The 224415-nt window shown below is 55.7% G+C and carries 230 protein-coding genes, 2 tRNA genes, 1 other RNA gene, 2 pseudogenes and 1 other annotated feature (2 of these 236 only partly in view); of the genes and pseudogenes, 115 read left to right on the forward strand and 120 right to left on the reverse strand.

Annotation, left to right across the window (positions count from 1 at the left end):
* The 3 genes in view from mnmA to rluE are tightly spaced (at most 40 nt apart) and all read right to left on the reverse strand, a layout consistent with a single transcriptional unit that may run on beyond the window.
* A protein-coding gene (gene mnmA / locus IM291_RS01650; protein WP_028012751.1) for a tRNA 2-thiouridine(34) synthase MnmA crosses the window boundary here: on the reverse strand, positions 1–783 show its 5' portion. 330 nt of this gene lie to the left of the window's left edge; the window shows 783 of its 1113 coding nt (coding positions 1–783); the start codon lies at positions 781–783; its stop codon lies beyond the left edge, outside the window.
* A gap of 40 nt (positions 784–823) precedes the next feature.
* A complete protein-coding gene (locus IM291_RS01655; protein ID WP_028012752.1) occupies positions 824–1297 on the reverse strand; it encodes an NUDIX hydrolase in 474 nt (157 codons plus the stop codon).
* Between the two features lie 9 nt (positions 1298–1306).
* Positions 1307–1960, reverse strand: coding sequence for a 23S rRNA pseudouridine(2457) synthase RluE (gene rluE / locus IM291_RS01660; RefSeq protein ID WP_045261618.1), 654 nt, complete (start codon positions 1958–1960; stop codon positions 1307–1309).
* Between the two features lie 117 nt (positions 1961–2077).
* Here rluE and icd point away from each other — a divergent pair, with 117 nt between their 5' ends.
* From icd to IM291_RS01675, 3 genes are all read left to right on the forward strand, one after another.
* Positions 2078–3328 (forward strand): NADP-dependent isocitrate dehydrogenase, encoded by a 1251-nt coding sequence (icd, locus tag IM291_RS01665; protein WP_003857898.1) that lies wholly within the window; start codon positions 2078–2080, stop codon positions 3326–3328.
* 77 nt (positions 3329–3405) lie between these two features.
* On the forward strand, positions 3406–3753 hold the full coding sequence (locus IM291_RS01670) for a DUF1304 domain-containing protein (protein WP_028012754.1): 348 nt from the start codon (positions 3406–3408) through the stop codon (positions 3751–3753).
* 69 nt (positions 3754–3822) lie between these two features.
* A complete protein-coding gene (locus tag IM291_RS01675; protein WP_192985963.1) occupies positions 3823–4068 on the forward strand; it encodes a DUF2543 family protein in 246 nt (81 codons plus the stop codon).
* A 1-nt stretch (position 4069) separates the two neighbouring features.
* On the opposite strand, the gene IM291_RS01680 is transcribed toward IM291_RS01675, so the two are convergent.
* Entirely contained in the window at positions 4070–5569 is a 1500-nt protein-coding gene (locus IM291_RS01680; protein ID WP_192970920.1) for an EAL domain-containing protein, read from the reverse strand.
* Between the two features lie 172 nt (positions 5570–5741).
* Between IM291_RS01680 and IM291_RS01685 the strand changes: the two genes are divergently transcribed.
* Both IM291_RS01685 and IM291_RS01690 read left to right on the forward strand, forming a co-directional pair.
* Positions 5742–7226: a sensor domain-containing diguanylate cyclase gene (locus IM291_RS01685; RefSeq protein ID WP_236300255.1), complete on the forward strand. Its 1485-nt coding sequence runs from the start codon at positions 5742–5744 to the stop codon at positions 7224–7226.
* Between the two features lie 278 nt (positions 7227–7504).
* Positions 7505–7753, forward strand: coding sequence for a GlsB/YeaQ/YmgE family stress response membrane protein (locus IM291_RS01690; protein WP_028012758.1), 249 nt, complete (start codon positions 7505–7507; stop codon positions 7751–7753).
* Positions 7754–7879: 126 nt separating this feature from the next.
* Here IM291_RS01690 and IM291_RS01695 read toward each other — a convergent pair whose 3' ends face one another.
* Both IM291_RS01695 and IM291_RS01700 read right to left on the reverse strand, forming a co-directional pair.
* Positions 7880–7978 carry a YoaK family small membrane protein gene (locus IM291_RS01695; RefSeq protein WP_014883431.1) on the reverse strand — a complete coding sequence of 33 codons (99 nt, stop codon included), beginning with the start codon at positions 7976–7978 and terminating at the stop codon, positions 7880–7882.
* 45 nt (positions 7979–8023) lie between these two features.
* Positions 8024–9043 (reverse strand): sensor domain-containing diguanylate cyclase, encoded by a 1020-nt coding sequence (locus IM291_RS01700; RefSeq protein WP_192986156.1) that lies wholly within the window; start codon positions 9041–9043, stop codon positions 8024–8026.
* A gap of 308 nt (positions 9044–9351) precedes the next feature.
* On the opposite strand from IM291_RS01700, the gene IM291_RS01705 reads away from it, so the two are divergent.
* Positions 9352–9606, forward strand: a complete 255-nt coding sequence (locus tag IM291_RS01705) for a DUF333 domain-containing protein (RefSeq protein ID WP_045261615.1) — start codon at positions 9352–9354, stop codon at positions 9604–9606.
* Positions 9607–9686: 80 nt separating this feature from the next.
* Positions 9687–9992: a hypothetical protein gene (locus tag IM291_RS01710; protein ID WP_028012761.1), complete on the forward strand. Its 306-nt coding sequence runs from the start codon at positions 9687–9689 to the stop codon at positions 9990–9992.
* On the opposite strand, the gene IM291_RS01715 is transcribed toward IM291_RS01710, so the two are convergent.
* The gene (locus IM291_RS01715; protein WP_049136794.1) at positions 9993–10337 is read right to left on the reverse strand and encodes a DUF488 domain-containing protein; all 345 of its coding nucleotides are present in this window, start codon (positions 10335–10337) and stop codon (positions 9993–9995) included. It lies immediately after the preceding gene.
* Between the two features lie 101 nt (positions 10338–10438).
* Between IM291_RS01715 and IM291_RS01720 the strand changes: the two genes are divergently transcribed.
* Positions 10439–11146 carry a CTP synthase gene (locus IM291_RS01720; RefSeq protein WP_028012763.1) on the forward strand — a complete coding sequence of 236 codons (708 nt, stop codon included), beginning with the start codon at positions 10439–10441 and terminating at the stop codon, positions 11144–11146.
* 31 nt (positions 11147–11177) lie between these two features.
* On the opposite strand, the gene IM291_RS01725 is transcribed toward IM291_RS01720, so the two are convergent.
* Positions 11178–12365: a CynX/NimT family MFS transporter gene (locus IM291_RS01725; RefSeq protein ID WP_192985964.1), complete on the reverse strand. Its 1188-nt coding sequence runs from the start codon at positions 12363–12365 to the stop codon at positions 11178–11180.
* A 99-nt stretch (positions 12366–12464) separates the two neighbouring features.
* On the opposite strand from IM291_RS01725, the gene IM291_RS01730 reads away from it, so the two are divergent.
* The gene (locus IM291_RS01730) at positions 12465–13256 is read left to right on the forward strand and encodes a helix-turn-helix transcriptional regulator (RefSeq protein WP_045261611.1); all 792 of its coding nucleotides are present in this window, start codon (positions 12465–12467) and stop codon (positions 13254–13256) included.
* On the opposite strand, the gene IM291_RS01735 is transcribed toward IM291_RS01730, so the two are convergent.
* Positions 13240–13686 carry a DUF441 domain-containing protein gene (locus IM291_RS01735; RefSeq protein WP_008500737.1) on the reverse strand — a complete coding sequence of 149 codons (447 nt, stop codon included), beginning with the start codon at positions 13684–13686 and terminating at the stop codon, positions 13240–13242. The genes IM291_RS01730 and IM291_RS01735 overlap by 17 nt on opposite strands.
* A 144-nt stretch (positions 13687–13830) precedes the next feature.
* Here IM291_RS01735 and yoaI point away from each other — a divergent pair, with 144 nt between their 5' ends.
* Positions 13831–13935, forward strand: coding sequence for a small membrane protein YoaI (yoaI, locus tag IM291_RS01740; protein ID WP_088205013.1), 105 nt, complete (start codon positions 13831–13833; stop codon positions 13933–13935).
* 5 nt (positions 13936–13940) lie between these two features.
* On the opposite strand, the gene IM291_RS01745 is transcribed toward yoaI, so the two are convergent.
* The 3 genes from IM291_RS01745 to yeaG form a co-directional block, all read right to left on the reverse strand.
* The gene (locus tag IM291_RS01745) at positions 13941–14447 is read right to left on the reverse strand and encodes a YbaK/prolyl-tRNA synthetase associated domain-containing protein (RefSeq protein WP_049136801.1); all 507 of its coding nucleotides are present in this window, start codon (positions 14445–14447) and stop codon (positions 13941–13943) included.
* A gap of 99 nt (positions 14448–14546) precedes the next feature.
* Positions 14547–15830, reverse strand: a complete 1284-nt coding sequence (locus IM291_RS01750) for a YeaH/YhbH family protein (RefSeq protein ID WP_028012767.1) — start codon at positions 15828–15830, stop codon at positions 14547–14549.
* Positions 15831–15904: 74 nt separating this feature from the next.
* The gene (gene yeaG, locus IM291_RS01755; RefSeq protein WP_014883443.1) at positions 15905–17839 is read right to left on the reverse strand and encodes a protein kinase YeaG; all 1935 of its coding nucleotides are present in this window, start codon (positions 17837–17839) and stop codon (positions 15905–15907) included.
* Between the two features lie 430 nt (positions 17840–18269).
* On the opposite strand from yeaG, the gene IM291_RS01760 reads away from it, so the two are divergent.
* Positions 18270–19016 (forward strand): MipA/OmpV family protein, encoded by a 747-nt coding sequence (locus IM291_RS01760; protein ID WP_048959711.1) that lies wholly within the window; start codon positions 18270–18272, stop codon positions 19014–19016.
* 78 nt (positions 19017–19094) lie between these two features.
* Here the strand turns inward: IM291_RS01760 and IM291_RS01765 are convergent, their stop codons facing one another.
* Both IM291_RS01765 and gapA read right to left on the reverse strand, forming a co-directional pair.
* The gene (locus tag IM291_RS01765; protein ID WP_192985965.1) at positions 19095–19979 is read right to left on the reverse strand and encodes a D-hexose-6-phosphate mutarotase; all 885 of its coding nucleotides are present in this window, start codon (positions 19977–19979) and stop codon (positions 19095–19097) included.
* Between the two features lie 75 nt (positions 19980–20054).
* The gene (gene gapA, locus IM291_RS01770; protein WP_006809136.1) at positions 20055–21050 is read right to left on the reverse strand and encodes a glyceraldehyde-3-phosphate dehydrogenase; all 996 of its coding nucleotides are present in this window, start codon (positions 21048–21050) and stop codon (positions 20055–20057) included.
* Between the two features lie 341 nt (positions 21051–21391).
* Here gapA and msrB point away from each other — a divergent pair, with 341 nt between their 5' ends.
* Both msrB and IM291_RS01780 read left to right on the forward strand, forming a co-directional pair.
* Complete coding sequence (gene msrB / locus IM291_RS01775; RefSeq protein WP_028012770.1) at positions 21392–21805, forward strand: peptide-methionine (R)-S-oxide reductase MsrB; 414 nt, start codon at positions 21392–21394, stop codon at positions 21803–21805.
* A gap of 41 nt (positions 21806–21846) precedes the next feature.
* Entirely contained in the window at positions 21847–22125 is a 279-nt protein-coding gene (locus tag IM291_RS01780) for a YeaC family protein (RefSeq protein ID WP_061098531.1), read from the forward strand.
* A 59-nt stretch (positions 22126–22184) separates the two neighbouring features.
* Here IM291_RS01780 and IM291_RS01785 read toward each other — a convergent pair whose 3' ends face one another.
* The 4 genes from IM291_RS01785 to sppA all read right to left on the reverse strand — a co-directional run bounded on the left by IM291_RS01785 (position 22185) and on the right by sppA (position 27201).
* Positions 22185–23441 carry a glycoside hydrolase family 18 protein gene (locus IM291_RS01785; RefSeq protein WP_192985966.1) on the reverse strand — a complete coding sequence of 419 codons (1257 nt, stop codon included), beginning with the start codon at positions 23439–23441 and terminating at the stop codon, positions 22185–22187.
* A 172-nt stretch (positions 23442–23613) separates the two neighbouring features.
* Positions 23614–24255, reverse strand: coding sequence for a bifunctional nicotinamidase/pyrazinamidase (gene pncA / locus IM291_RS01790; protein ID WP_045630119.1), 642 nt, complete (start codon positions 24253–24255; stop codon positions 23614–23616).
* Positions 24256–24264: 9 nt separating this feature from the next.
* Positions 24265–25281, reverse strand: a complete 1017-nt coding sequence (ansA, locus tag IM291_RS01795) for an asparaginase (RefSeq protein ID WP_028012774.1) — start codon at positions 25279–25281, stop codon at positions 24265–24267.
* Between the two features lie 63 nt (positions 25282–25344).
* Positions 25345–27201 carry a signal peptide peptidase SppA gene (sppA, locus tag IM291_RS01800; RefSeq protein ID WP_192985967.1) on the reverse strand — a complete coding sequence of 619 codons (1857 nt, stop codon included), beginning with the start codon at positions 27199–27201 and terminating at the stop codon, positions 25345–25347.
* Positions 27202–27368: 167 nt separating this feature from the next.
* On the opposite strand from sppA, the gene IM291_RS01805 reads away from it, so the two are divergent.
* The 3 genes from IM291_RS01805 to IM291_RS01815 all read left to right on the forward strand — a co-directional run bounded on the left by IM291_RS01805 (position 27369) and on the right by IM291_RS01815 (position 30992).
* Positions 27369–27920 (forward strand): NAD(P)H nitroreductase, encoded by a 552-nt coding sequence (locus tag IM291_RS01805; protein WP_028012776.1) that lies wholly within the window; start codon positions 27369–27371, stop codon positions 27918–27920.
* A 116-nt stretch (positions 27921–28036) separates the two neighbouring features.
* On the forward strand, positions 28037–29080 hold the full coding sequence (gene selD, locus IM291_RS01810) for a selenide, water dikinase SelD (protein ID WP_192970925.1): 1044 nt from the start codon (positions 28037–28039) through the stop codon (positions 29078–29080).
* 4 nt (positions 29081–29084) lie between these two features.
* The gene (locus IM291_RS01815) at positions 29085–30992 is read left to right on the forward strand and encodes a DNA topoisomerase III (protein WP_192985968.1); all 1908 of its coding nucleotides are present in this window, start codon (positions 29085–29087) and stop codon (positions 30990–30992) included.
* A gap of 59 nt (positions 30993–31051) precedes the next feature.
* Here IM291_RS01815 and gdhA read toward each other — a convergent pair whose 3' ends face one another.
* Positions 31052–32395, reverse strand: coding sequence for an NADP-specific glutamate dehydrogenase (gene gdhA / locus IM291_RS01820; protein ID WP_192985969.1), 1344 nt, complete (start codon positions 32393–32395; stop codon positions 31052–31054).
* A gap of 227 nt (positions 32396–32622) precedes the next feature.
* On the opposite strand from gdhA, the gene IM291_RS01825 reads away from it, so the two are divergent.
* Positions 32623–32895, forward strand: coding sequence for a YnjH family protein (locus IM291_RS01825; protein ID WP_028012780.1), 273 nt, complete (start codon positions 32623–32625; stop codon positions 32893–32895).
* Here IM291_RS01825 and IM291_RS01830 read toward each other — a convergent pair.
* Entirely contained in the window at positions 32855–33271 is a 417-nt protein-coding gene (locus IM291_RS01830; protein WP_028012781.1) for a pyrimidine (deoxy)nucleoside triphosphate diphosphatase, read from the reverse strand. The two genes, IM291_RS01825 and IM291_RS01830, sit on opposite strands and share 41 nt — an antisense overlap.
* A gap of 75 nt (positions 33272–33346) precedes the next feature.
* Between IM291_RS01830 and IM291_RS01835 the strand changes: the two genes are divergently transcribed.
* Positions 33347–33916 (forward strand): carboxymuconolactone decarboxylase family protein, encoded by a 570-nt coding sequence (locus IM291_RS01835; RefSeq protein ID WP_028012782.1) that lies wholly within the window; start codon positions 33347–33349, stop codon positions 33914–33916.
* On the forward strand, positions 33909–34526 hold the full coding sequence (locus IM291_RS01840; protein WP_192985970.1) for a CDP-alcohol phosphatidyltransferase family protein: 618 nt from the start codon (positions 33909–33911) through the stop codon (positions 34524–34526). Before IM291_RS01835 ends, IM291_RS01840 begins: the two co-directional genes overlap by 8 nt.
* On the opposite strand, the gene IM291_RS01845 is transcribed toward IM291_RS01840, so the two are convergent.
* The 6 genes from IM291_RS01845 to xthA all read right to left on the reverse strand — a co-directional run bounded on the left by IM291_RS01845 (position 34523) and on the right by xthA (position 40698).
* On the reverse strand, positions 34523–35830 hold the full coding sequence (locus tag IM291_RS01845; RefSeq protein WP_192970930.1) for a sulfurtransferase: 1308 nt from the start codon (positions 35828–35830) through the stop codon (positions 34523–34525). The two genes, IM291_RS01840 and IM291_RS01845, sit on opposite strands and share 4 nt — an antisense overlap.
* Before the next feature lie 73 nt (positions 35831–35903).
* Complete coding sequence (locus tag IM291_RS01850; RefSeq protein WP_192985971.1) at positions 35904–36524, reverse strand: ATP-binding cassette domain-containing protein; 621 nt, start codon at positions 36522–36524, stop codon at positions 35904–35906.
* Positions 36524–38053: a thiamine ABC transporter permease gene (locus tag IM291_RS01855; protein ID WP_192985973.1), complete on the reverse strand. Its 1530-nt coding sequence runs from the start codon at positions 38051–38053 to the stop codon at positions 36524–36526. The genes IM291_RS01850 and IM291_RS01855 overlap by 1 nt, the downstream gene beginning before the upstream one ends.
* On the reverse strand, positions 38026–39186 hold the full coding sequence (locus IM291_RS01860) for an ABC transporter substrate-binding protein (RefSeq protein ID WP_370552178.1): 1161 nt from the start codon (positions 39184–39186) through the stop codon (positions 38026–38028). Before IM291_RS01860 ends, IM291_RS01855 begins: the two co-directional genes overlap by 28 nt.
* A gap of 15 nt (positions 39187–39201) precedes the next feature.
* Positions 39202–39885 carry a TVP38/TMEM64 family protein gene (locus IM291_RS01865; RefSeq protein WP_041910464.1) on the reverse strand — a complete coding sequence of 228 codons (684 nt, stop codon included), beginning with the start codon at positions 39883–39885 and terminating at the stop codon, positions 39202–39204.
* A 6-nt stretch (positions 39886–39891) separates the two neighbouring features.
* Positions 39892–40698 carry an exodeoxyribonuclease III gene (xthA, locus tag IM291_RS01870; RefSeq protein WP_032644863.1) on the reverse strand — a complete coding sequence of 269 codons (807 nt, stop codon included), beginning with the start codon at positions 40696–40698 and terminating at the stop codon, positions 39892–39894.
* 433 nt (positions 40699–41131) lie between these two features.
* On the opposite strand from xthA, the gene IM291_RS01875 reads away from it, so the two are divergent.
* The 7 genes from IM291_RS01875 to ves all read left to right on the forward strand — a co-directional run bounded on the left by IM291_RS01875 (position 41132) and on the right by ves (position 48842).
* The gene (locus IM291_RS01875; RefSeq protein ID WP_192985976.1) at positions 41132–42352 is read left to right on the forward strand and encodes an aspartate aminotransferase family protein; all 1221 of its coding nucleotides are present in this window, start codon (positions 41132–41134) and stop codon (positions 42350–42352) included.
* Positions 42349–43383 carry an arginine N-succinyltransferase gene (astA, locus tag IM291_RS01880; RefSeq protein ID WP_041910463.1) on the forward strand — a complete coding sequence of 345 codons (1035 nt, stop codon included), beginning with the start codon at positions 42349–42351 and terminating at the stop codon, positions 43381–43383. Before IM291_RS01875 ends, astA begins: the two co-directional genes overlap by 4 nt.
* Entirely contained in the window at positions 43380–44867 is a 1488-nt protein-coding gene (astD, locus tag IM291_RS01885; RefSeq protein WP_192985977.1) for a succinylglutamate-semialdehyde dehydrogenase, read from the forward strand. Before astA ends, astD begins: the two co-directional genes overlap by 4 nt.
* Complete coding sequence (gene astB, locus IM291_RS01890; RefSeq protein WP_045261593.1) at positions 44854–46179, forward strand: N-succinylarginine dihydrolase; 1326 nt, start codon at positions 44854–44856, stop codon at positions 46177–46179. Before astD ends, astB begins: the two co-directional genes overlap by 14 nt.
* 10 nt (positions 46180–46189) lie before the next feature.
* Entirely contained in the window at positions 46190–47155 is a 966-nt protein-coding gene (gene astE, locus IM291_RS01895; RefSeq protein ID WP_192985978.1) for a succinylglutamate desuccinylase, read from the forward strand.
* Between the two features lie 337 nt (positions 47156–47492).
* Positions 47493–47987 carry an ATP-independent periplasmic protein-refolding chaperone Spy gene (spy, locus tag IM291_RS01900; RefSeq protein ID WP_028012795.1) on the forward strand — a complete coding sequence of 165 codons (495 nt, stop codon included), beginning with the start codon at positions 47493–47495 and terminating at the stop codon, positions 47985–47987.
* 297 nt (positions 47988–48284) lie between these two features.
* Positions 48285–48842, forward strand: a complete 558-nt coding sequence (ves, locus tag IM291_RS01905; protein WP_192985979.1) for an environmental stress-induced protein Ves — start codon at positions 48285–48287, stop codon at positions 48840–48842.
* Here the strand turns inward: ves and cho are convergent.
* Entirely contained in the window at positions 48820–49698 is an 879-nt protein-coding gene (cho, locus tag IM291_RS01910; protein WP_032644984.1) for an excinuclease Cho, read from the reverse strand. The genes ves and cho overlap by 23 nt on opposite strands.
* A 121-nt stretch (positions 49699–49819) precedes the next feature.
* Positions 49820–50644, reverse strand: coding sequence for an ammonia-dependent NAD(+) synthetase (gene nadE, locus IM291_RS01915; RefSeq protein WP_048959444.1), 825 nt, complete (start codon positions 50642–50644; stop codon positions 49820–49822).
* Positions 50645–50876: 232 nt separating this feature from the next.
* On the opposite strand from nadE, the gene osmE reads away from it, so the two are divergent.
* The 7 genes from osmE (at position 50877) to chbG (ending at position 56728) form a co-directional block, all read left to right on the forward strand.
* Positions 50877–51221: an osmotically-inducible lipoprotein OsmE gene (osmE, locus tag IM291_RS01920; RefSeq protein ID WP_003857836.1), complete on the forward strand. Its 345-nt coding sequence runs from the start codon at positions 50877–50879 to the stop codon at positions 51219–51221.
* Positions 51222–51502: 281 nt separating this feature from the next.
* On the forward strand, positions 51503–51820 hold the full coding sequence (gene chbB, locus IM291_RS01925) for a PTS N,N'-diacetylchitobiose transporter subunit IIB (protein WP_014883474.1): 318 nt from the start codon (positions 51503–51505) through the stop codon (positions 51818–51820).
* Between the two features lie 80 nt (positions 51821–51900).
* Positions 51901–53259, forward strand: coding sequence for a PTS N,N'-diacetylchitobiose transporter subunit IIC (chbC, locus tag IM291_RS01930; RefSeq protein ID WP_028012799.1), 1359 nt, complete (start codon positions 51901–51903; stop codon positions 53257–53259).
* A gap of 47 nt (positions 53260–53306) precedes the next feature.
* On the forward strand, positions 53307–53654 hold the full coding sequence (gene chbA / locus IM291_RS01935; protein WP_028012800.1) for a PTS N,N'-diacetylchitobiose transporter subunit IIA: 348 nt from the start codon (positions 53307–53309) through the stop codon (positions 53652–53654).
* Positions 53655–53659: 5 nt separating this feature from the next.
* Positions 53660–54502, forward strand: coding sequence for a transcriptional regulator ChbR (gene chbR / locus IM291_RS01940; RefSeq protein ID WP_075206554.1), 843 nt, complete (start codon positions 53660–53662; stop codon positions 54500–54502).
* A gap of 109 nt (positions 54503–54611) precedes the next feature.
* Positions 54612–55967 (forward strand): 6-phospho-beta-glucosidase, encoded by a 1356-nt coding sequence (locus IM291_RS01945; RefSeq protein WP_028012802.1) that lies wholly within the window; start codon positions 54612–54614, stop codon positions 55965–55967.
* 11 nt (positions 55968–55978) lie between these two features.
* Positions 55979–56728, forward strand: coding sequence for a chitin disaccharide deacetylase (chbG, locus tag IM291_RS01950; protein WP_049000715.1), 750 nt, complete (start codon positions 55979–55981; stop codon positions 56726–56728).
* A gap of 123 nt (positions 56729–56851) precedes the next feature.
* Here chbG and katE read toward each other — a convergent pair whose 3' ends face one another.
* Positions 56852–59101 carry a catalase HPII gene (katE, locus tag IM291_RS01955; protein ID WP_049000718.1) on the reverse strand — a complete coding sequence of 750 codons (2250 nt, stop codon included), beginning with the start codon at positions 59099–59101 and terminating at the stop codon, positions 56852–56854.
* Between the two features lie 168 nt (positions 59102–59269).
* Between katE and cedA the strand changes: the two genes are divergently transcribed.
* Positions 59270–59545, forward strand: coding sequence for a cell division activator CedA (gene cedA / locus IM291_RS01960; RefSeq protein WP_223239595.1), 276 nt, complete (start codon positions 59270–59272; stop codon positions 59543–59545).
* A gap of 48 nt (positions 59546–59593) precedes the next feature.
* Here the strand turns inward: cedA and IM291_RS01965 are convergent, their stop codons facing one another.
* The 4 genes from IM291_RS01965 to hxpB all read right to left on the reverse strand — a co-directional run bounded on the left by IM291_RS01965 (position 59594) and on the right by hxpB (position 63360).
* Positions 59594–60985, reverse strand: coding sequence for an L-cystine transporter (locus IM291_RS01965; RefSeq protein ID WP_049000720.1), 1392 nt, complete (start codon positions 60983–60985; stop codon positions 59594–59596).
* Positions 60986–61114: 129 nt separating this feature from the next.
* Positions 61115–61705 carry a metal-dependent hydrolase gene (locus IM291_RS01970; RefSeq protein ID WP_032644865.1) on the reverse strand — a complete coding sequence of 197 codons (591 nt, stop codon included), beginning with the start codon at positions 61703–61705 and terminating at the stop codon, positions 61115–61117.
* A gap of 94 nt (positions 61706–61799) precedes the next feature.
* Positions 61800–62561, reverse strand: a complete 762-nt coding sequence (gene kduD / locus IM291_RS01975) for a 2-dehydro-3-deoxy-D-gluconate 5-dehydrogenase KduD (RefSeq protein ID WP_041910455.1) — start codon at positions 62559–62561, stop codon at positions 61800–61802.
* Between the two features lie 127 nt (positions 62562–62688).
* Positions 62689–63360, reverse strand: coding sequence for a hexitol phosphatase HxpB (gene hxpB, locus IM291_RS01980; protein WP_028012808.1), 672 nt, complete (start codon positions 63358–63360; stop codon positions 62689–62691).
* Positions 63361–63507: 147 nt separating this feature from the next.
* On the opposite strand from hxpB, the gene IM291_RS01985 reads away from it, so the two are divergent.
* Positions 63508–64044: a YniB family protein gene (locus IM291_RS01985; RefSeq protein WP_049000725.1), complete on the forward strand. Its 537-nt coding sequence runs from the start codon at positions 63508–63510 to the stop codon at positions 64042–64044.
* Between the two features lie 36 nt (positions 64045–64080).
* On the opposite strand, the gene IM291_RS01990 is transcribed toward IM291_RS01985, so the two are convergent.
* From IM291_RS01990 to pfkB, 3 genes are all read right to left on the reverse strand, one after another.
* Positions 64081–64941: a fructosamine kinase family protein gene (locus tag IM291_RS01990; RefSeq protein WP_041910453.1), complete on the reverse strand. Its 861-nt coding sequence runs from the start codon at positions 64939–64941 to the stop codon at positions 64081–64083.
* A 105-nt stretch (positions 64942–65046) separates the two neighbouring features.
* Complete coding sequence (gene ghoS / locus IM291_RS01995) at positions 65047–65337, reverse strand: type V toxin-antitoxin system endoribonuclease antitoxin GhoS (protein WP_028012811.1); 291 nt, start codon at positions 65335–65337, stop codon at positions 65047–65049.
* Positions 65338–65441: 104 nt separating this feature from the next.
* A complete protein-coding gene (gene pfkB / locus IM291_RS02000; RefSeq protein ID WP_049000726.1) occupies positions 65442–66374 on the reverse strand; it encodes a 6-phosphofructokinase II in 933 nt (310 codons plus the stop codon).
* A gap of 296 nt (positions 66375–66670) precedes the next feature.
* On the opposite strand from pfkB, the gene IM291_RS02005 reads away from it, so the two are divergent.
* On the forward strand, positions 66671–67429 hold the full coding sequence (locus IM291_RS02005) for a YdiY family protein (RefSeq protein WP_028012813.1): 759 nt from the start codon (positions 66671–66673) through the stop codon (positions 67427–67429).
* Positions 67430–67530: 101 nt separating this feature from the next.
* Here IM291_RS02005 and yniD read toward each other — a convergent pair whose 3' ends face one another.
* Together yniD and yncL are read right to left on the reverse strand one after the other, a co-directional pair.
* Positions 67531–67638 (reverse strand): small membrane protein YniD, encoded by a 108-nt coding sequence (gene yniD, locus IM291_RS02010; protein WP_088205299.1) that lies wholly within the window; start codon positions 67636–67638, stop codon positions 67531–67533.
* A gap of 97 nt (positions 67639–67735) precedes the next feature.
* Entirely contained in the window at positions 67736–67828 is a 93-nt protein-coding gene (gene yncL, locus IM291_RS02015) for a stress response membrane protein YncL (protein WP_071787459.1), read from the reverse strand.
* Positions 67829–68150: 322 nt separating this feature from the next.
* Between yncL and thrS the strand changes: the two genes are divergently transcribed.
* From thrS to selO, 14 genes are all read left to right on the forward strand, one after another.
* The gene (gene thrS / locus IM291_RS02020; protein ID WP_028012814.1) at positions 68151–70079 is read left to right on the forward strand and encodes a threonine--tRNA ligase; all 1929 of its coding nucleotides are present in this window, start codon (positions 68151–68153) and stop codon (positions 70077–70079) included.
* Positions 70080–70082: 3 nt separating this feature from the next.
* A complete protein-coding gene (gene infC / locus IM291_RS02025; protein ID WP_023616141.1) occupies positions 70083–70625 on the forward strand; it encodes a translation initiation factor IF-3 in 543 nt (180 codons plus the stop codon).
* A 97-nt stretch (positions 70626–70722) separates the two neighbouring features.
* Positions 70723–70920: a 50S ribosomal protein L35 gene (gene rpmI, locus IM291_RS02030; RefSeq protein ID WP_003030583.1), complete on the forward strand. Its 198-nt coding sequence runs from the start codon at positions 70723–70725 to the stop codon at positions 70918–70920.
* Positions 70921–70970: 50 nt separating this feature from the next.
* Positions 70971–71327 (forward strand): 50S ribosomal protein L20, encoded by a 357-nt coding sequence (rplT, locus tag IM291_RS02035; RefSeq protein WP_000124850.1) that lies wholly within the window; start codon positions 70971–70973, stop codon positions 71325–71327.
* Between the two features lie 117 nt (positions 71328–71444).
* Positions 71445–71569, forward strand: a sequence feature (Phe leader region).
* Positions 71450–71494 carry a pheST operon leader peptide PheM gene (gene pheM / locus IM291_RS02040; RefSeq protein WP_001386830.1) on the forward strand — a complete coding sequence of 15 codons (45 nt, stop codon included), beginning with the start codon at positions 71450–71452 and terminating at the stop codon, positions 71492–71494. It overlaps the preceding feature by 45 nt.
* A 62-nt stretch (positions 71570–71631) precedes the next feature.
* Positions 71632–72615: a phenylalanine--tRNA ligase subunit alpha gene (gene pheS, locus IM291_RS02045; RefSeq protein ID WP_010426091.1), complete on the forward strand. Its 984-nt coding sequence runs from the start codon at positions 71632–71634 to the stop codon at positions 72613–72615.
* A 15-nt stretch (positions 72616–72630) separates the two neighbouring features.
* The gene (pheT, locus tag IM291_RS02050) at positions 72631–75018 is read left to right on the forward strand and encodes a phenylalanine--tRNA ligase subunit beta (protein WP_192985980.1); all 2388 of its coding nucleotides are present in this window, start codon (positions 72631–72633) and stop codon (positions 75016–75018) included.
* Between the two features lie 4 nt (positions 75019–75022).
* Positions 75023–75322, forward strand: a complete 300-nt coding sequence (gene ihfA, locus IM291_RS02055) for an integration host factor subunit alpha (RefSeq protein WP_003857805.1) — start codon at positions 75023–75025, stop codon at positions 75320–75322.
* A gap of 102 nt (positions 75323–75424) precedes the next feature.
* Entirely contained in the window at positions 75425–76405 is a 981-nt protein-coding gene (gene btuC / locus IM291_RS02060) for a vitamin B12 ABC transporter permease BtuC (protein WP_048956211.1), read from the forward strand.
* Between the two features lie 22 nt (positions 76406–76427).
* A complete protein-coding gene (locus tag IM291_RS02065) occupies positions 76428–76979 on the forward strand; it encodes a glutathione peroxidase (RefSeq protein ID WP_028012818.1) in 552 nt (183 codons plus the stop codon).
* Complete coding sequence (gene btuD, locus IM291_RS02070) at positions 76979–77734, forward strand: vitamin B12 ABC transporter ATP-binding protein BtuD (protein WP_192985981.1); 756 nt, start codon at positions 76979–76981, stop codon at positions 77732–77734. The genes IM291_RS02065 and btuD overlap by 1 nt, the downstream gene beginning before the upstream one ends.
* A gap of 74 nt (positions 77735–77808) precedes the next feature.
* Positions 77809–78273, forward strand: a complete 465-nt coding sequence (locus IM291_RS02075; RefSeq protein ID WP_028012820.1) for a C40 family peptidase — start codon at positions 77809–77811, stop codon at positions 78271–78273.
* Between the two features lie 291 nt (positions 78274–78564).
* Entirely contained in the window at positions 78565–79281 is a 717-nt protein-coding gene (locus tag IM291_RS02080; RefSeq protein WP_028012821.1) for an EAL domain-containing protein, read from the forward strand.
* A gap of 61 nt (positions 79282–79342) precedes the next feature.
* Positions 79343–80785: a protein adenylyltransferase SelO gene (selO, locus tag IM291_RS02085; RefSeq protein WP_192985982.1), complete on the forward strand. Its 1443-nt coding sequence runs from the start codon at positions 79343–79345 to the stop codon at positions 80783–80785.
* Between the two features lie 43 nt (positions 80786–80828).
* Here the strand turns inward: selO and IM291_RS02090 are convergent, their stop codons facing one another.
* Genes IM291_RS02090 through IM291_RS02110 form a run of 5 tightly spaced genes read right to left on the reverse strand, consistent with a single transcriptional unit; the run spans position 80829 to position 85603 of the window.
* Entirely contained in the window at positions 80829–81599 is a 771-nt protein-coding gene (locus IM291_RS02090; RefSeq protein WP_045261579.1) for a 3-hydroxybutyrate dehydrogenase, read from the reverse strand.
* Between the two features lie 10 nt (positions 81600–81609).
* A complete protein-coding gene (locus IM291_RS02095) occupies positions 81610–83004 on the reverse strand; it encodes a GntP family permease (protein ID WP_192971188.1) in 1395 nt (464 codons plus the stop codon).
* A 41-nt stretch (positions 83005–83045) separates the two neighbouring features.
* The gene (locus tag IM291_RS02100) at positions 83046–84227 is read right to left on the reverse strand and encodes an acetyl-CoA C-acetyltransferase (RefSeq protein ID WP_192985984.1); all 1182 of its coding nucleotides are present in this window, start codon (positions 84225–84227) and stop codon (positions 83046–83048) included.
* Between the two features lie 9 nt (positions 84228–84236).
* The gene (locus tag IM291_RS02105) at positions 84237–84893 is read right to left on the reverse strand and encodes a CoA transferase subunit B (protein ID WP_048956218.1); all 657 of its coding nucleotides are present in this window, start codon (positions 84891–84893) and stop codon (positions 84237–84239) included.
* A gap of 2 nt (positions 84894–84895) precedes the next feature.
* A complete protein-coding gene (locus tag IM291_RS02110; protein ID WP_028012827.1) occupies positions 84896–85603 on the reverse strand; it encodes a CoA transferase subunit A in 708 nt (235 codons plus the stop codon).
* A 140-nt stretch (positions 85604–85743) separates the two neighbouring features.
* On the opposite strand from IM291_RS02110, the gene IM291_RS02115 reads away from it, so the two are divergent.
* Positions 85744–86667: a LysR family transcriptional regulator gene (locus IM291_RS02115; RefSeq protein WP_192985986.1), complete on the forward strand. Its 924-nt coding sequence runs from the start codon at positions 85744–85746 to the stop codon at positions 86665–86667.
* Here IM291_RS02115 and IM291_RS02120 read toward each other — a convergent pair.
* From IM291_RS02120 to IM291_RS02155, 8 genes are all read right to left on the reverse strand, one after another.
* Positions 86634–87413, reverse strand: coding sequence for a heme ABC transporter ATP-binding protein (locus tag IM291_RS02120; RefSeq protein ID WP_192985988.1), 780 nt, complete (start codon positions 87411–87413; stop codon positions 86634–86636). The genes IM291_RS02115 and IM291_RS02120 overlap by 34 nt on opposite strands.
* A complete protein-coding gene (locus tag IM291_RS02125; protein WP_192985990.1) occupies positions 87406–88398 on the reverse strand; it encodes an iron ABC transporter permease in 993 nt (330 codons plus the stop codon). The genes IM291_RS02120 and IM291_RS02125 overlap by 8 nt, the downstream gene beginning before the upstream one ends.
* A complete protein-coding gene (locus IM291_RS02130; RefSeq protein WP_041910423.1) occupies positions 88398–89219 on the reverse strand; it encodes a hemin ABC transporter substrate-binding protein in 822 nt (273 codons plus the stop codon). The genes IM291_RS02125 and IM291_RS02130 overlap by 1 nt, the downstream gene beginning before the upstream one ends.
* Positions 89216–90244 carry a hemin-degrading factor gene (locus IM291_RS02135; protein WP_192985992.1) on the reverse strand — a complete coding sequence of 343 codons (1029 nt, stop codon included), beginning with the start codon at positions 90242–90244 and terminating at the stop codon, positions 89216–89218. The genes IM291_RS02130 and IM291_RS02135 overlap by 4 nt, the downstream gene beginning before the upstream one ends.
* Before the next feature lie 35 nt (positions 90245–90279).
* Complete coding sequence (locus IM291_RS02140) at positions 90280–92262, reverse strand: TonB-dependent hemoglobin/transferrin/lactoferrin family receptor (protein ID WP_192985994.1); 1983 nt, start codon at positions 92260–92262, stop codon at positions 90280–90282.
* Positions 92263–92334: 72 nt separating this feature from the next.
* On the reverse strand, positions 92335–92523 hold the full coding sequence (hemP, locus tag IM291_RS02145) for a hemin uptake protein HemP (protein ID WP_028012833.1): 189 nt from the start codon (positions 92521–92523) through the stop codon (positions 92335–92337).
* Positions 92524–92735: 212 nt separating this feature from the next.
* Positions 92736–93782, reverse strand: a complete 1047-nt coding sequence (gene aroH / locus IM291_RS02150; RefSeq protein WP_028012834.1) for a 3-deoxy-7-phosphoheptulonate synthase AroH — start codon at positions 93780–93782, stop codon at positions 92736–92738.
* A 152-nt stretch (positions 93783–93934) separates the two neighbouring features.
* A complete protein-coding gene (locus tag IM291_RS02155) occupies positions 93935–94768 on the reverse strand; it encodes a pyruvate, water dikinase regulatory protein (protein WP_028012835.1) in 834 nt (277 codons plus the stop codon).
* Positions 94769–95103: 335 nt separating this feature from the next.
* On the opposite strand from IM291_RS02155, the gene ppsA reads away from it, so the two are divergent.
* From ppsA to IM291_RS02170, 3 genes are all read left to right on the forward strand, one after another.
* Positions 95104–97482, forward strand: coding sequence for a phosphoenolpyruvate synthase (gene ppsA / locus IM291_RS02160; protein ID WP_028012836.1), 2379 nt, complete (start codon positions 95104–95106; stop codon positions 97480–97482).
* A 234-nt stretch (positions 97483–97716) separates the two neighbouring features.
* Entirely contained in the window at positions 97717–99117 is a 1401-nt protein-coding gene (locus IM291_RS02165) for an MFS transporter (RefSeq protein WP_192985996.1), read from the forward strand.
* A gap of 3 nt (positions 99118–99120) precedes the next feature.
* Complete coding sequence (locus IM291_RS02170; RefSeq protein ID WP_192985998.1) at positions 99121–101496, forward strand: glycoside hydrolase family 3 N-terminal domain-containing protein; 2376 nt, start codon at positions 99121–99123, stop codon at positions 101494–101496.
* Between the two features lie 5 nt (positions 101497–101501).
* On the opposite strand, the gene rprA is transcribed toward IM291_RS02170, so the two are convergent.
* An RNA gene (gene rprA, locus IM291_RS02175) (antisense sRNA RprA) lies at positions 101502–101609 on the reverse strand.
* Positions 101610–101818: 209 nt separating this feature from the next.
* Positions 101819–102934 (reverse strand): AI-2E family transporter YdiK, encoded by a 1116-nt coding sequence (gene ydiK, locus IM291_RS02180; protein WP_192985999.1) that lies wholly within the window; start codon positions 102932–102934, stop codon positions 101819–101821.
* A 198-nt stretch (positions 102935–103132) separates the two neighbouring features.
* Here ydiK and IM291_RS02185 point away from each other — a divergent pair, with 198 nt between their 5' ends.
* From IM291_RS02185 to IM291_RS02195, 3 genes are all read left to right on the forward strand, one after another.
* The gene (locus IM291_RS02185) at positions 103133–106189 is read left to right on the forward strand and encodes an FAD-binding and (Fe-S)-binding domain-containing protein (RefSeq protein ID WP_192986002.1); all 3057 of its coding nucleotides are present in this window, start codon (positions 103133–103135) and stop codon (positions 106187–106189) included.
* Positions 106186–106596, forward strand: coding sequence for a 1,4-dihydroxy-2-naphthoyl-CoA hydrolase (gene menI, locus IM291_RS02190; protein WP_028012841.1), 411 nt, complete (start codon positions 106186–106188; stop codon positions 106594–106596). The genes IM291_RS02185 and menI overlap by 4 nt, the downstream gene beginning before the upstream one ends.
* Before the next feature lie 85 nt (positions 106597–106681).
* The gene (locus IM291_RS02195; RefSeq protein ID WP_003857766.1) at positions 106682–106876 is read left to right on the forward strand and encodes a YdiH family protein; all 195 of its coding nucleotides are present in this window, start codon (positions 106682–106684) and stop codon (positions 106874–106876) included.
* A gap of 50 nt (positions 106877–106926) precedes the next feature.
* On the opposite strand, the gene IM291_RS02200 is transcribed toward IM291_RS02195, so the two are convergent.
* Both IM291_RS02200 and IM291_RS02205 read right to left on the reverse strand, forming a co-directional pair.
* The gene (locus IM291_RS02200) at positions 106927–107556 is read right to left on the reverse strand and encodes a helix-turn-helix domain-containing protein (protein ID WP_045261565.1); all 630 of its coding nucleotides are present in this window, start codon (positions 107554–107556) and stop codon (positions 106927–106929) included.
* A 77-nt stretch (positions 107557–107633) separates the two neighbouring features.
* Positions 107634–108293: a winged helix-turn-helix transcriptional regulator gene (locus IM291_RS02205; protein ID WP_049000776.1), complete on the reverse strand. Its 660-nt coding sequence runs from the start codon at positions 108291–108293 to the stop codon at positions 107634–107636.
* Between the two features lie 423 nt (positions 108294–108716).
* On the opposite strand from IM291_RS02205, the gene IM291_RS02210 reads away from it, so the two are divergent.
* From IM291_RS02210 to IM291_RS02235, 6 genes are read left to right on the forward strand one after another with little or no spacing between them, the layout of a single operon-like run.
* Positions 108717–109247 (forward strand): fimbrial protein, encoded by a 531-nt coding sequence (locus tag IM291_RS02210; RefSeq protein WP_192986004.1) that lies wholly within the window; start codon positions 108717–108719, stop codon positions 109245–109247.
* A 57-nt stretch (positions 109248–109304) separates the two neighbouring features.
* Positions 109305–109982 carry a molecular chaperone gene (locus IM291_RS02215; RefSeq protein ID WP_192986006.1) on the forward strand — a complete coding sequence of 226 codons (678 nt, stop codon included), beginning with the start codon at positions 109305–109307 and terminating at the stop codon, positions 109980–109982.
* A 42-nt stretch (positions 109983–110024) separates the two neighbouring features.
* A complete protein-coding gene (locus IM291_RS02220) occupies positions 110025–112568 on the forward strand; it encodes a fimbria/pilus outer membrane usher protein (RefSeq protein ID WP_192986007.1) in 2544 nt (847 codons plus the stop codon).
* 1 nt (position 112569) lies between these two features.
* On the forward strand, positions 112570–113517 hold the full coding sequence (locus tag IM291_RS02225) for a fimbrial protein (protein WP_192986009.1): 948 nt from the start codon (positions 112570–112572) through the stop codon (positions 113515–113517).
* A gap of 11 nt (positions 113518–113528) precedes the next feature.
* Positions 113529–114041, forward strand: coding sequence for a fimbrial protein (locus IM291_RS02230; RefSeq protein WP_192986011.1), 513 nt, complete (start codon positions 113529–113531; stop codon positions 114039–114041).
* Positions 114042–114082: 41 nt separating this feature from the next.
* On the forward strand, positions 114083–114724 hold the full coding sequence (locus IM291_RS02235; protein ID WP_045261558.1) for a LuxR C-terminal-related transcriptional regulator: 642 nt from the start codon (positions 114083–114085) through the stop codon (positions 114722–114724).
* A gap of 15 nt (positions 114725–114739) precedes the next feature.
* Here the strand turns inward: IM291_RS02235 and IM291_RS02240 are convergent, their stop codons facing one another.
* Both IM291_RS02240 and IM291_RS02245 read right to left on the reverse strand, forming a co-directional pair.
* Entirely contained in the window at positions 114740–115378 is a 639-nt protein-coding gene (locus IM291_RS02240) for a winged helix-turn-helix transcriptional regulator (RefSeq protein ID WP_082697278.1), read from the reverse strand.
* A gap of 87 nt (positions 115379–115465) precedes the next feature.
* Entirely contained in the window at positions 115466–116128 is a 663-nt protein-coding gene (locus IM291_RS02245) for a winged helix-turn-helix transcriptional regulator (protein ID WP_192986013.1), read from the reverse strand.
* Positions 116129–116534: 406 nt separating this feature from the next.
* Here IM291_RS02245 and IM291_RS02250 point away from each other — a divergent pair, with 406 nt between their 5' ends.
* From IM291_RS02250 to IM291_RS02285, 8 genes are all read left to right on the forward strand, one after another.
* Positions 116535–117053, forward strand: coding sequence for a fimbrial protein (locus IM291_RS02250; protein WP_028012852.1), 519 nt, complete (start codon positions 116535–116537; stop codon positions 117051–117053).
* Between the two features lie 61 nt (positions 117054–117114).
* Positions 117115–117792, forward strand: a complete 678-nt coding sequence (locus IM291_RS02255) for a molecular chaperone (protein WP_192986014.1) — start codon at positions 117115–117117, stop codon at positions 117790–117792.
* A 40-nt stretch (positions 117793–117832) separates the two neighbouring features.
* On the forward strand, positions 117833–120373 hold the full coding sequence (locus IM291_RS02260) for a fimbria/pilus outer membrane usher protein (protein ID WP_192986016.1): 2541 nt from the start codon (positions 117833–117835) through the stop codon (positions 120371–120373).
* A gap of 8 nt (positions 120374–120381) precedes the next feature.
* The gene (locus IM291_RS02265; protein WP_072058753.1) at positions 120382–121305 is read left to right on the forward strand and encodes a fimbrial protein; all 924 of its coding nucleotides are present in this window, start codon (positions 120382–120384) and stop codon (positions 121303–121305) included.
* A gap of 10 nt (positions 121306–121315) precedes the next feature.
* Entirely contained in the window at positions 121316–121825 is a 510-nt protein-coding gene (locus IM291_RS02270) for a fimbrial protein (protein ID WP_127334662.1), read from the forward strand.
* A 12-nt stretch (positions 121826–121837) separates the two neighbouring features.
* Complete coding sequence (locus IM291_RS02275; RefSeq protein ID WP_192986018.1) at positions 121838–122347, forward strand: fimbrial protein; 510 nt, start codon at positions 121838–121840, stop codon at positions 122345–122347.
* A gap of 57 nt (positions 122348–122404) precedes the next feature.
* A complete protein-coding gene (locus IM291_RS02280; protein ID WP_226840245.1) occupies positions 122405–123076 on the forward strand; it encodes an EAL domain-containing protein in 672 nt (223 codons plus the stop codon).
* 3 nt (positions 123077–123079) lie between these two features.
* Positions 123080–123721, forward strand: a complete 642-nt coding sequence (locus tag IM291_RS02285) for a LuxR C-terminal-related transcriptional regulator (RefSeq protein WP_049000795.1) — start codon at positions 123080–123082, stop codon at positions 123719–123721.
* A gap of 67 nt (positions 123722–123788) precedes the next feature.
* Here the strand turns inward: IM291_RS02285 and fdhF are convergent, their stop codons facing one another.
* The 4 genes from fdhF to ycgZ all read right to left on the reverse strand — a co-directional run bounded on the left by fdhF (position 123789) and on the right by ycgZ (position 126996).
* On the reverse strand, positions 123789–125939 hold the full coding sequence (fdhF, locus tag IM291_RS02290; RefSeq protein ID WP_192986022.1) for a formate dehydrogenase subunit alpha: 2151 nt from the start codon (positions 125937–125939) through the stop codon (positions 123789–123791).
* Between the two features lie 184 nt (positions 125940–126123).
* Positions 126124–126402, reverse strand: coding sequence for a biofilm/acid-resistance regulator YmgB/AriR (locus tag IM291_RS02295; protein WP_028012859.1), 279 nt, complete (start codon positions 126400–126402; stop codon positions 126124–126126).
* A gap of 29 nt (positions 126403–126431) precedes the next feature.
* Positions 126432–126752: a hypothetical protein gene (locus tag IM291_RS02300; RefSeq protein ID WP_028012860.1), complete on the reverse strand. Its 321-nt coding sequence runs from the start codon at positions 126750–126752 to the stop codon at positions 126432–126434.
* A 4-nt stretch (positions 126753–126756) separates the two neighbouring features.
* Positions 126757–126996: a regulatory protein YcgZ gene (gene ycgZ / locus IM291_RS02305; RefSeq protein ID WP_028012861.1), complete on the reverse strand. Its 240-nt coding sequence runs from the start codon at positions 126994–126996 to the stop codon at positions 126757–126759.
* Positions 126997–127336: 340 nt separating this feature from the next.
* Here ycgZ and IM291_RS02310 point away from each other — a divergent pair, with 340 nt between their 5' ends.
* The 9 genes from IM291_RS02310 (at position 127337) to IM291_RS02350 (ending at position 136415) form a co-directional block, all read left to right on the forward strand.
* Complete coding sequence (locus tag IM291_RS02310) at positions 127337–128557, forward strand: diguanylate phosphodiesterase (RefSeq protein WP_192986024.1); 1221 nt, start codon at positions 127337–127339, stop codon at positions 128555–128557.
* A gap of 188 nt (positions 128558–128745) precedes the next feature.
* Positions 128746–129474 carry a MerR family transcriptional regulator gene (locus tag IM291_RS02315; RefSeq protein ID WP_049000802.1) on the forward strand — a complete coding sequence of 243 codons (729 nt, stop codon included), beginning with the start codon at positions 128746–128748 and terminating at the stop codon, positions 129472–129474.
* A gap of 313 nt (positions 129475–129787) precedes the next feature.
* Positions 129788–130156 carry a Fe-S cluster assembly scaffold SufA gene (gene sufA / locus IM291_RS02320; protein ID WP_041910386.1) on the forward strand — a complete coding sequence of 123 codons (369 nt, stop codon included), beginning with the start codon at positions 129788–129790 and terminating at the stop codon, positions 130154–130156.
* An 8-nt stretch (positions 130157–130164) separates the two neighbouring features.
* Entirely contained in the window at positions 130165–131655 is a 1491-nt protein-coding gene (gene sufB / locus IM291_RS02325; RefSeq protein ID WP_028012865.1) for a Fe-S cluster assembly protein SufB, read from the forward strand.
* 9 nt (positions 131656–131664) lie between these two features.
* Positions 131665–132411: a Fe-S cluster assembly ATPase SufC gene (sufC, locus tag IM291_RS02330; protein WP_041910384.1), complete on the forward strand. Its 747-nt coding sequence runs from the start codon at positions 131665–131667 to the stop codon at positions 132409–132411.
* Complete coding sequence (gene sufD, locus IM291_RS02335; RefSeq protein ID WP_192986026.1) at positions 132386–133657, forward strand: Fe-S cluster assembly protein SufD; 1272 nt, start codon at positions 132386–132388, stop codon at positions 133655–133657. The genes sufC and sufD overlap by 26 nt, the downstream gene beginning before the upstream one ends.
* Positions 133654–134874: a cysteine desulfurase SufS gene (gene sufS, locus IM291_RS02340; protein ID WP_028012868.1), complete on the forward strand. Its 1221-nt coding sequence runs from the start codon at positions 133654–133656 to the stop codon at positions 134872–134874. The genes sufD and sufS overlap by 4 nt, the downstream gene beginning before the upstream one ends.
* Positions 134875–134887: 13 nt before the next feature.
* On the forward strand, positions 134888–135304 hold the full coding sequence (gene sufE, locus IM291_RS02345; RefSeq protein ID WP_045261547.1) for a cysteine desulfuration protein SufE: 417 nt from the start codon (positions 134888–134890) through the stop codon (positions 135302–135304).
* 97 nt (positions 135305–135401) lie between these two features.
* The gene (locus IM291_RS02350) at positions 135402–136415 is read left to right on the forward strand and encodes a L,D-transpeptidase family protein (protein WP_192986028.1); all 1014 of its coding nucleotides are present in this window, start codon (positions 135402–135404) and stop codon (positions 136413–136415) included.
* A 60-nt stretch (positions 136416–136475) separates the two neighbouring features.
* On the opposite strand, the gene lpp is transcribed toward IM291_RS02350, so the two are convergent.
* From lpp to IM291_RS02370, 4 genes are all read right to left on the reverse strand, one after another.
* Complete coding sequence (gene lpp / locus IM291_RS02355; protein WP_001082307.1) at positions 136476–136712, reverse strand: murein lipoprotein Lpp; 237 nt, start codon at positions 136710–136712, stop codon at positions 136476–136478.
* 309 nt (positions 136713–137021) lie between these two features.
* A complete protein-coding gene (gene pykF, locus IM291_RS02360) occupies positions 137022–138434 on the reverse strand; it encodes a pyruvate kinase PykF (protein WP_014883536.1) in 1413 nt (470 codons plus the stop codon).
* Between the two features lie 377 nt (positions 138435–138811).
* Positions 138812–139957, reverse strand: coding sequence for a PLP-dependent aspartate aminotransferase family protein (locus IM291_RS02365; RefSeq protein ID WP_049000819.1), 1146 nt, complete (start codon positions 139955–139957; stop codon positions 138812–138814).
* An 11-nt stretch (positions 139958–139968) separates the two neighbouring features.
* A complete protein-coding gene (locus tag IM291_RS02370; RefSeq protein ID WP_192986030.1) occupies positions 139969–141339 on the reverse strand; it encodes a cystathionine beta-synthase in 1371 nt (456 codons plus the stop codon).
* 400 nt (positions 141340–141739) lie between these two features.
* On the opposite strand from IM291_RS02370, the gene IM291_RS02375 reads away from it, so the two are divergent.
* The 4 genes from IM291_RS02375 (at position 141740) to fumD (ending at position 144579) form a co-directional block, all read left to right on the forward strand.
* Entirely contained in the window at positions 141740–142762 is a 1023-nt protein-coding gene (locus IM291_RS02375; protein ID WP_192986032.1) for a methionine ABC transporter ATP-binding protein, read from the forward strand.
* Complete coding sequence (locus IM291_RS02380) at positions 142755–143423, forward strand: methionine ABC transporter permease (protein ID WP_028012874.1); 669 nt, start codon at positions 142755–142757, stop codon at positions 143421–143423. The genes IM291_RS02375 and IM291_RS02380 overlap by 8 nt, the downstream gene beginning before the upstream one ends.
* A gap of 23 nt (positions 143424–143446) precedes the next feature.
* Positions 143447–144259 carry a MetQ/NlpA family ABC transporter substrate-binding protein gene (locus IM291_RS02385; RefSeq protein WP_028012875.1) on the forward strand — a complete coding sequence of 271 codons (813 nt, stop codon included), beginning with the start codon at positions 143447–143449 and terminating at the stop codon, positions 144257–144259.
* Positions 144260–144369: 110 nt separating this feature from the next.
* Positions 144370–144579: a fumarate hydratase FumD gene (fumD, locus tag IM291_RS02390; RefSeq protein WP_028012876.1), complete on the forward strand. Its 210-nt coding sequence runs from the start codon at positions 144370–144372 to the stop codon at positions 144577–144579.
* Here the strand turns inward: fumD and IM291_RS02395 are convergent.
* From IM291_RS02395 to IM291_RS02410, 4 genes are read right to left on the reverse strand one after another with little or no spacing between them, the layout of a single operon-like run.
* Entirely contained in the window at positions 144560–145246 is a 687-nt protein-coding gene (locus IM291_RS02395) for an amino acid ABC transporter permease (RefSeq protein WP_192986033.1), read from the reverse strand. The genes fumD and IM291_RS02395 overlap by 20 nt on opposite strands.
* The gene (locus IM291_RS02400; RefSeq protein ID WP_048960377.1) at positions 145230–145976 is read right to left on the reverse strand and encodes an amino acid ABC transporter permease; all 747 of its coding nucleotides are present in this window, start codon (positions 145974–145976) and stop codon (positions 145230–145232) included. Before IM291_RS02400 ends, IM291_RS02395 begins: the two co-directional genes overlap by 17 nt.
* The gene (locus IM291_RS02405; RefSeq protein WP_045261541.1) at positions 145976–146791 is read right to left on the reverse strand and encodes an amino acid ABC transporter ATP-binding protein; all 816 of its coding nucleotides are present in this window, start codon (positions 146789–146791) and stop codon (positions 145976–145978) included. Before IM291_RS02405 ends, IM291_RS02400 begins: the two co-directional genes overlap by 1 nt.
* A gap of 2 nt (positions 146792–146793) precedes the next feature.
* Positions 146794–147624 (reverse strand): ABC transporter substrate-binding protein, encoded by an 831-nt coding sequence (locus IM291_RS02410; RefSeq protein ID WP_071993779.1) that lies wholly within the window; start codon positions 147622–147624, stop codon positions 146794–146796.
* A gap of 241 nt (positions 147625–147865) precedes the next feature.
* On the opposite strand from IM291_RS02410, the gene IM291_RS02415 reads away from it, so the two are divergent.
* The 3 genes from IM291_RS02415 (at position 147866) to IM291_RS21855 (ending at position 149780) form a co-directional block, all read left to right on the forward strand.
* The gene (locus tag IM291_RS02415; protein ID WP_032644868.1) at positions 147866–148033 is read left to right on the forward strand and encodes a hypothetical protein; all 168 of its coding nucleotides are present in this window, start codon (positions 147866–147868) and stop codon (positions 148031–148033) included.
* A gap of 144 nt (positions 148034–148177) precedes the next feature.
* Positions 148178–149584 carry a DUF1996 domain-containing protein gene (locus tag IM291_RS02420; RefSeq protein ID WP_049000829.1) on the forward strand — a complete coding sequence of 469 codons (1407 nt, stop codon included), beginning with the start codon at positions 148178–148180 and terminating at the stop codon, positions 149582–149584.
* A gap of 16 nt (positions 149585–149600) precedes the next feature.
* Complete coding sequence (locus tag IM291_RS21855) at positions 149601–149780, forward strand: LuxR C-terminal-related transcriptional regulator (protein ID WP_049000831.1); 180 nt, start codon at positions 149601–149603, stop codon at positions 149778–149780.
* A gap of 35 nt (positions 149781–149815) precedes the next feature.
* Here the strand turns inward: IM291_RS21855 and IM291_RS02430 are convergent, their stop codons facing one another.
* The gene (locus tag IM291_RS02430; protein WP_003857665.1) at positions 149816–149956 is read right to left on the reverse strand and encodes a hypothetical protein; all 141 of its coding nucleotides are present in this window, start codon (positions 149954–149956) and stop codon (positions 149816–149818) included.
* Positions 149957–150081: 125 nt separating this feature from the next.
* On the opposite strand from IM291_RS02430, the gene IM291_RS02435 reads away from it, so the two are divergent.
* Complete coding sequence (locus IM291_RS02435; RefSeq protein WP_192986035.1) at positions 150082–150864, forward strand: MBL fold metallo-hydrolase; 783 nt, start codon at positions 150082–150084, stop codon at positions 150862–150864.
* 71 nt (positions 150865–150935) lie between these two features.
* A complete protein-coding gene (locus tag IM291_RS02440; RefSeq protein ID WP_028012884.1) occupies positions 150936–151571 on the forward strand; it encodes a carbonic anhydrase in 636 nt (211 codons plus the stop codon).
* A 28-nt stretch (positions 151572–151599) separates the two neighbouring features.
* Here the strand turns inward: IM291_RS02440 and IM291_RS02445 are convergent, their stop codons facing one another.
* From IM291_RS02445 to mdtK, 4 genes are all read right to left on the reverse strand, one after another.
* Positions 151600–153195, reverse strand: coding sequence for an FAD-NAD(P)-binding protein (locus IM291_RS02445; RefSeq protein ID WP_192986037.1), 1596 nt, complete (start codon positions 153193–153195; stop codon positions 151600–151602).
* Positions 153196–153313: 118 nt separating this feature from the next.
* Positions 153314–153390: transfer RNA gene (locus IM291_RS02450), tRNA-Val, on the reverse strand.
* A gap of 4 nt (positions 153391–153394) precedes the next feature.
* Positions 153395–153471, reverse strand: a tRNA-Val gene (locus tag IM291_RS02455).
* Between the two features lie 153 nt (positions 153472–153624).
* The gene (gene mdtK / locus IM291_RS02460) at positions 153625–154998 is read right to left on the reverse strand and encodes an MdtK family multidrug efflux MATE transporter (protein WP_048956278.1); all 1374 of its coding nucleotides are present in this window, start codon (positions 154996–154998) and stop codon (positions 153625–153627) included.
* A 225-nt stretch (positions 154999–155223) separates the two neighbouring features.
* On the opposite strand from mdtK, the gene IM291_RS02465 reads away from it, so the two are divergent.
* Positions 155224–155865 (forward strand): riboflavin synthase subunit alpha, encoded by a 642-nt coding sequence (locus IM291_RS02465; RefSeq protein ID WP_049000839.1) that lies wholly within the window; start codon positions 155224–155226, stop codon positions 155863–155865.
* Between the two features lie 31 nt (positions 155866–155896).
* Here IM291_RS02465 and cfa read toward each other — a convergent pair whose 3' ends face one another.
* Positions 155897–157045 (reverse strand): cyclopropane fatty acyl phospholipid synthase, encoded by a 1149-nt coding sequence (gene cfa, locus IM291_RS02470; RefSeq protein WP_028012888.1) that lies wholly within the window; start codon positions 157043–157045, stop codon positions 155897–155899.
* Between the two features lie 297 nt (positions 157046–157342).
* Positions 157343–158533, reverse strand: coding sequence for a purine nucleoside transporter PunC (punC, locus tag IM291_RS02475; protein WP_049000842.1), 1191 nt, complete (start codon positions 158531–158533; stop codon positions 157343–157345).
* A gap of 114 nt (positions 158534–158647) precedes the next feature.
* Here punC and punR point away from each other — a divergent pair, with 114 nt between their 5' ends.
* Positions 158648–159559 (forward strand): DNA-binding transcriptional activator PunR, encoded by a 912-nt coding sequence (gene punR, locus IM291_RS02480; RefSeq protein ID WP_192986039.1) that lies wholly within the window; start codon positions 158648–158650, stop codon positions 159557–159559.
* A gap of 17 nt (positions 159560–159576) precedes the next feature.
* On the opposite strand, the gene purR is transcribed toward punR, so the two are convergent.
* The gene (gene purR / locus IM291_RS02485) at positions 159577–160602 is read right to left on the reverse strand and encodes an HTH-type transcriptional repressor PurR (protein WP_008500597.1); all 1026 of its coding nucleotides are present in this window, start codon (positions 160600–160602) and stop codon (positions 159577–159579) included.
* A gap of 297 nt (positions 160603–160899) precedes the next feature.
* Here purR and IM291_RS02490 point away from each other — a divergent pair, with 297 nt between their 5' ends.
* Together IM291_RS02490 and IM291_RS02495 are read left to right on the forward strand one after the other, a co-directional pair.
* Positions 160900–160989, forward strand: a complete 90-nt coding sequence (locus tag IM291_RS02490) for a YnhF family membrane protein (protein ID WP_020688313.1) — start codon at positions 160900–160902, stop codon at positions 160987–160989.
* A 163-nt stretch (positions 160990–161152) separates the two neighbouring features.
* On the forward strand, positions 161153–162319 hold the full coding sequence (locus tag IM291_RS02495) for an MFS transporter (RefSeq protein WP_192986041.1): 1167 nt from the start codon (positions 161153–161155) through the stop codon (positions 162317–162319).
* Positions 162320–162356: 37 nt separating this feature from the next.
* On the opposite strand, the gene sodB is transcribed toward IM291_RS02495, so the two are convergent.
* Together sodB and IM291_RS02505 are read right to left on the reverse strand one after the other, a co-directional pair.
* Positions 162357–162938 carry a superoxide dismutase [Fe] gene (sodB, locus tag IM291_RS02500; RefSeq protein WP_028012892.1) on the reverse strand — a complete coding sequence of 194 codons (582 nt, stop codon included), beginning with the start codon at positions 162936–162938 and terminating at the stop codon, positions 162357–162359.
* Between the two features lie 122 nt (positions 162939–163060).
* The gene (locus tag IM291_RS02505; protein ID WP_028012893.1) at positions 163061–163834 is read right to left on the reverse strand and encodes a C40 family peptidase; all 774 of its coding nucleotides are present in this window, start codon (positions 163832–163834) and stop codon (positions 163061–163063) included.
* 338 nt (positions 163835–164172) lie between these two features.
* Between IM291_RS02505 and grxD the strand changes: the two genes are divergently transcribed.
* Entirely contained in the window at positions 164173–164520 is a 348-nt protein-coding gene (gene grxD / locus IM291_RS02510; RefSeq protein WP_003832760.1) for a monothiol glutaredoxin 4, read from the forward strand.
* Between the two features lie 44 nt (positions 164521–164564).
* On the opposite strand, the gene rnt is transcribed toward grxD, so the two are convergent.
* The 5 genes from rnt to eptA form a co-directional block, all read right to left on the reverse strand.
* On the reverse strand, positions 164565–165215 hold the full coding sequence (gene rnt / locus IM291_RS02515) for a ribonuclease T (protein ID WP_028012894.1): 651 nt from the start codon (positions 165213–165215) through the stop codon (positions 164565–164567).
* Between the two features lie 95 nt (positions 165216–165310).
* Entirely contained in the window at positions 165311–165718 is a 408-nt protein-coding gene (gloA, locus tag IM291_RS02520) for a lactoylglutathione lyase (RefSeq protein WP_013096923.1), read from the reverse strand.
* Positions 165719–165818: 100 nt separating this feature from the next.
* A complete protein-coding gene (locus IM291_RS02525; RefSeq protein WP_028012895.1) occupies positions 165819–166916 on the reverse strand; it encodes an alkene reductase in 1098 nt (365 codons plus the stop codon).
* Positions 166917–166969: 53 nt separating this feature from the next.
* Entirely contained in the window at positions 166970–167569 is a 600-nt protein-coding gene (locus IM291_RS02530) for a TetR/AcrR family transcriptional regulator (RefSeq protein WP_047368408.1), read from the reverse strand.
* A gap of 41 nt (positions 167570–167610) precedes the next feature.
* Positions 167611–169236 carry a phosphoethanolamine transferase EptA gene (eptA, locus tag IM291_RS02535; protein WP_049000852.1) on the reverse strand — a complete coding sequence of 542 codons (1626 nt, stop codon included), beginning with the start codon at positions 169234–169236 and terminating at the stop codon, positions 167611–167613.
* A gap of 149 nt (positions 169237–169385) precedes the next feature.
* Here eptA and IM291_RS02540 point away from each other — a divergent pair, with 149 nt between their 5' ends.
* The 3 genes from IM291_RS02540 (at position 169386) to sodC (ending at position 171169) form a co-directional block, all read left to right on the forward strand.
* Positions 169386–169625: a DUF1289 domain-containing protein gene (locus IM291_RS02540; RefSeq protein WP_045630183.1), complete on the forward strand. Its 240-nt coding sequence runs from the start codon at positions 169386–169388 to the stop codon at positions 169623–169625.
* Positions 169626–169673: 48 nt separating this feature from the next.
* On the forward strand, positions 169674–170570 hold the full coding sequence (locus tag IM291_RS02545; protein WP_192970971.1) for an aldo/keto reductase family oxidoreductase: 897 nt from the start codon (positions 169674–169676) through the stop codon (positions 170568–170570).
* Between the two features lie 80 nt (positions 170571–170650).
* On the forward strand, positions 170651–171169 hold the full coding sequence (sodC, locus tag IM291_RS02550) for a superoxide dismutase [Cu-Zn] SodC (protein ID WP_028012900.1): 519 nt from the start codon (positions 170651–170653) through the stop codon (positions 171167–171169).
* On the opposite strand, the gene IM291_RS02555 is transcribed toward sodC, so the two are convergent.
* The 3 genes from IM291_RS02555 to IM291_RS02565 are packed head-to-tail and all read right to left on the reverse strand — an operon-like array spanning position 171148 to position 174280.
* Positions 171148–173181, reverse strand: coding sequence for an FUSC family protein (locus IM291_RS02555; RefSeq protein ID WP_126326110.1), 2034 nt, complete (start codon positions 173179–173181; stop codon positions 171148–171150). The two genes, sodC and IM291_RS02555, sit on opposite strands and share 22 nt — an antisense overlap.
* Positions 173181–174041: an HlyD family secretion protein gene (locus IM291_RS02560; protein ID WP_049000858.1), complete on the reverse strand. Its 861-nt coding sequence runs from the start codon at positions 174039–174041 to the stop codon at positions 173181–173183. Before IM291_RS02560 ends, IM291_RS02555 begins: the two co-directional genes overlap by 1 nt.
* Positions 174042–174043: 2 nt before the next feature.
* A complete protein-coding gene (locus IM291_RS02565) occupies positions 174044–174280 on the reverse strand; it encodes a DUF1656 domain-containing protein (RefSeq protein WP_028012903.1) in 237 nt (78 codons plus the stop codon).
* Between the two features lie 186 nt (positions 174281–174466).
* On the opposite strand from IM291_RS02565, the gene slyA reads away from it, so the two are divergent.
* Positions 174467–174907 carry a transcriptional regulator SlyA gene (gene slyA, locus IM291_RS02570; protein ID WP_028012904.1) on the forward strand — a complete coding sequence of 147 codons (441 nt, stop codon included), beginning with the start codon at positions 174467–174469 and terminating at the stop codon, positions 174905–174907.
* 37 nt (positions 174908–174944) lie between these two features.
* On the opposite strand, the gene IM291_RS02575 is transcribed toward slyA, so the two are convergent.
* A complete protein-coding gene (locus IM291_RS02575) occupies positions 174945–176306 on the reverse strand; it encodes a GGDEF domain-containing protein (protein ID WP_049000860.1) in 1362 nt (453 codons plus the stop codon).
* Positions 176307–176502: 196 nt separating this feature from the next.
* On the reverse strand, positions 176503–176970 hold the full coding sequence (gene slyB / locus IM291_RS02580) for an outer membrane lipoprotein SlyB (RefSeq protein WP_028012906.1): 468 nt from the start codon (positions 176968–176970) through the stop codon (positions 176503–176505).
* Positions 176971–177225: 255 nt separating this feature from the next.
* On the opposite strand from slyB, the gene anmK reads away from it, so the two are divergent.
* From anmK to pdxY, 5 genes are all read left to right on the forward strand, one after another.
* The gene (gene anmK / locus IM291_RS02585; RefSeq protein ID WP_192970972.1) at positions 177226–178350 is read left to right on the forward strand and encodes an anhydro-N-acetylmuramic acid kinase; all 1125 of its coding nucleotides are present in this window, start codon (positions 177226–177228) and stop codon (positions 178348–178350) included.
* Between the two features lie 93 nt (positions 178351–178443).
* On the forward strand, positions 178444–178767 hold the full coding sequence (gene mliC / locus IM291_RS02590; RefSeq protein ID WP_028012908.1) for a C-type lysozyme inhibitor: 324 nt from the start codon (positions 178444–178446) through the stop codon (positions 178765–178767).
* A gap of 57 nt (positions 178768–178824) precedes the next feature.
* Positions 178825–179481, forward strand: a complete 657-nt coding sequence (gene pdxH, locus IM291_RS02595; RefSeq protein ID WP_028012909.1) for a pyridoxamine 5'-phosphate oxidase — start codon at positions 178825–178827, stop codon at positions 179479–179481.
* Positions 179482–179606: 125 nt separating this feature from the next.
* Positions 179607–180881: a tyrosine--tRNA ligase gene (tyrS, locus tag IM291_RS02600; RefSeq protein WP_028012910.1), complete on the forward strand. Its 1275-nt coding sequence runs from the start codon at positions 179607–179609 to the stop codon at positions 180879–180881.
* Between the two features lie 66 nt (positions 180882–180947).
* Positions 180948–181808 carry a pyridoxal kinase PdxY gene (gene pdxY, locus IM291_RS02605; RefSeq protein ID WP_192986043.1) on the forward strand — a complete coding sequence of 287 codons (861 nt, stop codon included), beginning with the start codon at positions 180948–180950 and terminating at the stop codon, positions 181806–181808.
* A gap of 60 nt (positions 181809–181868) precedes the next feature.
* Here the strand turns inward: pdxY and gstA are convergent, their stop codons facing one another.
* From gstA to blr, 12 genes are all read right to left on the reverse strand, one after another.
* Positions 181869–182474 carry a glutathione transferase GstA gene (gene gstA / locus IM291_RS02610; protein ID WP_028012912.1) on the reverse strand — a complete coding sequence of 202 codons (606 nt, stop codon included), beginning with the start codon at positions 182472–182474 and terminating at the stop codon, positions 181869–181871.
* Positions 182475–182579: 105 nt separating this feature from the next.
* Entirely contained in the window at positions 182580–184088 is a 1509-nt protein-coding gene (dtpA, locus tag IM291_RS02615) for a dipeptide/tripeptide permease DtpA (RefSeq protein WP_028012913.1), read from the reverse strand.
* Positions 184089–184680: 592 nt separating this feature from the next.
* A complete protein-coding gene (gene nth, locus IM291_RS02620) occupies positions 184681–185316 on the reverse strand; it encodes an endonuclease III (protein WP_192986045.1) in 636 nt (211 codons plus the stop codon).
* On the reverse strand, positions 185313–185999 hold the full coding sequence (locus IM291_RS02625) for an electron transport complex subunit E (protein ID WP_023617347.1): 687 nt from the start codon (positions 185997–185999) through the stop codon (positions 185313–185315). The genes nth and IM291_RS02625 overlap by 4 nt, the downstream gene beginning before the upstream one ends.
* A 2-nt stretch (positions 186000–186001) precedes the next feature.
* On the reverse strand, positions 186002–186622 hold the full coding sequence (rsxG, locus tag IM291_RS02630) for an electron transport complex subunit RsxG (RefSeq protein WP_045261492.1): 621 nt from the start codon (positions 186620–186622) through the stop codon (positions 186002–186004).
* A gap of 10 nt (positions 186623–186632) precedes the next feature.
* Positions 186633–187685 (reverse strand): electron transport complex subunit RsxD, encoded by a 1053-nt coding sequence (rsxD, locus tag IM291_RS02635; protein WP_028012916.1) that lies wholly within the window; start codon positions 187683–187685, stop codon positions 186633–186635.
* Complete coding sequence (gene rsxC, locus IM291_RS02640; RefSeq protein WP_192986047.1) at positions 187686–189707, reverse strand: electron transport complex subunit RsxC; 2022 nt, start codon at positions 189705–189707, stop codon at positions 187686–187688.
* Positions 189700–190278, reverse strand: a complete 579-nt coding sequence (gene rsxB, locus IM291_RS02645) for an electron transport complex subunit RsxB (RefSeq protein ID WP_048222798.1) — start codon at positions 190276–190278, stop codon at positions 189700–189702. The genes rsxC and rsxB overlap by 8 nt, the downstream gene beginning before the upstream one ends.
* The gene (gene rsxA / locus IM291_RS02650; protein WP_028012919.1) at positions 190278–190859 is read right to left on the reverse strand and encodes an electron transport complex subunit RsxA; all 582 of its coding nucleotides are present in this window, start codon (positions 190857–190859) and stop codon (positions 190278–190280) included. Before rsxA ends, rsxB begins: the two co-directional genes overlap by 1 nt.
* 76 nt (positions 190860–190935) lie before the next feature.
* Positions 190936–191376 carry a DUF2569 domain-containing protein gene (locus IM291_RS02655; protein WP_023311379.1) on the reverse strand — a complete coding sequence of 147 codons (441 nt, stop codon included), beginning with the start codon at positions 191374–191376 and terminating at the stop codon, positions 190936–190938.
* An 86-nt stretch (positions 191377–191462) separates the two neighbouring features.
* Positions 191463–191678 (reverse strand): transcription modulator YdgT, encoded by a 216-nt coding sequence (gene ydgT, locus IM291_RS02660; RefSeq protein WP_013096896.1) that lies wholly within the window; start codon positions 191676–191678, stop codon positions 191463–191465.
* A gap of 233 nt (positions 191679–191911) precedes the next feature.
* Positions 191912–192037, reverse strand: coding sequence for a division septum protein Blr (blr, locus tag IM291_RS02665; protein WP_168733269.1), 126 nt, complete (start codon positions 192035–192037; stop codon positions 191912–191914).
* A gap of 241 nt (positions 192038–192278) precedes the next feature.
* Between blr and IM291_RS02670 the strand changes: the two genes are divergently transcribed.
* Positions 192279–193319, forward strand: a complete 1041-nt coding sequence (locus tag IM291_RS02670) for an oxidoreductase (protein WP_192986049.1) — start codon at positions 192279–192281, stop codon at positions 193317–193319.
* Between the two features lie 54 nt (positions 193320–193373).
* Here IM291_RS02670 and add read toward each other — a convergent pair whose 3' ends face one another.
* From add to malX, 3 genes are all read right to left on the reverse strand, one after another.
* Complete coding sequence (gene add / locus IM291_RS02675; protein WP_192986051.1) at positions 193374–194375, reverse strand: adenosine deaminase; 1002 nt, start codon at positions 194373–194375, stop codon at positions 193374–193376.
* A 96-nt stretch (positions 194376–194471) separates the two neighbouring features.
* Positions 194472–195644, reverse strand: coding sequence for a MalY/PatB family protein (locus IM291_RS02680; RefSeq protein ID WP_192986053.1), 1173 nt, complete (start codon positions 195642–195644; stop codon positions 194472–194474).
* A gap of 48 nt (positions 195645–195692) precedes the next feature.
* Positions 195693–197285, reverse strand: a complete 1593-nt coding sequence (gene malX / locus IM291_RS02685; RefSeq protein WP_192986055.1) for a maltose/glucose-specific PTS transporter subunit IIBC — start codon at positions 197283–197285, stop codon at positions 195693–195695.
* 177 nt (positions 197286–197462) lie between these two features.
* Here malX and IM291_RS02690 point away from each other — a divergent pair, with 177 nt between their 5' ends.
* The gene (locus tag IM291_RS02690; protein ID WP_126326103.1) at positions 197463–198491 is read left to right on the forward strand and encodes a Mal regulon transcriptional regulator MalI; all 1029 of its coding nucleotides are present in this window, start codon (positions 197463–197465) and stop codon (positions 198489–198491) included.
* A 1-nt stretch (position 198492) separates the two neighbouring features.
* Here IM291_RS02690 and IM291_RS02695 read toward each other — a convergent pair whose 3' ends face one another.
* Positions 198493–199389 carry a LysR family transcriptional regulator gene (locus IM291_RS02695; RefSeq protein ID WP_192986057.1) on the reverse strand — a complete coding sequence of 299 codons (897 nt, stop codon included), beginning with the start codon at positions 199387–199389 and terminating at the stop codon, positions 198493–198495.
* A 107-nt stretch (positions 199390–199496) separates the two neighbouring features.
* On the opposite strand from IM291_RS02695, the gene IM291_RS02700 reads away from it, so the two are divergent.
* Together IM291_RS02700 and IM291_RS02705 are read left to right on the forward strand one after the other, a co-directional pair.
* On the forward strand, positions 199497–200477 hold the full coding sequence (locus IM291_RS02700; RefSeq protein WP_163332411.1) for an MBL fold metallo-hydrolase: 981 nt from the start codon (positions 199497–199499) through the stop codon (positions 200475–200477).
* Positions 200478–200492: 15 nt separating this feature from the next.
* Positions 200493–201347, forward strand: coding sequence for an alpha/beta fold hydrolase (locus IM291_RS02705; RefSeq protein WP_049000884.1), 855 nt, complete (start codon positions 200493–200495; stop codon positions 201345–201347).
* A 37-nt stretch (positions 201348–201384) separates the two neighbouring features.
* Here the strand turns inward: IM291_RS02705 and IM291_RS02710 are convergent, their stop codons facing one another.
* The gene (locus tag IM291_RS02710; RefSeq protein WP_192986059.1) at positions 201385–202917 is read right to left on the reverse strand and encodes a YdgA family protein; all 1533 of its coding nucleotides are present in this window, start codon (positions 202915–202917) and stop codon (positions 201385–201387) included.
* A 99-nt stretch (positions 202918–203016) separates the two neighbouring features.
* Positions 203017–204192, reverse strand: a complete 1176-nt coding sequence (gene manA / locus IM291_RS02715) for a mannose-6-phosphate isomerase (RefSeq protein ID WP_028012929.1) — start codon at positions 204190–204192, stop codon at positions 203017–203019.
* A 199-nt stretch (positions 204193–204391) separates the two neighbouring features.
* Here manA and fumA point away from each other — a divergent pair, with 199 nt between their 5' ends.
* Both fumA and fumC read left to right on the forward strand, forming a co-directional pair.
* On the forward strand, positions 204392–206038 hold the full coding sequence (gene fumA, locus IM291_RS02720) for a class I fumarate hydratase FumA (RefSeq protein WP_028012930.1): 1647 nt from the start codon (positions 204392–204394) through the stop codon (positions 206036–206038).
* Positions 206039–206175: 137 nt separating this feature from the next.
* Positions 206176–207570 (forward strand): class II fumarate hydratase, encoded by a 1395-nt coding sequence (fumC, locus tag IM291_RS02725; protein WP_192970981.1) that lies wholly within the window; start codon positions 206176–206178, stop codon positions 207568–207570.
* Here fumC and tus read toward each other — a convergent pair whose 3' ends face one another.
* The 3 genes and pseudogenes from tus to IM291_RS02740 all read right to left on the reverse strand — a co-directional run.
* Positions 207571–208500, reverse strand: a complete 930-nt coding sequence (gene tus, locus IM291_RS02730; RefSeq protein ID WP_192986061.1) for a DNA replication terminus site-binding protein — start codon at positions 208498–208500, stop codon at positions 207571–207573.
* Positions 208501–208573: 73 nt separating this feature from the next.
* The gene (rstB, locus tag IM291_RS02735) at positions 208574–209872 is read right to left on the reverse strand and encodes a two-component system sensor histidine kinase RstB (RefSeq protein ID WP_048999470.1); all 1299 of its coding nucleotides are present in this window, start codon (positions 209870–209872) and stop codon (positions 208574–208576) included.
* 29 nt (positions 209873–209901) lie between these two features.
* A pseudogene (locus tag IM291_RS02740) lies at positions 209902–210153 on the reverse strand (tyrosine-type recombinase/integrase); the annotation flags it as partial.
* A gap of 32 nt (positions 210154–210185) precedes the next feature.
* Between IM291_RS02740 and IM291_RS02745 the strand changes: the two are divergent.
* A pseudogene (locus IM291_RS02745) lies at positions 210186–210362 on the forward strand (KilA-N domain-containing protein); the annotation flags it as partial.
* A 42-nt stretch (positions 210363–210404) separates the two neighbouring features.
* Here the strand turns inward: IM291_RS02745 and IM291_RS02750 are convergent.
* Together IM291_RS02750 and IM291_RS02755 are read right to left on the reverse strand one after the other, a co-directional pair.
* Positions 210405–210791 carry a hypothetical protein gene (locus IM291_RS02750; RefSeq protein ID WP_045261479.1) on the reverse strand — a complete coding sequence of 129 codons (387 nt, stop codon included), beginning with the start codon at positions 210789–210791 and terminating at the stop codon, positions 210405–210407.
* A gap of 576 nt (positions 210792–211367) precedes the next feature.
* A complete protein-coding gene (locus tag IM291_RS02755) occupies positions 211368–212009 on the reverse strand; it encodes an HD domain-containing protein (protein ID WP_048999474.1) in 642 nt (213 codons plus the stop codon).
* Positions 212010–212126: 117 nt separating this feature from the next.
* Here IM291_RS02755 and IM291_RS02760 point away from each other — a divergent pair, with 117 nt between their 5' ends.
* Complete coding sequence (locus IM291_RS02760) at positions 212127–213089, forward strand: GlxA family transcriptional regulator (RefSeq protein ID WP_192986063.1); 963 nt, start codon at positions 212127–212129, stop codon at positions 213087–213089.
* A 158-nt stretch (positions 213090–213247) separates the two neighbouring features.
* Here the strand turns inward: IM291_RS02760 and IM291_RS02765 are convergent, their stop codons facing one another.
* Both IM291_RS02765 and rstA read right to left on the reverse strand, forming a co-directional pair.
* A complete protein-coding gene (locus IM291_RS02765; protein ID WP_192986065.1) occupies positions 213248–213508 on the reverse strand; it encodes a hypothetical protein in 261 nt (86 codons plus the stop codon).
* Between the two features lie 244 nt (positions 213509–213752).
* On the reverse strand, positions 213753–214469 hold the full coding sequence (gene rstA / locus IM291_RS02770; protein ID WP_028012938.1) for a two-component system response regulator RstA: 717 nt from the start codon (positions 214467–214469) through the stop codon (positions 213753–213755).
* Between the two features lie 128 nt (positions 214470–214597).
* Here rstA and IM291_RS02775 point away from each other — a divergent pair, with 128 nt between their 5' ends.
* On the forward strand, positions 214598–214933 hold the full coding sequence (locus IM291_RS02775) for a GlpM family protein (protein WP_014883596.1): 336 nt from the start codon (positions 214598–214600) through the stop codon (positions 214931–214933).
* On the opposite strand, the gene folM is transcribed toward IM291_RS02775, so the two are convergent.
* The 3 genes from folM to ydgH all read right to left on the reverse strand — a co-directional run bounded on the left by folM (position 214930) and on the right by ydgH (position 218204).
* Positions 214930–215652, reverse strand: coding sequence for a dihydromonapterin reductase (gene folM, locus IM291_RS02780; protein WP_192986068.1), 723 nt, complete (start codon positions 215650–215652; stop codon positions 214930–214932). The two genes, IM291_RS02775 and folM, sit on opposite strands and share 4 nt — an antisense overlap.
* A gap of 39 nt (positions 215653–215691) precedes the next feature.
* Positions 215692–217074: an amino acid permease gene (locus IM291_RS02785; protein ID WP_028012940.1), complete on the reverse strand. Its 1383-nt coding sequence runs from the start codon at positions 217072–217074 to the stop codon at positions 215692–215694.
* 185 nt (positions 217075–217259) lie between these two features.
* A complete protein-coding gene (ydgH, locus tag IM291_RS02790; protein WP_014883599.1) occupies positions 217260–218204 on the reverse strand; it encodes a DUF1471 family protein YdgH in 945 nt (314 codons plus the stop codon).
* A 535-nt stretch (positions 218205–218739) separates the two neighbouring features.
* Here ydgH and pntA point away from each other — a divergent pair.
* The 3 genes from pntA to IM291_RS02805 all read left to right on the forward strand — a co-directional run bounded on the left by pntA (position 218740) and on the right by IM291_RS02805 (position 222884).
* On the forward strand, positions 218740–220269 hold the full coding sequence (gene pntA / locus IM291_RS02795; RefSeq protein WP_192986069.1) for a Re/Si-specific NAD(P)(+) transhydrogenase subunit alpha: 1530 nt from the start codon (positions 218740–218742) through the stop codon (positions 220267–220269).
* 10 nt (positions 220270–220279) lie between these two features.
* Positions 220280–221668 (forward strand): Re/Si-specific NAD(P)(+) transhydrogenase subunit beta, encoded by a 1389-nt coding sequence (gene pntB / locus IM291_RS02800; RefSeq protein WP_013096868.1) that lies wholly within the window; start codon positions 220280–220282, stop codon positions 221666–221668.
* 106 nt (positions 221669–221774) lie between these two features.
* Positions 221775–222884 (forward strand): mechanosensitive ion channel family protein, encoded by a 1110-nt coding sequence (locus tag IM291_RS02805; protein ID WP_192986071.1) that lies wholly within the window; start codon positions 221775–221777, stop codon positions 222882–222884.
* A gap of 40 nt (positions 222885–222924) precedes the next feature.
* Here the strand turns inward: IM291_RS02805 and uspE are convergent, their stop codons facing one another.
* From uspE to fnr, 3 genes are all read right to left on the reverse strand, one after another.
* Entirely contained in the window at positions 222925–223875 is a 951-nt protein-coding gene (uspE, locus tag IM291_RS02810) for a universal stress protein UspE (protein WP_028012944.1), read from the reverse strand.
* Positions 223876–223984: 109 nt separating this feature from the next.
* Entirely contained in the window at positions 223985–224167 is a 183-nt protein-coding gene (locus IM291_RS02815) for a hypothetical protein (protein ID WP_224224379.1), read from the reverse strand.
* A gap of 146 nt (positions 224168–224313) precedes the next feature.
* Positions 224314–224415, reverse strand: the 3' portion of a protein-coding gene (gene fnr, locus IM291_RS02820; protein WP_006174991.1) for a fumarate/nitrate reduction transcriptional regulator Fnr. Its footprint extends 651 nt past the window's final position; the window shows 102 of its 753 coding nt (coding positions 652–753); its start codon lies beyond the right edge, outside the window; the stop codon is at positions 224314–224316.

Consider the following 224415-nt stretch of genomic DNA (forward strand, 5'->3'; position numbering starts at 1 on the left):
GTACCACGGATCTTCGCTGCCTTCTTTCGTCCCACCAATACCGAGGCCTTTACGCTGGCCTAAGGTGTGGTACATCAGCCCCTGATGCTGACCAATCTCGTCGCCATCAACGGTGACAATTTTACCTGGCTGTGCAGGCAGGTAGCGGCCCAGGAAATCACGGAATTTGCGCTCGCCGATAAAGCAGATACCGGTGGAGTCTTTTTTCTTCGCGGTGATCAGGTCCAGCTCTTCGGCAATTTTACGCACTTCCGGCTTTTCCAGTTCGCCGACCGGGAACAGGCTTTGCGCAATCTGTTCGTGGCTCAGCGTATAAAGGAAGTAGCTCTGGTCTTTATTGCCGTCGAGGCCGCGCAGCAGCTGGCTTTTGCCATTCACGTCCGCACGACGCACGTAGTGACCGGTCGCAATGTAGTCAGCGCCCAGATCTTCCGCGGCGAATTCCAGGAAAGCTTTAAATTTGATCTCTTTGTTGCACAGAATATCCGGGTTCGGGGTACGGCCCGCTTTGTACTCTTCCAGGAACAGTTCAAAGACGTTGTCCCAGTATTCTGCGGCAAAGTTAACGGTGTGCAGTTCAATGCCGAGCTTGTCGCATACGGCCTGCGCGTCGGCGAGATCCGCTGCGGCAGTGCAGTATTCCTCGCCATCGTCTTCCTCCCAGTTCTTCATGAACAGGCCCTCCACCTTATAGCCCTGTTGCTGCAACAGGTAGGCGGAAACGGAGGAATCGACACCGCCGGACATGCCGACGATCACTTTTTTCTGGCTGTTATCTGACATGGAATACTCACGACATTGAACTTCAAGGCGGCGTATTCTATCACGCCCCCCCACCGTTGACACCCTCTGTAAACGGCCAGTTAAATTCTCCGATGACACCCAGCGGCAGGCGTGCGCCTGACTGCCAGCAGCGGATGCTTTCCGCAACCAGCGGTGAGCGCAGGTTTGGCGCGTTCAGGATCTCCTCGGCGGTGACCCACAGGCAGCGATCGATATCGTCATCATGCGGTTCTGTGGCGCACGTTTCGCTAAGCTCAACGGCGAATAAAAAGCGCAGGAATGGGGTGCTGTCGGGCGCAATCCACTGGTGCATGCGAATGAAGTGCTGGGGCTCAGCGCGAATGCCGGTCTCTTCCCAGAGCTCGCGCTTCGCGGCCTGCAGCAACGTTTCATTGGCTTCAAGATGCCCGGCAGGCTGATTCCACAGCGCCCTGCCGTTGATGCTCTCTTCCACAACGAGGAATTTTCCCTGCGCGTGCACCACGCAGGCGACCGTAACATGAGGTTTAAACATCGTTTCTCCTTAAGGGGCAGCGTCGCGCCATTCGCCGTTTGCCAGCGTATCCAGCGTGTAGCTGCCCATAGCGTAGCGAATCAGACGTAGGGTAGGGAAGCCGACGTGCGCGGTCATTCGTCTCACCTGGCGGTTGCGGCCTTCATACAGGGTGATTTTGAGCCAGCTTGTCGGGATGGATTTGCGCTCGCGAATGGGCGGGTTACGCGGCCACAGCCACTCCGGCTCATTCACGCGTTCAATACCGGCGGGCAGGGTGGGACCGTCGTTCAGCGTCACACCGCTGCGCAGTTTCGCCAGCGTCTCTTCGTCCGGCTCGCCTTCAACCTGCACAAAGTAAATTTTGCCGGTGCGTTTGCCCGGTTGTGTAAGCTTTGCCTGTAGGGCGCCGTCGTTGGTTAGGACCAAAAGTCCTTCGCTGTCCCGGTCCAGGCGACCGGCGGCGTAGACGCCCTGAACAGGGATGTAATCCTTGAGCGTGCTGCGTCCGGCCTCATCGGTAAACTGCGGCAAAACATCGTAGGGTTTATTGAACAGAATAACCCGCTTTGGCTGGGTTTCTTGCGGTCGTCTGGCGGCTTGTCGTGAGCTGAATCGCTCAACCCGGTGTTTTGTAAAAGAAGTTTTCTTCATGGTATTTTCAGGCGTTATCAATTGCCGCATTATAGCCTAATAACGAAGACCTTTCATGGCGCAGGACAATCAGGTACTATCGAAGGGCTCATTACAATTTATTAACATAAGATCAGTAACAACCAGAAGCGCTCGAAGGAGAGGTTAATGGAAAGCAAAGTAGTTGTTCCGGCGGAAGGTAAAAAGATCACCCTGCAAAACGGCAAGATTAACGTTCCTCACAATCCGATTATTCCGTTCATCGAAGGCGACGGTATCGGTGTAGACGTTACCCCGGCAATGCTGAAAGTGGTTGATGCCGCTGTTGAGAAAGCCTACAAAGGCGAGCGTAAAATTTCCTGGATGGAAATTTACACCGGTGAGAAATCGACGCAAGTTTATGGCCAGGACGTCTGGCTGCCAGCGGAAACGCTGGACCTGATCCGCGACTACCGCGTTGCTATTAAAGGCCCACTGACCACTCCGGTCGGCGGCGGCATCCGTTCCCTGAACGTGGCGCTGCGTCAGGAGCTGGACCTGTACGTGTGTCTGCGTCCGGTTCGTTACTATCAGGGCACCCCAAGCCCGGTTAAGCACCCTGAACTGACCGACATGGTTATCTTCCGCGAAAACTCAGAAGACATCTACGCGGGTATCGAGTGGAAAGCGGACTCTGCTGATGCAGAAAAAGTGATTAAATTCCTGCGCGAAGAGATGGGCGTGAAGAAAATTCGCTTCCCTGAGCACTGCGGTATCGGCATTAAGCCGTGCTCTGAAGAAGGGACCAAGCGCCTGGTGCGTGCGGCCATCGAATACGCGATCACCAACGACCGTGATTCTGTGACCCTGGTTCACAAGGGCAACATCATGAAGTTCACCGAAGGCGCGTTCAAAGACTGGGGCTACCAGCTGGCGACCGAAGAGTTCGGCGGTGAGCTGATCGACGGCGGCCCGTGGCAGAAGATCAAGAACCCGAACACCGGCAAAGAGATCATCATTAAAGATGTGATCGCCGATGCGTTCCTGCAGCAGATCCTGCTGCGTCCTGCTGAATACGACGTGATCGCCTGTATGAACCTGAACGGTGACTACATCTCTGACGCCCTGGCGGCACAGGTGGGCGGTATCGGTATCGCCCCTGGCGCGAACATCGGCGACGAGTGCGCCCTGTTTGAAGCAACCCACGGCACTGCACCAAAATACGCAGGCCAGGACAAAGTGAACCCAGGCTCTATCATCCTCTCCGCAGAGATGATGCTGCGTCATATGGAATGGTTCGAAGCCGCAGACCTGATCGTCAAGGGTATGGAAGGCGCGATCAACGCGAAAACCGTAACGTACGATTTCGAACGTCTGATGGAAGGCGCTAAGCTGCTGAAATGCTCAGAGTTTGGCGACGCGATTATCGCGAACATGTAATCCAGATTCTGGGTTAAACAAGAGCGGGGGCCTGAGGGTTCCCGTTTTTTTTGCTTCTGCCTGCGGGAAATAACACGATGCTCGCTACTGTTCTTATCGCTGTCGTTGCATTCATCCATATCTACATTCTTGTGCTGGAAATGTTCCTGTGGAACACCAGAACAGGGCACAAGGCTTTTAATCTGCGTCCCGATTTTGCGCGCGACACCCGCGTGCTGGCCGCGAATCAGGGGCTGTATAATGGTTTTCTGGCTGCGGGTCTGCTCTGGAGCCTCTGGCTTGGTGAAAAGGGTATATCTGTTGCCATCTTCTTCCTGACCTGCGTGTTGATTGCCGGACTCTTTGGCGCAGCGACCGCCAGCCGAAAGATACTGTACGTTCAGGCCATACCTGCTCTTGCAGCCCTGCTTGCCCTGCTTATCTGACGCAACGCGTTGGTTAACCGTACGTCGTCGGATATACTTGTGGCTTCACCCTCAGAGATTAACGCTGTTATGAATAACGAAATCCCACTGAAGTATTATGACATCGTCGAAGAGTACGCGACGGAAGCCACAAAGCCCGTGAGTGAGTCAGAGCAGGACTCGTTGGCGCATTATTTCCAGCTGCTTCTCACGCGTTTGTCGAATAATGAGGAGATCGATGAGGAAGCTCAGCAGGAGATGGCGCATGAAGCCGGGGTTCGTGCCGAACGTATTGATGATATTGCGAACTTTCTCAATCAGTGGGGAAACGAGTAACCTACCGCGCGATCCCAGCGAGTCGCTTCGCAAGCTCGCTTCGGGTGACGGATTTTGAGAAATACCATCCCTGAATCAGCGCCTCGGGGTATCTTTCAGCAATAAAGCGATACTGTATTTCGCTCTCTACGCCTTCGAAAACAAGCGTTTTATTCAGTTTTGCGAGGGCGTCGCTAAAAATGACAAAAATGTTCTGCTTGTAATGTTCACTGATGCCATCGACCAGCGACTTGTCGATTTTGATCTCATCATATTCAAGCAGCGAAAGCCTTGCCAGGTTTGAGTTTTGCACCCCGAAGTCATCAATGGATATTCTCACGCCAAGGTTTTTTAAATCCTTGCAGAAATCTTCCAGAATATTCCCCGTTGAAATGGCTTTTTCAGAAAGCTCGATTTTGATCAGAGAGAGCGGAATGTTATTAGCTAAACAGCTACGGCGCAAAATGCTGATAAACTGTCCGTCTTCAATTTCCGTTCGGCCAACATTGAGTGAAACAACCAGATGATATTTAATAATAAGTGGCGCGATATCCGAAAGGGATTTTTGGAGAATATTAATATAGTAATTTTTATACAGGCCAATTTTTTTGATTAATGGAATAAACAGTTCCGGGGAGACGTCACCGTATCTTGCGTCACGCCATCTCGACAAGACCTCCACGCCTACAATTTTTTTATCCTCAATCCGAACAATGGGCTGGTAATGAACGCCGATGGTATTAGTGATAACAGCTTTGACCAGCGTCCGCTCCAGGGAGAACCGGTCCTCGTTGAGTCGAAAGAAAAAGAGCGTTATTGCAATCCAGATAAAACATAAAATGACCGCGAGAACGATAAATAAAACGGGAGATAACGAGGCCAGTCCCGCGTTGTGATGCTTCACAATGACGCACAAATCCCACGTGGTGCTGCACCGGGTGAGGGTCAGGGTAAACAAGGAGGAATTCAGTTCGCTCTGCTGGTTTAATTCAGGCGTAGCCGAAAAAAACGTTCTGCTTAAGTCCCTGGTGGTGGTGCTCAGAGAATAGCTCTCCGTAACCGGGGTGAATTTATCGTAAGCATAGCGGGAGGTGAAGATAATGTGATTATTATAGATGGCCGCATTGCCGGTAAAAAAATCCTTTCTCGAAAATTGCGCGAGGAGAAATCCTCTGGGCGTTTCATGGAGCTCTTCAGGAAGCGAGACAGGATTAACGAGTTTACCCCAAAAAGCGGTACAGACTATTTTTCCCTTTTCAATAAAACCGACGTCAGCGACATAGCGGCTTTCGAGCTTGACCTGCCGGTAGCGATCGAGGCTATCTCTGTCGCATCCCTGTGTGGTCAGGTTTTTGAGCGTCTGCGCCATGCTCTGGGTCAGACTTTCTGAATGCTGTAAAAGGGTTCGGGAAATCTCAAGCTGTTTGCTTTTCTGCTGGCTCCCGATAACTGCATTAACCGCAAAAAGAGACAGGAAGACCAGAAACGCTGAAACGATAGTAACGGCAATGATCTTTTTCATTTTCCAGATACCCTGTCCGCTCCCTCATCTCTCAAATCTTATCACAGGCAGTGCAAGCTACAAGCCTGATAATAACGGCAGCCGTTATGCTTAAGTGCAATTTGTTTTCCTCTTAACCTGAGCTTTGTTACAGTGACAAGAGTTGTCAGCCAGGGATGCCAGGCGTGATAAGGTGGAAAAGCTCGTGCATGTGAAAAATACTTTTTACACAACAACCATTACCGTCATCATTGTCTCATTGATTGTTTCATTGTCGCTTGCCGTCCAGATTGCCACGTCCCGACAGCAGTCAATCCAGCAAATCAATACCAGCGTTGCCAACCTGAGCCATACCCTTAACGTCTACACGGAAGGGATCATTCGCCAAAGTGAAATGTTGATTACCACCGTTTCCGACACAATCGAAATTTATGGTATGACCCCCCAACAGGCGATCAATATTCAGCGAATGATAAGCAATCAGGATAATCTTCTTACTCAGATTAATAATGTGGTTGTCTATGATGCGCATGGGGATATCTTCACTGCATTGCACAAGAATTTTGCGGGCCCCCATAATGGCGCGGACAGGGCATTTTTTGTCTATCACAAGGAAAATAAAAGTCAGCAGATTTATATCGGTGAGCCGGTGATAAGCAGAACCAATGGTAAATGGGTTATTACTCTTAGCCGACGCCTTGAAACCCACACCGGTGCATTTAACGGTGTTGTGGTGGTGACGCTGGGTATCGAAAATTTTCTGGCGCTTTATGGACAAATTAATATTGGTCACGCGGGCGTTATTGGTTTAACGACGCAAGCAGGCGTTTTACTGATTCGTTATCCCTTTAAAAATAACTATATCGGTACGATTTTTTCTGACTCACCTCTCTTCAGAAAATACCTCAAGGTACAAAATACAGGGATAGCCAGCTCTGTCTCCAGGTTTGATAAAATCGAACGCATTTATGCCTATGAGAAAAACAGGCGCTACGGACTGGTTACGACGGTAGCGGTAAGCATTGATGAAGCCCTTTCACCGTGGCGCAAGCAGGCGATTCAGCTTGCCGCACTTATTTTGGTGTTTACCGCGACGCTCATCGTGGCGTCCTGTTTCCTCTATTCCGACTTATCCAGAAAAGCACGGGATAACAAAGCGCTAAAGATTATTGCCTCGGAGGATGCGCTGACAGGGCTTTATAACAGGCGCATCTTTGATGAAAAAATCCTCTCGGAAATTGCGGCGTGTGCGGCAAAGGACGCGCCGGTTTCGCTGCTCCTTGTGGATGTGGACTACTTCAAAAAGTACAACGATAACTACGGTCATCCGGAAGGGGACAGATGCCTGGCGTTGCTGGGAAACTGCCTCAGGGAAAGTCTCACCCGCGACAACCAGATTGTGGCGCGGTATGGCGGGGAGGAGTTTGCGCTGATTTTGCCTGAAACGGATATCCAGGAGGCGCTCCGCCTTGCGCAGACGATTATTCGCTATGTTTTCTCTCAGCAAATTGAACACGCGTTTAGCCCCTTCGGGCGGGTCACGGTAAGCGTAGGGGTCTCCAGTGCGCGTGCTGTCAACATCGCGGGTAGCCAGCAGAATATTATTAATGCTGCCGACCAGGCGCTCTATCAGGCAAAACGCGGCGGGCGCAACCGGCACGCTTTCGTTGGGGCTTGATCAAAAAAAAGCCCACTCATGAGTGGGCAAGAAATACTGGAAGCAATGTGAGCAATGTCGTACTGAATACCTGAGTGTTTATCTCAACTATTCAGTGTTGAGAAAGATAATCTTTCTCAACAAAAGATGCAACCCCACAGTTCTTGTGGAAGGGCATGTTGATGAAGAAATGCGCAGACTCTCTCTGTGAGGCTTATCACAAATTTCCTTTCTCAGATCCTGTGCTATCCTTTTTGTGTCGTTGATTTAATGACAAAAACCATACAGAGAGGAAAGTTATGGGAATTTTATCCTGGATTATCTTTGGGCTTATTGCGGGTATTCTGGCGAAGTGGATCATGCCGGGCAAAGATGGCGGTGGGTTTATCGTCACCATAATACTGGGTATTGTCGGCGCGGTAGTCGGCGGTTGGATCAGTACGCTGTTCGGTTTTGGTAAAGTCGATGGCTTTAACTTCGGCAGTTTCGCGGTCGCGGTGATCGGCGCGCTGGTTGTGCTGTTTATCTACAGAAAGATCAAAAGCTAATACTGAAGCGTTAAAAAGGCTGCCATATGGCGGCCTTTTTACGTAACGGGTTTACCACCAGCCAAATTGCGTGCCGGCAAACGCCACGACGGCAACGATCAACATTATAAGGGTGGTTTTTCTCATTTATGCCCCCGGAGCAGCGTAACCACCGACAAAAAACCACGCCAGAAACACCACCGCCGTTATAAAAATAACGACCGGGAAGAGGATCCCTATTCTCATATCATCACCTGTTTCGGTTTTTATAACGCCGTAGAGTGTACGGGGTTAATCCATCGCGAGAAAGCCTGTTTTGCTTTTTCCTTTCTTATCCTGAAACATCGCGATATCCGCGGCACGTAACGCACTGTCCGGATCGGTTACGCCGGGATCCACTTCGATAACGCCGAGGCTGGCGCCAGGATAAATGATGCTGATGCTACCCAGCCAGTATTCCCCCGCAATTCGGGCGCTGAGGCGCGTTCTGAGAAGGTGGATTTGCTCCTCATTCTCGACGTTGCTCAGAGTGGCCACCAGAAACTCATCGCCGCCCAGCCGGCCGATGATATCGTCCTGCTGTTTTTCTGCGGTCAAACGCTTGCCCACTTCAATCAGGAACTGGTCGCCTGCTTCATGCCCGTATCGATCGTTAATCAGTTTAAAATCATCCAGATCGATAAAGGCAATGATGGCGTTACGTTTCAGATGCCGCGCCAGCGAAAACAGGGTGGTCAGATCCTCAAAAATGGCGCGACGGTTGGGTAACCCTGTAAGGGCATCTGTGTAGGAGTGGGCGATAAGCGCCGCGTTGGCTTCACGGAGCTGGGTCACCAGAGACTCTTTCTGAATGTACTGACTAATTAACCCGGCGAAGAGTTTTAACATCTGCTCGCCGCGCGCGCTGAGCGGTTTTTTTGCCGTGCTGGTGGCGCAGAGCGTACCGTAAAGCGAGCCATCGGCAAGATGAACGGGGATGCTCATGTAAGTGGTAATGCCGAGTGCTTTCGCCGCTTCACACTCCGGCCAACGCTCGGGGACATCGTTACTGAATAATGTGTCGCTATCCAGCGCGCGCTTACACAGCGTTTCATCCCATGGCACGCTTAACCCTTCCGGGATAGTCATCTGCTTGCTGTTTCGGGCATAGAGGATGTGCTGCAGCCGGGCTGTTATATCCACCTTCGTCAGATACGTCGACTCCATGTCGGTGACGATTTCCAGCATCTCCAGCAGCTGACGAACGAGGCTTTCAAGGGATTGCTCGGTGGCAAGGGTTTCTGAAACGCGAGCGAGGATAAGATCCGACATGACGTAGAATGACTCCCAGGCAGAAGACGTCTGCATCTGCATGTTATGCTGAATTTTTAGGCTTCCGGCATAGTAAAACATGAATATAGAAAATTTAATATATGGAGAGGTAGGCAGCAGGCGGGAAAAAAAGCCCCGTTGTTGAGAACGGGGCAAAGACATCTTGATTACGGAATGATGTTCTCTGGTCAAAGTGAGAACATGCCAGACTGTAGCGTTGAAAAGTGCAGTTAGAATGGAGAAATCATGGAGAAAGCGGCGACAAGCCGTTACCCTTAGCCAATGATGATGTCAAAAGGATCAACAAGATGAGATTTCTGCTACTGGCGCTGGCGCTTCCCCTGGTTGCCTGCACCGCAAAAACAACCCCACCCGATGCCCCGAAACCGCCGCACGCCGTGGGCATGGCGAACCCGGCTTCCGTTTACTGCCTGGAAAAGGGCGGGGAACAGGTCCCAATTCAAAGCCCGCAGGGGGTCCGCACCGAGTGCAAGCTGCCCGGTGGCGAAGTGATCGACGAATGGACGCTCTATCGTCGCGATCATCCGCAACCTGCCAGGTGACAGAGGGACAGTAGCTGCGATACACTTCTCTTTAGGATTATTCTTAGCCAATTTCTGGCTACCGTTACCGCGAGAGAAGTATGTTTCAGCTTAAACCGGGCAGCGTGGCGATGATCGTCGGTGCCCGCACGGCGTCAGGCCGTCGCAATATTGGTAAATCTGTGGAGCTATTTGGTCTTTGCCAACCCGGCCAGCGTTTCGTTAACCCGGTCAACGGCGTGATGACGCAGTTACCCGCAAGCGCGGACCGCGCGCTCTGGCTGGTGACGGGAGACGTCTACGCCTTTGACAATCAGCACGGCTTTGCGTTTGTTCGCGCCGAACACCTGATGCCGCTCACCCCGGACGAAGCTCCGCAAATTCAGGATGAGCTGACGGTCGGCTGATCACAGATGGCGCAGCCAGTCGGCTAAGACCAGAGCGTGATTCTGCTTCGTGTCCTTCGCGCCGTAGAGCAGGGTTACGGTCTGCTTTTTCGCCAGCGCCGCCAGACGCTCTCCTTCGTCCTTATGCTGCGCCAGCTCTTCCTTGTAGGCTTTAGTGAAGGCCGCGAAATCAATCGCTTCGCTATGAAAGTCCTTGCGTAACGCGCTGGATGGTGTGAGCGTTTTACACCATTCGTCATACGCGAGGTCCGTTTTTTTCACCCCACGGGGCCAGAGCCTGTCCACCAGAACCCGATAGCCATCGTCCGGGCCTGCCTGTTCATAGACGCGTTTGCACTGAATCATAATTCCACCCTCCCAATTTAAGGTATTGTGATAATTGCAGAAGATCGGTAGTCTGAGGTTCCTTATGTTATCTGATAATACTCTGGCATAAGGAACCTTTCATGGAACACCTCCCGGTTAAAACGACGCTGCGCATTGCGCTGGTTGGCGATTACAATCCTGATGTTATTGCACACAAGGCGATCCCGCTGGCCATTGACGACGCCGCCGCGGTCCTTGACCTCACCGCCGATTACGACTGGCTTGCCACCACGGAATTAACCAGTTCTGAGGATCTGGTGGGCTACGATGCCATCTGGCTGGTTCCCGCAAGCCCCTATAAAAATACCGAGGCGGCCTTTATTGCCGCACGCTACGCGCGTGAAAACAGCATTCCGTTCCTGGGCACCTGCGGTGGGTTCCAGCATGCGTTAATTGAGTATGCCCGTAACGTGCTGGGCTGGAGCGACGCGGCACATGCTGAGACGGATACCGAAGGCACGATGGTGATTGCGCCGCTGACCTGCTCGCTGGTGGAAAAAACCGATGCCATTGAGCTGCGCAATAATACGTTGATCGCGAAGGCCTACGGAAAGCCGGAAATCGTAGAGGGTTATCACTGTAACTATGGCGTATCGGCGGCGTTTGCTCAGGAACTGGAGAGCGGTGATATGCGCGTGACGGGCTGGGACGAGCAGGGGGAAATTCGCGCTGCGGAGCTGGTGACCCATCCGTTCTTTGTGATCACCTTATTCCAGCACGAGCGTGCTGCGCTGGAAGGGCGTCCGGTGGTGCTGGTGCAGGCAATGCTGCGCGCGGCGCGCGGGTAAAAAAGGCAGACCCGATGGTCTGCCACCGTGTTTATCGGGGCGCGATTTCCCGGTCGCGCCCGGCAAGTACGCCGCAGATGGCCATGACGACAGCGGCCAGCGCGCAGGCGAGAAGCGGGATCCGCCAGTCTCCAGCCGAATCGTGAATTTTACCCATCAGCGGCGGACCGCAGGCGGCGAGCAGATAACCAATAGACTGTGCCATACCGGACAACGCTGCCGCCTGGTGTGCGGAGCTGGCGCGCAGGCCGATGAACGTCAGGCCGAGGATCATCGTTGCCCCGGTACCAAAGCCAAACACCAGCGTCCACATCACCGCCATCTCAGGCATAAACCACAAACCCGCCGCGCTAACCGCGCACATCAGCCCAACCGCTCCGGCGATGGTTCGCTGATCCTTCAGGCGCTGGAGGACGAGCGGAACGGCAAGCCCCGGCACGGCTGTGGCAAGCTGTAAAAGGCCGTGCACCGAGCCGGCCTGCGCTTCGCTGAAGCCGTGGCTGAGCAGTATCGCCGGCAGCCAGCCGATGATGACATAATAAATCAGCGAGTTAATCCCCAGAAAGAGCGTCACCTGCCAGGCGAGTGCCGAGCGCCAGATCGCGCGGTTATGCAGCGCGCCTGCGCCCGTTACGGTTGCGACGTGTTTTTGACGCCACTGCGGTAGCCAGAGCAGCAGTGCGACCAGCGGAAACGCCATCAGCATCAGCAGCGCGCCGTGCCAGCCCGCATTACCCTGCGCCAGGGGAACAATCAGCGCCGAGCCAAACGCGGCAGAGACACCCATCGTCAGGGAATAGGCGCCGGTGAGTTTTGCCACCTGACCCGGAAAGTCACGCTTAATTAAGCCGGGCAACAGCACATTCCCCAGCGCGATCCCGCAACCAATCACCGCCGTTCCGATGAAAAGCAGGGTAGCGGAAGGCAGGGAGCGAACCGCAATCCCGATGCAAATCAGCATCAGGGCGATAAACAGGCTGCGCTCCATGCCGATACGCCGGGCAACGCCCGCCGCGAGCGGGGAGACAAGAGCAAAGGCCAGCAGGGGCAGGGTGGTCAGCAGACCGGTTTGCGCCGTGCTTAAGCAATAATCAAGGCGAATAGTATCGAGCAGCGGCGCTGCGCCGGTAAAGGTGACGCGAAGCGTGGTGGCAATCATCAGGATGCCTGCAATTAACAGCGCGCCCTGTTTTCCTGAGGTGCGAAGAGCAGTAGTCATTGTGTTCTCATACGTTCAAGCGAGCGCACACAATACCGATTTTCTCCGCGGTTGAAATCAGGCTAAAATGACAGTTTATCGCTAATATCGGACAACCTGATGATTGGTCTGGGACTGGACGGCTACGATCCTGATAGCCAGCACGATGCGGCCGTCGCGTTTCGCATCCGCGTGGTGACGGAAGAACAATATATTCCACAGCATCAACACCGTAAGGGGCAGCTGATTCTGGCCCTTGGCGGCGCGATCACCTGCGAAGTGGAAAATGCGATGCTGATGGTACCGCCCCAGTATGCCGTCTGGATCCCAGGCCAAATGCCGCACAGCAACAGGGCCACGCCGGGGGCGCAGCTCTGCTTTTTGTTTATTGAGCCTGGTGCCGCCAGCCTGCCCGACCGCTGCTGCACCCTGAAAATCTCTCCCCTGGTGCGGGAGCTGATTTTATCCCTGGCGGAAAAACCGCGAGAACAGCTGCATCTTGCGGCCACATCGCGTCTGGTGGACGTCCTGTTTGACGAACTGCCGCTCCAGCGCCAGGAGCATCTGCAGCTGCCCGTCTCTCCCCATCCTAAAATCCGGCTGATGAGCGAGAAGATGGCGGAAGAGCCCGCCGCCTGGCAGACGCTGGCACAGTGGGCGAGCCATTTCGCGATGAGTGAACGCAACCTGGCGCGGCTGGTGGTCAAAGAGACCGGTTTAAGCTTTCGCCGCTGGCGTCACCAGCTTCAGCTGATCGTGGCGTTACAGCATTTGATTAGCGGGAAGTCGGTGCAGCAGGTGGCACAGTCTCTGGGCTATGACTCTACCACCGCGTTTATCACCATGTTCAAAAAGGGGCTGGGCCAGACGCCGGCGCGTTACATGGCCAGCCTGACTATGACTTCCCGATAAACAGGGACACCAGCCCTGCCGCAATCAGCGGGCCTACCGGCACGCCGCGGAAGAGCGCCACGCCGAGTACCGTGCCCACCAGCAGGCCCGCCACCAGCGAGGGCTGGCTGCTCATCAGCGTCACGCCGCGTCCGCCCAGCCACGAAACAAAAATCCCCACCGCGATCGCCACCAGCGATTTCCAGTTCACAAACGAGTGCAGCAGCGTTGAGGCGGGAAGGGTGCCGCTGGCGATGGGAGCCATCACCCCGATGGTTAAAATGATGATCCCGATGGTGAGGCCTTGTTTTTCTATCCACGGGAAAAAGGTATTTAACGGGGTCACGCGCACAATAATCAGCACCAGAATCGAGATGGCGACGGTGGTGTTATGGCTGATAAAGCCGAGCGCGGCGAGCGCCAGAAGAATGAGCAGAGTTGGGTCAAACATGGGGGATCCTTGCCAGAATAATTATCCTGCTTACTGTACGCGTAAACGCGGCGGAGGACAGCGTTTAAAAGATTTTATCGCTGTCATTACCCTGTCATTTACGCGGATTAAAACGAAGGCAGGTATCGCAAAGGGATCGCCATCATGAACGATCACATGTTTGTTGAAACGCTCATTATCTCCTCATCGTTTTTCGCTATTGCCGTGATTCTCGTCGCCTCCGTGCTGTTTCTGGAAAGAAGAGGCTAGCGCCGTCACGACGACGGCTTATGGAAGTTTACAAGCTCAGGACGGGCAATGCGCAGGTAATCCTGGGTGTCCATAATCACGGATTTCTCCAGTAAACCGGCGTTAAAGGCAATTTCGTCGAAACGCTCGAACAGCAGCGGGTCGGCCACCAGCGCCAAATCAGGATGGAAGCTAAAGGGCGGGATCGCGCCAAAAACGCAGGCGGTAAGGGTATCGACCTCGGCCGGGCTGGCGAGGGAGGCTTTAAGCCCGCCAAAATGGCTGGCAAGCTGGCTCAGATCGGCCTGCAGGTCGGCGGCCAGAATCGCCAGTACGTGTTTTTTAACGCCGTTGCCCTTCACCTTGCAGACCAGGGCTTTTGCCCCCTGGCGCAGATCGGTCCCGCGAATTTCACTCACCGCTTCGCATTTCCCCACCGCCTCGTGCTCCATGACGCGAAAACGCGCGCCCTGCTCGGTGAGTAAGGTAATCAGCTGATGGTGGGTACTTGTCCCCATAACGTCGTCAGTCATCACAATTTTCCCGGTGATAATCCAGTATGCAGCTTGCTACATTAGCACGGGATAAACGGGGTCGAAAGAAAACAGCCAGCGGATTCGCTGGCTGTTGGGTTATGCGTTGCTGGTAGCAGATTGCTTGTGGAACAGCTCCCTGAACACAGGATAAATATCATCCTGATCGCGGATATGCTGCATGGCAAAGTTATCGAACATGGACTGCAGATGTTCATATTCCCGCCACAGGGTCTGGTGGGCGCGACGGGTAATTTCGATATAGCTGTAGTAACGCACCACCGGCAGAATTTTCTTCGCCAGGATCTCGTGACACAGCGGTGAGTCGTCGGCCCAGTTGTCGCCATCCGACGCCTGCGCGGCATAAATGTTCCACTGCGCCGGGTCGTAACGCTCTTTCACTACTTCATCCATCAGCTTCAGGGCGCTTGATACGATGGTCCCCCCGGTCTCCTGGGAGTAGAAGAACTCATGTTCATCCACCTCTTTGGCCTGGGTGTGATGGCGGATATAAACCACTTCCACGTTCTTATAGGTTCTGCTCAGGAACAGGTAGAGCAGGATATAGAAACGCTTCGCCATATCCTTGGTGGCCTGGTCCATCGAGCCGGAGACGTCCATCAGACAGAACATCACCGCCTGGCTGGAGGGTTCGGGACGTTTTTCGTAGTTCTTGTAGCGCAGGTCGAAGGTATCGATAAACGGCACGCGGTCGATCTTCGCTCTTAGCTCGGCAATCTCTTTACGCAGGCGCTCCTCTTCCAGCAGCTGCGCCGGCTCCGTGTTTTCCACGACCTTCAGGCTGCTCTCCAGCTCGCGCAGTTCGCGACGTTTGCCTGCCGTCATGGCCGTGCGACGCGCCAGAGAATTCTGCAACGAACGCACAACGCTGATATTGGCGGGCACGCCGTTAGCGGTATAGCCCGCGCGATGGGTTTTATACTCGTTAAGCTGACGATGCTGATTCTTTTTCAGATTCGGCAGCGCAAGGTCCTCAAACAGCAGGTCGAGATATTCATCTTTCGAAATCTGGAAAACGAACTCATCCTGGCCTTCACCGTCCTGGCTGGCCTGCCCCTGACCGCTTCCTGAACCACCGCCGCCGCCCTGAGGGCGCTCAATCCTGTCGTTCTGAACGAAGTGGTCGTTACCTGGATGAACGCGATGGCGCAGGCCGCCGCGCCCCTGATGAAACATCGGTTCGCTGATGTCATCGGTAGGGATGGAGACAGACTCGCCGCTGTCGACGTCGGTCACCGAGCGTTTGTTGATGGCCTCGGAGATCGACTGTTTAATTTGCGCTTTATAACGGCGCAAGAAGCGCTGGCGGTTCACCGTGCTCTTGTTTTTGCCGTTAAGACGCCGGTCAATAAACCAGGTCATATACCCCCCGTACTGCATTTGCCAACTTGCGTTTTTGTTGGCCCGGCAGGCGTAGGCGCTACCGGGCACTTGTTTTAGGACGATTTACGCACGCGCAGATACCATTCGCAGAGCAGGCGAACCTGTTTGCGGGTGTAGCCTTTTTCCATCATACGGTCGACAAAATCGTCGTGTTTCTTCTGCTCGTCGGTTGAGGTTTTGGTGTTGAACGAGATCACCGGCAGCAGCTCTTCGGTATTGGAGAACATTTTCTTCTCAATAACCGTGCGCAGCTTCTCGTAGCTGGTCCAGTTCGGATTGCGCCCGTTATTATGCGCTCTGGCGCGCAGGACGAAGTTCACAATCTCATTACGGAAGTCTTTCGGGTTGCTGATCCCGGCAGGCTTCTCGATTTTTTCCAGCTCCGCGTTCAGGGATTCACGATCAAACAGCTGGCCGGTATCCGGGTCGCGGTACTCCTGATCCTGGATCCAGAAGTCAGCATAGGTGACATAGCGGTCGAAAATGTTCTGCCCGTATTCTGAATAGGATTCCAGATAGGCCGTCTGGATCTCTTTGCCAATGAACTCGGCGTATTTCGGGATCAGGTAGCCTTTCAGGAACTCAAGGTAGCGTTCAGCCTGCTCCTGCGGGAACTGCTCGCGCTCGATTTGCTGCTCCAGGACGTAGAACAGATGAACCGGGTTGGCCGCCACTTCCGCGTGGTCGAAGTTAAAGACCCGTGAGAGGATCTTAAACGCGAAACGCGTGGAGAGGCCGTTCATCCCTTCATCAACCCCGGCGTAATCGCGGTATTCCTGGTACGATTTCGCTTTCGGGTCGGTATCTTTCAGGCTTTCACCGTCGTAGACGCGCATTTTCGAATAGATGCTGGAGTTTTCCGGCTCTTTCAGACGCGACAGGATGGAGAAGCGCGAGAGCGTTTCCAGCGTGCCCGGAGCGCATGGCGCATGCACCAGCTCACTGTGGTTAAGCAGTTTTTCGTAAATTTTGATCTCTTCGGAGATCCGCAGGCAATAAGGCACCTTGACGATGTACACGCGGTCAAGGAAGGCCTCATTGTTTTTGTTATTACGGAAGGTCACCCATTCCGATTCGTTCGAGTGGGCGAGAATAATCCCGTTAAACGGCAGGGCGGAGATCCCTTCCGTACCGTTGTAGTTCCCTTCCTGGGTCGCCGTCAGCAGAGGATGCAGCACTTTGATCGGTGCTTTAAACATCTCGACGAATTCCATAATCCCCTGGTTGGCGCGGCACAGCGCACCGGAATAGCCATAGGCATCCGGGTCGTTTTGTGCGAAGTTTTCCAGCTTACGGATATCGACTTTACCCACCAGCGCCGAGATATCCTGGTTGTTCTCATCACCCGGTTCCGTTTTGGCGATAGCGATCTGCTCCAGTATGGATGGCCACACTTTCACGACGCGGAATTTGGTGATATCACCGCCAAATTCGTGCAGGCGTTTTGCCGCCCACGGCGACATAATGGTGCCGAGGTAGCGACGCGGGATGCCAAACTCTTTATCCAGAATTTGCGCATCTTCCTGCGGGTTAAACAGGCACAGCGGATGGTCGTTCACCGGGCTGCGTTCGCCGTTGGCGCTCAGCACATAAATCGGTACGCGCTGCATCAGCGACTTCAGGCGTTCAGCCAGCGAGGATTTACCGCCTCCGACGGGGCCGAGTAAATAGAGGATCTGTTTCTTCTCTTCCAGACCCTGGGCGGCATGCTTCAGATAGGAGACAATCTGTTCAATGGCATCTTCCATACCATAGAACTCTTCGAACGCCGGATATCGGGCGACCACCCGATTCGAAAATAGACGGGAAAGCCGTGGCTCCAGGGCAGTATCAACCATGTTTGGCTCACCGATAGCCATCAATAGCCGTTCTGCCGCATTGGCATAGGCACTGCGATCTTGCCGACAAATGGTAAGAAACTCCTGCAGTGTGAACTCTTCGTCCTTGGCAGCTTCGTAGCGCTGGCGATAGTGATCGAATATATTCATGGCATGCCGTCCTTTCGTTTTTTAGCACAGGATAAGAGCCGTTCGTATGAGTAGTGGAGGCTCCCGGAAGAGAATCTCTCGCACCCCACTGCCAGAGCAGCAACCTGTGTGCCAGGTCAGACGCTAAGAACCGCAGGTGTTCAGGAAAACTCTTCTTAAATTTAAGCGTAGATGGCATTTGCCAAACTTGCATGCTGAGAAAAACTAATTTCAATGACATATCAATAACTCATCCAAAAATTTCCACCCTGGTTATAAGGCTTAAGCACGTTTTTCATGCATCGGTCATATAAATGAAAGCGGGTTGTCATCTGAAAAGTTAAAAATAATGGGTTAATCAGACTGATTAGCAGGCAAAAAATTTTGGGATGTACGGGAATGGCGGTTACACTTCACCCGCTGATTATTTGACTACAGGAAAGAATGGATTGTGACCAAACTCAAACTTCTGGCATTGGGCATCCTTGCCGCGACCGCAGTTAGCACCGCTCAGGCGGAAAGTCAGTGGACGGTGGGTGCGGGCGTTGGCGTCATTAACAGCCCATACAAACAGTATGACCGCGATGTTTATCCTGTACCCGTTATCACCTATGAAGGCGATAACTTTTGGTTCCGCGGTCTCGGCGGCGGCTACTATCTGTGGAACGATACGGCCGATAAGCTTTCTATCATGGCCTACTACGATCCAACGCACTTCAAGCCAGGCGACAGCGACAGCCACGCGCTTCGCCAGCTCGACAAGCGCAAAAGCACCATGATGGCCGGGCTTTCATACGTGCATAACACCCAGTATGGCTTCCTCCGTACGGCCCTGGCGGGTGATACGCTGGATAATAGCAACGGCTTTATCTGGGATCTGGCGTGGTTGTATCGCTATACCAACGGTGGGCTCACCCTGACGCCGGGTATCGGCGTGCAGTACAACAGTGAAAACTACAACGACTATTACTACGGCGTCTCTAAAAACGAGTCCCGCCGCAGTGGGCTGAAAAGCTACAGCGCCGATGATGGCTGGGATCCTTACCTGGAGCTGACCGCGAGCTATAACTTCCTTGGCGACTGGAACGTCTACGGTACCGGCCGTTACGAGCGTCTGAGCGACGAAGTGAAGGATAGCCCGATGGTTGATAAGTCCTGGGCTGGCATCTTCTCGGTGGGTGTGACCTACAAGTTCTGATTGTGCATTATCGCGGTGCAATCATTGCATCAAAACGGGGCGCTTGCGCCCCGTTTGCTTTGGTGTGGTGCAGCGACCTTATCGCTTAACGATGCGAATTGTCTGCCCTAAACGAGACGGCTTTTCCTCGCTCGCTTTCTGCGGGGTGGTTACGCAGGCCGTTTCCACACAGACGAACGTTTTGTAACCGTCATCAGGGATGTCGGCCATGCTGATGGAGAGTGCAGGCCCCGGGTTCCAGCCCACCACGTTGCTGTGATGGTGATGAACCACCTCAATGCCGCGGTTCAGAGCACCGTCGTGGATCATGCTGCACGCTTCCGGATGCAGATAGACGCGGTCAGTACGGTCAGGGAACGTCTGAACGCCGTCGCTCAGCTTACCTTCCTTCGCGTTATCAACTTTGTCGATAAAGGTATCGCCCAGGCCGCTCACCTTCACTGCATTGATGTCACCCACGTTGAAGTAGGTATGCAGGGCAGAGGTGGTCTCGAACTCGCCGTGGGCTTCCAGCTCAATCTCGCAGCTCTGACCCAGTTTGAAGCGGGCATACAGGGTGAAATCATGTGGCCACAGGGCGCGGGTTTCATCATTAGCCTGCAGCTCAAAGGTCAGCACTGCGCCGTTGTCATCTTCGTTATGCGCTTTCAGCGTCCACTGCTGGTTACGGGCGAAACCGTGAGAAGGCAAACCCGGCTGTGCGGACGGGCCAAACCACGGCCAGCAGATCGGTACGCCGCCGCGAATCGCATCCCCTTTTTTGAACGAGGTGGCGTCACTCAGCCACAGCGCTTCCGCTTCGCCTTCCGGTTTCCAGGAGAGCAGGTGTGCGCCGTTCAGCGCCACGGAGGCTTTAACGCGCGGGTGGTCAACGACGATAACGTCAGCACCGTCAATCTGACGGCGGGAGAGCACAGGGGTAAGTTGTTCGACTACCGGAAGTGCAAAAATTTTATTTATCATTAAGCAATCCTCTGTCTAAAAAACAATAAAAAAGGCGACCGAAGTCGCCTTTTTGGATCAATCACTCATCTCAACTTATTTGGAGATGTGAGCGATCAGGTCCAGTACTTTGTTAGAGTAGCCAGTTTCGTTGTCGTACCAGGAAACCAGTTTCACGAAGTTGTCGTTCAGTGCGATACCTGCTTTAGCATCGAACACGGAAGTGCACACTTCGCCGTTGAAATCGGTAGATACAACATCGTCTTCGGTGTAACCCAGAACGCCTTTCATTGGGCCTTCGGAAGCAGCTTTGATTGCTTTCTTAATTTCTTCATAAGAAGCAGCTTTTTCCAGACGAACGGTCAGGTCAACAACGGATACGTTAGGAGTTGGAACGCGGAACGCCATACCAGTCAGTTTGCCATTCAGTTCTGGCAGTACTTTACCTACAGCTTTAGCAGCACCGGTAGAGGATGGGATGATGTTCTGAGCCGCGCCACGGCCGCCGCGCCAGTCTTTGTGAGACGGGCCGTCAACGGTTTTCTGGGTAGCGGTGGTCGCGTGAACGGTAGTCATCAGACCTTCGATGATACCGAAGTTGTCGTTGATCACTTTAGCCAGCGGTGCCAGGCAGTTGGTGGTGCAGGATGCGTTAGAAACGATGTCCTGGCCAGCGTAAGTTTCGAAGTTTGCACCGCGAACGAACATTGGGGTGTTGTCTTTGGAAGGACCAGTCAGAACAACTTTCTTCGCACCCGCAGTGATGTGTTTACGTGCAGTTTCGTCGGTCAGGAAGATACCGGTTGCTTCAGCAACAACGTCAACACCGATTTCGTTCCATTTCAGGTTAGCTGGGTCTTTCTCAGCAGTAACGCGGATGGTTTTGCCGTTAACAACCAGGTGGCCGTCTTTCACTTCAACGGTGCCGTCGAAACGACCGTGAGTTGAGTCGTACTTCAGCATGTACGCCATGTATTCAGCGTCCAGGAGATCGTTGATACCAACGATTTCGATGTCAGAACGTTTCTGAGCAGCACGGAAAACAATACGGCCGATACGGCCAAAACCGTTGATACCTACTTTGATAGTCATATATTCCACCAGCTATTTGTTAGTGAATAAAAGGTTGCCTGTAAAATTACAAAAACCTTACGCAGCGTCAAGCGGAATCGTGTCAATCATTGCGACAAATCAATCCTGTGACTAACGTTTGTGCGACTGACTCGCCTCACTTTCCCTTTGAGCTTGCAACCACATGGGGGCTGCGCCCGGAATTTTAAAGTCCTCGCAGGATAAAAATGTGAACGTGATCACAATTGCCTGACCGCCTTTTCGCGACACATAAGTTTAGAACAAAAGTGCACGCAAGGGTGTTAATGTTTTGTTAGAATCCGGGTTAAAAGATGTCTGTTTCTACAGCGAGATGTAAGCATATGTCGAACCAACATAACCCTGACGATTTGAAAAAAAACCTCACCGAAATGCAGTTTTACGTGACCCAGAATCACGGCACGGAGCCGCCATTTACCGGGCGATTACTGCACAACAAGCGAGACGGTGTCTATCACTGTCTGGTCTGCGATGCCCCGCTGTTCAATTCACAAACGAAATACGACTCCGGCTGCGGCTGGCCGAGCTTTTACGAGCCGGTGAGCGATGACGCAATCCGCTATCTGACCGACTCGTCGCACGGTATGGTGCGCACGGAAATTCGCTGCGGTAACTGCGACGCGCACCTGGGGCACGTCTTCCCGGATGGTCCTCAGCCAACGGGTGAGCGTTTCTGCGTGAATTCAGCCTCAATGAGCTTTACCGATGATGAAAACGGCGACCAGATTAAGGGTTGAAAAAACGATTCAGCAAATTATTCCTTTGAAAGGGAGAGATCGTGAATATTGAGGACATGATTAACGGGATGACCCCGGAAGTTTATCAACGTCTGGTGACCGCCGTTGAGCTGGGAAAATGGCCGGACGGTGTGGCGCTCACGCCTGAGCAAAAAGAGAACAGTTTGCAGCTGGTGATGCTGTGGCAGGCGCGCAATAACACCGATGCGCAACACATGACTATCGACACTAACGGTCAGATGGTGATGAAGAGCAAGCGAGAGCTGAAGGAAGATTTTGGCATCACGCCGAAGCCGATTGCGACGATGAAAATGCAATAACGGTGCGGGTTGATGCCCTCACCAGGCCCTCTCTCTGTGGGAGAGGGCCTGGTGTCTTACTACTTATGCGGGATCCCGAGCGACTCCGCCAGCTGTTTCGCTAACAGATTATTGTCGTCCGCTCCGTACTCCCAGAACATCGCCCCGGCGAGGCCTTTCTCTTTGATGTAGTCCGCCTTGATCGCGACAGAACGCGGATTCTCATACGAAATCGCAAACAGCGCGTTGCCATCGGCACCCTTTACCGAGAGCCACGGTACCTTCGCCTGGTCGTCCCAGTGTTCGGTAAAACGCTTCTGCGGATCGTTCAGCAGCTTCTTCACGATATCGTTGTACTTCACGTAGGTATCTTTTGTCAGGTCATAGCCGAGCGACTTAAACAGGGCGATCTCCTGCGGTCCAAAGTAGGGCTGGGTGACCGGATTTTTTTGCGCGTCCGGCTTGCTCCAGTCAATGCCCGGTTCAACCGCACGTTTCGGTACGCGGCCGTAAAAACCGATCCCGAGGTTCATCTGCTGCGGCTTCAGCCCGGCGGCCAGATAGTTATTCACCACAAAATCGACGCTATATTTGTCGGCGGCAGCCACCGTTGGCCAGGCTCTGGAGTCATACAGGTTCGCGTTGAAGTACTGTGTCCCGTACGCCATGTCGTAGGTCATCAGGTTGATGTAGTCGAGGAGCGGGGCGATGGCTTTGACATCCACCCAGCTTTTCGGACTTTCCGCATTCGCGCCCACCGCAATGGTCACCAGCTTTTTCTGCCCGAACGCGTCGCGCATCTCTTTCAGCAGGGCGGTAAAGTTATCCCTGTCGGCGGGCTGGCTTGCAACCAGCCCCCACGCGCCGTTGACCGGATATTCCCAGTCGAGATCGATCCCGTCCAGACCGTATTTCTCAACAATTTCCTTCGCGGAGCGGATAAACACCGCGCGACTCTCCTGGGTTGCCGCTGCGCCAGAGAAACCGCGTGCCCCCCAGCCGCCAACGGAGAGCAGGACTTTCAGGTTCGGGTTTTGTTTACGCAAGGTCGGGATAAGGGCCAGATCGGACGCCACTTTTGGCGACAGCCAGATTTGATGCAGCTTCGCCGGATCTTTCAGCGCAGGGTTGGTCTCATCTTTCTCGTTGTTATAAACAAGCCCAAACGAGTAGTTCAGGTGGGTGATCTGTCGAACGTCCAGTTTATTGATATCGCCACCCGGTCCGGCGGTGACGTCACCACCCCCGTTAAAGTAGCCCACGGACATCAGAGGCGCGGCGGAAGCAAGCGACGCGCAAAGCAAGGGTAATGCTGCCAGCAGGGGCAAACGTTTCATACAAGTTCCTCTTTGACTTAATAAAAATAACCACGCCACAGAAAAGGCGTGGCGAAAAAACAGCCTGAAGAGAATAGCATTGCCGCTTCGCTGAGGATGCGAGGGAGTTCACTTTATGGGGATTGGGGAGGGGTTTTGCCGGGTAAGCGTCAGCGCCACCCGGCTTAAAAGGCTACGCCTGCGTTTCCTGCCAGTCTGCCAGCGTATACAGCGTGGCACCTTCGGCGGCCATATCCATAAACGCCTGGGCGCTGTCCTGTGGTTGGATGTTCACCCCACGACAGCCGTCGGTGATGACGCTAACGGTATAACCCAGCTGGAGCGCGTCCAGCACGGTAAACTTCACGCAGTAATCCGTCGCCAGACCCAGCACGATCAGCTCCGTGATTTCATGGTGACGTAACCACGCGTCCAGCGCCGTCTTCTGGCGATGCCCGTTATCGAAAAACGCGCTGTAGCTGTCGATGACCGGGTTTTCACCTTTATGGAACACCGCGTCAATGGCCTTCTGATTCAGGAGCGGGTGCAGCTCCGCTCCTTCGGTCTGCTGTACGCAGTGATCCGGCCAGAAGGTTTGCGCCAGACCGTCGAGTTCACCCTGGGTGAAAGGCTCAACGTTGTGCTGGCTGGCAAAGCTGCCGTGGTTCGCCGGGTGCCAGTCCTGGCTGGCGACAACCGCTTCACCGCGGGCTTTGCACCAGTCAATCAGGGTATTTGCCACGTCAACGGTACTGTCACCTTCGGCGACGGCCAGCGCGCCGCCCGCGCAGAAATCATTTTGCAAATCGACCAGTAGCAGGGCGCGTTGCTTCATGAGAGCTCCTTATTCGTCCGGGGTCAGCTCGCCGCGAAGGTTTTGCATCATTGCGCGGCGAATGGACTGAATGTCCAGATCCTGACTCAGTAAATAATGAAGTTTAGTCAGCGTCGCCTCAACGGTCATATCGAAGCCGCTGATCACCCCCGCGTGCGCCAGCGCGTTGCCGGTGGCATAGCCGCCCATATTGACCTTGCCAGACATGCACTGGGTCAGGTTTACCACCACAATTCCGCGCTCGCTGGCTTCCTGAAGCTCCTTCAGAAATTCGCCGTTCTGCGGAGCGTTGCCGACGCCATAGGAACGGAGGATCAGCGCTTTCACCGGCTGGCGCAGGAAGTTGCGCACCACGTCCGCGGAGATGCCCGGATAAATGGTGACCACGCCAATCGGCTGCGGGGTAATCGGATGCACAATCAGCTCGCCGGCGGTGTTCGGTGCCGGAGGCGTTCCCAGACGACGGATATGAATACCCGCTTCCAGCAGCGGCTGCAGGTTAGGGGAGGCAAAGGCATCAAAACCGTCGGCATGGGCTTTGGTGGTGCGGTTGCCGCGATACAGGCGATTGTTAAAGAACAGCGACACTTCGTTGATCGGGTAATTCGCCGCCACGTACAGGGAGTTCAGCAGGTTGATCTGCCCGTCCGAGCGCAGCTCCGCCAGCGGTATTTGCGACCCGGTGACGATCACCGGCTTGCTCAGGTTCTCCAGCATGAAGGAGAGCGCCGAAGCGGTGAACGCCATGGTGTCGGTGCCGTGAAGGATCACGAAGCCGTCGTACTGGTCGTAATGGGCTTTAATGTCATCCGCGATGTGCTGCCAGTCTTCCGGCGTCATGTCGGAGGAGTCCATCAGCGGCTCGTATTCATGGATGGTGAAGTCAGGCATTTCCGGACGGTGGAATTCAGGCATCAGCGCAAGCTGACGCTGCAGATGGCCGGAGACGGGGATATAGCCATTTTCAGAGCGCTGCATACCGATGGTACCGCCAGTGTAGGCTACATAAATCGATTTCTTCTGCATGGTAGTGAGTTCTTGTTCTTCAAAAGAAAAAAATCCCCTCTTCACGGGAAGAGGGGACGGTTTTTAACGGACGTTCGCGCAGGTCAGGCAAAACGCGTAACGACTTTGTGGATCGTTAAAGGCCGCAAGCTTATCGCTTTCCGCCTTCATCGCTTTCGCAGCCGTGGTCACCGGGACCGGCAGGTACGCCTGCAGCGCCTCCGGCAGCATGGCCCGTACGGAGACGGACATGCTGTCCATCACCATATCGAAGAACGACGGTTCGTCCTGATAATACTCAACGTGCCACTGCTTGAGCTTCGCCAGTTCGGCGGCTTTCTTCACCGCGTCGTCGAAGTCGCCCAGGCTGTCGACCAGACCGTTACTCTTCGCATCCTGTCCGGTCCAGACGTGGCCCTGAGCAATCTGGTCGATCTGTTCCGGCGTCTTCTTACGCGAGTCGGCAACCAGCGTGATAAAGCGTTTATAGCCGTTCTCAATGCTCAGCTGCATCATCTCTGAAACTTCCGGCGGCAGAGATTTGGTCATCGACACATCCGCCAGCGGCGACGTGGAAACGCCATCGGTATGCACGCCCAGATAATCCAGGCTGTTTTCCACGGTGTTAATCACCCCGAAGATGCCAATCGAGCCGGTCAGCGTGCTTGGGTTCGCCACAATATAGTTGGCAGGCGTGGAGATCCAGTACCCACCAGACGCGGCCATGCCGCCCATGGATACGACGATCGGCTTGCCAGCGGCACGCGCTGCGGCCAGCTCGGCGCGGATCACTTCGGAAGCGCTAACGCTGCCGCCAGGGCTGTTCACCCGCAGGACAATCGCTTTCACTTTCGGGTCAAGGCGTGCATCGCGAATTTGCGACGCGGTAGTATCACCGCCGACGTTCCCCGGGGTTTCCTGACCGTCCATGATAGCGCCGTTAGCAAACACCACGGCTACGCTGTCGCCGCTGTCGTCCGGCTTTTTCGCAGCATAGTCATACATGCTGATGGCGCTGTAGTTTTTGTCCTCTTTGCTCCAGCCAAACTGTTTGGTCAGGGCTTTTTCGATATCTGCACTGGTGCCCAGCGCGTCAACCAGCTTGTTGTCGAGCGCATATTTCGCGGTATCACCGTCGACCTTGCGCAGTCCATCCAGCACGCCGCGAGCGCCAGGGAACACCTGCTCAGCGGTAATTTGACGGTTAGCGGCAACGGTACCCAGATAGTTCTGCCACAGCTCGCCAATCCAGCGGCTGTCCGCTTCACGGGCGGCAGGGGACATATCGTCGCGGATAAACGGCTCCACGGCAGATTTATAGGTGCCGACGCGGAAGACGTGGGTGGTGACCTTCAGCTTGTCGAGCAGCGATTTGTAGTACAGGCCGTTGGTGGCAAAACCGTGCAGATCGACCGTACCCTGCGGCGAAAGCCAGATCTTATTGGCGAAGCTTGCCAGATAATATTGCCCCTGGCTGTAGCTGTCGCCCACGGCAATCACCGGCTTGCCGCTGTCGCGGAACTCGCGCAGCGCTTTACCGATGTACTGCATAGAAGGCTGATCGCCTCCGGCAAAATCTTTCAGATCCAGCACGATCCCGGTGATGTTTCGGTCGTCTTTGGCCTGACGGATAGTATCGACGATATCGAACAGGGAGTTCTCCTGCAGGCGGTCTGACGTCGCGCCAAACAGCTGGCGGCCGATCACCCCCAGACGATTGCTGGTGGACGGTTTATCAACGATCACGCCGGTGATATCGAGTAACAGGGCCCCACGAGTCGAATGCTGCGCCTGATTCGCGTTGCTGATATGCATCCAGATGCCCGCGCAAACCAGAACCAGCAGGATGAAGAAGATGTTCATCACCAGGTTGCGGACGAAGTTGAGCAGTCGCCACGTCCATTTAAAGAAACCGGCAAAGATTCGCCAAAGGGTTCGCATGTATTCTCCCTAACCAGAAAATGACTGTTTCCGTCGCCACTGGACGGTAATGTTGGGTTATCGTAATGACCCAACCGCCACTTGTCAGCAGGAATCGCCTGCCAGGCTGTAACAAAATCTGCCGTCGTGTTAATTTTGTGAGTAAATTTCAAGAAAGGAGTTAACCAATGGATGCACTCGAACTGCTTGTTAACCGTCGTAGCGCGTCACGTCTGGCCGAACCCGCCCCAGCGGGCGAGCAGCTGGAAAACATTCTGCGTGCCGGTATGCGTGCGCCGGATCATGGCACGCTGCAGCCGTGGCACTTCTTTGTGATTGAAGGCGAAGGCCGCGATCGCTTCAGTCAGCTGCTGGAGCAGGGGGCAGTTGCCGCCGGGCAGGATGAGAAAGGTATCGACAAGGCGCGTAACGCGCCGTTCCGCGCCCCGATGATTATCGCTGTCGTGGCGAAATGCCAGGCCGACCATAAGGTGCCGGTCTGGGAGCAGGAAATGTCTGCCGGCTGTGCGGTGATGGCGATGCAGATGGCCGCCGTTGCGCAGGGTTATAACGGTATCTGGCGCACCGGGCCGCTGACCGAGAGCGCCGCAGTGCGGGCAGGATTCTCCTGCGGTGAGCACGACAAAATTGTCGGTTTCCTTTACCTCGGCACCCCGCAGCTTAAAGCCTCCAGCACCATTAGCGTGCCGGACACCACGCCTTTCGTCAGCCGTTTTTAATTACACGCGCTAAACTGTCTGGATTCTGAGCATCCGCCGCAGAATTCAGACAGTCATACTTACCTCTTTATGGAATGAGCGCTACCATAGCGCGATTGAGATGACAGGAGACGTCCATGAGCGAGCAAACCATTCGTTTAACGCAGTACAGCCACGGAGCCGGTTGCGGTTGTAAAATTTCCCCGAAAGTGCTGGAGACCATTCTGCACAGTGAACAGGCGAAGTTTGTCGACCCGAACCTGCTTGTCGGCAACGAAACGCGTGACGATGCGGCGGTTTATGACTTAGGTAACGGCACCAGCATTATCAGCACCACTGACTTCTTTATGCCGATTGTTGATAACCCGTTCGACTTCGGGCGCATCGCGGCCACCAACGCCATCAGCGATATCTTCGCCATGGGCGGTAAGCCGATCATGGCCATCGCCATTCTGGGCTGGCCGATCAGCACCATTCCACCGGAAATCGCCCGCGAGGTGATTGATGGCGGGCGTTTCGCCTGCCAGCAGGCGGGGATTGCGCTGGCCGGCGGCCACTCGATTGATGCGCCAGAGCCTATCTTCGGCCTGGCCGTTACCGGCGTGGTGCCGACCGAGCGCGTGAAGCGCAACAGCACCGCGCAGGCGGGCTGCAAGCTGTTCCTCACCAAGCCGCTGGGCATTGGTGTGCTCACCACCGCTGAGAAAAAATCCCTGCTCAAACCGGAGCACAAAGGTCTGGCGACGGAAGTCATGTGCCAGATGAACCTCGCCGGCGCGGCGTTCGCCAATATCGACGGCGTAAAGGCGATGACCGACGTCACCGGTTTTGGCCTGCTGGGGCACCTCTCTGAAGTCTGTCAGGGCGCAGGCGTGCAGGCGCAGGTCTGGTATCAGGACGTGCCGAAGCTGCCTGGCGTGGAAGAGTACATTGCCCAGGGCGCGGTTCCGGGCGGTACCCAGCGCAACTTCGCCAGCTACGGTCACCTGATGGGCGAAATGCCTGAGGCGTGGCGCAACCTGCTGTGCGATCCGCAAACCTCCGGCGGCCTGCTGCTGGCCGTCACGCCGGAATCCGAAGCCGAGGTTCAGGCAACCGCCGCCGAGTTTGGCATCACCCTGACGGCGATCGGCGAACTGGTGACCGCCCGCGGCGGCCGACCGATGATTGAGATCCGTTAATTCGATGCGGTTGTTTATTGCCGAAAAGCCGAGCCTGGCCCGTGCCATCGCCGACGTGCTGCCTAAACCGCATCGCAAAGGCGACGGCTTTATCGAATGCGGTAACGGGCAGGTGGTCACCTGGTGTATCGGCCACCTGCTTGAACAGGCGCAGCCGGACGTCTACGACAGCCGCTACGCCCGCTGGAACCTCAACGACCTGCCCATCGTGCCGGAAAAGTGGCGTCTTCAGCCTCGTCCGTCCGTCACCAAACAGCTCAACGTCATCAAGCGCTTCCTGCATGAGGCAACGGAGGTGGTCCACGCAGGTGACCCGGACAGAGAAGGGCAGCTGCTGGTGGACGAAGTGCTGGACTACTTGGAGCTGGCGCCGGAAAAGCGCCAGCAGGTGCAGCGCTGCCTGATCAACGACCTCAACCCGCAGGCCGTTGAGCGGGCGATCTCGCGCCTGCGTTCCAACAGCGAGTTTATTCCGCTGTGCGTCTCTGCTTTAGCGCGCGCCCGAGCGGACTGGCTGTACGGCATCAACATGACCCGCGCCTACACCATCCTCGGGCGTAACGCGGGCTATCAGGGCGTACTCTCCGTGGGCCGCGTGCAGACGCCGGTGCTGGGGCTGGTGGTGCGTCGCGACGAAGAGATCGAGAACTTCGTCGCCAAAGATTTCTTTGAAGTGAAAGCGCATATCGTCACGCCTAAAGACGAGCGCTTTAACGCCGTCTGGCAGCCGAGCGACGCTTGCGAGTCGTACCAGGATGAAGAGGGGCGCCTGCTGCACCGTCCGCTGGCGGAGCATGTGGTTAACCGTATTACCGGCCAGCCGGCCATCGTTACCAGCTATAACGATAAACGGGAATCAGAACCCGCGCCGCTGCCGTTCTCCCTTTCTGCTCTGCAGATTGAGGCCGCGAAGCGCTTTGGCCTCAGCGCGCAGAACGTGCTGGATATCTGCCAGAAACTCTACGAAACCCATAAGCTCATCACCTATCCACGTTCGGACAGCCGCTATCTGCCGGAAGAGCACTTTGCCGGACGCCATTCTGTGATGAATGCCATCGGCGTCCACGCGCCGGATCTGCTCCCGCAGTCCGTCGTTAACCCGGACACCCATAACCGCTGCTGGGACGACAAAAAGGTCGATGCCCACCACGCGATTATCCCGACGGCGCGCGCCAGCAGCGTCAATCTGACCGACAACGAAGCGAAGGTCTATAACCTGATCGCCCGTCAGTACCTGATGCAGTTCTGCCCGGACGCGGTGTTCCGCAAGTGCGTCATCGAGCTGGAAATTGCCAAAGGCAAGTTTATCGCTAAAGCGCGTTTCCTCGCGGAAGCGGGCTGGCGCACGCTCCTCGGCAACAAAGAGCGCGATGAGGAGAACGACGGCACGCCGCTGCCGGTGGTCGCTAAAGATGACGAACTGCTGTGCGAGAAGGGTGAAGTGGTTGAACGTCAGACCCAGCCGCCGCGCCACTTCACCGATGCAACGCTGCTGTCGGCCATGACCGGGATCGCCCGCTTTGTGCAGGATAAAGATCTGAAGAAGATCCTGCGCGCCACCGATGGACTGGGTACGGAAGCAACCCGCGCGGGGATCATCGAGCTGCTCTTTAAGCGAGGTTTTCTTGAGAAAAAGGGGCGCTACATCCACTCAACGGAACCGGGCCGGGCGCTCATACACTCCCTGCCGGAGCTGGCCGCAAGGCCGGACATGACCGCGCACTGGGAATCCGTACTGACGCAAATCAGCGAAAAGCAGTGCCGCTATCAGGACTTTATGCAGCCGCTGGTGGGGACGCTTTACCAGCTGATCGATCAGGCGCGCAGCACGCCGGTGAAGCGGTTCAGAGGCATGGTTGCACCCGGTGGTGGCGCGAAGAAACCGTTCAAAAAGAAAAAGAGCGCGGCCTGATACGCCCGGTTTTCTCCCTCTCCCCGTGGGAGAGGGCACCCGGCCGCATGATATAAACCTTAAATCACACCCTGCCCAATCATCGCATCCGCCACCTTCACGAACCCGGCGATATTCGCCCCGCGCACGTAGTTGGTTTGCGATGCCTCGCCGCCGTACTCGACGCAGGCATGGTGAATATCCAGCATGATGTGGTGCAAACGGGCATCCACTTTCTCCGCCTTCCAGCCGAGCCGCGCCGCGTTTTGCGCCATCTCCAGGCCAGAGGTCGCCACGCCGCCCGCGTTCGCCGCCTTGCCTGGCGCAAACAGCACGCCCGCCTCCAGGAACAGATCCGTTGCCTCGATAGTGGTCGGCATATTCGCCCCTTCCGCTACCGCCTTCACGCCGTTGCTAATTAGCGTGCGCGCGGCGTCCGCGTCCAGTTCGTTTTGCGTGGCGCACGGCAGGGCGATATCCACCGGTACGCCCCACGGCTGTTTGCCTTCCAGATACGTCAGGCCAAACTCCGCGGCATAATCGGCAAGCCGGCCATCGCGGCTGGCTTTGATTTCGCACAGGCGCGCCAGTTTCTCCGCCGTAAAGCCCGCTTCGTCCACTACCGTGCCTTTAGAGTCGGAGGCCGTCACCACGCGGGCACCAAACTGCATCGCTTTTTCGATAGCGTACTGCGCCACGTTACCGGAGCCGGAGACCGCCACGCGCATCCCCTCGAAACCTAAGCCGTGACGCTTGAGCATTGCCTCGGTGAAGTAAACCAGGCCGTAGCCGGTCGCCTCCGGGCGGATCAGGCTGCCGCCAAACGATAACCCTTTGCCGGTAAAGACGCAGGCGCTGTTGTTGGAGAGTTTTTTCATCATCCCGGCCATAAAGCCCACTTCGCGGGCCCCCACGCCGATATCCCCCGCCGGTACGTCGGTGTCCGGGCCGAGGTGGCGGTAGAGCTCAGTCATTAGCGCCTGACAGAAACGCATCACTTCGCCTTCGCTTTTGCCTTTCGGGTCGAAATTGCTCCCGCCTTTACCTCCGCCCATTGGCAGGGTGGTGAGTGCGTTTTTAAACGTCTGCTCAAAGCCAAGGAATTTCAGAATCGACAGGTTCACGGAAGGGTGGAAGCGCATGCCGCCCTTAAACGGACCGATGGCGGAGTTAAACTGCACGCGCCAGGCGCGGTTGACCTGTACCTGGTTGCGGTCATCCACCCAGGTCACGCGGAACTGGATCACACGCTCTGGTTCAACCAGACGTTCCAGCAGCGACAGTTGACGATAGCGCGGGTTTTCTTCAAGGAACGGCCAGAGGGTAGTCATTACTTCACGAACGGCCTGAGCAAATTCGCTTTGGTGCGGGTCGCGCTGCTGAACATAGGCAAGGAAACTTTCCAGAGAGCGTGTCTGATCCATAGATATAAGAACCTCTTATAGTAATTAATGTATGTTGCTTATGCGATTTGTGTTGTTTTTTTGACTATACCACCCGTACCGCTTTGTGAAGCAAGCAGAAATGTGGACCGAAAGGGAAATTAATGACCCGGGCCGCGTCATAACAAAAAGCGATGGCGCGCTAAATTAAAGATTCTGCCCGATTTACCGTTATAGTCATTATCAGGACACAACAGGAAGAGAAGTCTATGAACCGTTACGTGATGGCAGCGCTATCGTTGATGTTGACCGCAGGCGCGCAGGCGGACCGCATTCGCCCGGACGTGGAGGTAAACGTGCCGCCGGAGGTCTTTAGCTCCAGCGGCCAGCGCGCGCAGCCGTGTAACCAGTGCTGCATTTATCAGGATCAGAATTATTCCGAAGGGGCGGTGGTGAAGGCTGACGGCGTGCTGCTGCAGTGCCAGCGCGACGAGCGCACTATCAGCACGAACCCGCTGGTCTGGCGGCGCGTAAAAGAATAAACGCCTCCAGCAGCGGAATATCCGCCGGAGCTAACTCATAACTGAAAGCCTCTTCCGGCGTACACCACGCCAGCGCGCTGTGGTAGTGCGCCGTTAACTCTCCGCTGAAGCGGGGTACGTGCCAGGCGTGCAGGTTGATTAACCGCTGTGATACCTCGCGCTGATGGCTCGCCACGTACTGCTCAGGCTGTGCCTCGATACCCAGCTCTTCACGCAGCTCGCGGATAAGCGCCTCAGGCTGGGTTTCTCCGGCCTCCACTTTGCCGCCAGCGAACTCCCACATTCCCGGCTGGTCGGCGTGAGCAGGGCGCTGTGCCAGTAAAATTTTGTCGTCTTTTTCGATGATGGCCGCAACGACATCGACTGTTTTTAGCATGGTCGTCAATACTTGATAGCGAAAAACGCCATATTATCGTGCCCTTTCAAAGAGTCCAGCCATCAGGAGAATCAGGTGAAAGAGACGTCCACCTGGGTAGAGCCCATCCCAACCCTTCCGGCGAGCGTAAAACCCATTGCCGCCATGCAGCAAAAACACTTCGGCGCCGTGCTGAACCCCACGCGCTGGTGGGGACGCATGCCGCGTCTGTTCTGGCTGGTCGCTTTGTTTGTGGGGTTTCTGGAGCGCAGAAAAGCGCGCCTGACGCCAGTGCTGCGCTCGCTGCTCATGACGCGCATATCGCAGCTGTGCCACTGTGCGTTCTGTATTGACGCCAACAGCCTGCGCCTGGCCGAGCGCTGCGGCGCGCTGGATAAAGTCCAGGCCGTAAGCGGCTGGGCTGATTCTGACGTGTTCAGTGAACAGGAACGCGCGGCGCTGGCCTATGCGGAGGCGGTGACCGCCACGCCGCCCCGGGTGGATGAAGCAATCAAAACGGCGATGAAACGCCACTTTACGGATGATGCCATCACTGAAATGACGGCGCTCATTGCCTTTCAGAATCTCTCGGCCCGGTTTAATGCCGCGCTGGATATACCGGCACAGGGGCTGTGCGCCACGTTTAAAGGGAAGCCTGATGCTTGACCGTCACCTGCACCCGCGCGTAAAGCCCGCTCTGGACCGTCTGGTATCCGTGCTGGATAAGCCGGGCGTTACGCCCGACGGATTAACGCTTGCCGGGTTTGCCATCGGCCTGCTGGCGCTGCCGTTTCTGGCCCTCGGCTGGTATCCGGCGGCGCTGGCCGCCATCGTCCTGAACCGCCTGCTTGATGGTCTGGACGGCGCGCTGGCGCGTCGGAGAGGACTGACGGATGCGGGAGGGTTTCTCGATATCGCCCTCGATTTTCTGTTCTATGCGCTGGTGCCGTTTGGTTTTGCGCTGGCTGCACCTGCAGAGAATGCGCTGGCGGCGGCCTGGCTGTTGTTTGCGTTTATCGGCACCGGCAGCAGTTTTCTCGCCTTTGCCGCGCTGGCGGCGAAGCACGAGATCGAGAACCCCGGCTATGCGCATAAGTCGTTTTACTATATCGGCGGGTTAACGGAAGGGACGGAGACCATCGCGCTGTTCGTGCTGTGCTGCCTGTTTCCGGCACAGTTTACGCTGTTCGCGTGGATATTCGGCGCGCTGTGCTGGTTGACCACCACAACGCGCATCTGGAGCGGCTACGTGACGCTGAAGTCACTCACCCGTTAGAGAGCACTCTCTGGTCCGCGCTCTCCGGCGGTGACCGGGTTCTGCGGGTGGCTGCTCCATTCGTACCAGCCGCCGTCATAGACGGCGATATTTTTCCAGCCCATCGCCCGGGCGTACATAAAGGTTTCGGACGCCCGCCAGCCGGTGCCGCAGTAAAACGCGACCTGCTGTTCCGGCAGAATATTCCAGCGCTTCCACTGGGCGGCGATGTCGTCAGCGCTGCGCATGGTGCCATCCGGGTTATGGAAATCCTCCATGTGGGTGGCATCGCTGCCCGCATGGCCCCAGCGGGCGCCGGCAATTTCACCTTTTGGCTTGATGTAGCTGTAGCCGCTGGTTTCGCCGATAAACTCCGGCCATGAACGAATGCTGACCAGGGAGGCATCCTGACGGTGCAGCATGCCGCGCGCCTGTTCCATATCCACCATCAGCTGCGGCTGGCCGGGGATCGGCGCGCCAAAATCAGGGGCAGGAGCCACTTTGCCGGGCGTACCGCGCTCAACCGGCAGACCGGCATCTGACCACGCCTTCCAGCCGCCATCGAGAAGGCGCACATCCTTCACGCCCGCGTAGAGCATGATCTGCGCCACGCGCGCGGCGGCGTAAACGTCGCGCCCGTACAGAATAACGGTGGTATCGTGACGGATCCCGTGCTTTGCCAGCATTGCTTTCAGCCTGTCGTCGGAGACTTTGTTCCACAGCGGCTCGCTTTCCACCTCGTTGGTGTCAATGTAGCCCGCGCCGGGAATGTGGTTAAGCAGGTAAAACTTCGGCGCGCCCCAGGCCGCTTCTATGACTTTCCATTCGCCCGCCGGCGCGGAGGTCACCGGTTTGCCCTGCTGAAGCCGGTGGATCCACTGCGGGTAGACGAGCTGTTCAAAGTGGGGCAGGCGCTGAAGGCGGTCGGGCGTCCGCAGAGCATCGCTGAGCAGCGAAACGTGGCGGTAACCAGCTTTCTCCAGACGGGCTTTCACCGCCTGGTTATCGTTCTCGTCGCCATACAGCGCGATGGACGTCGCAGGGGTAAGCTGATGCTGTTTTGCCCAAAGTGCAATCTGCTCGTCGCTCATGGCGCTAAGCCAGGCGGCTGCCAGGTTGAGCGCAGCGGGTTCGTGCCCGGAAGGACCGCTGAGGGTCTGCGGCCAGCCGTTATAGAAGGCGCTGGGGCGGGTGTCGATTGCCGCGCCGTGCTGCGCCTGAAGCTGAGACAGCGTCATCGCGTTGGCCATATCAGCAGCCTGAGAGGAAAAAGAGGCGAGGCCGCAGATCAGGGCCAGCGCGGTCAGTTGAGAAACACGTTTCATCGAATAACCTGACGTCAGTAAAAGAGGAGGGCATTGTCGTCTCTCCCGAAACGGAAAACATTGCGTTAGCACATTATTGCCAGCGAGAAATCTCCATCACCTCGCCGCCGGGCGGAATATCGTCCTCGTCATGGGTGACCAGCACCACCGGAATATTGCGCGCGCGGACGGCGTCAAATACCCATGCCCGGAACGTCGTGCGTAACGCTTTATCAAGGCGGCTGAACGGTTCGTCCAGCAGCAGCGCCTGCGGCTCTGCGAGCAGGGCGCGCAGCAGGCTCACCCGGGCGCGCTCTCCGCCGGAAAGGGTGGCCGGATCGCTGTCGTAATGACCGCCAAGCCCGGCGGAATCCAGCGCCTGCTCGACCGCTTCTCGCCGTGCGCGCCCCGCGATCTGCTCAGGCAAGGCCAGCAGCAAATTTTGCCCAACGCTGAAAGGGTCAAACAGCAGCGCGTCCTGAAAAAGAATCCCCAGACCGCGGGATTCGACGGGCAAACCGTCGCAGCGGCGTTCGCCGATCCACAGTTCGCCCCGCGCCTGAAAATTCTCTGACAACGCGCCGACCATCCAGGCAAAGAGGGTCGATTTGCCGCTGCCGGACGGCCCCATCAGGGTGACAATCTCCCCGCGGGGTACACAAAAATTGACCTCGCGGAAAAGCGGTTCGATGGTGAGATCGTTGACCTTAAGCATTAGCGTAATCCTTGACGGTAGCAGCCCGCGAGCCGGGATAACAGCGCAGCAAGACCGAATACGACGCCCGTGACCAGCAGTAATCCCAGGGCACGGTTAGCGAGAACCGGGATGCTGCCTCCGCTGCTGAGCGCGACGGTCTCGGTGGTCAGCGTGGCGAAACGTCCCGCGCCCAGCCACAGGGTCGGCATATATTGGGCCATGCTGACGGAAAAGCCGGTGGCAAAGGCCAGCAGCGCAGGACGCACCAGCAGGGGACATTTCAGCAGGCAGAAAATTTTTGCCCGCCGCCAGCCGAGCGTTCTGGCGGTAAGGATAAGCCGGGGATCGATCCGCCGCCAGGCGGGCTGCAGCACCAGCAGCATCCACGGTAGCACCCACAGCAGATGGCTCCAGAGGACGGCGATAAAGCCTCCGTCGAGACCCAGATGCAAAGCAATCGCGTATTGCCCGGTGACGAGCGGCAGTGCCGGAAGGGCGAGCGGTAGCCACACCCACGCCGCGCCGCGCTGCGGTCCCCATTCCAGCCAGAGAAAAATGACGATCAGGGCGATAAGGCTCGAAAGCAGACCGAAGGAGAGGCTGGTTCCCACGGGACCTACGTCGTCCCGCTGCGCCAGCATCAACAGCACGGCGGCGCAAAGGAGGCCGCATGCGGGCAAAAAGCCGCTGAATGCGCGTTCAGGCAGGACGAGATGCAACCTGCGGCGCGTCCCGCTCAGGTCCGGAATCGCGCGACGCCAGACCTTCCACAGGCCGTACCCCAGCGCGGCAAGCGCGGCCAGCAAAAGAAGGAGCACCAGGCACAGCAGCGTCCCTTTCACCTGCTGCTGCGCGTCGCCCTGGCTCAGCCACTGCCAGGCCAGCACGGCCAGCGTGGGCGGGTTGCCGGGCCCGAGAACGATCGCTACGTCCACAACCGACAGCGACCACGCCAGCACCGCCAGCATAACCGCCCCGAGGACGGGCGCGATCGCCGGAAGGATCAGCCAGCTGAGCGTCTGAAAACGCCCGTAGCCAAAGGTTTGCAGGACGATCTTCTGCTGCGCAAGCCCTTTTTCCGGCAGCACGGCGTAAATGGCCCACAGCACAAATGCGCTCTCTTTGACCGCGAGCGTCAGGCCCAGCCCTACGCCGTAGCGGTCAAACGGCGGCGAACAGACGGTACAAACCTGATAAAACAGTCCGCCCTCGGCAAACAGCAGTAGCGCGCTGGTGGCGAAGGCCACGTGGGGGATCGCCAGCAGCCACGGCAGGCGCGTGCTGAGGCGCCGCCAGCGGGTGCCGGGCCAGAAAAGAGCCACGAGGGAAAGGGCGATAAACAAGGCCCCCAGCGTAGCGATAAGCGTTGAGACCAGCGTGGCAATGGCTGCCTGCGGCAGCTGAGGATCGTTTAGCAGCCGCTGCCAGTTCGTCACGGAAAAGGCCGGCGCGAACAGCACGGTGCCAGCGGGCAGGATCGGCAGATAAATCACCGTCATCGCCAGCCAGACAAGCCAGCCTAACGGGTGCCGTAACGACGCAGCCATTCCTGCTCCAGCGCGTTCACCCACGCGGACTGCGGCTCCGGGAGCACCTTCGGTAGCCCCTGAGGCGTGTGGGCCTGCAGCTGTTTCGCTTCACCTTCGGGCAGCGTTTTCGCATCCAGCACGCTCGGATCTCCCCAAATGGCCGGGTCGGCCTTGCGGATCTGTGCCTGCGGCGACAGCAGGAAATTGGCGACCACTTTCGCCCCCGCGCTCGCGCTGGCATTAGCCGGAATAGCGACAAAATGCACGTTGCCGAGCATCCCGCCCTGAAAACCAAAGCTGTAGCTGTCGGCAGGCAGTTCGCCGCTCGCCACTTTTTGCTGCGCATGCGCCGGGTTAAAGGTCAGCGACAGGTTCAGACTTCCGCTGGCGAGCAGGGCATCCATCCGGGCGGGTGAGGGAGGGAAGTCTTTTCCTTCACGCCACAGCAGCGGGTGCAGTTTATCGAGGTAGGCCCAGAGCGGCGCCGTAACCTGGGCAAACGTATCATCAGGCGCTTTTTGTAACGCCTCGGGATTCGTCGTAAGCGTCAGCAGCAGCTGCTCAAGAAAGGCCGTGCCGGTAAAATCGGGTGGGCGAGGATAGCTCACCTTGCCCGGGTGCTGCTGCGCGTACGCCAGCAGCGCCTGCGGATCCTCCGGCGGCATTGGCATGCTGGCTTTGCGGGCAATAAAAGTCAGCTGCGCGCCGCCCCACGGCGATTCCGCCCCGTCGGTGGGAATCGCAAAATCTTCCGTAACGGGTTTACGGGTATCGACATAGCGCCAGTTGGGCAGACTCTGCGCCCACCCGGTTTGCAGCAGGTTCGCCTCTTTTAGCGTGCGGAAGTTCTCGCCGTTCACCCACAGGAGGTCGACCGAGCCGTTGGTCTTACGCCCTGCGGCGGCTTCCGTCTGAATACGTTTGACCGCATCGGCGGCATCCGCCAGCGGGACGATTTTTAGGGTGATGGAATAGTGCGTTTGCATCTCACCGCTGACCCACTCAAGGTAGCGGTTAACCGCCGGATCGCCGCCCCAGGCGTTAAACCAGACGGTCTGGCCTTTGGCCTGCTGTTGAATAGCTTGCCAGCCGTCGGCGGCATAGAGGGGGGCTGCCAGCAGCAGACCGGTCAGAAACGTGCAAAAACGCACACGGCGCATAATGCCTCACTTTTTATCAGCAGGGAGATAGCGGGAAAACAGCCGGCGCGTAACCAGCGGTAATAACCCCAGTAGTGTAAAGGCGAATACCGCGCCCGGCGACAAAATATCGCGCAGCGATGCCACTTTTCCCAGCTCCCGCCCGGCGTTCAGAAAGATAACCGTCGCGGGCAGCATGGCGAGCTGGCTGACCCACCAGTAGCGCCGGACCGTGATGCGGGTCAGCCCCATCAGTAAATTCACCAGGAAAAACGGGAACAGCGGCATCAGGCGCAGGGCAAAAAGATAGCCCGCGCCGTCGCGCGCCATGCCCGCATTTACCGTTGCCATCTGTCGGGCAAACCGCCGCTGCACCCAGTCGCGCAGCAGGTAACGGCTGGCGAGCATCGCCAGCGTGGCCCCGAGCGTGGAGGCAAACGAAACCAGCACGGTGCCTTCCCACAGCGTAAATAACGCCCCGCCCAGCAGGGTCAAAACCGCCGCGCCGGGTATCGAGAGAGCGGAAACCGCCACGTAAAGCGCAAAGAAGATCAGCGCGCTACGCAGCGGCGCGTGGTCGACATGGGAGAGTAGCGTCTGCTGGTGGGTTTTAATTCCTGCCAGAGAGAGCGTGTCAGGCGGCAGAATGACAAATGTCATAAGAAATGCGCCCAGAAGGGCGCACAGGAAGAGTGTTTTTCGTATGTTCACGCGCGATTACAGCTTGAATTTAGCCCATACCGGCGCGTGGTCCGACGGTTTTTCCATGCTGCGGATGTCGTAGTCGATCCCGGTTTCGATGCAGCGCTCCGCCAGCGGTGTACTCGCCAGCAGCAGATCGATACGCAGGCCGCGGTTGTCGTCAAAGCCCTTCGAGCGGTAGTCAAACCACGAGAAGCGGTCCTGCGTTTCCGGGTTGGCATTGCGGAAGGTATCCACCAGGCCCCAGCCCAGCAGGCGCTCCATCCACTCACGCTCTTCCGGCAGGAAAGAACATTTGCCGGTGCGCAGCCAGCGCTTGCGGTTCTCTTCGCCGATGCCGATATCCAGATCCGTCGGGCTGATGTTCATGTCGCCCATAATTAGCACCGGATTCTCTTTTTTCAGTTCGGTCGTCAGATAGTTCTGCAGATCCTGATAAAACTTCGCTTTGGCCGGGAATTTTGTCTCGTGATCGCGGCTTTCACCCTGCGGGAAATAGCCGTTAATGACCGTAATATTCCCGAGCGCGGAAGGCACTTCCGCCATGATGATGCGGCGCTGGGCTTCTTCACCGTCGCCGGGGAAGCCGCGGCGCACGGAAACCGGCGTGTCTTTGGTGAGCAGCGCGACGCCATAGTGACCTTTCTGACCGTGGTAAAAGACGTTGTAGCCGAGTTTCGCCACCTCTTCGAGGGGGAACATGTCGTCGTGAACCTTGGTCTCCTGCAGGCCGATCACATCTGGCTGATGTTGCTCAACAATGGCTTCTAGCTGATGAGGGCGGGCGCGCAGGCCGTTGATATTAAAAGAGACAAATTTCATAGTCGCTGCCAGTGCAAGGTGAATAGTGCATGGATGGTAGCAGAATTTGCGTCAACTGTTACCGGGTTCGACCAATAACTGCGACAGATATTGCCGGTGGTGCAATATTTGCACCATTCTGACGCGCTTCGCCCTCAAACAGGGCGTAAAGGGCCGATAAATTTCGCGAGCGATCACAATTCAAGAATTATATTTGGCCTGTGCATACTCTTTCTGATTTTCATGCGGCAAAGCGCCGCTTGTCGTAAAAATATTCACTTTTTATGCACTAACAGTGAATAACTCCATATTGTAACCTATTGATATTCTGTTACCTCACCCCGTTTATGCATTTTTATCGCTGGCTGGCACGAAGGCTGCAATCTACATTCACAGTGCAAACACTCAATTATTTAACATTCAAATAACTTTTTATTTACCGGATGAGGTCGCTATGTCTCTGTCAATTACGCGTGAAAATTTCGATGAATGGATGATGCCGGTTTACGCTCCGGCGGCTTTTATTCCGGTTCGCGGGGAAGGCTCACGCCTGTGGGATCAGCAGGGTAAAGAGTATATCGACTTTGCCGGGGGGATTGCGGTGAATGCGCTGGGTCATGCCCACCCGGCGCTGCGTCAGGCGCTGAACGACCAGGCGGCGAAGTTCTGGCATACCGGCAACGGCTTTACCAACGAGTCCGCACTGCGCCTGGCGAAAAAGCTGATTGACGCGACCTTCGCTGAAAAAGTCTTTTTCTGTAACTCCGGCGCGGAAGCCAACGAAGCGGCGCTGAAGCTGGCGCGCAAATATGCCCACGACAAGTTTGGGACGCACAAGAGCGGGATTGTGGCGTTTAAAAATGCGTTCCACGGGCGCACGCTCTTTACCGTGAGCGCGGGCGGCCAGCCTTCTTATTCGCAGGATTTCGCTCCGCTGCCGCCGGATATTCGCCACGGCATTTATAACGATCTGCAGTCCGCCAGCGAGCTGATTAACGACACCACCTGCGCGGTGATTGTCGAACCGATGCAGGGCGAGGGCGGCGTGCTTCCGGCGCAAAAGGCATTTCTGCAGGGGCTGCGCGAGCTGTGCGACCGTCACGACGCGGTCCTGATTTTCGACGAAGTGCAGACCGGCGTGGGCCGCACCGGCGAGCTGTATGCCTATATGCACTACGGCGTGACGCCGGACGTTCTCTCTACCGCCAAAGCGCTGGGCGGCGGCTTCCCGATTGGCGCGACGCTGACCACCGATAAATTCGCCAGCGTGATGACCGTGGGCACCCACGGCACCACCTACGGCGGCAACCCGCTGGCGACCGCCGTCGCCGGAGAGGTGCTCGACATCATTAACACCCCTGAGGTGCTGAAGGGCGTTAAGCAGCGTCACGAGTGGTTCGTTGAGCGCCTGAACGCCATTAACGGCAAGCTTGGCCTGTTTAAAGAAATTCGCGGCCTGGGGCTGTTGATCGGCTGCGAGCTCACGGCTGAGTTTGCCGGAAAAGCGAAGCTTATTTCACAGGAAGCGGCAAAAGCGGGCGTGATGGTGCTGATTGCCGGTGCCAACGTGGTGCGTTTTGCCCCTGCGCTGATTGTCAGCGAGGAAGAGGTGCAAACCGGTCTGGATCGTTTTGCGCTGGCGTGTGAGAAGGTGAAATCCGGGGTGTCATCATGATGGTCATCCGTCCCGTTGAGCGCGGCGATATTGCCGGGCTCATGCAGCTTGCCGGTAAGACGGGAGGCGGGCTGACCTCGCTTCCTGCCGATGAAAAAACGCTGTCGGCGCGCATTGAGCGCGCCCTGCAAACCTGGCAGGGGACGTTGCCAAAAAGCGAACAGGGTTACGTGTTCGTGCTGGAAGACACCGAAACGGGGAGCGTGGCCGGGATCTGCGCCATCGAAGTGGCCGTCGGGCTTAACGACCCGTGGTACAACTACCGCGTCGGCACCATGGTTCACGCCTCGAAAGAGCTGAACGTCTATAACGCGCTGCCCACGCTGTTTCTCTGTAATGACCACACGGGGGCCAGCGAGCTCTGCACGCTGTTCCTCGACCCGGCGTGGCGCAAAGAGGGCAACGGCTATCTGCTCTCCAAATCGCGCTTTATGTTTATGGCCGCTTTCCGCGATCGCTTTAACGAAAAAGTGGTGGCAGAGATGCGCGGCGTGATCGACGACAAAGGCTACTCGCCCTTCTGGGAGAGCCTGGGCGAGCGTTTCTTCTCGATGGAGTTCAGCCGGGCGGACTATCTCTGCGGCACCGGCCAGAAAGCGTTTATCGCGGAGCTGATGCCTAAACATCCTATCTATACCCATTTCTTAACGCCGGAAGCGCAGGCGGTAATTGGCGAAGTGCATCCGCAAACCGCGCCTGCCCGCGCGGTGCTGGAGAAAGAGGGCTTCCGCTACCGTAACTATGTCGACATCTTTGACGGCGGGCCAACGCTTGAGTGCGATATCGACCGCGTGCGCGCCATCCGCAAAAGCCGCCTGGTTGAGGTATCCGAAGGCCAGCCCGCGCCGGGTGACTGGCCGGCATGCCTGGTGGCGAACGAAAATTACGCCAACTTCCGCGCCATGCTGGTGCGGACCAACCCGAAATGTGAACGTCTGGTGCTGACGGCTGCAGAGCTGGATGCCCTGAAATGTAACGCCGGCGATACGGTTCGCCTGGTGCGTCTCTGCCCTGAGGAGAAAACAGCATGACATTATGGATTAACGGTGACTGGGTAACGGGCGAAGGCGAACAGCGCGTAAAAACCAATCCAGTTGGAAAAGAGGTGCTGTGGAAGGGAAATGACGCCAGCGTCGCGCAGGTCGAGCAGGCCTGCCGTTCCGCACGACACGCGTTTCCCGCGTGGGCAAAACGGCCATTCGCCGAGCGCCAGGCGCTTATTGAAAAATTTGCCGGACTGCTGGAGGCCAACAAGGCCGAGCTGACGCGCATCATTGCGTCCGAAACCAGCAAACCGCGCTGGGAAGCGGCGACCGAAGTGACGGCGATGATCAATAAAATCGCTATTTCGGTTAAGGCGTACCACACCCGCACCGGCGAGCAGCATACCGAGATGCCGGATGGCGCGGCCACGCTGCGCCACCGTCCGCACGGCGTGCTGGCGGTGTTTGGCCCGTATAACTTCCCTGGGCATCTGCCGAATGGTCACATTGTGCCCGCGCTGCTGGCGGGCAATACCGTCATCTTCAAACCGAGCGAGCTTACACCGTTAACCGGCGAGGCGGTGGTGAAGCTGTGGGAGCAGGCCGGGCTGCCGCCGGGCGTGCTGAACCTCGTGCAGGGCGGGAGGGAAACCGGTCAGGCGCTGAGCGCGCTGAGCGATATCGACGGCCTGCTGTTTACCGGCAGCGCCGGAACGGGCTATCAGCTGCACCGCCAGCTAGCGGGGCAGCCGGAGAAAATTCTGGCGCTGGAGATGGGCGGCAACAACCCGCTGATTGTCGAAGATCCTGACGATATCGATGCCGCGGTGCACCTGACGATCCAGTCCGCCTTTATTACCGCCGGACAGCGCTGCACCTGCGCCCGCCGCCTGCTGGTCAAGCGCGGCGCGCAGGGGGATGCCTTCCTGAAGCGTCTGGTAGAGGTGAGCGCGCGGCTGGTGCCTGCCGCGTGGGATGCCGATCCGCAGCCGTTTATCGGCGGGCTGATCTCCGAACAGGCCGCGCTGAACGTGCTCAACGCCTGGCAGGACCACGTAGCGCGCGGGGCGAAAACCCTGCTGGAGCCGAAGCAGGTTCAGCCGGGTACCTCGCTGCTGACGCCGGGCATCGTTGAGATGAGCGGTGCGAGCAGCGTGCCGGATGAAGAGGTGTTTGGCCCGCTGCTGTGCGTCTGGCGTTACGACGATTTTGATGCGGCCATTGCGATGGCGAATAACACCCGCTACGGCCTGTCGAGCGGGCTGATATCGCCGCATCGCGAGAAGTTTGAACAACTGCTGCTGGAAGCGCGTGCCGGGATCGTGAACTGGAATAAACCGCTGACCGGGGCGGCGAGCACCGCGCCGTTCGGCGGCGTGGGCGCCTCGGGCAACCATCGCGCCAGCGCCTGGTATGCCGCCGATTACTGCGCGTGGCCGATGGCGAGTCTGGAAACCCCGGCTCTGACGCTGCCGGCGACGCTTAATCCGGGGCTCGATTTTACGAAGGGAGAAGGCCATGAAAGCGCGTGAAGTCAACTTTGATGGGCTGGTGGGGCTGACGCACCACTATGCCGGTCTCTCCTTTGGTAATGAAGCCTCGACGAAGCACCGCTTTCAGGTCTCCAACCCGAAGCTGGCGGCGAAGCAGGGGCTGCTAAAAATGAAGGCGCTGGCGGATGCCGGCTTCCCGCAGGCGGTGATCCCGCCGCAGGAACGCCCTAACGTGGCGGTGCTGCGCCAGCTAGGATTTAGCGGTACGGACGAGCAGGTCGTCGAAAAAGCGGGTACGCAGACGCCGCATTTGCTCTCTGCGGCAAGCTCTGCCTCTTCAATGTGGGTGGCCAACGCGGCCACCGTCGCGCCGTCAGCCGATACGCTGGATGGTAAAGTCCATCTGACGGTGGCGAACCTGAATAATAAGTTTCATCGCGCCACCGAAGCGGACACCACCGAGCGCGTGCTGCGCGCTATTTTCAAGCATGACGCCCATTTTGAGATCCATCAGGCCCTGCCGCAGGTGGCGATGTTTGGCGACGAAGGCGCGGCCAACCATAACCGGCTGGGTGGCGATTACGGCGATCCCGCCGTGCAGCTGTTTATCTACGGGCGGGAAGAGGGCGGCCACGCCGCGCCGACCCGTTATCCAGCGCGTCAGACGCTCGCGGCCAGCCAGGCGGTTGCGCGCCTGAACCAGGTCAATCCTTCCCAGGTGATTTTTGCCCAGCAGAACCCGCACGTGATCGACCAGGGCGTGTTCCATAACGACGTGATTGCCGTGTCCAACCGCCAGGTGCTGTTCTGCCATGAGCAGGCCTTTGCCCATCAGGATAAGCTGCTCGCCACGCTGCACGAACGCGTGCCCGGCTTTATGCCGATCCAGGTGCCAACGCAGGCGGTCAGCGTGCAGGACGCGGTCGAAACCTATCTGTTCAACAGCCAACTGCTGAGCCGCGATGACGGCAGCATGATGCTGGTGCTGCCGCAGGAGTCCCGGGATCATCGGGGCGTGTGGCGCTACCTCACCGAACTGGTGAAGGCCGATAACCCGATTGACGAGCTGCGCGTGTTTGACCTGCGCGAAAGCATGGCTAACGGCGGTGGCCCCGCCTGTCTGCGCCTGCGGGTCGTGTTAACGCCAAATGAAATACAGGCCGTTAACCCGGCAGTCATGATGAATGAGACGCTCTTTAACACCCTGAACGACTGGGTGGACCGCTACTATCGCGACCGGTTAACGCAGGCCGATCTGGTTGACCCGCAACTGCTGCGCGAAGGGCGCGAGGCGCTGGACGCGTTATCGTCAATCCTGCAGCTGGGCTCGGTTTACCCGTTCCAGCGCTAAAGGAGTGGATATGGAAAATTTACTGGCGCTGACCCTGGCCGATGAAACGCCGGACCAGAGTGAGGGGGAAGGCCCCTCATTCCGCTGGCGGTGGCTGGGGCGCGGGGTGCTTGAGCTGACGCCGAAGGCCAGCAGTGCGTTATCGCTGCTGCTTTCCTCGGGGATCCATGGGAATGAAACCGCACCCGTTGAGATCGTCGATGGGCTGCTGCGCGCGCTGTATCGCGGCGAGATATCCCTTGCGTGCCGCGTGCTGGTGGTGCTTGGCAATCCGCCTGCGCTGGCGCAAAACAAACGGTACCTGGTTAGCGACATTAACCGCATGTTCGGCGGTCGCTGGTCGCAGTTTCCGCAGAGTGACGAAACGGCGCGCGCGCAGTGGCTGGAGAACGTCGTGACGACGTTTTTTGCCGTGGCGGGACCGGCGCGCTGGCATCTGGATCTGCATACGGCGATCCGCGCCTCTTACCATGTCAGATTCGGCGTTCTGCCGCAGCGCAATCAGCCGTGGGATGAAGCGTTTCTGAGCTGGCTGGGGGATGCCGGGCTGGAGGCGCTGGTGTTTCATCAGTCGCCGGGCGGGACCTTTACTCACTTCACTTGCGAACGGTTTGGCGCGCTGTCCTGTACGCTGGAGCTGGGAAAAGCGCTACCGTTCGGACAGAACGATCTCACGCGCTTTGTGCCAACGGAGCTCGCGCTTCGGGCGCTGCTCGGTGGGACGGCTACCGAGCACGCACATCAGCCCGTTGAGCGGTACCGGGTCGTTCAGCAGATCACCCGCCGCAGCGAGGCTTTCCAGCTTCACATGGCCGCGCACACCCTGAACTTCACGCCGTTTCGCAAAGGGGCTCTGCTGGCGGAAGATGGCGAAGAGCGTTACGAGGTGCAGAAAACCACCGAATATGTGCTGTTCCCCAACCCCTCCGTAGCGTTTGGCCTGCGGGCCGGTCTGATGCTGGAAAAACTCACCTGAACCTTTCCCCTCTCACCATCCGGGAGGGGAAGTAAATATGTTTTCTTAGCGATTAAAGCGCTCTGATTTCTTTTACGGAATATTCCTGGCGAATTGCTTTATTATTCACCGTTACTTCGTTATACTTCTGCTTAATAGCTTTAAAATCATCGTATTGAATATTTCTTGTTGCAACTCTCCACGCTTTATCCTTATTTCCTCCACATTTGGCGAAAAATTGTTTTTTACACTTTCATTGTTTTACCGTTGCTCTGATTAATTGACGATAAACCCCGTAAAGTTAATCTCGTCAACACGGCATAGCGCCGAAGAATAACTGAAAGAAAGGAAATAAATTATGCGTAAGTTTACTGCACTGTTTGTTGCTTCTACCCTGGCTCTGGGCGCTACCAGCATGGCGTTCGCCGCAGATACCGCAACCACCACCGCCGCGCCAGCTGAAGGCAAAATGATGATGCATCATAAAGGCAAGCCGGGTATGCACCACGAGATGATGATGTTCAAAGATTTGAACCTGACGGACGCGCAGAAGCAGCAGATCCGCGACATCATGAAAAGCCAGCGTGACCAGATGAAGCGTCCTCCGCTGGAAGAGCGCCGCGCAATGCATGACATCATTGCCAGCGACAGCTTCGATAAGGCGAAAGCCGAAGCGCAGATCGACAAAATGGCCGAGCAGCACAAAGCCCGCATGCTGGCCCACATGGAAACCCAGAACAAGATCTACAACATTCTGACCCCGGAACAGAAAAAACAGTTTAATGCTAATTTTGAGAAGCGTCTGACAGAACGTCCGGCGATGGAAGGTAAAATGCCAGCACCAACCGAATAATCGGTTCACTCTCTTAAGACCGCCGGGATCCTGTCCACAAAAGCGAAATCGCTGTGGACAGGACCGGCGGTTTTTCTATTCTGCCCTCTTGCCTGCCGCCGCCAGCGCGGTATTCTCCTGTAGTCGCTTCAGAGAATGTCTGTAGAGTCATGGCGTTAGCATTTTTATTAACGTTCCGCTAAGGCCTGCCCGCTCTGCTGCCGATACTGTGTCTGTGAATACCTAACGATAACAAACAAGACTGCAGGGGTAGCGATATCCTTGCCCTGGCACGGGTTGTGCCATTCAGGAGTGGTGATGGAGTTCTTTGATATTCGTAAGATGCCGGTCAGCCTCTGGCGCAATGGTGCCGGCGAAACGCGAGAAATTTGCTGTATCCCTCCCGCGACGCGCGATTTTTACTGGCGTGCCAGTATCGCGACCATCGCCAGCAACGGCGAATTCTCCTCGTTTCCCGGTGTCGACCGGGTCATTACCCTGCTGGAAGGCGGGGAGGTGACGCTGGATGCCGGTCAGGCGTTCTGCCATACCCTTAAACAGCATCAGCCTTACAGTTTTGCCGGCGATTTGCCGGTGAAGGCGCTGCTTTCCGATGGCAGGATGGCGATGGATTTCAACATCATGACCCGGCGCGACTGCTGTCGGGCGAAGGTGCGGGTTGCCGATCGTACTTTTACCACCTTTGGCTCGCGCGGGGGCGTGGTGTTTGTATTAAGCGGGGCGTGGCAATTGGGTGATAAATTGCTCACGGCCGATCAGGGCGCCAGCTGGCAGGAGGGGACCCATACTCTGCGTCTGCTGGAGTCTCAGGGCACCCTGCTGTTCAGTGAAATTAACTGGCTGCCGGGTCACTGAGCGCGATGATCTCGAACTTGCCCGCTAATACGGGCTTGCAGAGGATTTTGTAGCCGTCGTGGTCGAATCCCGCGGGGGTGCGCAGCAGGGTTGCCGCGTCGCTTAAATCATCGACCGCCCCCAGCCAGAGCCAGTTATTGACGATGTGATACTGCGTCATGGTTTCACCCACTTCTTTTAGCGCAACGGCGCCGTCCCACGGCCAGCAGTTGACGCTGATCCCGGCCAGGCCCGCGAGGAGCCGGGCGTGATGCGCCTCAACGCTCTCTTTTCCGCAGCAGGCGCCTGCGCAGCGCTTCAGAGCGGAGCGGAAACAGGCGCGGCCCCGCGTGGTGCCCTCTAGCCCTAAAAGGCTATAGCAAAGCTGCAGCTCGTCCGCGAGCGCCTGCAGAGACTGTAGGGCGGCACGCTTGTTTGCGAACAGCCCGAAGAGATTCGGGGCGTGGGAGAAATCGACCTCGCGGGCGTAGACGACCTGCGGCTTGCCGTCGGCGATCTGCAGGGAGCAGAGCTGGCGGTTGCGGCGCAGGCGCTTATTGAAGAGCGGCTGCTGCTCTTTTATCAGCCGGGCTTCCAGCAACAGCGCGCCCATTTCTCCCGCCGTCTGGAACCAGGTAATGCGTCGCGACTGGCGCAGCATGGCGGCCTCGTCCGGGGTGCGCAGGTGGGATAACACCCGGCTGCGAATGTTAACGCTTTTGCCGATGTAGAGCGGCAGGGTCTCGCTTTCACCGTGAAATATGTACACGCCCGGCTGTTTGGGCAGCGCCTCAAGCCAGGGGCGAAGATGTTCGGGATATTCATAGATAGCCGCCGCTTCAAACTCAAGACGCGGGGCTGATTGACGCCTGCTCACATACTGCTCCATATACTGTTCAGGTATACAGTGTAGCAGGTGTGCTGTGGTTAAAAAAGAGCCGGGTAGCGTGATGCCCTCTCCCTAAAGGGGAGAGGGAGCAAAGATTAACGTTTTGCGTTTATTTCCAGAAATCGTCAAACACCGTAATTGGCGTGTGGCGCTTGTGCTCGGTTTTCAGGTACCAGCCCTCGATAATTTTCGCGGTACCTTCATCCAGCGTTTTGCCTTCCAGATAATCATCAATGTTGTCATAAGTGACGCCAAGGGCCGCTTCATCCGGCAGGGAAGGGCGATCGTCTTCCAGATCCGCGGTTGGCGCTTTCTTGTACAGATGCTCAGGGCAGCCCAGCGCGGCGAGCAGCTGCTTGCCCTGACGTTTGTTGAGACGGAAAATCGGGTTGATGTCGGTGCCGCCATCGCCGTATTTGGTGAAGAAACCGGTGATCGCTTCTGCCGCATGGTCGGTGCCTACCACAACGCCTTTGGTCATCCCGGCGATGCTGTACTGCGCTTTCATGCGCTCGCGCGCTTTCTCGTTGCCGCGCACAAAATCACTTAATTCAATGCCCGCTTCGCGCAGCGCCTGCTCGCTTGCCAGCACCGAGCCTTTGATATTGACGGTAAGCACGCGATCGGGCTGGATGAACGCGATGGCGTCCTGGCAGTCCTGTTCGTCCGCCTGAACCCCATAAGGCAGACGCACGGCGATAAACTGCAGCGCTTCGTCGCCCGTCTCTTCACGAAGCTCTGAAATCGCCATCTGGCAGAGTTTACCCGTCAGGGTAGAGTCCTGCCCGCCGCTGATGCCCAGCACCAGGGATTTCAGGAAAGCGTTCTTTTTTAAGTACGACTTTAAAAAATCCACGCTGCGGCGGATCTCTTCCTGTGCATCTATCGCAGGCTTAGCGCCCAGCGCCTGAATAATCTCTTGTTGCAGAGCCATCATGCCCTCCGTATGCAGAACATAAACAGAATGTGTTAACTGTTAAAACTAACCCTTTGGGCGGAAAACGACAAGGATCACAGTTTCGAGTGCGTTAATTTGCGGCGATTTAGCAGCTTATCGTTGTTTTATTAGAATTTTCCGAAATTCGTCTGGCGTAAATCACAAAGTTGAACAATAGTACTTTTTATCCCATGCTTAGATAACACGCTGATAAACAAGAGGACGGAATATGAACAAGAACGTAGCAGGAATTCTTAGCGCAGCGGCGGTACTGACGATGCTGGCAGGGTGTACGGCTTACGATCGCACCAAGGATCAGTTTACCCAGCCCGTGGTTAAAGACGTTAAAAAAGGGATGACACGTTCGCAGGTGGCTGCGATCGCCGGCAAGCCTTCTTCTGAAGTGACCATGATTCACGCGCGCGGTACGTGTCAGACTTATATCCTGGGTCAACGTGATGGTAAGGCAGAAACCTACTTCGTCGCGCTGGATGATACCGGACATGTGATTAACTCCGGCTATCAGACCTGTGCTGAATACGACACCGATCCGCAGGCACCTAAGGCGCAGTAACCCTGCTTGCCTGAAGATGTTAACAAACCGGCCTCTGGGCCGGTTTTTTTATTCATACGTTAATCTTATTTCTTTGCGCGAATTATTTGCCTGAAATGTGAAGGTAGTCAACAAGCCAGGTCAATGAGAGACAATTTAGGCCTATCCAGAATTATCTCCCCTCTGTACCATTGCGTATACTCACTTCAACGATAAACAACAGTACGCAAGCTACCTGTCTGCCGGGACAGCGAGTCGAGTGATAGCGCGACGGCAGGTAGTCATACAAGAGGGAAATTATGATGGAAAAGAAACATATCTACCTGTTCTGCTCAGCGGGCATGTCAACCTCGCTTCTGGTGTCAAAGATGCGCGCGCAGGCTGAAAAGTATGAAGTTCCTGTGGTGATTGAAGCGTTTCCGGAAACGCTGGCGGGCGAAAAAGGCCAGAAAGCCGATGTTGTGTTACTGGGGCCGCAAATTGCCTATATGTTGCCCGAAATTCAACGACTGCTACCGAATAAACCGGTCGAAGTGATCGACTCGGGGCTGTACGGCAAGATCGATGGTTTAGGTGTACTTAAAGCTGCTGTGGCAGCCATTAAAAAAGCTGCTAATTAATTTTTATTTTTCCCGTCAAAGAGTTATTTCACACACAATTACGCCGTAACATGCGTTACGGCATTTAAGGGTATTTTCCTATGAGTAAAGTCATCGCTTCACTTGAAAAGGTACTCCTTCCTTTTGCTGTTAAAATAGGAAAGCAGCCTCACGTTAATGCCATCAAAAACGGTTTTATTAAATTAATGCCGTTGACGCTGGCCGGGGCCATGTTCGTTTTAATTAACAACGTTTTTCTGAGCTTTGGTGAAGGTTCCTTCTTTTATTCATTAGGAATTCGGTTAGACGCTTCCACTATTGAAACCCTTAACGGTTTTAAAGCCATCGGCGGCAACGTATATAACGGTACGTTGGGTATTATGTCGCTGATGGCGCCTTTCTTTATTGGGATGGCGCTGGCTGAAGAGCGGAAAGTGGATCCGCTGGCCGCCGGATTATTATCCGTTGCCGCGTTTATGACCGTCACGCCTTACAGCGTGGGTGAAGCCTACGCCGTTGGCGCAAACTGGCTGGGCGGAGCCAACATCATCTCCGGTATTGTTATCGGCCTGGTGGTGGCAGAAATGTTCACCTTTATTATCCGTCGCAACTGGGTTATCCGCCTGCCGGATAGCGTGCCGGCCTCCGTTTCTCGTTCATTTTCCGCGTTGATCCCAGGCTTCATTATCCTCTCCATCATGGGGATTATCGCCTGGGCGCTCTCTCACTGGGGCACGAACTTCCACCAGATCATCATGGACTCTATCTCTACGCCGCTGGCGTCGATGGGTGGCGTGGTCGGTTGGGCGTATGTGATTTTCACCTCTCTGCTGTGGTTCTTCGGCGTGCATGGTTCACTGGCACTGGCCGCGCTGGACAGCGGAATTATGACCCCATGGGCACTGGAAAACGTTGCGCTTTACCAGCAGTACGGCTCCGTTGACGCGGCGCTGGCGGCAGGTAAAACCTTCCATGTGTGGGCGAAGCCGATGCTTGACTCCTATATCTTCCTGGGTGGTACCGGGGCGACCCTGGGTCTGATCATCGCGGTCTTTATTGTCTCTCGTCGCGCTGACTATCGTCAGGTGGCGAAATTGGCCCTGCCATCAGGCATCTTCCAGATTAACGAGCCGATTCTGTTCGGTCTGCCAATCATCATGAACCCGGTAATGTTTATCCCGTTCATCCTGGTGCAGCCGCTGCTGGCAGCGATCACCCTGACGGCCTACTACATGGGTATTATTCCACCGATCACCAACATCGCTCCGTGGACCATGCCGGCAGGTCTGGGCGCCTTCTTTAACACCAACGGTAGCGTCGCGGCCTTCCTGCTGGCGATATTCAACCTCGGGATTGCCACCCTGCTGTACATGCCGTTCGTGGCGATTGCGAACAAAGCTGCCACCATCATTGATGAAGAAGAGAGCGAAGAGGAAATTGCCCTCTCACTGAAATTCTAAGATTGACCGGCGCGGGGAAGCCCGCGCCAGCCACAAGGAGCTAAAACATGTTAGATTTGGATAGTATCGTCGCAGACGAAGCCGCAGAGAACGATCTCGAAGAAGTGGTGATGGGCCTTATCATCAACTCCGGGCAGGCGCGCAGCCTGGCGTATGCCGCACTGAAGCAGGCCAAGCAGGGCGATTTCGCTGCCGCGAAAACCATGATGGAGCAGTCCCGCACGGCGCTGAACGAAGCGCACCTGGTGCAGACAAAGCTGATTGAAAGCGATCAGGGCGAAGGGAAGATGAAGGTCAGCCTGGTGCTGGTACACGCTCAGGATCACCTGATGACGTCCATGCTGGCGCGTGAGCTGGTGGCGGAGTTGATTGAGCTTCACGAGAAAATGCACTAGGTCGGATTGAGCAGCAGGAGGTCAGCACGATGGAAATCAAAACCGCATTTGAACAGCAACTGTTTAATGGCAAAAATTTTCACGTGGTTATCTACAACAAGACGGAGAGCGCCAGCGGTCTGCACCAGCATGACTACTATGAGTTCACGATTGTTCTGACCGGCCGCTACTACCAGGAGATCAACGGTAAGCGCGTCCTGCTGGAGCGAGGGGATTTTGTCTTCCTGCCGATGGGTTCCTATCACCAGAGCTTTTACGAATTTGGCGCGACCCGCATTCTGAACGTGGGCGTCAGCAGACGCTTCTTTGAGAAGCACTATCTGCCGCTGGTGCCGTTCTGCTTTGTGGCGTCCCAGGTATATCGTGTGAAAAACGAGTTCATGACCTGGATTGAAACGGTCATCGCCTCGCTTAACTTCCGCGACAATGAGTTTGATGAATTTATTGAAACGGTGACCTTCTACGTGATGAACCGGTTGCGGCATCACCGTGAAGAGCAGCAGGTGACGGATGATGTTCCACAGTGGCTGCGCAGCACCGTGGAACTGATGCACGATAAAGGCCAGTTCAGCGAAAATGCGCTGGAAAATATGGTATCCCTCTCGGGGAAATCCCAGGAATATCTGACCCGCGCGACGCAGCGTTATTATCATAAAACGCCGGTGCAAATAATTAATGAAATCCGCATTAATTTTGCCAAAAAACAGCTGGAGATTACCAACTATTCTGTCACCGATATTGCCTATGAGTCAGGATATAGCAGTCCCAGCCTGTTTATTAAAACTTTTAAGAAGTTGACCTCATTCACACCGAACAGCTACCGGAAGAATTTAACGGTAATTAATTAACTTTCGGCGGATTACCCGCCATAAATATTGCTTTAATGGCTTGCCCAAATAGCGGGAAGAGTACGCTATACCTTGCAGGCGATTAACCTGATACGCTAAGGGAGATATTATGCAAAAGAAATTAAAAGTCGTAACCATTGGTGGCGGCAGCAGCTATACCCCGGAATTACTCGAAGGTTTTCTGAAACGTTATCATGAATTACCAGTCAGCGAATTATGGCTGGTGGACGTTGAGGAAGGTCAGGAGAAGCTGGATATTATTTTCGACCTGTGCAAGCGCATGGTTGAGAAAGCGGGCGTGCCTATGACCGTGCATAAATCCCTCGATCGTCGCCTGGCGCTGAAAGATGCGGATTTCGTTACCACTCAGCTGCGCGTCGGCCAGCTAAAAGCGCGCGAGCTGGACGAGCGTATTCCGCTGAGCCACGGCTACCTGGGGCAGGAGACCAACGGCGCGGGCGGCCTGTTCAAAGGCCTGCGTACCATTCCGGTGATTTTCGACATCGTCAAAGATGTGCAAGAGATCTGCCCGAACGCGTGGGTGATTAACTTCACTAACCCGGCCGGAATGGTGACCGAGGCGGTATATCGTCATACCAATTTCAAACGCTTTATCGGCGTCTGTAATATCCCGATCGGCATGAAGATGTTTATCCGCGACGTGCTGGAGCTGACCGACAGTGACGATCTCTCAATCGATCTGTTCGGCCTGAACCACATGGTGTTCATTAAAGACGTCATCGTGAACGGAAAATCGCGCTTTGCCGAACTGCTCGATGGCGTGGCTTCCGGTCGCCTGACCGCGGCCTCCGTGAAGAACATCTTTGACCTGCCGTTCAGCGAAGGGCTGATCCGCTCGCTGAATCTGCTGCCGTGCTCATACCTGCTTTACTACTTCAAGCAGAAAGAGATGCTGGCTATCGAAATGGGCGAGTACTATAAGGGCGGCGCGCGTGCGCAAATCGTTCAGAAAGTTGAGAAGCAGCTGTTCGATTTATATAAAGATCCGAACCTGAACGTCAAACCGAAAGCGCTTGAGCAGCGCGGTGGGGCCTATTACTCCGATGCAGCGTGTGAAGTGATCAACGCCATCTACAACGACAAGCAGGCGGAGCATTATGTTAACGTGCCGCATCACGGCCATATCGACAATATCCCGGCGGACTGGGCCGTCGAGATGACCTGCATTCTCGGGCGCGAGGGGGCTAAACCGCATCCACGTATCACCCACTTCGACGACAAAGTTATGGGCCTGATCCACACCATCAAAGGCTTTGAAGTGGCGGCGAGCAACGCGGCGCTGAGCGGTGAACTCAATGACGTGCTTCTGGCGCTGAACCTCAGCCCGCTGGTGCATTCCGACCGCGATGCGGAGCAGCTGGCCAGCGAGATGATCCTGGCGCATGAAAAATGGTTGCCGAACTTTGCCGCCACGATTGAGAAGCTGAAGTTCAAACAACACTGAGAGGACGCACAATGGAAAACCTGCTGATCGTTAATGCTGATGACTTTGGCCTTTCGAAAGGCCAGAACTACGGCATTATTGAAGCCTGTCGCCGGGGGGTAGTGACCTCTACAACGGCACTGGTGAACGGTGAAGCGGTTGAACACGCGGCGCAGTTGAGCCGCGAGGTGCCAGAGCTGGGTGTCGGCATGCATTTTGTGCTGACGCTCGGGATGCCGCTTTCGCCCATGCCGGGCCTGACGCGTGACGGTCTGCTGGGCAAATGGATTTGGGATCTGGCGGAGCAGGACGCTCTGCCGCTCGTAGAGATTGCCCGTGAGCTGGACTGCCAGTACAACCGCTTTGTTGATCTTTTTGGCAAGGCGCCGACGCACATCGACAGCCACCATCATGTGCACATGATCCCGGCGATTTTCCCGATTGTTGCGGCGTTTGCCCAACGCAAAGGCGTGGCGATGCGCGTGGATCGTGAGGCGCAGGGCGTGCTGGACTGTGCCGTGACAACAACTGAGGGGTTCAGCAGTGCCTTTTACGGTGACGAGATCGACGAAGCGCTGTTCCTCAAGGTGCTGGATGATTCCGCCGCGCGGGGGGAACGGTCGCTGGAGGTTATGGCGCATCCTGCCTTTGTCGATAACACCGTGCGTAAGAGCGCCTACTGCTGGCCGCGCCTGGCGGAGCTGGATGTCCTGACGTCGCCGTCGCTGAAATACGCCATTGCCGAGCGTGGGTATCGGTTGGGGACGTTTGGGGATCTGTAAGACGTGCCGGGTGGTGAGGTAAAAGCAAAACGGTAACCTGGGTTACCGTTTTTATTGTTTTCTCCCTCTCCCGTGGGAGAGGGGCGTGGTGAGGGCATCAGGCCGCACAACCGGGAATGGTTTTTACGCCGGAATCTGATCGATCTTACTGCTGCGCGACCAGACGCGGTGCGCGGCGAGCAAATCAAACAGCTTCGTCATAAAGGCATCGTCAACGTTATCGCCCTCGACAATGCCGTCCTCACCCTGATCGGCCACCTTCAGCTGTGCTTTAAACTGACGCGCGTCGCCGGATAGCGCAATGGGCTTCAGGTGCTTATAAGCTTCCAGCAGATAATAGATGGCATCACCGTTGTTGAGCAGGCTGGCAATATCCCCGCACGGCACAATCACCGCATCGACGGTCAGCGACGGCGCGCCGGCAAAGGTCGCCGCGACCGGCAGCACGGAGCCGTCATCGGCGGTCACTTCACCCATGCGGGAATAGAGCAGTTTGGCGTGTACGCCCTGGGTTTTTAGCGCCTGCATAATCCCCAGCACGTCGCTGGCGCGGGTTTTGTCGTTCAGCAGGATGGCGACTACGCGGCCCTTAATTGAACCACCCGGCACCGCATACAGGCTCAGCGATGGATCTTTCTTCACGCCGTTAACCTCTTTCGGTGGTGCAAGGTTACGCTGTTCGTCCGTTAGCGTGATACCAAGGTTATCCGCCACGCTCTGGGCAAGCTGAATATCAATGTGCGCCAGCTGATCGACCACGCGCTCGCGGATGTAGGTGCGCACCACTTTGCTCAGTTCGAAGCTAAAGCCGCCGATGATGTGCTGTTGCTCAATCGGCGTCTGGCTGTTCCAGAACAGGCGAGGGTGGGCGTAATACTCACCGAACGAGGGGCTGCGCTCGCGAATTTTGTTGCCGTCGATACGCTCCTGGTACGATTCGAATCCGCCGCGTTTCGGCCCCGGCGGGGTTTCTCGCGGCCAGTTGTCGTTGATGGAGTTCGGCTCATAGTTTGCCGGGTTGGTATCAATATCCTGACGGTGCATCCCGTCGCGCTGGAAGTTATGGTACGGGCAGGTTGGGCGGTTAATCGGGATCTCGTGGAAGTTCGGCCCGCCAAGACGGCTAATCTGCGTATCGGTATACGAGAACAGGCGTCCCTGTAAGAGCGGATCGTTGGTGAAATCCAGTCCGGGGACGATGTGGCCCGGGTGGAACGCGGCCTGCTCGTTTTCGGCAAAGAAATTATCCGGGTTGCGGTTAAGCACCATTTTCCCCACCAGCTGAACGGGCACCAGCTCCTCAGGGATGAGTTTTGTCGGGTCAAGCAGGTCGAAATCGAACTTAAACTCGTCTTCTTCCGGGATCAGCTGTAAGCCCAGTTCATATTCCGGGAAGTCACCCGCTTCAATGGATTCCCACAGTTCGCGGCGATGGAAGTCCGGATCGCGCCCGGTGAGCTTCTGCGCCTCATCCCATACCAGCGAGGCTTTGCCCGCTACCGGCTTCCAGTGGAAGCGCACAAACGTGGCTTTTCCTTCCGCGTTGATCATGCGGAAGGTATGAATACCGAACCCTTCCATCGTGCGATAGCTGCGCGGGATCCCACGGTCGGACATCGCCCACATCACGTTGTGTAAGGTTTCAGGCTGCAGGGAGACATAGTCCCAGAAGGTATCGTGCGCACTTTGTCCCTGGGGTATGGCCCAGTGGGGCTCCGGTTTTACCGCATGGACAAAGTCAGGAAATTTATGCGCATCCTGAATGAAAAACACCGGGGTGTTATTGCCCACCAGATCGAAAATACCCTCTTCGGTATAAAACTTGGTGGCAAAGCCGCGGATATCACGCACCGTATCTGCCGAACCTGCGCCACCCTGCACGGTGGAGAAACGCACAAAGACCGGCGTGATTTTATCCGGGTCGGAGAGGAAATCCGCTTTGGTGATCGCTTTCAGGCTTTTATAGGGCTGGAAGTAGCCGTGCGCCGCAGAACCGCGCGCGTGAACGATGCGTTCCGGAATTCGCTCGTGGTCAAAATGGGTAATTTTTTCCCGCAGGATGAAATCTTCCAGCAGGGTTGGCCCGCGCGCGCCTGCGCGAAGGGAGTTTTGATCGTCAGCAATGCGCACGCCCTGATTGGTGGTGAGTGCAAAACCTTCGCCGCCTTTACGGTGTGGCTCAAGCGATTTCAGCTTCTCGTTTCCGGTGTCCGGCGATTTCATGCTTCCCGGCGCGGTTGGTTGTTCGCCAGGGGCTGATGGGCCCGGCGAGGGGCGGTGAGAGCCGTCAGCAGGGGCGAGAGAGTCCATACCCGGTTGAGATTCTTCAGTGCCATGAATCGGTGATTGATGTGATTTATCTTTGTTCGACATTGCACGCTTCTCCTTTATCCATTGCTAAAAACCCTATTAAGGATAGAACAATGTCGTGAGATAGCTCGCTAACTAAGCGTTTTTCACATGACGTTATTAACGAAAGGAGCCATCTCACCCACTCGGAGCGCGACGTAAGGCAGCAGGATCGGCTATCATAGAATTTTCCTGCTTCAAGAATTTGCTTTAGTGAATCCGTCGCTTATGAAACCTCTTCGTCAACAAAACCGCCAGGTTATTAGCTATGTGCCCCGCGTTGAGCCCGCGCCGCCTGACCATGCCCTGAAAGTGGATGGTTTTCGTGATGTCTGGCTGCTTCGCGGTAAATATGTGGCTTTTGTCCTGATGGGGGAACATTTCCGCCGGTCGCCGGCGTTTTCCGTGCCGGAGTCAGCCCAGCGATGGGCGACGCAAATCCGCCAGGATGAAGAGGTTGAAGAATAACAGCCATAAAAAAACCGCCATCAGGCGGTTTTTTTATTTCTATCGAGATTAACGGTGCGCCAGCTCGGCGTCGTCTTCACTTTCCAGAATGGTTTTGTCGGTCTGCTTCAGCCACTGGCTGGTCAGCGTACCGGCAGTCATGGAGCCGCTCACGTTCAGCGCGGTACGGCCCATGTCGATCAGCGGTTCAACGGAGATCAGCAGGGCGACCAGCGTGACGGGCAGGCCCAGCGCGGGCAGCACAATCAGCGCGGCGAAGGTTGCACCGCCGCCGACACCTGCAACGCCGGCGGAGCTGATGGTAACAATCCCGACCAGCGTGGCGATCCAGACCGGATCCAGCGGGTTGATACCCACGGTTGGGGCAACCATCACCGCCAGCATCGCCGGGTAGAGCCCCGCACAGCCGTTCTGACCGATGGTAGCACCAAAGGAGGCAGAGAAGCTGGCGATAGATTCCGGCACGCCCAGACGACGGGTCTGTGCTTCAACGTTCAGCGGAATAGACGCTGCGCTGGAACGGCTGGTGAAGGCAAAGGTCAGTACCGGCCATACTTTGCGGAAGTATTTCAGCGGGCTGACGCCGTTCACGCCCAGCAGGATACCGTGCACCACGAACATAATGCCCAGGCCCAGATAAGAGGCGACAACGAAGCTGCCCAGCTTAATGATGTCCTGCAGGTTAGAGCCGGCTACCACTTTGGTCATCAGTGCCAGAACGCCGTATGGCGTCAGCTGCATGACCAGACGGACCAGCTTCATCACCCAGCTTTGCAGGGTATCAATCGCCGTCAGCACGCGTTCGCCTTTCGGCGCGTCGTCTTTCAGCAGCTTAAGCGCAGCCACGCCCAGGAATGCCGCGAAGATCACCACGCTGATGATAGAGGTTGGGCTTGCACCGGTCAGGTCAGCAAACGGGTTCTTCGGAATGAAGGAGAGGACCATCTGCGGAACCGTCAGATCAGCCACTTTACCCACGTAGTTGGTTTGAATTGCGGTCAGACGCGCCGTTTCAGCGGTACCCTGAACCAGACCTTCGGCCGTCAGGCCAAACAGGTTGGTAACCAGCACCCCCACCAGCGCGGCAATCAGCGTGGTAAAGAGCAGCGTACCAATGGTCAGAAAGCTGATTTTACCCAGCTGAGTTGCGTTGTGCAGACGGGCTACGGCGCTCAGAATAGAGGCGAACACCAGCGGCATAACGATCATCTGCAGCAGCTGGACGTAGCCGTTACCGACAATGTTGAACCACTGAATGGACTCTTTCAGTACCGGACTATCGGAGCCGTAGACGGCGTGTAAGGCCAGACCAAACGCCACACCCATGACCAGACCGACCAGTACTTTTTTCGCCAGGCTCCACTGTTTGTGGCGCGCCTGCGCGAGAAGCAATAGTAATACGACGAACACGACTATGTTCGCGATGAGTGGAAAATTCATCCCCGTTCTCCTGATTTATTATGTGGGATCGGTTTTTCCCGATCCTGTTGGCGGAAGGTTAGCAGAAGTGTGATGTGGCGCTTATATCCAAATGGAATGGTTTATGACAAATGGAATGATTTTGTTGGTTTACTGTTCAATCTGGTGATGAATAAAACGATTGAACTGAAATTGCAGCGAATTGATCATCTGGGAAGACCAGCGCACTGCACTGTTTTCGGGCAAGGTTTGCGGCATCCAGACGGCGTAGGCGAACAGCGCCATGCACAGCACGCGTTCAAGCTGATTCCCTTTCTGCGGCGCAAGGATCGGAAAACGGAAACGCCAGCGGCAGGGCCAAAGCAACGGCACGCCCGCGGGCGTCAGCATATCGGCGAGGATATGGCTTAAATAACCCAGCACCATGCCCTGAATGGCATCGCCCGGCACTATCCAGCTTTCAGGGACTTTTAAATAGAAAAGCGTGAGCAGGCCAAAAACGGCCAGCAGGCTGTGGGTAAACCCGCGGTGGCCGAACGCGCGGGCGATGGGCTTCGACACCCACTTCAGGCGCTGTCCGAGGAAGGATTTTGGGTGGTCAATATCGGGCAGCAGACAGGTTAAAACGGCAGAAGGGACAATATGCCACCAGTCTCCCTGTGCAAGCACGGGAGTAAGTTCTGCGTTTTTGGCAAATACTGCGCACGCAATTGAAAAAAGCAGGTGGCCTTCCGCCGTCATGATAAAACCCACGAAACTGTCAATTTATACAGTATAGGGTTTTTATACAGTGGACGAAAGAGGTGACGGTGTAACTGTTTGTCACAAAGGCGCCTCAGCGCGCCAGCCAGCCGCCATCGACGGCTAAGGTGTGACCATTCACGTAATCTGATGCGGGGGAGGCTAAAAAGACGACCGGCCCCTGAAGGTCATCCGGTACTCCCCATCGACCCGCCGGGATGCGGTCAAGGATCTCCGCGTTACGCTGTTCGTTATCGCGCAGCTGCTGCGTGTTGTTCGTCGCCATGTAGCCCGGCGCGATGGCATTCACGTTGATGCCATGTAGCGCCCACTCATTTGCCAGCAGGCGCGTGATCCCCAATACGCCGCTTTTCGAGGCGGTATACGACGGCACGCGAATGCCGCCCTGAAAGGAGAGCATAGAGGCGATATTGATAATTTTGCCGCCCTGGCCCTGGGTGATAAATCGCTTAGCGACCGCCTGAGAGAGGAAAAAGAGCGACTTGAGATTCAGGTTCATAACGTCATCCCAGTCTTTTTCGCTGAACGTCAGAGCCTCCTCCCGGCGAATCGTCCCGGCATTGTTCACCAGAATATCAATTCGTCCCATCTCCGCCACGGCGGTGTCCACGACGTACTGAAGATTTTCCTGCTGGCTCAGATCGGCCCGAATAGCCACAAAACGTCTTCCCAGGGCGGTGACGGCGCTGGCCGTTTTCTCTGGAGCTTTGCGATTTACCCCAACGATATCGCAACCTGCCTGCGCCAGCGCAATAGCCATGCCTTGCCCCAGCCCGGTATCGCACCCGGTGATGAGGGCCACTTTGCCTGAAAGAGTAAAGGTGTCCAGTATCATACGCGCCTCAGAAGCTGGTTATCGTCGTGTTGACGTTAAAGATAGGAGGCAGGGATGAGAAAAGCAAACAAAATGAAACTGTGTTTTGTTTTTATCAGGCAGCATGACGCTGCCTGTAGGAGGGGCGCTATTCGCCGCGCAGGTGTTGTACCGTCAGTTCAGCCAGCGAATTCAGCTTAACGTCGGCAAGAGCATACCGGGGATCGTGGCGGTTTTCTTCATCGGGAACCACAATGGAGCGCATACGCGCGGCTTTGGAGGCCACCATGCCGTTTACTGAATCTTCCAGCGCGACGCAGGTAAGCGGATCAAGACCCAGCTTCGCGGCGCAGTCCATATAGACCTGCGGATGCGGCTTGCTGTAGGGCAGTTTTTCCGCAGACGCCAGGGCGTCAAAACTGTCGCGCAGCTCAAACATGATCAGCACTTTTTCCAGCATATGCAGCGGTGAAGCGGAAGCCAGGCCAACCTTCAGCCCCTGAGACTTGCACAGCGCGACAGCCTCATGTACGCCCGGCAAGAGCGGCTTGTTCTCCTCCACCAGCGCGATGGCGCGGCTGATAATACGCGAGGTGACTTCGTCGCGATCGGGCCCAACCCACGGCTGTTGGGCGTACCACAGGTCAACGACCATATCAATACGCAGGCCCAGCGTGTCGGGAAGTTCATTACGGCGACTGATATCAACGCCCAGGCTGGCCATCACGTCCAGCTCGGCGCGATCCCACAACGGCTCGGAATCAATCAGTAATCCATCCATGTCAAAAATAGCGGCAAGTATCTGGCGCGGTGTCGACATCACAACGTCTCCTTATCCAGGTGTTCGACAGACGATAAGTGCTAAGCACAGTCTGCAATTTAGCATATTGCTTTTAAAGAGCGGGCGAAATTGATGTCCAGCAGGTAGACTTAGGCTCAAATCACGCGTCTTTATGAAGAGGAACTGATGACGTATCAACAAGCTGGACGCATTGCTGTCTTAAAACGTATTGCAGGCTGGGTGATTTTTATTCCTGCCGTCATTTCTACGCTGATATCCGTGCTGAAGTTTATGTACGATCACAGCGAAAAACAGCCGGGCATTAATGCGGTAATGCTTGATTTTGCGCATGTCATGATTGAGATGGTGCGGTTTAACACCCCGTTCCTGAACGTCTTCTGGTTCAACTCGCCAACGCCGGACTTTCACCAGCAGCTGAATATTGGGTTCTGGATTATCTATGCGCTGATTTTTATTGCGATGGCGCTGCAGGCATCGGGCGCACGAATGAGTCGCCAGACCCGTTTTTTACGGGAAGGGGTGGAAGATCAGCTTATCCTTGAGAAGGCGAAAGGTCCTGAAGGAATGAGCCGGGAGCAGATTGAATCCCGCATTGTGGTGCCTCGTCACACCATTTTCCTGCAAATTTTCCCGCTCTATATCCTGCCGGTTATCATCATCGTGGCGGGATATTTCTTCTTCTCACTGCTCGGTTTTCTGTAACGAATTAGGGTGGCGGCAAGGCCACCCGTTTTGTCTTTAAGCCGCAAGCACGCGTTCAAGCGCGCGCTGGGCGTTGACCAGATGTTGCCCGCCAAAAAGAATGGCTCGGTTCATCAGCGTATAGAGCTGATACACGGGCTGGCGCTCAAGGAAGTCCGGCGGCAGGGGGGAGACAGACTGATACCCATCGTATATTTGCGGCGGTTGTTCGGGATGCAGGGGCAACATGGCCAAATCGCACTCTCTGTCGCCCCAGTAGCAGGCCGGGTCGAAGATATACGGGCCGTTGGGGCCCAGCGCGCAGTTATCGGACCATAAATCACCGTGCAGCAAAGACGCCTGAGGCTGGTGGGAGGCCAGGCGCTGTTGCACATGCTCGACGATGGCATCAATATTGCCAAATTCCAGCCCTTTCTCTGCGGCCAGTTCAAGCTGCCATCCGATGCGCTGCTCGGCAAAGAACGTCGACCAGCGGCGCTGCCAGGCATTGGGCTGCGGCGTGGTGGAAAGGTCGTTGTCGAAGTCGAGACCAAACTGGGGCTGGTCGCTCCACTGGTGCAGACGCGCTAACTGTTGCCCGAGAATAAAGGCATTATGGGCGTCCAACGGGCGGGCAGGGAGATAGTCCATCACCAGAAAGCTGTAGTCCCGGTCACTGCCCACGGCCAGCACCTCAGGTACCGTCACCGTTTTACTGCGGGACAACAGTTCAAGCTGATCGGCTTCAGCGGTAAAAATCGGGAGCAGCTCTCGCTCGTCGCATTTAACGAACAGATCGCGTCCTGCGTAGCGTAAATGCCACGCGGCGTGAATTTCCCCGCCCGGCAGCTCGTTACGCAGTTCAATTTCACCTTCACCCAATTGCTCATGTAAAAGATGACTGATAGCCTGCCACATGTTGACTCTCCCATGTTGTCTGCCAGATCATAAAGTTAGCGCATAACTGCGGTAAAAAAATACGAACTAACGCACACCTGAGCGGATTAATTTCATGCAGGGCACTTATTGTTCTTTTTTCTGCCAGCGTTCCCACGTCTCCACGGTGATGTCGGCAGGCTTGTCGGTCACGCTTTCCACCAGGCTGGCGGCCAGCGCATGCACCTCTTCTTCACTCAGGGCTGCGATCAGGCCAAACGCCAGGGTGCCTAAATCATGAATATGACCTTCGTCATCCGTTAGCGTGAGCAGGAAATTCGCCCGTGTAAAGGCATTGTTGAGCTCGTTAAGCTCGGTCAGCGATGCTTCATGAAGGCTGATGGTCACGACGTAGCGGGTGATATCACCACTGCTCATAATTCACCTCGTTGTTATCCTGAAAGTTTTTTTAGCATAGTCGATACGCCATATTTGGCGACTTCCACAGATATTCCCCCTCGGTCAGGAGGGGGATATATCGGTTAGCTTCGTGACAGGTAATCGACGATTTTCTGTGTATCGGCAAGCGAACACAGGCGCGTTCCCTGATTGATGGTGGCGGCACTCCCCGCCGCGACGCCATAGCGCGTCATCTCCAGAAGTGATGCACCCTGCGCCAGCTTCAGCGCCATCGCGCCGACCATACTGTCGCCTGCGCCGACGGTGCTCTGGCTCTTCATTGGGGGCGGAACAACCTGCACAAAGCCCGTCTTGTCGACGGCCAGCGCACCCTGAGGACCGAGAGAGACGACAACGCGGTGCGCTTTGCCGCTGCGAACCAGTTCTTCTGCGGCAGTACGCACGTCATCCGGCTGGCTAAGTTCGCGATTAACAAGCGCACTCAGCTCTTTCTGGTTAGGCTTAACCAGCTCAAGCTGTCCGGGTTCTAATGCCGCCTGCAGGGCTTCGCCTGAACTGTCGACAATGCAGCGAATGCCGCGCTGAAGTACGGCATCAACCAGTGCTGTCAGCTTTTCTGTTTTGACGCCTGGCGGCAGGCTACCGCTGACGACCAGCAGCGAGCCGCTTTCAATGGTTAGCACCTTCTCTTCCAGCTGACGAAACTCATCATCGCTCAGCCTGGCGCCTGGCATAACGAAACGATACTGTTCCCCGCTGGACTCAACGTGGACATGCAGGTTCTGCCGGGTCCAGTCTTTGGCGTCTACGGTATCCACGGCAACCTGTTCATCGGCCAGCAAGGCAACAAGATGCTCCCCCGTGGCACCACCGGCCGGAAAGATGGCAGTCGCTTTACCGCCGAGGTGGGTAATCGCGCGCGCAACGTTAATCCCGCCGCCGCCCGGCTCAAATACGGGTGCGCTACAGCGTAGTTTACCTTCCGGGTAAATCTGCGGCGTTATGGTCGCGGAGTCGAGGGAAGGGGAGAGCGTCAGCGTATAAATAGAAGCCATCATAACCTCCTTTTAGCATGGGTTCTTTTAAGCCTGGCACCGATCGACAGGAAGGCAATGTAAATAACAGTATGATTTTAAAAATGAATGCTGACATAAATGCGATGAGGGATATATAAAATAAAACGCGTTTTGAGATCGTTCTTATTCAAAAAATGAAATAAGAAAATATTGCTATGTTATTTGCGCCTTTTTATAATTTGTTACCTTTCTCTGGACGCCTTGTCATTGATCCTCAAGAAAGTTTCCGAGACCGTGGTGGTCTCTTTTTTTGTTGTACGGACTCCTTAAATAAAATGAAGCTTTTGAAGACAGTACCCGCAGCACTGATGCTGGCGGGTGGCGTTTTTGCATCACTGAATGCAGCCGCCGATGACACCGTTTTTACTGTCATGGACGATCCCTCCACTGCCAAAAAACCGTTTGAAGGTAACCTGAACGCCGGGTATCTTGCGCAATCGGGTAACACGAAAAGCTCTTCTCTGACGGCGGACAGCACCCTGACCTGGTACGGCAATACCACTGCATGGTCGCTGTGGGGGAATGCCAGCAACACGTCCGCTAACGATGAACGCTCATCCGAGAAATACGCGGTCGGTGGACGTAGCCGTTACAACATGACCGACTATGACTACATCTTTGGTCAGGCAAGTTGGTTAACCGACCGCTTTAACGGCTATCGCCAGCGCGATGTGTTCACCGCCGGTTATGGTCGTCAGTTCCTGAATGGTCCGGTACACAGCCTCCGTTTCGAATTCGGTCCTGGTGTCCGCTATGACGAGTACACCAATGGCGAAAATGAAACCCAGCCGCTGGGCTATGCTTCCGGCACGTATGCCTGGCAAATGACCGATAACACCAAATTTACGCAGGGTGTTTCTGTGTTTGGTGCCGAGGATACGACGCTGAACTCCGAAAGCGCTTTGAATGTGGCTATCAATGAACACTTCGGTTTGAAATTGGCCTACAACGTGACCTGGAACTCTTCACCGCCAGAAACGGCACCGGATCATACCGATCGCAGAACCACGATTTCGCTGGGCTATAAAATGTAATCATAGCGGGCCGATGAAAGTGTCGGCCCGTTTTCATTATTATGGTTAACCTGCGCCAATAAATTCTCATCACGCGCAACGGCATTTATTTTTATTTGTACTTAGCCCCAAATCATTGCCGCCCACCGAAATAACAGCATTGCACCGCAGATGGCAACCAGCACCAGCACCATTTTCCAGTGTTTTACGGCAAATCGTTTTGTTGGCATAACCTAATCCTTGTTCGTTGATACGCATAGTCTATCAAACGGGGCCAAAAGATGCGCCTTCCCGGGAGCGATCGAGTTATGCCAACAAGGGGTCGGCTCAGAACCAGTGGAATCGTTCGGCGAGGATCAACACTAAACCTGTTGCGGAAAGGATGTTCAGAATCACAACCGTTCTACTGGATACATTCATGGTATGCACCTGTTGATATAAAAGGCATGTTCAAGAGTAGCCCAGCATGTCTGAAATGCGAGCGCCGGAGAGATGCAATCTGCAAATTTACGCTACGTGCCAGCCCATCATTCTGGCTGCAGAGGGTGCAATCTCCTTGCTGATAGTGTTAACATTACGTCGCTTGCCGTAAATCCGCATTAATCTGAATTCGGCAGGTGCATGATGACGAACCAATTTGACGATTGTTGGTCAGATGGTGTCGTAATCTATTGTCAAATCACGATTATTTTCTTTGTATATGCTCTTATGTGTGGGGCATCACTGCAAATAAGGATATAAAATGCCTGTAATTACTCTTCCTGATGGCAGCCAACGCCATTTCGACCACGCTGTTAGCCCTATGGATGTCGCCCTGGACATCGGTCCTGGCCTCGCGAAAGCGACCATCGCCGGCCGTGTTAACGGTGAGCTGGTTGATGCGTCCGATCTGATTGAAAACGATGCGACGCTTGCAATCATCACCGCGAAAGACGAAGAAGGTCTGGAGATCATTCGTCACTCCTGCGCACACCTGTTGGGTCATGCTATCAAGCAGCTGTGGCCAAACACCAAAATGGCGATCGGTCCGGTTATCGACAACGGTTTCTACTACGACGTTGATCTTGACCACACCCTGACCCAGGAAGATATCGACGCGCTCGAAAAACGTATGCACGAGCTCGCCGAGACCAACTATGACGTCATCAAGAAGAAAGTCAGCTGGCACGAAGCGCGTGAAACCTTCGTCAAGCGTGGCGAAAGCTATAAAGTCTCTATTCTCGATGAAAACATTGCTCATGATGACAAGCCTGGCTTGTACCATCACGAAGAATACGTCGACATGTGCCGTGGACCGCACGTGCCGAACATGCGCTTCTGTCATCATTTCAAACTGATGAAGATCGCCGGCGCCTACTGGCGTGGCGACAGCAACAACAAGATGTTGCAGCGTATCTATGGTACCGCGTGGGCGGATAAGAAAGCCCTGAACGCGTACCTGCAGCGCCTGGAAGAGGCCGCGAAGCGTGACCACCGTAAAATCGGTAAGCAGCTTGACCTGTACCACATGCAGGAAGAAGCGCCGGGTATGGTGTTCTGGCATAACGATGGCTGGACTATCTTCCGTGAACTGGAAACGTTCGTACGTTCCAAGCTGAAAGAGTACCAGTATCAGGAAGTGAAAGGCCCGTTCATGATGGACCGTGTGCTGTGGGAAAAAACCGGCCACTGGGACAACTACAAAGATGCGATGTTCACCACCTCGTCCGAGAACCGTGAATACTGCATCAAGCCAATGAACTGCCCGGGCCACGTTCAGATCTTCAACCAGGGTCTGAAATCCTACCGCGACCTGCCGCTGCGTATGGCGGAGTTCGGTAGCTGCCACCGTAACGAGCCATCAGGTGCGCTGCACGGTCTGATGCGCGTGCGTGGCTTTACTCAGGATGATGCGCATATCTTCTGTACTGAAGATCAGGTACGTGATGAAGTTAACGCCTGTATTCGTATGGTCTACGATATGTACAGCACCTTTGGCTTCGAGAAGATCGTGGTCAAACTCTCAACGCGTCCGGAAAAACGTATCGGTAGCGATGAGACCTGGGATCGCGCAGAAGCGGATCTCGCCGTAGCGCTGGAAGAGAACGGTATTCCGTTCGAATACCAACTGGGCGAGGGCGCATTCTACGGTCCGAAAATTGAATTTACCCTGTATGACTGCCTCGATCGCGCATGGCAGTGCGGTACTGTACAGCTGGACTTCTCCCTGCCGCAGCGTTTAAGCGCCTCTTATGTTGGCGAAGACAACGAGCGTCAGGTACCGGTCATGATTCACCGTGCTATTCTCGGTTCTCTGGAGCGCTTCATCGGCATCCTGACCGAAGAGTTCGCGGGCTTCTTCCCAACCTGGCTTGCGCCAGTGCAGGTCGTGGTGATGAACATTACCGATTCTCAGGCAGATTACGTTAAAGAATTGACGCAGAAACTACAAAATGCGGGCATTCGCGTAAAAGCAGACTTGAGAAATGAGAAGATTGGCTTTAAAATCCGCGAGCACACTTTACGTCGTGTCCCGTATATGTTGGTCTGTGGTGATAAAGAGGTGGAAGCAGGCAAAGTTGCCGTTCGCACCCGCCGTGGTAAAGACCTGGGCAGCCTGGACGTAAGTGAAGTGATTGAGAAGCTGCAACAAGAGATTCGCAGCCGCAGTCTTCAACAACTGGAGGAATAAGGTATTAAAGGCGGAAAACGAGTTCAAACGGCACGTCCGAATCGTATCAATGGCGAGATTCGCGCCCAGGAAGTTCGCTTAACAGGTCTGGAAGGCGAGCAGCTGGGGATTGTGAGTCTGAGAGAAGCAATCGAAAAGGCTGAAGAAGCTGGAGTAGATTTAGTTGAAATCAGCCCTAACGCCGAACCGCCAGTTTGTCGTATCATGGACTACGGCAAGTTCCTTTATGAAAAGAGTAAGTCTTCTAAGGAACAGAAGAAGAAGCAAAAAGTTATCCAGGTTAAGGAAATCAAATTCCGTCCTGGTACCGACGATGGCGATTATCAGGTAAAACTCCGCAGCCTGATTCGCTTTCTGGAAGATGGCGATAAGGCCAAGATCACGCTGCGTTTCCGCGGTCGTGAGATGGCCCACCAACAGATCGGTATGGAAGTGCTTAACCGCGTCCGTGACGATCTGAGTGAACTGGCAGTAGTCGAATCCTTCCCTACGAAGATCGAAGGCCGCCAGATGATCATGGTGCTCGCTCCTAAGAAGAAACAGTAAGGCCTTCAAGCAGCAAAATCTGTGGAGCCTTCGGGTTTCATAGGTTTTGTTCGCCTATGTTTCGTTTATTTAACAATGCGAAGTGGAAGTTATTAAGATGCCAAAAATTAAGACCGTACGCGGTGCTGCTAAGCGCTTCAAAAAAACCGGTGGTGGTGGATTTAAGCGTAAGCACGCAAACCTGCGTCATATTCTGACCAAAAAATCTACTAAGCGTAAACGTCACCTGCGTCCAAAAGGCCTTGTTTCTAAAGGCGATCTGGGTCTGGTTATCGCGTGCCTGCCGTACGCATAAGCCGTTAACGTTTAATTTTTTACTAAGAATATAGATACAGGAGAGCACATATGGCTCGCGTAAAACGTGGTGTAATTGCACGTGCACGTCACAAGAAAATTTTGAAACAAGCTAAAGGCTACTACGGTGCGCGTTCACGCGTATACCGCGTTGCCTTCCAGGCTGTTATCAAAGCAGGTCAGTACGCTTACCGTGACCGTCGTCAGCGTAAGCGTCAGTTCCGTCAACTGTGGATTGCGCGTATCAACGCAGCAGCACGTCAGAACGGTATTTCTTACAGCAAATTCATCAACGGCCTGAAAAAAGCCTCTGTTGAAATCGACCGTAAGATCCTGGCTGACATCGCAGTATTCGACAAAGTAGCGTTCACCGCTCTGGTCGAAAAAGCGAAAGCAGCACTGGCATAAGCCAGTTGAGAGAGGGGGCCTGGCTCCCTCTTTTCATTTAACACCATCAGAAGATTGACATTTATCCGTGCAGGCTTTTCAATAAGGTCTTACCGGTTTTTACCCAACAAGGTAACGCAAGCATGAATGCTGCTATTTTCCGCTTCTTCTTTTACTTTAGCACCTGACTCCAGGAGGCTAGCGCGTGAAAGATGAAACGAAAAACAGCGCCAGATAAGCCTCCCGATGGAGGCTTTTTTTGTGCCTGAATTTGAGAGAATAACTCCACCAAATCGGTGTCTGCACCGACATAATGAGGAAAATCATGTCACATCTCGCAGAGCTGGTTGCCAGTGCAACAGCCGCCATTAATCAGGCCTCAGATGTTGCCGCGTTAGACAATGTCCGCGTCGAATATCTTGGGAAGAAAGGGCACCTGACCCTTCAAATGACAACCCTGCGTGAACTGCCGCCAGAAGAACGCCCGGCAGCGGGTGCGGTGATTAACGAAGCCAAAGAGCAGGTTCAGCAGGCGCTGAACGCGCGTAAGGCCGAGCTGGAGAGCGCGGTACTAAACGCGCGTCTTGCGGCAGAAACCATCGACGTTTCTCTGCCGGGTCGCCGTATTGAAAACGGTGGTCTGCATCCGGTTACCCGTACTATCGATCGTATTGAAAGTTTCTTCGGTGAGCTCGGCTTTACCGTGGCGACTGGCCCGGAAATCGAAGATGATTACCACAACTTCGACGCCCTGAACATTCCTGGCCATCATCCGGCACGCGCTGACCACGACACTTTCTGGTTTGACGCGACGCGTCTGCTGCGTACCCAGACCTCTGGCGTTCAGATCCGTACCATGAAGGATCAGGAACCACCAATCCGCATCATCGCGCCGGGCCGCGTGTATCGTAACGACTACGATCAGACCCACACCCCAATGTTCCACCAGATGGAAGGTCTGATTGTTGATAAAAACATCAGCTTCACCAACCTGAAGGGCACGCTGCACGATTTCCTGAACAACTTCTTTGAGGAAGATCTGCAGGTTCGTTTCCGTCCGTCCTACTTCCCGTTCACTGAACCGTCTGCGGAAGTTGACGTGATGGGTAAAAACGGCAAATGGCTGGAAGTGCTGGGCTGCGGCATGGTGCATCCAAACGTGCTGCGCAACGTGGGTATCGATCCGGAAGTATACTCCGGCTTTGCGTTCGGCATGGGCATGGAGCGTTTGACCATGCTGCGCTACGGCGTGACCGACTTACGTGCATTCTTCGAAAACGATCTGCGTTTCCTCAAACAGTTTAAATAAGGGCAGGACAGAACAATGAAATTCAGTGAACTGTGGTTACGCGAGTGGGTGAACACCACGCTGGACAGCGAAGCGCTTTCCAACCAGATCACCATGGCGGGCCTGGAAGTTGACGGCGTTGAGCCGGTTTCCGGTGCCTTCAACGGCGTCGTGGTGGGTGAAGTAGTCGAGTGCGGCCAGCACCCTAACGCTGACAAACTGCGCGTGACTAAAGTGAACGTAGGCGGCGACCGTCTGCTGGACATCGTCTGCGGTGCGCCAAACTGCCGTCAGGGCCTGAAGGTGGCCGTGGCTACCGTCGGTGCCGTACTGCCGGGTGATTTCAAAATCAAAGCGGCCAAGCTGCGCGGTGAGCCGTCTGAAGGCATGCTGTGCTCCTTCTCTGAGCTGGGTATTTCCGACGACCACAACGGCATCATCGAGCTGCCGCTGGATGCGCCAGTTGGCACCGATATCCGTGAATACCTGAAGCTTGATGACAATACTATCGAAATCAGCGTTACGCCAAACCGTGCCGACTGCTTAGGTATTATCGGCGTGGCGCGCGACGTGGCCGTACTGAACCAGACTGAACTCAACGCGCCGGAGATTGTCCCGGTTGAAGCGACCATCAGTGACGTGCTGCCGATTCAGGTTGACGCTGCTGATGCCTGCCCGCGCTACCTCGGTCGCGTGGTAAAAGGCATTAATGTTAAAGCGCCAACCCCGCTTTGGATGAAAGAGAAGCTGCGCCGCTGCGGTATCCGCTCAATCGACGCCGTGGTTGACGTCACTAACTACGTTCTGCTGGAGCTGGGCCAGCCGATGCACGCGTTCGATAAAGATCGTATCGACGGCGGCATCGTTGTGCGCATGGCGAAAGAGGGGGAAACCCTGGTGCTGCTGGACGGCACAGAAGCCAAACTGAACGTCGACACCCTGGTGATTGCTGACCACAGCAAAGCGCTGGCGATGGGCGGAATCTTTGGTGGCGAACACTCTGGCGTCAACGACGAAACGCAAAACGTCCTGCTCGAATGTGCGTTCTTCAGCCCGCTCTCCATCACCGGCCGCGCGCGCCGTCACGGCCTGCACACCGATGCGTCTCACCGCTACGAGCGCGGCGTTGACCCGGCGCTGCAGTACAAAGCGATGGAGCGTGCAACCCGCCTGCTGATCGACATCTGCGGCGGCGAAGCGGGCCCGGTTATTGACGTCACCAACGAAGCGACTCTGCCGAAGCGTGCGACCATTACCCTGCGCCGCAGCAAGCTGGATCGCCTGATTGGTCACCACGTTGCCGACGCGCAGGTGACCGACATCCTGACGCGCCTGGGCTGCGAAGTGACCGAAGGTCAGGACGAGTGGCAGGCCGTTGCGCCGTCATGGCGTTTCGACATGGAAATTGAAGAAGATCTGGTGGAAGAAGTGGCCCGTGTTTACGGCTACAACAACATCCCTGACGAGCCTGTGCAGGCGGGTCTGGTGATGGGCACCCACCGTGAAGCCGACCTGTCCCTGAAGCGTGTGAAAACCATGCTGAACGACAAAGGCTACCAGGAAGTGATCACCTACAGCTTCGTTGATCCTAAGCTGCAGCAGCTGATCCACCCGGGTCAGGAAGCGCTGATCCTGCCAAGCCCAATCTCCAGCGAAATGTCCGCGATGCGCCTGTCCCTGTGGACGGGCCTGCTGGGGACTATCGTTTACAACCAGAACCGCCAGCAAAACCGCGTGCGCATTTTCGAAAGCGGTTTGCGCTTTGTGCCGGATAATCAGGCAAATTTAGGCATCCGTCAGGATCTCATGCTGGCTGGTGCCATCAGCGGTAACCGCTACGAAGAGCACTGGGACCTGGCAAAAGGTACGGTTGATTTCTACGATATGAAGGGCGATCTGGAAGCGATTCTGGATCTGACCGGTAAATTATCTGAAATTGAGTTCCGTGCGGAAGCGATTCCTGCGCTCCATCCGGGCCAGAGCGCGGCGATTTATTTAGACGGCAAACGCGTTGGTTTCATTGGCGTTGTCCACCCAGAACTGGAGCGTAAGCTGGACCTGAACGGCCGTACCATCGTGTTCGAGCTGGAGTGGAGCCCGGTTGCAGACCGCATCATTCCTCAGGCGCAGGACGTCTCCCGCTTCCCGGCGAACCGCCGTGATATCGCGGTTGTGGTCGCTGAAAACGTGCCCGCAGCAGATATTTTGGCCGAATGTAAGAAAGTTGGCGTAAATCAGGTAGTTGGCGTAAACTTATTTGACGTGTACCGCGGCAAGGGCGTAGCAGAAGGTTTCAAGAGCCTCGCTATCAGCCTTATCCTTCAGGATACCAGCCGTACACTCGAAGAAGAGGAGATTGCCGCTACCGTCGCCAAATGTGTAGAGGCATTAAAAGAGCGATTCCAGGCATCATTGAGGGATTGAACCTATGGCGCTTACAAAAGCTGAAATGTCAGAATATCTGTTTGATAAGCTTGGGCTTAGCAAACGGGATGCCAAAGAGCTGGTAGAGCTGTTTTTCGAAGAGATCCGTCGTGCTCTGGAAAATGGTGAGCAGGTAAAACTCTCCGGTTTTGGCAATTTTGATTTGCGAGACAAAAACCAACGTCCGGGCCGTAACCCGAAGACGGGGGAAGATATTCCCATTACAGCCCGCCGCGTGGTGACCTTCAGACCCGGCCAGAAGTTAAAGAGCCGCGTCGAAAACGCAACGCCTAAAGCAGAGTAATATGAACTAACCAAAAAGGCCGCCCACGCGGCCTTTTTTCTTTGCGCTCTCCGGCAAACACGCCGTAAAATCAATTACATCACTCGCTAACAAACCGTACACATGCTTGATTATGCTCATCGCCAGCACCGTTCCGATCGGCGTCGCCTGCTTCTGCTGGCGCTGCTGCTTATTCTTGCCGCGGGTATTAGCCTCTGCGCAGGCGACAGCTGGATCGGGCCTGAAAGCTGGCTGGGGCCTGACGGGCAGCTCTTCGTCTGGCAAATTCGCCTGCCGCGCACCGTCGCGGTGATCCTGGTCGGCGCCGCGCTGGCGCTGTCTGGCACCATTATGCAGGCGCTGTTCGAAAACCCGCTGGCGGAGCCCGGCCTGCTGGGGGTGTCGAACGGTGCAGGCGTCGGGCTGATTGCGGCGGTGATGCTGGGCGGGGGAGAACTCTCCGGCTGGAGCATTAGCCTGAGCGCCATTCTCGGCGCACTGCTGATCACAGTCATTCTTCTTCGCTTCGCCAGACGGCACCTGTCGACCAGCCGGCTGCTGCTTGCCGGCGTCGCGCTGGGGATCATCTGTAGCGCGCTGATGACCTGGGCGGTCTACTTCTCGACCTCCTTTGACCTGCGTCAGCTCATGTACTGGATGATGGGCGGCTTTGGCGGCGTTGACTGGCACCAGGGCTGGCTAATGGCGCTGCTGGTGCCGGTCATCGCGTGGGCTGCGCTGCAGGCCCAGCCGCTGAATCGGCTCGCGCTGGGGGAAATCTCTGCCCGCCAGCTCGGCATGCCGATTGGTTTCTGGCGTAACGTACTGGTCATTGCCATTGGCTGGCTGGTAGGCGTGAGCGTGGCCCTGGCGGGGGCGATTGGCTTTATCGGGCTGGTCATTCCGCACATGCTGCGTCTTTGCGGCTTCACGGATCATCGAACCTTGCTTCCGGCCTCGGCGGTTGCCGGGGCAGCCACGCTGCTGGTGGCCGACATCATCGCCCGTCTCGCCCTGACGGCCGCAGAATTGCCTGTTGGCGTGGTGACCGCAACGCTGGGCGCGCCAGTCTTTATCTGGCTACTATTAAAAGCTGGACGTTAAATCGACAACCTGAGGAAATGCTATGCAGTCAGATATCCTGAATACCGAAGTGACCACCATTGATGGGGATAACACCACGCTGGAAAGCTACAAAGGCAAGGTGTTGCTCATCGTCAACGTGGCATCGAAATGCGGCCTGACGCCGCAGTACGAGCAGCTGGAGAATATTCAGAAGGCCTGGGAGAAAGACGGTTTTACCGTGCTGGGCTTCCCGTGCAACCAGTTCCTGGGCCAGGAGCCGGGCAGCGAAGAAGAGATCAAAACCTTCTGCAGCACCACTTATGGCGTGACGTTCCCGATGTTCAGCAAAATTGACGTCAACGGTGAAGACCGCCATCCACTGTATGCGAAGCTGATTGCCGCCGCGCCGAAGGCCGTTGCGCCGGAAGAGAGCGGTTTTTACGAGCGCATGGCCAGCAAAGGCCGCGCGCCGCTCTATCCGGACGATATTCTGTGGAACTTCGAAAAATTCCTGATTGGTCGTGACGGCCAGGTCGTTCAGCGTTTTTCGCCGGATATGACGCCTGAGGACCCGATCGTCATGGAATCTATTAAGCTGGCGCTGGCGAAATAATGTCGCTGCTGATGCAGCTCACGGACGTCGCCGAGAAGGGGCGTCTGGAGCCGGTAACCTGCGACATCAATTTGGGTGAAATCCTGCATCTCGTCGGGCCAAACGGCGCGGGTAAAAGCACGCTGCTGGCGCGGATGGCGGGGCTGACCACCGGGCCAGGGCAGATTACGCTGCTGGAACATGCTTTGGTCGACTGGTCACCCGCCTCGCTGGCCCACCGGCGCAGCTACCTGGTGCAGCAGCAGGTACCGCCTTTTGCGATGCCGGTCTGGCATTATCTGATGCTGCATCTGCACGACAAACAGCATACGGCACTGCTGGAGGAAGTGGCTGCGGCGTTAGGGCTGGAAGATAAACTGTCCCGGCATGCCAGCCAGCTTTCTGGAGGGGAATGGCAGCGGGTGCGTCTGGCGGCGGTCATTCTGCAGATCCATCCCGCGGGCAATCCTCACGGGAGGATGCTGCTGCTGGATGAACCGATGAGCGGTCTGGATGTTGCCCAGCAGGCGGCGCTGGATAGCCTGCTAAGCGCTCTGAGCAGAAAAGGTATCGCCGTAGTGATGAGCAGCCACGATCTTAACCATACGTTACGTCACGCCCATCGCGTGTGGCTCCTGTCGCGCGGCAGGATGATCGCCAGCGGTACGCGGGATCGGGTTCTTACGCCGCCAAATCTTGCCCGCGCCTACAACATGTCGTTCCGCAGGCTGGATATAGAGGGACATAAGATGCTGATTTCTACCGGGCAGGAGTAACCGTTTCTTGCCTGTGAACACAATTGCACGCTAAATTACCAAAAGAACAATAAAAGCAGAGGATTCGTCTGAAAATGCGATTCTGGTTTCTCTTCGTGGCGGCACTCTTTCTTGCGGGATGCAGCAGCCATCGTGCACCGCCGCCTAATCCGCGGCTATCGGATTCTATCACCGTTATTGCCAGCCTTAACGATCAGCTGAGCAACTGGCGCGGCACGCCTTATCGCTACGGCGGCATGAGCCGCGGCGGGGTGGACTGCTCAGGCTTTGTCCTGATGACGTTTCGTGACAAGTTTGATTTACAGCTTCCGCGTGACACGCGCAAGCAGGCGGAAATAGGCACTGAAATTGATAAAGACGATCTCCTTCCCGGTGACCTGGTCTTTTTCAAAACCGGATCGGGAGAAAGCGGCCTGCATGTTGGGATATATGATACAGACAATCAGTTTATTCATGCCTCTACCAGCCGCGGCGTGATGCGCTCTTCTCTCGATAACGTGTACTGGCGTAAAAATTTCTGGCAGGCGCGACGTATTTAGACTGCCCGAACACGTTTCTTATGTCGGCATGGTAACTATTAAACCATGCCGTTTTTCTCAAATAAGCTGATTAAAGTTAAATTTACCTAAATTAGCAACATCCTTATGTGTCTGTTTTATCTAAAACTGGCTATTATTCAGTAACCAGGATAAGATTATTTTAGATTCAGGGATAAATCTGAAAATTAATACGGAACTAATGAAATTAAACTTATTAAAATCAAGACAGTGGAATTGTGTCAGCAATTGCTCCAGGATGTCCTCTCTCATCTTTAATGCGGGGCGAGTGCAATGATTATTACGCTAGATAATGCTTACCAGTCTGAACTGATGCTTCTGCCTGCCCGTAATAGCGCAGGCGAGCTAAAAGGTTTAGAAATACTGGTTAACTTTACTGGCGTCGGCACCGATGTGAGGATCCCCACTGAGCTCGTTATCCCTCGGCTTTCAGCGGCAGAGGAGTTAGCGCTGTTTAACGAAAAACTGCAATTGCTTGATACCTGTAAACTGTTTTTTATTCAGCATCAGTTAATTGCATGGATCAATATTACACCAGCAATTGTTGAGTTTTTATTAAGTAATGGGAATGCTGTTTCAATTCTTGAGCGTTATCCGTTTCTTGAGTTTACTGTTAATGAGAACTATCCAGGTTTAAATAACGGAAAGGACGATCTGCAGCTGGCAAGAATGGCGATCCATTTTCCGCTGGTGCTGGCAAACTTTGGAGCCGGTGCTGCATCGCTCAAGGCCGTCTATGATGGATTATTTAAACGGGTTATTCTTGATAAAGGATTCATCCAGCAGCGTGCTTCTGAGCTTTCTTTCGAGCCTTTTATGCGCGCGATCCTCTGGCAAATAACGCCGCACTGCCAGTCGGTGATCGTCTCCGGCATTGACGACCACGGTTTGCTGCAGCGCGTTCTGTCCTTCAATTTTGGTGCCATGCAGGGTGCGCTCTGGCCAGCCGTCTCGGCGGAGCACGTCACGACGCTCGTTCAGCAGCGATAACCCTGCCTTTCGCCCGTGTTTAAGTCCGGGTAAACCCTCTACACTAAAGGCAGGAGGACTTATGACCCTGTCTTTTACTGCTCACTGGCATGACGAGTTGCCTGGCTTTTACACCGCACTCAAACCAACACCGTTACATAATTCACGTCTTATCTGGCATAACGATCGGCTGGCCGATGAGCTGGCCATTCCGCCCGATCTGTTTCAGCGTTCAGACAATGCTGGCGTCTGGGGAGGCGAGACGCTTCTCCCCGGTATGCAGCCTCTGGCTCAGGTCTATAGCGGACACCAGTTTGGCGTCTGGGCGGGGCAGCTGGGTGACGGCAGGGGGATCCTGCTCGGCGAACAACGGCTTCCCAACCGGGAGACGGTTGACTGGCATCTGAAAGGCGCAGGTCTTACCCCTTACTCACGAATGGGCGACGGGCGCGCGGTATTGCGGTCAACGATACGCGAAAGTCTGGCATCCGAAGCGATGCATGCGCTGGGGATTCCCACCACCCGCGCGCTGTCGATCGTCACCAGCGACACGCCGGTGACGCGCGAAACGGTGGAAAAGGGGGCTATGCTGATGCGCATAGCGCAAAGCCATCTCCGCTTTGGTCATTTTGAGCACTTTTACTATCGCCGCGAGCCGGACAAGGTTCGCCAGCTCGCGGACTTCGCCATTCGCCACCACTGGGCGCATCTGCAGGATGAGGCGGATAAATACGCTCTCTGGTTCCGGGACGTGGTTGCCCGTACCGCCACGATGATTGCGCGCTGGCAAACGGTAGGCTTTGCTCACGGGGTCATGAATACGGACAACATGTCGATTCTCGGCCTGACCTTTGATTACGGTCCGTTTGGTTTCCTGGACGATTATCAGCCGGGGTATATCTGCAACCATTCCGACTATCAGGGGCGTTACAGCTTTGACAATCAGCCGGCGGTTGGGCTGTGGAACCTCCAGCGGCTTGCACAAACCTTATCGCCGTTTATCGACGTTGATGCCCTGAACGATGCGCTCGACAGCTATCAGGACCTTTTGCTGCGGGAATACGGCACGCTGATGCGTAACAAGCTGGGGCTGATGACCCAGGAGAAGGGCGACAACGACATCCTCAACGGCCTGTTTACCCTGATGGCGCGTGAAGGGAGCGATTACACCCGCACCTTCCGAATGCTGAGCCAGACGGAGCAGCACAGCGCCGCCTCGCCGCTGCGCGACGAGTTTATTGACCGTCAGGCGTTTGACGACTGGTTTGCACAGTACCGCACGCGGCTGCAGCAGGAGCAGGTAGACGACGCTACCCGTCAGGCGCAGATGAACGCAGCGAATCCCGCGATGGTATTACGCAACTGGCTGGCGCAGCGGGCGATTGAGCAGGCAGAGCAGGGTGAGTACGACGAGCTACACCGTCTGCATCTGGCGTTGCGCACGCCGTTTGCCGACCGGGATGATGATTACGTCAGCCGCCCGCCTGACTGGGGCAAGCGGCTGGAGGTCAGCTGCTCAAGCTAGCGATTTTAGCCGGGCGGCGACGTTGCCTTTCCCGGCCTGTTCATCACTGAGCAACCCAGCCGCCATCCATATTCCACGCGGCGCCGCGAACGTTCACGGCGCCGTCGCTGCACAAAAATAGCGCCAGCTCGCCCAGCTGTTCCGGGGTAACAAACTCCCCTGAAGGCTGTTTCTCCGCCAGAAGCTGTTCGCGAGCCTGCTCCGGCGGTACGCCGTCCGCGATACGTTTGTCGATTTGCTGCTGCACCAGCGGGGTCAGTACCCAGCCGGGGCAGATAGTATTGGCGGTAATACCCGTGCGGGCGATTTCCAGCGCCAGGGATTTGGTAAAGCCCACCACGCCGTGCTTGGCCGCAACGTAGGCCGATTTCTCTTTCGACGCGACCAGCCCGTGAACGGAGGCGATATTGATGACGCGCCCCCAGTTTTTATCCCGCATGACCGGCAGCGCCAGCCGGCTGGTGTGAAACACCGCGGAAAGATTAATGGCGATAATGTCGTTCCATTTCTCTACCGGGAAGGCGTCAACCGGAGCCACGTGCTGGATCCCGGCGTTGTTCACAAGAATGTCCACGCCGCCAAACTGCGATTCGGCGTAGCGCATCATGGCCTCAATCTGCAATACGTCCCGCAGATCCGCATCGTGATAACCCGGCTTTTTGCCCAGTTGCGCAATCTCTTCCCGTGCCGATGCGCTGTCGCCGAAGCCGTTGAGGATCAGCTGCGCGCCCGCCTTCGCCAGCACGCGGGCGATCCCCAGACCAATGCCGCTGGTTGAGCCGGTGACCAGGGCGGTTTTACCGTTCAGATTCATTTTTCTCTCCTTACACAATGCCGGTCAGATAGAACACGGCAATGACAAAAAGTACTGCCAGACTTTTAATGATGGTGATAGCGAAAATGCCGCCGTAGGCCTGGCGATGGCTCAGGCCGGTGATAGCCAGCAGAGTAATCACCGCGCCGTTATGGGGAAGGGTATCCATCCCGCCGCTCGCCATCGAGGCCACGCGGTGCAGCACCTCAAGCGGGATATTGGCCGCATGGGCGGCGGCGACAAACGAGTCGGACATGGCGGCAAGGGCAATACTCATCCCGCCGGACGCCGAACCGGTGATCCCCGCGAGCACGGTAACGCTGATGGCCTCATTTAGCAGCGGATTCGGAATGGCAGCCAGCGCTTTGGATAACACCAGGAACCCAGGCAGCGCCGCGATAACCGCGCCGAAACCGTATTCCGAGGCGGTATTCATCGCCGCCAGAATGGCTCCGCTCACCGCCGTTCGGCTGCCTTCAGCCAGACGCCCCCGGATATTGCGAAAGCCAAAAATCAGCACCAGCACGATACCGGCGATCAGCGCCGCCTCCACGGCCCAGATGGCGGTGATCTTGCTCACCTCGGTCACAATCGGTTTCGCCAGGCCAGGCAGGGTAAGCTCGTGACTCACGCCGTACCAGCCGGGGATCCAGCGGGTAAACAGCAGGTTCAGTATGCCCACCACCAGCAGCGGGGAGATAGCAATCAGCGGATGCGGGAGATTAATGTTATCCGGCGTCTCGGGTTCATTTTTTAGATCCGTGCCGTAACCTTCATTATTATTGAGCGCCTTCCGGCGCTGGCGCTCCAGCCAGAGCAGGCCAAAGATGATAATAAACAGAGAGCCGATAAGCCCCAGCCACGGGGCCGCCCAGGCGTTCGTGCCGAAGAAGCTGGTGGGGATGATATTCTGGATCTGCGGCGTGCCGGGCAGGGCGTCCATGGTAAACGAGAATGCCCCCAGCGCCACGGTGGCCGGGATCAGCCGCTTAGGGATGCCGCTCTGGCGAAACAGCTCGGCGGCAAACGGGTACACCGCAAACGCCACCACGAACAGCGAAACGCCGCCGTAGGTTAACAGCGCGCATACCAGGACAATCACCGGGATGGCGTGTCGACGCCCGAGGATCTGGATTGCGGCGGCGACGATGGAGCGTGAGAAGCCGGAAAGCTCAATCAGCTTGCCAAACACCGCACCCAGCAGGAACACCGGGAAGTAGAGCTTGACGAAGCCCACCATCTTTTCCATAAACAGGCCGGTAAACGTCGGGCCGACGGCACCCGGATCGGTCAGCAGCACGGCACCGAGCGCCGCGATCGGCGCAAACAAAATAACGCTGTATCCGCGGTAGGCCGCCAGCATCAGCAGTGCCAGCGCCGCCAGGGCTATTAACACACTCATTATGACTCCTCACTTTACTTATTATTCGGGTACCAACGAGAGGTTTAACGCTCGACGGTCAGGGCAATGCCTTGTCCGCCGCCTACGCACAGGGTGACGAGCCCTTTTTTAACGTCACGGCGCTGCATTTCGTACAGCAGGGTCACGAGGATTCGGCAGCCGGAAGCACCAATCGGATGGCCCAGGGCGATGGCACCGCCGTTAACGTTGACCTTGTGCTCATCCCAGCCGAGCTGCTGGCCCACCGCCAATGCCTGGGCGGCAAAGGCTTCATTGGCTTCAATGAGGTCCACCTCGTCGAGCGTCCAGCCCGCCCGCGCCAGCGCCGTCCGGCAGGCGCTGACCGGGCCCATGCCCATTACTGACGGGTCAACGCCCGTCACGGCGTAACTCACGATGCGGCCAAGGACAGGCAATCCGCTCTCCCGCGCCTTTTCCTCGCTCATCAGCAGCACCGCGGCGGCACCGTCGTTGAGCGTGGAGGCATTCGCCGCCGTGACGGTGCCTTCCTCGTGCAAAAAGGCGGGGCGCAACTGCGCAAGCTGCTCTGCAGTAGTGCCTGGTCGGGGCTGTTCGTCACGATCAATAACCAGCGGCGGCTTTTTACCTTGTTTCACCGTCACCGGCGCTATCTCGGCGTCAAGCCGGCCGGACTCAATGGCGGACGCCGCTTTTTGCTGCGAGCGGGCGGCGAAGGCGTCCTGCTGCTCGCGGGAAATGTCATACTCGCGGGCGACGTTTTCAGCGGTGATCCCCATGTGGTAATCGTTGAATGCGTCCCACAGGCCGTCGGTAATCATGCTGTCCTTGAGGCCCGCATGCCCGAAACGTAGCCCGGCACGTGCGCCGTCCAGCAGATATGGGGCGTTGCTCATACTCTCCTGACCGCCGGCGATAACCACCTCCGCGTCGCCGCAGCGGATCGCCTGGGCGGCGAGCTGGACCGCTTTTAAGCCCGCGCCGCACACCAGGTTGACGGTGGTCGCCGGCGTGCTGACGGGCAACCCGGCGCCGATGGCCGTCTGGCGGGCGGGGTTTTGCCCGCATCCGGCCGTCAGCACCTGGCCGAAAATCAGTTCGTCTATCTGTTCGGCGCTGAGACCACTGTTCTCCAGCAGGTGCCGTACCGTGACGGCCCCAAGCTCAACCGCAGAAAGGGACGAGAGCGATCCGCGAAAACTGCCAATGGGGGTTCGCGTTGCCCCGACAATCATGACCTTTTTCATGCTGACCCCTCAGGTGAAGCGCATCTCGCGCACGTCGTCCGCCACAATGATTTTCCCTGCCGTTTTACGCACGATCTCGTCAATACTGATGCCCGGGGCGTATTCCCGCAGGATGAACGCGCCGTCCTGAATTTCCAGCAGCGCGAGATCGGTCAGGACCCGACGGATACAGCCCGCGCCCGTGAGTGGCAGCGTGCAGCGCGGCAGCAGCTTCGACTCACCGCTCTTTGAGGCGTGGGTCATCACCACGATGATGTTCTGCGCCCCGGCAACGAGATCCATCGCGCCGCCCATGCCCTTCACCATCTTTCCGGGGATCATCCACGAGGCGATGTTGCCCTCCACGTCCACTTCAAATGCGCCCAGCACGGTCAGGTCCACGTGGCCGCCGCGGATCATGGCAAACGACTGGGCCGAGTCGAAAATGGCCGCGCCGGTCCGCGCGGTCACGGTCTGTTTACCGGCGTTGATCATGTCAGGATCAAGGGTCTGCTCGTCGGGAAAAGCCCCCATCCCCAGCAGGCCGTTTTCCGACTGCAGCATCACGTCCATCCCGTCCGGAATGTAGTTCGCCACCAGGGTAGGGATGCCGATCCCCAGGTTGACGTAATAACCGTCGCGCAGCTCGCGGGCGACGCGCATGGCCATCTGTTCACGGGTTAACATCGTCACACTCCTTGCGCGCGCAGGGTGCGCTGCTCAATGCGTTTTTCAAACTGGCCGACAATCAGCCTGTCGACGTAAATTCCCGGGGTATGAATTGCCGACGGGGGCAGTTCACCCGGCGGAACAATCTCTTCCACCTCCACCACCGTGATCCGGCCCGCCGTTGCCATCAGTGGATTAAAGTTTTGCGCGGTATGGCGATAGATGACGTTGCCGTACCAGTCCGCTTTCCACCCCTTGATCAGCGCGAAATCGCCGACGATCGCCTCCTCGAGGATGTAGTGCTTGCCCGCGAACTGGCGCACGTCCTTGCCGGTCGCCACGGGCGTGCCGTAGCCGGTGGCCGTATAAAACGCCGGAATACCGGCCCCGCCCGCGCGCACCTTTTCAGCCAGCGTGCCCTGCGGCGTAAGCTCAATTTCCAGCTCGCCGCTCAGCACCTGCTGCTCAAACAGCGCGTTCTCGCCGACGTAAGAGGCCACCACTTTGCGAACCTGCCGCGTTTCGAGCAGTATCCCCAGGCCGAATCCATCCACGCCGCAGTTGTTTGACACCACGGTCAAATCTCTCACCTGACGGCGTCGGACCTCCGCAATCAGGTTCTCCGGAATGCCGCACAGGCCGAAGCCGCCCGCCAGCAAGGTCATTCCGTCCGTCAGCCCGTCCAGCGCCTGCGCATAGCTGCCGACGCGCTTATCCAGTCCTGCCATAGTCATCCCTCCCGTTAACCGTGCCGGTATCATTAGGGGCGGCGACTCATTTGTTAATTTTGAATTTGTGACCCACTCATTTGGTTTTCTTATTAATTTCCTGTTAACTAATTCTTTTCAATTAGTTAACAGGATGAAAAATGAGAATGAGTGTCAAACAGTTACGCGCGTTTTTAGCGGTAGCTCACACTCTCAATTTCGCGCACGCCAGCGAACGCTTAAATCTCTCCCAGCCGGCCCTGAGCCTGACGATTAAAAGTCTGGAAGACGCGCTCGGCGGCCCGCTGCTGCAGCGGAGCACGCGCAAGGTTGCCCTCACACAGGAAGGGGAGACGTTTCTGCCGATGGCGCGGCAGCTGCTTGCCGACTGGGATAATGTGGAGGAGGCGATGCACCAGTGCTTTACCCTGCAGCGCGGCAAAATCTCGGTCGCGGCGATGCCGTCATTTGCCGCCAACGTTTTACCGGAGGTGCTCAAGGCGTTTCGCGATCGCCACGCCGGGATCAACGTCACCGTGCATGACGTCATTAACGAGCAGGTGATTGAGATGGTGCGGGAAGGGCGGGTTGAGATGGGGATCGCCTTTGAGCCGGCCCCCACGCACAACCTGCTGTTTACGCCGCTGGGGCTCGACAGGTTTGTCGCCATTGTGCCGAAGGACTCCGCGCTGGCGGGCAAAAAGCGGCTGGCCTGGGAAGAGCTACTGACGCTGGATTTTATTACCCTGCAGCGCCCGTCGGCGGTACGTCTGATGATGGAGGAGGAGCTGGCCCGAAGCGGCAGAAAGCTGGACGTGGCGCTGGAAAGTCATCAGCTGGTGACGGTAGGTCGCATGGTCGCCAGCGGGCTGGGCGGCAGTGCCGTACCGGCGCTCTGCGAAGCGCAGATGACGGCGCTGGGCGCGGTCTGTATACCGCTGGATAACCCGCCCATTGAAAAGTGCATCGGAGCAATCCATCCGGGGCACACGCAGCTCTCTAAAGCGGCGCATGCCCTGCTGGAAACGCTGAAGGATTTTTACCAGCCCGCTCACGGGGCGAGAAATATCTGCGGTACGGGGTGATCCGGATGGCTGCCGACGCGCACCTGCGCGCCGTACCAGCGCGCCAGCGTCCCGGCCTGCAGCACGTCCTCCGGTGTGCCACTGGAAACCAGCCTGCCGTTGTGCAACAGCAGAATGCGATCCGCCCACAACGCCGCCAGATTGAGATCGTGCAGCACCACGCACACGTGGAGATGACCCCGACGGGTCAGGGATCTCATCAGGCGCAGCAGATGCTGCTGGTGGTAGAGATCCAGCGCGGAGGTGGGCTCATCAAGAAACAGCCAGCCGCGCGGGGCTCCGTCGCACCAGAGCTGGGCCAGCGCGCGGGCGAGCTGGATCCGCTGCTGCTCGCCGCCGGAGAGCGTCGAATAACGTCTGCCCGCCAGCGGTAGACAGCCCGTAATCGCCATCACTTCCTCAACTACCGACGCTTCAGGGGAGCGAGTCCAGGGCGCGCGTCCCATACCGACCACCGCGTCCACCGGCCAGTCGAATCCGGGCTGAGTATTCTGGCGCATCACCGCCCGGTAGCGCGCGAGGGTATCCGGTGGCCAGTCCGCAAGCGGCGTTCCGGCCAGAGTGCAGCGTCCGCTTGCGGGCTTGAGATAGCCGGTAAGCAGCCGCAATAACGTCGATTTCCCGGCACCGTTGGGGCCAATCAGGGCGACCAACTCACCCTGAGAGAGGGTAAGCGACACATCGTCTATCAGCGTCCGCTGCCCGGCGTGAAAGAAAATCTTCTCTGCACAATAGCGTTCAGCCATGCGTACCTCCGCGACGAAAGATAAGCCACAGGAACCACGGCGCGCCGAGAAGGCTGGTCAATAACCCGACGGGCATCTCCGCCGGAGAGACCAGGGTGCGCGCCAGCGTGTCGGCAACCAGCAGCAGCAGCGCACCGGCCAGCACCGAGCCGGGTACGACGGCCCGGTGGTCGGCCCCCAGCCACATGCGAATCAGGTGCGGCACCACAAGGCCAATAAAGCCGATCACGCCGCTGACGGCTACCGCCGCGGCAACCAGCAGGGCGCTGCACAGCAGCAGGATCCGCTGTACCATCGCGACATCCACCCCGAGATAGTGCGCCTCTTCATCGCCCAGCTGCAGCAGGTTAAGCGGGGCGGCCAGCCGCCAGATAATCAGCACCGCGGGCACCATCAGCGACGTTACCGCCAGCAGGGTGGACCACTGCGCCTGCCCGAGGCTGCCCATTCCCCAGAGGGAAAGCTGGCGAAGCTGGGCATCGTTGCTGAGCCATGAGAGCACCCCGACGGCCGCGCCGCACAGGGCGTTGATGGCGATCCCCACCAGCAGCAGGCGGGACAGGGAGCCGTGACGCTGCTGGCTGAGCAGGAAGATAATGACGGTTGCGGCCAGCGCGCCGAGGAACGCCGCGAGCATCGGGGCATACAGCATCAGCAGGGCAGGTAACGCGGCGGGAATGACCACCCACAGCGCCACCGCCAGCGCCGCGCCGCTGCTGATCCCCAGCAGACCCGGGTCTGCCAGCGGGTTGCGGAACAGCCCCTGCATCACACAGCCGGCCAGCGCCAGCGCTCCGCCAATCACCAGCGCCAGCAGTACGCGCGGCAGGCGAATGGTAAGCCAGATCTGACGCATGGCCTCATCGCTACCGCTCCACAGCAGGCTGACCGGCAGGTGCAGTGCCCCAAACCCGGTCGCGGTGAGCGTCATGATGCTCAGGATCGCGGCCAGCATCCACAACGACAAGGCGATCCGCCGGGACATCAGGGCAGTTGCTCCGCTTTGGCGCGCAGCTGCTGGATGGCATCCGGCGTTCGCACGCTGAAGCCCAGCAGCGCCATATCATCAATCGCCAGCACCTGCCTGTTCCGTCCCGCCGGGGTCTGCGCCAGACCGGGCAGCTTCCACAGGTTTTCTTCGCCGCCCAGCGCGTTCACGCCGTCCTGCGAAATCACCACCAGATCGGGCTGGCTGGCAATGACCCCTTCCTGAGACAGCGGCTGATAGCGGGTGAATCCCTGCATCGCGTTCTGCAGCCCGGCGGCACGGATGGCGGCGTCTGCGCCGGTCTGCTGCCCGGCGGCCATTGCGGTCATTCCCCCGTGGTTGAGGATAAACAGCACCCGCTTGTTGAGGGGCGCGGAGGGCAGGGCCGCCAGCGCCTGACGCAGCGTGTGGCGCAGGGCTTCCCCCTCGGCTTCATGGTGCGTAGCGTTGGCAATCACCCGAACCTTTTCGTCAATGACGCTCAGGTCGTTGCGGCCGGGAACGGTTACTACCCTGACGTGACTTTGTTCAACCTGCTTCAACGCCAGAGACGGCTGCGCCTGGTCGCTGGCCAGCACCAGCGTGGGGCGCATGGACAAAATGCCTTCGGCGTTAAGCTGGCGTAAATATCCCACGTCAGGCAGATCGTTTGCCGCCTGCGGCCACTGGCTGGTGCTGTCGCGCGCGACCAGCGAAGACTGCGCGCCAAGCGCGTAGACAATCTCCGTCACGTCGCCGCCAAGGGCGACAATTTTCTCCTGCGCGGCGGCAAACGCCACCAGAGGCAGGGCGCTCAGCAGGGCTAACCACGTTTTCATGCGGCCAGCCCTTTTGGCGTCAGGGCGTCAATCTGGCTGCGCCACTGGCTCTGCTCCGGCTCACCTTCGGTACGCTGGCCGTAAAGCTGGGCGATTTGCGTGCCGTCGGCGGCAAACAGCTCCAGGCTGGTGACATGGCCGTCAGCCGTGGGCTTGCGCGTCACCCAGCTCTCTGCGATCGTCTCCTCCAGCAGATGCAGGGTAAAGGCAGGGTTAAAGACGTTCAGCCAGCCTTTCATCGGCACGACTTTTTCCACCGCGCCGGTGAAGATCTGCACGCAGCCGCGGTTGCCGACGAAGACCATGATTTCGTTGCCCTCCCGGCGAGCCGCTTCCAGCAGCTGTGCCAGCGCGCTGTTCTCCACCTTACAGGCCAGGTCGTCGCCCACCAGGCGAAACGCCTGCTGACGGCTGAGATTGTGGCGTTTGAGCAGGCTGAAGAACTGATGCACGTCGGTCATGGCGCGCCACTCTTTGTCCACGAGAGCGGCATCCGCGTTTTCGGCGTGAGCCGGGACATCCCCAGCGCTCAGCTCAAGCGGCGGGTTATCGGCAAAGATAAAGCGGGTCAGCACGTCGCCCCAGGCGGCGAGGTCGGTGTTGTCCGTGGTGTAGACCTTCAGCACCGCATCGCCCTGACGATCGAAGAACTGAATGCTCTGTCGCTCGCCGCGGGCGGTGGTTTCGCTGAGGTGAAACGCGCTCGCCCACTGGTTGAGGAACAGGCGCAGATCCAGCGCGCGCGGGTTCAGCACCAGCCCGGCGTGGCCGTTCAGGTGCTGGTTGGTGAAGCTGCCCACCTGCTCGTGAACGGCATACTCGTTGCGGCAGATGCACTTGGTTTCACCCACGGCTTCCAGCGCGCCCAGAATATCGCGGATTTCGCCGCGCAGTCGCCAGGCGTCATGGCCCACGCGGGAAAAGGTCAGCTCCGCTTCGCTGATGTTCATTAATCCTGCGATGTCTCGCGCATACTTACCCGGATTTTCTTCTTTTAGCTCAAGCCAGCGTGCGTAGTGATGCATTGTCTTATCCTTCTGATGAGTGGCCCCGAAGGGAATTACCACTGATAGCTTACGAAAATCTTGCCGTTACGACCGTCCTGCGGAATACCCTGCGGAGACCAGTACTCCTTATCGAAGGCGTTGCCGAGCACCAGCGTGGTGGTGACGCCTTTGAGCTGCTCCTGGCCCTTATAGCTGACGTAGAAATCGTTAACCGCATAGCCCGGCTGCTTGCTGTAGCTGCTGCTGACGTGGGTTGAGCGATCGACAAAGGTGCCGATCCAGCCCACGGAGAAACCGCTTTGCGCCACCGGAACGTCCAGCTTGCTGGTGACGGTGTCCGGGTTGATGCTGGAGATGTACTCCCCGGTATCGGTATCTTTCCCGCGGGTGCGGTTATAGGCCACGTCGAGGCTAAACAGATCGGCCGAGTATTTTGCCATCATGTCCCAGCCCCAGATTTTGGCGTTCGGAACGTTGTACGACATGGTGGTCGCGGCGGCAAAATCGACGGTGGTGGAGATATAGTCTTTGGCTTTGGTATCGAAGTAGCTGGCCTTAAACTCCAGCGCGTCGTTGGCGAGCATTAGATCGTCAAAGCGCAGGCCAAAACCAAACTCCTGCGTTTCGTTGGTTTCCGGGCGCAGGTTCGGGTTCGGCACCCAGTAGTTGGTGTAGAAGCGGCCAATGGAGAAGTGTTTGGCGTCGTTGTACATTTCGCCCATGGTCGGCGCGCGGAACGCCTGCGCGTAAGAGCCAAACAGCATCAGCCAGTCGGTCGGGCTGACGGTCAACCCGGCGCGGGAGGACCATTTATCGGCGTTGACGTCATCGTAGCCATTGCTGCTGCCGCGGTAGTTGTCATACCGCGTGCCACCCAGAAGGGTGACGGGCAGATCGCGCAGGGTGATTTCATCCTGCAGCCAGCCGGAGCTGAAGTCGATTTTCGCCTCCGGGAAGCCGGTCGTGGACCCGCCCGGACGCTGCTCCTGACGATAATATTCTCCGCCGTAGGTCAGCAGGTGAGAGGCAAAAGAGTCGCTGAACAGGCGGGTACGGTTTTCCACCTTGCCGCCTTTGGTGGTCTGCTTGCGGAACTCGCCGGTGCTGTCGATGTTCTGGGCATTAATGCGCGCTTCGGACCAGTAAACCTTCGCATCGGCGTTCAGCCAGTCGTATCCTTCCGGCGCAATGTGGTAGCCAACCTGCGCATCGCGCTGGATGGTGGAGCGGTCGGTCATCGGGTTGCTGCTATTGGCATCAGAGGTTTGCGGGTTTTTCGGCTCCTGCGCGGCGTTGTTGTAGTAGCGCAGGGCGCCGCTCAGCGTCTGGGCCTGGTCGATTTTCCAGCTGCCTTTTGCCAGCATGTTATTGATGGATTCGTCGTTCGGCGCCGTCGCACCGTCGCTCTGGCGGATATCGCCGCGGTCGCGGCTGGACCACGATACCAGGCCGTCCAGGGTATCGGTACGACCATAGGCGCTGGCCCCCAGGCCGAGGCTGTGGTCCCCCGTTGCGCCGGTACCAAACACGCGATAACCGCTGTTTTTGCCCGGTTCCAGCAGATCTTTGGCGTCAACGGTGTCATAGGAGATGACACCACCCAGCGCGCCGCTGCCGTAGAGCAGCGCAGACGGACCGCGCACCACTTCAATACGTTTAATCAGCGCCGGATCGAGGAACGTGCTGTTGAGGTGCCCGGTATCGGTACCCTGGCGCACGCCGTCGACCAGCACCAGAACGCCGCGGCGGTCGTAGCCGCGCAGGTTAACGTCCTGACCGTTGGTGCGGCCGGTGCCGTCCAGCGTCAGACCGGGCACGTTGCGCAGCAGGTCGGCGGCAGAGCTGGCGGTCTGTTTTTCCGGGGCGGTGGCTTCAACCACGCTCACCATCATCGGTGCTTCGAAGGCGCTACGGGCGTTGCCTGTGGCGGTGACGGTTATTTCATCTGCGGCAGCAAACGCGGCGCCCGGCAGGGTGCTGACAATCGCCAGCGCCAGAAGGGACGGGCGTAAACGTGCGGTATGCAGGTGTAGCATAGCAACTCTCCATAAAGTATCGAAAGCGCTGGCTGCCTGGGTATCACCTGGGTGGCTGGCGAAAGTTTTGGTTTATTTTGTGAGGATCAGTTTTCCGGCATTCGTCTGGCGCAGCAGATACTGCTGGCCGTCATGCTCAATAATCACCCGGCCTTCCTCACCCAACAGGCTTTTGCTGTCGATGCGGCGATCGGTGGAAGCAGGGGATGGCGCTGTGTGTGTTTTTACTGGCGTTGCCGCGCTGTTATCGGTCGGTGACATAATGTTTATAAATAACAATCAATGTAACAATGATAATCATTATCAATAAACTGCAAATTCACGGCAAGCGTTTTTGTGAAAATTGTGTGACGGGATCAAATTCAGGGGAAGGAGATGCGGCCTGATGCCCTCACCCCAACCCTCTCCCACCGGGAGAGGAAGAAGGGCGCGAACCGTAGGTCGGGTAAGCGCAGCGCCACCCGACAATAACATCAGAAGCGAGAATCAACCGCAGCTGCCAGCTTCTCCAGCAGCAGCTCGCTGTCTTCCCAGCTCAGGCACGGGTCGGTGATCGACTGGCCGTATACCATCTGCTGGCCGGCAACGATTTTCTGCGTGCCTTCTTTGATAAAGCTTTCGGCCATGATCCCGGCAACGGCGGTCGAGCCGCTGCGGATCTGCTGACAGACCTCATCGCAGACGTCCAGCTGGCGGCGATGCTGCTTCTGGCAGTTGCCGTGGCTGAAATCCACCACCAGATGTTCCGGCAGGTCGAATTCGGCCAGCGTTTCACAGGCGGCAGCGATGTCTTGTGCATGGTAATTAGGCTTCTTCCCGCCGCGCATAATGATATGCCCATACGGGTTACCGCTGGTCTGGTAGATGGTCATATGGCCGTTCTTGTCCGGCGACAGGAACATATGGCTGGCACGCGAGGCGCGGATCGCATCGACCGCAATCCGGGTGTTGCCGTCGGTCCCGTTTTTGAAGCCGACCGGACAGGAGAGGGCTGAGGCCATCTCGCGGTGGATTTGGCTTTCGGTAGTGCGCGCGCCAATCGCGCCCCAGCTGATCAGATCGGCGATAAACTGCCCGGTCACCATGTCGAGAAACTCGGTGGCCGTCGGCACGCCCAGCTCGTTGACCTGCAACAGCAGCTTGCGCGCCAGCTCGATGCCGTGGTTTACGCGATAGCTGCCGTTAAGGTCAGGGTCGGAAATCAGCCCTTTCCAGCCCACCACGGTACGCGGTTTTTCAAAGTAGGTGCGCATCACAATCTCAAGGCGATGCTGGTATTTTTCCCGCAGCCCCTGAAGCCGTTTTGCATAATCCATCGCTGCATCCAGATCGTGGATGGAGCAGGGCCCAATCACCACCAGAAGACGCTTGTCTTCACCATTGAGGATTTTTTCAATGCGGCGGCGGGAGGCCGTCACATGTTCCGCGACCGCGGCGGAAACGGGGTGCCGCTCGGCCAGTTCAGCCGGGGTGACCAGACTGTCTATGCGCGCCGTGCGGAGTTCATCGGTTTTATTCATGACTTGTCTCAGAAAATTTTTGCTTCATCGGCAGACTACCGGGAAGTGATGGGCATCACATTAAACCAATCCCTGCTGATTTCAAGTTCGGGGCGACACCGCCCCGCTGTTGAAAAGGATGATACATGAATCTGAGCTAATGTACTAGCTTGTTAGTACATGCGGCGGTTAAGCCCCATGATGTCGAGAATTTTGGTGGCAATTTCTTCCACCGAATAGTTCGTGCTGTTCAGCCACGGGATCTGGTTTTTGCGGTACAGCGCTTCCACTTCGGAAACCTCCATGCGGCACTGGCGCATCGAGGCGTAGCGGCTGTTCTCGCGGCGCTCTTCGCGGATCGCCGCGAGACGTTCCGGGTTAATCGTCAGGCCAAACAGCTTGTGCTGCAGCGGCTTGAGCGCAGCGGGCAGCACCAGGTTATCCATATCGTCGGCAATAAAGGGGTAGTTTGCGGCGCGGATGCCGAACTGCATCGCCAGATAGAGGCTGGTCGGCGTTTTGCCGCAGCGCGACACGCCGAGCAAAATCACCTGCGCCTGGTCGAGGTTGCGCAGCGAGATCCCATCGTCGTGCGCCAGGGTGTAGTCGATGGCGGCAATACGCGCGTCATATTTGGTCAGGTTGCCGGGGTTCAGCCCGTGGGTGCGGTGCGCGATAGGCGTCGGGTCAAGCTTTAGTTCGCTCTGGAGCGGGGCCACCAGCGCCTGCACGATATCCTGGCAAAAGCCTTCACTTTGCAAAATGATGTGGCGAATCTCAGGAATAACGATGGAGTAGAACACCAGCGGGCGCACGCCGGTCTGCTGGAAGATGGCGTCAATCTGGTCCTTCACCGCTTTGGCACGGCTCTCATTTTCCACAAACGGCAGCGTGATGCTGTTAATCGAAACGGGGAATTGCGACATCACCGCGTGGCCCAGCACCTCGGCGGTGATCGCCGTACCATCAGAAATATAAAAAACGTGACGATCGACAGCATTATCCATTTTACCCACCCTGAATATCGGACCTAATTGTCTGAAAGCATAAATTAAAAAAGTTAATTGCACAGCAAAGAAGTTATCTGAATTTAAAATGAAATGATGTTTTTGATTTTCCTGAAAAGCGGATTTCATTTTTCAAATAGCGACTTTATTTTTGTGGTTTCTGGCTGAATATAGAGGAATCATCAGCTTATTGGCTGGTGGGAAACTATCCGAAAAGTTGAAAATTTAAATTGCTTACACGATTCACCGTTTTTTTAGCGCAAATAATTATGCCAGTATAAATACGTAGTCAGGTGTTACTTACTCCGATCAAATATCACAAAAGGATTGTTTCGATGTCCAACAATGGCTCGTCACCGCTGGTGCTTTGGTATAACCAACTCGGCATGAATGATGTAGACAGAGTTGGGGGCAAAAATGCCTCCCTGGGTGAAATGATTACAAATCTGTCCGGTATGGGTGTCTCCGTACCAAACGGGTTTGCCACGACCGCCGACGCGTTTAACCTGTTTTTAGACCAGAGCGGTGTAAACCAGCGCATTTACGACCTGCTGGATAAAACGGATATTGATGACGTCACCGAGCTTGCTAAAGCCGGGGCGCAGATCCGCCAGTGGATCATCGACACACCTTTCCAGCCGGAACTGGAAAAAGCTATCCATGACGCGTACAACCAGCTCTCCGCTGACGACGCGCAGGCCTCCTTTGCCGTACGTTCTTCCGCGACCGCAGAAGACATGCCGGACGCGTCGTTTGCCGGACAGCAGGAAACCTTCCTGAACGTTCAGGGCTACGATGCGGTGCTGGTGGCGGTGAAGCACGTATTTGCTTCCCTGTTCAACGACCGCGCCATCTCCTATCGCGTGCACCAGGGCTATGACCATCGCGGCGTGGCGCTCTCCGCGGGCGTGCAGCGCATGGTGCGCTCGGACGTGGGTTCCTCCGGCGTGATGTTCTCCATTGATACCGAATCCGGCTTCGACCAGGTGGTGTTCATCACCTCCGCGTGGGGCCTGGGTGAGATGGTCGTGCAGGGCGCGGTGAACCCTGACGAATTCTACGTACACAAGCCTACGCTTGCCGCGGGCCGTCCGGCGGTGGTGCGCCGCACCATGGGCTCGAAAAAAATCCGCATGATTTATGCCCCAACCCAGGAGCATGGCAAGCAGGTTAAGATTGAAGATGTGCCGCAGGAGCAGCGCGACCGCTTCTCCCTGACCGACGCCGAAGTGCAGGAGCTGGCGAAGCAGGCGGTGCAGATTGAGAAACACTATGGCCGTCCGATGGATATCGAATGGGCGAAAGACGGGAACACCGGCAAGCTGTTTATCGTTCAGGCGCGCCCGGAAACCGTTCGCTCTCGCGGCCAGGTGATGGAGCGTTATACGCTGCACGCGCAGGGTAAAATCGTGGCGGAAGGCCGCGCCATCGGTCACCGCATCGGTGCCGGTCCGGTCAAAGTGATCCACGACATCAGCGAGATGAACCGTATTGAGCCAGGCGACGTGCTGGTGACCGACATGACCGACCCGGACTGGGAACCGATCATGAAGAAAGCGTCGGCCATCGTCACCAACCGCGGCGGCCGTACCTGCCACGCGGCGATCATTGCCCGCGAGCTGGGGATCCCGGCGGTTGTCGGCTGCGGTGACGCCACCGAGCGCATGAAGGACGGGCAGAACGTGACCGTCTCCTGTGCCGAAGGCGACACCGGCTACGTCTACGCCGATATCCTTGACTTCAGCGTGAAGAGCTCCAGCGTGGATACCATGCCGGATCTGCCGCTGAAGATCATGATGAACGTGGGTAACCCGGACCGCGCGTTTGACTTCGCCTGTCTGCCGAACGAAGGCGTTGGTCTGGCGCGTCTGGAATTCATCATTAACCGCATGATCGGCGTTCACCCGCGCGCGCTGCTGGAGTTTGACGACCAGGACGCGAAGCTGCAGAACGAAATCCGCGAGATGATGAAAGGTTACGACTCGCCGAAAGAGTTCTACGTCGGCCGTCTGACCGAAGGGATCGCCACGCTGGGTGCAGCGTTCTACCCGAAACGCGTGATCGTGCGTCTGTCTGACTTTAAGTCTAACGAATACGCTAACCTTGTGGGCGGCGAGCGCTACGAGCCGGAAGAAGAGAACCCTATGCTGGGCTTCCGCGGGGCCGGACGCTACGTGTCCGACAGCTTCCGCGACTGCTTCGCGCTGGAGTGCGAGGCGGTGAAACGCGTGCGCAACGACATGGGGCTGACCAACGTCGAAATCATGATCCCGTTCGTGCGTACCGTGGATCAGGCGAAAGCGGTGGTGGACGAGCTGGCGCGTCAGGGCCTGAAGCGCGGCGAAAACGGGCTGAAGATCATCATGATGTGTGAGATCCCGTCCAACGCCCTGCTGGCCGAGCAGTTCCTGGAGCACTTCGACGGCTTCTCTATCGGCTCGAACGACATGACTCAGCTGACGCTGGGCCTGGACCGCGACTCCGGCGTGGTTTCCGAGCTGTTCGACGAGCGTAACGAGGCGGTGAAAGCGCTGCTTTCCATGTCCATCCGCGCGGCGAAGAAGCAGGGTAAATACGTCGGGATTTGCGGTCAGGGTCCATCCGACCATGAAGACTTTGCCGCCTGGCTGATGGAAGAGGGGATTGACAGCCTCTCCCTGAACCCGGACACGGTAGTGCAAACCTGGCTGAGCCTGGCGGAACTGAACAAGTAACGGCAACACGATCGCAAAAAGGCGAGGATTTTATTCCTCGCCTTTTTTATTTCACCTCTAATTTGCTCCCCATCACAAATAATCTAAAAAACCAAATATCATAATTTGTCTGTTAATTAAGACAATTGTTAGTGCGCAACGCGTTGCTAATACTTGAGCCTTACTGCGCATTTCCCTTCAGATGATGCGCAACTGGTTGAAATACGTTTTAACCTGATAAAAAGGCAAATAACAATGACACTCTCCTCTGTATTGCGTACCAAAGATAAAATAGGTTATGGCTTAGGTGATATGGCCAGCGCGCTGGTCTGGCAAACGGCCACATTATTTCTTGCTTATTTCTATACCGACGTTTTTGGTTTGCCTGCCGCGATCATGGGTACCATGTTTTTAGTGGTGCGTGTGGTCGATGCGTTTGTCGACCCGTGTATTGGCGCGCTGGTTGACCGCACGCAGACGCGTCACGGCCGTTTCCGGCCCTGGCTGCTGTGGTTTGCTATTCCCTTTGGCGTAAGCTGCCTTATTACCTTCTACGTACCGGACGTCGGGCCGACGGCAAAAATTGTTTATGCCTGCGCGACCTACGCGATTTTAAGTCTGATTTACTCCGCCATTAACGTGCCTTACTGCGCCATGCCGGGCGCGCTGACGCTGGATCCGCGCGAGCGTCACTCCCTGCAGTCCTGGCGTTTTGGCCTGTCATTTATTGGCGGGTTGATCGTAACGGTTATCGCTCTGCCGCTGGTCTCATTGTTGGGCCAGGGCAACGTGCAGAAAGGCTATTTCTTTGCCATGAGCCTGATGGGGCTGCTGGGAATTGTGCTGTTCTTTTGCTGTTTCCTGATGACCCGCGAGCGTTATTCCCCGCGCAATGATACCTCCGGCTCCATGCTCACCGATTTAAAACTGCTGGCCGGTAACAGCCAGTGGCGCATTGTGTTTGTGTTTAATATTTTGCTGTTAACGGCGGTGGTGACGCGCGGCTCTGCCACCATGTATTACGTCAACTATGTACTGTTGCGCCCGGAGCTGGTTTTTGCCTTTATTGTTTCTGGCATGGTGGCCTCGTTAAGCGGCGCGTTATTATCTGAACGCCTGCTGGGGAAATTTGACCGCGTACGCGCCTATCAGTGGACGATAATGTCCTTCGTCATTTTCGGCGCGCTGATTTTCTTCCTGCCGCCTTCGCAGGTGTGGCTAATCTTTGGCCTTAACATCGTCTTTAGCTTTATTCAAAACCTCACCACGCCGCTCCAGTGGACCATGTTCTCTGATGTGGTCGACTACGAAGAGCATCGTAGCGGCCGCCGTCTGGACGGGCTGGTCTTCTCTACCGCGCTGTTCGCCATCAAGTTTGGCCTTGCGCTGGGCGGGGCGGTGGTCGGCTGGGTGCTCGGCATTGTGGATTACGCCCCGGGCCAGGCAGCCCAGGCGCCGCACGTGCTCTCCACCATCAACGCCCTGTTCACCCTTATTCCGTGCGCGCTGTTCCTCTGCATGGTGGCGCTGCTTTCCATCTACAAGCTCAACAGCCGGCTGGTGGATTCCATCGCCCGCGAGCTGGCCAGCAAGCGTGAGGTAAGACCCGACGCGGGGCAGCTCAGCCCGGCAACCCCTTCCGCACTACAGGAGTAAAATATGACTGCTATCTATAAGGACGCGGGACGTCCCGTGCACGAGCGCGTCGCTGATTTACTGGCGCGCATGACCCCCGAAGAGAAGTTCGCCCAGATGCACGCCTACTGGCTGATCCTTGATGAAAACGGCAACCACCGGGAGCGCAGCGATTTGAGCGACGAATTCGCCGGCGTCAGCGAGCAGGCGGCGCTGAGCGAACGGCTAAAACTGGGCGTCGGGCAGATCACCCGTCCGCTCGGCACCCACATCGTTGACGCGAAAACCGGGGTGCGCGCGGCTAACCGCCTGCAGCGCATGATGATGGAAGAGACGCGGCTTGGCATTCCGGCGTTGTTCCACGAGGAGTGCCTGGTGGGGCTGCTGTGCAAAGACGCCACCCTGTTCCCGTCCTCGCTCAACTACGGCTCGACCTGGGACCCGGAGCTGGTGCAGCGCGCGGCAGAGCAGATCGGTAAAGAGGCGCGTTCCGTCGGTTGCCAGCAGGGGCTGGCCCCGGTGCTGGACGTTTCCCGCGACGTCCGGTGGGGGCGAACCGAAGAGACCTTCGGGGAAGATCCCTGGCTGGTGGGCGTGATGGCAACCGCCTGGGTGAAAGGGTTACAGGGCGACAAGCGCGATCTGCTGGCGACGCTCAAGCATTACGTGGGCCACTCGTTCAGCGAAGGGGCGCGCAACCACGCCCCGGTGCATCTTGGTTTTAGCGAGCTGAACGACACCTTCCTGCTGCCGTTTGAAATGGCGGTCAAGCTGGCAAACGCCGGTTCGGTCATGCCCGCCTACCACGACATCGATAACCAGCCGGGGCACAGCGACAGCTTCCTGTTGACCACCGTCCTGCGCGAACAGTGGGGCTTCGACGGCATTATTGTGGCGGACTACGGCGGAGTCAGCCTGCTGCACCAGCACCACGGGATTTCCCACGACGCAGCGGAGTCCGCCGCGCTGGCGTTTAACGCCGGGCTGGACGTTGAGCTGCCGAAAGATGACTGCGCACGCCATCTGGCAGAAGCGGTAGAGCGCGGGCTGATCTCTATGGCGAAAGTCGATGAGATCGTGGCGCGTACGCTGACCGAAAAATTCCGTCTCGGCCTGTTTGAGAACCCGTATGCCGATGAAAACGGCATCGATCTGCAAAATGAGATGACCCGCCAGGTGGCGCGGGAGGTGGCGACAAAATCGGTCACGCTGCTGGAAAACAACGGCATTCTGCCGCTGAACGGTAAACCCCGCGTGGCGGTGGTGGGGCCGACGGCAGACGATCCGCTGGCGTTACTCAGCGGGTATAGCTTCCCGGTCCATCTGATCATCAGCGATATGGTTGAGGAGACCTCGCAGGTGACGACGCCGCGCGCGGCGCTGGAGCAGGACCTGGGTGCATCGAACGTGCGCTACGCGAAAGGGTGCCACATTATTGAAAAACGGATGGCGGGCGCGCCGGTCTTCCCGGGCGACAGCGGCGGCAAGCCAATGCAGCAGTCTCCGGTGTCGCAAAGTACCGCACTTATCCCCGAGGCGGTCAGCGCCGCACAGGAGAGTGACGTGGTGGTGGCCTTCGTGGGCGATCTCGCCGGGCTGTTCCAGAGCGGCACGGTAGGGGAAGGCTCCGATACCGACTCCCTGAATCTGCCGGGCGTGCAGCAACAGCTGCTTGAGGCGCTGGTGGCGACGGGCAAACCGGTGATCGTCGTAATGACCGGCGGGCGTCCGTACAACCTTCAGGGGCTGGAGGAGAAGATTGCCGCGCTGATGATGGCCTGGGCGCCGGGACAGGAAGGGGGCTGGGCGATTGCCGATGTGTTAACCGGTCGCGCGGAGCCGCAGGGCCGGCTGGTGGTCAGCGTGCCGAAAAGCGCCGGGGCGATGCCGTTCTACTATAACCACAAGCTGAAAAGCGGCGGCACGCCGTTCGCGTTCCATTTCGGTGCGCGTTACCCGTTTGGTTTCGGCCTCGGCTGGACGCAGTTTAACTGGGGCACTGCCCGCGTCGCTGAAAGCAGCGTGCCGGTCGACGGTGAGGTGACGCTGAGCGTGGATATCACCAATACCGGCGAGCGCAGCGGCAGCGAGGTGGTGCAGGTCTACGTGCGGGACAAGGTCGCCACCCAGGTGCGCCCGCTTCAGGAGCTGAAGGCCTTCCAGCGCGTCACGCTCTCACCGGGTGAAACCGCCACGCTCACCTTCACGCTGCCGGTTGAGATGTTCAACTTCACCCGCCGTGACGGCAAGCGCGTTGTTGAGCCGGGCGAGTTTGAACTGCAGATTGGCGCATCGTCGGCGGATATCCGCCAGGCGGTGACGGTCAATGTGACGGGGGAAACGCGGGTGCTGCCTGCTGAGTGGCGGATGCTCAGTACCTGTGAGGTTAAGCGCGCGTAGTCAGGATAAAAAAAAGCCCATCGTGGGAGATGGGCAAAGACTACACACAGCAATTCGTTGTTTCACTCAGGGGATTTCCATGCTTATAAATCAAGGTGTTGATTTATAATCGTGAGCTAATAGTAGGCATTGTAATTTTTAGCGTCGATCAGATTCGTCTCAATAGTTAAAGAGACGTAAAGATTTCTTGAGAATAATAGCGGACTTAATGCTGAAAAAGCGGGTCTGACCAGTGTGCAACGAATAAATACTTTAGCAGTGTTAAAGTATTGTGCGGGATAATGTAGGCCGGGTAAGCGCAAGCGCCACCCGGCAACAAGGCTTAATGGGTATTCTTGTCTTCCAGCTCTTCCAGCTCGCTCAGAATCACGTCCGGGTCGGTTCCAGGCGGCGGCACTTCATGAACCCAGGCGGAGAACAGACGCCAGGTAACGGCAAGCAGCACCGGGCCAATGAACAGACCGATCATCCCGAAAGCAATCAACCCGCCGATAACCCCGGAGAGGATCAGGATCAGCGGCAGGTCTGCGCCCATGCGGATGAGGATGGGGCGAATGACGTTATCCATGGTGCCAACCACGCAGCTCCAGACCAGCAGCACCGTTCCCCACGTGGTATCACCCGTCCAGTAAAGCCAGATAATGCTCGGAACCAGCACCAGCAGCGGCCCCAGTTGCGCAAGGCAGGTCATTAGCATGACTACGGTAAAGACGGTGGCGTACGGTACGCCGGAAATCGCCAGGCCGATACCGCCCAGCACAGCCTGCACCAGCGCCGTCACCACGACGCCCAGGGCGACCGCGCGCACGGCCTGCGCGGCCAGCAGCACCGCGGCGTCACCGCGTTTTCCCGCGAGGCGGGTGGCAAAGTGACGAACGCCTAAAGCCACCTGCTCACCGCGCCAGTAAAGCAGGGCGCTGAAGACCAGCATCAGGGTACAGTGCATCATAAAGCGGCCGATATGTGCGGCCTGACCGACAAACCAGGTGGTGGTGGTGCCAATATACGGACGCACTTTCGCCATCAGCGCGCTGCCGCCCATCTCCAGCAGGCTATGCCAGCCGCTGTAAAGTTTAGCGCCCACGACCGGAATGCTGTTCAGCCAGCCGAGGTCCGGCAGCGTCAGGTCGCCGCTTGTCACGGCGCGGATCACCGGGCCGCTGGAGTCGACAAGGCTGTTTACCAGCAGCGCAATTGGAATAATAAACAGCAGGAACAGCAGCAGCGTCATCACCAGCACGGCCAGCCCGCGGCGGCCAAACAGCAGTTTCTGCAAGCGCAGCAGCAAAGGCCACGTGGCGACGACAACGGTCGCAGCCCAGGCGAAGCCGAGAATAAAGGGTTGAACAATCCACAGACACGCAATAATCATGAGGGCCAGGAACAGCACCGACAGCAGAATTTGCGCAACATCCCTGGGCTGGCGAAGATTGACCATAAATGAAACTTTCCTTAAAAGAACGCCAGTACCACTGGCGGGAATGGAAAACCGCGTCTCTCTTATCATTAGCGATCGCAGCGGTTTTTGACAGGCGAATTCTGCCTGTAATTCAGCAGAGATTATAAGAAAAAAATGTGATAAAACTTTTAAGATACACGCAAACGATTCCCACAACTCTAATTAGGGTCGACAGTAATGATCCCACAGATTTCTCAGGCACCTGGCGTCGTTCAGCTGGTGCTTAATTTTTTGCAGGCACTGGAGCAACAGGGTTTTACAGGTGATACCGCCACGAACTATGCCGACAGGCTGACGATGGCAACCGATAACAGTATCTACCAGCTTCTTCCCGATGCGGTCGTTTTCCCTCGTTCCACGGCCGACGTGGCGCTTATCGCCCGGCTGGCAACGCAGGAGCGGTTTGCCTCTCTGGTCTTCACGCCGCGCGGCGGTGGCACCGGAACCAACGGTCAGGCGCTGAACCAGGGCATCATTATTGATATGTCGCGCTATATGAACCGCATCATTGAGATCAACCCCGAAGAGGGATGGGTGCGGGTTGAGGCGGGCGTTATCAAAGATCAGCTTAATCAGTACCTCAAGCCTTACGGCTACTTTTTTGCCCCTGAACTCTCCACCAGCAACCGAGCAACCATCGGGGGGATGATCAACACCGATGCCTCCGGGCAGGGGTCGCTGGTCTACGGTAAAACCTCCGATCACGTGCTGGGCGTGCGGGCAGTATTGTTAGGCGGCGATATCCTTGATACCCAGCCGATGCCGGTCGAACTGGCGGAAACGCTGGGTAAAGATAACACCGCCAGCGGGCGCATCTACCGCACCGTGCTGGAGCGCTGCCGCGACAACCGCCAGCTTATTCTCGACAAATTCCCCAAACTGAACCGCTTCTTAACGGGCTACGACCTGCGCCACGTGTTTAACGACGACCTGACGCAGTTTGATTTAACCCGCGTGCTGACCGGCTCCGAAGGAACGCTGGCGTTTATTACCGAGGCGCGGCTGGATATCACCCGCCTGCCGAAGGTGCGTCGCCTCGTGAACGTCAAATATGACTCCTTCGACTCCGCGCTGCGCAATGCGCCGTTTATGGTGGAAGCGCAGGCGCTGTCGGTGGAAACCGTCGACTCTAAGGTGCTGAATCTGGCGCGGGAAGATATCGTCTGGCACTCCGTGCGCGAGCTGATTACCGACGTGCCGGACAAAGAGATGCTTGGCCTCAACATCGTGGAATTTGCCGGTGATGACGCGGAGCTGATTGAAAGCCAGGTGACGACGCTCTGCCAGCGCCTGGATGAGCTGATTGCTCATGGCGAAGGCGGCGTGATTGGCTGGCAGCTTTGTCACGATCTGGCCGGTATCGAGCGTATTTACGCCATGCGTAAAAAAGCCGTGGGCCTGCTTGGCAATGCGAAAGGGGCGGCGAAGCCGATTCCGTTTGCCGAAGACACCTGCGTGCCGCCCGAGCATCTGGCGGATTATATCGTGGAGTTTCGCGCCCTGCTGGACGGCCACGGCCTGAGCTACGGCATGTTCGGCCACGTGGATGCCGGGGTGCTTCACGTGCGTCCGGCGCTGGACATGTGCGACCCGCAGCAGGAGATCCTGATGAAGCAGATCTCCGACGACGTCGTGGCCTTGACCGCCAAATACGGCGGTCTGCTGTGGGGGGAGCACGGGAAAGGATTCCGCGCGGAATACAGCCCGGCGTTCTTCGGGGAGCAGCTTTACGCGGAGCTGCGCATGGTCAAAGCGGCGTTCGACCCGGATAACCGCCTCAATCCGGGGAAAATCTGCCCGCCTGAAGGGGTGGACGCGCCGATGCTCCGGGTGGATGCCGTTAAGCGCGGTACGTATGACAGACAGATCCCGATTGCGGTGCGCTCGTCCTGGCGCGGCGCGATGGAGTGTAACGGCAACGGCCTGTGCTTTAACTTTGACGTGAAAAGCCCGATGTGCCCGTCAATGAAAATCACCAGCAACCGCATTCACTCGCCGAAAGGGCGTGCGACGCTGGTGCGCGAGTGGCTGCGTCTGCTGGCGGACCGCGGCGTCGATCCCCTGAAGCTGGAGCAGGAGCTGCCGGAAAAACGGGCCAGCCTGCGCTCGCTGATTGAGCGCACCCGCAACAGCTGGCATGCCAATAAGGGCGAGTATGATTTCTCCCATGAGGTGAAAGAGGCGATGTCCGGCTGTCTGGCCTGTAAAGCCTGCTCTACCCAGTGCCCGATTAAAATCGACGTGCCGGAATTCCGCTCGCGCTTCCTGCAGCTCTACCACACCCGCTATCTGCGCCCGGTGCGCGATCATCTGGTGGCGACGGTGGAAAGCTACGCGCCGCTGATGGCGCGCGCGCCGAAGACCTTTAACTTCTTTATCAATCAGCCGCTGGTGCGCAAGCTTTCCGAAAAGCATATCGGCATGGTCGATCTGCCGTTGTTGTCGGTGCCGTCGCTGCAGCGCCAGCTCGTCGGCCACCGCTCGGCGAACATGACCCTGGAACAGCTCGAAACGCTTACTCCTGAGCAAAAAGCGAAGATGGTGCTGGTGGTCCAGGATCCGTTCACCAGCTACTACGACGCGCAGGTGGTCGCTGACTTCATCCGCCTGGTTGAAAAACTGGGCTATCAGCCGGTAGTGCTGCCGTTCTCGCCAAACGGCAAGGCGCAGCATATTAAAGGCTTCCTGAACCGCTTTGCGAAAACGGCGCAAAAAACCGCTGATTTTCTCAACCGGATCGCCGAACTTGGGATGCCGATGGTCGGCGTCGATCCGGCGCTGGTGCTTTGCTATCGCGATGAATACAAGCAGACGCTAGGTGATAAGCGCGGCGATTTCCACGTCATGCTGGTGCACGAGTGGCTGCCGGCAGCCCTGGAAGAGAAGGCCATTCAGGAGGCGGGCGGTGAACCGTGGTATCTGTTCGGACACTGTACGGAAGTGACGGCGCTGCCCGGCGCCCCGGCGCAATGGGCGTCTATTTTTGCGCGTTTCGGCGCGAAGCTGGAGAGCGTTAGCGTGGGCTGCTGCGGCATGGCGGGCACCTACGGCCACGAGGTGAAAAACCACGCCAACTCGCTCGGCATCTATGAGCTGTCGTGGCATCAGGCGATGCAGCGATTGCCAAGAAACCGCTGCCTGGCGACGGGCTACTCCTGCCGCAGCCAGGTGAAACGGGTTGAGGGTAACGGCGTACGCCACCCATTACAGGCTTTACTGGAGATAATTGGATGATCTGGAAACGTGCCGTCACGCTGCAGGCGCTAAACGCCATGGGCGAGGGGAATATGGTGGGGCTGCTGGATATCCAGTTCACCCGCATTGGGGAAGACGATCTGGAGGCGACGATGCCTGTCGATAGTCGCACCCATCAGCCGTTTGGCCTGTTGCACGGCGGGGCTTCCGTCGTGCTGGCGGAAACCCTGGGCTCCGTCGCGGGATATCTCTGCACCGAAGGCGAACAGAAGGTGGTCGGGCTTGAGGTGAATGCCAACCACATTCGCTCGGTGCGCAGTGGGCGCGTGCGCGGTATCTGCCGCGCGCTGCACGCTGGCAGCCGCCACCAGGTGTGGCAGATTGATATTCTCGACGAGCAGGACCGCCTGTGCTGCTCGTCGCGTCTGACGACGGCGGTCGTGTAAAGTTTTCAGATGAATTGCCTTTGGTCAAAAACTAGCCAGCATGTTGTGATATACTGGTCAGGATTTGTACATAAGCGAGGACATCATGGATACTGAAATAACCCCAACACAGCTGGCAATTGAATATTTACGTCGCGATAAGAGCAACCTGTCTCCGGCGCAGTACCTGAAAAAGCTGAAACAGCTTGAGCTGGAGTTCACGGATCTGCTGGCGCTCTCTTCGAATGAACTAAAAGAAGAGATCTACTTTGCCTGGCGGTTGGGCGTTCACGTCCATTGAGTGAGTGATGTTGAACAGGCCGCGAGTGCGGCCTTTTTTGTGTCTGACATTCAGTATTTAGCGGGAAGCTTGTTGATTTTAATAAGCCTGCCTTCTTCCATTTCGATAAATCCGCCGGTTTTTAAATCCGCCAGAATGCGCATCACGCCGCTGCGGGAGAGCTGGGTTTTCTCCCGAATATACCTTTCCGCCGTTACGCTGCTGCGATAACTTTCATCTTCCTCCATCAGCTTTATGAGCTGCTGGCGAATCATCTCATACGCCGTCGGTGCGCCCTGCGGCATCACGTTGTTATAAAGCCGGCTATAGACAAACATCAGTTGTCTGGAGAGCAGGCCCCATAGCCCTTTTTCTTTGATAATGTCAGCCACCTGTTCAGTAGGGATACTGCCAATCAGGCAAGGGCTTACCGTGACGAGGTAATCATTGAAATAGATGTCCGTCAGGTTAGCAAGACCAAACAGGGCAGGGCTGCGGGCGGTAGAAAGCATCATGCTATCGCTGCTGCGGTAGATGGCAATCGTCCCCTCCAGGATTAAATAACAGAGCCCCTGACCGTTAACCTCAAGGTTAAGTCGTTCACCGCGGCCCGTTCGACGCACGGTGCAATAAGGCTTCAGATGCGCGATCAGTTCCTGGGCGTAAGGGGAGCCGCGAGACGATTTATCTGTAGAGGACATAGCCGTAAACCTGGAAGATAATCTTATGCTTATAGTTTCGCTCTTCTCTCGCGCTATCTCCAGATATTATTGTGCTTTCAGTACTTCCGGGGTAAATGGTTAACTTCTATCAGCACGCCACGGTCCATGGTGATGTATTTCCCCGTACGCAGTTCTGCCAGAATCCTCATAATTCCGCTGCGGGAAAGGTAGGTACGGCTTTTAATGTAAGCCGCTGCGGTGATGTTTTGTCGAATTGCCTCAGGCTCCTGCATTAATTCAACCAGCTGAAAGCGGATGATATCGTAGGCGGACATCTGTGATATTTGCGCGCAGTGCTCGTACACCCGCGATGCCGTGTAGATCAGCAATTTAGAAAAGTGTTCCCAGAGATCGTGCTGTGCAACCACGTTGTTAAACGTTTCCAGCGGTACGCTTGCTAATTCGGATGTCTCCAGCGCCCTAACGTAAAGATGTTCCGATGAAAACTGACTGCTGACACCCAGTATAAAAGGCGCTGATTCTGAATTTAACACAATGCCGTCGCCGCGGCGGTGCAGCGCCACGCTGCCGTGTAACAGCATAAAACATTGGCGTTCGTCATTTCGGTAATATTGTACGACTTCGCTTTTCGAAAGAATGATTTTCTCTGCACCAGGAAGGACATTATCAATTATACGCTCTATGTGCCTTAAGGGTTTTAATCCCAGCACTGACGATTTCTCATTGTCTAATACGGCTGCAATTCGCGTGTTCATAATATACCTCACTTCAACAGATGCGATCGTTTTTCAATCAGCGTGGAGAATTATCTTAAAAAGCAGCGAAGCAGGGAATAATACTCGGAAGTCTAATAATAGACCGGAAGGGTTGAGTATCTTAACGTTATGAATTTTATCGTTAAAGGGCGAAAGTCTAAAAGTAGACTGGCGATAAAGTGAACGATCTAAATGTTTGTTTTTTGTTAAACTCCAGTCTACAGCTAGACCTGAAAATAGATTGTCTCGCACAAAAGAGTTGTATAAATTTTGACTCGTCGACAGAAACACCCATCTGAAACGCTCGACACGATGAGAGTGATATTTTGTTTCTGATGGCCTCTAAAAAAAGAATGGCAGAATGAGGAACGTCTGTTTTGCCTGAATATCAGTAATAAATAAAGTAATACAGGAAATGGCTTTATGAAAAAGAAAATTATTGTTGCCATGTTTGCGGCAGGCTCTGCATTGACAATGACTCAGGCTTTCGCGGCGGCAGGTACGGTTAATTTTAACGGTAATATTTTGGATAATGCCTGCGATGTGGATGTGGCATCCCAGAATCAGGTTGTGGTCCTCGGCGATTATTACAAAACGGAATTCCCGACAACGGGTTCCCGAACCGCAGCGACGCAGTTCAATATCGTACTGAAAAACTGCCCGGTGACCGTTACCTCCGCGAAGGTGCGTTTTGACGGCACGCCAGATTCAACCAACGCAAGCCTGCTGGCGATTGATTCCTCCGTTGTGGGAGCAGCAACGGGCGTGGCCATCAACCTGATGACGGCGGATAAGGCCGATCTGCCGCTGCATGGTAGCAACAGCTATACCTATGCGCTGAGCAGCACCGCTGATAATACGCTCAACTTCTATGCCCAGTATATTTCGACTGCGGCATCAGTGACCGCGGGCCCGGCTAACTCGGTTGCTAACTTCTCTGTGATTTATAACTAAGTCTTTTGCAGTAATCAGTATGGGGCCACCCGGCCCCTTTGTTTTATGAGGTATTCAATGCGTTTTATCACAACAATCGGTCTGGCCGCAGCAGCGTTACCGCTGACATTTTCAATCGCCAATGCCGGGGTCATTATTGGCGGCACCCGCGTTATTTTCGACGGTGCAAAAAAAGAAGCAACCATTAGCGTGGACAATGCCGATAGCGCGCCCTTTTTAATTCAGTCGTGGATTGATGCGCCGGAGGGAAAAACAGATAAAGCGCCTTTTATCATTACGCCTCCGCTTTATCGACTGGATGGTGGCCAGAAAAATATCGAACGCATTGTTATGACTGGTTCACTCCCTCAGGAACAAGAAAGTTTATTCTGGCTCAATATAAAAGCCATTCCTTCTGCAACGAAACAGGCTAACGCACTGCAAATTGCGGTGAAAACGCGTATCAAGTTGATTTATCGCCCGGCTAATCTTCACGCGTCAACGCCTGAAGGTCAGGCCGGAAAATTAACGTGGCAACGCAACGGGAATGAAATTCAGGTTACGAATCCGACACCTTATGTCATCAATTTTAATGAAATATCTGTGGGCGGAAAAAAGCTGGATGATGTTTCGTATGTATTACCTGGCGCGTCGGCCCGGTTCCCGTTACCTCATGGAACCAGCGGAAATACGTTGACGTTTAAAGTTATCAACGATTATGGAAGCCCCGGCGCGTTGCATCAAGCCAGTTTGTGATTTTGACAAACGGTAATACCCGCATTACTCAGGTTATCAGCAATGAAAATACAGCAATATAAAGTACGTCCTCGACGCCTGGCGACACTCATCGCCCTGGCAATGACGGGGTCTTCTCCCACGCTTTATGCCAGCGAAACGTTTAATACCGAACTGGTCGAGCTGGATAACCCAGGGATGGGGAAAGCCGATTTATCCGCATTTGAATCAGGCTCTCAGGCACCGGGGACGTACCATGTTGATATTATTCTTGACGATCAGCTCATGGAGACCCGAGATATTACCTTTGCCGCAGCAAAAACGCCTGATGGAAATGACGTATTACAGCCATGCCTGAGCATTGAACAATTAAAACAGTGGGGCGTTAAGACAGCGCTCTTTCCAAAGCTGGTCTCAGCGAAAAGCGACTGTGCCAATCTTAAGGCCATTCCACTGGCCTCGACGGATTTCCAGTTCAACGCGCAGCGTCTGGTTATCAGTATTCCGCAGGCGGCTATTGATATACCGGCGCGTGGCTATGTGCCACCAGAAATGTGGGACGAGGGCATCAATGCCGCCATGCTCAATTACAGCCTGAGCGGGGCCAACTCCTGGGCGAAGACCGGAGGGGCTGACAGAACGGACAGCCAGTATGCCAACCTGCGTCCGGGGATCAACATTGGGCCGTGGCGCCTGCGCAACTACACCACCTGGTCCCGGGATGCGTCGGGTCAGGATAAATGGGACACCGTTTACACCTATGCGCAGCGGGCCGTTATTCCCCTGAAAGCGCAGCTGACGCTCGGCGACAGCTCCTCCCCGGCTGACGTGTTTGACAGTATCCCTTTTCGCGGCGGCCAGCTGGCGTCCGACGATGACATGCTGCCGGATTCCCTGAAAGGCTACGCGCCCGTGGTTCGCGGTATTGCGCGCACGAATGCGCAAGTGGTGGTGCGCCAGAATGGCTATCAGATCTACCAGAGCTACGTCGCCCCTGGGGCGTTCGAGATAACAGACATGTACCCGACGGGCGGTGCCGGGGATCTGGATGTGACAATCAAAGAAGCGGATGGAAGCGAACAGCATTTCACCCTGCCTTACGCCTCTCTGCCGGTGCTGCAACGCGAAGGGCGTCTGAAGTATGCCATCACGGGCGGCCAGTATCGCGCCTATAACAGCAGCGTGGAAAAGACGCCTTTCGGGCAACTGACCGGTATTTATGGTCTCCCGCAGGGCCTGACGCTGTACGGCGGCGTGCAGGGATCGGGCAAGTACCGGTCGCTCGCCGTTGGGGTGGGTAAAAACATGGGGGATTTTGGTGCGATCTCCACCGACGTAACCCAGGCCTGGTCTACGCCGGATAACACGGCCAAAACCAGCGGCCAGTCCTGGCGCGCGCGGTACAGCAAGAACTTTATTGATACCGGAACAAACTTTTCGATTGCGGGGTATCGCTATTCGACCAGCGGCTACTACGGAATGCAGGAAGTGCTGGACTCCTGGGGAGACAGTACCGCGCTGCAGGACAGGCGGCGTAACCGCGCCGAATTGTCCATGAGCCAGACGCTGGGCGGGGATTTGGGGTCCCTGACCCTCAGCGCCGCGCGGGAAGACTACTGGAATTCGGGCAAATCAATGGCGTCCTGGAGCGTCGGGTATAACAACTACTGGCATAACATCAGCTATGGCGTGACCTGGACATACAGCAAAAACGCCAGCGCAGCCTCGTATGGCACCGGGAGCAGTAAAACGTACGACCACGACCAGCTTCTGGCATTTAACGTCAGCGTGCCGCTGGAGAAATTCCTCCCGCAGACGTGGGCGAACTATGGCATGAACGCCAGCAAGAATAACGGCACTACGCACAGCCTGGGCATGAACGGCGTGGCCCTGGAAAACAACGCCCTTAACTGGAACGTGCAGCAGGGCTACGGCACGGACGGCGTGGGATATACCGGCAACATGAACGGGGATTACAAAGGGACCTACGGCGAAGTGACGGCGGGCTATGGCTACGACAGGAACAGCGAGCGTCTGAACTACGGCCTGCAGGGGGGCATCCTGGCCCACGCGGACGGCATCACCTTTTCCCAGCCACTGGGGGAAACCAATGCCCTGATTAAGGCACCCGGCGCCCACGGGGTGGATATTCGAAACCAGTCCGGTATGCGAACGGACTACCGGGGCTATACGGTGGTGAGCAACCTCTCCGTGTACCGCAAAAACGACCTCACGCTCGATCCGGAAAATATGCCTGACGACGTGGAACTGGAAATCAATACGCGCGCGGTCACGCCAACGCGAGGCGCGGTGGTCAGGGCAGATTATCTCTCTAAAGTGGGGCGCAAGGTGCTGATGACCCTGATGGACGACGGTCGATTCGTTCCATTTGGGGCGATGGTGACGCTCGCCGGAGACGGTCACAGTAGTTTTATCGTCGGCGATCGCGGACAAGTCTATTTAACCGGCATGAGCGAGCAGGGGACGCTGGTCGTGGCGTGGGGAAATCAGTCCGGCCAGCAGTGTCGCGCGGATTTCACCCTGCCGAAACAGGCCACCTATGGTGGCGTCACCCTCGTTAACGCCCTTTGCCGTCGGGAACATTAAGATGAAAACGATGAAATTTTTGCTGTTGCTCTGCTTATTGGCGGGCTGGAATGGTGCCTGGGCCGGGACGTGCACGACGATCGTGCCGCAAACGTCTTCGCTGTCGGTGGGCACCCTCAACGTGCAGCGCGATGCGCCTGTGGGAACGGTGATATTCTCCGGTGCGGCGTCAAATACGGGGTCCTATCTGACCGGCTGCAGCAATCCATTAATGCTGGGTTTTAGCATGCGGTATAACGGCGCCACGCTCAGCACCTATGGGAATCATGTTTACAATACCAACGTCAGCGGGATTGGGATTCGATTTTCATCGAACAACTATTTTGATAACCCGAGCAATACCTTCTCATACAACGCGCAAACCTCCTACGTCGACTGGTATGGCGGAAAAATTGAACTGGTGGTGACCGGGCCGGTTTCATCCGGGGCGCTCACGCCCGGCGTCATCGGCGTGGTAACCCTTCAGGGCAGCGACGCTATTTATCGCGATGGCCTGACAACGCAGTTGACCAGCGGCACGATCAATGCCCTGACGTGTACGATTAATACGCCACAATTAACCTTCGCCATTGGAAATATACCCGCCTCTTCCTTTACTGGCGGTGTGGGAACGTCGCCGGCAGGCGCGCAAAATACGCAGAACCTCGGATTAAACTGCAGCGCCGGGACCAATATAAACGTCACGTTGAGCGGCATTCAAAATCCGGATAGCGGCAATACCAGCGTGATGGCCCTGACGGGGCAGGGTAATCCAGGAACGGCAAAAGGGGTGGGCGTTCAGCTCATCTATAACGGTACGCCGCTGGCCATGAACAGTCGCCTGCTCTTAAAACAGTCCGCGGGTGGAGTCGAAACGCTCCCGTTAACGGCCCGTTATTATCAAACGCTGGGGACCGTTGAGTCAGGAACGGCCAACGCCTCGGCCACGCTTAATATAACCTACCAGTAGCAGGTGAGAAGATGAAAATAGCGCACAAAAAAACGCTCCTGCTTGCCCTGTTGAGCTGGAAGGTGTTTTCCGCCGATGCGGTCAATATCGGCGTAACGGGGAATATCGTGGCATCGCCCTGCATATTTAATGGCGGGAATACGAATCTGGATATTAACCTCGGCAATATTCAGGCTTCCAATATGGCGACGCCAGGATCCACGTCCGATCCGGTTGCGTTCAATCTGCTCTTTACAAGCTGTCCGCTGGGAACCCGCAGCGTCACGGTGACGTTCGCAGGTAACCCGGATCCCGCAGCAGGCGCGGACTACTACATGAACAGCGGAACGGCCACTGGCGTTGCCGTCGCGATGAGTGACGCCGCGACCGGCTCGCTCAAAGGAACGGTCTCCAGTATCACAAAGGCTATTGCGGCAGACAGCACTGCCACGATGCCCATGCAGGCCTGGGTCAAATCCGCTTCAGGCGGTGTTACGCCCGGAAGCATCAGTGCCGTTGTTGTGATGACCATGCAGTACAACTAAATGACAGTGATACGTATCTATTAAAGACGTTGGTAGGAACTATGTTAAATATCCTGATTCAGGAAACGGATCTGTTTTTTCAGGCTGGGCTACAGAACTTTTTAGAGAATTTTTTTAAGCAAAACTTTAATCGCGTCATCACCTTTAATCTTGACCTGACCCATGAAAACGTCAGTCAGGCCGATATTATTGTTCTGTCATTGTGTCAGGGTGAAACACTGACCTGTTTTCCCGAGTTACTGGCCCGGAAAAAAGGGATTGTGATAGGCTTCGTCGACGACGAACTGCGATTTTCCGCGTCGCCCTCCTGCTTTCAGGACATCATTTTTCTCTCTCGCCGTGCATCGCTTGATCGTATCAGTGGTGAACTGTTTCTCGCGTGGTTCAGGACACAACTACCGGGTTACAAGTGGACTAAAAGGAGCTGTTTCGACTGCCAGCATAAAGGTTTATCCCGGCAACAAATTCGCATTATGGTGAATTTTTACAGAGGGCTGTCGGTTGTGCAGATCGCGCACGCGCTGGAGATGAGCGAGAAAACGGTCTTTACCCATAAATATATGATGATGCAAAAATTTAATCTGCGCAGCGATTACGAGCTGATCGTATTGCTGAGAAGGTTGATGGAGAAAAAGAGCCAACCCAACCAGCTTCGCGACTTCCTGGAAAACGATTATGTATAACCTGGCAATGCTCAATCAAAATTTTTCAGGCAACTTATTAATATTAAGTAACACACCTCTTTGCATGTCGATATAGCCCCCTTCTTTTAATGCCGAGAGTATACGCATCACGCCACTCCGGGACAGGTGGGTTTTATCTCTGATATAGCTTTCAGCAGTGACACTGAGCCTGAACGAGGGTTCTTCGTTTGAGAGCGCATAAAGTTGGGCGATGACAATATCATAAGCGGAAGGGCCCGTTAAATCTTCATAACTGTGAAAGAGCTTACCTGCCAGGCTCATCAGATGATATGCCAGGGGCTCCCAAAGGTTATGACGCTTAACCGTCTCATTAACAAAATCCATTTTAAGGATGACGATGTCACAGTTATTGAATGTCTTGATATAGCCGCGCATCTGGGTCTGATGCAAATTGCTGAGGCCGATCACCGCGGGCCCTTGAACCGTAGCCATCGCTAAATCGTGGTTGCTACGGTGTATCATGACACGTCCTTTGAGCAATACATAACAGAGACGCTCATTGCCAACCACAAAATTTAATCGACGGCGTGGCAGCACTTTTTTTAAATCTGAACCGTGTTGAAGATAATCGATCAGCAAATTTGTCGCTGATGAAGGATCACATACCCATTTTGTGGAGAACTCATCGAGCATACGCGCGCCTGTCCGTCAAACCTTCCAGTAGTCATGGGGTTCAGTATAGCGTGGATCCTGCCGAGTCTCCCTAAGCGCCAGTTTTGTTCAGTATTTCAAAGGTAAGTGATTGATAGAAATCAGGATACCGCGTTTAAGTTCAACGCATCCCGCATCCCGAAGTTCTGCAAGGATCCGCATTATGCCGCTCCGAGACAGGTAGGTTCTGCTTTGGATGTAATTCGCTGCGGTAATATTGCTGCGGATACGCTCCGATTCGTTCATCAGTTCAAGCAACTGGAACCGGATTATCTCATATGAGGACATTTGTGAGATCAATGTGCAGTGCTCGTAAACGCGAGAAGCGGTGTAAATCACTAATTTGCACAAACTCTCCCACAGTCCAAAACTCTCGATCAGCAGATTGAAACGTTCCAGAGAAAGGCGGCTCATCACAGCATTTTCATTCACTCTGACGTACAGGTTTTCGGTCTGTGAGAACTGATTACTGATACCCATAATGAAAGTCGCTTGTTCAGAGTTAAGCACCATACCATCCCCTCGACGGTTCAGCGTGACACCACCTTGATGAAGTATGTAACAGGTTCTTTTTTTACCGGAATGATAGCGCAGGACTTCGCCTTTATTCGCATTAAAACGCGTGGCAAAGGGAGCGATTTGTTCAATAATTTTATTGATATCATCAACGGGCTTAAATGCATGCGCACGAGTAACCTCAGTGATTTCTCCCGTTGACATTTTAGTATTCATATTAATCCCTCCAGACGCTCTTTATGTTTGTCAAAAGATGCGTCAGAGATTATCTATCCGAGGGGAGTATAAATAAATAATAGGTTGATTTCATAATGGACTCGACCATTAACAAATATTTAATAATTTGAAATGGCCCAATTAAACAAATTTTACGTGTTAAAGAATAGTTAAGATTAAAGTCTACTGTTGGGCTAAAAATCAATTGTCGAAAAAATTAAACTTCTGTAAATTTCGCTTCAGCAAGTGAGAGGGTGAAAACAAAGTTATCGAATAAATATCTTTGCGTTCTGCTTACTGCACGTTGGAAATGAGATATCTGGCGCAAAAAATAAATGGCCTAAATCCATCTGGATGTTGCTGCCTAAATTTCGGTAATTTATAAAGTTATTAAGGAAATCAAATCATGAAAAAGAATATTATTGCTGCTGCTTTCGCTGCGACTGCTGCTCTGACCATGTCTAATGCATTCGCTTCTGCTGGTACCGTCAATTTCACCGGTGAAATCATCGATGCAGCGTGCACCGTTGACGCGGGTTCTGTAAACCAGACCGTTGATCTGGGCCGTTACAGCAAATCTGAATTTACCGCTGCTGGCGATAAAACTGCTGCGACTAAATTCTCAATCGTGCTGACCGACTGCCCGGCAACCGTAACAGGCGCAACCATCAAGTTTGACGGCTCTGCGGACCCAGCAAACTCCAACCTGCTGGCTGTAACCGGTGGCGCAACGGGCGTTGCTATTAACCTGATGACGGCTGACAGCCAGGACCTGCCGCTGGCGGGCGTTAACTCCCACGTTTACAGCCTGGCTGAAACTGTACCAAACACGCTGGACTTCTTTGCTCAGTACGAAGCAACGTCTGCAACTGTTGGCGTAGGTCCAGCAAACGGTGTAGCGAACTTCTCCGTTAGCTACCAGTAATCTTCCTGACCGGAAAAATATATGAGGGCCGGTATACGGCCCTTTTTTATCGAGGTGTAAAATGAATTTTCTTAGCAAAACTTTAATTGCCTGCGCAGTGATTTCAGCAAGCGTGTCCGCCGCCAATGCGGGTGTTATTATTGGCGGAACGCGTGTCGTCTATGATGGCAATAAAAAAGAAGCTTCCATTGATGTTAACAACCCGGATAAGACGCCGTATCTTATTCAGTCATGGGTTGAGACATTAAATGGTGGCGCTGAGAAAGCTCCTTTTATTATTACCCCTCCGTTGTATCGACTCGATGGCGGTCAGCAAAACATTGAGCGTGTCGTGGTGACCGGCAACTTGCCGCAGGATAAGGAAAGTCTCTACTGGCTGAATATTAAAGCGATACCGTCAGCGCCCAAAAAAGATAATACGCTGCAAATAGCGATTAAAACGCGCATTAAGCTGATATACCGTCCTGCAGGCTTAAAGTCTCAGCAGCCGCAGGAGTTGAGTCATCAGTTAACCTGGCGTCGAAATGGTAATCAACTTCAGGTTACCAACCCAACCAGCTATGTCATTAACTTTAATGAAATCAGTCTGGGCGGTAAAAAAATTGAAAATGTTTCGTATGTACTTCCTGGGGAATCAATGAATTTAACGCTGCCTGCTGGCGCTAACTCAACCTCTGTTAATTATAAAGTCATTAATGATTATGGAGCGGTGAGTGACGTGCAAAGCGCAAGCTTGTGAAAATAATTGGTTTTGGAATGTCGTTTCCAAGGTGACGTGAATGATGATAGTAAGGGAATATAAAAATTTTAAACCTGCGCGATTGGCTTTACTGATTGCATTTGCCCTTGCTGGCTCAATGCAGAATGCCATGGCGCGTGATTACTTCAACCCGGACCTGGTTGAGCTCGATAATCCGCAAAATGGAGGTAAAGCCGATCTCGCTGCGTTTGAAGCGGGCTCGCAGGCGCCGGGAACTTATCACGTCGATGTGATGCTGGATAACGAACTTGTTGATACGCGCGATATCGAATTCAAAACCTCTGGTGCTCCCAATGATGAGGGGAAATTAGAACCTTGTCTGACCGTGGAGCAGCTTAAAGAGTGGGGCGTAAAAACCGAGCTTTTTCCGGCGCTTGCGGTGAACAACGAACGTTGTGCAAACCTGCACGCGATACCTTCCGGATCCACTGAATTCCAGTTTGGCGCACAGCGTCTGCTTATCAGCATCCCGCAGGCGGCCATTTCTCGTCAGGCGCGTGGATACGTTCCACCAGAACAGTGGGATGAAGGAATCACGGCTGTGCTGCTCAACTACAGCCTGAGTGGCGCCAACAACCGCTCGCGCAACGGGAGCAGTGATATCAGCAACACGCAGTACGCTAATTTGCGTCCGGGAATCAATATCGGGCCATGGCGTCTGCGCAACTACACGACCTGGTCACGTGATGAAGATGGCAAGGACAAATGGGACAGCGTTTACACCTACGCCCAGCGCGCGATCGTTCCGTTAAAAGCGCAGATGACCCTCGGGGACAGCACTGCGCCTGCTGATGTTTTCGACAGTATGCCGTTCCGCGGTGCGCAGCTGGCCTCCGATGATGATATGCAACCCGACTCCCTCAAAGGGTACGCACCCGTCGTGCGTGGTATCGCGCGTACCAATGCGCAGGTCATTGTTCGTCAGAATGGGTATGAGATTTACCAGACCTACGTTGCGCCTGGCGCCTTCGAGATCACGGATATGTATCCGACCGGGGGGGCAGGCGATCTGCAGGTAACAATTAAAGAGGCTGACGGTAGCATTCAACAATTCACCGTCCCTTATGCCTCACTGCCCGTACTGCAGCGAGAAGGGCGATTTAAGTACGCCGTCACGGGTGGGCAATATCGTTCCTATAACGGTAGCGTAGACAAGACACCGTTTGCGCAAATTACGGGCATCTATGGCTTACCGTATGGCTTAACGGCGTACGGCGGTGGTCAAACGTCGAGTCACTACCAGTCGATCGCTGCCGGTATGGGCAAGAATATGGGTGACCTCGGCGCAGTTTCTGTCGACGTCATTCAGGCATGGTCTAGCCCGCAAAATCTGCCGAGCGATAGCGGCCAGTCCTGGCGCGCGCGCTACAGTAAAAACTTTGTCGAAACAGGCACTAACTTTGCTATTGCAGGCTACCGCTATTCGACCAAAGGCTTTTACGGTATGCAGGAAGTGCTTGATTCCTATGGCGATACGGGTGTGATGCAGAACCGGCGTCGCAACCGTATGGAGCTGACTATGAACCAGTCTCTGGGTGGGTCATTAGGCTCGATTATGGCCAGCGCCGTTCGCGAAGATTACTGGAACTCCGGGCGAGCGATGGAGTCCTGGAGTCTGGGGTATAACAATTTCTGGAACGGCATCAGCTACGGTTTGACGTATACCTCAACGCGTAACGGGACGCCTGGTACATACGGTAACCCTACGAGCTATGACAAAGATCGGATGGTGGCATTTAACATCAGCGTGCCGCTGGATAAATTCCTGCCGCAGACGTGGGCAAACTACAGCGTCAATAACAGTAAAAATAGCGGAACGACCCATACGGTTGGCATCAACGGCACCGCTCTGGAAAACAATGCCCTGAACTGGAACGTTCAGCAGGGCTATGGCAGCGATAATGTCGGATACAGCGGCAACGTAAACGGTGATTACAAGGGTACCTATGGTGAGGTGACGGCAGGGTACAGCTACGACCAGAATAATGAGCGTCTGAACTATGGTATTCAGGGTGGCGTCATCGCGCATGCTGACGGTGTGACGTTATCGCAACCGCTGGGTGAAACGAACGTCCTGGTTAAAGTGCCTGGGGCGAAAGGTCTGACGGTGCGAAACCAAACGGGCGCGAAAACGGACTATCGGGGATATACAACGGTAAATAACGTCAACGTCTACCGTAAAAACGATATCGTAATCGACCCAGAAAGTATGTCCGATGATGTAGAACTGGATCTCACGACCCGGACCGTTGTGCCGACTCGCGGAGCTATTGTTCGCGCTGAATATACTGCCAACGTTGGTCAGCGTGCATTGTTTACGTTATTGCGCGGTAACGGACAGCCCATTCCCTTTGGGGCGATTGTCAGCGTGGGTGGTATTAAAAATAGCGGCTTTATTGTCGGCGATAATGGGCAGGTTTATCTCACAGGCTTAGGCGAGAAGGTCGACCTTATCGCGCAATGGGGTGAGGGTAGTGATAAGCAGTGTAAAGCCTCATACGTTTTAAAACCTTCCGATGTTAAAAATAACATTGCGGTTGTCAGTACTGTTTGTCGATAGGAAACAAAATGAATCTGCTTAAAATTTTTTTGCTGTTGATTTTGACGTTAATATCCGTAGAAAGCTTTGCTGGCTGCACAAACAATATCTCTGCGCAAAACTTTAATTTAAATTTTAGTAACATTACTGCGCAGCGCGATGTGGCGCCGGGAACGGTTGTTGCTGCACAATCGGGTATTTACAATGTGAATTACTCATGTACTGATTCTGCGAATACTTACCAGGAAGCGATGAGCGGTAGTTCTCTGGGGAACAGCCTCTATGATATAGGCGTGAGTGGCTATGGTGTGCGTGTTTCAGAAAATGATACAGGCGGCGGTTTCCACCACTACTTTCCAATGTCGTTCACTATTGGCAGCTATAGTGCGTCTTATATGTATAAAGTTGAGTTGGTAAGGACAACCGCTCCCGCTGTATCCGGTGCACTTCGCAGTGGACAAATTGCTAACGTATCTATTTCGAACCAATTTTTCATCGCGACATGGAATATTACTGGAGGGAGCATTACAACACTTGCTTGTAGTACTTCTTCGGGATCGCTGAGTTTCCCAATAGGTAATATCCCCGCGACAAGCTTTGGTTCAACAGTAGGTACTACGCCAGCCAATGCTCAGGTTACCCAGACTCTCGGACTAACGTGCAATCCTGGAGCAAATATCAATATTTCTTTGAGTGGACAGCAAAATCCTGATGTGGTCAATACAAGTGTTTTAGCCTTATCGGGTCAAGGGGGGCCGGGAGTAGCGCAAGGTGTCGGGGTGCAAATATTATATGGAGGTACACCTCTCAATCTTAATAATACTGTTTTCCTTAAGCAATCTGGCGGTGGGTTGGAGTCATTCCCAATCGTGGCACGTTATTATCAGACTAAATCAGCTGTTTTACCCGGAACAGCAAATGCAACAGCAACGTTGAACATTACCTATCAATAAGGGGATAAATGTGAATATTAAATGTTTAGTCCTGAGCTTGTCCGCAATGATACCGATTTTGTCTTATTCAGCAGATGCGGTAAATATTAACGTGACTGGTAATATCGTGGCGTCACCCTGTATTGTCAACGGAGGAGCAAACAGCCTTTATGTTGATTTAGGTAATATTCAGGCAACAGCACTCGCAGCTCCTGGCTCATCATTTACTGCAGTGCCGTTTACATTGACAGTCACAAACTGCCCAACAGGCACAAGTACTGTCAGAGCAGATATTGGTGGTCTTGCATCCCACGACTCACCTAACCTTTATGAGAATTCAGGTACGGCAGGGAATGCCTCTGTTGTTTTGTATGATGGCGTAACTGGTGATTATTTAGGTCCTGGCACTACAGTCTTTAAAACTGTCCAGAGTGACCGTACAGCATCGATGGCGTTTAAAGTTGGCGCATATTCTCTTCATGGTAATACAACGCCTGGTTCAATTAATACGGCGATAGTTATTACAATGAGTTATCAATAAAGACTAGATCATATGAATAATAAACTCTTTTTATTTGCCTTCCTCCTGAGTTCAGCCCCTTTAATTACCTGCGCTGATACCACTATCATTGTTACTGGCCAGGTCATTGCCAGCCCGTGTGTCGTTGACACGGGCACCGTTTCTAAAGTGGTCAATCTGGGGGAAGATACAAAGCAAAATCTCATCAATGCCGGTGACGGTGGCGTCTGGTCTGACTTTGATCTGCTGGTGCAAAATTGTCCCACAGGCACCAGCAGCGTAACGGCCAAATTTACCGGTAATGCAGATACGCAAGATCGCACGGCGTGGAAAAACAGCGGGACCAGCAACAATGTGGCATTACGTATTGCCAGCAGGGATCATGCGACAGCATATAGCGTGAACAGCACAATGCAGGTGAATGTCGACAGCAGCACGCGCAGTTCGACATTCCCGTTGTCAGCGAGAATGTTTACGCCACAAGGAAATTCCACTGCCGGAACATTCCAGGCAGTAATGAATGTAGATTTTACTTATCAGTAACGGCTGAAATATCTTTTTTAAAATAATAAGTTTGAGACATCCATGTTGATTAATTCCATGCTTGAGCATGCTATATGCGGTGTTCGGTTCCAGCCTATCTATTCTTCACAGGAAAAGAAGATAAAGGCTTGGGAGATGCTAAGTACCTTACGTCAGGGAATTGATTGCGAAACGTTTTTTGAAAAGATGTCTTTAAGTGCAAGCTCTCGTTTGCTGCGCTGGCAGTTGCGTATAATTCCTCTGTGTGAAGAGGAGGGTGACTATTTTATTAACGTCCCCGCAAGATTATTATGCCAATCAGAATTGCTCAGTGAAATATTGCCCAGCCTGCGTTCTGGTATCGTTATTGAGGTACAAGATCCGTGCAATTTTATTTTGCTAACAAATGAAGAGCGAGAGAGTTTTGATATAATGCATCAGAGAATAAAAAAAACAGGTGCAAAGATATGGTTGGATGATGTTAGAAGTGAGCATTTAGCGTCGCTGGGTGAACGTATTTGCATATTTGATGGTGTTAAAGTAGATAAAAATAGCCTGTGGGAAAACAGATTGACACCCCGGGCCTTACAATCAATGATAGCCTACTGCGCTATGATGGTAGATCAGGTGCTTATTGAAGGCATCGAAAATAACGAACTGTTTTCTTTGGCTCAGAATACTGGATGCAATTTAATGCAGGGATTTCTTTGGCCTGAAAAAAAGTTGAATGTCGATTATGTCTCGGTCTGATAAATGATAAATGTTTTAATTAAAGAAGATGATTTTTTATATCACCATAGCCTCAGGTCATTTGTTGAAGATTTTTTTAACAATGAATGTACAAAAAAAGTCAATTTTCTCAATGGCTATGATGTGGAGAATATTGCTCGGGCGGGAATAATCGTTTATGCGTTCAGCAAGGGCGAACATTATACCTGTTTCCCGGAATTAAAATGCGCGCGTAAATGCGTCATAATTGGTATTATCGAAGCGGAAGAGCCATCGTCATCGTTTTTACCGCTCTGCATTCAGCAGACCTTTTTTGTGTCGCGCTCAGCGTCACTCTATCTGTTGAAGAGGGTATTGCGCCAGGCCTGGAGTGCATACAGTGCGCCTGTTATCCCTGTCCTTTCAAAAGCCTGTTTAAGCTGTAAGCATAAAACGTTATCACAGCGTGAGCTCAATATTATGGCCGGTCTTTTCAAGGGGGAATCCGTCAAAAACATAGCCAGGGAGATGATGCTTACGCCAAAGACGATCTATGCCCATAAGTATGCGGTTATGCATAAGTTTAACCTGAGCAGTGAGCATGAGTTGCTGGAGCTCCTGAACCGCTTGCTTGAAAAGCGCTGTAACCCCAATTTGTTTCGTGATGCATTAGATCTGTTTCATTAGGGAATTACCCGGCCAAAAAGATGATCATCCTGGTGCCGGGTAAACCTGATGCTATTTACGCTGTTCCTCAGACTTTCGCCGCGCTCATCAGCCGCGACTTCATGGACTGATACGCCGACGCCGCATAGTCCTCCGCCCAGCGCTGATCCTCAATCGCCTCCAGCTGCACCGCGCAGTACTTCGTTTCCGGGGTTTTCGAGACGGGGTCGAGATTATCCTGCGTCAGCTCGTTGCAGGCCCCGATCCACCATTGATAGGTCATATAGACCGCCCCGGCGTTGATGCGCTCGCTAATGCTGGCGCGGGTGATCACTTTACCCCGGCGCGAACGTACCCAGACCAGTTGACCGTCGCTAATACCTAGTCTGTCCGCATCGGCAGGATTCACCTGCACCCGTCCCGGCTCATCGGCGAGGCTTTGCAGCGCGGCACAGTTACCCGTCATCGAGCGGCAGGAGTAGTGCCCAACTTCGCGTACCGTGCAGAGTACCAGCGGATAATCATCATCGGGCGTCTCGGCCGGCGCGCGCCACGGTGCGGCAAAGAGCTGCCCTTTACCGCTCGGGGTATCGAACTGATTATCTTTGTAGAGGTACGGCGTGCCGGGGTGATCGAGCGTCGGGCACGGCCACTGCACGTGGCCCATCTCGCCCATTTTTTCATACGTCACGCCGTAGAAGAGCGGGCACAGCTCGCGCATTTCATCCCAGATCTGCTGGTTATCGTCGTAATGCATCGGATAGCCCATCTCGGTGGCGAGCAGGCTGATGATCTCCCAGTCGCGCTTCACGTTGCCTTTGGCCTCAATAGCCTGGCCAAAACGCTGGAAACCCCGGTCGGCGCAGGTAAAAACGCCGCCGTGTTCGCCCCATGAGGTGGCAGGGAGCAGAACGTCCGCCACTTCCGCCGTTTTGGTCATAAAGATGTCCTGAACCACCACGAAGTCAAGCGCCTCGAAACCGCTACGCACCAGGCCGAGATCGGCTTCCGTCTGCAGCGGATCTTCCCCCATGATGTAATAGGCTTTGACCTTGCCTTCCAGCGCAAGGTGAGGCACTTCGGTAATGCGCGTCCCAACGCGATCGTCCATGTTATTCACGTCGATCCGCCAGGCATCGGCGAACTTCTGCCGGACAGCCGGATCGGTCACATCCTGATAGCCGGGGAACATATTCGGCAGAACGCCCATATCGCAGGCGCCCTGAACATTGTTTTGCCCGCGGACGGGACCGACACCGACGGCAGGGCGGCCGAGGTTGCCGGTCAGCAGTGCCAGGCTGGAAAGCCCTTTGACGACATCGACGGCCTGGCCAAACTGGGTCACGCCCATTCCCCACATTACGGTGGCGGAAGGGGCCGCCGCGAAGGTGCGCATTGCCTGACGAACGTCGCGGGCGGGGATGCCGGTGAGGTGTTCTACGCGCTCTGGGGCATACTCTTTCACCGTCTGCCGATAGGCCTCAAGTCCTTCGGTAAACCGCGCGACGTAGTTCTTGTCGTACAGCTCTTCTTCCAGAAGCACATAGCCAAAGGCGTTCACCAGCGCCATGTTGCTACCGTTCTTCAATTGCAGATGCTGATCGGCAATGCGCGCCGTTTCGATGCGGCGCGGGTCGCAGACGATGATTTTCGCGCCGTTTTCACGGGCTTTTAGCACGCGCCGGGCGACGATAGGGTGGGAGTCTGCGCAGTTATAGCCAAATACAAGCAGGCATTTGGAGTGTTCAATATCGTTGATAGAGTTGCTCATTGCACCGTTGCCGAGGGTCTCCTGAAGTCCGGCGACGGAAGGACCGTGACAAACGCGCGCGCAGCAGTCGACGTTGTTGGTGTGCAGCACCGCGCGGGCAAATTTTTGCATCACGTAGTTGGTTTCATTCCCGGTTCCGCGCGACGACCCGGTGGTCATAATCGAACGCGGGCCGAACTGGGCTTTAATGCTGCTGAGCTTCCGGGCGGTGTAGCGGATAGCCTCTTCCCAGGTCACGGGAGTGAATGTCTCTCCCTTGCGGTAGCGGATCATCGGCTGGGTCAGGCGTGGGGTGAGCAGGCGGGTATCGTTAAGGAAATCCCAGCCGTAAAATCCTTTCAGACATAAGGTGCCCTGGTTTGTGGCCCCCTCTGCCGCTTCGGCACGGATGATACGGTTATTTTCAACGACAAGGTTCAATTTACAGCCTGCTCCGCAGTACGGGCAGACGCTGGCGATCTTTTTCATCAATAACAGACCTGTTAAGAAATGAAGCAAAATGACTGGTAAGCCCAGTCTCGTAACAGGGAGTAAGCAGAAACCATGCCATCTTTATAATGCTTCTTTACAGGGGGTTATGAAGAGAGGGGGGTGTCATCGTCAGCCTGTTCGACAATTCTGACGATGACACGATCGCTGAATGGCAGGGCGTTTAAACGTCATCCATGGTGTAGCCCACCACGATTTCCAGCGTCTTGCGAATCACATCCGCCTGAACTACGTCGTGAGTGGCTTCCAGCGTTTGAATGAGCCAGAGGATGATGGCTTTATTGGAAATATGACCTTCGGAGGCCAGAACACAGCGTACTGCAGTAGAAAAAATAGCGGACTCTTCAGCAAAACGATCGCCTGCGTGACGGAAATATTCCGCCAGCGCACTGTCTAAAAAAGCAGAGTGGTATTCGGGTTGAAGCTGAATATTTTGTCTCATTTGTTCTCACCGTAGCTGTTAAAATGCAGTCAATGTATTTTTTTGGGATCGGACGGCTTTCCCTTTCCAAACAATGACACAACATTGCCTCTGTTATCATTGAGAGGTCCCTCTCTGCTTATTCGTCCTTGCGCGGTTCTGCGACGTTTTAATCCGAGGCTTTTTGATCCGATATCGGCAATCGCCTTCGCCAGTGTCTCCCGCCGCCGGGGATTCTTTTCATGTGTTTTCATCTGCCGCAGACGCTGAACCAGAGCTTCAGTTGTAACGGGGCCACGCTCTCTCAAAAGAGAAAGAACGGCTTCGCCAATCAGCTGATCGGTCAGTTTGTCTGCGTCACTGCGGTTCATCACGTTATCGTTCGAAGAGCAAACCAAGCAGCATATGGTAATGCTGTTCCTCTTCGGGGCCCTCGGCCCTTTCAAGGCGACTTAACAGTTTGGTACAGAGCGATTTGCGATTGAGATTTCGCCCGTCGCTAAGGATCTCAACAACGACCTGACCCAGCGTTTCCTGTTGGGTGGGAAGCGTGGCTTTTTCGAAGTACTGTGCGATCGCTGCTGCGGAATCTGCGACGTAACCTTTCTGCTGCATGTTTCGCTCCTGTAAAATTTTGTAATCAGTAACGTTACATTTAAGGTATACACTTTTTCCAAATCTGTACATTAAAAATGTACAATTTTTTAATAAAATCAGGATATATTTTATAAATGCTCTATTTTTCAATTGCTTGTTTGTTGTTCATGAAACGGTAATGCTACAGAATATATTGTACAAAACGCACGGCCGCTGTTAAGTTGTACAACACTTGTGAGAGTGCCATTAACGGGCGTAAATGATTGAGATGTAAATTATTTGTGAGGCAATTAATGTGCTATAAGAGAAGTCTCTCCACATGTTTTTGTGGTCAAAACCCTTAACCCCCAGGAATCGCATGCTTACAACCATCATTTACCGCAGTCATATCTGCGAGGACGTTCCAGTGAAAGCACTGGAAGCTATGGTCGCTGCTGCAAATAATAAAAACCGGCAAGCCAACGTCACGGGGATCTTGCTGTTTAACGGCACACATTTTTTTCAATTGCTTGAGGGGCCAGTGGAGCATGTTTCTGCTATTTATGAGGAGATCTGCAACGACCCGCGACACCATAACGTAGTCGAGCTGATGCGCGATCACGGCCCCGTCCGGCGTTTTGGCAAGGTGGGGATGGAGCTTTTTGATTTGCGCCAGTTCGACAGGAATGAGGTGCTGCAACAGGTGCTGAACAAGGGAACGACACGCTATCAGCTGACTTACAATGACCGTCCGCTGCAGTTTTTCCGTACCTTTGTCGAGGCCACGGAAAAAGCGAACTATTTTGAACTGCCGCCTGCGGATTCCTGGGAGTTCGTTCGCGAAGAAACACGCTTGTCAGCGCAACCCGAGGTAGTCGCGAAAGGAGCGGATTGCAGCTTTGCTTTCCAGCCGATAGTCGATCCGTTTATGCAGCAGGTTGTCTCCTGGGAGGCGCTTCTCCGCACGCCTGACGGCGGCGCTCCGGGGATCTACTTCGCCAATCTGCCGCATGACGACGTGTATACCTCTGATTTGCACAGCAAGCAGGTAGCACTCTCAATGGCCAGTGCACTCGGGTTGCAGAACCAGACGTTATCCCTCAACCTGCTGCCTATGACGCTGGTTAACATTCCTAATGCCGTTGATTTCTTGCTCACCGCAATTGAAGCAAACGGTTTTGTCCCTGAGCAAATTGTGGTGGAATTCACCGAGAGCGAAGCCATTTCCCGTTTTGATGAATTCACGGATTCGGTCAGACAGCTAAAAAGTGCAGGCATCAGCGTGACGATCGATCACTTTGGTGCCGGCTTTGCGGGACTACAGCTACTGGCCCAATTCCAGCCCGACAGAATTAAGATTAATCGCGATCTCGTCGCGAACGTGCATAAAAGTGGCCCTCGACAGGCCATCATTCAGGCGATTATCAAATGCTGTTCCTCGCTTGAAATTCAGTTCTGCGCGGTCGGCGTGGAGAAGGCAGAAGAGTGGATGTGGCTGGAATCTGCGGGCATTTCCCAGTTCCAGGGCCATCTGTTTGCAAGCCCCCGGCATGGCGGAATTCCGGCGATTGCATGGCCGGAGAAGAAATTCGATTTTTGATAAAGCTGTACAAAATTCGGCAGACTTAGCTGTACGAGAAGCAAACTTTAGACAACAATGTATTAACAGGTGAAGGGAGAACGACCCCTTTCACCTGAGCAAAATGCGGTCTTAGTTATACAAATGGTTTGTACAATCTGATAAGGTTGGTGTAGTTAGGTATGGAAGTTCTGAGCGTGAGGGAGTTAATGGCCTATTACAGTATCGGCGAAGTGGCCGAACGATGCGGTATCAACCCCGTTACGCTGCGTGCCTGGCAGCGACGTTATGGATTGTTGAAGCCGCAGCGCAGCGAAGGGGGTCATCGTCAGTTTGACGATGAAGATATCCTGCGTATTGAAGAGATCAAACGCCTGATGAAAAGCGGCGTTTCGGTCGGAAAAGTAAAAGCCTTGCTGGAAAATAAAGAAGTCCTGACTCAGGGTAACTGGGTCTCGTTCCAGGAAGAGATGATGACCGTTCTGCGTTATGCCAGCCCGGCAAAGCTGCGCGCCAAAATCGGTGAGTTCCGCCGGGAGCATGCCATGGATGCGCTGATTGATAACATCATTTCCCCCGTCCGCCAGCGAATGAATCAGGATCAAAATACTGTACGCCACATGGCGAGCATGCTTGACGGCGTCCTGATTGAATTCGCGGTTCTAAGCCTGGCGGAGTCGCGCAAGAAAGCGGGTAAAGATGCGTTGCTTATCGGCTGGGAATGCGATGACCGTACTCATCTTTGGCTTGAAGCCGCGCGGCTGGCGCAGCAAGGCTGGCACATTGACGTGCTGGCGGACCCGATTGATTCCCCGCGTCCTGAACTTTTCCCGGGGCAAAAAATCTTCGTCTGGACGGGAAAAACGCTAACACCGCGTCAGCAGGAACAGCTCGACCACTGGCGTGAGCAGGGTTTTAGCGTTTCATTTCACCAATAATAATCAGAGGCCTTGAGGGCCTTTTATTGTTTTAGACACTTCCAGAACAAAAGCTATCTCAAAAATAGGCATTTCCGATACATATTTTACTTTTCCTCTCTTCGCTGTTTTCTCCAACAGATAATCCATTAATTTTCAAAGTATTGAACAATTAAATCCATCCTGCCTGCATCCTGCCACAGGGTCTATGCTTAATAAAAGTAGACAAAAAGGGCGGTTTAGCCGAATGCCCCTGCTGACAGAGGGTTGAAGTGATAATCGTTATCACTAACATGGTGTTATGCCCTGATGGCTAATCAGATGAGGTGGACCTATGGAACTGCATTCAGAAACCTTCAATCCTGCCGATTTTGCCTGGCGAGGATTAACGCTCACGCCTGCGGCGGCGGCGCATATCCACGAGCTGGTAGCAAAAAATCCCGACATTCTCGGCGTGCGCTTAGGCGTTAAGCAGACCGGCTGCGCGGGCTTTGGCTACGTGCTGGATACCGTCACCGCACCGGAAAAAGATGACCTGGTGTTTGAAACCGACGGCGCAAAGCTGTACGTCGCGCTGCAGGCTATGCCGTTTATCGATGGAACTGAAGTGGATTACGTGCGGGAAGGTTTAAACCAGTTATTCAAATTTCATAACCCGAAAGCCCAGAACGAATGCGGCTGCGGCGAAAGCTTTGGGGTATAGGCGGTACTATGTCTCGTAATACTGAAGCAACGAGTGATGTAAACACCTGGAGCGGCGGACACCTCAACTATAAAGAGGGTTTTTTCACGCAGCTGCAGACCGACGAGCTGGCGAAAGGCATTAATGAAGATGTGGTGCGCGCCATTTCGGCCAAACGTAACGAGCCCGAGTGGATGCTCGAATTTCGCCTGAGCGCGTTCCGTGCCTGGCTGGAGATGGAAGAGCCGCACTGGCTGAAAGCCCACTACGACAAGCTGAACTATCAGGATTACAGCTACTACTCCGCGCCCTCCTGCGGCAGCTGTGACGATACCTGCGCCTCGCAGCCCGGCGCGGTCCAGCAGACCGGTGCCGAGAACAGCTTCCTGAGCAAAGAGGTTGAAGAGGCGTTTAACCAGCTGGGCGTGCCCGTGCGCGAGGGGAGAGAGGTGGCGGTAGACGCCATTTTCGACTCCGTCTCGGTCGCGACCACCTACCGTGAAAAGCTGGCCGAGCAGGGGATCATTTTCTGCTCCTTTGGCGAAGCCATTCATGACCATCCCGATCTGGTGAAAAAGTACATCGGCACCGTGGTACCGAGCAACGATAACTTCTTCGCCGCGCTGAATGCCGCGGTAGCCTCTGACGGCACCTTTATCTACGTGCCGAAAGGCGTACGCTGCCCGATGGAGCTCTCCACCTATTTCCGCATCAACGCCGAAAAAACCGGACAGTTTGAACGCACCATTCTGGTAGCGGACGAAGGCAGCTACGTCAGCTATATCGAAGGGTGCTCCGCCCCGGTACGCGACAGCTACCAGCTGCACGCGGCGGTGGTAGAGGTCATCATTCACAAAGACGCCGAGGTGAAATACTCCACGGTGCAGAACTGGTTCCCCGGCGACGGCAATACCGGCGGTATCCTGAACTTCGTCACCAAGCGCGCGCTGTGCGAAGGCGAAAACAGCAAAATGTCCTGGACGCAGTCGGAAACCGGCTCCGCTATTACCTGGAAATACCCGAGCTGTATTCTGCGCGGGGATAACTCCATCGGTGAGTTTTACTCGGTGGCGCTGACCAGCGGGCATCAGCAGGCCGATACCGGCACCAAGATGATCCACATTGGGAAAAATACCAAATCGACGATTATCTCGAAGGGGATCTCTGCCGGGCATAGCCAGAACAGCTATCGCGGGCTGGTGAAAATCATGCCGACGGCCACCAACGCGCGTAACTTCACCCAGTGTGATTCAATGCTGATCGGTGCCGACTGCGGGGCGCATACCTTCCCGTACGTCGAGTGTCGCAACAACACGGCTCAGCTGGAGCACGAGGCGACCACGTCGCGCATTGGGGAAGATCAGCTCTTCTACTGTCTGCAGCGGGGCATCAGCGAAGAAGATGCCATTTCGATGATTGTGAACGGCTTCTGTAAGGACGTGTTCTCTGAACTGCCGCTGGAATTCGCCGTTGAAGCACAAAAACTCCTCGCCATTAGTCTTGAACACAGCGTCGGTTAAGGAAAGCACATGTTAAGCATTAAAGATTTACAGGTTAGCGTGGAAGAGAAAGCGATCCTGCGCGGTCTCAATTTTGACGTCAAGCCGGGTGAAGTTCACGCCATCATGGGGCCAAACGGCTCCGGGAAAAGTACGCTTTCAGCGACGCTGGCGGGACGCGAAGATTACGAAGTGACAGGCGGCTCGGTCGAATTTAACGGCAAAGATCTTCTGGAGATGTCGCCGGAAGACCGCGCGGGCGAGGGCATCTTTATGGCCTTCCAGTACCCGGTGGAAATTCCGGGCGTCAGCAACCAGTTTTTCCTCCAGACGGCGCTGAATGCGGTGCGCAAGTATCGCGGCCAGGAGGCGCTGGATCGCTTCGACTTCCAGGATCTAATGGAAGAGAAGATCAAACTGCTGAAAATGCCGGAAGACCTGCTGACCCGCTCGGTCAACGTCGGCTTTTCCGGCGGCGAGAAAAAGCGTAACGACATCCTGCAGATGGCGGTGCTGGAGCCCGAGCTGTGCATTCTGGATGAGACCGACTCCGGTCTGGATATCGACGCCCTGAAGATTGTCGCCGACGGGGTGAATTCCCTGCGCGACGGCAAGCGCTCGTTCATTATCGTCACCCACTACCAGCGCATTCTGGACTACATCAAGCCAGACTACGTCCACGTGCTTTACCAGGGACGTATTGTGAAATCCGGTGATTTTACGCTGGTTAAACAACTGGAGGAGCAGGGCTATGGCTGGCTTACCGAACAGCAGTAATGCGCTCCAGCAGTGGCACCGGCTGTTTGAGGAGCAGGGTAATACGCGCTCCGAGCAGGCGCAGCAGCACCTGCAGCAGATGCTGCGCCTCGGCCTGCCGACGCGGAAGCATGAGAACTGGAAATACACCCCGCTCGACGGCCTGCTGAACGGCGAGTTTGTGACGCGTCTGGCGGAGATTGACCCGGCCCGGCGCGACGCTCTGGCGCTGACGGTGGATGCGGTGCGTCTGGTCTTTGTCGACGGCGTCTGGCGTCCAGAACTGAGTGATGACGCCCGGGATAGCGGGTTCGATATCGTCATTAACGACGACCGCCAGAGCCTGAGCACCCCGGTTCAGCCGGAAGTCTTCCTCCACCTGACCGAGAGCCTGGCCCGCAGCGTGACGCATATTCAGGTCAAGCGTAACCAGCGTCCGGCAAAACCGCTGCTGCTGATGCACATCACACAGGGCGTGGAGGGCGATGAGATCAACACCGCGCACTATCGCCATCACCTTGAGCTGGCGGAGGGGGCGGAGGCCACGGTAATCGAACATTACGTCAGCCTCAACGAGACCCGCCACTTTACCGGGTCGCGGCTGACGATGAACGTTGCCGCCAATGCGCAGCTTCACCACATTAAGCTGGCGTTTGAGAATCCGCAGAGCCACCATTTTGCCCATAACGATCTTCTGCTGGGCCTGGATGCCGCGGCGTTCAGCCACAGCTTTCTGCTCGGCGGCGCGGTGCTGCGCCACAACACCAGCACGCAGCTTAACGGTGAAAACACTACGCTGCGCATCAACAGCCTGGCGATGCCGGTGAAGGCAGAAGTGTGCGACACGCGCACCTGGCTTGAGCACAACAAAGGCTACTGCAACAGCCGCCAGCTGCACAAAACCATCGTCAGCGATAAAGGGCGGGCGGTGTTTAACGGCCTGATTAACGTCGCCCAGCACGCCATCAAAACCGACGGGCAGATGACCAACAACAACCTGCTGCTGGGGCGCCTGGCGGAAGTGGACACCAAGCCGCAGCTGGAGATCTACGCCGACGACGTAAAATGCAGCCACGGCGCGACGGTCGGTCGGATCGACGACGAGCAGATGTTCTACCTGCGCTCGCGCGGCATCGACCAGCAGGCGGCGCAGAAAATGATCATCTACGCCTTTGCGGCGGAGCTTACGGAAGCGCTGCACGATGGCGTATTGAAGCAGCAGGTGCTGGCCCGCATTGGTCAGCGTCTGCCCGGAGGCGAAGCATGAGTTTTCCCGTAGAGAAAGTGCGGGCCGATTTCCCGGTTCTGACCCGTGAAGTGAACGGCCTGCCGCTGGCCTATCTCGACAGCGCGGCCAGCGCGCAGAAGCCGAATCAGGTGGTGGATGCGGAAGCCGAGTTCTATCGCCACGGCTACGCCGCCGTGCATCGCGGTATTCATACCCTGAGCGCCGAGGCGACCCAGCGCATGGAAAACGTGCGCACGCAAATTGCAGCCTTCCTCAATGCACGCCTGCCGGAAGAGCTGGTATTTGTGCGCGGCACAACCGAGGGGATTAACCTTGTCGCCAACAGCTGGGGCAACGCCCAGGTGCGCGCGGGGGATAACATCATCATCACCCAGATGGAGCACCACGCCAATATTGTGCCGTGGCAGATGCTCTGCGAGCGTGTCGGCGCGCAGCTGCGGGTCGTTCCGTTGAACGACGATGGCACGCTGCAGCTGGAGCAGCTTGACGCCCTGCTGGACGATAAAACGCGGCTGGTGGCGGTCACCCAGGTCTCTAACGTGCTGGGCACCGAAAACCCGGTGACAGAGATTATCGCAAAAGCCCATCAGGCCGGCGCGAAGGTGCTGATTGACGGCGCGCAGGCGGTGATGCACCACGCGGTGGACGTGCAGGCGCTGGACTGCGATTTCTACGTATTCTCCGGGCATAAGCTCTATGGCCCGACCGGGATTGGCGTGCTGTATGTGAAAGAGGACATCCTGCAGGCGATGCCGCCGTGGGAAGGGGGCGGATCGATGATCGCCACCGTCAGCCTGACGGAAGGGACGACCTACGCCCGTGCGCCCTGGCGCTTCGAGGCGGGCACCCCCAACACTGGCGGGATTATCGGCCTGGGGGCGGCGGTGTCTTACGTCTCCGCAATCGGCCTCGACGCCATTCAGGAGTACGAACAGCTGCTGATGCACTACGCGCTGCAGGAGCTTGCCAGCGTGCCTGACCTTACCCTGTATGGCCCGGCTGACCGGCAGGGCGTGATTGCCTTTAACCTGGGGAAACACCACGCCTATGACGTGGGCAGCTTCCTCGATAACTACGGCGTGGCCGTCCGTACCGGCCACCACTGCGCCATGCCGCTGATGGCTTTTTACCAGGTGCCGGCAATGTGCCGCGCATCGCTGGTGATGTATAACACAATGGAAGAGGTCGACAGGCTGGTGGCGGGGCTTAAGCGCATTCACCAGCTGCTGGGCTAAGAAGAGGCACAAGATGGCAGAACTGCCGGACAGAGACAAATTGCTGCGCAACTTTGGGCGCTGTGCAAACTGGGAAGAGAAGTACCTTTATATCATCGAGCTGGGGCAGCGTCTGCCGCAGCTCGGTGAAGAGGCGCATAACCCGGAAAACATTATTCAGGGCTGCCAGAGCCAGGTGTGGATTGTGATGGAGCAGTCTGACGACGGCACTATCGCCCTGCACGGCGACAGCGATGCTGCCATTGTAAAAGGGCTGATTGCGGTCGTCTTTATTCTTTACCACCGGATGTCGGCGCAGGATATCGTCGCGTTCGATGTCCGCCCGTGGTTTGAAAAAATGGCCCTGACCCAACACCTCACCCCGTCCCGCTCCCAGGGGCTGGAAGCGATGATTCGCGCCATTCGCGCCAAAGCTGCAATCCTTAGCTAGACTTACAGAACAGCATTCATTCTGTTTCGCGAGGTGGTTCCCGCCTCGCTGGTTTTTCAGCTTTCTGGCATCCTGCCAGTGAATAAGGAATCTCAGCATGAAGCGCGCGTCTCTAATAACTCTTTTACTCCTCAGTTCGCTCGGTACGTTTAATTCGGCCCGCGCGATGGACTATCCGTTGCCGCCCGCAGGCAGCCGTCTGATTGGGCAAAATCAAACCTACACGATACAGGAAGGGGATAATAAGCTTCAGACTATCGCCCGTCGGTTTAATACGGCGGCGCAGGTGATCCTTGAAACGAACAATACTATTGCGCCAGTAAACCCGGCGCCGGGCACCGTTATCACGATCCCGTCGCAGATGTTGCTGCCGGATACCCCGCGCGAAGGCATTGTGGTTAACCTGGCCGAGCTTCGGCTCTACTACTTCCCGCCGGGAGAAAATATTGTCCAGGTATTCCCGCTCGGCATCGGACAGTTGGGGCTGGAAACGCCGGTGAGCACCACCCGCGTCAGCCAAAAAATCCCTAATCCAACCTGGACGCCAACGGCGGGCATCAGAGCGCGTTCCCTGGCCCAGGGAATTAAATTGCCACCCGTCGTCCCGGCGGGGCCAAATAACCCGCTGGGGCGCTATGCGCTGCGTCTGGGAATTGGTAATGGGGAATATCTTATTCACGGCACCAGCGCGCCGGACAGCGTAGGTCTGCGCGTCAGTTCCGGCTGCATGCGAATGAACGCCCCGGATATTAAAGCCCTGTTTGAACAGGTGCGGGTCGGCACGCGGGTACAGATCATCAACGAGCCGGTGAAATTCTCGGTTGAGCCGGACGGTAAACGTTATATTGAGGTCCACCGTCCGCTGGCGCAGGTGGAGGGCGAGAACCCGCAGATTTCGCCCATTACCCACTCGGCAGACTTTGCCACTTTTGTTTCTCAGGCCGGAAGCGATAAGGCGTTAATTGATAAAGCCCTGGCGCGCCGTGCCGGGATCCCGGTTGTCGTATCCGCGGGTAGCGGCCCGTCGGCCAGCAATAGCGTGTTGTCAGTGCAGAACAGCCGGGTGTCTGCTGCGGTAGTAGAAGAGGAAGGGGAAAAGGTAACGCAGTAGCAGTTTGACGCAGGCAAAAAAAATGGCGCACAATGTGCGCCATTTTATTAACAGGTACTATTACTTACGGTATTTAGTAGCCTGGTTGTCCAGACGCTGGTTAGCGCGAGCTGCGTCGTCTTTAGCAGCCTGAACGTCGGAACGCATTGCGTTCACGTCGTTGCTCAGCTGGTCAACTTTAGCGTTCAGAGTCTGAACGTCAGAAGACAGCTGATCGATTTTAGCGTTGCTGGAGCAACCAGCCAGCAGAGTAGAACCCAGGATTACCGCGCCCAGTACCAGTTTAGTACGATTCATTATTAATACCCTCTAGATTGAGTTAATCTCCATGTAGCGTTACAAGTATTACACAAACTTTTTTGGGTTGAGAATATTTTTTTGATGGGAATACGCCTATTTTTGATCGTTCGCTCAAAGAAGCATCGAATCAGTGCGTTTTGAGTAAAAAGCTATGTAAAAAAAGGCATTTTTCATCGGATTCATCTTAGATAAATCGCATTTAAATAGAAAAACCCGATTTGCTTTTTGAATGAATTTGGCTAATGCCGGGAATAAAAAAAGCGCCCATTGGGCGCTTTTTATCAAATTTAATTCGTTCGTGAATTATTACAGCACGTGAACGGAGGCAGTATTGGTTGTTCCGCTTGGTACCAGAGCACCAGAAACCATTACAACCACGTCGCCCTTCTGCGCCAGACCGCTTTCCAGAGCCATTGCTTTACCCTGAATGTAGAAATCGTCAGTAGAGGCGATCTCTTTGACCAGGTGCGCAACCACGCCTTTGCTCAGCACCAGCTGACGTGCGGTGGTTTCGTTGGTGGTCAGGGCCAGGATGGTGGCATCCGGGAAGTATTTACGCACTGCGCGCGCAGATTTACCGCCCTGGGTCGCAACAACAATCAGTGGCGCTTCCAGTTTCTCAGCGGTTTCTACCGCACCGCGGCATACTGCTTCAGTGATGCGCAGCTTGCGGCTGTCGTTGTTGAAGTCCAGACGGCTGGTCATCACGCGGTCAGTACGTTCGCAGATGGTCGCCATGATGCCGACCGCTTCCAGAGGATATTTCCCTTTCGCGGATTCACCGGACAGCATTACTGCATCGGTACCGTCGAGGATGGCGTTCGCCACGTCGCCTGCTTCAGCGCGGGTAGGGCGTGGGTTTTTGATCATGGAATCCAGCATCTGCGTGGCGGTGATAACCACTTTACGCGCGCGAACACATTTCTCGATCATCATCTTCTGCGCGAAGATCACTTCTTCAACCGGGATTTCAACGCCCAGGTCGCCACGAGCAACCATGATGCCGTCAGACGCTTCGAGGATTTCGTCGAAGTTGTTCAGGCCTTCCTGGTTTTCGATTTTGGAGATGATCTGGATCTTCTCGCCGCCGTGGGCTTTCAGGTGCTCACGAATTTCAACCACGTCGGAACGCTTACGGATGAAGGACGCCGCAACGAAATCAACGCCTTGCTCACAGCCGAAGATCAGGTCCTGCTTGTCTTTTTCAGCCAGCGCTGGCAGCGCGATAGAAACGCCCGGCAGGTTAACGCCTTTGTTTTCGCCCAGGTCGCCGTTGTTCAGCACTTTACAGATAACTTTGTTGCCTTCGATAGCGGTGACTTCCATACCGATCAGACCATCGTCGACCAGCACGGTGTTACCCACGGACAGATCGCTGGTGAAGCCTTCATAGGTGACCGCAACGATTTCGCTGTTACCAACAACGGATTTGTCGGTAGTGAAGGTGAAGGTCTGGCCCGCTTTCAGAGAGACGTCGTTACCGCCTTCCAGTTTGATGGTACGGATTTCCGGACCCTTGGTGTCGAGCAGGATCGCCGCTTTTTTACCGGTCTTGCTCATCACGTTGCGCAAGTTCTGAATACGCTGACCGTGTTCTGCGTAGTCACCGTGGGAAAAGTTCAGACGCATCACGTTCATGCCGGCGTCCAGCATTTTGCTCAGCATCTCTTCGGATTCGGTTTTCGGGCCGATAGTACAAACAATTTTCGTCTTTTTCATGACAGTCTTAGTCTTTAAGTTGGGAAGGATATGGAAATCTCGCTCCGGGGGCGCACCGCCGCGGAGTCAAACCTGTGTTGCAAAAGAGTATATGACACGCACTAAGGATAGGAGACATCAAATGAGCGTGCAGAAGAAAGTGTGCCTGAGTGACAGCCCAACGAAGGAGAGGAGAAGTTGTACGTTGTTTTTTGTATTCCAAGCGCTGAAACCATTCACTAGGGATTTGGCGCGCATTATACGCTAATTTTAAGATAAAAGGAAAATGGAAACGGTGTTTCAGAATTAATCAATGCCGTTTCACATAATATTGTTATCAAGGCGTTAAGCCATGATGACAACTTTTGGCGGCAGGTGAGCGACCTGCCGCCGTTTGCTTATTTTTGCAGCGCCTGGCTGAGGTCGGCAATCAGGTCTTTTGGATCTTCAATGCCTACCGAGAGGCGGATCAGCTGCGGCACAATACCGTTTGCCAGCCGTTGCTCCAGCGGAATCGAGGCGTGCGTCATGCTGTAAGGCTGGCTCACAAGGCTCTCCACCCCGCCCAGGCTTTCCGCGAGGGTGAACAGCTTCAGGTTGCGAATCACCTCGGTGGCGCGTTGCGCATCGCCTTTTACCACGACGGAAATCATGCCACCGGGCAGCGCCATCTGCGTGCGGGCTAGTTGGTACTGCGGATGTGATTCCAGGCCGGGATAGAATACCTTTTCGACCAGAGGATGCTGCGCCAGCCATTGCGCAATCTCCAGCGCGTTGCTGCTGTGCTTTTCTACCCTCAGCGCAAGCGTGCGGATACCGCGCAGGGTCAGGAAGCTGCTGAACGGATCCAGGACACCACCGACCGCATTTTGCAGATAGCCAAGCTGGTCCGCCAGCGCCGGATTATCTCCCACCACTGCCAGCCCAGCCACCACGTCAGAGTGGCCGTTAAGGTATTTGGTGGCGGAGTGCACCACGATATCGAAACCGGACTCCAGCGGACGGTGGATCACCGGCGATGCGAACGTGTTATCCGCCACGCTGATGACGTTATGACGACGGGCGATCGCCGCAATGGCCGCCAGATCCGCCAGCTTCAGCAGCGGGTTGGTCGGCGTTTCGACCCACACCATGCGGGTCTCCGGGCGAATGGCGGCCTCAAGCCCGGCCAGGTCGTCCGGCTTAACCCAGCTGACCTGCAGGCCGGTGCTGCGTTTGCGCACGTTTTCAATCAGGCGATACGTCCCGCCGTAAACGTCATCAATGGCGACGATATGGCTGTCTTTATCCAGCAGCTCGAGCACCGTGGAGATGGCCGCCAGACCGGAAGCAAAGGCGTAGCCGCGCGTGCCGCCTTCCAGTTCGGCGATGGCGGTTTCCAGCGCATGGCGCGTTGGGTTGCCGCTGCGGGAATACTCATAGCCGGTATGCTCGCCCGGTGACGGTTGCGCAAACGTCGACGTGGCGTAAATCGGCGGCATGACGGCGCCGTGCGGGTCGTTGAATGCGCCGCTGTGGACGCTCAGGGTTGCCAGGTTTTTCATCGTTTAATCCTTTATTGCTGTAGACGATTGCGCCACGCGGTCAGGACGTCGCTGCGCGTAATCAGACCGAGAAAACGGTCATTGTCGTTAATGACGGCCACCAGACCGCGGTCGAAGATGGCGTGCAGGGCACTCTCCGTGGCACGTTTATTGAGAAATTCCACCTGACGGGTCATGGCCGCCGTGACCGGCAGGGCAAAGCGGTCGCCGTCGCCGCCGATATGCCGCAGCAGATCCCACTCGTCGATAATGCCCACCACCTTGCCGTTCTCCAGGACCGGCAACTGAGAGATGTCATACAGACGCATGCGTGCCAGTACGGTGGAAAGCGTATCGTCCGGCGCGGCGGTGACGGTAGCGCCTTCATCATGGCGCAGGGCAATGTAGTCAGAGAGGTCGCCCGCCTGAGGGCGCGTGATAAGCCCCTGCTGGCGCATCCAGTCGTCGTTAAACATCTTCGAGAGATACTTATTGCCGCTGTCACAGGCAAAGGTCACCACGCGCTTCGGCGTGGTCTGCGCCTGGCAATACTTCAGCGCCGCCGCCAGCAGCGTGCCGCTGGAGGAGCCCGCCAGAATGCCTTCCGTCTTCAGCAGCTCGCGCGCGGTGGCGAAGGCTTCGCGGTCGGAGATGCGCCAGGCGCGATTCACCCCTTCGATGTGGGCCAGCGGGGGAATAAAGTCTTCGCCAATGCCCTCCACCAGCCAGGAGCCCGCGTCGTGGTAGCGTCCGGTTTCCACCTGGTCAGCGAGAACGGATCCGGCCGGGTCAGCCAGGACAAACTCCGTGTGCGGAGAGTGCTCGGCGAACCACGCCTGCAGGCCACCGAGCGTACCACCTGAGCCGACGCCGACGACGATGGCGTCAATCTTGCCGTCAAGCTGTTCATAGAGTTCCGGTGCCGTGGTGGTGCGGTGCGCCAGCGGGTTGGCCACGTTATTAAACTGGTCGATGTAAAACGCGCCGGGCAGCTCGTTGGCCAGACGCCGGGCGTAATCCTGGTAATAGGCGGGGTGGCCCTTATTCACGTCCGAGCGGGTCAGCACCACCTGAGCACCCAGCGCGCGCAGGTGGAAAATCTTTTCGCGGCTCATTTTGTCGGGCACTACGAGGATCAGCGAGTAGCCTTTCTGGGCGGCGATCAGCGCCAGGCCGAGGCCGGTATTGCCCGCCGTGGCCTCAATAATCGTGCCGCCCGGCTGCAGCTGGCCGGTACGCTCCGCTTCGTTAATCATCGACAGCGCAACGCGGTCTTTAATCGAGCCGCCGGGGTTCTGGTTCTCCAGCTTCAGAAACAGTGAGCAGGGACCGGTATCAAGCTTATGTAGCTGGATCAGCGGCGTGTGGCCAATCAGTTCGGTGACGGAGTGGTAAATCGTCATGATGTTTTCCTTTCGGGATGTCATGACGGGATGATAGGGCGATGAAATTTTCTCAATAAAGAACCATTCACTGCCGTTTAGAACAGAAAGGAATATAAATACCGTTTTTGGATGTCAGGACAGCAAGACGTAAAGTTGTCTGGATGTGGAGATGGCTATATCGGGATAAAATGCTGCAAAAATGACCGTTTTTTACGCGCGTCCGCCAGCAGATATGCATCCGGCAGATAATCATTGCTGAAATTGGTCTAAATGCTTCCCACCCGGTAAATCCGGTGTTTATTTCCGAAAGTTATAACACATTCTTTTTTGTTCATTTAAAAGCTGATAACGCCTGTTTACTATCGTTTGGACATCCATACTTCTAAACCGCCGAGGGCGGCACGGATAACGAATAAGAATGATTGTACTGAGCAATATTTCGAAGGTTTTTGACAACGGAAAGGTGGCACTCACAGCCGTTGATAACGTCAATTTGACGATAGAGCAGGGACAAATATACGGCATTATCGGTTACAGCGGCGCCGGGAAAAGCACGCTGATTCGCCTGCTGAACGGTCTGGAGAAACCCAGCGCCGGGAGCGTCACCATTAACGGGCAGGATATCTCCGCCGCAAAAGGTGAAGCGCTGCGCCAGGCGCGCCTGAAAATCAGCATGGTGTTTCAGCACTTCAACCTGCTGTGGTCGCGCACGGTGAGTGAGAACATTGCTTTCTCTATGCAAATTGCCGGTGTGCCAAAAGCGAAGATTAAGGCGCGCGTCGCCGAACTGGTGGAGCTGGTTGGCCTGAAAGGACGCGAAAATGCGTATCCGTCGCAGCTGAGCGGCGGGCAAAAGCAGCGCGTGGGGATTGCGCGCGCGCTGGCCAACAACCCCGACGTGCTGCTCTGCGATGAGGCTACGTCCGCGCTCGACCCGCAGACCACCGATCAGATCCTCGATCTGCTGCTGGACATTAACCGCCGCTTCAAACTCACCATCGTGCTGATCACGCACGAGATGCACGTGGTGCGCAAAATCTGCGACCGCGTGGCGGTAATGGAGAACGGCAAAGTGGTAGAAGAGGGCGACGTGCTGAGCGTCTTTACCCATCCACAGCAGCCGATTACGCAGCAGTTTGTCCGCCAGGTGAGCCAGTACGCCGAGGAAGAGACCTTCAATACTGAACTCGCAAACGATCTGGAAGGCACGGTGATCAGGCTGACCTTTAACGGACACAGCACGCATAAGCCGATTGTCGGGGAACTCACCCTGCGCTACGGCCTGCCGTTTAACATCCTGCACGGAAAAATGACGCAGACCGCCCACGGTGTTTTCGGGCAGCTCTGGGTCCACGTGGCAGCATCCGATGAACAACTGAACAATATCCTCGCCGACCTGCAGCACAGCGATATTGAAGGCGAGGTAATTAAACATGTCTGAGAACCTCTTTCCGCATCTCAAGTGGGATCAGCTCTGGGCTGCAACGCTGGAGACGCTGTACATGACCGCGCTGTCCGGCGTGGCGACCTTTGTGCTGGGCATCGTGCTGGGGCTGGCGCTGTTTTTAACCGCGCGCGGTGGCTTGTTCCACAACCGCACGGTCTACAGCGTCATTTCGATAGTGGTGAACGTGTTCCGCTCTATTCCGTTCATCATTCTCATCGTTCTGCTGATCCCGTTCACCAAGACCGTCGTCGGCACCATCCTTGGCGCTAACGCGGCGCTGCCGGCCCTGATTGTCGGCGCCGCGCCGTTCTACGCGCGTCTGGTGGAGATCGCCCTGCGCGAAGTGGACAAAGGGGTCATTGAAGCAACGCGCTCGATGGGCGCACGACTGAGCACGCTCGTGTTTCGGGTTTTACTGCCGGAATCATCACCTGCACTGGTATCAGGTATTACGGTGACGCTAATTGCGCTGGTGAGCTACAGCGCCATGGCGGGGGTGATTGGCGCCGGCGGTTTAGGAAATCTGGCTTATCTGGAAGGATTCCAGCGCAACCATGGTGACGTCACGCTGGTGGCAACGGTGACCATTTTAATCATCGTTTTCATTATCCAGTTCTGCGGCGATGTCATTACTTCACTGTTAGATAAACGCTAATAAATACACACAGGAACCACATCATGAAAAAGACACTGACACTGATCGCCGCCGCAACCCTGAGCGCCCTGAGCTTCGCCTCCTGGGCCGACACCCTGACCGTGGGCGCATCCAACACGCCGCACGCCGAAATTCTGGAGCAGGCCAAGCCGATTCTGGCGAAGCAGGGTATCGACCTGGAGATTAAACCGTTCCAGGACTACATTCTGCCGAACACTGCGCTGGCGGGTCATGACATCGACGCGAACTATTTCCAGCACATTCCTTACCTGAACAGCGTGCTGAAAGATCATGCGGGCGATAAAGACTACGATTTTGTCAGTGCGGGCGCGATCCACATTGAGCCAATCGGCATCTACTCAAAAAAATACAAATCCCTGAAGGACCTGCCGGAAGGCGGCAAGATCATCATGCGTGATGCGGTTTCCGAGGAAGGCCGTATTCTCTCCATCTTCGAAAAAGAGGGCGTGATCAAGCTGAAGCCGGGCATCGACAAAGTGACGGCGCGCATCAGCGATATCGTTGAGAACCCGAAAAAACTGAAGTTCACGCCGAACGTGGAAGCGTCCCTGCTGCCGCAGATGTACAACAACGACGAAGGCGACGCGGTGGTGATTAACGCCAACTATGCGATAGACGCTGGTCTGGATCCGGTTCACGACCCGATTGCGGTCGAGAGCGGTGAAAACAACCCGTACGCCAACATCATTACCGTGCATCGTGGCGACGAGAAAAAGAAAGACATCGTCGCGCTGGTGAACGTGCTGCACTCCAAAGAGATTCAGGACTGGATCCGCACCAAATACAAAGGCGCGGTCATTCCAGTAAACAACTAATTATTTGATTTTCCAGAAGAAGCCCGGCGAGATCCTCGCCGGGCTTCTTTTTTGTATCCGGCGGGAGAATCATTTAAGCTCAACGTTTAACAGGCAATGGAGTGATGACGATGGGTAACGTGACCAAAGATGAAGCGCTGTACCAGGAGATGTGCCGGGTGGTCGGAAAGGTGGTGCTGGAGATGCGTGATTTAGGGCAGGAGCCGAAGCATATTGTCATTGCGGGCGTGCTGCGCACGGCGCTGGCGAACCAGCGCATCAAGCGCAGCGCACTGACAACCGAAGCGATGGAAACGGTGGTTAAGGCGCTGGCCGGCTAACGCGCCAGCGTTTCGCGACCTGTTCAAGCGAGCAGCAGAGCAGGTAATAGACCGCACCCGTAAAGATAAAGATGGCCGCTGGGTATATTTGCACCCGGTTGTTGACCTGTCCCGCCACCGTGGTCAGCTCCGGGACGTTGACGATGAATGCCAGCGACGTATCCTTCAGCAGGCTGATAAAAATTCCCACCAGCGACGGCAAAATATTTCTCAGCGTCTGCGGCAGCAGCACGCGCCACAGGGTTTGCTGCGTGCTGAACCCCTGAGACAGCGCGGCCTCGTGTTGACCCGCAGGGAGCGCCCTGAGCCCGGCAAAAACCGAATGCATCACCGATGCCGCCGTAAACCAGGCCAGCGCCAGCGTCACGGTCATCGCCCCCGGCAGATCCCCGCCGGTGATCAGCGGCAATAGGTACCACATCCAGAAAATCACAAAAATCAGGGGAATACCGCGAATCAACTCTGCCCACAGAAAAAGCCCCCTGCGCACCAGCCCAGGATAGCGCCAGGCGAGGCACGCCAGCGCCACGCCGCCGGGAAGCGCAAGCAGGGCGGCCCCTGCGGCCATCAGCAGCGAAAGCAGTACGCCGCCGGGTTCACCCGCTGCCGTTCGTCCCCACAGCAGATAATCCAGGTTTTCGACAATAACGTTAAATCCTGCAATCATCTTTCTTCCTCCCTGAATGCGGACCGACGCGCACCAGCACCATCCCCATGACAATGCCGGTAAGCAAATAGAGCACCGTACCGACGATAAACGCCTCCATGGCGTGGGCGTTGTAACTTTCAATCTGCCGGACCTGGTAGGTTAGCTCAGCGAAGCCAATCCCGCTGGCGAGCGAGGAGAGCTTCATCAAATTGAGGTACTGGCCGACAACGGGTTGCCAGGCGTTGGCGAGCCCCTGCGGCAGAAGGATGTAGCGAAATAAACGCCACGACGAGAACCCTTGCGCCAGCGCCGCTTCCTGCTGTCCGGCAGGAACAGAACGCAGTCCCGATGCCGCTTCCTCAATTAAAAACGCCGAGGTAAAAACGCCCAGCCCCCAGGCAGAACATAAAAACTCAGGGGTAAACCACCAGACGTCGCCGGGCAGAATTGACCAGCTGTGATCCGCATTCACCGCGTCTCGAAAGCCCTGCGGTAACCCGTTCCAGGCGGCGAAATACCAGAACAGCAGCTGCACCAACAGCGGCGTATTGCGAAACAGCGATACCCAGCCGCTGACGACCGCATTCCCGATGCGTCCACCGGAAAGACGCAGGAGCAAAAAGGTCGGTGCAAGCAGGCTGGCGATCAGGCCCCCCGCCAGCGTCACCCACAGGGTGGTGAGAAATCCGGAGAGTATCCACTGCAGAGGCTGTCCGGCCAGCACGCCCTGCCAGTCGAGGGCGGGCATCAGAGGTGCTCCTGGTGCAGCGGGTTCAGCACTTTTTGCAGGAAACGCTGCGCCCGGGGATGCGACGGTTGACTGAAAAATTGCCCCGGCGGCGCGGTTTCAAGAATCTGCCCGCCGTCGATAAAGACAATCCGGTCGGCAATTTCCCGGGCGAACTGCATCTCATGAGTCACGACAATCATGGTGATCCCGCTATGGGCAAGGGCTTTCATGACGAATAACACTTCGCCAATCATCTCCGGATCGAGCGCCGACGTCGGCTCGTCGAAGAGGATGATCTGCGGCGACGAGGCCAGGGCGCGGGCAATCGCCACGCGCTGCTGCTGGCCGCCGGAAAGCTCAGCGGGGAGGTGGTGAGCCTTTTCCTGCATTCCGACCTTCTCCAGCAGTGCCAGCGCGCGCTCCTGAGCTGGCTGCGGCTTCCAGCCGTGCACATGCTCCAGTGCGAGGGTGATGTTCTGGCTGGCGGTGAGGTGAGCATACAGATTGAACTGCTGAAACACAAATCCAACGCGGCTGCGCAGCTGACGCAGCCTGCTGCCGGAAAGCTGCCCGGTCGGCTTGCTGTCGACCAGGATTTCCCCGCCGCTCAGGGTTTCAAGCTGATTGATAAGACGGATCAGCGTTGATTTACCCGAACCGGAAGGGCCGAGAATAGCAACCACTTCACCGGGCGTGATGGTGAGGTTAATGTCGCGTAAAACCTGATGGTCGCCGTAGCGTTTGTCCACGTGACGAAACTCAACGCTGGCCTGTTCCAGATGTGAAAAATCCGCGGCACCGGCCGCGGAGTGGGAAAATAAACCTGAGAGCATAATTACCTGGCTTCTATTTTAAAGGCGCGAGGCTGTGGAGCGGGCGTATTTGGGCCAAACCAGACGTCATAGATTTTTGCCGCCTGACCGTTCTTCTCGAGATTAACCAGCTCATCGTTGACGGCTTTCAGCAGCGCTGTTTCACCTTTCTTCACCCCGACGCCAATTTCTTCTTTACTGAGCAGATCGGGCAGGATTTTGAAGTTCGCTTTATCCGGGGCCTGTGCCAGCAGGCCTGCAAGAATTGTGCTGTCCTGGGTAATGGCCTGCACGTTGCCGTTGCGCAGCGCCGTCAGCGCCAGAGGAATGTCGTCATAAGCCAGCACGCGGGACTGCGGAAAACGCTGGTGGAGCGCCTGTTCACCCGTGGTGCCTTTGACCGCGCCAATGCGCGCCCGGCTGTATTCATCCAGCTTATCGGGCGATTTGGCGGGAACCAGGAACTGTTGTCCGGTCACGAAATAGGGGGTGGAGAAATCAATCACCTGCGCGCGTTCCGGGGTGATGGTGATATCCGCTACGATCAGGTCTGCTTTACCGGACTGAAGCAGCGGAATTCGGTTGGCCGGATTGGTGGCAACCAGTTCAAGCTTCACGCCGAGTGATTTTGCCAGTGCTTTGGCAAAGTCCACGTCGTAACCCACGATCTCGTGCGTTTTTGCATCAATTGAGCCAAACGGTGGGTTGGCGTCAAACGTGGCGACTTTCACCACCCCCGCGGCCTTAATATCTTCCAGCCGATCGGCCAGCGCCTGCGCTGAAAACAGGCTCCCGGCGGCCAGTAATCCCAGAACTGCCGTCCCTTTTTTAAACCTTTTCATCTTTGCTGCCATAGTCATCGTTCGTCCCGTTGTTTTTGTTTTGCACCGTTACGCTCCCATAAGCAAAAGCTATCGCCAAATAAGAAAATGTTCTTTGCTCTATACAAAAAAGCATTAGTGAACAGTGTGTTACCGGCAGGTAAATGTAAGGAGCTATTTGCACTTCCTGCACATTGACTGCCGGAATTGATATTTCCGCGGCCAGGAAACGCGTGCTTAACTCAGGGCTGGTGAAGCGAGAGGGGTAAAGGCAATGAAAAAATGGATCGGCACGCTACGGCGGTTTTTTGCGACCCGGCCAGCGAATGCGGAGAACAGCGCGCAGCGTGTTCTGGAGTCAATACTGCCTGTTGCCAGCCTGTATGGCGTGGACGTCGCTAACATCGACCCGGAGTGGTTCCATGATAAAACGTCACGCTGAACTTCGCCGCACGCGCGAAACGTACTGGAATGAACTGTGCGTGATCCGTGTAAAGCAGGGATGACCGGAAAAATACGCGGGCAAATCCTCGGTAAACCCTGGTCGTTTTGATACCAATATCTCCTTTCTCAGAAGGAGATGATAATGAAACGGACAGTATTAACCCCGGCACTTTCTGCCACCGCACTACTGATTGCCATGCAGGCGGCGCACGCTGCGCCACAGGCGCACGTCGTCTGCGGTTACTCCCACACGCTCGGCGACGATGCCATTATGATGCACGGCATGCCCAACGAGGCCATGCTGCACGATTTTTTTGGCAACGTGCAAACGGATGCCTTCTCCAGCCGTGAATCGCTGCGTAAAGATGAAAAGACCACCTGCGATAACAAAGCAGACAGCTCGGCCTACTGGGCACCCTCTCTGAAATTGCCTGACGGAACGGTGGTCAAACCCGCCTATCAAAAAACCTATTATCAGGCATCGAACGTCGACACCTGGCCGCTGCACCCGTTCCCGGCGGGGCTGTCGCTGCTGGCGGGCGATCATCACGGCACCGCGCCGAATCCACATATCACCTTCCTGTGCGCTAACGGCAAGGGCTACACCACCAAAACGGGTGAGGTCTGCGGCTTACGCAAGGCGAACGATGCCGTGCAGTTTAATATCGGCATTCAGTTTCCGAACTGCTGGGACGGGGTAAATCTTAAGCCCGCTCACGGTCTGGCCAACGCCACCTACGACACCAAAGGGCAGTGCCCGTCCGACTTCCCGGTGAAAATTCCCACTGTGAACATGAACATTGCGTACGTGCTCCCGACGATTAGCTCGCTCGATACCAGCAAAGCGCAGCTTTCTCTCGACCCCATCATGCACGGCAACGAGCGTGAAGAGCGGTGGGGGAGCCTGTATACGGCGCATGCTGATTTTATGAACGGCTGGACGGAAGACGCCGCGCGCTTTATGACCGATCTGTGCATGAACCGCGGTCTGGACTGCGGCACCACCGTTCCGTATGGTTATTCAAAAGCGAAGGCCAGCGTCTGGCTCAGCAGCCTGGAGCCCGCGCTTACCCAGCCAGAGCCCCAGGTCCTGCTGGTGCAGGATAACTGGCAGAACGGCGGGCGCACCAAAAACAGCGAAACGCTGTCGCTGGTGAAGTTTCACATTCCCCCGCTGCCTGCCGGACAGGATCCTTCGCAGTTTAAATACCGCGTGCGGATTTATGGCGGGAAAGTGGAAACCAACGGCGCGGATCAAATTTTCTTCTATCCGGCAAGCAACGACTGGGATCCGGCCAGCGTGAGCTGGCAGTCGCGGCCAGCCTGTAACTATCGTTCGGATGCGGTGCTTTACCTTAACCACTCCCGCGAATACCGGATGGTGGACGTGGATAAAGCGGTGCGCAAGGCGCTGGCAGAAGGGAAAACCGAGATTTCGTGGTACATCGGCGGCGATCGTCAGGGAAATCACTACCAGTTTGAGACGGCGTCTTCCCCGCAAAGCCTGATCCTGATGCTGACCGGCTTTAGCAAAACGCCTGAGATCTGATTACGCCCGCGTTTTTTTGTTCTCAGCAACGTTAACTGGTAATGTCGACAGTCTGAAAAATGAGAAGGGCATTCTGGTTACCCTGACCGTACTGCTGGAAGGGTGCAGTAATAAAGAGGTGGCTGCACGCCTGAATCTTTCCCCGAGAACCGTGGAAGCGCACCGTGCGGCGGCCATTGACGGGCTGAAAAAGTAAAATAAAAAAGCACCGGTTTACCGGTGCTTTTTTTATCAAATCTTGCAGGCATCACCGCAGTCGTCGTCGGCAACAATCGCCTGCGCTTTTTTATCCGCGTCGTCCAGACGTTCCGCGTTACGCTCTTCCGCTTCATCCAGACCGTTAAAAACTAAGTTATCGAGATCAATTTCCATGTTGCACCTGCTCTGTTCGGTTTTTGATACTGGCACAGTATAGGGTAAAAAACGTCGGCAATGTACCTCGCAGCACATAAGGATAATCCCTGCCATACTCAGTGCTTTATCACCGAGGAGCGCTCATGATTACACTCTGTAAAACCTGCGGTACCTCCTATGATGGAAAGCCGGAGAGATGTCCGATTTGCGAGGATGAACGCCAGTATGTCCCGGTCAGCGGTCAGGCGTGGATTGATTACGCGACGGTGACGGCCACGCACGTGAATAAATGGCAGCAGCTGGAGCCCGCGCTGTTCAGTATCAAAACGGTTCCCGCTTTTGCGATTAACCAGAGGGCGCTCCTTCTGCGCACCCCGCACGGCAATATTCTTTGGGACTGCATTGCCAACCTTGATCCCGCAACCCAAACGCTCATCACCGCGCTCGGTGGCCTTCACGCCATTGCGATTTCGCATCCGCACTATTACACCACGATGCAGGAGTGGGCCGCGGCTTTCGGTGCGCCAGTCTACCTGCACGCCAGCGACCGCGAATGGGTGATGCGCAACAGCCCGGCGATTCATTTCTGGGAGGGGGAGGCGCTGGAGATTTGGCCGTCCGTCACGTTGCTACGTCTCGGCGGCCATTTTGCGGGCGGAACGGTACTGCACTGGCAGGAGGGCGAGGGCGTTTTGCTGGCGGGGGATATTTTGCAGGTCACCCCGGGGAAAGATGCGGTGTCGTTTATGTGGAGCTACCCGAATATGCTCCCGCTGCCTGCCCGTACGGTTGAGAACATTACCCGGCGCCTGGCGGGAAAATCGTTCGCTCGTCTTTACGGCGCGTTCGAAGGGCAAAACATCCCGGCGAACGCCGACAACATCGTGCAGCGGTCGGGCCAGAAATATATTGCTTGTCTCAGGTAAAGTACGGTGGGTAAACTTTACGAGTGTGATCGCGATCATACCTAACGAAAACAGATAAAAGAGAAATTGCTATGCAACATATCATTGAAGGTTTTCTCAGCTTTCAAAAAGAGATTTTCCCGCAACGTAAAGAGCTCTTTCGCAGTTTAGCGTCCAGCCAGAATCCCAAAGCGCTGTTCATCTCCTGCTCCGACAGCCGTCTGGTTCCTGAACTGGTCACCCAGCAAGAGCCGGGACAGCTTTTTGTCATTCGTAATGCTGGCAACATTGTCCCGCCTTTCGGGCCGGAGCCGGGCGGCGTATCTGCAACTATCGAGTACGCGGTGGTGGCGCTGGGCGTGACGGATATCGTGATCTGCGGCCACTCCAACTGCGGCGCGATGAAGGCAATTGCCGATAACGCCAACCTGGAGCCAATGCCAGCCGTATCGCACTGGCTGCGCTATTCCGACGCGGCGAAAGCCGTGGTAGAGAAGAAAAGCTGGGACAAGCCGATCGATAAAGTGAATGCGATGGTGCAGGAGAACGTGTTTGCGCAGCTGAGCAACATCAAGACCCATCCGTCCGTCGCGGTGGGCCTGCGTAATAATTCGCTTCGTCTGCACGGTTGGGTGTATGACATTGAAAGCGGCAAAATCCTTGCCCTGGATAAGAACACCAAAACGTTCGTATCGCTGTCGGAAAACCCGGAGGTCTTCTTCGAGTAATCACCGATAGCAGGGCATGGAAGCCCTGTCAGTTCTCCACGTACGGTAACCGACGCCGTCTCCCCGAGGCAGGTTTTTCAGCCGCCTTCGCCATCGCCTCTGCAATTTCCGCACACTCCGCCAGCCCCTGAACGAAGGGACTATCGTGCATCAGCCACGGTATCGCACCGAAAGCAATGCGCCCGCGAACCGTTTCAGGCGCTTTAAGCGTGTAATCCTCACCAATGTCGGGTATCTCGTCGCCCGTCTCTGCCAGCTGTTTACGCAGCGTCGGGAAAGGCAAGTCCTTTGTTTTGAGCGGCTTTTGCCCGCGCGCGTCAATAAACACGTCGAAACGATAAACGCTCTCTTTGGTGGTAATTACCGTCCGATCGCTGCCAGCGTCGAGCGTGTAATCATCGCCAAGCGCCGCCACGCTAATGATGCCGGCCTCGCGAAGCGCAAGCAGCCTGCGGATAGACTGCGGCGGGATGGCGGCATAGTTGTCGATAAACACGCGGGCGAGGCCCTGCTTAAAGCGCTCTCTGTCGTCGTCGTTGAGGTGGGGTACAATCTCCTGAACAACCTCATGCAGTCGAAGGACGGTATAGCGCCAGGCCACGGTGCGCCGTTCGCGTTTGTTGCGTTCAACCTCACTGAGGTTCTCTTCCGCCCAGGTAAAGGGCCCGTGCCGTTTACGGTCCTCAAACCATGCCTCACGAAGGCTGTCGGCATCCTGGTTACGCAGGGAAATTTTCTCGCACCACGCCGGGTCAGCGAGCTCGAGCTCTTTCACCATCAGGGAAAATATGCGGTCAAGCAGGCCGTCCGATCCTTTGGCTATCTCGTGTTCAACCACGAATTCGGTCAATACCGACAGCGGTTCGTAAGGGATTGGACAGTAAAAATCGGCTTCCGGCAGAATGCCCGTGCGGGACATCAGCGTAATGTTTAACCCTTCGCTGCCCTTGTCGAGGAGGAATTTACCGTCACGAAACTCACCGTGCTGCATTACCACCGCCATAGCCGCGTCCAGACCGCTCAACGACGTTCCCATAATGCCCACGCGGCAAGGGGGAATGCTGGCGTCCATCAACCCCGACCACGGGCTGGGGAAGAACGTGCGCGTGGCTTCCTCCTCATCTGGCCAGACGTGGCCGGTGGCGATAACCGCCAGGTCGAACCGATCGGGCAAAGTGGTGTCGTTGACGGAAAGCGTTACGCCGGTTGTCGAGGGGATGATGTCCGTTACCTTCGCGGATTCATGGACCGTAACCTGGAACCCCAGCTTTTTTGCCTCTTTCACGATTGAACGCAAGCTGTCGCGAAAATACTCTCCCAACAGGAGTCTGGGCAGGAACTGCCGGTCATGCAGGCTGGCTTTATCAACCTTAAAGCGCGCCAGATGGGTGTCGCTCTGTTCCTTGAGCCAGTCGAGGTAGGTCATAAAAATGGGCGGAATTTCTATGCTCGCAATGTTCGCCAGCATCAGCCGGGAATTATTGTCGTCGTTATAGGGCATGCCCACGCCGGCTTCATCGGCCTGTTCGAAGACGGATACGGAGAGCGGGGTGCTGTTATTAAGCAAATGATAAAAGGTGTAAATCCCTGTAGGGCCGGAGCCGATAATCGCGATTTTCTTCATCGACACGTTTCCTGTGTTTTTTCCATAGAAAAAGCGTAGCAGGAGAATAATAAAGAAAATAAGAGATTAAGAAAATTCAGGACAACAGGAGAGAATTTGCACCATTTCAGGACTGAAATGGTGCGTCCGAGTGGACTCGAACCACCGACCCCCACCATGTCAAGGTGGTGCTCTAACCAACTGAGCTACGGACGCAGAATGGTGCGTTCAATTGGACTCGAACCAACGACCCCCACCATGTCAAGGTGGTGCTCTAACCAACTGAGCTATGAACGCAACGTGTTGTCGGTGACAACGGGGACGAATATTAGCGGCACAGCACCGAGGTGGCAAGAGGGAAAATGCAATTTTCTCTCTGATTTCACGCGATTGCTGTATTACCGCGCAAAGTGAAGAGAAAGTAGCCGTCGGGTGGCGGCTACTGCGTAGTTAACGCGCAGCGCGCTGCAAAATTACCGTTGACGGCTGGCGCTGCAGGAAGCGCATGCGCATCATCATCATGATCGCCGCCGACGTCAGTCCGATGATAAAGCCCATCCAGAATCCGGCCGGCCCCATGCGATCAACGACCAGATCGGTCAGCGCCAACACGTAGCCAGTAGGCAGACCCAGCACCCAGTAGGCGATAAAGGTAATAAAGAAGATCGAACGCGTGTCTTTATAGCCGCGCAATACGCCGCTGCCAATCACCTGAATGGAGTCAGAAATCTGGTAAATCGCGGCCAGCAGCATCAGGTGCGATGCCAGCGTGACGACCTCCGGATTATCGTTATAGAGCAGGGCAATTTGCTCGCGCAGCGCCACGGTAAAAAGCGCCGTGCAAATGGCCATGCAGACGCCAACGCCTAATCCGGTGCGCGCGGCGGTTTGCGCATCAAGCGTCGAGCCTTGCCCCAGGCGGAAGCCCACGCGGATCGTCACTGCCGCGGCCAGCGACATGGGCAGAACAAACATCAGAGAGCTGAAGTTGAGCGCAATCTGGTGCCCGGCGACGTCCACAATGCCCAGCGGGGAGACCAGCAGGGCGACCACGGCAAACAGGGTCACCTCAAAGAACAGCGCAAGGGCAATCGGCAGCCCCAGCTGCACCAGGCGCGTCATGATGTTCCAGTCCGGCGTGCTGAATCTGTTCTCGTTACGAATATCGCGCATGGAGCGGGCGCGCTTCACAAAGGTAAGCATAGAGAAGAACATGACCCAGTAAACGGCGGCCGTCGCCACGCCGCAACCGACGCCGCCCAGCTCCGGCATGCCGAAATGGCCGTAGATAAAGATGTAGTTCACCGGAATATTCACCAGCAGGCCGATAAAGCCCATCACCATGCCGGGCTTGGTTTTCGCCAGCCCTTCACACTGGTTACGGGCGACCTGGAAAAAGAGGTAGCCGGGCGCACCCCAGAGCAGGGCGCGCAGATAGCCCACGGCTTTGTCTGCCAGCGCCGGGTCAATGTTATGCATGGCGCGGATGATATGACCCGCGTTCCAGAGCACGACCATAATCAGCACAGAGACAAACCCTGCCAGCCAGAAACCCTGGCGGACCTGATGGGCAATACGCTCGCGACGACCCGAGCCATTAAGCTGAGCGATAACCGGGGTGAGGGCGAGCAGCAGACCGTGGCCGAACAGGATGGCCGGCAGCCAGATTGACGTGCCGATGGCAACGGCCGCCATATCGGTGGCGCTGTAGCCACCCGCCATTACCGTATCCACAAATCCCATTGCGGTCTGGGCCACCTGCGCGACGATCACTGGTATAGCCAGTGCCAATAGCTGGCGCGCTTCATTCATGTACTTCTGCACGTGAACACCTTTATTTTGTAGTTATATGAGAGACTAAAAAAGCCGCCGAAACGGGCAGCAAGAAGAAAATGCAGGGGGGTGCCAGCTATTGTAGCGGGCTTTAGCTATTTATCTAGTGAAAAAATCGCCAGAAAATGCGCTCCGCTGGCAACCTGTTTTTCCAACTGTTATTGTGGTGGGATTAAACGGTGTCACCACCGTCCGGAAAAAACAGGAGTTGTAAGCATGTTTACTGGTATTGTGCAGGGCACCGCCAAAGTGGTGTCCATTGATGAAAAACCTAATTTTCGTACTCATGTTGTAGAGCTGCCGGAATATATGCTCGACGGCATCGAAACCGGCGCCTCGGTTGCCCATAACGGCTGCTGCCTGACCGTCACCGAAATTAATGGCAACCAGATTAGCTTTGATTTAATGAAAGAGACGCTGCGTATTACCAACCTGGGCGAGCTGGTGGTGGGGGACACCGTCAACGTTGAGCGCGCGGCGAAGTTCAGCGACGAGATTGGCGGCCATCTGATGTCCGGGCACATCATGACCACCGCCGAAGTGGCGAAAATCGTCACATCAGAAAATAACCGTCAAATCTGGTTTAAAGTGCAGGACCCGTCATTAATGAAATACATCCTCTATAAAGGGTTTATTGGCATTGATGGGATTAGTCTGACGGTGGGAGAAGTTACTCCGACGCGTTTTTGCGTGCATTTAATTCCCGAGACGCTGCAGCGCACCACGCTGGGTACGAAAAAACTGGGGCATCGCGTGAATATCGAAATCGATCCGCAAACCCAGGCGGTTGTAGATACCGTTGAGCGCGTGCTGGCCGCAAAAGAAGCCGCAATAATTAAAACTGTAGAAGAAGAATAAAAAATAACCCCGGCTGGCCGGGGTTATTTTTCTAGCGTGCGACCCGCAAGCCGTGTTCAATCCCACGGCTAAAAACAACCTGCCAGAGCTGAATATCTCGCGCGCGAAACGCCCCCGCGCAGGCATTCAGATAATAGCTAAACATCCGCTTGAATCGTTCAGAATAGTTGTCCGCAATTTCAGGCCAGGCTTCCTGAAAACGTGCATGCCACGCCATTAACGTGGTGTCGTAATCCGCGCCGAAGTTATGCCAGTCTTCCATCACGAAATGGGATTCGCTGGCGTTGGCAATCTGGCGTACGGACGGTAAACAGCCATTCGGAAAGATGTATTTGTTGATCCACGGGTCAACGTTATTGTCGGTCCGCTTAGAGCCGATGGTGTGCAGCAGGAAAATACCGTCCGGTTTCAGATTACGGTCCACCACCTCGAAATAGGTGTCGTAATTTTTCGGCCCGACGTGCTCGAACATGCCCACGGAAACGACCCGGTCAAACTGTTCGTTCAGGTCCCGGTAATCCTGCAGGCGGATATCCACATCAAGCCCCAGGCACCGCTCCTGCGCCATTTTTTGCTGTTCAGCGGAAATGGTGACGCCGACCACGCTGACGCCGTAGTGCTTCGCCATAAAATACGCCAGCCCGCCCCAGCCGCAGCCAATATCCAGCACGCGCATACCGGGCTGCAACTGCAATTTCTCGCTAATCAGGCGCAGCTTGGCCTGCTGAGCCTCTTCAAGCGTCGACGCCTCTTTCCAGTAGGCGCAGGAGTATTGCATGAAGGGGTCCAGCATGCGGCTGAACAGATCGTTGCCGAGATCATAATGCTCTTTGCCGACGATCCAGGCACGCTTTTTACTTTGCAGGTTAAAGAGACGGGCAGAGGCGACACGCAGGGTGTCTTTAAGATTACGGGGGAGCTGTTTTTCCAGACCAGCACGCAGCACGCTGGCGAAAAAAGTATCCAGCCGTTCGCATTCCCACCAGCCGTCCATATAGCTTTCCCCCAGGCCTAGCGACCCCTCGCGCAACACGCGTTTAAAAAAATCGGGATGTTTAACCTGAGGATCCGATGGGGATGATCCGTTGATAGTGATGCCTGCCCGACCTAACAGTTCACTGACGATCCGGGACCAGTTATCGTCCGGAACGCTGACTTCTTCTATACACGATGAACTCATAGCTTCTCCATCACCCTACTGTGATCAGAACCTTAAAACAGCGTAGACGCTTTTTTGGTTTGTGAGAAATCTCACGGTAAATACCGCGAGGCTAGTATCCGACGTAGAACAGAGGAAGGGAGATAACCCTTGCCGAAATGCCTTCCATGGTAAAACGGGAGCACTCCGGCTCCCGTTAACACATAATATTTATCGTATTTAATCGAACCAAATTTAGTATAGGCCTCAAAATTTGGTGATTCAATAGAAAATTCTTAGCAACCTAATCACTGAAAATTAACATAGTTTCTGGCGCGATTAGGCATGCGAGGTTTCTACCTGCGTGCTCTCATCCTGAGCGGAAGCCTGCATGCGATAGCCTATGACGGCCAGCACAACGGTAGCCAGCATCACGCTGGTTGTCGTCAGCAGCGGCGTGGCAATCAGCGCGGAGACCACCAGGCTTGCCAGGAAGCACAGCCCCAGCTGCAGGGTGTTCTGCAGCGCAGCCGCGCGGCCTGTCGCCTGCGGGAACGGACGCAGCGCCTGCGCCACAACGATTGGGTAGATCGCCCCGTTCGCGATGGCCATCACGCAGAATGGAATCAATATTTCGGCCAGACCCGCGCCCGGAATAAAGCCAACGACCCAGGTGCCAATGACGCTCAGCGCATAGAGCACCAGCAGCCACGGCAGCATCTGCTGGCCTTCCCATTTTTGCAGCGCCGCGCGACAGCCGTACCCGCCCACCAGGAACGCGATGGTCTGCGGAACGTAGCTCAGGCCAATGGCCGCCGGGCTATAGCCCATATCGTGCAGAATAAACGGCGAGCCGGTCAGCCACGCGAAGAAGCTCGCCGAGCAGGCGGCATAGATCAGAACGTTGCCGCGATACGCTTTCGCGCTCAGCAGGGAGGTGAAGGTAATCGGCTTCGCGTCTGCGGGCGCCTCTTTTTTATGCGCGGGCTTGAGGGCGAACGCCGGCAGCATCAGCACCAGCGTAATGGCAAACAGCGTGGCAAAGATGGCCTGCCAGTCAAAGTGCGCGAGGATCCAGCTTCCCAGCAGCGGGGCGAGGGCCGGTGAGAGCCCCACCAGCGGCATGATGGTGGCGAAAATACGGTTAGTGCGGTTCGCGGGGTAGTAGTCGGTGACCAGCGCCTGCCAGGTCACGGCCGCGGCACAGACGCCGACCGCCTGAACAAACCGCAGCACCAGCAGCCAGGTGGCATCGCGAACCCATAGCATCCCCAGGCAGCCCACGGCAAAAATGGCCAGCCCCAGCAGCAGCACCGGTTTACGCCCAAAACGATCCGAAAGCGGTCCCCAGAGCAGCTGCGCGAAGGCAAAACCGGCCAGGAACAGGCTCAGGCTGGCGCTGATGGCGGCGGCAGGGGTTTGCAAATCTTCCTGCATGGCGGCAAACGCCGGCAGGTACATATCGGTGGCCAAAAAGCCCAGCACGCTTAAGCCGCCGAGCCAGACTAAAAAACCTTTCCTGGGTTGCACTGTTTTATTCTCCTGAGGAGGCAGGTATATGTTGGCGCTGAGTGTAGGGAGTGCAAAGCCGCTTGTGAAACGCTAATATTTGGCGGGTGAATTCAAATTTTTTGCAGGCAGAAAATGTGGTCAGATTATTCTCTTGAAGTGGTCGATGCTGTCGCGCGTAACGGCAGCTTTAGCGGAGCGGCGCAGGAGTTGCACCGCGTCCCTTCAGCCATCAGCTATACGGTGCGACAGCTTGAGGAATGGCTGGCGGTACCGCTGTTTGAACGGCGGCATCGTGATGTTGAATTAACGCCCGCAGGGGCATGGTTTTTGAAGGAAGGGCGTTCTGTTATCAAAAAAATGCAGATCACCCGCGAGCAATGCCAGCAGATCGCGAACGGCTGGCGGGGGCACCTTTCCATTGCGGTGGATAACATCGTTAAGCCCGAGCGCACCCGGCAGATGATTGTCGATTTTTATCGGCATTTCTCTGACGTAGAACTGCGGGTCTCGCAGGAGGTGTTCAACGGCGTCTGGGATGCGCTGGCGGACGGCAGGGTAGAGATGGCGATTGGCGCGACCCAGGCGATCCCGGTCGGGGGACGTTACGCCTTTCGCGATATGGGGATGCTGAGCTGGAAATGCGTGGTGGCAAGCGATCATCCGCTGGCGGCGACGGAAGGGCCGCTGAGCAACGATACGCTGCGCAGCTGGCCGTCGCTGGTACTGGAGGATACTTCCCGCTCGCTGCCGAAGCGAATTACCTGGCTGCTGGACAACCAGCGGCGGGTTGTCGCCCCTGACTGGGGATCGTCGGCGACGTGCCTCAGCGCCGGGCTCTGCGTAGGCATGGTGCCCGCCCATTTTGCACGTCCGCGAATCGACACCGGTGAGTGGGTTGAGCTGACGCTGGAGAATCCGTTCCCGGATGCGGCCTGCTGCCTCACCTGGCAACAAAATGATGTCTCGCCGGCGATGGCCTGGCTGCTGGACTATCTGGGGGACAGCGAAACGCTTAACCGGGAGTGGCTGCGGGAGCCAGACTGACTGGCTCCGCAATGAAATTAACGACGGTAGTCGCGGAACGGGCCATCCGCAACGGAACGGCGTTCGATGAGGCGAGGGTGAACTTCAATGGACTGCGACTCTTCACGCTTGTTGACGATCCTGTCCAGCAGCATATTGAAGGCGGTTTCACCCAGTGAATCTTTCGGCTGGTGAATGGTGGTCAACGCTGGCGTGAAGAAGCGCGCGTTGCGCACGTTGTCATACCCGATCACGGAGATGTCCTGCGGTACGCGCAGACCCAGCTCGTCGGCCGCACAGAGGGCACCCATCGCCATAATATCGCCCCCGCAGAAAACGGCGGTTGGACGGTGCGGCTGGGAGACGATCTGCTGCATCGCGCGGTAGCCTGATTCCGGCTCAAAGTCGCCCTGCACGATCCAGTTTTCCGGCACGGTGATTAGCGCTTCTTCCATCGCTTTCATAAAACCGGCCAGGCGGCCCGCGCCGGTGTTGCGTTCCAGCGGGCCCGGGATCACGCCAATCTCGCGGTGGCCGCGTTCGATCAGATAACGGCCCGCCATGTAACCGCCTTCGAAGGCGTTATCGATAACGGAGTCGGTGAAGTCGGCGCGCGCTTCGCCCCAGTCCATCACCACCATAGGGATATGGCGATACTCTTCCAGCATCGACAGCACGGATTCCGGGTACTCTGAACACATCACCAGCAGGCCGTCCACGCGCTTTTGCGCCATCATCGACAGGTAGGCGCGCTGTTTTTCAATGCTGTTCCAGGCGTTGCCGAGAATCAGGGTATAGCCTTTCTGGAAGCAGTTTTTTTCTACCGCTTCAATGATCTCGGCAAAATAGGCCGCTTCGCTGCTGGTCGCCAGCAGACCAATAGACTTGGTGTGATTAACCTTGAGGCTGCGCGCAACCGCGCTCGGCGAGTAGTGCAGCTCTTTGATCGCTGCCCAGACGGCGTTGCGCGTCTCTTCCGCCACAAAACGGGTTTTGTTAATTACATGTGATACGGTTGTAGTGGAAACGTTTGCGCGTTTTGCTACGTCTTTAATTGTTGCCATTAAATGTCACTCCAGACCATATCCTAAACTCCTGAAAAACTTGAAGGTAAACGTTTGCCTTCTCTCACCCTTATCACGCAATTTTGAATTGCGGCACGCCGGGAAAACGACACGGGACGTCAGGAGGGGGTCAATGGCCGGTACGCTAATAAATTTAGCGTGGAATTTTGGCCTATCTTGATGAAAAGGGGAAGAGGTAAAGTGTTTATCAGCTTAAATCCAGGAAGATTTTTGACGTAAACTGTGCAAAAATGAGCAAGCTCACTTTTCGTGGGGGGATTAAAAGGAGAAAAATTGATGAGTTCCGATCTGAAGTTTTCGCTGTTCACCACCGTTATTGTGCTGGCGCTGATTGTGGCGGCTGGCCTGACGGCTGCGCTGCATTGATTTACGCGGGGGGAGAGCCTTCTCCCTCCCGAACGCTCCGATTGTTACTTCTCTGGCAAAAATCTTTTGCCATTTTGTTAACTTCTCATTTTTTGTGATTGATGTCATGCTTTCCGCTTCTTTGTTCTGTGTCACCACATGACACGGCATCCGGAGTTGACGCATGAAAATCAATTTTCCCCTGCTGGCCCTGGCGATTGGCGCTTTTGGGATTGGCACCACTGAATTCTCCCCGATGGGGTTACTGCCCGTTATCGCCCGGGGCGTGGACGTCTCGATCCCGGCAGCCGGGATTTTAATCAGCGCCTACGCCATCGGCGTGATGGTAGGAGCGCCGCTGATGACGCTTCTGCTTTCACACCGTGCGCGCCGCAATGCGCTGATTTTCCTGATGGCGATTTTCACCCTGGGCAACGTGCTTTCGGCCATTTCGCCGGATTACACCACTCTGATGCTGTCGCGCATTCTGACCAGCCTCAACCACGGTGCCTTCTTTGGTCTGGGCTCGGTCGTGGCCGCAAGCGTGGTGTCAAAACACAAGCAGGCCAGCGCCGTGGCTACCATGTTTATGGGGCTGACCATCGCTAACATCGGCGGTGTTCCTGCGGCAACCTGGCTGGGCGAGGTCATTGGCTGGCGGATGTCCTTCCTGGCGACGGCCGGACTGGGCGTGGTCGCGATGGCGGCGTTGTTCTTCTCCCTGCCAAAAGGCAGTGCGGGTGAACGCCCTGATGTACGCAGAGAGCTGTCGGTGCTGATGCGTCCGCAGGTACTTTCCGCGCTGCTGACCACCGTGCTGGGGGCAGGAGCGATGTTTACCCTCTACACCTACATTTCGCCGGTCTTACACGACATTACCCACGCAACGCCACTCTTTGTTACCGCGATGCTGGTGCTGATTGGCGTCGGCTTCTCGATTGGCAACTATCTCGGCGGGAAATTTGCTGACCGTTCCGTGAGCGGCACGCTGAAGGGCTTTTTAACCCTGCTGATTGTCATTATGGTCGCGATCCCGTGGCTGGCGCAGAATGAATTCGGCGCGGCGATTGCGATGGTTGTCTGGGGCGCTGCCACCTTTGCCGTGGTGCCGCCGCTGCAGATGCGCGTGATGCGTGTCGCCCATGAGGCGCCGGGTCTCTCGTCTTCCGTGAATATCGGGGCGTTCAACCTCGGCAATGCGCTGGGCGCCGCCGCCGGAGGCGCCGTGATTTCAGGCGGTCTGGGGTACAGTTTTGTGCCGGTGATGGGGGCGATTATTGCCGCGCTCGGCCTGCTGCTGGTGATGATGTCCGGCCGTAAACAGCCTGAAGCGGTTTGCACGGCTGAATAAGCAAAAACGCAGAAGGGTTACCCCTTCTGCGTGTCTCTTACGCGGCGAAGTTCTTCGCGACAAAGTCCCAGTTAACCAGAGCCCAGAAGTGCTCCAGGTAGTTCGGGCGCGCATTGCGGTAATCAATGTAGTAAGCATGTTCCCACACGTCCACGGTCATCAGCGGCGTAGCGCTGGTGGTCAGCGGGGTGCCCGCGTTAGACGTGGACACGATAGCCAGTTTGCCATCCGCCTCTTTTACCAGCCACGTCCAGCCAGAACCGAAGTTCTTGATGGCGGCATCGGTAAACTTCGCTTTAAACTCTGCAAAGCTGCCAAAGGCGGCGTTGATGGCGGCTGCCAGTTCACCGGCAGGTTCGCCACCGGCATTCGGCGCCAGGCAGTGCCAGTAGAAAGTGTGGTTCCACACCTGAGCCGCGTTGTTAAAAACGCCACCCTCTGAGCTGCGAACGATCTCTTCCAGCGTTTTGCCTTCAAAATCGGTGCCCTTGATGAGGTTGTTCAGGTTAGTGACGTACGTCTGATGATGCTTGCCGTAGTGGTATTCCAGGGTTTCCGCAGAAATGTGCGGTGCCAGGGCGTCTTTTGCATACGGTAGTGCAGGTAATTCGAACGACATTGCTTCTCTCCTTATTGTATTTTGTGTTGCCAATAACCCTACAGACAACAAGGACAGGATAGCAAATTGAAAGGGTATGCAAAAGAGGAACTTACCCTGCCGCAGATGCGGCAGGGCAGGGATTAACGAATGGTTTTTGGCGTCATGACGCGACGCGCGCCGACGTAATGACGTACCCAGTAATCTTCGCTGAGCGAGGTGATCTGAATGTCCTGACCGCTGCGCGGAGACTGGATGAATTTCCCGTTGCCGACGTAGACGCCCACGTGGTCAGCCGTACCGCGACCCTGCGTGCGGAAGAAGACCAGGTCGCCGTTTTCCAGCTCACCCCGGTTAACCGGTGACGCATCGCGCAGGTGATACATCTCATTGGCGGTACGTGGAATACGGAATTTAACCAGATCTTTATAGGCGTAATAGACGAGGCCGCTGCAGTCGAAACCGGTACGCGGCGAACTGCCGCCCCAACGATAAGGTTTGCCAATCTGCCCCATCAGTTTATTCATCGCGGTTTTTTGCGCTTTTTGCACACGCACTTTATGCACATCCGCCAGCTTTGTTACCTTCGTGCATTTTGCTTTATGGCCTTTACGGGTAATGCATTTTTCTGTAACGAGGTTAGCGGCGGTCTGCGAAGCTTTATTTTTGGCGGTGCGGGTAGTGCGGGAAGATTTTGTTTTCGTCTTGCTGGAAGCGGTTTGTTTAGTCTGAGCGGTAGTTTTTTTCTTGTCGTTCTTGCTGCTGGTTTTTTTCTTACGTTCTGTGGCTTTAACCAGATGGCTTTTTTGTACAGCAGATTGCCGCGCCTGCTGAGAGGCGTTTGCCGCTGGCGTTAACGTGAGTGATGTAAACAGTAAAGCACAGAGCGTGATCGAGATTTTAGTTATCCGCGCCACTGGGCAGTCCCCTGATATATGCAGGTCATCAATAATACCCGCGTGTGATTTACAAAGCCCGTCGATTCTAATCCATAAAAACCCGAGAAGTTAATAGCATTTTTCAATCTAAAAACGTGTTTCGTTAGCAAGTGCAAAAAAATTCATCGTTCTGACGCACAATTGTTCACTCCCTAAGCAAAACCCTGACGGGCGAAGGGGTAAACACCATTTGCAATGCAACTTTTGTGGAGTCGGGGTAAAATATATAAACGTGACGAAAATGTTATTTTCCGATGCCAGCCTGACCCGCTACAATGTCAGACTACTGCCGTAACAGAAGTTAAAGGAAGCAAGACATGAGCACCACTATTGAAAAAATCCAGCGCCAGATCGCTGAAAACCCGATTCTGCTGTATATGAAAGGTTCTCCGAAGCTGCCAAGCTGCGGCTTCTCCGCGCAAGCGGTTCAGGCGCTGTCAGCCTGTGGTGAGCGTTTTGCTTACGTTGATATCCTGCAGAACCCGGACATCCGCGCTGAGCTGCCAAAATACGCTAACTGGCCGACCTTCCCGCAGCTGTGGGTAGACGGCGAGCTGGTGGGCGGCTGCGATATCCTGATTGAGATGTATCAGCGCGGCGAACTGCAGCAGCTGATCAAAGAGACGGCGGCGAAGTACAAAACGGAAGAGCCGGACGCTGAATAATTTTCTGCGTTAATAAAAAAGCGACCTGAAGAGGTCGCTTTTTTTTATTCTTCACTGTCGCCCATCGGCAGCGGCCAGCCGCCCAGACGCTTCCAGCGGTTGACGATCTCACAGAACAGCTCTGCGGTGCGCTCCGTATCGTATAAGGCGGAGTGCGCCTGGGTACCGTCAAACGGTATACCCGCCGTAATGCAGGCTTTGGATAAAACCGTTTGTCCCAGCGCCAGGCCGCTTAGCGCGGCGGTGTCGAAGGTCACGAACGGGTGGAAAGGGTTGCGTTTGAGCGACGCGCGTTCGGCTGCGGCCATGGTAAAGCTGTGATCGAAGGTGGCGTTATGGGCAACCATGATGGCGCGGCTGCAGTTGCTCTCTTTCATGCCTTTACGCACCATTTTAAAAATGGCGTGCAGCGCATCATATTCACTGACTGCACCACGCAGCGGGTTATGCGGATCGATACCGTTAAACGCCAGCGCCTCCGGCTGTAAGTTTGCCCCTTCGAAAGGTTCAATGTGGAAATGCAGCGTGGTGTCCGGTGTAAGCCAGCCCTGTTCATCCATCTTCAGCGTGATGGCGGCAATTTCGAGCAGCGCATCGGTTTTAGCGTTAAATCCGGCTGTTTCTACATCAATGACAACGGGATAAAAACCACGAAAACGGTCGCACAGACCGCTAAATTGAGCGTTATCGGACATCAGGGTCTCTTACAAGGGGAAAAAGCAGTGCGCATTATGGCAAATTTTGCAGGGTGATGCAGTAAAACTACGGGCGCATGTTGCGCCCTGAGGGATCAGTTGCCCAGACCGCGACCCGCGTCTTTGGCTTCAATCAGCTCGATCTTGTAACCGTCCGGATCTTCTACAAAGGCAATAACGGTGGTGCCGCCTTTTACCGGGCCGGCTTCGCGCGTGACGTTACCGCCATTGCTGCGAATGCGTTCACACGCCTCGGCCGCGTTGTCCACTTCCAGCGCGATATGACCGTAGGCGGTGCCCAGTTCATAGCTGTCCACGCCCCAGTTGTAGGTCAGTTCAATGACCGCTTCATCCGTTTCCGGGCCGTAGCCCACGAACGCCAGCGAGTATTTGTATTCCGGGTTTTCGCTGGTGCGCAGCAGCTTCATGCCCAGGACGTTAGTGTAGAAATCGATAGAACGTTGCAGATCGCCAACGCGCAGCATGGTGTGAAGTAGGCGCATAATTTCCTCATTAACCAATGGAATAGACTATTTTTTTGAACAGAAACGATGTTTTAGTATAGCGGCGAAGTGTCGCCGCTATCAATGAACAATGGCGAGATTACAGAGAAGGGTAGTCGGTGTAGCCTTCCGCGCCGCCGCCGTAGAAGCTCTCAGGACGCTGCGGGTTCAGGGCCGCTTTCTGCTGCAGTCGAGCAACCAGATCCGGGTTGGCAATATAGTCGCGGCCAAACGCCACGGCGTCGATCAGCCCTTTATTAATCAGATCTTCGGCTTTCTCAGGGGTATAAGCACCCGCACCGATGATCACCCCGTGGAAGCGCTCGCGCACTTTCTGACGGAAGGCTTCCGTATAAGGCTTACCGCCGGCCCAGTCCGGCTCGGACATGTGCAGATAGGCAATGCCGCGTTTCGCCAGCTCTTCAATCAGATACAGCGCGTCCGCTTCTTCATTCGGACCGTTGTCGACGTTCTGGAACGTACCGATTGGGGAGACGCGGATACCGATACGGTCCGGGCTCCACTCCTGACAAACTGCGTCAACCACTTCCAGCACCAGGCGGGCGCGGTTTTCGACGCTGCCGCCGTACTGGTCGGTGCGATGGTTAGACGACGGTGACAGGAACTGGTGCAGCAGGTAACCGTGCGCGGAGTGCAGCTCAACCAGGTCAAAACCGGCTTCGCGGGCGTTAGCAACGGCCTGACGGAAATCGTTCACGATACCCGGGATCTCATCCAGCTCCAGCGCGCGTGGCGTAGAGGTGTCGACGCGGATCGCGTTGCCGTTTTCATCGCGCAGGGAGGTGCGGGTGTTCGCGTTCAGGGCAGACGCTGAAACCGGCGCCTGACCGCCAGGCTGAATGCTGCTGTGGGAGATACGACCGGTATGCCACAGCTGGACTGCAATGCGACCGTCTTCAGCGTGAACGCCCGCGGTGATTTTCTGCCATGCGGCGATCTGCTCCGGGCTGTGCAGCCCCGGCGCACCCGCATATCCCTTGGCCTGAGCAGAAATCTGCGTGGCTTCAGTGATGATCAGGCCAGAGCTGGCGCGCTGACGATAGTATTCACCCATCAGTGGGGTTGGGATATCACCCGGCTCAATGCTGCGCAGACGGGTAAGCGGAGCCATAAACACGCGGTTTGGCGCGGTGACGGCACCCACTTTTAAGGGGGTAAATAATTTTTCAGCTGACATAACGACTCCTGAGTAGACCAGTCGACTAGTAATAACGTAAATAAAAACGCCTGCTAAGCGCCAGGCGCAGTAATCGTACTTATCACATGTGCCAGCGCGCTTTCGAGCGGCACGGCACTGCGAGAAATTTTAGCCTGCAGGTTGGCGCCTAACCAGAGGGAGTAGAGCACCTGAGCCTGCGTTAAGGGATCCCCGGGGAAGGCGAGCGTATTTTCTTCGCGCCCCTTCGCCAGCGCCTGCGCCAGCAGGGCGATAACGCCGCTGGCGCCTTTATCCATTGCCGTGCGCATATCTTCTGAGAGATCGCACACTTCGGCAGAGAGTTTAACCGTCAGGCATCCGCTGATAATGCCCTGCTGACAGAACTGGTTCAGCGTTTCCTGGTAGTAGTTCAGAACACGATCCCGATAGTTACCTTCCCCCGTGGCGAAGTGGGTCGCGAGGCGCTGGTGGTAAGCAGCATAGTGCCGCTCCAGCATCGCCACGCCAAAGGCCTCTTTGGACCGAAAGTAGTGATAGAACGACCCTTTCGGTACCTCAGCGGTTTTTAATAGCTCGCTCAACCCCATACCGGTGAAGCCGCGGTGCATGCACAGCCGCTCGCCGGTCGCCAGAAGATGTTCGCGCGTGTCGTGTTCAGTATTTCTGCTCATGGATTCACTCTAATAGACCGTTCGGTCTAATGCAAGCGCTGTTACCGGCGACACGCATTCAGAATGTCCAACTGTTGCTGATAAACGCTTGATTTAACGTCCATCATGCCCAGCACGGTCGAGAATAAATTGTCCTGCGAAACCGCATTTTTTGCTGCGTGGTCGCGTAAACACTGCGCGTTGATGCCAAAGTTTTTCGCATAGTCCGGGGACAGCCAGAACATAAACGGAATGTGCGTCTGCTGCTCCGGCGCCAGCATGTACGGCGTGCCGTGCAGATAAATACCGCTTTCACCGAGCGATTCCCCGTGATCCGAGAGGTAAATCAGCGCGGTGTTCATGTTCGCCTGACGGGCTTTCAGCGCATCAATGGTTTTGCTGACCATGCTGTCGGTATACAGGATGGTATTGTCATAGGTGTTCATCAGCGCCTGATGGTCGCAATCCTGAATTTCGTTGGTGTCGCAGGTGGGGGTGAATTTACGGAAATTATCCGGGTAACGTCGATAGTACGCCGGGCCGTGGCTGCCCATCAGGTGGATAACCAGCACCGTGTCCTGCTTCAGACCGTCCAGCACGTTGTCCAGGCGGTAGAAATTCACGTCATCAATACAGGACTGGTCTTTGCAGAACTGATCCAGCTTCCACTGCGTCATGTCGGTATGGGGAATACGATCGCAGGCACCTTTACAGCCACCGTCGTTGTCGCGCCAAAGGAGGTTGATACCCGCATGGTTGAGTACGTCGAGCAGCCCTTCCTGATGGTGCGCCAGGTCGGCATCGTATTTGCTGCGCGTCATACCGGAGAACATGCACGGAACGGATACGGCGGTTTCAGTGCCGCACGAGGAGGCCTGCGGGAAGTTAATCACATCCTGCTTTTTCAGCTCGGGGTTGGTTTCACGCCCGTAGCCATTGAGGGAGTAGTTCGCCGCGCGCGACGCTTCGCCGATGACCAGCACCAGAACGGTTTTCTTCTGCTGACCCGTAATCAGCGCGCCTTTGTGCGCATCTTCGCCAATCCGCACCAGCGTTTGATCGCCGGCAAACCAGCGCATCTTGCTGTATTTCACCACGGCGCTGACGTAGTTCGCCGGAGTGACCATTTTGACGATGCTTTTGTTATTGCGGAACAGCGACGCGTAATCTTTATAAAACACCGCGGCGATAAGAATAATCACCAGCAGGGCACCGAGCATCGCGGCAACACGCGTCAGCAGGGCGTACCACCATTTGCCGGTACGAATGCGGGTCAGCGCCAGCATCAGGGATGGAACAAGACCGGCTATGACAATCCACAGAATCATCTGCGGGGTCACCAGCGCGGTGGCTTCCTGGGAGTTAGTTTCGAACACGTTCACAATCATGTTCTGATCGATGACCGCGCCGTAGGTAAACATAAAGTAAGTTGCCGCAGCGCACCCGACAGTTAAGACGATCAGCAGCGGCTTACGGATATACGGGATATTGAGCAGGCTAAATACAATGACCCAGCCACAAAACAGCACCACCGGTACGGATGCGGCGAAGAGAATATCGTGCAGATGCGCAGGGGCAATAATGGCCCAGCTGCGCTGGATAAACAGCCCGTTAAGCAGAGTAAAAAAGAGTGCACAGCCCAGAGTAAATTTTATGTCGTTACATTGTAACTTTTTACTTAACCACATCGATCGTAAAACCTGTCATTGTCATGATGTGGCGAGTATAAAGAGGGAAGATTAGTGAAACCTTAATGCCACAAAACTGTGGTAAAGCCCTTGCACGCGGCGCTTTTAGCGTCTTCACTGTAGGTGAGAGAGGTTAACCGGAGGTGAGTGTGGCAGAGCAACTGGAGTTTTTCCCCATCCAGAGCCCGTGCCGGGGGATTTGTCAGTCCGATGAACGCGGTTATTGCCGCGGGTGCATGCGTACCCGTGACGAGCGTTTTAACTGGCAAAACTTCAGCGACACGCAAAAGCAGGAGGTGCTGCGCCTCTGCAGACAGCGACTTCTGCGCAAAATCCGCGCAAACAAAGCCTCTGAGACCGAAGAACCCCAGCAACCTTCACTGTTTTAATGCGGTAATTGCGTATACTCATGACATCACGTCCTTGAGGAAAATGTTATGGTTCAGCGTATTACCCTTGCCCCCCAGGGGCCAGAATTCTCCCGTTTTGTGATGGGCTACTGGCGCCTGATGGACTGGAATATGTCCCCCCTCCAGCTGGCAAGCTTTATTGAAGAGCATATCGATTTAGGGGTAACAACCGTCGATCATGCGGATATTTACGGTGGCTATCAGTGTGAAGCCGCCTTTGGCGAGGCGCTCAAGCTGGTTCCGGCACTCCGGGAGCGCATGGAGATCGTTACCAAATGCGGTATTGCCACCACGGCCAAACCGGAGCATGCCCTCGGCCACTACATCACCGACAGCGCCCATATCATCAAGAGCGCCGAGCAGTCGCTGGTCAATCTGGCAACCGATCGTATCGACCTGCTGCTGATTCACCGTCCGGACCCGCTGATGGATGCCGACGAGGTGGCGGAAGCCTTCCTGAGTCTGCATCAGAGCGGGAAGGTGCGTCACTTCGGCGTCTCCAACTTTACCCCGGCCCAGTTTGCCCTGCTTCAGTCTCGTCTGCCGTTTACGCTCGCCACTAACCAGGTTGAGATCTCCCCGGTGCATCAGCCGCTGCTGCTGGATGGCACGCTCGACCAGCTGCAGCAGCTGCGCATTCGCCCGATGGCCTGGTCGTGCCTCGGCGGTGGACGCCTGTTTAATGATGATGCGTTCCAGCCGCTGCGCAATGAGCTGGAAACCATCGCCCGCGAGCTGAACGCCCAGAGCATAGAGCAGGTGGTTTACTCCTGGATCCTGCGTCTGCCGTCAAAACCGCTGCCGATTATTGGCTCCGGGAAAATTGAACGCGTCCGTTCCGCGCTGGCCGCCGAAGAGCTGCAGATGACCCGCCAGCAGTGGTTCCGCATCCGCAAGGCCGCGCTGGGTTACGACGTGCCTTAAACCGCAAGAAGGTGACTTTCCGGTGAAATCTGTGCCCCTGGTATACACTTAAGGGGCAAAAAATAACCAGCGGAGGTCATATGAAGCGTTTTACTCTGGCATTGGTCACGCTGGTTGTTTGCGCAGGGGCGCAGGCAGCCAGCGACGAAGTAGAAATGAATCTCGTCACCTCACAGGGTGTGGGTCAGTCCATCGGGACGGTGAAAATCACCGAGACCGATAAAGGGCTGGAATTCGCACCCGATCTTAAAGCACTCCCGCCGGGCGAACACGGCTTCCATGTTCATGCCAAAGGGAGCTGTCAGCCAGCCATGAAAGAGGGTAAACCGTCGGCAGCGGAAGCAGCAGGGGGCCACCTCGACCCGCAGAATTCAGGTAAACATGAAGGGCCTGAAGGTATGGGACACCTGGGCGACTTGCCGGTGCTGGTGGTAAACAATGACGGTAAAGCCACGGATCCGGTCGTGGCCCCGCGGCTGAAAAAGCTGGATGAGGTCAAAGGCAAAGCGCTGATGATCCATGTGGGCGGCGATAACATGTCCGATCAGCCTAAACCGCTTGGCGGCGGCGGGGCGCGCTATGCCTGCGGCGTAATCTGATCCCCAATCGTTCCTGGCGGGGGCGCCTGTTCCAGCTGCGACAGCGAGCAGTGCAGGCGCCAGATTATCGAGGCCAAATCGCGGGCTGCGGGAAGATGATGCCGGGCAAGGGTGTCGCAGATCCGCTGCAGTTCAGCCAGCGTGGCCTCCAGAGGCCGCTGCTGAACGCCGCGCTCGCTCATCACATCGCGTAGCAGAGAGATACACACATCACGTACCTGCGACAGCGGATCGGAGCGAGTTTCCCATGCGCGAAGCTGCCAGACCACGTGCGAGCAGTTCAACAGCACCACCCCCCAGCGCAGCAGCCAGCGTCGGGACAGCGCGTCCTGGCTGTTATTTAACTGGCTAACGTGGTGATAAACCAGCGATTCATACTCGCTTTCTTGCAGATGCGGCTTGCGGCTGAGCTGGTCGACAAACCCTCTGCGCAATTCACGGATATGTCGACGGCTTTTGCGTGCGTCAGAGCCGGGACGCAACACCGCGAAGGCCAGCCACGCCAGCCCGACGCCAAGGATCTTTGCCAGGTTGTCATTCAGAAAAGCGGCGTAATCATACACAGGCGGATTCGTCACGGAGATAAACGAGCCCATAAAGACAATCAGCTGCCCCCACAGACCCGCCAGTTTCGGCATTTGCAGCTTAAGGAGCTGCATCGTAGTTAACAGCGGAAACAGGAACAGCAGAAACTGCCAGAGATCGCTTATCTGCACCATCAGGCCAAACTTCACCACAAAACTGAACAGTGATAGCAAAACAAGCGTTCGCAGCAGCAGCGTAAGCGAGTTAAACGGCGAGGCCGCGACGGAGTAAAGCACGCAGCTGATAGCGGCAAGCGTTAACGCCGCAGAACCTGACTCCCACTGCGTGGTAATGCTCCACGCCCCCACCAGCATCAGTGCGCTGAAGGTGCGAAAACCGCTCCACAGCGCTTCCAGATAATCGGTGTGACGTGCGAGAGCCGGGCTGCCGGGAACGGCGAACTCCGTGACCGGGGTAGCATTCTCAACCGCCTTAATCCAGCGGCTGCTGCGCAGGTATAGCCGACAAAAGTAATTCAGCCGCTGCCAGAAGGCGCGATGGCGATAATCAAACTCATCCACCGGGGCGAGCGGGGCGATAATCTTCGCGACGGTATAGATGTCCGCATCCGGTCGCGCGAGCGCCGCGAGCAGGGTTTCGATTACCGCGCGAGTGTTTTCTGGCGGTGTCGGCCAGTTGAGCAGCATTCGGCGCAGGCTGGAGATAGCGCTGGTCATGCGCAGCTGCTGGTGCAGCAAATAGTTAAGCAGCGTGTTCTGACGGCGAAAACGGTAATGGCTCCAGAACGCCTGAATTCGCAACAGATTCATGGTCAGGATCTGCCCGATAACCTTTTCATGCGCGAGGCGGATGTCATCGCTTGTATCCGGTTGCCACAGCAGGCTCGCATGTTCCAGCAGCCGGGTATGCATGGTTTTCAGCGCAGTGATAAGCGCAGTGCCGTCAGAGGTGCTGGGCAGGATCATCATCATAAATCCGCCGCAGAGGATCCCGACAATGACTTCGCAGACGCGCGCCTGTGCGATATCCCATAGCTCGGTGGTGTCGAGCACGTTGACGACCGGGAAGGCGATAATGGCGGCGGTATAGCCCGCCAGCTGGAAAGCATAGGCCACGTTATTGGTGAAATGGGCGCAGGCCCAGGTACAGCAACCCAGCCATGCCGCCATGCTCAGCAGGAACAGCCACGGATCGTTCAGCGTGTGGCCCGCAATAATTAACGCCGCGGTGGCGCCCAGCAGGCTACCTGCGATACGGCCAAGGCTTTTGCTGATCACCCCGCCAACGGTGGGGAAGCTTACCACCGCCGCGGAGGTCATCGCCCAGTAGGGTTCATCCAGGTTCAGATAATAGGCGACAGTCAGCGCCAGGCACATGGCAATGCCGTTACGCAGCGCGTAGCGCCACTGGGGGCGCGTCGCTTTCATCCACGGCGTGTTTTGCCAGGAGAGCGCCTGCAGGTTCATTAACGGGTTCCGATAGAGACAGTGCAGGTGGTGCCGGAAACCAGCGTGATGTCCTCCGGTAAACGGTCAAACTCCACGCGCACAGGCACGCGTTGAGCCAGGCGCACCCACGGTACGTTCGGCTTGATGTCCGGCACCAGCCCGGAATCCGTTTCAACGCTTTGATCGTAAATGGCGCGGCCAATGCTGGAAACGTGACCCTGTAACTTTTGTGGGCCACTATACAGCGTTATGGCGGCGGGTGCGCCTTCATGTATATGACGAAGCTTGGTCTCCTCGAAATAGCCCACTACGTAGAACGAGTGGCTGTCGACGAGAGCAAAAACCGGCTGACCGGCGGTGGCATAATTTCCCACCCGGGCGGAGAGGTTGGTCACCCATCCGTCGACGGGGGCGGTGACCACGGTTTGGGTTAATTCCCACTGCGCCTGCTTCAGCGTGGCCTCAGCCACGTTGACGCTCGCCTGCATGGCCTTGACGTTGATATTGGCGGTATCTAAATCTTCCGCGGAGATGTAGTTTTTCGACAGGTGACGGCGGCGATTGGCCTCATTATTGGCCTTTGCAAGGTCAGACTGGGCTTTTGCCAGCTGCGCCTGGGCGTTCAGAATTGCAATGTGATACGGGGTGTCGTCGATGCGGAATAACACCTCTCCCTTTTTAACGTACTGGTTATCCTTAACCAGCAGCGTTGTGATACTTCCCGAGACCTGGGGGGTGATGCTGACCTGCTCAGCGCGAACTTTGCCATCACGGGTCCAGGGGGACTGCATATAATAATTCCACAACCACCAGCCAGCAGCCAGGGCGAGGACAAGAACGAACAGGGTGGAAAAGTACTTCAGCGTTTTCAGAGGCATATTCACCACACGATCAGAACAGCAAGGCCCAGGCATACGGAGAGGGCAAACAGGGAGAGATCCATCAGCATGGGGTGCCAGATTTCGCCGGAGTACATCCAGTCGCGAAGCAGGCGATGCGCGATGAGCCAGAGAACAAAGCCCACCAGCACGGCTTTAAACAGGGGAGGAAAGTAGACTGACGCACCGAAGATCAGGTCCTGAAGGGGTAAACCTTCTGAGCGATGAAAAAAGATCACAGGCAGAAATCCTTTGCAGTGAACAGAATGCCGCGTTGGCTTGTCTGAGTATGAAGAAGCATCATAATTCAGTGTAAGTCATACTTTTGAGTCCGATGAATGCAGTATTGCATTTGTTTTGCCAATACAAATGCTGCACACTATTCTAAAATCAGTATAATAACTTAGCAAGCTAATTATAAGGAGATGAAATTGGAATCGCCATTAGGTTCTGATCTGGCAAGGTTGGTACGCGTCTGGCGTGCTCTGATTGACCATCGCCTGAAACCTCTGGAACTGACGCAGACGCATTGGGTCACGTTGCACAACATTCATCAGCTGCCGCCCGACCAGTCGCAAATTCAACTGGCTAAAGCGATAGGCATTGAGCAACCGTCGCTGGTGCGCACGCTTGACCAACTGGAAGAGAAGGGACTGATCTCCCGGCAAACCTGCGCCAGCGATCGTCGCGCCAAGCGCATTAAGCTGACGGAGAAAGCGGCGCCTATCATCACTGAAATGGAAGCGGTGATCACCAAAACGCGCGGTGAAATCCTTTCAGGGGTTTCACCGACGGAGCTGGAAATGCTCATCAGCCTCATTGCGCGCCTTGAGCAAAACATTCACGAGCTACAGTCTCGCGACTGACCAGACAACACGGCCTTGCATCTGCAAGGCCTTGTTTTTACTTAAAGACAACGACGCGGTTACGGCCCGTCTCTTTCGCTTCATACATCGCCTTATCGGCACTTTCCACGCACGCTTCTGCGCTTACCGACGAAGAGGTTGCCGTAAACACCCCCATGCTGATGGTAATCGGCTCTGGTAACTGACCCTCGCTGCTAATTTTATCAAAACCGCTTAGCTTCAACCGAATGCGCTCCGCCACCTGATATGCGTCTTCTGCGGAGGTGTTTGCCAGCATCAGGACAAACTCTTCGCCGCCGATTCGCGCTGCGATATCCTGCGGACGTACGGAGTCCATCAGCAGATTGGCGACAAACTGCAGGACTTTATCTCCCTGCAGGTGACCGTAGTTGTCGTTGATACGCTTGAAACGATCGAGATCGCTGACGATAACCGAAACCGGGCGGCTGGGTTTGGCGATGCCCAGCGCCTGGTTTAACGATTCATAAAAGTAGCTGCGGTTATAAAGGCGCGTGAGCGGATCGCGAATCGAATTTTGATACGACTGCTGATACTTCAAATGGGAGTCACGATACAACCTGAAGACATCATAGAGCAGCACAAAAATAATAATCAGCGTCGCGACGGTTTCAAATAATCGAGCACGATACCAGGATATATCTTCTGCATGTCCGCCTACCAACAGCATAGCGAGCGTGACGACATAGCAGACACACAGAAAATTACCGCCTACCCAGAACAGATTACGCACGCGCGTAATAAACATCAGCGTGGCTAGTGTCACGACCCAGAAAACGATTAATGAAATATTAATGCTGTGGCTCCAGAGAACCATAAACTGCCGCGTTTCATTATCAACCAGATCGAGGGATAAAAACGGGGAATGGCTGGAATACATCCAGGCCAGAATCACCATACATGCGGTAAAAAGAAATGAACCGCTAACGATGATGATATGCGCCAGCCGTGAAAGGGGCAGATTGCGCGTGGGATAAAGTAATGCCGAAACGATCATCAGCACCGCCATTAAGAGGTGGCGGAACATATAGTAGATCATCGCATCGTTGTAGTTCACAACGTTGAATTGATAGAGATCCAGCCACGCCGGAAAGCTGGTCAATGTTCCGACCATCAGCAAGGCCGAACCGGCAAAGGCAAATGAGATGGCAATCAGATAGAGCCGCCGCTTATCACACCAGTATTTCATCGCCATAAAACAGGCAATAAACAGGTGAAACACGAGTAAAAAAATGGTGAGTGTGGGGAACAAAAGAGGCGAAAAGGACGGAACCCAGTCAACCAGTTTTGAAAATAAAGCCTGTAATATTCCGATGACGACAAAGCAACCGAAACAGAACGAGATATAACGACCTTTTACAGAACGACTATTCGCAAGCATATAAAGTTATACAAATTAAAATAATTATGAAGAGATGATTGCGAAGAGTTTAATCAATTAGCACGCTAAATACTTTGCGCAGAAACAATATATGGCGCGTTTAATAATGTGTGGGGTGAATGTATTCTGTAAATATATTTGTGAGAGTGATATATATTGTAAATGGATGTGGCCTGATGACCACATCCATTTTTAATTAACGCGGAGAAACGGTAACCTGGCTGCCGTTGCTCGCCAGCACGACGCGTTGACCCGCAGAGAAGCGGGTGTTGCCCTGCTTCTGAACAACCATAATGGTGCTGCCGTCGTCTTTACGAATTTCCAGCTCTACACCCTGGGTTTTGTTCATCGCGCCCTGAACGCCCTGACCCGCGACACCACCCGCTACAGCGCCCGCTGCGGTTGCCAGAGAACGGCCCGTGCCGCCGCCAACGGTATTACCCAGGAAACCACCCAGTACAGCACCGCCGATTGCGCCCATCACGTTGTTTTCATCACCACCCTGAATTTGTACAGGACGGGCGTTAACAACGGTACCGTAAGTCACGCTCTGAACCTGTTTTGCTTCAGAAGCGCTGTAAACGTCGCCAGACAGCGAGCTGTCGTTCACACAGCCAGCCAGGGTTAAACCAATCAGCGAAACGCCCAGTACACGTACAATCATTTGAATCTCCTGTTCACCAAAAACGCCCATCTGGAGGCATCCGTTATGGCTAAATTATATGGCATAAAGAGCCATAGTTCATATCTTTGCACTAACAATAAGAAAATTGTACTTGAATTTGACTTAACGAGACATAAACAGGAGCCACTCGCCATACCGGCAAGACATTGTTAAAAAATATTATCGTCGGATGGCAAAGGAGCGCTGTTTATGGTTGAGTGGATATCCTTAGCCCACGCAACGTAAGGAAAGCGCATGAAATCGGGTCGCTACATTGGTGTGATGTCGGGCACCAGTCTGGATGGGGTAGATGTCGTTCTGGCCGCCATTGACGAACATATGGTGGCACAGCAGGCGAGCCTGACCTGGCCAATCCCCCTTTCGCTAAAAGAGGACATTCTGAGCATCTGTCAGGGGCAGCAGTTAACCCTCTCCCAGCTTGGTCAACTTGATGTTCGGCTGGGGGCGCTGTTTGCGGATGCGGTGCAGGCGTTAATGCAAAAAGAACATCTTCGTCCCCAGGATGTGGTCGCCATCGGGTGTCACGGACAAACCGTCTGGCATGAGCCGACTGGCGACGCGCCGCATACGTTGCAAATCGGCGATAACAACCAGATTGTGGCGAAGACGGGCGTAACGGTCGTCGGGGATTTTCGTCGCCGCGATATTGCCCTTGGCGGACAGGGCGCACCGCTGGTGCCCGCGTTTCATCAGGCACTACTGGCGCACCCTTCAGAACGCCGCATGGTGCTCAACATAGGCGGGATTGCTAACCTCTCGATGCTTATTCCGGGGCAGCCCGTTCGCGGCTACGATACCGGCCCGGGAAATATGTTAATGGATGCCTGGATCTGGCGGCAGTGCGGTCAACCGTATGATAAAAACGCCGAGTGGGCGAGTGAGGGGAAAGTGGTTCTCCCGCTGCTGCAGTCCATGCTCAGCGACCCTTATTTTGCTTTACCGGCGCCGAAAAGCACGGGACGAGAATACTTTAACTTTGGCTGGCTCGAGCGCCAGCTTGCGCTGTTCCCGGCACTCGCCCCGCAGGACGTCCAGGCGACGCTTGCCGAATTAACGGCCGTGTCGATCTCTGAGCAAGTGCTGCTCAGCGGCGGCTGCGAACGCCTGCTGGTGTGCGGCGGGGGAAGCCGAAACCCGCTGGTGATGGCGCGTCTTGCCGGGCTGCTGCCGGGCACTGAGGTGACCACGACGGACGAGGCCGGCATCAGCGGGGATGATATGGAAGCGCTGGCTTTCGCCTGGCTTGCCTGGCGCACCATCGCCGGGCTGCCAGGGAATTTGCCGTCGGTAACCGGCGCGCGTGAGGCCAGCGTCCTCGGGGCGATTTTCCCTGCAAATCCTCGTCATAATCAGAGTTAACTGAAATTCAGCGCGGCGCCTCGTCGTTAGAATGGAATAAAACAGGGGGGCAGCCATGCCCTCCAGGACCAGGAAAGTCTTCGGAATACGCCCATGAAAAAACTTCTTCTTATTGCCGCGCCTTTATTGCTGTCAGGATGCAGCGTCTATAACCAGTTCCTTGAGCGCATGCAGACCGATACGCTGGAGTATCGCTGCGATGAAAAACCGCTGACCGTGAAGCTGAATAACCCGCGTCAGGAAGCCAGCTTCGTTTACGATAACAAGCTGCTAACCCTTAAGCAGGGTATCTCGGCCTCCGGGGCGCGTTATTCGGACGGCATCTATGTCTTCTGGTCGAAAGGCGACAGCGCCACGGTCTACAAACGAGACCGCATTGTGCTGAACAACTGCCAGCTTGAAAATCCGAAGCGTTGAGATTTTTACAGGGGCGGCGCACAATAGCGCCACCCAATCTCAAGATCAGCTAACGCCATGTCAGATAACGACGAACTGCAGCAAATTGCGCATCTGCGCCGTGAATACACCAAAGGCGGCCTGCGTCGCCAGGATCTTCCCGCTGAACCCCTCGTGCTTTTTGAGCGCTGGCTGAAACAGGCCTGCGACGCGAAGCTGGCCGACCCAACGGCCATGGTCGTCGCGACGGTAGATGAAAACGGTCAACCGTATCAGCGCATCGTCTTGCTTAAGCATTACGACGAGAAAGGGCTGGTGTTCTATACCAATCTGGGCAGCCGCAAGGCGCACCACTTAGAAAACAACCCGCGCATCAGCCTGCTGTTCCCGTGGCATATGCTTGAACGTCAGGTGATGGTCACCGGGAAAGCGGAACGTCTCTCGACCCTTGAGGTGGTGAAGTATTTCCACAGCCGCCCGCGCGACAGCCAGATTGGTGCCTGGGTATCAAAACAGTCCAGCCGGATCTCTGCCCGCGGCGTGCTGGAAAGTAAATTCCTGGAGCTGAAACAGAAGTTCCAGCAGGGGGAAATTCCGCTGCCGAGCTTCTGGGGCGGCTTCCGCATTCCGATTGAGCAGATGGAATTCTGGCAGGGTGGTGAGCATCGCCTGCATGACCGCTTTTTATACCAGCGCGAGAATGGCGGCTGGAAAATCGACAGACTGGCCCCGTAATCCCCGAAATTTGTTGATTTAAGCGCTAGCGCACACCGCGCTTGCGCTTTATTCTATGGTCCTTTCGCATCAGGCGAAAAGTCGTGTACCGGCAAAGGTGCAGTCGTTTATACATGGAGAATTTGATGGCAAGCAGTAACTTGATTAAACAATTGCAAGAGCGGGGCCTCGTGGCCCAGGTGACGGACGAGGAAGCGTTAGCAGAGCGACTGGCGCAAGGCCCGATCGCGCTCTATTGCGGCTTCGATCCCACCGCTGACAGCTTGCATTTGGGGCATCTTGTTCCATTGTTATGCCTGAAACGCTTCCAGATGGCGGGTCATAAGCCTGTTGCCCTGGTGGGCGGCGCGACCGGTCTGATTGGTGACCCGAGCTTTAAAGCCGCGGAGCGTAAGCTGAACACCGAAGATACCGTGCAGGAGTGGGTGGATAAGATCCGCAAACAGGTTGCACCGTTCCTCGACTTCAACTGTGGTGATAACTCTGCCATTGCTGCTAACAACTACGACTGGTTTGGCGGCATGAACGTGCTGACCTTCCTGCGTGACATCGGCAAGCACTTCTCTGTTAACCAGATGATTAACAAAGAAGCGGTCAAGCAGCGTCTGAACCGTGACGATCAGGGTATCTCCTTTACCGAGTTCTCCTACAACCTGCTGCAGGGCTATGACTTTGCCTGCCTGAACAAGCTGCACGGCGTCTCTCTGCAGATCGGCGGCTCTGACCAGTGGGGGAACATCACCTCCGGTATCGACCTGACCCGTCGTCTGCATCAGAACCAGGTCTTCGGCCTGACCGTTCCACTGATCACCAAAGCAGACGGCACCAAATTCGGTAAAACCGAAGGCGGCGCGGTGTGGCTCGATCCGAAGAAAACCAGCCCGTACAAATTCTATCAGTTCTGGATCAACACGGCGGATGCCGATGTTTACCGCTTCCTGAAGTTCTTCACCTTCATGGACATTGCAGAGATCAATGCGCTGGAAGAGGAAGATAAGAACAGCGGTAAAGCGCCGCGTGCCCAGTACGTTCTGGCGGACGAAGTGACCAAACTGGTTCATGGTGAAGAGGGCCTGGCCGCGGCAAAACGCATCACCGCAAGCCTGTTCAACGGTACGCTGAGCGATCTGAGCGAAGCGGACTTCGAACAGCTGGCGCAGGACGGCGTGCCGATGGTTGAGATGGAAAAAGGAGCTGACCTGATGCAGGCGCTGGTGGACTCTGAGCTCCAGCCTTCCCGTGGTCAGGCGCGTAAAACCATCGCCTCCAACGCTATCACCATCAACGGTGAAAAGCAGGCTGATCCGGAATACACCTTCGTTGACGGCGATCGTCTGTATGGCCGCTACACGCTACTGCGCCGCGGTAAGAAAAACTACTGTCTGGTCTGCTGGAAGTAAGTAAAAGTCTCGAGGGGCGTGGGAAACCACGCCCTTTTTGTTTGTTCAGGGTTTGGTAAGAAAAAGATGAAGAACATCCTCGCCATTCAGTCCCACGTTGTGTTTGGACATGCTGGCAATAGCGCAGCGGAATTCCCGATGCGCCGCCTCGGTGCCAACGTCTGGCCTCTCAATACCGTGCAGTTCTCTAACCACACGCAATACGGCAAATGGACCGGCTGCGTGATGCCGCCTTCGCACCTCACAGAGGTTGTGCAGGGTATTGCGGATATCGACCAGCTCAAGCGCTGCGACGCCGTTCTGAGCGGCTACCTCGGCTCAGCGGAGCAGGGGGAACACATCCTCGGCATCGTCCGTCAGGTGAAAGCGGCAAACCCGGCGGCAAAATATTTCTGCGACCCCGTCATGGGACACCCGGAGAAAGGCTGCATTGTGGCGCCTGGCGTAGCGGAATTTCACGTTCGCCATGCGCTGCCCGCCAGCGATATCATTGCGCCCAACCTGATTGAGCTGGAGATCCTCTGCGGGCATCCGGTTAACAGCGTAGAAGAGGCTGTACGCGCGTCTCGCGAGCTGATTGCCCAGGGGCCGGAGATTGTGCTGGTAAAACATCTCGCCCGCGCAGGGCTGACCCAGGAGCGTTTTGAGATGCTGCTGGTGACGAAAGATGACGCATGGCATATCAGCCGTCCGCTGGTGGATTTCGGCACGCGTCAGCCGGTGGGCGTGGGTGATGTGACCAGCGGGCTGCTGCTGGTGAAACTGTTGCAGGGTGCAACGGTGAAAGACGCGCTGGAGCACGTGACGGCAGCGGTGTACGAAATTATGATTGCGACGAAAGAGATGCAGGAATATGAACTGCAGGTGGTCGCGGCACAGGATCGTATCGCGAAGCCGGAGCACTATTTCAGCGCCACACGGCTATAATCGTCCTGAGTTCGTAGGCCGGGTGAGCGTCAGCGCCACCCGGCAACACAGACGCCTCGCTTAATTCAACCCTTCCGCTTTTAGCGCAGCGGCCACTGCTGGACGCTCCGCCACGCGCGCCATATACGATGCGATATGGTCCAACCCTTCCAGGTTCAGCTTAACCGCACGCGCCCAGCGCAGTACGGTAAACAGGTACGCGTCGGCAATGGTGAAGCGTGAACCACAAATCCACTGATCGTCTTTCAGCGATTCGTTAACATACTGCAGCTTTTTCTCCAGCAGAGCTCGCACGGTCGGCTTGTACTCCTCCGGCGTATCCGGGCGGAAGAGGGGGGTAAAACCTTTGTGCAGCTCGGTGGCGATATAGTTCAACCACTCCAGCGTTTTATAACGTGCGACGCTGCCGGTAGGGGCAAGGAGCTGGCGATCCGGTACGTTGTCCGCCAGGAATTGCATAATCGCCACGCCTTCGGTCAGCAGAGTTCCGTCATCCAGCAGCAGGGCCGGAACCTGCCCTTTTGGGTTAATCGCAAAAAAGTCATCCCCGTTTTCCAGGCGCTTTTTCATCAGATCAACGCCATCCAGCGTGAAATCTTTGCCGCTCTCGCGCAGGGTAATATGGGAAGCAAGAGAGCACGCGCCCGGTTTGTAGAACAGTTTCATCGGTAACTCCTTTTTGCTGAGGTTTCAGCTATGTTAGTGCGCGAAGGGACAAAAAAAAAGCCGCTAATCTCTTAGCGGCTTCTGTTCTGTCGTTTCTCTCAAATATCACGCGGTAGCGGTTTTGTTCGCTTCCGCCGTCTTGTCGTCGTCCTGAGTCATTCGATTCAGTTTCGGCGCTGTCAGCAGCATCAGCGCCGCGATAACCGCCGTAGCGATACCAATCTGCATGAACACGGTACCGTAGACGTTCAGGGAGAGCAGCGGATCGGTCACGTTTTCTGGCACAGCCATCAGGTTTGCGATCTTACCGGCGATGATCGCCGCACCGGCAGTGGTCAGGAACCAGCTACCCATAATGAAGCCCATCAGACGCTGTGGAACCAGCTGTGCAACCATCGCCAGACCCAGACCGGAGATCATCAGTTCGCCGATAGACTGCAGCGCGTAGCTCAGGATCAGCCAGTTAACGGACACGATACCGGCGTCGGACGCAAACTTTGTCCCCAGCGGCAGCACCAGGAACGCACCAGAACAGAGCACCATACCCACCGCGAACTTGTGCGGCATTGGCAGACGATCGCCCATCTTGTTATAGATTGCGGCCAGAATCGGGGAACCGATCATGATCCAGAATGGGTTCAGCGCCTGGAACTGCTCGGGTTCGAATGCGATACCCAGGATAGAGTGCTCAACGTTACGAATAGCGAAGAAGTTCAGAGAGGTTGGCATCTGGCTGTACAGCACGAAGAAGATAATCGCTTCCAGCATCAGAATGAACGCCACAATCATCTTACGACGGGCTGCACCCTTCATAGCGAACGCTTCTTTCGCGAAGATGACCACGATGCCCAGCGCAACTACGCCCAGAACGGCACGAGCGATACCCTGGTTGTGCAGCAGCCAGGTGGCGATCGCCGCCAGGACGACAACGCCCACGATGGTAGCCAGCAGCTTGCCCATGTGGACAGGCTCGAAGTCAGGTTTTGAACCGTAGTCTTTCACCCAGTTGCGGCAGAACAGGAAGTTTACCACGGTGATCAGCATACCCACGAAGCTCAGCGCAAACGCCACGCTCCAGCCGAATTTCGCGGCCAGCCATGGGGTTGCCAGCATGGAAAAGAAGGAACCGATGTTGATGGACATGTAGTACATGGTAAATGCACCGTCCAGACGTGGGTCATCTTTGCTGTAGCAGGTTGAGAGCAGGGAAGACGGGTTCGCTTTGAACAGGCCGTTACCTACGGCGATGGTTGCCATGCCCATGTAGACCACAGCCGCATCATGTCCTGACCATGCAACCAGACCATAGCCAATAGCCAGAACAATGGCACCCAGCATAATGACGCGCTTAGTACCGAGAACTTTATCACCCAGCCAGCCGCCGATAGCAACCAGACCGTAAACGAGGGCACTAAAGGAGGAGAACAGCGTGATGGAATCGGCTTCGGACATACCCAGCTGTTTAACCAGGTAAACCGCCATGATCCCTTGCAGGCCGTAGTAACCAAAACGCTCCCATAACTCGATAGAGAAGATGAGATAAAACGCTTTCGGTTGTTTAAAAGCGTTCAGACTCACGCTTTCATCTGTTGGTTTATTGTTTGCAGTCGACACATATACCTCTTTTTTTACATCCCATATTAACGGGGGTGTTCATCGCGTGATGGCCGTAGCCCATCCGCCTTATAGTTATATTGGGAGGAGAAACGGCGGGTAATGTTCACTATCCTGCCCCGTCTGGCAATACGTTTGTAATAATCTGTTACATATATCTTGAGCGGTATAATTGTCGGTTTCTACAAATGTTATTTAGCGTTAAATTTTATACGATAACTAAAGGTAGTTTTTTCGACTGGTATACACCCAGTGCGATGGGGTTTTGGCGATATGTTCTGCTATTTGCCGCTTGTTGTAGTGATATAGCCCATATTCTGAAAAATAGCTGGTCTTATCTTCCGGGTAAACGCATTTAAATCTTGCCCGGCAAAGGGTTTGCGATGACTTTGACTACAAAAAATCAACATGACGTTATCAGAGTGATCGCGATCACAGATGTATAGAAATTTTTGGCTATGAAAAAAGTATTAACCTGTTTGAGCGTTATAGAGCCGAACAAGTGACAAGTCAGGAGAAAGTAAGAGCGGACAAATAACGGCCAAAAGAAGAACGAACGGTAGTCCTTCTTTTGGTAAGGGGATTATGACGGTCAGGGATAGACTTTTTCTTTATATTCGCAGAGATCTTCAATAACGCAGGAGCCGCAGCGCGGCTTTCGGGCTATGCAGGTATAACGACCGTGCAAAATCAGCCAGTGGTGGCAGTTAACCTTGAATTCGGCAGGAACCACTTTTAATAGCTTCTCTTCTACCTGCTCGACATTTTTCCCTGGGGCGAAGTTGGTCCGGTTTGAGACGCGGAATATATGCGTATCAACGGCGATGGTCGGCCAGCCAAACGCGGTATTGAGCACAACGTTCGCGGTTTTACGCCCCACGCCCGGCAAGGCTTCCAGCGCGGCGCGATCTTCCGGTACTTCGCCTCCGTGCTGTTCCAGCAGGATCCGACAGGTCTTAATCACGTTCTCGGCTTTGCTGTTAAACAGGCCGATGGTTTTGATATAAGACTTAACGCCTTCCACGCCCAGCTCCAGCATGGCCTTCGGCGTATTGGCGACCGGATAGAGCAGGGCAGTGGCTTTATTGACGCTCACGTCGGTCGCCTGCGCAGAGAGCAACACCGCGATCAGCAGCTCAAACGGGGAGGTAAAATTCAGCTCCGTCGTCGGGTGCGGGTTCTCGTCCCGCAGACGGGTCAGGATCGCAATGCGCTTTTCTTTATTCATGAGGCCTTCTCGGGTGTCCCTTCCAGAACGCTGCGCTCAGCCGCGCGGCGCTTACGTTTCTCATCAATCAGGTATTTTATCGCCAGCATCATGCCGAGGCCAATAAACGCGCCGGGCGGCAGCATCGCCAGCAGGAACGGCGTATCGGTGTGAAACACCTCAACGCGCAGCGCTTTAGCCCAGCCGCCCAGCAGCGCATCTGCGCCGTCGAACAGCGTACCGTTGCCGAGGATTTCACGCAGCGAGCCCAGCACGAACATGGCGCACGTGGCGCCCATGCCAATGGAAAAACCATCCAGCGCCGACATGGCCGGGCTGTTTTTCACCGCGAACGCTTCCGCACGCCCGACCACGATACAGTTGGTGACGATAAGAGGAATGAAGATCCCGAGCGACTGGTACAGACCAAACGCGTAGGCGTTAATCAGCATCTGGACAATACTGACCACCGACGCAATGATCATGACGTAAATCGGAATACGAATTTCCGACGGCGTCCAGCGTCGCAGGGCAGAGATGGAGAGGTTGGTCAGGGTCAATACCAGCGTGGTTGCCAGACCCAGACCGAGCGCGTTGGTGGCGGTGGATGTCACTGCCAGCAGGGGGCACATGCCCAGAAGCTGTACCAGCGCGGAGTTGTTCTTCCACAATCCCTGGACAATAACCTCTTTAACCTGGCTCATGATTACTCCTCACAGGCCGGAAGATTGTTGATCTGCGCGGGCAGCGTTTCAGCGTACAGCCCGGCTCGTTTTACGGCGTTTACCACCGCCCGCGGGGTGATGGTTGCGCCCGTGAACTGGTCAAACTCGCCGCCGTCTTTCTTCACCGCAAACGCGGTGTCATCTTCACCATGGATCACTTTACCGGCAAAGTGCAAAATCCAGTCGCTCAGACGGGTTTCAATTTTGTCGCCAAGACCCGGCGTTTCATGATGTTCCGTCACGCGGGTGCCCAGGATGGTACCGGAGAAATCGCTGCCCACGAGCAGCTGAATGGCGCCGGAATAGCCGTCAGGGGCGGTCGCTTCCATCACCGCGCCGACCGGTTTATCCCCTTTGCGGGCGATAAAGAGGCGGTGCGGGCCTTTCCCAAGCTGCGGCGCATCTACCACAAAGCAGCTTTTTTGCAGGTCATTATCGTAGAAATCGGACGGGATCACCTGATCGAACAGCGCCTTTTGCTGCTTCGAGGCCTGTTCTTCGATGGTCGTTTTGGTCAACGCATTAACCAGTGCCGTCAGCCCCGTCAGGACCGCGGCGAAGACAGCCAGCGTGACGCCGTGTTTTTGCATCGTTTTTAACATGGCGAAACCCTTAGCGATGGCCGTACACGCGCGGACGCGTGTAATAGTCGATGAGCGGAACGGTAATATTGGCGAGCAGGACGGCAAAGGCCACGCCGTCCGGGTAGCCGCCGAAGCTGCGGATGAGCCAAACCAGCAGGCCAGCCAGCGCGCCGAAGATCAGGCGTCCGCGGTTAGTCGTTGAGGCCGTCACCGGATCCGTCAGGATAAAGAAGGCACCCAGCATGGTCGCGCCGGAGAGCAGGTGCATCTGCGGGCTGGCCAGCGATTCAGGAGAGAATACCCAGCCCAGCGTGGCGCAGACCGCCAGCGTCACGAGGAAGCTGACCGGAATATGCCAGCGGATGGCCTTCTGCTGCAGCAGGAACAGGCCGCCCAGCAGATACGCCAGGTTGACCCACTGCCAGCCGGCTCCCGCCAGCACGCCGCTGTAGATGGCCGATTTCATAATTTGCTCAACGCTGTGCCCGGCATGCAGCGACGTTTTAAACGTATCGAGCGGCGTCGCCTGGCTGATACCGTCCACGCCCATACGCAGCGCGTTCATATCAGCACCCAGCGCCGTATGGCCGGTAAAGATCACCTGCAGAGCATCCATAAAGCCGGGAACCGTGGCTGCAATCTCGTGCGGTGGCAGCCAGCTGGTCATCTGTACCGGGAAAGAGATCAGCAGCACCACGTAACCAATCATCGCCGGGTTAAACGGGTTATGACCGAGGCCGCCGTAGAGCTGTTTGGCAATAATCACGGCAAACACGGTGCCGAGCACCACCATCCACCACGGGGCAAGCGGGGGAATGCTAATGGCCAGCAGCAGGCCGGTCAGCAGAGCGGAGTTGTCCGCCAGGATGCGGGAAACCGCCATCTTGCGCAGCTTCAGCACGAGGGCTTCCGCCGCGACGGCGCTGGCGCATCCAAGAGCTATCTGGAACAGAGTTCCCCAGCCGAAAAACCAGCACTGAACGGCAATGCCCGGCAGCGCGGCCAGGCAGACCAGCATCATGATGCGCGAGGTCTGGCGCTGATTGTGGGTGTAAGGGGAACTTGCGATTCTGAAAACCATTTAATCCTCGTTTACGGCTTGCTGTGCGGCTTTCTTTGCCTGAACGCGCGCAATGGCGGCGGCGACGGCGGCCTTGCGCGGGTCATCGTTGGCGGCCTGCGGCTGCTCTTCCTGCTGCGCTGCTTTGCGCGCTTTGGCGCGGGCTATCGCCGCTTCAACGGCGGCTTTGCGTGGGTCGACCGGTGCTTCAGGTTCTGCGGCTGGCGCCTGCTGCGCTGCTTTGCGCGCTTTGGCGCGGGCAATCGCCGCTTCAACGGCAGCTTTACGCGGATCGACCGGTTCCTGTTCAACCACCACTGGCTGCTCCCCGGCCTTGCGCGCTTTGGCACGGGCTATTGCCGCTTCGACGGCGGCTTTGCGTGGATCGATTTCAGCTTCCGGCTGCGCCGCTTGCGCTTTTTCCGCCTGACGGGCGCGGGCCGCAGCTTTACGCGCTTCGCGGGCGGCAATCGCTTCGCTGTTATCCGGTTTTTCACCGGCCTGGATCACCAGCGTCTGGGCGGCACTGGCTTTTTTCTCGCGAACGCGCGCCAGTGCGGCGTTGATTGCATCCTGATCTTTCCCGGCAGGCTGAACGGCGGCCTGCTTATGTCGCTCCTGACGAGCCATCTTCTCACGTTCGAGACGCGCCTGACGCGCTTCGAAACGTGCCTTGGCTTCTGCGGCGCGTTTTTCTTCCATGGAGATGGCATAAATCTCGGCCTTCTCCTGGCGGAAGTACTGCACCAGCGGAATATTGCTTGGGCAGACCCAGGCGCAGGCGCCGCATTCGATGCAGTCGGCCAGGTTATGGGCTTTGGCTTTATCGTGCAGCTGGCCTTTGCTGTACCAGTACAGCTGCTGCGGGAGGAGATCCGCCGGGCAGGCATCGGCACAGGCGCTGCAGCGGATGCAGCCTTTCTCTTCCTGCTCCTCCCCCATTTCGGTTGGGGAAGGGGCGAGCAGGCAGTTGGTGATTTTCACTACCGGAACGTCGAGCCACGGCAGGGTAAAGCCCATCAGCGGACCGCCCATGATCACCATCTGGTCGCTGGCCGGGCAAAATTCAGCCTGTTCCAGCAGATGGCGCACCGGCGTGCCGAGGCGCGCCCAGACGTTACCCGGACGAGAGACAGACTCTCCGGTCAGCGTTACCACGCGCTCGGTCAACGGCTCGCCGTCAATCACCGCACGCTTGACGGCGTAAGCGGTGCCGACGTTTTGCATCAGCACGCCGATATCCGACGAGCGTCCGCCGTGCGGGACCTGCTTGCCGGTGAGGATTTGCGTCAGCTGTTTTGCGCCGCCAGAGGGGTACTTGGTCGGAATAACGCGCAGGGCGATATCATGGCTACCGGCCAGCACGGCGCGCAGCATTGAAATAGCCTGCGGTTTATTGTCTTCGATACCAATCAGCACTTCCCGCGGCTGCAGAATGTGCGCAAGGATGCGGATGCCTTCCACCACTTGGGCGGCACAGTCCTGCATCAGACGATCGTCGGCGGTGATGTACGGTTCGCATTCGGCGGCGTTGATAATCAGCGTCTGAATGTTATCGCCACCGCCGCGCAGCTTGACGCCGGTCGGGAAGCCCGCGCCGCCAAGCCCGGCCACGCCGAACTGATGAATGCGCTCGATGAGCGCTTCGCGGCTCTGGCTGCGGTAGTCGCTCCAGCCGTCACGGTCAATCCAGCGGTCTTCGCCGTCGGCTTCAATAATCACGCTCAGTTCCGACAGCGCGGACGGATGCGCCACCGTATGCGGCGCAATGGCGACCACCTTACCGGAGGTGGGGGCGTGTACCGGCAGCATACGTCCGCGTCCGAAGGTCAGCGGCTGACCGCGCAGCACCGTATCGCCTTCTTTCACGCACAGCTCGCCCTCAGCGCCAATATGCTGCTTGAGCGGCATGACGTAACGCGTCGCCAGCGGAATTTGACGCAGCGGCGTGCCGTTGGACTGGGTTTTCATCTCTGGCGGATGGATACCGCCGTCAAAGTCCCAGATCTTCTCTTTTCTGAAAGCAGAAAATAACTTAAGCATGTTGTTCCACAGGAATATTGCGAACCGGAATGGTTTGAAGATCCCACTTCCAGCTTTCGGTAGTCGTTTCAACCGGGCGCAGCTCTATACATTGCGTCGGGCAGGGGGCCACGCAGAGGTTACAGCCGGTGCAGAGATCCGCCACAACGGTGTGCATGGCGCGCGTTGCGCCAACAATGGCGTCGACCGGACAGGCCTGAATACATTTGGTGCAGCCGATGCAGTTTGCTTCGTCGATCACCGCGAGGGCACGGACCGGCTCCTGCACGTCCGCATCGCCATCAACGGGCTGCGGATCGACGTTAAGCAGGGCGGCAATTTTCAACATTACCGCTTCACCACCGGGCGCGCAGCGGTTAATTTTTTCACCCTGAACCCCTACCGCTTCGGCATAGGGGCGGCAGCCGGGGTAGCCACATTGGCCGCACTGGCTTTGCGGCAGAAGCTCATCAATTTTCTCTACAACGGGATCGTCCTCTACCGCGAAACGGCGGGAGGCGTAGCCCAGGATAAGGCCAAACACCAACCCCAGGACGCTGATAGAGGCGATGGCAATCCAGATAGCACTCATTACAACTTCACCAGACCACTAAAGCCCATAAAGGCCAGAGACATTAAACCCGCGGTCACCAGCGCAATGGCATTACCGCGAAATGGCGCAGGGATGTCCGCTGCTGCGAGACGTTCGCGAATCGACGCGAACAGCACCATAACAAATGAGAAACCGACAGCGGCGGAGAAACCGTACAGCGCCGACTGCATGAAGTTATGGCCAAGGTTGATGTTCAGCAGCGCCACGCCAAGCACCGCACAGTTGGTGGTGATCAGCGGCAGGAAGATACCCAGCAGGCGATAGAGCGCCGGGCTGGTTTTACGCACCACCATTTCGGTAAATTGCACCACCACCGCAATGACCAGAATAAACGCCAGCGTGCGGAGATAGATTAACCCCAGCGGGATGAGGATCCAGGTGTCAATCAACCACGCGCAGATGGACGCCAGCGTCATGACGAAGGTCGTCGCCAGCCCCATGCCCATCGCCGTTTCCAGCTTTTTGGACACGCCCATAAACGGGCACAGGCCAAGGAACTTCACCAGAACGAAGTTGTTAACCAGCACGGTGCCGACAAAGAGCAGTAAGTAATCGGTCATTATTTAGCCTGAAATAAAAAAGCCGCCTATTATCGGACAAACCGGGGCAGGCGACAACAGGTTATCTGTAAGGTTATTACGGGTTCACGAAGGTGTTTTTCACACGCGTCGAACGTTTGAAATAGGGCACCAGCAGCGCCGCAGCCAGTAACGGGAAAAGCAGCTGGCGGACAGCAAGCGCGTCAGACACGGGCGAGAAAGCAAACGCTTTAACCGCCAGCAGAACCGAAATGAGCAGCCAGATAATGTAGTGCTTAGGCACACTCTTGCGGCGCTTAAAGAAAGCGATAGTCAGCCACAGGGTGTAGTACCACATCCCAATCGCGAAAACGAACGACACAAACCACATCGCTATATTCAGCACGCTTTGCGACATCAGGGTCTGAATAGCGTGAGGGGTAATCAATGCGGTGGTATAAAGCAGCAGCGCAAGCGATGCGCTTAATAAGGCAACCAGCAGCCATGCCAGTGGGGCGATTAACCAGCCTCCGATGCGTTCTCCAGGCGTTGCGGTCATGAACTCTCCCATTATCTGCGCGAAATGTTGTACAGCCAGTTTGCAGGGCGGAGAGTATATAACATTTCGCGCGGATGGCTACTTTCTTATAAAACGTAACGCCATACGGACTTCGGCACCTCGCCGACGTTGAACAAGCGTCCGCCGGAGACCAGCTCCGCACGGCGATGGTCAGCGGCGCGATACATATTGATAATGTCCTGATTATCCGACAGGGTGTAGTTCAGATGGTCAAACAGTTTTTCCAGGCTCTCAAGCGAATTGATCTTGCGAAATTTTAATAAATAGTCCTGAACTGTCATATTAATAATTTTCCATATAAAAGTGAGTAATACCAGTTAAGGTAATTCGGTCGAATAATAAACGGATTAATACAGACGTAAACAGCCCACTCAGATAACGCGACGAAATTAGGAGTTTTCTTTGCTGAAATTCAGGCACCGAAGGTGATGCCTGGAAGAGAAGGTTAACCGTGTTCACCAGGGCTGGCAATACGAAACTGACACATTATGTCACTCTTTAAAGCAGCAACCGGTTACTTAGGATGGGTGACGGCAGCAGGCTCCGGCGGCTGGTAGTTATCAATATGGCTGGCTACGCCGAGCAAAATGACCGAAACTCCAAGAACAATCCATCCCGCTAATTCAATGATTCGATTAATAATTGATGCCATGATTCACTGTTGTAATTTATCCATAAATACAGGTCGCAAATGTTACAGCGCTGTTTCTCTGACAGCAAGCGCTTTGGGAACGATTCCCTTAAACAAAATCAGAAGGTTAATACTATGTAACAAAAATAGCCGGTACAGCCTGCTATTTTAAGCGCCATGGCTCATTATTAATGAGGGCAATGCCAGAAAGGCCAGTATGAAATAAGAAACGCAAAAAGAGGACAACACGATGAGTGATAACATCCGCGTCGGGCTTATAGGCTACGGGTACGCGAGCAAAACGTTTCATGCGCCTCTGATAGCCGGAACGCCGGGAATGGCGCTGGCGGCGGTATCCAGCAGCGACGCCGCCAAAGTCCACGCTGACTGGCCCGCAGTGCCGGTTGTCTCCGAGCCTAAACACCTTTTCAACGATCCGAATATCGATTTAATTGTTATTCCCACCCCGAACGACACGCACTTCCCGCTGGCGAAAGCCGCGCTGGAAGCCGGGAAGCACGTCGTTGTTGACAAACCCTTTACCGTGACGTTGTCACAGGCGCGTGAGCTGGAGGTGCTGGCAAAAAGCCTGGGCAGAGTGCTGTCCGTTTTCCATAACCGCCGCTGGGACAGCGACTTCCTGACGGTTAAAACGCTTCTCGGGGAAGGCACGTTAGGAGAGATCGTTTTTTTTGAATCGCATTTTGACCGTTTCCGTCCGCAGGTGAGAAACCGCTGGCGCGAGCAGGCCGGTCCGGGCAGCGGCATCTGGTACGATTTAGCCCCGCATCTGCTGGACCAGGCCGTGAATCTGTTTGGGCTGCCGGTGAGCATGACGGTCGATCTGGCCCAGCTCAGGCCCGGCGCGCAGACCACCGATTACTTCCACGCGGTGCTCAGCTATCCGCAGCGGCGGATTGTGCTGCACGGGACGATGGTCGCGGCCGCGGAATCTGCCCGCTATATCATCCACGGCACGCGCGGGAGCTACGTGAAGTTTGGCCTCGATCCGCAGGAAGATCGCCTCAAAAACGGTGAACGTATGCCGCAGGAAGACTGGGGCTATGATATGCGCGACGGCGTCGTGACGCGGACGGAAGGTGAGGAGCTGGTTAAGGAAACCCTGTTAACGATCCCGGGTAACTATCCGGCTTATTATGCTGCCATCCGCGATGCGCTGAACGGAACGGGGGAGAACCCGGTTCCGGCCAGCCAGGCGATACAGATTATGGAGCTGATTGAGCTGGGGATTGAATCTGCCAAACATCGCGCCACGCTCTGTCTGGCATAAGTTTTTGACGTTGTTGTAGGCCGGGTAAGGCGTAGAAGCCACCCGGCAAAGGGTTTACGCGGTTGCCACCTTATCCCGCAGCGCCTGCTTCTCTGCTGGCGTAAGGAAGGCGATCTCCAGCCCGTTGATCTGCGCCTGGCGGATCTGCTCGCGGCTCAGGCCCGCCTGCGGTGCGGCGATGTTGTACTCGTGGATGATATCCACGCCCTGAACCGCCGGATCGTCCGTGTTCAGCGAGGCCAGCACGCCGTGCTCGAGGAACGTTTTCAGCGGGTGCTGCGCCAGCGTTGCCACGGTGCTGGTCTGAATGTTGGACGTCAGGCACGACTCAATGCCGATGCGCTGCTCCGCCAGGAAATCCATCAGCGCGCGGTCTTCTACCGCCTTCACGCCGTGGCCGATACGCTCGGCGCCCAGCTCGCGGATGGCCTGCCAGATACTTTCCGGGCCCGCTGCTTCACCCGCATGGACGGTAATGTGCCAGCCGGCATCGCGCGCGCGGTTGAAGTGGGAGAGGAACAGGCTGCCGGGGAAGCCTAGCTCATCGCCGGCAAGGTCAACGGCGGTGATGGCATCGCGGTGCGCCAGCAGCGCTTCCAGCTCCTGCAGGCAGGCGGCTTCGCCGAACGTGCGGCTCATAATGCCGATCAGGCGGGCCTGAACGTCGAAGGTTTTACACCCTTCGCGGACGCCTTCAATGACGGCTTCCACCACGCCTGCAACGGGCAGGTTGTGGGTCATCGCCATATAGCCCGGCGAGAAGCGCAGCTCAACGTAGTGCAGGCCGTTGCGGGCCGCGTCTTCAATGTTCTCAAACGCCACGCGGCGGCAGGCATCCAGCGAGGCCAGCATCATCACGCCCCAGTCTAGTTTGCTCAGGAAGCTGACCAGGTCTGGTTCATTGGAGGTAACCTGTACGTGTGGGATCAACGACTCAAGCGTCTGAGCGGGAAGCGTTAAGTTGAACTGGCGGCCAAGATCGAGGATGGTTTGGGCACGAATGTTACCGTCAAGGTGACGATGAATATCAGTTAAGGGCAGGCGTGTATCAATCATGGTCGCACTCTTTTCGGATTAAAGTGCGCCATATTATAAAAACAAAACGGGGTAAAAAGCTATTTGCGCAAGGGAATATTCCGTTGCGCAAACAAATTACAGGAGCGTGTTGATCCCGGCGATGAGGCGCTGAACCCCTTGTTCCAGCTTGCTGCGTGGGCAGCCCGCATTTAAGCGCACGAAGCCATTTCCCTCTTCCCCGTAGGTATATCCCGGCATGATGGCGACTTTTTGCTGCTCGATCAGTACTTTTTGCAGTGCCCTGTCGTCAATGTTCAGCGGGCGCAGATCAATCCAGGCCAGATAGGTTGCTTCCGGCGGCTGCCAGTTCAGTTTCGGAAAAGCACTGTTTAATTCCTGTGCGATATACAGCAGATTCTCTTCCAGATAACGACGCAAGGCATCCAGCCACGGCTCTCCCTGCTGATAGGCGGCGATATGGGCCGTCAGCGCCAGCACGGAAGGGGAAGAGAGCCCATCCCGTCCTTTTAGCGCGCTGAGATAGCCGTTACGGCTCTCTTCATCGCCGATCAGGCCGTATGCGCCCGTCAGTGCCGGAATATTAAAGCTTTTCGAGCCGGAGGTGAGAAGCGCCCATTTGCCGCGCGCTACCGCATTCCACGGGGTGTGGCGATGCGCCCCCCAGACCATGTCCATATGAATTTCATCGCTGATAACCGCCACATCATAGCGCTCACAGAGTTCCGCCATCTGCGTCAATTCATCCCGCGTCCAGACCTTGCCGGTCGGGTTCTGCGGGCTGCACAGCAGCAGAATTTTGTTTTCCGGTTTCGCCAGGGCCGCTTCAAGCGCCGCCATATTGCCCTGCCAGCCAGCAGCCTGCTTTTCCATCTCAACGGCCACAATCTGACGCGCATTGCCTCCAATGGCGTTGTAAAACGCATCGTACGCCGGTGTGTGGACCACCACGCCGTCACCGGGCTTTGACCAGAGGCGGATCAGCTCTGACACCATGTAGATGACGGAAGGGCCATAAACGACGGTTTCTTTATCAATGCGGCTGTTAAAGCGCTGCCGAAACCAGTGCTCAACAGCGGAAAGAAACTCGTCGTTTTTCCAGCGGCTGTAGCCCAGCACGCCGTGGTTGATGCGCTGATGCAGCGCGTCGGTAATGCAGGGGGCGGTGGCGTAGTCCATATCCGAGATGGTGAAGGGCAGCAAATCCGCCGCGCCAAAGCGGTCGGCGACGTAGTCCCACTGCGTACACCAGGTGCCGTGACGATCCACGACGGTAGAAAAATCAAACATGACGTTAATCCTTAAAGTAAAACCCCCTCATGAGAGGGGGTTGAGGCATCAGGCTTCTACTGTTCGCATCAGGGTTGCCAGCTCATCTTTCACCGACTGAACCTGCGGGCCGATAACCACCTGCAAATTATGCTGATTTAACTGTACCACGCCGATGGCCCGGTTGGCTTTCAGGGCGTTGGTATCCACTTTTGACATATCCGCCACCGACAGACGCAGGCGGGTGATGCAGTTATCCAGCGAGGTAATGTTATCCGCACCGCCCAGCGCAGCCAGAATGGCAGGGGTGTTATACCCGGATTTGCCCACGGTACCGGCCACCGCCTGCTCAACGCTGGTGGCGGTATCGGTATCGCGGCCCGGCGTTTTCAGGTTAAAGCGGGTGATGGCGAAGCGGAAGATACCGTAGTACACCGCGAACCAGATAGCCGCCACGACCGGCACCAGATACCACTTGGTTGACAGGCCGTGCAGGATCCCGAACACCACGAAGTCAATCACGTTGCCGTCGGTGTTGCCGATGGTGACGCCGAGCACTGCCATCACGGTAAAGCCCAGGCCGGTCAGCAGCGCGTGGATGAGATAAAGCACCGGCGCAACAAACAGGAACAGGAATTCGATAGGCTCGGTGGTACCGCCCACGACGCAGGCAATCACGCCGGAGATCAGCAGCCCTTTAATTTTATGTCGGTTTTCCGGGCGCGCGCAGTGGTACATCGCCAGCGCGGCACCCGGCAGGCCGCCGAGGAAGGCCGGCATTTTACCCTGAGACAGGAAGCGGGTGGCGCTTTCAGAGAAGCCGTGGGTAGTCGGACAGCTCAGCTGCGCCTGGAAGATGGTCAGCGCACCGCTCACGTCGTGACCGCACACCTCCATGGTACCGCCCGCTTCGGTGAAGCGAATCAGGGCCACCAGGATATGCTGCAGGCCGAACGGCAGCAGCAGACGCTCGCCGGTGCCGAAGATCATCGGACCAAAATCTCCCGCGCCGTTGATGATGCGGCCAATGCCGTTGATGCCCATCGCAAAGACCGGCCAGATCAGCGGAATGATCAGGCCGAACAGACCCATGACCACCAGGGTGACAATCGGCACGAAGCGGGTACCGCCGAAAAAGGCCAGAGCATCCGGCAGGCGGATATTGTGGAAGCGCTCGTGCAGCATCCAGATAATGACCCCGGCGATGACCGCTCCGAGGATCCCGGTATCAATAGATTGAATACCAATCACGCTCTGAATGTTGTTGGCCTTCAGCATGGCAGCATCGGTCGTCGGCAGAATGCCTTTCGCGGTCAGCCAGAAGTTAACCGCCAGGTTCATCACGGCGTAACCCACAAACCCGGCAAACGCCGCGACGCCTTTATTCTCGCGGGCCAGGCCCAGCGGGATGGCGATGCAGAACATCACGGGCAGGAAGCTAAACGCGAAGGAGCCGACCTTACTCATCCAGATAAAGATCGCCTGCAGCACGGGAGTACCGAGGAACGGGATCAGCGTGATGACGTCTTTACTGCTCAGCGAGCTGCCGATCCCGAGCATGATCCCGCAGAACGAGAGGAGCGCCACGGGCAGCATAAAGGTTTTACCCAGTTGCTGGAAAAACTCCCACAGCGATATTTTTTGTGCTGTTTTCGCCGTCATAAAACGACTCCTTTATTGTTAAAATCAGTTTGCCTGCTTCAATGCTGCGAGAAGATAAAACGTTTTATCAAAGTTTAGTGCGCGCTAAATCACATTCTCAGGCTTTGACTGGTAGTATAAAGATAACGTATTGATAAAACGTTTTACCGATCTCATTTCAGGGAGTCACGCTGACACATGGCTGTAGCGAAAAAAGTCACCATCAACGATGTCGCGCTGGCGGCGGGGGTTTCCGTCAGCACCGTTTCTCTCGTGCTCAGTGGTAAAGGGCGCATCTCGCCCGCAACCGGCCAGAGGGTGAACGAGGCGGTTGAACAGCTGGGCTTTGTGCGTAACCGTCAGGCGTCGGCGCTGCGCGGTGGGCAAAGCGGGGTGATTGGCCTGATTGTCCGTGACCTGACGTCACCTTTTTATGCGGAGCTGACCGCCGGGTTAACCGAAGCGCTGGAAGCGCAGGGGCGGATGGTCTTTCTGCTGCACGGCGGGCGCGAGGCCGGGCAGCTTCTCTCCCGTCTCGATATGCTGCTGACCCAGGGGGTTGACGGAGTGATCGTCGCCGGAGCGTCGGGCGTGGGTAGCGATCTGTGCGAGCGCGCCGCCGAAAAAGGCGTGCCGCTGGTGTTCGCCTCGCGCGCCAGCTATCTGGACGAGGCCGATACGCTGCGCCCGGATAACATGCAGGCCGCGCAAATGTTGACCGAACATCTTATTCGCCGCGGGCATCAGCGCATTGCCTGGCTGGGAGGGAAAAGCTCCTCCCTGACGCGCGCCGAGCGGGTCGGCGGCTACTGCGCGACGCTGATTAAATACGGCCTGCCGTTCCACAGCGAATGGGTCGTGGAGTGTGAATCCAGCCAGAAGAAAGCGGCGGAAGCGATAGGCGCGCTGCTGCGAAGCAATCCGACGATCAGCGCCGTGATTTGCTACAACGATGTGATTGCCATGGGAGCCTGGTTTGGCCTGATCCGCGCCGGGCGTCAGAGCGGCGAGGGCGGGGTGGAAACCTTCTTCGGCCATCAGGTGGCGTTAGGGGCGTTCGCCGACGTTGGTGAAAACGCGCTGGACGATCTCCCCATCGTCTGGGCTACCACCCCTGCGCGGGAGATGGGCTACACGCTGGCAGACAGAATTATGCAGCGCATCGACAACACGGATGTCCAGTCCGGGCACCAGATCGTGGCGGCGCGGCTGGTGACGGTGAAATAACTCAGCTCTGCTGCGTAAGCGGGTTGAGCGTCAGATGTGTCTCCAGGGCTTCTACAAATTTTCGTACTTTTGCCGGGATCAGCCGGGAGGTCGGGTAAACCGCCCAAATGGCCAGCGATTCCGGCTGAGCATCTCCCAGGACGATCCGCACGAGTTTACCCTCAGCAATGGCAGGCTCTACGTACCAGCGAGATAAATTTGCGATGCCGAGTCCCCCCAGGCAGGCCTCGAAAATCGCCTCAATAGAGTTAGCCGAGAATCGGCCTGACACCTTTTGTTTGTAGCGCTGTTCACCCTTCTCAAACGACCAGTGTGTCGTATCTGAGGTGGTCAGGCAGCTATGTCCAGCCAGATCGTTAAGTAATTTCGGTGAACCGTACGCGGCGAGATACTCCGCGCTGGCGCAAAGCTCGCGGGGGTTATCACAGATGCGGTGTGCAACTAACCGGTTATCGCGCAGCGGTGCAATGCGTAACGCCACGTCTATGCCTTTCCCGACAATATCAATTTGCTCATCGGTTGCCAGTAGGTCGACCTGCAGGGCAGGATGTTGCTGCATAAACAGCGGCAACATCGGTGCAACGATCTTGCGTCCAAACGCCGCTGAGGCGGTAATGCGAAGGCGTCCGGACAGGTGCGTACCATCGGGAAACAGATCGGCCAGCGCGTTATTTTTATCTTCCAGCAACGTCTGCGCATGAGGCAAAAAAACGTCACCATCGCTGGTGGGTGAGAGGGATCGCGTGGTGCGATGCACCAGCCTGACCCCCAGCTCAGCCTCAAGATTGTTAAGAGAGCGTGACGCCGCCATGGCGCTCATTGAGAGCCGACGCGCGGCGCCCGCCAGGCTACCCGTCTTAATGGCTTCGACAAACACTTCAACGTCTTCCAGTTTCATTGTATCGCTTTTCGTTATGCTGCCTTATCAAAGTACATATCTACAGTATTTATCGTTACGCTGCCATAGTCTCTTCACAACCTGAAAAATACCAATCTGGAGTGAAGATGAAAAAGTTGAAAACGGTTCTGGCATTCAGCAGCCTGTTGCTGGTAAGTGCCGCCTGGGCTGACGCACCTGCGCAGGTGAAGCAGCAGGTCCCCGGATATTATCGTCTGGCGGTAGGGGAATATGAGGTCACGGCGCTGTTCGACGGCTATAACGACCTTTCGCCGTCTTTACTCCACGGTCTTTCAGACGACAAGGTTCGTAAACTGCTGGCTCAGCATAAAATCGATGCCGACCGCATGCCGACCGCCTTTAACGCTTTCCTGGTTAATACCGGTAAACATCTGGTCATGATTGACAGCGGAGCGGGGCACTGCGTGCCGGAAACGGCCGGCCAGCTGGTTAACAATATGAAAGCATCAGGCTATCGTCCCGAGCAGGTTGATACCATTTTCCTGACTCACCTGCATCTTGACCACGTGTGTGGCCTGAGCGATGCAGACGGTAAAGCGTTGTTCCCCAATGCCACCGTCTATGTACCGCAGGGGGAGGCCGACTACTGGCTTGATCCTGCAAAAGAAGCGAGCGCGCCGGCTAATGCGAAAGAGTATTTCGCTATCGCCCGAAAAGCACTGTCTGAGTATAAAGCCTCCGGACATCTTAAAACCTTCGTTCCGCCAGCTTCGCCGATCCCGGAAGTCCAGACGGCCTATGCCGTTGGCCATACGCCCGGCAGTACCGTTTATCGCTTTGCGTCGCAGGGGACGGCTATTAACTTCATTGGGGATCTGATTCATGCGCCAGCCGTCCAGTTCCCGCATCCTGAAGTGTCTATTCGCTTTGATGTCGATTCGAAAAAAGCCATCTCGTCCCGGGCGCAGGAGTTTAACGCCCTGGCGAAAGACGGCGAGTGGATGGCAGCTGCGCATCTGCCTTTCCCCGGTATTGGGCATATCACCGCCTGGCAGCAGGGCTATAGCTGGAACCCTGTAAATTACGGTCCTTATCAACGTGCGGCCAACGTGCCTCTGCTGAAATAAAGTGAGGTTACGAATATGAAAAGTTACACCGTAACGGCAAACGGCATTCGACAGTTTGTGGTTGAAGAGGGTGAAGGCGCGCCGGTTATTCTTCTGCACGGTTTTCCTGAAACAAACTATGCCTGGCGCTACCAGATACCTGTATTGTCCCGGCACTACCGCGTCATCGCGCCGGATTTGCGAGGATATGGCGAAACGGATAAACCGGCTTCTGGCTATGATAAACGGAACATGGCCCGGGACATCCGGGAGCTAATGCGTGCGCTGGGGTTACAGAAGGTGGTGCTGGTGGGGCACGATCGCGGGGCGCGCGTCGCGACGCGGTTCGCAAAAGATTACCCTGAGCTGGTGGATCGTCTGGTGGTCATGGATAACGTGCCAACGCGTATCGTGGCGCGCGATTTGAATGCCTCCATCGCCCGCGCATACTGGTTCTTCCTGTTCCATCTTGTGCCCGATCTGCCGGAAGCGCTGATTGCAGGACGTGAAAATATCTGGCTGCGCCACTTTTTCTCGGACTGGACCTACGATCCGTCAACCATCAGCGGCGAGGCGTTTGACACCTATGTTCGCGCGTATCAGGCGCCCGGAGCCGTGCGAGGCGCGATGGCTGACTATCGCGCCAACGCGGAAGACGTGGCGCAGGATCTTGCCGACGCTGACGTGAAAATCGCCTGTCCGGTAATGTCGCTGTGGGGCAATGATTTTCACGCGGTTGGCAAGCTTTTCGATATGCAAAGCGTCTGGGCTGAAATGGCGGATAACCTGCGGGCGCAGGGTATCGACGAGTGCGGCCATCTTCCTCAGGAGGAACAGCCTGAGAAAGTTAACGCCTTGCTGCTGGATTTCCTGGAGGGATGGAAAGGATAAGGGCAATAAAAAACCCCTCTTGCGAGGGGTTTTCTGCTTACTGCTGCGGTGCCGCCGGTACGGCTGGCGCTGCGGGTTCAGCCGGTTCCGGCATTCCCAGCGTCGGCATACCAAACATGCCAACAAACTCTTCCAGCGGCATTTTGTCGCCGTTCAGCGTTACCTGGCCGTTGGCATACTGCAGGCTGGTGGAAATGGTGTTGTCTTCCACTTTGGTGATGCGGAACATTTGACCCATCGCCGCCAGACCTTTCACCTGCTGGTTCGCCAGCTTGCCGGCATCTTCATCGCCGTAGCCTTCCAGCTTCGCAATCTGGGTCATAAACTCGGTCGCCATATCCATCGGGATGGTCAGCTTGCTGTCGAGCGACTTCACGCTGCGATCCACTTCCTGCGCCAGCGTCTGCGGTTCACCCGTGGCGGCTGCAGGATCTTTCAGGAACAGCGACAGGTTAAAGCTGGTTTCGCCTTTGCTGTTTTTCCAGCTTAGCGGCGCAACGGTGACCACCGGCTGGCCTTTCAGCAGGATTGGCAGGTTATTGAACAGCACCGACATCGCCTGCTGCTGGTACACTTCCGGGTTCTGTTGCAGCGCGGCGTCGGTCAGCAGCGCCTGGCTCTCTTTGCTGTATTTCTGGCTAAATTCGTGCCATGCCTGGCCGTCGATATTGCCGATCTTCAGCGACAGCTTGCCGGTGCCCAGATCCTGATTCTGCACTTTCAGGCTCTTCAGCGTGTAATCCAGCTGGGTATCGATGCTCTTACCGTCTTTGGATACGTCGGATTGACCGTTAACGTCCATGCCTTCCAGCACGGCCATCTCTTTTCCTTCAATTGCGATAGCAATTTTATCCACGGAGAGCTTCTGATCGCCGATACGCTCTTTAAAGTCGGTCATACGGCTGTTGCCGTCGGCTTTCAGGTTGTTGAAGGTGAGCTGAACTTTTTGGTTATATTCGTTCACGGCGTTGACCAGGCCGCTTTCCGCTTCACCCGTCATGGAGAAGACGTTGCCGTCCCGATCCGCATCAAGTTTGAAATGGCCGCCGCTGAAGGCGACTTTTTCGTTCTCTTTCTCGTAGTTCAGCGGTTTCAGCGCGATATCAGAACTGGTATCACCGGAGTAGCTAATACGGGTGTTAATGTCGAAAGGTGATTCATTCTTCGCCAGGTCAAACAGCGGTTTGGTGACGTCGTTATTCACCAGTACGGTATGAACGGACGCCATGGACGGGATCAGGTTAAACGACTTTAACTGCGCCAGCGGCAGCGGACCGTGGCTTACCACTTCATCCAGCACCACGCTCTGCCCCGGCTTCAGCCAGCCGTTTGCCGCACCGGCCACCGGCTTCACCACCAGCTGCATGCGGCTGGTGAACACGCCGCGCTGATAGTTCTGGTAGCTCAGCTCCAGACCCGCCTCCGGCGCGCTGCGCTTAATTTCTCCGTTAGCCTGCGCCACCATCTCAGCCAGACGGCCTTCCAGCTGTTTCCCGGTAAACCAGGAGGCACCCGTCCAGACCACGCCTAACGCTACAATCACTCCAACCGCTACGACCGATTTTTTCATTGCGACTATCCCTAAAATGAAACCAGGCGGTAAAAACCGCCCGGAGATATTAAGCCTTCAACTAGCTTAGCAAGAGTTGTTAAAAAATTCAGTAAGTGCTTAAAGCTTATTAAAAACGCGCGCCAGGCGACCGGTGCCGCTCACGCTGACCGGGGACTCATTGGCTGCAACGAATGCTGACTCGCCAGGCTGAAGAACCAGACGCTGCTCGCCTTTGCGCAGCGTTGCTTCGCCCTCGACGCAGAACAGGATCGCCGCGCTCTCCTGTGCGATTGTCGTTTCCGTCTGATTGAGGTCATGCAGGGAGAACGCAAAATCCTCAACCGGAATCGGGAAGTCCAGCTCTGCACCGTTTTTCACCGGCTGAGTCAGCAGCTCCGCGGCAGGCTTCGCCACAAACTTCACGTTGGCAACCAGCTCAGGGATGTCGATATATTTCGGCGTCAGGCCCGCGCGCAACACGTTGTCAGAGTTGGCCATCACCTCCAGCGCTACGCCCTGCAGGTAGGCGTGCGGGGTTTCCGCGAACAGGAACATCGCTTCGCCCGGGTTCAGCTTCACCACGTTCAGCAGCAGAGGGGAGAACAGGCCGCTGTCGTCAGGGTAAAACTCGGAAATCAGGCGGATGGTCTCCCACGGTTCCCCTTGCTGGCTGTTCAGGGCCGCTTTCAGCACCGCCAGCGCGTGAGATTTCTCTTCACCCTGCATATTCAGCAGGCTGGCAAACAGCTGGCTGAGCGCGTCCGCGTTTGGGTTTTCGAGGAAGTGGGCAATAGCCTTGTTGGCACCCGCGACCGGCTGCAGCAGGGAGATAATCTCTGAAAACTCGCGGAACGCGTTCATCGCCAGGAACGGGGTCAGCGCGAACACCAGCTCCGGCTTGTGGTTAGGATCTTTGTAGTTACGCTCGGCGGCATCCAGCGGGATGCCCGCCGCGTTCTCTTTGGCAAAGCCGATTTCAGACGCTTTCTTGTTCGGGTGAACCTGGATGGAGAGCGGCTGGTCGGCGCACAGCACCTTAAACAGGAACGGCAGTTCGCCAAAGCGCTGAGCCACCTTGTCGCCCAGCAGTGCGGCTTTATCGGCATCAATCACGTCACGCAGGCTGCGTACCTGGCCGCTGGCGTCTTCAATTTTTGAGCTGCTCTTCGGGTGCGCCCCCATCCATAGTTCCGCCATCGGCAGGTTGTTCGGGTTCGCGATACCGTAGAGATCCGTTAACGCAGTTTTACTTCCCCAGGCGTAGTTTTGCACTGAGTTAATGAGTTTTTGCATTATCAAGCCCTGATTCAAATGTGGAATTAACTCCGGGTATTAAAGCAATAAACTACGTGGAAGTAACCTGTGGATGTAAAAAGTCGTACTAGTCTCAGTTTTTGTTAAAAAATTGTGTAGGATAAGCTGACTCGCTTTTAAGCCGGGCAGCGGAACATCTGCCCTGAATAAACAGACCGAAGCAGTAAGTGAGAGAACAATGTCGAATAAACCCTTCCATTATCAGGATCCTTTCCCCCTCAGTAAGGATCAGACCGAGTATTACCTGTTAACCCGCGATCACGTCTCCGTCTCTGAGTTTGAAGGACAAGAGATCCTCAAGGTGGATCCGCAGGCGCTGACGCTGCTGGCGCAGCACGCTTTCCACGATGCCTCCTTTATGCTCCGCCCCGCGCATCAGCAGCAGGTTGCCGATATTCTGAGCGACCCGGAAGCCAGCGAAAACGACAAGTACGTTGCCCTGCAGTTCCTGCGTAACTCCGACATCGCGGCGAAAGGCATTCTGCCCACCTGCCAGGACACCGGTACGGCGATCATCGTCGGTAAAAAAGGCCAGCGCGTCTGGACCGGCGGCGGTGACGAAGCGGCGCTGGCTCACGGCGTCTACAACACCTACACCGAAGACAACCTGCGCTACTCGCAAAACGCGGCGCTGGACATGTACAAAGAGGTCAACACCGGCACTAACCTGCCTGCACAGATTGACCTCTACAGCGTCGACGGTGACGAGTACAAATTCCTCTGCATCGCCAAAGGCGGCGGTTCAGCCAACAAAACCTATCTCTACCAGGAAACCAAAGCGCTGCTCACTCCGGGCAAGCTGAAAAATTACCTGGTTGAGAAGATGCGTACCCTCGGCACCGCGGCGTGCCCGCCGTACCATATCGCCTTCGTGATTGGCGGAACCTCGGCTGAAAGCACGCTGAAAACCGTCAAGCTGGCCTCAACCAAATACTACGACGGACTGCCTACTGAAGGTAACGAGCACGGTCAGGCGTTCCGCGACGTGCAGCTTGAGCAGGAGCTGCTGGAAGAGGCGCGTAATCTGGGACTCGGGGCGCAGTTTGGCGGTAAGTACTTCGCCCACGACGTGCGCGTGATCCGTCTTCCGCGCCACGGTGCCTCCTGTCCGGTCGGGATGGGCGTCTCCTGCTCTGCGGATCGCAACATCAAGGCCAAGATCAACCGCGAAGGCGTGTGGATCGAAAAGCTGGAAAATAACCCGGGCAAATACATCCCGGAAGCGCTGCGTAAAGCGGGTGAGGGGGAAGCGGTTCGCGTTGACCTGAACCGTCCGATGAAAGAGATTCTGGCGCAGCTTTCTCAGTATCCGGTCTCGACCCGTCTCTCCCTGAACGGCACGATCATCGTGGGCCGCGACATTGCGCACGCGAAGCTGAAAGAGCGTCTGGACAACGGCGAAGGGCTGCCGCAGTACATTAAAGATCACCCGATCTACTACGCGGGGCCGGCGAAAACGCCTGAAGGCTATGCCTCCGGCTCGTTAGGCCCAACCACGGCAGGGCGTATGGACTCGTACGTTGATCAGCTGCAGGCCAACGGCGGCAGCATGATCATGCTGGCGAAAGGCAACCGCAGCCAGCAGGTGACGGACGCGTGCCACAAGCACGGCGGCTTCTACCTCGGCAGCATCGGCGGCCCGGCGGCGGTTCTGGCGCAGGGCAGCATCAAGAGCCTGGAGTGCGTGGAATACCCGGAGCTGGGTATGGAAGCGATCTGGAAAATCGAAGTGGAAGACTTCCCGGCGTTTATCCTGGTGGATGACAAAGGCAACGACTTCTTCAAGCAGATCCAGTCGTCCCAGTGTTCGGCGTGCGTGAAGTAAATTGAAAAAAACGGGTGGCGCCGCCGCCACCCGACATCAAAAAGAGCGCACAAAGCGCCATACCGTTTCTCAGAAGTCATCAATACTTATCCCTTAAGCATGTGAGCAATCCCTCTTTTGTTATCAAGGAGAAAGTAATGACCACGGTACGCCATGAGAAAGACTCGATGGGCGCCATCGACGTCCCGGCCGACAAGCTATGGGGCGCGCAAACCCAGCGTTCGCTGGAGCACTTCCGTATTTCGACCGAAAAAATGCCCGTCTCGCTGATTCAGGCGCTGGCGCTGACCAAACGCGCCGCCGCGAAAGTGAACCAGGATTTGGGCCTGTTGGACAACGATAAAGCCACCGCCATTATCAACGCCGCAGACGAAGTGCTGGCGGGAAAGCATCCTGACGAATTTCCCCTTGCTATCTGGCAGACCGGTTCCGGTACCCAGAGCAACATGAACATGAACGAAGTGCTGGCGAACCGGGCGAGCGAGCTGCTGGGCGGCGTGCGCGGCATGGAACGTAAGGTCCACCCGAACGATGACGTCAACAAAAGCCAGAGCTCTAACGACGTCTTCCCGACGGCGATGCACGTGGCGGCGGTAATCGCCATTCGCGAGCAGCTTATCCCGCAGCTCAACGTGCTCAAATCCACGCTTAACGAGAAAGCGCAGGCCTTCCGCGACATCGTCAAGATTGGCCGTACGCACCTGCAGGACGCCACGCCTTTGACGCTCGGCCAGGAGATTTCCGGCTGGGTGGCGATGCTGGAACACAACCTGAAGCATATCGAGAACAGCCTGCCGCACCTGGCGGAGCTGGCGCTCGGTGGGACGGCGGTCGGTACCGGGTTAAACACCCATCCAGAATACGCGGTGCGCGTGGCGGAGGAGCTTGCTGCCATCACCGGACAGCCTTTCGTCACGGCGCCCAATAAGTTCGAAGCGCTGGCGACCTGCGATGCGCTGGTCCACACCCACGGCGCGCTGAAGGGGCTGGCGGCCTCGCTGATGAAAATTGCTAACGACGTGCGCTGGCTGGCCTCGGGCCCGCGCTGCGGCATCGGTGAAATCAGCATCCCGGAAAACGAGCCGGGCAGCTCCATCATGCCGGGTAAAGTGAACCCGACCCAGTGCGAAGCCATGACCATGCTCTGCTGCCAGGTTATGGGCAACGACGTGGCCGTCAACATGGGCGGTGCGTCCGGCAACTTCGAGCTGAACGTCTATCGCCCAATGGTGATCCACAACGTGCTGCAATCTGTTCGTCTGCTGGCGGACGGGATGGAAAGCTTTAACGAGCATTGCGCGGTAGGGATTGAGCCCAATCGCGAACGCATCAGCCAGCTGCTCAATGAATCTCTGATGCTGGTCACCGCGCTCAATATCCATATTGGCTACGACAAGGCCGCCGAGATCGCCAAAAAAGCGCATAAAGAGGGGCTGACGCTGAAAGCCTCCGCCCTGGCGCTGGGCTATCTCACGGAGGCGGAGTTTGACGCCTGGGTTCGCCCGGAAGCGATGGTCGGTAGCCTGAAATAATCATCCCGCCACGTACAGGTGCAGCCGAGGAATAATCAGCTGTAGCGGCTGCGCCTGAGGTCTGTAACGGTGCTGAACATTGTCAGCATCGTAATTCAGCAGTTCCCCGATATCGGGTACCACCGCGCCCTGAGCGGCATCGTAAAGCGCAATCAGCGGCGTCGGGCAGGCATATTGCACCTGCTTTTGCTGACCGGAATACCAGACGCGAGCGATAGGCTGCACCTTCACCGGGCGCTTTATCTTCAGGCGCGCATCCGCTGGCAGCGAGGCGATGCTGTGGTACTCCTGCTCCAGGCGCTCAATCCACTGCTCCCGCGACCACGGGGCGACCGTGCGCGGCGATTTCAGGCTTTTTTCCAGCTGGGCCAGAATCTCATCCCGGGTGAAGTTTTTAATGATGTGCTTATTCGCCCAGCCGAAGCGCAGCGTAGCGGGGTGACGCAGTACCGTCAGCGTCCGATAGGCGTTCAGGGTAATCAGCCCCGGAAGCTGGCGGTGCACCCACTCGAACCGCGCGGCAGGCGCGAGGCCGGACTCTTCGGTGATGATCTTTTCAAAGGCCGCTTTCAGGGTGTTGATATGCGCAATCTGGCTTTCCAGCGCTTCGCGCGATGTCGCATCGGTTTGCAGGCAGATGACCCCCGGCAGGCGCACGGCGGCCTTGCTGCTGCGGTTTTCTGACTGCTGCTGGATAAACAGGCGACGATAGTGTTTTAGCGCCAGCTCAAGGGCCGCGCTGCCGATGTGCTGTTCGACCTCGATGGTGTCCAGCGGATCGTGCTCGGCTCCCTTAGCCACATCGGGCAGGGTAAAGACGCGCGCGGCCAGCAGGCGGCAGGCCTGCAAACGCTCGGTCAGGGTCAGGAGTTCGTGTTCTATTTCCCGAAACGTGCCGTTAAGCCGTTCGATGAGATCGTAGTTCGCCATAAACACTCTCATTAGTTACAACATACTTATCATATAGCACAGCACGCCGGGTCAGGCCAGCGTGCGTTTGAGGTCAGGCAGGGACGGGAAGGGCGATGTTATGGTACACCGGCCAGCTAAAGCAGAAGCGCGCGCCGCCGAGCTCGCTCTCCTCGCAATGCACCGTGCCGCCCATCGCCTGCGCGATAGAGTAGACAATCGCCAACCCCAGGCCGCATCCGCCGGTGGCGCGATCGCGGCTGGGATCGAGGCGGACAAACGGTTCAAACACGGTTTCTCGCGCTTCCGGGGCAATTCCCGGTCCGTCGTCCTCCACCGTCAGGCTGGCCCGGTTGCCCTGCAAATCCAGGCCAATCTGGAGCGTACTTTCGCTGTAGCGCATGGCGTTGTTCATCAGGTTGTCCAGCACGCGCTCCATCAGGCGCATATCGAGCGCGCCGTAGTCACCCGGCGTGACGCGCGTCAACAGCGTGCGCTGCGGGTTTACGCTCTGAACGTCATCAATGTGGGTTTGCAGCCAGGCGGGCAGATCCGGCGTGGTGAGGTTCAGCTCGTTTTGCGGGCGGTCGAGACGCGCGTAGGTCAGCAGCTCCTCAATCAGCGCTTCAAGCTGGCCAATGTCGCGGTTAAGCGCCTGATTCTCTGCCTCGGTCAGATTCTCGCTCATCTCCAGACGGTAGCGCAGGCGAACCAGCGGCGTGCGCAGCTCGTGCGCAATTCCGTCGATCAGCTGCTTCTTGCTGGCGATCAGGGCGTTGATGTTATCGGCCATCTGGTTAAAGGCCACGCCCAGACGCTCAAAGCTGGAACCGCTGTCGAAATGAATGCGTTCGGTAAAATGCCCCTCACCAAAACGCTGCGCGGCGGATTCCAGCTTCAGCATGTCCTGCCAGTGGGGCCGCATCCAGATAAAGACCGGAAATGCGAGCGAAATGGCGATAAAGGCCATCAGCGCCATGTCCAGCAGGCGCATCTGGTGCAGATAATAGAGATAGGGCACCGGCCCGACGGCCAGCACGTAATGGCTGCGCGGAATACGCTGAATAAACGTGTATTTCTCATCCAGCGCGACGATGTCCCCGTCGCGCAGACGCTGCATGGCGGGCGGATCCAGCTCAAAATCTTTCAACGGCTCAATGCGTAAATCGAATGACAGATTAAGATCCAGCTCTTTCAGGGTTTTCGCCCAGTCGTGTGGCGGGATCTCTCTCAGCTCGCTGCGCATCAAATAGAGCGAGCTTTTCATCAGATCGTCCAGCGACTGCCGGCCCGCACGTTCGGCGGTGAATTTATAAACCAGGCCGACCAGCATGGTCATCACCAGGAAGCAGACAAACAGTAAAAGATAAAACTGCACAAACAGCTTTTTCATTAAATATCACCGGGACATCAAGTAATTAACTACTTTGTTTTTACCTTAAGGGGCACTATAGGGGCATTTGCATATCCGCCAAAGCGCTGATTCAAAAATGGTACCTGATCGCTATCGAGAACATTTATCCACGCAGAGTATACATGGAAGACCATCTCTGCATTCTCATCACCCATCTGATTCGCTATAAAAGCAGGATTAGCACCTGCCGACAACATCCAGCACGCGTATGTATGACGCAGTTGATAGGGGCGTCTGCGGCGAATGCCCGATCGTTTTATCGTTCGGTAGGCCTGTCTTCTCTTTGAGTTTTGAAGCAATTTCTCGGCTGAACAAGCTTGATCATATTATTAATACCGAAACGAAAGAGGTTAGTCATTGCGCCAGCAAAATGGCCCGGTGGGAAGCTGGTGGTAGGAAACAATTTCTTCGTGTGGCTCGTGAGTGGATGATGAGCGAAGTTCAGATTTATTTGTCAGGCTTCAAATAAGTATTCACAGAGAGCCACTTTCACAACGGCTCCCAGATAAAATTACTTCCTGTAAAGGTCGCCTTGACCGGACCTTGCTCTTCCCCAGATTTCATCATCTGAGAGTGTAGTTTCTATGAGTTCAATCGGTGCGCCATTGTCATTAATCATGGCAACAAAGAAACCGTCAATGGGCTCATAGGGACCAAGAATTACTTCTTCATCTTCGATAGCTCTTAGCAGGTTGTCCACTTTGAAGGCGACGTGAGGCACAGTTTTTATCAGATTGTGGAGTGGAGAACTATCTTTAAATCTATGCCACTGCACACGAAACTGGCCTGGGTTATCAACTGTATACATCCCGGCTTTTTCGCTGTATGCACCTTCAAAAACGCCATCTTGTAACGGGATGCCGAAGTGATGAAAGGTATACTTTACATTTGATTTCATTCTTATCTCGCTAACTAATTAATGACAATGTAATTGAGCATAGGATGTAACTACTGTGGGCAATGTACTAAATATAAACAACTAAAGAATACCATACATGAAATTCTTCCAACACGAGCGCATTTGTAAGTGGATTTAAAAGGGATATCCCTACAGCGGAAAAATCATCTGCTATTCCCTTGAGTGGATAAATAGACGTTCATGACTTACATCGACAGATGCATTAAACCTGTAAGGGAATCGATTTAACTGCTGGTAATTTTGAAATGATCAATCTGATGCGAGCGTTTGTTCTGAAGGTGTTGAATTTTTTACAAACTTATGCAATTCGCCGCTGATGCCGAAATTCTTAGCAAATTGTACTTAAGCTGCGAAATCTAGATTTATATCTTCCCCGAATCCGGAGAAAAACTCTTTGGTACCGGATGGATAAGACGCAATGTGATGCAATGTGGCTTCACTGGCATACTGTCAGTTGACCGGAAGGAGACTTTCGCACTATTACTCTTATCCGAACATCCCCATGACTGAATAGTACCTGATGCCCCCATCAGGTACTATTCAGTCTGTCCGTTATCAGCCTTGCCAGCGAGACTGTCGGATAATGCTGCAGAAATTCATAGGCTTGAAGAGTGTGTCCTTGTCTGCAAGTACATCCGCTTTTACGTTACCAAATGTCGTGTGCGGCTTGTGTTTGATGCCGTCATAAAAGGCCTGAATAATGTCCTCCTTAAAATGCGGTGTACGTGGGAAACGCTGGGTAACTGCGCTGATTTCTTCCTGTGAGAATACTTCAAAATCAATTCCCAGCACGTCCATTTCTACTCCTGCCGTAAGTAGCGCTATTTCCGGTGCCATGAATTCCGGAATACCCGGCGTGGTGTGGAGGGCAATTGCTGTCCAGACCTTATCAATATCCTGAGTTCCGATGCCATATCTTTCCAGAAACTTCCGTGCTTCGTTTGCACCATCTACTTCAAAACGTTTATCGCAGCTACAGTATTCGCGAGTCAGGCCAATGTCATGGAACATACATCCAATGTACAAAAGCTCAGCATCGGCTTTAACCTCTCTTTTCTGACCGGCCAGAGCCGCCCATTGGTAAACGCGGCTTGAATGGTTAAAAAGCAGATCGGATTCCGTGTCACGAATGAACTCGGTGGCTTCACGGGCCATTTTGCTGTCCGGGATACTGATATCTTCGGTTGTGCGAATCATGAAATACTCCTCTTCTCTGTTGTAGGTATACAGCATAAGGTTTACCTTGAATGTCCCAAAATGTATTTTAAAGACTTTATGGGACATAGAGATGATTCAGGACTCCGGAGACTTAAAATGAGTCATAACGTTTTTATTCTGGCGGTGCCAGGCGTTCAGATGCTTGATGTCTGTGGCCCCATAGATGTGTTTGCTGAGGCTAACCGGGTTCTTAAGCGCAGCTTTTACTCGCTGCGCGTTGTTTCGGTTACCGATCCTGTGATTCGGTCTTCGTCAGGCGTAAAGATAACGGCAGATGCAACCCTGTCAGACTGCGGTGGGCTTACGGCAGATACATTCCTTGTTGCCGGCGCGCCGGATATTGCTTATTACCAGCCGGACCCCCTTGTGCTGGATGGAATTAACGCACTCTGCGAGTCAAGCAAGCGGTTTGGTTCAGTTTGTACGGGGGCATTACTCCTGGCGCTCACCGGAAAGCTAAATGGAAAAAGAGTGACCACGCATTGGGCATGTGCGAAAACCCTTTCCGCCAGGCATCCCCAAATAATCGTAGAGGCAGATGCGTTGTATGTTGACGATGGGCGAGTGAGAACGGCGGCGGGCGTTACTTCAGGCCTGGATTTGGCACTGCGACTTGTTGAAGAAGATCTCGGTAGGGAGGTTGCGGCAGAAGTCGCCGATCAAATGGTCATGTTTTTCCGGCGTCCAGTTAACCAGTCTCACTTTATGAGGAGCAATACGCTTTCGCTTGATGGCCGTACAGCTCTTCAGGAGCTCCAGAGATGGGCAATCGCGAATATTAAAGACGTGACAACGGTTGCTGTGATGGCAGAGCATATTAACTTCAGCCAGAGGCACCTTACGCGGATATTTCGGCAGGAAATTGGCCTTACCCCGGCGCAGTGGCTCGAACGCGAGCGCGTATCTAGAGCAAAAGTACTGATTGAAAAGGAAAAAATGCCAGCGAAGAAACTTGCCGTTGAATGTGGCTTTTCTGGGCCGGATGTTATGAGGCGAGTATTTTATCGCCTGACAGGAATAACACCTAATGATTACCAGAAAATGACGAGCCGTGAATAGCTTTGCGAACGGGAGAGAAGCTATAGCCTTTCCAGTAAATTGCAGGTTTTCTGCACACTAAACTGCACAAACAGCTTTTTCATTGGATCTCACCGAAAAAACGCTATGTGCAGAATATACATGAAAACCCTTCGGGTTTTTCACGTCTGTCGAGCGTTTTATATGGCTTTCGCGCTGTTTTTTACCTTGGCGATGAATTTTTCGGTCACGGCCAGGCCTTCCGCAATGTGCGTATCAATCACATCCGGCCCGTATTCGCTGATGAGATCCAGCAGTATTTCATAAGACTGGATGAGTTCCAGCAGGTCAAAGAGCGCTTTTTGATCGGTGCGTGAGGGTGAGGTGTGGTTAAGGGTTGCCTGATTAACAATCCACTCAAGATTGGTTTTTATCGCTTCTACCTGACCGTAGCTATACATAATTCATGGGCTTAAATCCTCATTTCAAGATTTCTGGGAGCGATGTCGTGAAAGCTTCACGGCGAAAATGAGTAAAACGATCGCAAGAGCGGGATGAGCTGAAGACAGGAGAGTCGAGAAGCTAATTATGGAATAGTTTGCGTGCTTAGCAAGTTAAATGTTGCGCAAACGTAAAAATAAATGCGCGAAAGGAGGGCGTTTTCGCGCAATGCCTTCAATTCGCGCAGATTATCCTATCCGACGATCAGGTTTCCCAGGCGTGTGGGGCGAACAGATAACCCTTGTTACGCACGGTTTTAATGCGGTAGGGCTCGGTGGCGTTATCCTGCAGTTTTTTGCGTAATCGCGAAATCGCCACGTCAACGCTGCGATCCATACCGTCATAGCTCACGCCACGGAGGTTTTTCAGCAGCGCGTCGCGGTCCATGATTTGCCCGGCATGCGTGGCCAGCTCCCACAGCAGGTCAAAGTCTGCGGTAGAAAGGGCGATAAGCTCGCCGGAAAGCAGGACCTGGCGGTTAACCGGGTCAATAGACAGCGTACCGAAGCGCAACGCTTTGTGCGGCGTCAGGGACGGCGCGGGCGCTTCGCGTTCGATGCTGGCGTGCTGGCGCAAATGCAGGCGCAGGCGGGCCAGCAGGACGGCAGGCGGTGTGGTTTTCAGAATGTAATCATTGGCGCCCATCTCCAGCGACAGAATATGGTTCATATCGCTGTCCAGTGAGGTAAGCAGAACGATAGGACCGTCCCAACGGGCGCGCAGGTCCCGGCAGAGCGTCATGCCGTCTTTGCCTGGCAGCATGATGTCCAGCAGCACTAAATCCGGGTTTTCACGGACGACCACCTCTTCGGCACGATCGCCGCGAGGCTCAACAATGACGTCCATATCATGTTTACCCAGATAGGCGGCGATCAATTGCCCGACTTCGGGTTCGTCTTCAACATATACAATCTTATTCATACAGCGTCTGTTTTCGTGAAAAAAGCCAAAATACACCGCGGAACCTTAACCTTCCATTAATCTTTCAAAATTAACGCCGCTTCCGTTATTCTGACGTTTCTTGTTATTTGATTGTTATAGGAAAAAATATGGGGCTGGTGATCAAAGCCGCGCTGGGGGCGCTGGTGGTGTTACTGATTGGCATTCTGGCAAAAACCAAAAACTACTATATTGCCGGGCTTATCCCGCTGTTCCCGACCTTTGCGCTGATTGCCCACTATATTGTGGCCTCTGAGCGGGGTACGGAAGCGCTACGCACGACCATCGTGTTTGGCATGTGGTCAATCATTCCGTACTTTCTCTACCTGCTTTCCCTGTGGTATTTCACCGGTTTTCTGCGGCTTCCCCTGGCGCTGGGCGGGGCAGTGGTCTGCTGGGGGCTCAGCGCCTGGGTGTTAATCTTCTTCTGGAGCCGCTTTCACTAGCGCAGCGGGCGGCCGCCGTCCACGGCAAAGGTTCTGCCGGTGACGTAGCAGCTGGTGAGCAGGTAATCCACCAGGTCGATCACCTCTTTCTCACCGGGCGCTATTTTCATGAGCGACTTATTCAGCGCCTGCTGGCGATACTCAGCATCATCGTGTTCGTTAAACAAAATCATCGCCGGGGCGATGGCGTTCACCTTTACCTCGGGCGCGAGCTTGCGGGCAAAGGAGCGCGTCATGTTATCCAGCGCGGCTTTGCTGGCCGCGTAGGCGATATGCTTATCGCTGCCGCGCTCCACCACATAATCGGTAAAGTGAATAATGTCGCCCGCCGCATGCCCGTGGCCGCGCAGCAGATCCTGCAGCGCGTGGTTAAGCAGATAAGGGGCGTTAACGTGGATCTGCAGCATGGCGGAGAGCGTATCGCTGAGGGACGTGCCGGACTTCTCGGCACACCATGCGCTGGCGTTATGGATCACGGCGCGCAACCCCGTCGCGGTGGATTTAACCTGTTCGGCAAAGGCCAGAATGCCTTCGTCGGTGGAAAAATCAGCCTGAATGCAGATCGCTCCGGCTTTGCGCAGCCCCTCAATCGACGGGTATTCCGTACGGTAGCTGACAATGACCGGATGGCGAAGGTTGAGAAAGTGATGGGCGAGGGCGAGGCCGATACGGCGGCCTCCACCGGTGATCAGTATTGGGCGAAGCGGTGCATTTCCCATCGTATTCTCCTTTACAGTTCAACAATGGGAAAGACAGTGCTATCCCATTAACATCCAGGTTGCCGGTACGGCAGCAACCAGTAACAGCCCGATTAAGGCCATTTCACGGCGTTTCAGCGCGTTCTCCAGCTGATGCGTGCGGCGGGCATAGATAAACACCAGCAGACCCGGCGCATACAGCACAACCGACAGCAGCAGATGCATCGGCCCGGAAGCATACAACAACCACAGGCCGTAAATACAGGCCCCTACGCCCACAACATAGTGCGCCGGACGCGTGGCGATTTTTAACAAATACGCACCCACTAAGAAATAGGGTACCAGAATCATCTCCGAGGCGATGGTCAGCAGGGTGTTATAGTCTGAACCTGTGAGCCAGATCAGCACCAGACAGACCTGAACGCTGATGTTGGTCAGCCAGAGTGAGGCTGATGGCGCATTATTTTGGTTTTGACGAGCAAACAGTCGTGGAAACGCCTTGTGCGTCGCGGCCAGGAACGGCACTTCAGCCGCCATGATGGTCCAGCTCAGGTAAGCGCCGCAGACGGAGACGATCAGCCCTGCGGCAATCACCACGTCGCCCCACGGGCCGAGCATTTTCACCATCAGGCCTGCCATGGACGGGTTACGCATTTCGGCCAGTTCAGGACGCGCCACCACGCCCAGCGACAGCAGGGTCACCAGCAAATACACGCCCAGCGCCGCCAGGACGGCCAGCAGCGTGGCGCGTCCCACATCGCGCTTATTACGCGCGCGGGCAGAAACCACGACGGCACCCTCAACGCCGATAAATACCCACAGAGTAATCAGCATCGTGTTTTTCACCTGCTCCCAGACCGGAACGCCCAGCGCAATGCCGCTGAAATCAAGCGAAAACACGTCGAGACGGAACGCAATGAAGGCCAGCACGATAAACAGGCCAAGCGGCACCAGCTTCGCCAGCGTCGCCACCAGGTTGATGCTGGCGGCGGTCTGGACACCGCGCAAAATCAGCCAGTGAACAATCCACAGCAGCACCGAGGCGCCGACGATAGACTGCCAGGTATTACCGTCGCCAAACAGGCGCAGCTCAGGGGTATCGGTAAAGAAACTGAGCGCCGAGAAGACAATCACCAGATAAGAGACGTTGGCGATGACCGCGCACAGCCAGTAGCCCCAGGCGGAACAGAAGCCGATCAGCTCGCCGAAACCTTCACGTGCATAGGTGAAAATGCCGCCGTCCAGATCCGGGCGAATGCGCGTCAGCAACAGCATGGCAAACGCCAGCAGCAATATCCCGACACCGGTAATGCCCCAGCCAATGAGCAGGGCGGCAGGGCTTGCGACGGCCGCCATGTTCTGCGGTAAACTGAATACGCCCGCGCCCAGCATTGAGCTCAATACAAGTGCAGTTAAAGCACTCAGGCCAAGTTTCTTTTCCATTGGCTTCCTGTTATGAAAAGTCCCAATCCAGAATAATTATTTCGCTAAGGCGCATAAAAATGGTGGATCACACTAAGGCGCGGGATTTTACGGAGTGTAACGAAAGCATGCAATGATGTGTGGCAGATTTTCAAAAAAAGTAACAAAAAAAGGCGGCATTGCGCCGCCTTTCATCAACGGTTTTGTTACTTGTACAGATCGGCGCTGATGGTCACGTTGTTACCACGTTCCTGCCACTGGCGGGTGATGTGGTAATACTTCGCCCCTTTCTTCGCCGCACGCTTCGCGACCTGATAAGAGACTTCCGTCATATTGCCGTAGTTGCCGGTAAACTTGATGCTGTCGAACGGCACCATCTGCGCGGCAGTGGCTTTGTTCAGCTCTTCAATTTTAGTGCCGTCCGGCAGCGTCACGGAGTAACGGCCACCTTTCGTGGACTGCGTTTCAAAGAAACGTCCCACTTCAGCGCTTGGCGCCGCAGTGGTCGCTACGCCCGGAATTTCAACTTTCTTCGCTTCTTCGCCGCCTTTGGCTATCGCCGCGCGACCCGCTTCAGAATCCGCAGGGATGGCATCCGGACTCTGCAGAACGCGTTTTTTCGCATCTTCTTTGTAGATGAATGCGGTAATACGCTGGTTGCCGCCCTGGTTAGCATCCACCTGACGCACGATATAGAAAGAGTAGGCACCTTTCTCTTTCGCGGCTTTGGTGATGGCATCGTTCACTTCTGGCTGGCTGCGATAGAAGCCCTGAACGGTAACGGTGTCGTAAGGTTCCAGCTCAATGGCCTGATCTTTCGGCAGCTCAACGATACCGTTGATCACGCGGTTTTTCGGCGCGTCAGCCTTTGGTGCATTATCTTTATACAGCGCAATGGTCACGCGCTGGTTACCGCTGTTGCCGTAATCGGACTGGTCAACTACGTAAAACGAGGCCGCCCCGTTTTTATCCGCGGCTTTTGATGCGGCGGCGACGGCATCGCCAATAGAATTATAACGACCCACAATGACCGTATGGTCAAAAGGTTTTAACGCTGCCGCTTGCTCTGGCGTTAACTCTGTTGCGGCATTCGCAGACAGGGCGGTCGCACAGAGAAGTGCGGACGCCAGGAGTGTGTTCTTAAGCTTCATAAAAATAATCCTTCGCCTTGCGCAAACCATGTACTGGTATTGTTGTTAATTTGAGACGGCCCCGATTATGGCATTTAAAACCCGTCGCTGTCTGCGCCATTTTTCACTGCCTGTGCTCACTCAATTACCGAATTCGATAACATTTAGTGATATGTTGAAAAAACAGGCGTTTGACAAGCAAAACTGATAAAGCATATGACTTTTACAAGTTAATTTAATGTTAATAACTTGTTCTCTTATGGCGCTATATCATGTTTTTACCGCTTCGCTTGCGCGATTTATCGGTTCTGGCGATGAATTTAAGGTAAATATCACTGTCAGTGACGCCGATCGCTTATTTTTCACAGATAAAGTAAGAAATAGTGTTTTCTGGCGGTAGATCACAAGCGCTATTTTCAGTAGGTTATAGACAGTTTGTTACTGTTTTATTTTGCGGGGTTACTCATTTCTCGTCGCTATCATGCTGGCGAAAATTGATACAAACCGCGGGCATTTATCGACAAACCATCATCAAAAACCGATGGAAGGGAAAACTATGCGTATTGGGGTACCAAAAGAACGGTTAGCCAATGAAACCCGCGTAGCGGCAACACCGAAAACGGTGGAGCAACTGCTTAAGCTGGGTTTTACCGTCGCGGTTGAAAGCGGCGCAGGCAAGCTGGCGAGTTTCGATGACGAAGCCTTTATTCAGGCTGGCGCGGAAGTGGTGGACGGTGCTGAAGTCTGGCAGTCGCCCGTGATTCTGAAGGTCAACGCGCCGGAAGAGAGTGAGATTGCGCTGCTGAATCCAGGCACCACGCTGGTGAGCTTCGTCTGGCCTGCTCAAAATCCTGAACTGATGGAGAAGCTGGCGGCCCGTGGCGTGACCGTGATGGCGATGGACTCCGTGCCGCGTATTTCGCGCGCGCAGTCGCTGGATGCGCTGAGCTCCATGGCAAACATTGCCGGCTACCGCGCCATTGTTGAAGCAGCCCACGAATTTGGACGCTTCTTTACCGGCCAGATCACCGCGGCGGGGAAAGTCCCACCGGCAAAAGTGATGGTAATTGGCGCGGGCGTGGCGGGTCTTGCCGCAATCGGTGCGGCAAACAGCCTGGGCGCTATCGTGCGCGCGTTCGACACCCGTCCCGAAGTGAAGGAACAGGTCCAGAGCATGGGGGCCGAATTCCTTGAGCTGGACTTTAAGGAAGAAGCGGGCAGCGGTGATGGTTACGCGAAGGTGATGTCCGAAGCCTTTATCAAAGCCGAAATGGAACTCTTCGCCGCGCAGGCGAAAGACGTCGACATTATTGTTACCACCGCGCTTATTCCGGGTAAACCGGCGCCGAAGCTGATCACCCGCGAGATGGTCGACTCCATGAAGCCGGGCAGCGTGATTGTCGACCTGGCGGCGCAAAACGGCGGTAACTGCGAGTATACCGTTGCCAATCAGGTGACCACGACCGCTAACGGCGTGAAGGTGATCGGCTATACCGACCTGCCTGGCCGCCTGCCAACCCAGTCGTCTCAGCTGTACGGCACCAACCTGGTTAACCTGCTGAAGCTGCTCTGCAAAGAGAAAGACGGCAACATCACCCTCGATTTTGACGATGTGGTGGTGCGCGGCGTCACCGTCGTTCGCGAAGGTGAAATTACCTGGCCTGCGCCGCCTATTCAGGTTTCAGCCCAGCCCCAGGCTGCGCCAAAAGCGGCACCCGAGCCAAAAGAACCGGCTAAACCGGCTTCTCCGTGGCGCAAATACGCCATCATGGCGCTGGTCATTATTCTGTTCGGCTGGCTGGCTGACGTCGCGCCGAAAGAGTTCCTCGGACACTTTACCGTCTTCGCACTCTCGTGCGTTGTGGGTTACTACGTGGTGTGGAACGTCTCCCATGCGCTGCATACGCCGCTGATGTCGGTGACCAACGCTATCTCCGGGATCATCGTGGTAGGGGCGTTGCTGCAGATTGGACACGGTGGCTGGATCAGCTTCCTGAGCTTTATCGCGGTGCTGATCGCCAGTATCAATATTTTCGGTGGTTTCACCGTGACTCAGCGCATGCTGAAAATGTTTCGTAAAGGCTAAGGGGTAGCATATGTCTGGAGGATTAGTGACAGCCGCATACATTGTTGCTGCAATCCTGTTTATTTTCAGTCTGGCGGGGCTTTCCAAACACGAAACGTCTCAGCAGGGAAATAACTTTGGTATCGCCGGGATGGCGATTGCGCTGATTGCCACCATCTTCGGGCCGGATACCGGCAACGTGGCGTGGATCCTGGTGGCGATGATCATCGGCGGCGCGATTGGTATTCGCCTGGCGAAGCGCGTTGAAATGACCGAGATGCCGGAGCTGGTGGCGATTCTGCACAGCTTCGTGGGCCTGGCGGCGGTGCTGGTGGGCTTCAACAGCTACCTGTATCACGAACCGGGCATGGAGCCGATTCTGGTCAACATTCATCTGACCGAAGTGTTCCTCGGTATCTTCATCGGTGCAGTAACCTTCACCGGTTCTATCGTCGCGTTTGGCAAGCTGCGCGGTAAGATCTCTTCTAAACCGCTGATGCTGCCTAACCGTCACAAGCTGAACCTGGCGGCGCTGGTGGTGTCGTTTGTGCTCCTGGTGGTCTTCGTGCGTACCGAAAGCGTGGGCCTGCAGGTACTGGCGTTGCTGGTGATGACCATCATCGCGCTGGCGTTTGGCTGGCATCTGGTGGCATCCATCGGCGGTGCGGATATGCCGGTGGTTGTCTCGATGCTGAACTCCTACTCCGGTTGGGCAGCGGCGGCTGCGGGCTTTATGCTGAGCAACGACCTGCTGATCGTCACCGGTGCGCTGGTCGGTTCTTCCGGTGCCATCCTATCTTACATCATGTGTAAGGCGATGAACCGTTCGTTCATCAGCGTTATCGCCGGTGGCTTCGGTTCTGACGGTTCTTCGACCGGTTCTGACGAAGAAGTGGGTGAACACCGTGAGATCAGCGCGGAAGACACCGCGGAAATGCTGAAAAACTCGCATTCTGTGATCATCACCCCAGGCTACGGTATGGCGGTGGCGCAGGCGCAGTATCCGGTGGCGGAAATCACCGAGAAGCTGCGCGCGCGCGGTATCAAAGTTCGCTTTGGTATTCACCCGGTGGCCGGACGTCTGCCGGGCCACATGAACGTACTGCTGGCGGAAGCGAAGGTGCCATACGACATCGTGCTGGAGATGGACGAGATTAATGATGATTTCGCCGACACCGACACCGTGCTGGTTATTGGTGCTAACGACACCGTTAACCCGGCGGCACAGGACGATCCGCGTAGCCCAATCGCCGGGATGCCGGTTCTGGAAGTGTGGAAGGCGCAGAACGTCATTGTCTTCAAACGCTCGATGAACACCGGCTATGCTGGCGTGCAGAACCCGCTGTTCTTCAAAGAGAATACCCATATGCTGTTTGGCGACGCCAAAGCCAGCGTGGATGCGATTCTGAAAGCGCTGTAATTCGCTTTCTCCTGACAAACCGCCCTTCGGGGCGGTTTTCCTATTTCTGCGGCCAGCGTTTCTCCTCTGTCTATACTTTACCCTTTGTGTAATACGAGGAGGTGTAATGCAATTTCTGTCCCGCTTCGACATCATCGCGCTGATGATGACGCCGACATTCTGGATAGGCGCCGCCACGGTTGTCTTTGTGACGCTGCTGGTGTACTGGCTGCTAACGCGCCTGATCGCGTTCGTTAAGAAAGGCATCACCACCTGGGGCGACAAGCACCCGACCACCAACCGGATGCGTTTTATCCTGACCGATATGCTTAACCGTACCAGCCGCTTCCTGCTGTTTGTGGTGGCGCTGCTCTTCAGCCTGCGTTTCGTTGACTTGCCGAATCATCTCTTTGGCACCGTGAGCCACGCCTGGTTCCTGGTTTTCGCCATCCAGGTGGCGCTGTGGATGGATCAGGGGGTGGTGTCGTGGCTTCGTCACGTCATGCTGGCGCCTGGAAGCCATAAAAACCCGGTCACGCTGGTGATCACGGGGCTTATTCTCCGTGCCATCGTCTGGTCAGTGATGCTGCTGTCTATCCTTGCTAACGCGGGCGTCAACATCACTGCTCTGGTTGCCAGCCTTGGGGTAGGGGGTATTGCCATCGCCCTCGCCGTACAAACGATCCTCAGCGACGTGTTTGCCTCGCTCTCTATCGGCTTTGATAAGCCGTTTGAAATTGGCGATTTTGTGGTGTTCAACGACGTGGCGGGGACGGTAGAGCACATTGGCCTGAAAACGACCCGTATCCGCAGCCTGAGCGGGGAGCAGATCGTCTGCGGCAACGCCATTTTGCTTCAGCAGACGCTTCACAACTACAAACGCATGCAGACGCGTCGCATCGTCTTTACCTTTGGCGTTGCCAGCGACACGCCGCCCGATAAGTTGCGCTACGTGGGGGATATGGTCAGGCAGATCATTACCGATGTCGGCGAGACAAAATTCGATCGTGCCCATTTTCTGGGATTCGACCGCGACCGCCTGACGTTCGAAGTCGTCCATATCGTTAATACCGCGGATTACAACAAATACATGGACATCCAGCAGGAGATCAATATCCGTATTCTTGAAGGGCTGAACGCCCAGGAGATTAAGCTGGCGCTGCCCAGCATGGTATTGCACGCGCCGTGGATGCAGGATGAGTCAGGTGAACAGCCGAAGCCGGTAATGGAGAGCTGATGAGAAAAGCCCGCCGGAGCGGCGGGCTTTGATGTTTACGTTAATCGTCTTCCGGGTCGTCCAGCTCAATCGGCGTCTGATACTCATCCGGCTTGATGACCAGCAGGTCGCAGCGCAGATGGTCGATCACCTGTTCGGCGGTATTGCCGAGGAAGGCAGCAGAGATACCGGTCCGGCCAATGGTGCCCAGCACCACAATCCCGGCCTGCAGATGTTCGGCTAGATCCGGGATCACCTCTTCAGGCAGCCCTTTTTCCACGTGCGTCATGTTCTCGTCAATGCTGAACTTCTGGCGCAGCGCTTTCATCGCCAGCAGGTGCTGACCGCGGATCGCGTCGTTATAGACGCTTGGGTCAAATTCCGGCAGCTCAATGGCGATATTGATCGGGGTAACCGGATAGGCGCCCACCAGATGCACTTCGGTATGGTTAACCTGATCGGCAAGCTGGATGGTCTCCTTCACCAGCTTCTCGTTGAGCGAATTGTGATAATCCTCTTCGCTCGCGAGATTCACCGCCACAACGGCTTTCCCGCCTTCAGGCCACGGCTGGTCTTTCACCATCCAGACCGGGCAAGGGCATTTACGCAACAGATGCCAGTCGGTCGGAGTGAAGATTACGGACTCCAGCTTGTCGTGCTGGTGCGCCATCTTCAGCAGCAGGTCGTGCCCACCGGCAACCACTTCCTGGATAATGGCCTCAAAAGGTCGGTTATGCCAGACCACTTTAATATCAATAGGCACTCCCGCTTCCAGGTAATACTTCGCCTGTTCACGGATCCACGCGGTACGCTGGCTGATGACGCCCTGACGCATAGCGGTGCGCTCGTCAGGCGACAGAAGGGTGGTCATCTCATACGAGAAGTCATAGATCGGCAAAAACGCTTTGATTTTGCCACCAATCCGTTGATGTAAATACACAGCACGTCGTAATGCCGGCTGATCGTCCTGATTCGGATCGATAGCTACCAGCATGTTTTGATACTTGGCCATACAGGTCTCCTTACTACTGTCACCACAGTCTGTAATTAAAAGAGTAACCTATATATCCTGAATGAAACAGAGGGGAGCTTTTGCCAGATCAATAATTCATAAAAATTTATCAGAGGAAAAGCACGGTGGATGTCACCGCGATAAACGCAATGAACAGCAGCACCATCACCGCTATCGCAAAGGTCGTGGAATCCTGAACGTAGGTTTTTTCCTCCCCCTTCATCGGACCGACAAGCATGATCCAGATGAAGATAAAGGTCACTGAGGCGATCACGACTGAAACGAAAAACAAACTTTCTCTCAATTCATAACCTCAACGACAACCTTTCAGGCGCTGTATGGGGACGTGCTACGGTGAAAATGTCTTAAAGCGGAAGCGATGATACCAGACCAATAAATCACGTGAATTTATCAGTCTGGTTATCAACAGGCGGAGAGTTACGCCACGTTGCGGGCGTGTCCGGCAAGAACGGCCAGCGCTTCGCCGTTTTCGATAGTGATGTATTTACCCTTAACGGCCAGCATTCCGCTCTTCTGGAA

The sequence above is a fragment of the Enterobacter cloacae complex sp. P27C genome (genome assembly GCF_014895705.1).
Taxonomy (GTDB): domain Bacteria; phylum Pseudomonadota; class Gammaproteobacteria; order Enterobacterales; family Enterobacteriaceae; genus Enterobacter; species Enterobacter bugandensis.

What these genes read in the sequence shown, in the direction of transcription:
- IM291_RS02560 (WP_049000858.1), bottom strand. Translation starts at nt 174,041, where the DNA reads ATGCCTCTGAAAACGCTGAAGTACTTTTCCACCCTGTTCGTTCTTGTC.
- xthA (WP_032644863.1), bottom strand. Translation starts at nt 40,698, where the DNA reads ATGAAATTTGTCTCTTTTAATATCAACGGCCTGCGCGCCCGCCCTCAT.
- uspE (WP_028012944.1), bottom strand. Translation starts at nt 223,875, where the DNA reads ATGGCCAAGTATCAAAACATGCTGGTAGCTATCGATCCGAATCAGGAC.
- IM291_RS02710 (WP_192986059.1), bottom strand. Translation starts at nt 202,917, where the DNA reads ATGAAAAAATCGGTCGTAGCGGTTGGAGTGATTGTAGCGTTAGGCGTG.
- fdhF (WP_192986022.1), bottom strand. Translation starts at nt 125,939, where the DNA reads ATGAAAAAGATCGCCAGCGTCTGCCCGTACTGCGGAGCAGGCTGTAAA.
- kduD (WP_041910455.1), bottom strand. Translation starts at nt 62,561, where the DNA reads ATGATACTGGACACCTTTACTCTTTCAGGCAAAGTGGCCCTCATCACC.
- rstA (WP_028012938.1), bottom strand. Translation starts at nt 214,469, where the DNA reads ATGAATAAGATTGTATATGTTGAAGACGAACCCGAAGTCGGGCAATTG.
- rsxD (WP_028012916.1), bottom strand. Translation starts at nt 187,685, where the DNA reads ATGGTTTTCAGAATCGCAAGTTCCCCTTACACCCACAATCAGCGCCAG.
- IM291_RS02705 (WP_049000884.1), top strand. Translation starts at nt 200,493, where the DNA reads ATGAAAAGTTACACCGTAACGGCAAACGGCATTCGACAGTTTGTGGTT.
- ihfA (WP_003857805.1), top strand. Translation starts at nt 75,023, where the DNA reads ATGGCGCTTACAAAAGCTGAAATGTCAGAATATCTGTTTGATAAGCTT.
- rsxB (WP_048222798.1), bottom strand. Translation starts at nt 190,278, where the DNA reads ATGAGTGCTATCTGGATTGCCATCGCCTCTATCAGCGTCCTGGGGTTG.
- lpp (WP_001082307.1), bottom strand. Translation starts at nt 136,712, where the DNA reads ATGAATCGTACTAAACTGGTACTGGGCGCGGTAATCCTGGGTTCTACT.
- IM291_RS01850 (WP_192985971.1), bottom strand. Translation starts at nt 36,524, where the DNA reads ATGCTTAAGGTCAACGATCTCACCATCGAACCGCTTTTCCGCGAGGTC.
- IM291_RS02365 (WP_049000819.1), bottom strand. Translation starts at nt 139,957, where the DNA reads ATGAAAAACCTGGCAACCCTGAGCGTCCACAGCGGCGCATTCAACGAC.
- IM291_RS01720 (WP_028012763.1), top strand. Translation starts at nt 10,439, where the DNA reads ATGGAACACCTCCCGGTTAAAACGACGCTGCGCATTGCGCTGGTTGGC.
- IM291_RS01710 (WP_028012761.1), top strand. Translation starts at nt 9,687, where the DNA reads ATGTTTCAGCTTAAACCGGGCAGCGTGGCGATGATCGTCGGTGCCCGC.
- IM291_RS02300 (WP_028012860.1), bottom strand. Translation starts at nt 126,752, where the DNA reads ATGAACCGCAGTGACGCAGACAAACTGACCGATCAGCTGATTGGCGAA.
- IM291_RS02280 (WP_226840245.1), top strand. Translation starts at nt 122,405, where the DNA reads ATGCTTGAGCATGCTATATGCGGTGTTCGGTTCCAGCCTATCTATTCT.
- IM291_RS02405 (WP_045261541.1), bottom strand. Translation starts at nt 146,791, where the DNA reads ATGCTCTCAGGTTTATTTTCCCACTCCGCGGCCGGTGCCGCGGATTTT.
- IM291_RS02380 (WP_028012874.1), top strand. Translation starts at nt 142,755, where the DNA reads ATGTCTGAGAACCTCTTTCCGCATCTCAAGTGGGATCAGCTCTGGGCT.
- pheS (WP_010426091.1), top strand. Translation starts at nt 71,632, where the DNA reads ATGTCACATCTCGCAGAGCTGGTTGCCAGTGCAACAGCCGCCATTAAT.
- IM291_RS02260 (WP_192986016.1), top strand. Translation starts at nt 117,833, where the DNA reads ATGATGATAGTAAGGGAATATAAAAATTTTAAACCTGCGCGATTGGCT.
- ghoS (WP_028012811.1), bottom strand. Translation starts at nt 65,337, where the DNA reads ATGAGCAGTGGTGATATCACCCGCTACGTCGTGACCATCAGCCTTCAT.
- IM291_RS02210 (WP_192986004.1), top strand. Translation starts at nt 108,717, where the DNA reads ATGAAAAAGAAAATTATTGTTGCCATGTTTGCGGCAGGCTCTGCATTG.
- astB (WP_045261593.1), top strand. Translation starts at nt 44,854, where the DNA reads ATGAAAGCGCGTGAAGTCAACTTTGATGGGCTGGTGGGGCTGACGCAC.
- rstB (WP_048999470.1), bottom strand. Translation starts at nt 209,872, where the DNA reads ATGAAAAAGCTGTTTGTGCAGTTTTATCTTTTACTGTTTGTCTGCTTC.
- IM291_RS02240 (WP_082697278.1), bottom strand. Translation starts at nt 115,378, where the DNA reads ATGCTCGATGAGTTCTCCACAAAATGGGTATGTGATCCTTCATCAGCG.
- IM291_RS02005 (WP_028012813.1), top strand. Translation starts at nt 66,671, where the DNA reads ATGAAGCTTTTGAAGACAGTACCCGCAGCACTGATGCTGGCGGGTGGC.
- sodC (WP_028012900.1), top strand. Translation starts at nt 170,651, where the DNA reads ATGAAGCGTTTTACTCTGGCATTGGTCACGCTGGTTGTTTGCGCAGGG.
- IM291_RS01990 (WP_041910453.1), bottom strand. Translation starts at nt 64,941, where the DNA reads ATGTGGCAGGCTATCAGTCATCTTTTACATGAGCAATTGGGTGAAGGT.
- pykF (WP_014883536.1), bottom strand. Translation starts at nt 138,434, where the DNA reads ATGAAAAAGACGAAAATTGTTTGTACTATCGGCCCGAAAACCGAATCC.
- spy (WP_028012795.1), top strand. Translation starts at nt 47,493, where the DNA reads ATGCGTAAGTTTACTGCACTGTTTGTTGCTTCTACCCTGGCTCTGGGC.
- fumA (WP_028012930.1), top strand. Translation starts at nt 204,392, where the DNA reads ATGTCGAATAAACCCTTCCATTATCAGGATCCTTTCCCCCTCAGTAAG.
- rpmI (WP_003030583.1), top strand. Translation starts at nt 70,723, where the DNA reads ATGCCAAAAATTAAGACCGTACGCGGTGCTGCTAAGCGCTTCAAAAAA.
- IM291_RS02285 (WP_049000795.1), top strand. Translation starts at nt 123,080, where the DNA reads ATGATAAATGTTTTAATTAAAGAAGATGATTTTTTATATCACCATAGC.
- IM291_RS02545 (WP_192970971.1), top strand. Translation starts at nt 169,674, where the DNA reads ATGGTTCAGCGTATTACCCTTGCCCCCCAGGGGCCAGAATTCTCCCGT.
- IM291_RS01840 (WP_192985970.1), top strand. Translation starts at nt 33,909, where the DNA reads ATGCTTGACCGTCACCTGCACCCGCGCGTAAAGCCCGCTCTGGACCGT.
- gapA (WP_006809136.1), bottom strand. Translation starts at nt 21,050, where the DNA reads ATGACTATCAAAGTAGGTATCAACGGTTTTGGCCGTATCGGCCGTATT.
- IM291_RS01965 (WP_049000720.1), bottom strand. Translation starts at nt 60,985, where the DNA reads ATGAATTTTCCACTCATCGCGAACATAGTCGTGTTCGTCGTATTACTA.
- sufA (WP_041910386.1), top strand. Translation starts at nt 129,788, where the DNA reads ATGGAACTGCATTCAGAAACCTTCAATCCTGCCGATTTTGCCTGGCGA.
- IM291_RS02310 (WP_192986024.1), top strand. Translation starts at nt 127,337, where the DNA reads ATGCTTACAACCATCATTTACCGCAGTCATATCTGCGAGGACGTTCCA.
- IM291_RS02100 (WP_192985984.1), bottom strand. Translation starts at nt 84,227, where the DNA reads ATGAAAAAGGTCATGATTGTCGGGGCAACGCGAACCCCCATTGGCAGT.
- IM291_RS02215 (WP_192986006.1), top strand. Translation starts at nt 109,305, where the DNA reads ATGCGTTTTATCACAACAATCGGTCTGGCCGCAGCAGCGTTACCGCTG.
- folM (WP_192986068.1), bottom strand. Translation starts at nt 215,652, where the DNA reads ATGGGAAATGCACCGCTTCGCCCAATACTGATCACCGGTGGAGGCCGC.
- yoaI (WP_088205013.1), top strand. Translation starts at nt 13,831, where the DNA reads ATGAACGATCACATGTTTGTTGAAACGCTCATTATCTCCTCATCGTTT.
- malX (WP_192986055.1), bottom strand. Translation starts at nt 197,285, where the DNA reads ATGACGGCGAAAACAGCACAAAAAATATCGCTGTGGGAGTTTTTCCAG.
- pfkB (WP_049000726.1), bottom strand. Translation starts at nt 66,374, where the DNA reads ATGGCTTCTATTTATACGCTGACGCTCTCCCCTTCCCTCGACTCCGCG.
- selD (WP_192970925.1), top strand. Translation starts at nt 28,037, where the DNA reads ATGAGCGAGCAAACCATTCGTTTAACGCAGTACAGCCACGGAGCCGGT.
- IM291_RS02235 (WP_045261558.1), top strand. Translation starts at nt 114,083, where the DNA reads ATGTTAAATATCCTGATTCAGGAAACGGATCTGTTTTTTCAGGCTGGG.
- IM291_RS02575 (WP_049000860.1), bottom strand. Translation starts at nt 176,306, where the DNA reads ATGCTTGCGAATAGTCGTTCTGTAAAAGGTCGTTATATCTCGTTCTGT.
- aroH (WP_028012834.1), bottom strand. Translation starts at nt 93,782, where the DNA reads ATGAATAAAACCGATGAACTCCGCACGGCGCGCATAGACAGTCTGGTC.
- astE (WP_192985978.1), top strand. Translation starts at nt 46,190, where the DNA reads ATGGAAAATTTACTGGCGCTGACCCTGGCCGATGAAACGCCGGACCAG.
- IM291_RS02135 (WP_192985992.1), bottom strand. Translation starts at nt 90,244, where the DNA reads ATGCATCACTACGCACGCTGGCTTGAGCTAAAAGAAGAAAATCCGGGT.
- IM291_RS02775 (WP_014883596.1), top strand. Translation starts at nt 214,598, where the DNA reads ATGGGGCTGGTGATCAAAGCCGCGCTGGGGGCGCTGGTGGTGTTACTG.
- IM291_RS02065 (WP_028012818.1), top strand. Translation starts at nt 76,428, where the DNA reads ATGCAGTCAGATATCCTGAATACCGAAGTGACCACCATTGATGGGGAT.
- add (WP_192986051.1), bottom strand. Translation starts at nt 194,375, where the DNA reads ATGATTGATACACGCCTGCCCTTAACTGATATTCATCGTCACCTTGAC.
- IM291_RS02370 (WP_192986030.1), bottom strand. Translation starts at nt 141,339, where the DNA reads ATGACGATTTACCACTCCGTCACCGAACTGATTGGCCACACGCCGCTG.
- IM291_RS02245 (WP_192986013.1), bottom strand. Translation starts at nt 116,128, where the DNA reads ATGAATACTAAAATGTCAACGGGAGAAATCACTGAGGTTACTCGTGCG.
- sufD (WP_192986026.1), top strand. Translation starts at nt 132,386, where the DNA reads ATGGCTGGCTTACCGAACAGCAGTAATGCGCTCCAGCAGTGGCACCGG.
- rsxA (WP_028012919.1), bottom strand. Translation starts at nt 190,859, where the DNA reads ATGACCGATTACTTACTGCTCTTTGTCGGCACCGTGCTGGTTAACAAC.
- katE (WP_049000718.1), bottom strand. Translation starts at nt 59,101, where the DNA reads ATGTCGAACAAAGATAAATCACATCAATCACCGATTCATGGCACTGAA.
- IM291_RS01655 (WP_028012752.1), bottom strand. Translation starts at nt 1,297, where the DNA reads ATGTTTAAACCTCATGTTACGGTCGCCTGCGTGGTGCACGCGCAGGGA.
- IM291_RS01725 (WP_192985964.1), bottom strand. Translation starts at nt 12,365, where the DNA reads ATGACTACTGCTCTTCGCACCTCAGGAAAACAGGGCGCGCTGTTAATT.
- btuC (WP_048956211.1), top strand. Translation starts at nt 75,425, where the DNA reads ATGCTTGATTATGCTCATCGCCAGCACCGTTCCGATCGGCGTCGCCTG.
- IM291_RS02275 (WP_192986018.1), top strand. Translation starts at nt 121,838, where the DNA reads ATGAATAATAAACTCTTTTTATTTGCCTTCCTCCTGAGTTCAGCCCCT.
- slyA (WP_028012904.1), top strand. Translation starts at nt 174,467, where the DNA reads ATGAAATTGGAATCGCCATTAGGTTCTGATCTGGCAAGGTTGGTACGC.
- sufE (WP_045261547.1), top strand. Translation starts at nt 134,888, where the DNA reads ATGGCAGAACTGCCGGACAGAGACAAATTGCTGCGCAACTTTGGGCGC.
- yniD (WP_088205299.1), bottom strand. Translation starts at nt 67,638, where the DNA reads ATGCCAACAAAACGATTTGCCGTAAAACACTGGAAAATGGTGCTGGTG.
- fumD (WP_028012876.1), top strand. Translation starts at nt 144,370, where the DNA reads ATGGGTAACGTGACCAAAGATGAAGCGCTGTACCAGGAGATGTGCCGG.
- IM291_RS02385 (WP_028012875.1), top strand. Translation starts at nt 143,447, where the DNA reads ATGAAAAAGACACTGACACTGATCGCCGCCGCAACCCTGAGCGCCCTG.
- IM291_RS01970 (WP_032644865.1), bottom strand. Translation starts at nt 61,705, where the DNA reads ATGACGGCGGAAGGCCACCTGCTTTTTTCAATTGCGTGCGCAGTATTT.
- IM291_RS01815 (WP_192985968.1), top strand. Translation starts at nt 29,085, where the DNA reads ATGCGGTTGTTTATTGCCGAAAAGCCGAGCCTGGCCCGTGCCATCGCC.
- pncA (WP_045630119.1), bottom strand. Translation starts at nt 24,255, where the DNA reads ATGAAGCAACGCGCCCTGCTACTGGTCGATTTGCAAAATGATTTCTGC.
- IM291_RS01675 (WP_192985963.1), top strand. Translation starts at nt 3,823, where the DNA reads ATGAATAACGAAATCCCACTGAAGTATTATGACATCGTCGAAGAGTAC.
- tyrS (WP_028012910.1), top strand. Translation starts at nt 179,607, where the DNA reads ATGGCAAGCAGTAACTTGATTAAACAATTGCAAGAGCGGGGCCTCGTG.
- IM291_RS02680 (WP_192986053.1), bottom strand. Translation starts at nt 195,644, where the DNA reads ATGTTTGATTTTTCTACCGTCGTGGATCGTCACGGCACCTGGTGTACG.
- IM291_RS02420 (WP_049000829.1), top strand. Translation starts at nt 148,178, where the DNA reads ATGAAACGGACAGTATTAACCCCGGCACTTTCTGCCACCGCACTACTG.
- IM291_RS02375 (WP_192986032.1), top strand. Translation starts at nt 141,740, where the DNA reads ATGATTGTACTGAGCAATATTTCGAAGGTTTTTGACAACGGAAAGGTG.
- IM291_RS02415 (WP_032644868.1), top strand. Translation starts at nt 147,866, where the DNA reads ATGAAAAAATGGATCGGCACGCTACGGCGGTTTTTTGCGACCCGGCCA.
- selO (WP_192985982.1), top strand. Translation starts at nt 79,343, where the DNA reads ATGACCCTGTCTTTTACTGCTCACTGGCATGACGAGTTGCCTGGCTTT.
- pheT (WP_192985980.1), top strand. Translation starts at nt 72,631, where the DNA reads ATGAAATTCAGTGAACTGTGGTTACGCGAGTGGGTGAACACCACGCTG.
- nadE (WP_048959444.1), bottom strand. Translation starts at nt 50,644, where the DNA reads ATGGCTCTGCAACAAGAGATTATTCAGGCGCTGGGCGCTAAGCCTGCG.
- IM291_RS02220 (WP_192986007.1), top strand. Translation starts at nt 110,025, where the DNA reads ATGAAAATACAGCAATATAAAGTACGTCCTCGACGCCTGGCGACACTC.
- chbB (WP_014883474.1), top strand. Translation starts at nt 51,503, where the DNA reads ATGGAAAAGAAACATATCTACCTGTTCTGCTCAGCGGGCATGTCAACC.
- gdhA (WP_192985969.1), bottom strand. Translation starts at nt 32,395, where the DNA reads ATGGATCAGACACGCTCTCTGGAAAGTTTCCTTGCCTATGTTCAGCAG.
- IM291_RS01855 (WP_192985973.1), bottom strand. Translation starts at nt 38,053, where the DNA reads ATGGCTGCGTCGTTACGGCACCCGTTAGGCTGGCTTGTCTGGCTGGCG.
- cfa (WP_028012888.1), bottom strand. Translation starts at nt 157,045, where the DNA reads ATGAGTTCATCGTGTATAGAAGAAGTCAGCGTTCCGGACGATAACTGG.
- IM291_RS01785 (WP_192985966.1), bottom strand. Translation starts at nt 23,441, where the DNA reads ATGAAACGTTTGCCCCTGCTGGCAGCATTACCCTTGCTTTGCGCGTCG.
- IM291_RS02165 (WP_192985996.1), top strand. Translation starts at nt 97,717, where the DNA reads ATGACACTCTCCTCTGTATTGCGTACCAAAGATAAAATAGGTTATGGC.
- astD (WP_192985977.1), top strand. Translation starts at nt 43,380, where the DNA reads ATGACATTATGGATTAACGGTGACTGGGTAACGGGCGAAGGCGAACAG.
- pdxY (WP_192986043.1), top strand. Translation starts at nt 180,948, where the DNA reads ATGAAGAACATCCTCGCCATTCAGTCCCACGTTGTGTTTGGACATGCT.
- IM291_RS02315 (WP_049000802.1), top strand. Translation starts at nt 128,746, where the DNA reads ATGGCCTATTACAGTATCGGCGAAGTGGCCGAACGATGCGGTATCAAC.
- hemP (WP_028012833.1), bottom strand. Translation starts at nt 92,523, where the DNA reads ATGTCACCGACCGATAACAGCGCGGCAACGCCAGTAAAAACACACACA.
- osmE (WP_003857836.1), top strand. Translation starts at nt 50,877, where the DNA reads ATGAACAAGAACGTAGCAGGAATTCTTAGCGCAGCGGCGGTACTGACG.
- rnt (WP_028012894.1), bottom strand. Translation starts at nt 165,215, where the DNA reads ATGTCCGATAACGCTCAATTTAGCGGTCTGTGCGACCGTTTTCGTGGT.
- IM291_RS02670 (WP_192986049.1), top strand. Translation starts at nt 192,279, where the DNA reads ATGAGTGATAACATCCGCGTCGGGCTTATAGGCTACGGGTACGCGAGC.
- rplT (WP_000124850.1), top strand. Translation starts at nt 70,971, where the DNA reads ATGGCTCGCGTAAAACGTGGTGTAATTGCACGTGCACGTCACAAGAAA.
- IM291_RS01805 (WP_028012776.1), top strand. Translation starts at nt 27,369, where the DNA reads ATGGATGCACTCGAACTGCTTGTTAACCGTCGTAGCGCGTCACGTCTG.
- grxD (WP_003832760.1), top strand. Translation starts at nt 164,173, where the DNA reads ATGAGCACCACTATTGAAAAAATCCAGCGCCAGATCGCTGAAAACCCG.
- IM291_RS02765 (WP_192986065.1), bottom strand. Translation starts at nt 213,508, where the DNA reads ATGTATAGCTACGGTCAGGTAGAAGCGATAAAAACCAATCTTGAGTGG.
- IM291_RS02495 (WP_192986041.1), top strand. Translation starts at nt 161,153, where the DNA reads ATGAAAATCAATTTTCCCCTGCTGGCCCTGGCGATTGGCGCTTTTGGG.
- IM291_RS02430 (WP_003857665.1), bottom strand. Translation starts at nt 149,956, where the DNA reads ATGGAAATTGATCTCGATAACTTAGTTTTTAACGGTCTGGATGAAGCG.
- gstA (WP_028012912.1), bottom strand. Translation starts at nt 182,474, where the DNA reads ATGAAACTGTTCTACAAACCGGGCGCGTGCTCTCTTGCTTCCCATATT.
- IM291_RS02760 (WP_192986063.1), top strand. Translation starts at nt 212,127, where the DNA reads ATGAGTCATAACGTTTTTATTCTGGCGGTGCCAGGCGTTCAGATGCTT.
- IM291_RS02695 (WP_192986057.1), bottom strand. Translation starts at nt 199,389, where the DNA reads ATGAAACTGGAAGACGTTGAAGTGTTTGTCGAAGCCATTAAGACGGGT.
- IM291_RS01830 (WP_028012781.1), bottom strand. Translation starts at nt 33,271, where the DNA reads ATGCTAAAAACAGTCGATGTCGTTGCGGCCATCATCGAAAAAGACGAC.
- mliC (WP_028012908.1), top strand. Translation starts at nt 178,444, where the DNA reads ATGAAAAAACTTCTTCTTATTGCCGCGCCTTTATTGCTGTCAGGATGC.
- fumC (WP_192970981.1), top strand. Translation starts at nt 206,176, where the DNA reads ATGACCACGGTACGCCATGAGAAAGACTCGATGGGCGCCATCGACGTC.
- rluE (WP_045261618.1), bottom strand. Translation starts at nt 1,960, where the DNA reads ATGCGGCAATTGATAACGCCTGAAAATACCATGAAGAAAACTTCTTTT.
- IM291_RS02110 (WP_028012827.1), bottom strand. Translation starts at nt 85,603, where the DNA reads ATGGCAGGACTGGATAAGCGCGTCGGCAGCTATGCGCAGGCGCTGGAC.
- IM291_RS02265 (WP_072058753.1), top strand. Translation starts at nt 120,382, where the DNA reads ATGAATCTGCTTAAAATTTTTTTGCTGTTGATTTTGACGTTAATATCC.
- rsxC (WP_192986047.1), bottom strand. Translation starts at nt 189,707, where the DNA reads ATGCTTAAGTTATTTTCTGCTTTCAGAAAAGAGAAGATCTGGGACTTT.
- IM291_RS02115 (WP_192985986.1), top strand. Translation starts at nt 85,744, where the DNA reads ATGAGAATGAGTGTCAAACAGTTACGCGCGTTTTTAGCGGTAGCTCAC.
- IM291_RS01735 (WP_008500737.1), bottom strand. Translation starts at nt 13,686, where the DNA reads ATGTTTGACCCAACTCTGCTCATTCTTCTGGCGCTCGCCGCGCTCGGC.
- IM291_RS02155 (WP_028012835.1), bottom strand. Translation starts at nt 94,768, where the DNA reads ATGGATAATGCTGTCGATCGTCACGTTTTTTATATTTCTGATGGTACG.
- IM291_RS02230 (WP_192986011.1), top strand. Translation starts at nt 113,529, where the DNA reads ATGAAAATAGCGCACAAAAAAACGCTCCTGCTTGCCCTGTTGAGCTGG.
- IM291_RS01695 (WP_014883431.1), bottom strand. Translation starts at nt 7,978, where the DNA reads ATGAGAATAGGGATCCTCTTCCCGGTCGTTATTTTTATAACGGCGGTG.
- IM291_RS02090 (WP_045261579.1), bottom strand. Translation starts at nt 81,599, where the DNA reads ATGAATCTGAACGGTAAAACCGCCCTGGTCACCGGCTCAACCAGCGGC.
- chbG (WP_049000715.1), top strand. Translation starts at nt 55,979, where the DNA reads ATGGAAAACCTGCTGATCGTTAATGCTGATGACTTTGGCCTTTCGAAA.
- slyB (WP_028012906.1), bottom strand. Translation starts at nt 176,970, where the DNA reads ATGATTGTACGTGTACTGGGCGTTTCGCTGATTGGTTTAACCCTGGCT.
- IM291_RS02105 (WP_048956218.1), bottom strand. Translation starts at nt 84,893, where the DNA reads ATGTTAACCCGTGAACAGATGGCCATGCGCGTCGCCCGCGAGCTGCGC.
- pntB (WP_013096868.1), top strand. Translation starts at nt 220,280, where the DNA reads ATGTCTGGAGGATTAGTGACAGCCGCATACATTGTTGCTGCAATCCTG.
- menI (WP_028012841.1), top strand. Translation starts at nt 106,186, where the DNA reads ATGATCTGGAAACGTGCCGTCACGCTGCAGGCGCTAAACGCCATGGGC.
- astA (WP_041910463.1), top strand. Translation starts at nt 42,349, where the DNA reads ATGATGGTCATCCGTCCCGTTGAGCGCGGCGATATTGCCGGGCTCATG.
- IM291_RS01670 (WP_028012754.1), top strand. Translation starts at nt 3,406, where the DNA reads ATGCTCGCTACTGTTCTTATCGCTGTCGTTGCATTCATCCATATCTAC.
- chbC (WP_028012799.1), top strand. Translation starts at nt 51,901, where the DNA reads ATGAGTAAAGTCATCGCTTCACTTGAAAAGGTACTCCTTCCTTTTGCT.
- IM291_RS01875 (WP_192985976.1), top strand. Translation starts at nt 41,132, where the DNA reads ATGTCTCTGTCAATTACGCGTGAAAATTTCGATGAATGGATGATGCCG.
- anmK (WP_192970972.1), top strand. Translation starts at nt 177,226, where the DNA reads ATGAAATCGGGTCGCTACATTGGTGTGATGTCGGGCACCAGTCTGGAT.
- msrB (WP_028012770.1), top strand. Translation starts at nt 21,392, where the DNA reads ATGTCGAACCAACATAACCCTGACGATTTGAAAAAAAACCTCACCGAA.
- sufS (WP_028012868.1), top strand. Translation starts at nt 133,654, where the DNA reads ATGAGTTTTCCCGTAGAGAAAGTGCGGGCCGATTTCCCGGTTCTGACC.
- IM291_RS02170 (WP_192985998.1), top strand. Translation starts at nt 99,121, where the DNA reads ATGACTGCTATCTATAAGGACGCGGGACGTCCCGTGCACGAGCGCGTC.
- IM291_RS02295 (WP_028012859.1), bottom strand. Translation starts at nt 126,402, where the DNA reads ATGAGACAAAATATTCAGCTTCAACCCGAATACCACTCTGCTTTTTTA.
- btuD (WP_192985981.1), top strand. Translation starts at nt 76,979, where the DNA reads ATGTCGCTGCTGATGCAGCTCACGGACGTCGCCGAGAAGGGGCGTCTG.
- IM291_RS02755 (WP_048999474.1), bottom strand. Translation starts at nt 212,009, where the DNA reads ATGATTCGCACAACCGAAGATATCAGTATCCCGGACAGCAAAATGGCC.
- icd (WP_003857898.1), top strand. Translation starts at nt 2,078, where the DNA reads ATGGAAAGCAAAGTAGTTGTTCCGGCGGAAGGTAAAAAGATCACCCTG.
- ydgT (WP_013096896.1), bottom strand. Translation starts at nt 191,678, where the DNA reads ATGACAGTTCAGGACTATTTATTAAAATTTCGCAAGATCAATTCGCTT.
- punR (WP_192986039.1), top strand. Translation starts at nt 158,648, where the DNA reads ATGTGGTCAGATTATTCTCTTGAAGTGGTCGATGCTGTCGCGCGTAAC.
- IM291_RS02525 (WP_028012895.1), bottom strand. Translation starts at nt 166,916, where the DNA reads ATGTCAGCTGAAAAATTATTTACCCCCTTAAAAGTGGGTGCCGTCACC.
- IM291_RS01715 (WP_049136794.1), bottom strand. Translation starts at nt 10,337, where the DNA reads ATGATTCAGTGCAAACGCGTCTATGAACAGGCAGGCCCGGACGATGGC.
- sufB (WP_028012865.1), top strand. Translation starts at nt 130,165, where the DNA reads ATGTCTCGTAATACTGAAGCAACGAGTGATGTAAACACCTGGAGCGGC.
- IM291_RS02125 (WP_192985990.1), bottom strand. Translation starts at nt 88,398, where the DNA reads ATGTCCCGGCGGATCGCCTTGTCGTTGTGGATGCTGGCCGCGATCCTG.
- IM291_RS02255 (WP_192986014.1), top strand. Translation starts at nt 117,115, where the DNA reads ATGAATTTTCTTAGCAAAACTTTAATTGCCTGCGCAGTGATTTCAGCA.
- IM291_RS02785 (WP_028012940.1), bottom strand. Translation starts at nt 217,074, where the DNA reads ATGGAAAAGAAACTTGGCCTGAGTGCTTTAACTGCACTTGTATTGAGC.
- IM291_RS01765 (WP_192985965.1), bottom strand. Translation starts at nt 19,979, where the DNA reads ATGATAAATAAAATTTTTGCACTTCCGGTAGTCGAACAACTTACCCCT.
- ydiK (WP_192985999.1), bottom strand. Translation starts at nt 102,934, where the DNA reads ATGGTCAATCTTCGCCAGCCCAGGGATGTTGCGCAAATTCTGCTGTCG.
- IM291_RS02700 (WP_163332411.1), top strand. Translation starts at nt 199,497, where the DNA reads ATGAAAAAGTTGAAAACGGTTCTGGCATTCAGCAGCCTGTTGCTGGTA.
- yeaG (WP_014883443.1), bottom strand. Translation starts at nt 17,839, where the DNA reads ATGAATATATTCGATCACTATCGCCAGCGCTACGAAGCTGCCAAGGAC.
- IM291_RS01700 (WP_192986156.1), bottom strand. Translation starts at nt 9,043, where the DNA reads ATGTCGGATCTTATCCTCGCTCGCGTTTCAGAAACCCTTGCCACCGAG.
- IM291_RS01750 (WP_028012767.1), bottom strand. Translation starts at nt 15,830, where the DNA reads ATGACCTGGTTTATTGACCGGCGTCTTAACGGCAAAAACAAGAGCACG.
- sodB (WP_028012892.1), bottom strand. Translation starts at nt 162,938, where the DNA reads ATGTCGTTCGAATTACCTGCACTACCGTATGCAAAAGACGCCCTGGCA.
- IM291_RS01945 (WP_028012802.1), top strand. Translation starts at nt 54,612, where the DNA reads ATGCAAAAGAAATTAAAAGTCGTAACCATTGGTGGCGGCAGCAGCTAT.
- nth (WP_192986045.1), bottom strand. Translation starts at nt 185,316, where the DNA reads ATGAATAAAGAAAAGCGCATTGCGATCCTGACCCGTCTGCGGGACGAG.
- IM291_RS02195 (WP_003857766.1), top strand. Translation starts at nt 106,682, where the DNA reads ATGGATACTGAAATAACCCCAACACAGCTGGCAATTGAATATTTACGT.
- IM291_RS02490 (WP_020688313.1), top strand. Translation starts at nt 160,900, where the DNA reads ATGAGTTCCGATCTGAAGTTTTCGCTGTTCACCACCGTTATTGTGCTG.
- pntA (WP_192986069.1), top strand. Translation starts at nt 218,740, where the DNA reads ATGCGTATTGGGGTACCAAAAGAACGGTTAGCCAATGAAACCCGCGTA.
- IM291_RS01985 (WP_049000725.1), top strand. Translation starts at nt 63,508, where the DNA reads ATGACGTATCAACAAGCTGGACGCATTGCTGTCTTAAAACGTATTGCA.
- IM291_RS01680 (WP_192970920.1), bottom strand. Translation starts at nt 5,569, where the DNA reads ATGAAAAAGATCATTGCCGTTACTATCGTTTCAGCGTTTCTGGTCTTC.
- ydgH (WP_014883599.1), bottom strand. Translation starts at nt 218,204, where the DNA reads ATGAAGCTTAAGAACACACTCCTGGCGTCCGCACTTCTCTGTGCGACC.
- IM291_RS02410 (WP_071993779.1), bottom strand. Translation starts at nt 147,624, where the DNA reads ATGGCAGCAAAGATGAAAAGGTTTAAAAAAGGGACGGCAGTTCTGGGA.
- gloA (WP_013096923.1), bottom strand. Translation starts at nt 165,718, where the DNA reads ATGCGCCTACTTCACACCATGCTGCGCGTTGGCGATCTGCAACGTTCT.
- IM291_RS02130 (WP_041910423.1), bottom strand. Translation starts at nt 89,219, where the DNA reads ATGAAAACGTGGTTAGCCCTGCTGAGCGCCCTGCCTCTGGTGGCGTTT.
- pdxH (WP_028012909.1), top strand. Translation starts at nt 178,825, where the DNA reads ATGTCAGATAACGACGAACTGCAGCAAATTGCGCATCTGCGCCGTGAA.
- IM291_RS02395 (WP_192986033.1), bottom strand. Translation starts at nt 145,246, where the DNA reads ATGATTGCAGGATTTAACGTTATTGTCGAAAACCTGGATTATCTGCTG.
- IM291_RS02350 (WP_192986028.1), top strand. Translation starts at nt 135,402, where the DNA reads ATGAAGCGCGCGTCTCTAATAACTCTTTTACTCCTCAGTTCGCTCGGT.
- chbA (WP_028012800.1), top strand. Translation starts at nt 53,307, where the DNA reads ATGTTAGATTTGGATAGTATCGTCGCAGACGAAGCCGCAGAGAACGAT.
- IM291_RS01705 (WP_045261615.1), top strand. Translation starts at nt 9,352, where the DNA reads ATGAGATTTCTGCTACTGGCGCTGGCGCTTCCCCTGGTTGCCTGCACC.
- IM291_RS02625 (WP_023617347.1), bottom strand. Translation starts at nt 185,999, where the DNA reads ATGAGCCAGGTTAAAGAGGTTATTGTCCAGGGATTGTGGAAGAACAAC.
- IM291_RS02750 (WP_045261479.1), bottom strand. Translation starts at nt 210,791, where the DNA reads ATGAAATCAAATGTAAAGTATACCTTTCATCACTTCGGCATCCCGTTA.
- IM291_RS02440 (WP_028012884.1), top strand. Translation starts at nt 150,936, where the DNA reads ATGCAACATATCATTGAAGGTTTTCTCAGCTTTCAAAAAGAGATTTTC.
- IM291_RS02555 (WP_126326110.1), bottom strand. Translation starts at nt 173,181, where the DNA reads ATGAACCTGCAGGCGCTCTCCTGGCAAAACACGCCGTGGATGAAAGCG.
- IM291_RS02465 (WP_049000839.1), top strand. Translation starts at nt 155,224, where the DNA reads ATGTTTACTGGTATTGTGCAGGGCACCGCCAAAGTGGTGTCCATTGAT.
- ves (WP_192985979.1), top strand. Translation starts at nt 48,285, where the DNA reads ATGGAGTTCTTTGATATTCGTAAGATGCCGGTCAGCCTCTGGCGCAAT.
- IM291_RS02205 (WP_049000776.1), bottom strand. Translation starts at nt 108,293, where the DNA reads ATGAACACGCGAATTGCAGCCGTATTAGACAATGAGAAATCGTCAGTG.
- IM291_RS02080 (WP_028012821.1), top strand. Translation starts at nt 78,565, where the DNA reads ATGATTATTACGCTAGATAATGCTTACCAGTCTGAACTGATGCTTCTG.
- IM291_RS01690 (WP_028012758.1), top strand. Translation starts at nt 7,505, where the DNA reads ATGGGAATTTTATCCTGGATTATCTTTGGGCTTATTGCGGGTATTCTG.
- IM291_RS02400 (WP_048960377.1), bottom strand. Translation starts at nt 145,976, where the DNA reads ATGCCCGCCCTCGACTGGCAGGGCGTGCTGGCCGGACAGCCTCTGCAG.
- IM291_RS02225 (WP_192986009.1), top strand. Translation starts at nt 112,570, where the DNA reads ATGAAAACGATGAAATTTTTGCTGTTGCTCTGCTTATTGGCGGGCTGG.
- IM291_RS01825 (WP_028012780.1), top strand. Translation starts at nt 32,623, where the DNA reads ATGAACCGTTACGTGATGGCAGCGCTATCGTTGATGTTGACCGCAGGC.
- ppsA (WP_028012836.1), top strand. Translation starts at nt 95,104, where the DNA reads ATGTCCAACAATGGCTCGTCACCGCTGGTGCTTTGGTATAACCAACTC.
- IM291_RS02075 (WP_028012820.1), top strand. Translation starts at nt 77,809, where the DNA reads ATGCGATTCTGGTTTCTCTTCGTGGCGGCACTCTTTCTTGCGGGATGC.
- IM291_RS02805 (WP_192986071.1), top strand. Translation starts at nt 221,775, where the DNA reads ATGCAATTTCTGTCCCGCTTCGACATCATCGCGCTGATGATGACGCCG.
- thrS (WP_028012814.1), top strand. Translation starts at nt 68,151, where the DNA reads ATGCCTGTAATTACTCTTCCTGATGGCAGCCAACGCCATTTCGACCAC.
- IM291_RS02140 (WP_192985994.1), bottom strand. Translation starts at nt 92,262, where the DNA reads ATGCTACACCTGCATACCGCACGTTTACGCCCGTCCCTTCTGGCGCTG.
- IM291_RS02185 (WP_192986002.1), top strand. Translation starts at nt 103,133, where the DNA reads ATGATCCCACAGATTTCTCAGGCACCTGGCGTCGTTCAGCTGGTGCTT.
- IM291_RS02250 (WP_028012852.1), top strand. Translation starts at nt 116,535, where the DNA reads ATGAAAAAGAATATTATTGCTGCTGCTTTCGCTGCGACTGCTGCTCTG.
- IM291_RS01845 (WP_192970930.1), bottom strand. Translation starts at nt 35,830, where the DNA reads ATGAAACGTGTTTCTCAACTGACCGCGCTGGCCCTGATCTGCGGCCTC.
- IM291_RS02435 (WP_192986035.1), top strand. Translation starts at nt 150,082, where the DNA reads ATGATTACACTCTGTAAAACCTGCGGTACCTCCTATGATGGAAAGCCG.
- ansA (WP_028012774.1), bottom strand. Translation starts at nt 25,281, where the DNA reads ATGCAGAAGAAATCGATTTATGTAGCCTACACTGGCGGTACCATCGGT.
- IM291_RS01745 (WP_049136801.1), bottom strand. Translation starts at nt 14,447, where the DNA reads ATGACTGACGACGTTATGGGGACAAGTACCCACCATCAGCTGATTACC.
- sppA (WP_192985967.1), bottom strand. Translation starts at nt 27,201, where the DNA reads ATGCGAACCCTTTGGCGAATCTTTGCCGGTTTCTTTAAATGGACGTGG.
- ycgZ (WP_028012861.1), bottom strand. Translation starts at nt 126,996, where the DNA reads ATGCAGCAGAAAGGTTACGTCGCAGATTCCGCAGCAGCGATCGCACAG.
- IM291_RS02530 (WP_047368408.1), bottom strand. Translation starts at nt 167,569, where the DNA reads ATGAGCAGAAATACTGAACACGACACGCGCGAACATCTTCTGGCGACC.
- purR (WP_008500597.1), bottom strand. Translation starts at nt 160,602, where the DNA reads ATGGCAACAATTAAAGACGTAGCAAAACGCGCAAACGTTTCCACTACA.
- manA (WP_028012929.1), bottom strand. Translation starts at nt 204,192, where the DNA reads ATGCAAAAACTCATTAACTCAGTGCAAAACTACGCCTGGGGAAGTAAA.
- yncL (WP_071787459.1), bottom strand. Translation starts at nt 67,828, where the DNA reads ATGAATGTATCCAGTAGAACGGTTGTGATTCTGAACATCCTTTCCGCA.
- IM291_RS02655 (WP_023311379.1), bottom strand. Translation starts at nt 191,376, where the DNA reads ATGACCGCAACGCCTGGAGAACGCATCGGAGGCTGGTTAATCGCCCCA.
- IM291_RS02445 (WP_192986037.1), bottom strand. Translation starts at nt 153,195, where the DNA reads ATGAAGAAAATCGCGATTATCGGCTCCGGCCCTACAGGGATTTACACC.
- hxpB (WP_028012808.1), bottom strand. Translation starts at nt 63,360, where the DNA reads ATGTCGACACCGCGCCAGATACTTGCCGCTATTTTTGACATGGATGGA.
- IM291_RS02120 (WP_192985988.1), bottom strand. Translation starts at nt 87,413, where the DNA reads ATGGCTGAACGCTATTGTGCAGAGAAGATTTTCTTTCACGCCGGGCAG.
- IM291_RS01730 (WP_045261611.1), top strand. Translation starts at nt 12,465, where the DNA reads ATGATTGGTCTGGGACTGGACGGCTACGATCCTGATAGCCAGCACGAT.
- tus (WP_192986061.1), bottom strand. Translation starts at nt 208,500, where the DNA reads ATGGCGAACTACGATCTCATCGAACGGCTTAACGGCACGTTTCGGGAA.
- eptA (WP_049000852.1), bottom strand. Translation starts at nt 169,236, where the DNA reads ATGTGGTTAAGTAAAAAGTTACAATGTAACGACATAAAATTTACTCTG.
- sufC (WP_041910384.1), top strand. Translation starts at nt 131,665, where the DNA reads ATGTTAAGCATTAAAGATTTACAGGTTAGCGTGGAAGAGAAAGCGATC.
- IM291_RS02200 (WP_045261565.1), bottom strand. Translation starts at nt 107,556, where the DNA reads ATGTCCTCTACAGATAAATCGTCTCGCGGCTCCCCTTACGCCCAGGAA.
- IM291_RS02690 (WP_126326103.1), top strand. Translation starts at nt 197,463, where the DNA reads ATGGCTGTAGCGAAAAAAGTCACCATCAACGATGTCGCGCTGGCGGCG.
- rsxG (WP_045261492.1), bottom strand. Translation starts at nt 186,622, where the DNA reads ATGTTAAAAACGATGCAAAAACACGGCGTCACGCTGGCTGTCTTCGCC.